Source organism: Neotabrizicola shimadae, assembly GCF_019623905.1.
In the GTDB taxonomy this organism is placed as follows: domain Bacteria; phylum Pseudomonadota; class Alphaproteobacteria; order Rhodobacterales; family Rhodobacteraceae; genus Neotabrizicola; species Neotabrizicola shimadae.
Genome location: NZ_CP069370.1, coordinates 3,759,304 through 3,984,710, shown reverse-complemented (window position 1 = coordinate 3,984,710; position 225,407 = coordinate 3,759,304). Strand labels below are relative to the sequence as shown.

Genomic DNA, 225,407 nt, shown 5'->3' with positions numbered 1-225,407 from the left:
AGTGATGCGCGAATGAGCACAGGCCCCACCCCCCGCCCCGATCCGGTGCAGCCCGCCAATGCCGAGGCACTGGCCCTCGCCCGGTCGCTCATGACCAGCGCCCGACATGCGGCACTCGCCTATGCCGATGCCGACGGCACCCCCGGCGTCAGCCGAATTGCCTTCGGTCTGGCGCCGGATGGCACCCCGGTCACGCTGGTCTCAAGCCTCGCGCCCCATTTCGCGGCGCTGCGCGACCGGCCCGATTGCGCGGTGATGCTGGGCGAGCCGGGCGCAAAGGGCGACCCGCTCACCCATCCGCGGCTCATGCTCAAGGCTAGGGCCGGATTCGTCGCCCCCGACGATCCGGCCCGCCCCGCACTGCGCGCCCACTGGCTGGAAACCCACACCAAGGCCACGCTCTACGTCGATTTCGCGGATTTCGCCTTCGTCCGGCTGACCCCGGTGTCAGCCCTTCTGAACGGCGGTTTCGCCCGCGCCTTCCGGCTCGGGCCGCAGGACCTGCGGCCCGGCCCCTGAAGCGTCACGACGGGTTGTCGCAGCGGATCGTCGCCCGCACCTTCCCCTTCACCGCCGAAGGCCAGCGCAGATAGGCCTGCAGGCCGCCCGTGCCCTTTTCTGTCTCGGCATAGGGCTGCGCATACTGCACAGCATTTGCTCCGTCCCGGATCGCGCCGTCCGGCATCACCGAAGCCACACAGCGCGCCCGCCCGGCAAAGGGCATGTAAGCGCTGCCGTCCAGCACCCAGGTGTCAGCCACCGTGTTCTGCGCATGCTCCAGGACCACTGGGCTCATCGTCACCTGGGCCACGCCGTTGAAGGAATTGGCCTCGAACAGGATGTTGCGGAACCTCGACCGGTCCAGGGTCGACCAGGTTTCGTCCGTGACGTCCACGCGGTCCACGGTGCAATTCACTGTTCGGAACACGTTTGAGGTAACGCTCAGCCCCTGGATGTAATGCCCCGGTCCGCGTGGCGTGATGACCAGCCAGCGAAACCAGGGAGCCGCATCGTTGACGGTGAAGATGTTGCCGGTGATTGTCAGTCCGCCAAACGAGTACTCATTCTGGAACTCGGGCGCCGCATCGCGCTCGTTCGACAACTCGATGAAGCAGTTGTCCACGTAGTTCCCGGTCATCAGCGTCTTGATGTTGGTGTCGGTGAAGATCACCCCGGCCCGCCGAACCCCGGCCGTCTCGTCATCGCCCTGGAAGAAATGGTTGCCGATGAACATGTGCCCGCTGCCGGCCATCACGGCGAAATGTGCAAAGCGCACGATCCGGTTGCCGCGGATCTTGGCGTCATTCGCATTCACGTTGATGGCGATGGTCGTCCGATCCTGCGCCGCCAAAGCCTGCTCGTTCGACAGGAACTGGCAACCGTCGATCATGATTCCCTGGCACCCCGAACCGATCGAGGTAATGCCGCGATCCTTCGGCTTGTTCAGCACGCAACCCGAAAGCCGGAAGGTCTCGCCCACGGTGGGCAACAGGATCGTGCTGGCCACGCCGTTGCCCTGCAACTCGATCCCCTCGATCTCGAACTTCGCCAGCGACTGAAAGCCCGAGAAATCCAGCATGTAGCGATAGCGCTCAAAGGTGAAGGTCCGCGTGCCCGCCGCCGCCCACAAGGGCTGGCTGAGCGTCACCGTGCCTGAACCTATGTTCTTTGCGGTCACATAGACCTCGCGCCCCACGCCCGTACCGCTGACCCGCGCGCCGACAGGGATGCTCGCGACATTGGCCACCCCGGTCAGCCGATCGGGCTGCGACGTGGAATAGGTTCCCACAGATGTCACCGTGACCGTGTCCCAGGCGCTGCCGGCCACCGCATTGATCTGGCCGTTCCGGATCACGCGACGCTGCGCAAAGCTGGTCATCCCCGCCAGGGCCGCCACGTCGATCGGTGCCGCAAGGTCGATGCGCCGCCCGCGCAGGTCATAGGTCACATGGTCGGTAAAGAAGAACAGCGCCTGCAACCCGCGCCGGAACCCCTCCGCCTCGTCGCCAAAGGCCGCGCCGTAGGTCTCCTGATCGTAGTTGCGCGTGCAGGCCAGCCGCGCCGAGGCCGGCATGACCACCCGCCCCTCGAACCGCACGGGGTTCGAGATCGTCAGGTTGCTGCCGATGTAGTAGGTCCCGCCCGATACCAGCAGCGTCCGCCCCTGCGCCGCGGCATCCGCCGCCGCAAAGGCCGCGGCATCGTCGGCGATGCCGTTGCCGATGGCGCCATAGTCGCGCACATCGACCCAGTCCATCATGGTGCGGTGGAACACATCCGTCACGTCCTCGACCGTGATGTCGTCGATCCGCACGATCCCGCCGTTCGCCCCGGTCAGGTCCAGTCCCAGATGGCAGAACACCGGCGACCGCCCCCAGACCAGGGTCACGCCGGGGCGGTTGCCCGACCCGATGATCGCCGACACCTCGACCACGGCGCCATAGCTCTGCAACGCCACCGCCGGGCCCTCGGTCACGATGCCGGGCACCGGCGTGCCAGGCCCGGTGCCGGCCCAGCCCGCGATGCGCACCGAACACAGGTTGCCCGCCACCGCTTTCACCCGGGCCGTGACCCGCAGGTACATGCCCGGCTGATAGGGAATGTTCTGGAAGCAGCGGATCTTCGTGGTCGCACTGACCTTCTGCACCTCCATGCAGCCGCCGAAATCCTGGTCGGCCGGCACATAGGCCGCATAGGTGGAACTCGCCCAGGTCGGATGGCCCGGCAGCCCGTCCTCCTGCGACCACAGGTTCAGCCCGGCCGAAAACGGCGGAGGCATCAGCGCCAGCCCTTCGGTAATCGCCTTGTTCATCTCGTCCCGTCCTTGCCCAACAGACCACCGGACAGGCCGTCGCAAGACCGCACCCGCCGCTGCCGGCAAGGGTTACGAAGGAAGGGTTAACCGCGGCTCAGTCCACCGCGCGCCGCCGATGCCGGGTCGTCAGACCCCGGTGCCCGGCAATTCCACCGGCTGCACGGCGTTGATCTGCCAGCCCTCGCCGGTCTGGATCATCTGGTAATCGTAATAGCGCACCGCGCCGTCCGCGCCCGTGACCTCGACCCGCTGCCACAGCGCGCCGCCCACCTCGCGCAGCTCCATGAACCGCGTCCGGCTGTTGTCCCAGACCGTCGGATAGCCCTGCGCCACCATCCGCCCGAAGTTCGCCGGATCGCCGAACAGGCCCTTGATGGTGGGGCTGGCATGAGAGAAGGCACGATCCAGGTCCCGCGCCGTGAAAGCCTGCATCTGGTCGCCGATCACCGCCGCGATGTCGGCCGCATCATCCGCCTTGGCCGCGCTGCCCGCCAGACCGGCCAGCACCACCAGAACACCCAGCATCCGCCGCATCGCGCCCTCCCCGCCAACCTTTCGCTTCTACGCAGGCCGGCAGGGATCGGTTCACATCTCAGGCCGCCAGTTCGCCGGCCAACGCGCGGTCGATCAGCGCGATGGTCTCGTCCACGCCGTACAGCGCGATGAAGCCGCCAAAGCGCGGGCCTTCGCTCGCCCCGAGCAGCACCTCGTACAGCGCCTTGAACCAGTCGCGCAGCGGGTCGAACCCGTGGTCGCGGCCCACGGCATAGCAGACGTTCTGCAGCGCCTCGTCGTCCTGTACGCCTTCCCAGACCGCCAGCCGCGCCCGCAGGTCGGCAATCGCCGCCCGCTCCTTGTCAGAGGGCAGCCGGAACACCCGCGTCGGCGCGATCTTGTCGGAGAAATAGCGCACCGCATAGCCCGCCGCCGCGTCCAAGTCGGGGTTGCCCTCGGGCGTCGCCTCCGGCGCATAGCGCTTGATGAAACCCCACAGCCCCTTGGCATCCTTCGCCCCGGCCACGCTCGCCAGGTTCAGAAGCATGGCAAAGCTCACCACCATGTGGCTTTCCGGCGGCTTCCCGTGGTGGATGTGCCAGACCGGGTTATTGACCTGCGCCTCGATGTCCTGCGCCGGATAGGCCTTCAGCTGCTGGTGATATTCGTCCACCGCCTTGGGGATCACATCCCACCACAGCCGCTTGGCCGTCTTGGGCTTTTGGTACATGAAATACGACAGGCTCTCCGAGGCCGCATAGGTCAACCATTCGTCAATGGTCAGCCCGTTGCCCTTCGACTTCGAAATCTTCTGCCCGTTCTCGTCCAGGAACAGCTCATAGGTGAAATGCTCGGGCTTGCGCCCACCCAACACCTCGCAGATGCCATCATAGATCGGCGTGTTGGTGGAATGGTCCTTGCCATACATCTCGAAATCGACGCCAAGGGCGGCCCACCGGGCACCGAAATCCGGCTTCCATTGCAGCTTCACCTGCCCGCCCGTGACCGGAAGGGTCCACTCCCGCCCATCCTCGTCATCGAAGGTGACCGTAGCGTTCTTTGCGTCAACGTTCTTGATCGGCACGTACAGAACACGGCCCGTCTCAGGGTGGATCGGCAGGAAGCAAGAATAGGTCTGCTGCCGTTCCTCCCGCAGGCTCGCCAGCATGATGTCCATGATCGGCTGATACCGCTCGCAGGCCAGCCGCAGCGTGTCGTCGAACCGACCCGACTTGTAGAAATCGGTGGCCGAGATGAACTCGTATTCAAAGCCGAACGTGTCCAGGAACCGCCGCAGCATGGCGTTGTTGTGGTCGCCAAAGCTCGCATACTGCCCGAACGGGTCGGGCACCGCAGTCAGCGGGCGCTGCAGGTTTTCCTTCAGCATCGCGGGGTTCGGCACGTTGTCCGGCACCTTCCGCATCCCGTCCATGTCGTCCGAAAAGCAGATCAGCCGCGTCGGAATGTCGCTGATCACCTCGAAGGCGCGGCGGATCATCGTGGTCCGCGCCACCTCGCCGAAGGTGCCGATATGCGGCAAGCCGGACGGGCCATAGCCCGTCTCGAACAGCACATAACCCTTTTCCGGCGCCTTGGACTCATAGCGTTTCAGGATGCGGCGCGCCTCTTCGAAGGGCCAGGCTTTCGACTTCATCGCGGCGTCGCGCAGGGCAGACATCTCTCGCATCCCTTGATCCCGCGGAAACCCCATGCTTCCGCGCCCCGGTCCTCTATTGCCGCCCCGCCCCCCCGTCAATAAATACTGCCCCAAAGGAGACCGTTCGATGCCCGACGACACCCCGCCGCTTTCGCCCCAGGACGCCCTCGTCGCCGTGATGGTGGCCGCCTCGGCCTCGGACGAAAACATGCGCACCGCCGAACTGGTGGCGATCCAGCGCATGGTGAACCACATGCCGGTCTTCGCCGACTACGATGCCGACCGCATGGCCCGCGTCGCCAAGACCGTGTTCGAACTGTTCGAAGAGGAAGACGGGCTCGACGCGCTGTTCGGCCTGATCCGCAGCGCCCTGCCCGAAAGGCTGAACGAAACCGCCTATGCGCTGGCCTGCGACGTCATCACCGCCGACGGCCGCCACAGCGAGGCCGAGCTGCGGATGCTGGAAGAGATCCGCGAGGAGCTTGCCATCGACCGCCTGCACGCCGCCGCCATCGAATGGGGCGCCAGGGTCCGCCACCTGCGCCCCTGAGCGGACCTTCCCCACGGGGAAGGTTTTCATCGGCGTCCCTCTGGCCGGCCCAACCCTACACCATTGCTGCGGGGAACGGGACCGGACCGCAACCAGCCGTCCTCACCCGCGGCCAGATCAGCCGAAACCTTCCCCGCGGGGAAGGTTTGCCTGCCGCGCACTGGCCAGGCATCGGTCTGCCGGACACCGCAGGCGCCTGTCGTCCTGGCGAACGAAGCGACGTGCAACGCACGGTGTCGATTGACGACTGATCCGCGGCAGCCCCCTTGCCAAGGATCATGCAAGCCGGAACTGTCTCTTGGAGTGCGCATGGGCCGGAAAGAGTGACTGATGACAGATTGGCTCAATCCCCGAGCCGTCCCAGAATGGACTTGATCGCCTCTGCGCGACCGAACGCGTCGCGCGCTGCTGCCTCCGCCTCGGCGAGTTCCGCACGCTGCCGTGCGAGGGTGACAAGAAGCTCCCGCCGGCGCAGCTCGGCCCAGGACTCATAGGCCAACGAAGCCGCATGTGCCGCCGCCGGATGCAGATCAAGGGCTGCGCCGTTCTGCGAAAGCGCCTCCAGACGCCGACAGGTCTGAACCTCGGCCTGCGCGGCCTGCTTGACCGCTTCCAGCCGGGAATCCCGGATCAGGTCGGAAAGCACCTGCAGCCGGCGCAGGTCCGACAGGCCAGACGTCATCTTCGGCCTCTTGCTCGACGTCGGATTGCCTCGGCAAACCGTATCGCAGCCGCAACGGCGCGATAGTGGTCGGGATAAATCTCCTCTCCGACCGCGACTGTCGCGTGAATGGCCCGAGCGGTTGGCGGATCCCCTCGCACCGGAATTCCGGCAGCGGCAGCGGTGTCGCGAATGCGCAGGGCAATTTCGTCAACTCCCTTGGCCACGCAGATCGGTGCGGAACGGCGTCCTCGATCCCAGCGGAGAGCAACGGCGTAGTGGGTCGGGTTGACGATGACCACGTCCGCCTTCTGCACCTCTGCGATCATCTGGTTCAGGGCCAGATCCTGCGCCTTGCGGCGGCGATGCGACTTGGCATGTGGGTCCCCTTCGGCGTCCCGCTGCTCGTCGGTGACTTCCTTCCGCGACATCCGGTTCCGCGAGACAAAGCGGAAATGCTGCCAGAAGGCATCGGCAAGGCCGATCGCAATGGCGATGACAAGGACGATGACGGTAAACCTGCGGCCTTGTTCGGCCAGATAGAGGCTGACTTCACCCGCCGATAGCCGTGATGTGGCAATCACTTCGGGAAGCTGGTGCTTTACGGGAAGGATCAGCACACCCAGGATCAGCACGGCCTTGACAGTCGATTTCACGAACTCCACCAGGCCGTTCGGCCCGAACCGTTGCTTGGCATTGGCAAGCAGGGAAACCCGCGACAGCTTCGGCGCGATGTTGGCTGGGGTAAGGGCCCAGTTACGCTGCAAAAGGTGACCAAGAAGCGCCCCGAACAGAGGGCCAAGGAGAAGCGCGCCGACCGCAAGGCAGGCGTCAGCGACATGTTTCAGCCCTTGTGAGCCGCCAGTCAGAAACTGAGAGGCCAAACTGTCCGCCCGCCCCAGAAATTCGACGCCAAGCCCCCCCACTCCGGCAACGACAGCCGGACCGGCAATCACTGCGGAAACCAGGAACCCCAGAAGGGCAAAGGCCGAACTCAGATCCGCAGAGCGGGGCGCATCCCCGCGTTGACGCGCCTCGTCCAGCTTCTTCTGACTGGGCGCGTATTCGCGATCTTCGGTCGACTCATCGCTCACGGCGCGACCTGGAACGGAGCCGCGAGGCTGGTCTCGAACGCCTTCAGCCAGACCGCAAGCAACACGGGCGATGCGAGTGCCAGCAGGGCAAAGCCACCGATTGCAAGGACCGGCGCGCCGATCATGGTCACCATCAGCTGGGGCATCGCGCGGCTGATGAACCCAAGCGCGAGGTTGTAAAGCAACGAGGCCACCTGGAACGGCGCCGCCAGGACGAAGGCCAGCGCAAAGATCCGGCCTGTTTCCCGCAGGCTCCATTCCGCGAAGACAGCCGAATCGATGGGGCTGCCAGAGGGCACGATCTGGAACGAAAGAACCAGGAACTCCGCCAGCCTGACATGCAGGCCAAGCCCGACCGCAAGCGCAAGTATGGCCACGATGAGGAACTGCGACACGGCCGGCATCGGCTCTGGGCCCGTGTCGGCCGTCAATTGCGAAAGTGACATGGCCTGGGCGGCAATCATGCCGGCGATCTGCATCGCCAACACGCTGAGCCGCAGGCCCAGACCAAGGGCAAGACCCACGACCACCTCGATTGCCGCGGAACGCAGATCCCCAGAGCCCGCGCCGGGGAGTGAGTCGAAAACCGCGGGGGCAACGATTGCCGTGAAGGCCAGGGCTGCAACCAGCCGCACCCGTGCCGACAGTGTCTGCTCACCAAAGGCCGGCAACAGTGCCATTGCAGCCCCGACGCGAAGAAAGACGAGGCTGACCTTCCAGATGTGGTCGGGAGTGGCGCCGGAAAGCTGTGACAGAAGCGCCATCCAGCCCATCATGGCCCGACGACCCCAACCATGGCGGGCCTTGCGTCCAGCCCGATCTCCTCGAAGGACAGGACCGGAACGGACAAACCCTTGGCGGCCACCACAGTTCGAAGAAACCGCCGCCGCAGCGAAGAGGTGACGATCGCCGGCTGAATGCTCCTCTCGGCCGCCCGGTTCACGCGGTCGGCGATTGCGGTCGCCAGCCTGGAAAACTGGTCCGGTGGCAGGGCCACGTCACGGTGACCACGCTCGCCATCGATCTGGTACGTCGTGAACAGGCGTTCCCACTCCGGCGCAAGCTGGACCAGAGGGATTGTCCCGTCCTCGCGCCGAAGCTCTGCAACCAATTGGAAACCCAGCCTTTGTCGTACGTGTTCGCACACGAGTTCCGGTGAAGGCAGGCCCCTTGCCTCCGCAATCGCCTCCATGATCAGGGGCAGGTTTCGGATCGAGACCCGCTCCTCCAGCAGCAGTCTCAACACGGCATGCAGCAGTTCCACGGGAACCTTGTCAGGGACCATGTCATCAAGGAGCTTTCTGTTGGCAGCAGACCGGCCGCTGTCAGAAACATTGACAAATTCGTCAAGCAAACGCCGAAGGCCCCTGAGGGACAGCAGTCGAGGAAGGTTACCCCGCACCGTTTCAAGAAGATGGGTCGCCAGCACCTCGGCCGCCGTGACCACCGTCAGGCCGGATATCGCGGCCTCTTCCTGGAGATCGGTCCTTATCCATCTTGCCGGCGCGCCATAAACGGGCTCGCGCACATCAATGCCATCCGGCGCCTCATGGCCCTCGGAAAGCAGGGCGAGGGCGCGATCCGGATAGAGCCTGTTTCGGACACGCTCCACGCCTTGAATCCGAATGCGATAGGTGCCCGGCGGCAGGGAATGATCATCGGTCAACCTGATTTCGGGCAAGATCAGGCCCTGCGCGGCGGCGACGTGGTTGCGCATGCTGGCAATTCGCGCGTCAAGGCCCGTTGCCGGATCAAGCGCCATTCCGACCAGATCGGGTGCGAACTCGATATGAATCTCGTCAAAGTCCAGAAGATCTCCGACAGGACGGGCCGGTGGCGGGGCAACGACCGTTTCGGGCGGTCGCTTCTGCCGAACCTCCCGTGCGAAGCCGCGCAAGGCCATCCAGCCCAGCAAGGCGGCACCGGAAATGAACGGCAGGAACGGCATGGCCGGAACAAGGGAAAACAGCGCCATGACGGCTGCGACGGTCGCCAGGGCCGCGGGGTATTGGCCAAGTTGGCCGAAGAACGAGGCATCCGCGGCCCCCGTCGCACCACCGCGCGACAAGAGCAAGGCCGCTGCGACGGAAATGATGACGGCGGGAATCTGGCTGACCAAGCCATCACCGACAGTCAGGATGGCATAGGTGGAGAAAGCCTCTGAAAACGCCATGCCGTGAAGGGCGGTTCCAAGCGCCACGCCGACAATCAGGTTCAGTGCCGTGATCATGAGCCCTGCGACAGCGTCACCCTTCACGAACTTCGATGCGCCATCGAGAGAGCCAAAGAAGGTCGTCTCTGCAAGTTCCCTTTCGCGTCTGGCTTTCGCTTCTTCATGCGTAATGGCGCCTGCGGCCATATCTGCGTCAATGGCCAGCTGTTTGCCGGGCATGCCATCCAGCGCAAAGCGCGCGCCAACCTCGGCCATCCGACCGGCACCTTTTGTGATGACCACAAAATTGACAATCAGCAGGACACAGAAGATCACAAGCCCGATGACAAGATTGCCGCCCATGATGAATTCGGCAAAGCCCTCGATCACATGGCCGGCGGCGCCCGTTCCCGTGTGTCCCTGGCCGATGATGAGTTTCGTGGACGCGACATTCAGCGAAAGACGCAGAAGCAGCGAAGCGAGCAGGATTGTCGGGAAGGCCGAGAAATCGAGAGGTCGCTCAACGAAGAGCGTTATGGTCAGCATGAGGATTGCGATGGCGAAGGACAGTGCGAGCCCGATGTCGAGAACCCATGCCGGGACCGGCAGCACCATGATGACGATGACCGCCATCAGGCCGAGTGCAAGCCCGACCGTTGGCTGCATCAGTCCCGCGAGGACCGTCGACCTCATGGTGCCAACACCGGACCGGCGACCTGCCCCATAGGAACAAGGTCCATGAGACCGCGTGTTTCGGGAACCAAAGATCCATGCCGACCGACACCAAGCCCGGATACGAGCAGCGGAAACGGGTTCGAAACTCCCTCGATCACCATTTCTTGCCCCGGTGGTCCCGTCATGCCGTCAATAACGTCTTGCAGCCTGGCCAGATATGGCGTCGCGTGGTCAGCGTCGCGTGAATGAAAGGCACCGGCGGCAAGGCGCCAGTCACCTGTCTCTGCATGCAGGCGCAGCAGGAAACGCGCCGCATAAAGAGCGTTTCGCGCGGGATCAAACATCGCCTGCAACGACGGGAAAGATGCGCCGTGCCAGCGATAATTCAGTTGGAAGCAGCCGATATCGACATTTGTCACACCCTCATCCAATATCACTTGGACATGGGTGATGGCGTCGGACTCAGTTTCAAACCAATACCCTTCACCCGACTGGTTCACGGCCCATGGCCAGGGCTGAACTGTTCCGTCATTGTTTCGCCCAGTCTCGGCCCGCGTCAGGGCGAGCAGGAGCCTCTCCGGAACCCCGGTTGCCTGAGATGCTTGAATTGCCGCCCGATCACACAGGGCAGAGGTGTCGGCACTGGCCGGCACAGAGGTGGTCAGCGCAGGGAAGACGGAAAGGGCAATCCCAAGTCGAAGCATCGGCACATCTCTGGGCAATACTCTGCTGCTCCAGACTGGCGGGCATAGCTTTATGAAGAGTTAGCGAAAATCGCCTGAAGCCTGTTCCGTATACGTCATCAGGCCCGTGATCGCCCTGCGCGTGGCTTCAGCGGATTCCAGTACGACCTTGCCTTTGGCCAGCAAACCGCCTTGGACGGCGGCCTCGTCAGAGACGGCCTGAGAGGCAAGTTCCTTCCATGGCGATTCGCCATCTGCCGCGACCTCTTCCCAGTCTCCCAACCACGCGGCCATCCTTGGCGTCGGCTCGGATGGCGCAACCAGCCGGTCCGAGCCAGCCGAGAAGAGCTGCGCCGCAGCCAGACTGCGCAGCTCTTCCGCGCCCTCTTCCAGACTGCCTGCCAACAGGCGAAGTGCGGCCCGCGCGTCACCGGTCAGGAGGGCGGCCCGTGCCCCGACGAGTGCATCCGCTGGGGGCGTTCCCAGCCATTCGAGTGCGGCCGAGCCAAGTCCAAGATCGACCAGACGGCTCGCCAGCGCAATTCGGGTGTCGTCCGACAGCGATTTCGTCATGTCGGGTGGCGCGCCGACAGCATGGAGAAGGACCGTGTCGTCGTCCGCCGTCGCCAACAAACCCCAGACGGCCTCGTTGGCTGACGGCGCTGCGGTCAAGCCGTCGATTGCTGATCCGAAGCTGCCGGTGAGGGCCTGTGCGAGCACAAGCGCACGACGAAGCGGCGGCTCGGATCCGGTTCCGCTGTATTCAGTGACCAGAGCCTCGAGCCTTTCTACAGTATGGGCATCCATGCTTCGCTTCAGGAGCGCGTTGGCCTCCACCTGCGCTATCAGCGCCTCCATGCTTCCAGTCCCCCCATCGGGACTGCGTTCCAGCATGTCGAGTGCGGCCTCCGGATCGCCCACCTGAAGCTCCAGCTCGGCCGCCGATGTCAATACTGCACTCGGCAAGGGTCCAGGTGCACGCTCCATTGCGGCCTGAATGTCCGCAGCAGAAGCGGCTTCGCCGACAGAAATGAGTCGCCTGACAAGATCGGGGCCCAGTTGCTGCCTCAGGTGGCGCGGCAGCGCCGAAAAACCTCGCCGGATCGAAGGCATGTTGGGGCGCGTCAGACTAACTGAATCGGTTGCCATGACCGCCCACATCGCAATGGCGCCGTCGCAGGATTCCTGCCCGGCCAGTACGCCGTTTCCCACCGGATCAGCATCCATGATTCCCGCAAGCTCAAGGTAAAGCGCATCATGTCCGCCATCCGGCAGCGGCATGGCTTCGACCAGTCGCCGGGCTTCGATCCCGAACCCCGCATAAAGGAGCCTTTGGACCGCCCGATTCCGGCGCTCTGCATTGGGCACATCGAACTCGTCAGGTGAAGCGGTGGCTTCGGCCAATTGCTGCCATATAGGTCGATCGTCCCCCCAATTTGCAATGTCGACGAGTTCATCTGCGATGCACTCACCTCCTTTGGCGGCAAGGCGCTTCGGTTCGTCGGGCGAAAGGGTGATATCGATGCCGCGATCGAAAGGATAAACTGCCAATGCCGCTGGCGTCTCACCACCTTCCCCTGCCTTCTCGCGGCGGACTGGCGCAAAGTCGACAAGACCACGGGCCGCGCCCCGGGCGAGTTCGACGGTCAGAGCCTCTGCAAGACTGGCAGCAGCGTCAGACGATGACAGGCCGTGGAACGGATCGGCTGTCGGAATGCGAACCGCGCGTGAGACTGCTCTTGCCCACTCTGGTCCGAGAATGACGACTTCTGGCGGGCGCGCCTGCGGACGCGGAGGTTCGATATCTGACAGGATTGCAAGCTCACCGAAAAGGATCGCCTGTTCGAAAATCGATCCGGGAGGTGGAGCCCCATCCCGGACGTCGATAACGATCATCCCGTCCCCTTCCTGGGTGGCGAAAGCATGACAGGCGCAAGATACGCGCATCCGCAGTAGCCCGTTCTGCGGATCTACCCAGATTGCGGCTATTCTCGATCGGTCAATCAGACGAAAGGCATCGGTCAAGTCAAAGCGCCCCGATCGCCCGAGTTGCAGCCCATAGCCTTCCGGCGTGCGCCCAAGCCGCCAGCTTTCGCCAGGTTTGCCAAGCACGACCAGCCTTGTGAATCCGTCATGATCGCCGGAAACCACGCGCAGGCTCTGGGCAAGAGTCGGACAGGCCGAGGCGAGCATCGTCAACACGGCCACAACGAGAAGCAACCTCCTCACGCTGCCTCCTGCTTCAGAACCTTCAAGGCGGATTCAAGCTCTGCAAATTCTGGACGTTTTCCGTGCGGGATATTCTGGCGGCCCACCTCGATACAGATGTTTGCCGGGTGCCTGTGCAGGTTTGCAATCAGAACCTCACGGATAAGCTGATAGAAGTGCCTGTCTTCCTCGACCACAGCATTCAGGCGCGTTGCCAAGGGCCCCACGATCCCATAGGCAAGGAATACACCGAGAAAGGTGCCGACCAGGGCGCCACCAATCATCTTGCCCAGAATCTCGGGGGGTTGGTCGATCGAGCCCATGGTCTTGATCACCCCCAGGACAGCAGCGACGATGCCGAGGGCAGGCAGGCCGTCAGCCACTGTCTGCAGGGCATGCGAGGAATGGAGCGCATGGGTGTGGCTGGCCTCCATGCGCTTGTCCAGCACCTCTTCGACTTGATGCGGATCATCATAATTCATCGAAGCCGCACGCAAGGTATCTGCGATCAGGTTTACGACATCATGATCAGCCTGGATACGCGGATATCGCGCAAAAAGGGACGATTCGCTTGGGCGCTCGATATGCTCTTCCAATGCCACGGGGTTCGAGCGGGCAAGGCGGATTATCTCAAACAGAAGACAGAGGAGCTCACGGTAGTCGGCCGGTTTCCACTGAGGGCCACGGAACACGCGCCCGATATCCTTCAGGGTTTGCTTGACCGCCGCGGGATCGTTTGACAGAAGGAATGCTCCGACAGCCGCGCCGCAGATCATCACCATTTCGAAGGGAAGCGAATGAAGGATGATCTCGATCTTTCCTCCGGCAGCAATATAGCCGCCGAAGACCATCACGAAAACCACCACTATGCCGATTGCGCCGAACACTTCGTCCCCCAGGTGACCTCTCTCCAGCCTTTCAGGCCGGAGTTAAGGAACCCCTTCCATCACTCGGTCGGTGCGCGTGCATTCCGTCCGGCTACGACGACGCTGATGGCATAGGCGGCCTGCGGCGGAAGCCCCGACATGATGGCCGCTGCCGCATCTGGCTGCATCCGAGCCAGGAAGCCGGCTGCAAACTCGGGGGCCATCGATCCGAACAAAGCCGCGGCGTCGGCAGGCTTCATCGCTTCGTAGACCCGAGTCAGTCGGGCCAGATCGTCCTCGGCGGCGCTGTCGACCAGAGCGACCGTTGCCCGCAGGCTTTCTTCGGCTTGCGACAGTTCTTCCAGCCGAACATCAAGTGCCGCATTGGCGAGGCTGATCGCCGCCTCTCGGTCGCGCAGTGCATCTTCCTGCAACTTGACCTGCTCCTCTCGGGCCAGTAGCGCCTTTGCAAGCGCAGCGGGTGGCTGTGGACAGTTTGTCGCCGTAGGGGCGCCTTCGTCGGCCGGGCTGGCCGGAACCATTGCGAGCGCCGCGCCAATCGCCTGGCCAAGGTGCAGTGCGCCACCCACTGCAAGTGTCAGCGCGAGGAGCAGGGGGGCGCCTAGTCCGATTCCCGTGCTCTTCCTCATTCTGCCGCCTCGGAAGGCATTTCGCTGCTGCGAGCCAACTTGCGGCGCACGAACCTCAGCCTCTTGTCTTCGTCCGGCGCAAGTGGTTCGTCCGCTGGGGTGGCGTCTGGCAGGTCGTGCAACGCAGCCACCAGAAGTTCCAGCCTGGCCGAGGCCTCTTCGGCGCGTTGGGTCAGATCTTCGAGAGATGACGCTGAGCCCGTGGCCGCAGTGCGTGCCTGGTCCAGCAGGCGCGTCATGTCGTCGACCTGCGCTGACAGCACGGCGATCGCGCCGCCCATGCCATGTTCCAGCGTGGTGAAGCGACGCAATCGGCCCGCGAGGACATAGCAGTAGAAGGCCGCTCCGAAGGCGCCTGCCGCAAGCAGGATATCGGCAATCATGCTCATCGGGTTCCCCTAGTTCACGACGAATTCGGCAACCAACAGATCACGCACCCGGCCCTCGCCCGTCACCATCTGGATCCGCCGCAGCAATTGTGCGCGCGTTCGTATCAGAGCCGTCGGTTCATCGAGTGACGCCGCGTCCACCGCGCGAAGGTAGCCGTTCAGGACGTCGACGATCCGCGGCAGAAGGGCCGCGACCTCGGCCTCATAGGGCTGATTCACCTCCAGCTGTGCCCGAAAGCGCAGATGCCTGTCCGACCCACCATGGCCAAGCGAGACGACAACCGGATCGACCGGCACGAAGGCAATCACCGGCAAGGTCTTTGCCCCCTTCGCATGACTGCCGTTCTGGCCGGGAACAGGCAGAACACCCGTATAGGCGGCGTAGAATCCAAAGGCCCCCGTCAGAACTGCAAGCAAGATAGCACCCGGCAAGAGAAGCTGCGTTCGGCGCCTGCCCGTCTTGCCCTTGATTGAGTCCCCGACATCTGCGGCCATGTCATCCCCCGTTTCAAGACGACGATAGACCGGCGAGAGCTAACCGAATCTTAAGCCTGGCAAGGGAGCGTCACGGAGGCAGGCAGAAGCCTGCGGAGGATTCGAACGTGAACTATCCCCTGTCGCTGTGGTCAGGACTGAGCCAGACACGCCGCTTGATCGTGATCGCGGCAACACTTGCCATGTTCACCGCAATCCTCGGCATCGCGCGCATTGCGTCACAGCCCAACTACACCCTGCTTTACGCAGGGCTTGAAGAGGCGGCAGCCGGCGACGTGATGGCTGCCCTGGACCAGCAGGGCGTCGCCTATGAAATCCGCGGCACCGCGATCTATGTCGATGACGCGCTCCGTGATTCGCTGCGCCTCTCTCTCGCCGCACAAGGTCTTCCGGCCAACAGCGGCGAGGGCTACGAACTGCTCGACGGGCTGTCCGGGTTCGGCACGACATCACAGATGTTCGACGCTGCCTACTGGCGTGCGAAAGAAGGCGAGCTGGCCCGCACGATCCTGGCCATGCCGATGATCCGCGCGGCCCGCGTTCACATCGCCCAGTTGCCCGACAGCGTCTTCCGCCGTGACGGCCACCCGACCGCCTCGGTATCGGTAACCAGCGCCTCGGGGAGCATGGACGCCGCGCAGGCTCAGGCTTTGCGCCATCTCATTGCCTCTGCGGTGCCGGACATGCGACCCGAGGATGTCGCGGTGATCGACTCGGTCGGGGGCCTTGTCCCGCCTGCGGGCGAGGGCGCAGGCGCGCCGGGTGCGGCTGTCGATCGGGCCGCCGAACTGCGCCAGAACGTAGAGCGTCTGTTGCAGGCGCGTGTGGGCCCGGGGCGATCGGTCGTGGAAGTGTCGGTCGACCTTGTCACCGAGCGGGAGCGCCTGTCCGAGCGCCGCTTCGATCCGCAGGGCCGTGTCGCGATCTCGTCGGACACAGAGCAGAAATCCGGGACCAGTCAGCAGGGAGAGTCCGGGGTCACCGTGGCGTCGAACCTGCCGGAGGGCGACGCAGCCTCGGGCCAGACCGATCGCACCCAGAACAGCGAAAGCAGGGAGCGGGTGAACTATGAGGTATCAGAGACGCAGCGCGAAGTCGAACGCCTGCCAGGTGCGATCCGGCGACTGTCCGTTGCCGTTCTGGTCGACGGAGAGCCTGTCACGGCCGAAGATGGCACGGTGTCCATCCAGCCGCGCGGCGAGGAAGAACTTGCCGCGTTGCGTGATCTTGTCGCCTCGGCCGTCGGCTTCGACGAATCCCGGGGAGATACCATCACGCTGAAATCGCTGCCTTTCCCGGCCATCTCGCAAGACGGCACCCTGGCCGAGGCAGGGCTCTTGCCAGAGCTCTCCTCGGTCGACCTCGTTCAGCTTGCTCAGGCCGGCGTCCTCGCGATCGTCGTCCTGGGGCTTGGCCTGTTCGTCCTCCGGCCGGTCCTGCTTTCAGGGCGGCGGCTGCCTGAAGTCACTTCGGCCTCCGCCCCCCTGGCTTTGCCGGGTCTTGACGATGAGGCACCACGCATCCTCAACGGTGTGATCGAGGAGGACGAAGCGCCGCTCGACATGATCGGGCCGCAAGACGGGATGGGGCAGGCAACCCAGCCTGACCCGGTGGCCCGCCTGCGCCGCCTGATCGAACAACGCCAGACCGAAACTGTAGAGATCCTTCGTGGCTGGATGGAAACCGGCGAGGATACAGTCTGATGGCGCTTCGGCTCGAAGTGTTTGAAACCAGCGCAGGGAAGTCCTCATCGACGGTGACCGTCGAAGCTGATGCTCTCGAAGAAGAGCGGCTCGAAGCCTTCGACAAGGGCTATGCAGCAGGGTGGGACGATGCCACCGCCTCACAGGCGGATGATCAGGCCCGCATCCGGGCCGACCTTGCCCGTCATCTGCAATCCCTGAGCTTCACCCATGCTGAAGCGCGCGCCCATGTCCTTTCGGCGCTCAAGCCGCTCCTGCTGGAGATTGTCTCGCATCTGCTGCCAGAAACGGCGCGCGCGACCCTCGCACCGCTGGTGCTTGACGCATTGATGCCGCTTGCCGAAACCATGACCGATCAGCCGATCGTCCTCGTCTTGAACCCGGCCGTGCGGCCAGCGGTCGAGTCTCTTGTTGGTCAGGCGACCGGCATGCCGCTTGACCTGAAGGAAGAACCCAGCCTGGGCGAAGGGCAGGTGTACATCCGACTTGGCACGGAAGAGGCGCTGGTCGATCTCGACCGCGCGATCACCGATATCGCCAAGGCGGTGCATGGTTTCTTTGATCTTGCCGAAAAGGAAATTCAGCATGGATGACAGCGCGAAGTTCAACCCGTTCTCCCAGATCCCGATCGAGATCACCATTTCGGTCGGAAAGGCCCGGCCGCTGGTTCGCGATCTTCTCCGGCTCGGCCGCGACGCGGTGCTGCCCCTGGACCGTCGCGTCGACGATCCTGTCGAGCTTTATGTGGGCGACAGGCTCATTGCACGCGGGGAGCTGCAGGAGCTTGACGGCGACCAGGCCGGAATCCTGGCCGTCCGCTTGACAGAGGTTGCCGACTTGCGCGGTGGGCTTTGATGCATCGCCGCCTTGCCTGGGCGCTTCTTGCCGTGACCGTGATGGCAGCCGGGCCCGGCATGGCACAGCAGGTCACGGTCGACATGGGTCAGGGCGGTTCGCTTGCCGGTCGCGCGGTTCAGCTCATCCTGCTCATCACGGTGCTGGGTCTGGCGCCCGGCCTGATCGTGATGGTCACCTGCTTTCCGTTCATCGTCACCGTCCTTTCGATCCTGCGACAGGCCATCGGTCTGCAACAGGCTCCTCCGAACATGCTGATCGTCAGCCTGGCGCTGTTTCTGACCTGGTTCATCATGGACCCCGTCTTCACCGAGGCATGGAACGTTGGCCTGGGTCCGCTAAGTCGGGATGAAATGGCCATGGACGAGGCCCTCCTCGCGGCGATTCAGCCATTTCGCGGCTTCATGGCTGGCAGGATCGACCCGGATACCTTCTTCACCCTCGCTGAACTCCGGCCGGCCCCGCCGACGGCAGTGGCGGATGCGCCACTGTCACTTCTGATTCCGTCCTTTATCCTTTCCGAGATTCAGCGTGCGTTCGAAATCGGCTTCCTTGTCTACCTGCCCTTCCTCATCATTGATCTCGTCGTTTCCGCGGTCCTGATGTCCATGGGCATGATGATGGTGCCACCGGCCGTGGTTTCGCTCCCGTTCAAGCTTGCCTTCTTTGTCGTGGCCGATGGCTGGAGCCTGATCTCGGGGGCGCTCGTTCGCAGTTATATCTAGCCCCACGACGCCTGCGGGTGGCAGGGACAAGGCCCAACTGGCGGCCGATGACCGGACACCGTACCAACTCCATTGGTCCGTCTGGTTCAGATCGCATGCAGGGGCCGGAACAGCAGAACTCGCTAGTGGCAGCGAAGAATGCTTCGCCCGCGACAAGGGTTCCGCGTGGCCGTCCATTTTGATGCCTGTTTATCGCCAAATCACCTTGGCGCAGGCACCCACCAAAGTGGCGTGAGCGGCCACAGAACGTCAAACCGGCCAGCACACGGCCGCACCAAAGGAAGACGGTTCACCCTGAAGTCCGTCACGAAGGGGTCAGCCAAATCTATCGAGGCTCCCAAGGCCTTTCGAGTTTCCGACGTCAACATCTCGGTCGATGGGACGGTGGACCAAGCCAAGGCGCGAAGCGCGCCTCGCGTGGCTACCGCTCGGTTGCTGTTGGCCTTCCACAAGTGCGGCCCGCTCAGTCAGTTCACCACGAACTCGGCGTGAAGCGCACCCGCGGCGTGGATGCTCTTCAGGATGTCGATCATGTCATGCGGTGTGACGCCCAAGGCATTCAATCCCGCCACCACATCAGACAACGAGGTGGAAGAAGGAAGCTCGGCCAGGCCCGTGCCGGTCTCTTCGATCCCGGCCGAAGTACGCGGGACCACCATGGTCTGGCCATTCGCGAAAGGATTCGGCTGCACCACCATGGGTGCCTCCTCTACCGTCAGTGTGAGGTTGCCCTGGGCCACGGCAACAGCGGATATTCGGACATCTGCCCCCATGACGATGGTTCCGGACCTCGGGTCAACCACGACCCGAGCCCGTGCCTGGGGTTCGACCGGCAAGCCTTCGATCCGCGCCATGATTTGCGCCGGCGATCCAAGCCGGCCATCCCCAAGGTTCAGCGTCACCGTGCCTGCATCCGTCATGGCCGCGATCCGCCGCCCGACGGCGCGATTGATGACTGTCTCTATGCGCGCGGCCGTCGTGAAATCTGGTGTGCGCAGCGCGAGTCGCATCACGGACAGCTTGGAGAAATCAAAGTCCACCTCGCGTTCGACCCGCGCGCCAGAGGGGATCGTCCCCGCCGTCGGGACACCCTGGGTTACACTGGCGGCCTCCCCCTCGGCCGAAACGCCACCGGCGATCACGGCCCCCTGCGCCACGGCGTAGATCTGGCCATCCGCGCCGTTCAGAGGCGTCATCACAAGTGTTCCGCCCAACAGGCTTTGCGCATCGCCAATGGCCGAGACCGTGACGTCGATCCGGCTTCCCGTTCGGGCAAAGGGGGGCAGATCGGCGGTCACGAACACGGCGGCCACGTTGCGGGGCCGCATCTCTTCGCCCTCGACGTTGATGCCCAGCCGTTCCAGCAGATTGGCCATCATCTCCTCGGTGAAGGGAGAATTGCGCAATCCATCCCCGGTGCCATCCAACCCGACGACGAGGCCATAGCCGACGAGGTCGTTGCCCCGGACGCCGTCGTATTCCACAAGATCCTTTATGCGCACGGGCGATGCCGCCACGGGCGCCGCAAGGAGCAGGCAGAAAAGCGCAAGCCGCATCATCGCAGGTAGTCCACAAGGCTCAAGCGCGACAGCCGCGCGGTGACGGCGTAGAGCGTTTCCAGCTGGCTCTGGGCCGATTGCAGGCGTGTTGCCGTTTCGTAGGGATCGACACCGATCAGCTCGACCCGGGCAATCTCGGTGGCCGAGATCCCGGCTTGCACCTCGATCCCGGCCTCGGCAATCGCCGCCTCGGCGACACCCAAGCGCGCGGCAAGTGCAGTCCGGGAGGTCTGCTCGCCGATCAGCTGTTCTCCCGCGCGCTTGGCCAGGTCTGCCCTTGCCACCTCTGATCCGGAGAGAATGCCGCGCTGCAGCAGGCCCGCAATGGCGAGCCCGGCCAGCGTGCCCCGCAGGTCCGGATCGGAAGCCGTCACCTCCAGCCGGGCGGTATCGGACGTGCCGATCTGAACCGGCGCCAGCGCCTGGCCGCCCTGATAGGCCTGGGCCTCGAAGCCGGCGGGATCGGAGAACCAATCGTTTACCAGCGTCTGGACCTCATCCGCGCTGGTGGCTGTGGACACGAGTTGCTCCAATCGATCCAGGATTTCGGCCGCACTGGCCGTTGCCGGACCCTGCGGACGAACGCCCGCAAAGATCGACCGGTCGCCCAATCGGGTATTCAGTGCCGATATCGCCGCTTCGAAGCGATACTCGCCTTCCCCTATGGTGGCCGCAGATTCCGCCTGCGTGGCCGTGCTGGCCGCAAGCAGAAGCAGGTTTCCATAGCTCGCCGCCGATCTATCCAGTTTGTCCAGCGCGGTCTGCATGGTCTGCGCGGTGCTTGCAGCGGTGGCGATGTTGGTCTTCCACGCCCCGAAGCGTGCAAGGTCGGCCTGAAGGCCGGCCAGTGGACCAAGGTCCCCGTCGAGATGGGCGCCTGCATCTCGGGTGATGCCGGTAACCGATTCGGTCATATAGCGGTCGATGTCGCTCTTGGTGTCGGTCGTCAGCCGCCGCAAGGCGGCCGCCATGGCGCCGTCTCCGAAGCCGACCGACCTCATGCGCCCAACTCCAGCAGCATCTGGATCAGTTGGTCCACGGTCTGGACCACCCGCGCATTGGCGCCGTAGGCCTGCTCGATCGCCAACAAATCCTGCATCTCTCGGTCCGTGTCGATGCCCCCCTGTAACTCAAGCTCGGTCAAGGTCGACAGGCGTGCAGCCGAACTGACGGCATCTTCTTCTGCATCCAGGCGGTCGTTCACCGTCATCGAAGCGAGGGTTGCGCCAAGGGTCGCGAAACTGCGCTGGCCACTCAGGTAGGCGGTCGAGCCGGTGGGGCGCGGCTCTGTCAAGGCTGCAGACATGGCAGACAGGATGGTACCATTCCCGGTGGCGCCCTGCGCCGAGGCATTGATGCCGTCACGAAGCCGCCAGACCGCGCCTCCCTGAACGGGATCCACGGCCGCATTCACCGCCAGCCGCTGCGCCAGGCCTGTCTCGTTCAGCGGATCGAACCGGGCACCGGCATCAGTGAACAGACCTGCGTCACCCGCCCCTAGCGTCGGGTCGACAGTGGCAGACGCAAACCGTTCGACAAGGTCGCGCGCCAGCCCGTCCAGACGGGCTTGCGCTTCCGGGGCAAGCGTGTCGCGTATGGCGAAATCGGCTGCCAGGGTTCCACCGGACATCAGCCCCGCACCATTCGACATGTTGATCGCCACGCCGTTCAGCGCCAGCCCGGACAAGGCGCCGCTCGCCAGCGACATGTCGGCTGTGATCTGTGCCGTTGGCCGAAAGCCGATCTCTGCAGGTCGGCCATCCAGAAGGGCCGCGCCGCCTGCCGTGAAGAGCGCGATCTGCCCATCGTCCCGCTCGACCTCGCGCAGAGGCACAAACTCGGCCAGCCGGTCCACCAATTGCTGGCGCTCATCCATCAGCCCGGTGGCGTCACGGTCAGCGGTCGTCAATGTCCGGATGCGTTCGTTCAGGTCTGCCACCTGCCGGAGGCCCGTGTTCAAACGGTCCACGCCCTGGGCGATGCGCGCATCCGCCGATATGCGCTCAGCCTGGACGCTCTCGGCGGAGGAAGATATCTGTGACGCCAGCTTGCGCGCGGCTGCGACGGCGTTGTCGAGAAAGCTGTCGCTGTCGGGCTGACCGGACGCCGTGATCAGCGCTGCCTCCAGCCGTGCAATCCGGTCGGTCAGCGAGCCTGCGCTGGTGACATCGCCGATCCCCGTTTCCATCGCAATCCTGAAACCGGCGATGCGGCCCGATGCGCCGGCCCCGGCCTCTGCGCCGCGACGGTCTGCGAGCAGGGCCCGGTCCACATCGCGGCGCAGGTCGGACACGCGCACCGTGGCCCCCGACCCGTCCGCGCCGTGCGAGCTGAGCACGACCTCGCGCCGCACATATCCTGCGGTCTGGGCATTGGCCACGTTCGACGACACGACCTCTGTCATGCGCGAAAGAGCCGCGAGCCCGGAAAAGGCGCTGGTCAGGCTGGCCGAAAGGCTCATTCATGCCCCCTATCGCTTGATGTTGGTGGTTTCCTGCAGCATCTCGTCGACGGTCTGGATGACCTTCGCGTTCGAGGAATAGGCGCGCTGCGTCGTGATCAGGTTCGTCAGCTCCGCCGCGACATCGGTCGTGGAACCCTCGCGCGCGAAGCCCTGCACCGTTCCGGTCGGCCCGGTACCGGCATCCCACAGGTAGAACGACCCGGAGCTTTGCGACATCTGGTAGGTCTGGTCCGAGAGAGAAACGAGCCCGTTCGGGTTTGGCACGTCCACCAGCGGAATCTGGTAGATCCGCTTGATAAAGCCGGTGTCGTAGGTCGCCATGATGTACCCGGACTCGTCCACCTCGACCGCCGTAAGGTTGCCTACCGGCGAGCCGTCCTTGGTGATCGAGACGGGCGCGAAGCTGTCCGACAGTTGCGTCAGCCCGGTCTGGTCGCCCAGCTTGCCGATCATCATCGACAGCGGGCCACCGCCAACGGTCAGTGCCAGTTCGCCCGTTGTGGCATCATAGGCGCCGCCCGAAACCGTGGTGACCGAGGCGAGCGTGCCGCCCGAGCCCCGGCTATCATCGAAGGTGAGCGTGTACTCTCCGATGATCGCGCCGTCCTGAGCGGAATCGCGGATCACCATGGTCCATTCGTTGGAACTGCCCGAGGTGGGCACGGTCGGCGTGAAGGTGATGTCGAGCGATTCCGATGTGCCGAGGTTCCCAAAGTATTCGACCGAAAGCGGCAGGGCATCGCCGGAAGCGCCAGTAGCCGTCTCGGTTGCTGGCAGGTTGACACCCATCTTGATGGATGTGGTCGGGTCACCCGAAGTTTGGTTCGCATTGATGACAACGGGCTGCAGACCGGTCTGCGAATCGCGCGGCATGACCGGGATCGTGCCGTCGGCATTGGCCGGCCACCCCAGAAGAACCAGTCCGGTCTCGGTACGCAGGACGCCGTCGGCATCCGTCCGGAAGGCCCCGGTGCGAGTCAGTGTCAGGGGCTGGTCACCGACGGCCGTTCCAAGCCCGGTGTCGCGCATCACCGGCAGCATTCCACGGCCGGAAATCGCGAGGTCGAGCGCGTTCGACGTGCCGATGAGCGAGCCCCGCTCCTCGATAAGTCGGCTGGTGGTCGCCCGCACGCCGCCCGCCGAATAGACCCCGGCGCCGCGTGCATCGTTGATGACCATGCTGGAAAAATCGGCCTGCGCACGTTTGTAGCCGTAGGTGCCCGAATTGGCGATGTTGTCAGAAATTGTCGCAAGGCGCGTGGCATTGGCAAAGAGACCGGCCACACCCGCGCTGAGGGAAGAGGAAATCGTCATCGAGGGCGCCTTTCTGCTGCATCGATTCCCGATGCGGCGACCCTGCGCCCTCACATCTAAGATTCTCCTAACGGTGTCAGGTGTCCTTCCGCAGAAGAATGACCTCGATCCGGTTGTTTCGCAGCGCAGTCGGATCAGCGGTGGCGGGCTTGCGGTCGGCATGGCCCACAACCCTTTCGAACCGCCCATCGTCAAGCCCTGCGGCGGTGATCAGTTTGTGAACCGCCTGCGCCCGTCGCGAGGACAGGTCCCAGACCGGGCTTTCAGCCAGGGGTACCGGATAGGCCCGCACATGCCCTGCGACGGCAACCTTGTTCGTCGCACTGGCCAGAACATCCGAAAGAACGTCGGCCAGGGCCTCGGTCAGGGGCGTGGCATCGGCCGTATCGCCCTGAAACAGCGGCGCACCGGGCAGATCGTACAGTTCGATGACCAGTCCCTCATCTGTGACCCGGGTCACGACATGGCGCAGCAGGCGCTGCATGGTCATGCTTTCCCCGGAACGTCCGGCCAGTGCCTTCTCGACCTCGGCGATGACACGCAGATCCTCGGCGCTGGCTTGCCTGGGTCCGCCGGCGGCGTCACCCCTGGCCTGCCTGTCCTCGGTGGGCAGCGATGCCGAAGCCCCGGTGCCGTTCTGTGCATAGGTCTGCTCTGACAGCACCGAATCCCCGAAAAAGGCCCCGTCGCCCCCGCCAGAGATGCGGTTGATCGGCACCGTGGGGTTGAAGTAATCCGCGATCCCCTTGCGCTGTTTCTCCGTTGTCGCGTTCAGCAGCCACATCAGCATGAAGAAGGCCATCATCGCCGTAACGAAGTCAGCATAGGCAACCTTCCACGCCCCCCCGTGGTGGCCGCCGCCGACGATGACCTTCTTGCGCTTGATGATGACTGGCGCGGCATTCGCCTGCCCTGCCATCCCGTCACCCATGTTTCACACCCGGGGAGGAGCCTAGCAGGTCGGGCTTTACACCGCGTTAACCCGGTGATTTTGTGTGATTTTCCACAATGATGACACAACCCACCCCTTCGACATCGGAACACAAGGCCCCCGGCCCCGTGCCGGCCTTGCGGCTCGCGGCCTGCAACAGCGTCTCGGCCAGGCTGCGCGTGTTGCGCCGGTAGGCGTCTTCCCCCAGCCCGGCCGAACCCGAGGCCGCCAGCCAGTCCACCCGCGCCTGAAACGCCTGTCGCGCAAAGTCCAGCGCCGCATCGGTGCGGTCGGTCAGGATCAGGAACCCCGCCGTCTCGGCCGCGACGAAGCCCGGATCTATGATCGAGGCCGGGTTAGCCCTTGCGTGGTCGATGGCCGCTGTCGCCGCCGCGATCAGCGCGTCGGTGTCCATCTCCTCGACCGCACCGACATTGGCATCCGTCAGGGTCTGTACATAGAACTCGGAGAGAAGCGCATAGTCCTCCATCCCCTCGACCCGCGCCCTCGCCGCCATTGCCGTCAATTCGGCGACGGCACGCTCGGGCTTGCCCAGTCTCGTCGCCAGTGAACTGCGCAGATAGGCCGTGGTAAAGGATGACGGCCCCGTCGGGGTCATGCGGCCGGCCATGTCGGCCATGCGCCCGGCCAACAGCAGATAGTCCTGATCGTCGCCGCCCACGTCCATCAGGGTGCGCGCCAGCCAGATCATCAGGTCGGTCAGCTGTTCTTCGGCCCCCTCGACCTTCACGAAGAAGACGGGCACCTCCAGCTCGTCCCAGCCTGGTTCGAAGGCAAGGCTCGCCGCCTGCAACAACGCATCCAGCGCCTCTTCCTTGCGGCCCATGCCATACAGCGCCCGCCCCGTCATCCGCATGGCATCGGCATTGCTGAGGAACACCTCCCCCTGCGGCAGGCCCGAATTGACCGGCAGCATTGCCTGTGCGGCGAGGGTCAGGGCGCGCGCATAATCTCCGTCGTCCAGCGCCGCGGCCGCATCCTTGCGCGACCGTTCGGCCAGTGCCATGGGCGACACACCGCTTTCCTTGGTGGTCGCCCCGGCCTCCCAGGACGCGATTTCGCGCAGGTAGTCGTCTGCCACCTGATCGCCCATGCCCGCGCGCAGCAACGGCTCGGCCATCCGCCCCACGGCCGCCGCCTCCTCCATCCTCCCCAGATCGGCCAGCGCATAGCTGCGCGAGGTGTTCAGGATCGCGATCACATCCTGCGCGTCGGCGGCATTCGGTGCCACAACCGCCAGGCCCTCCTCGGCCAGCATCAGCGCATAGGCCGGGTTCTCGCGCACGTTGCGCACCGTATCTGCCATCACCGCAAAGACGATGCCCCAGTCGGGTGACAGATCCCCCGCATTGCGCGCAGCTTGCAAACCCTGGGCCAACACCTCGTAAGCGCCGTCAAAATCCTCTGCGGCGGACAGGCTCACCGCCTTGTCAAGGATGTCGTTCGGATCCGGCAACTCGGTCGCCGTCACGGGCAGCGCAAGCAACAGCCACAGCGCAAGCCCCCGGATCATCCGCCGTCCCCCACCAGCACGAAGGGCGCCCAGGCAGAAGGCGCGGCCAGGCTCGGGTCGCGCGGATCCTCCATCAGCCCCAGCATGGCCAGACGCAGGGCCTGCGCCTTGGTCTCGGCACGCCCCTCGGTCAGCGCCCGGAACGTATCGGTCGTCAGCCGCGCCGCCGCGTCATCGCGAACGGGCCAGTGCGACACCAGGATCGACCGCGCCCCTGCAAACAGGAAGGCGCGCGCCAAACCGGAAAGCCCCTCTGCCCCCGGCCCGTCGCCTCCTGCGGTGTTGCAGGCCGACAGCAGCACCCAGTCGGCCGACAGCGTCAGGCTTGAGATCTCCGATGCCGTCAGCAACCCGTCATCGGCCCTCGACGGCCGGTCCGGCGGCGACATCACCAGCGCGGGTTCGGTCAGCCCTTCCAGCTCGCCCGAAAGCAGCCCATGCGTGGCAAAGGCCAGCACGCGGGCGCTTTTCAGGTCCATCGACTTCACTGCCCCCTCCGAGGCCGTCGGCCCCAACCGCACGTCGCTTTCCGGCGCGCCAAGGGTTGCCGCAATCGTCAGAAGCTCGGTCCGCGTCTGCGGCAGCGGCGGCAGCGCGCGAAGCTGCGTCACATCCGCCATGCCCGAGCGCATGACCCCCGCCCCGCGCGACAGGGCCGCCAGCGTCGTGCCACCTTCAAGCGCCGGGTCACCGAAGCCCAGGAACTCGCGCGGCGAGCTTGGCAGCGGCGGAAGCGACCGGATCAGCCGCAACGAATCCACCGATGGCAGCGTCACCAGCGCATGATCGCGGATCAGCCATTTCGTCGCCCGCAAGGCTGCCGGGTCATCGTCCTCGCCAACCGGCGGCTCGGTCACGAGTACCGAAAACGGAAGGCTCGTCAGCGGCCCATCCGTCACCACATAAAGGGTACCAGCCGGGCCGATCACCGGCTCCAACGGCCGCAAAAGATAGCCATAAAGCCGCTCGGCCAGATCACGTCGAAAGCCGGTTCTGCCCGAAGCTGGCGCTTCGGCATCGTCCAGGGCCGCCGCACCGCGGGTCACGGCCGATGGATCAAGCCCCAGCCGCAACTCGCTGACCACCTGGTCCAGCAAGGGCTGCCCGGCCGCCACCGAAAGCCAGCCCGCCCGCTGCTTCGAGATCGCCCAGACAAAGGTCGTCTCCTCGCCGGTGAAGGTCAGCACAAGCGCCTCGTCGGGGCGCAGCACCGCCTGCACATCTGCAACCGACAAGGCCGCCGGCTTGGTCAGGGCCGAGAAGTCGGGATACTCCGCGGCGATCCGCCGGTCCAATGCCGCGATCTGCGCCGCCAGTTCGTCGCCCTCGCCAGCCAGCGCCACCCGGTCAGCACTGGGGGCCATCAGGCTGGTCTGCACCCGCCGATACCGGTCCTGCAGCGCCTGGCGCTCTTTCACCAGGCCTGCCAGGACGCCATCGCCCGCCGCCTCTCGAACCGAAATCTGCCGCAGCGCCGCCCCGGCCTGCGAGGTGCTGGCCACCTGCGCCGCCACGAAGGCCTCTGACATCAGATCATCCTGCACGGGCTCTTGTGCCGCAACAACGGCGGGCACCAGCCAGAACAAAAGGACCTGAATCAAATGCCGGAACCGCATGGCGACATGGTGCCGAACCGCGCGGCGCCGATCAAGCCTCCTGACCGTCCACAAGTCGCAACGCCACGGGAAGGCCGATCTGGGCATAGTCCGACTGGAAGCGCAGCGCCGTTTCACGCGGCAGACCCCGCTCGACCGGCACGGGCCGCAGGGCCGAGGCGCGACCGATCTCGCCCAAGCTCAACCCGGTGCGCGGGCCGAGAAAGTCGGCTGCCTCCCGCGGGCTCAGCCGCCCACACCCCACCAGCATCAGGTCAAACCGCTGGAAGGCGCGATCCAGTGCCGCCTGACCATGGCGCCGCTCCAGCCACCGCGCCATGCGTGCATCCAGCGCGGCGGCTCGTGCACCGGTCACGGCACAACCGGCCAGTCCAAGGACGCGCAGGTCGGCTGCCAGGACAAGCGAAACCGGCCCGAACAGGTCATAGACAGCAGCCTTGCCGTCCGAAACCTCTACATCCACGTCCCGCCGGTCGCGGCAGGCCGCCTGCCAATCCAGCGCCTGCGCCCTCGGCAGGTCGCGGAACAGCACCCCACCCGGCAGGCGCAGCCGGCGGCCCAGCCTCTCGGCCTTCTGCCCGGTCAACTCGGCCAGCCAGCCGGCCAGCCGTTCGGCGCGCGCACCGGGCCGCGGCAGGAAGGCCAGCGAAAGCCGCAAGGGCGCGTCCGGTATGACCACGTCCAGGCCAAAGGCCCGGGCCAGCGCGGCGACCCGCTCGGGCCGGACCCGTGACTCCGGAAAAAAGGCGCCCGTCCCGTCCTGGGTCATTTGGACATCGGCGGGGGACAAGCCGAGCCCTCGGGCAAGGACGGGCGCCAGGTCGCCTGCGAAGGAACAGGGAGCAGTGAACCGCAGGCAGAGCGAGTTGACGATGTTCGGTTCCAGTGACATTTCAGCATGATCCCATGAACGGCGTCCAACTTGCCGCTACCCTGCCTGTTTCCTCGCAACAGCGCCGTGAATCCTCCGTCAATGCGCTTCACGCTTCGCGAAAAGGTCACGGCATTCATTCACGCTTGCGGTGCATCGCATGACAGGCGACCATCGCCCTGTTTCGGAGACCCGCCTTGACCATCGACCCGCGCTTCGCCGTCTATCACCTGCCATCCGACGCGGATTTCTTTGCCTTTTCATCAGCTTGGCTTGGCTGGGATGCCGTGGCCGGAACCGAACCGCCCGCGCCTGACCTTCCGCCGCTTCCGCTGCCGCGCGCGCAGATCACGGACGAACCCCGGCGCTACGGCTTTCACGCAACGCTCAAGGCTCCGTTCCGGCTTGCCCCCGGCACCACCGCCGAAGCCTTGGACGCGGCCCTTGCCGTCCTGGCCACGCGGCTCGCGCCCGTCACGCTCACCGGCCTCGCGCTCACGCCCGTCGGCAGATTCCTCGCGCTTACCCCGGCCGACCCATCGGACGCGCTGCAAGACCTGGCCGCCCGCTGCGTGGCCGACCTCGACCGCTTCCGCGCGCCGCTCACCCCGGAAGACATCGCGCGCCGCCGCCCGGACCGGCTCACACCAAACCAGCGCCGGCTGCTCGACCTCTGGGGCTACCCCTACGTGATGGACGAGTTTCGCTTCCACATGACACTGACGGGCCCGCTCGATCCCGAACCCGCCGCCGCCGTCGCTGCCATCCTAGAGCCGCACCTGGCCGCTCTGGCACCCAGGCCCTACCGGATCGACGCGCTCTGCCTTGTGGCCGAAGGACCGGACAACCGCTTTCGTCTGGTCAGTCGCCACCTGCTCACAGCCAGCCCCGCCACTTGAAATAGGCCCAGGTCCCTGCTGCCGAGGCGAACATCAGAACCAACGCCACCGGATAACCCCAGGCCTCCGCCAGTTCCGGCATGAACTGGAAGTTCATGCCATAGACCGACGCAATCAGCGTCGGAGGCAGGAATAGCACCGCCACCACCGACACGATCCGCACTGTGGCGTTCTGGCTGAGGTTGATCATGCCAAGTGTGGTGTCGGTCGCCAGACCTACCCGCGCCGACAGGAAATCCGCATGGACCTCCAACGCCTGCACATCGCGGTTCAGGCCCTTCAACATGGCCTTCATCGTGTGGTCCTGCTTCGAGTCGCCCAGTTGCAGCGCATGGAACCCCAGCATCCGCTGGATCGTCAACAAGGCCAACCGCACGCGCGAGATGCGCTCGCCCTCCATGCCCACACGTGCAAGCGCCGCTTCCAGCAGCGGGCCGCGCAGTGCCGCGCGCGCGTCGGTCGCCGTCCGTGTCACTTCGTCCAGCCCGTGCCCCGCTGTCTCCAGGTGGTCGGCCAGCCGCCCCACCACCTCGTCCACCAGTCCCAGGAACAGCCGGTCCGGCCCGCCGCAGCCGACGGGCGTCTTCTCCGCACGAGGTGGAAAGGTCTCGAACGGCCGCGGCGCGTGAAAGCGCACCGTCACCATCCGCGCCGGCCCAAGGATAAAGCACACCGGACCCGACACCTGCTCGCCGTCCGGCGTCACACCCGGCAGCACCACGGTCATGAAGTCGTAGCCGCCCTCGTGGTACAACCGGCTCGAAAGCTCGATCTCTTCCATGTCCTCGCGCTTGGGCACCAACAGACCCAGTGCCTGCACTGCCGCGACCTGCGCCGGCAGCGGCCGCCAGAGGTCGATCCAGACGGCCTCGTCCAGCGCCTCTCCCGGCGCCATCTTCTCCAGCCGGCCGGATGCCACCCTATAGGCGCTCAGCATCGTTCCCGATCTCCGCGGTTTTCTCCTGCCTAGCCGTCCCCCGCCCGTCCGGCAAGCACCCCGCACTGTCATAGCCGCGTTGCAGCCGCGGGTTACCCTCAAAACAACGATTCATGCGAGCAGCCAACAAATGATCCACCCGCTGCCCCCGATCCGGCTCACCGGCGCAGACGTTCTGCGCGACGGTCAGCTCCAGCGCCGCTCGGTCGCCATCGCCGAGGGCCGGATCACGCGCGGCCCGTTGCCCGAAGTCGATCTTTCGGGGTACCTCGTCCTGCCCGGCCTCATCGACCTTCATGCCGGCGGACCGGACCCCGAGCCCACGGACCTTTCTGCCGCCGCCGCCGGCATCACCACCGCCTGCCTCACGCTCGATTGGCGCTGGCCCAACGGTCCCGACGACGCGATGGCGGTCGAGGCCCGCCTTCGCCGCGCTGCGGCCTATCGGCTGGCCATGCGCACGGACCTGCGCCTGCATGTCGATGTCGAGATGCACCTCTTCGACCAGGCCGATCTGCTGGTCGAAGCCGTACGTCGCAATCGCATCAGCCTTGTGACCTTCACCAACGGCCTCATCGCCGCGCTCGAAGCCGCCGACGCGCCAGGCCAGTTCGAGGCTTTTGCTCAAGACCTGGGCCATGACGCGATCGGCCTTGCCAGCCTGATCTCTGCCACGGAACGCCGCCGCGGCGAGCTGCCGCGCCACCTCTGCTCGCTGGCTGAATCCTTCGACGATTTGGGGGTAATCTATGCCACCCGCGCCGACCCCGATGGGGAAGCGCGCGAACGCCACTCCATGATCGGCGCACGGCTGGCGATGTTCCCCGCCAGCCGCCGCGCCGCCGCCGCCGCCCGGGCCATGATGTGCCCCGTGGTGCTCTCCGCGCCCGGCATCCTCGCCGGGTCGCTGCACAGCGTTCTGGCTTCCGCGGGGCTTGTCACGGCCCTTGCCTCGGACGGCAACCACCAGGCCCTCGCCGCTGCGGCCTTCAGTCTTTCCGACCGGGGCATCATGCCCTTCGCCGCCGCCTGGGCGCTCGTTTCCTCCGGCCCTGCCGAAATCCTGCGCCTGCCCGACCGCGGCCGGATCGAGCCCGGCCAGCGCGCCGACCTCGCCATCGTCCGCGCCGAAACCCGCCGGGTGGAGGCGACGATATCGCGCGGCAGGCTCATCCACGCCGAAGGCGGGGCCGCACGGCTCTTCTCGCCGATCCTGCACCCGCGCCTCGCGGCCGAGTGACTCACCCGAACAGCCGCGCCGCCTCTTCGGGGGAATAGCGCCCCAGACGCACATCCTCGGCCACCAAAGCCGGATCGCGCGCCGCCGGGTCGCCATAGCCGCCGCCACCCGGCGTGCGCACCCGCACCCGGTCGCCGGGGCGCAACTCCACGTCCTGCGCCTTTGACAGATGCGGCGGCACCCAGGTCTCGCCGTCGCGCAGCACCTCGACCCGGTTCACCGCGCCATCCCCGCCGCCAAGCACACCCTGAGGCCCCACCCGTCCGTGATCCATCACGAAAGAGGCGCGCGCATTGCCACGCAGAAGCTCGATCTCGTAATCCAGCCCGAAGCCGCCGCGATGTTGCCCCGCCCCGCCTGAGCCTTCATGCAGCGCATAGCGCCGGTACAGCACCGGGAACTTCTGCTCCATGATCTCGACCGGCGGCGCCTTGGAAATGCCGATGGTCGAACAGCCGTTCGACAACCCGTCGTGGTCGACGTTGCCGCCGTAACCGCCGCCCGAGATTTGGTACATGACATACCCTGCACCGGTCTCCGGATCCGTGCCACCCAGCCCGAAGTTGCCCGACGTGCCCGCGGGCGCCGCCGTCACGCGGTCGGGGATCGCCTGCACCAGCGCCGCGAACACGGCCTCCGCAATGCGCTGGCTTACCTCCGCCGCGCACCCGCTGACCGGGCGGGGATAGTGGGCATCCAGGAACGTCCCCTCGATCCCCCGCACCTCCAGCGGCTCGAAGGCCCCCGCGCTCAGTGGCACATCGGGGAAGATGTGCCGCACCGCCAGGTAAACCGACGACAGCGTGGTGGCGCGGACCGAGTTCATCGGCCCCATGCAGGGCATTGAAGACCCCGCGAAATCGAAGACCAGAACCTCGCCCGTCCGCGTCACCGACAGGTTTATGAACAGGGGTTCATTCACCACCCCGTCGCTGTCCACCACAGCCTGCGCGCGGTAGGTCCCCTCGGGGATCAGCCCGATCATTGCCCGCATCTGCCGCGCCGCGATGCCCCGCATCGCCGCGATGGCCTCTTCCACCACGCCTTCGCCATAGCGGTCCATCAACCCGTTCAGCCGCGCCTCGCCCACCAAGAGCGCCGAGGCCTGCGCCTTTACATCGCCGATGCGCTGTTCGCTGACGCGGATGTTCGACCGGATGATCGCCCAGATCTCCTGGTCCAGCACGCCCTTCTTGAACAGCTTCACCGGCGGCAGGCGGAGCCCCTCCTGTTCCGCACTGATGGCAGAGGCCGAAAAGCCCCCCGGCACCGCCCCCCCGGTATCCGGCCAATGCCCGGTGTTCGACAGCCAGCAGAAGATGCGCCCGCCCCGGAACACCGGCATGGCAAAGCGCACGTCCATCAGATGCGTGCCGCCCAGATAGGGGTCGTTGACGATGTAGATATCCCCCGGCTCCGGCGCCGCCGTCTCACCCGTGGCGATCCGTTCGACGATATGGCGCGTAGAAAACTGCATTGTGCCAACAAAAACCGGCAACCCGCGCGAGCCTTGCGCGATCAGCGACCCATCAACGGCGGAATAGATGCCATCCGACCGGTCGTCGGCCTCGGCGATCACCGGCGAAAAGGCGGCGCGCGAGAAGGTCAGGTCCATCTCGTCGCAGACCTGCTGCAACCCGGCATGGATGACGGCAAGGGTGACGGGGTCGATCATGGCCGCACCCTCCCCAAGTCGCGCAAGCCCCCCTCCCCCAACCCCTCCCCACAAGGGGGAGGGGAGGCGAGAAGCGTCGACCGTCGAGGGGCACGGCAAGGACGTCGCGGCCCCCTCCCCCCTTGTGGGGGAGAGATGGGGTGGGGGGGCACCGACAGCAATTCAAGGGGCAGACCGATCATACCCCCACCTCCACGATCAGGTTCCCGTCCACATCTCCCGTCACCCGGCAGCCCGGTTCCACCACCAGCGTGGTGTCCATCTGTTCCACGATCATCGGCCCTTCATTGGACCAGTCTAACGGAAGATGGTCCCGCCAATAAACCGGCACCTCCTGCCAGCCGCCGAACCACACCCGCCGCATTTCCGTGGGATCCGCCACCCGCTTCCGCCCCTCCGGATCAATCAGCCGGCTCAGGTCCATCTCTGGCCGCTCACCGACAACGCTCGTGTTCAGGTTCACCAGCGCCGCCCGGATCTCCGGCAACTCCACCTTGAATCGCGCCCAATAGGCCGCCTCGAACAGAGCCTGCAGGTCCTCCCGCGAGGGCGTCCCGGACGGGAGCGCCACCCGCAACAGATGCGTCTGTCCCAGAAACTGCATATCCGCCGACCGCTCGACCCGCACCCCCTTCAGCGCCACACGCTCGGCCCCGATCAGCCGCCGCCCTTCGGCCTCCTGCGCAGCCAGCACCTCATGCACCGCGCCGATGTCCAGCCCGTCCAGCCCCCGGTTCAGCGTGCGCACGAAGTCATGCCGCAGGTCCGCCACCACGCAGCCCAAGGCATTGGTCAGCCCCGGCCGCGCCGGCACCAGCACTTTCGGCACGGCCAGTTCCCGCGCCAGCGCCACCGCGTGCAGGGGCCCCGCGCCCCCAAAGGCGAACAGCGCGAAATCCCGCGGGTCCGCGCCCAGCGAGATCGACACCATCCGCACCGCCCCCGCCATATGCGTATTGGCGATCCGCACCACCGCCTCGGCCGCCTCTTCCACGCCAAGGCCTAGAGGCGCCCCGATCTGTTCCGCCATCGCCGCCCGCGCCGCCTCGGCCGCAACCCCGAACCGCGCCGCCGGAAGGCGCCCCAAGATCAGGTTCGCATCCGACAGCGTGACCTGCGTGCCGCCGCGACCGTAACAGACCGGCCCCGGATAGGACCCGGCGCTTTCCGGCCCGACCCGCAGCATGCCCCCGGCATCCACGCGCGCTATCGACCCGCCACCCGCGCCGACGGTCCGCACATCCACCATCGGCACATGGATCGGCATGGCATATTCCACCTCGATCTCGTTCGACACCGGCGCCACGCCGCCCCGGATCATCGCCACGTCGGTCGATGTGCCGCCCATGTCATAGGTCAGCAAGTCCGGCATCCCGGCCCGCCGCCCCGTCGCCACCGCCGCCATCACGCCAGAGGCCGGCCCCGACATCACTGTCTTCACCGCCTCGCGCGACACCGCTCCCGCCGTCACCATGCCGCCATTGCCGTTCATCACCAAGAGGTCACGGCCATAGCCGCGGGCGGAAAGCTCCCCCGCCAGCCGCCCGACATAGCGCTCCAGCAAGGGCTGCACCGCCGCGTTGACCGCCGCCGTGACGCCCCGCTCGAACTCGCGGCTCTCCGACAGCAAGGCATGCCCGCAGGTCACGTGGCGATTGGGCCAGACTTCCGCCGCGATCTCCGCCGCGCGCAGCTCATGCGCCGGATTGGCATAGGCATGCAGGAAATGGATCACCAGGCTCTCGCAGCCCGCCTCGATCAGCCGCGCCAGCTCCGCCCGCAGCGCGCGCTCGTCCAAAGCCGTCACCACGCGCCCCCGCGCATCCATGCGCTCGGGCACCTCCAGCCGCAAATCGCGCGGGATCACCGGCACGAAGCGCCCGGTCATGCCATAGGCTTGCGGCCGCGTCCGCCGGCCCAGTTCCAGCACGTCGCGGAAGCCTTCGGTCGTCACCATCCCGGTGCGCGACAGCTTGCGCTCCAGCACCGCGTTGGTGGTCGTTGTGGTGCCATGCACGATCAGGTTCAGCGCGGACAAATCCACCCCCGCCGCCTCGAAGGCCGCCAGCACCCCGCCCGACTGGTCGGGCAGAGAGGTCGGCACCTTGGCAAGCTCCACCGCCCCCGTCGCAGGGTCCAGCACGATCAGGTCGGTGAACGTGCCGCCCACATCCACCCCGGCGACAAGCCCCTTCACCGCAATCCGTCCTCGCCCTTGATCTGCCAGACCTCCAGCCCGCCCATGCGCGAATGCACCCGCGGCCCCTTAGCCATGGCAAGCACCAGCACGATCTCGCCCGCCCGCGGGCCATCGGGCACCGAAACGGTCAGCGCATCGAAATGGCTGCGCACATAGGCAGCGTTGATATGGCCCAAAGGCACATCCAGCGTCGCCCCCATGCCCCCGACCTTCATCGCCGAAGGCACGATGGCCCGGCTTTCCCCCAGCCGCTCGCGCATGGAGTAGCCCCCCGGCACATGCCAGATCGCGCCATGTTCGGCCTCGCCGCCCTCGCCGACGATGGCGCCCTTGCCGTAGCCGTCGATCCCCTCGCGCCCGCCCAAAGCCGCGATCAGCCGGTCGGTCATCTCCAGCCCAAGGGGCTTCAGCACCTCCATCGCGCCCTGCAACTCCGGCTCATGACGCCCGGCGAAGGGATTGCGCACCACTGCCACAACTGCTCCGCGCAGCCGAGGCACCGCCGCGACCGGCCCACCTTCGTGCCGGATCTCCTCGACCTGCACGACCATCTTCCTCACGCCGAAATCCATGCACCCGCCCTTTCCGAAACCGCCATTCGTCCCACCGTCACCATCTCGCCCTGCAAGACCAGCGCCGCCCCCAGGATCAGCCCGCGGTCCACCAGGCGCCGGGCAGAACACGCTCCCCGCCCCAGCGCCTCCGCCACTTCGCCCGCGCTGAGGCGCCCCACATCCACCGTCACGAGCCGTTGCCCCAGGTCGCTGTCCGCCTTCACCGCCACTGCCGGAACCCGCGTCACGGCCGGATGCCCGGGCAGATCCACCGCATTGGCCACCATCGTCGCCGCCGCATCCGCCTCGGCACCCGTTCGCGCCAGCACCGTGACCGCATCGGCGATCCCCAGCGACTGGCTGCGCCCCCGCCAACCCGAGGTCGCCACGCCGCCCACCCCGTCCCCAGCGTGCAGAACGACGGTCCCGCCCGTGGCCATCGCCACGTCGAACCGCGAACCAGGGCCAAGATGCAGCGCAATGTCGCCGCCATTGTTCACATAGGCCCGGTCCAGTGGCCCGGTAGCCCGCATCGCCACCAGCACGGCATCGGCCACCGCTCCCGCAACTGCCGCCATCGGCGTGATGAACGCGGGCCGATACGGTGCCACCGCCGCCGCCATCGCTCGCGCCACCGCGCCCTCGACCGGCACCCCGTCGCCCGACCGCAACGCCGGCAGCTCCGCCACCAGCGCCTCCAGCATCCCGTCGAACCGCGCCAGCGCAGCGCGATAGGCCGCAGCCGCCGCCGGCCCCTCGGCCCGGATCACCAGGTCGATCGGCCCCCGGTTCAGATGCAGCCGCCCGCCCGAAATCCAGCCTGCCTGCACACCTGCTTCTGCTTTGCTCAAATGCTCTCGGGGGGAAGCCTGACGGGCCTCTGGCCCGGCAGGCGCAGGGGGACTGAGGCCCCCCGTTACTGCGACGCCCGCCGTCATATCCCGTCGCTCCGCCAGGGCTCGACCCGGGCCGCCGTCGCATATTCCCCGCCCTCGTCCTGCACCTGGTGCAGCGAGCGGATCGCACCGACATGACCGCCCAGTGCCTCGTATTCCGTGCGACTCAGGGTGAACTCCAGCGGCGCCACCAGCGCCGGGGTCGGCACATAACCGAAAGCGCCCTTCGGCAGCGCCGTCACATCCACCATGAAGGTGATGCCGCCCCCCGGCCAGACAAAGCATTCCGCCCCGCCCGAGGTCAGGCGCGTAATCCCTTCCTGCACCGACCGGGTCAGCCGCACCGGGTTCCGCGTGACCCCCGCGCGCAACGACCCGCCCGCGCCGCCCACGAACATCACCGTGCAGAGCGAAGGCTCGCAATTCTCCTCGATCAGGGCCACTGTGGCACGCAGGCTTTCGGGCATCGGCTGCGCCGCGGGCCTCAAGCCCTCGTCCAGCACATAGAACCCTGAATCCTCGCCCGTGGTCGACACCATCAACAGCGTCAGCCCCGGCCGCGCGCCCTTGCCCGGCAGCCAGTCGCCCAGAATCTCCAGCGGGTCGGTCAGCTTCGTTCCGCCCCAGCCCAGACCCGGCTCCGACACGCGGAAGTACCGCCCCGGCGTGGACCGGTGGCCCTTGATGCGGATCCCGGTCGGCTTCCAGCCGATCACCTTGCCCGCCTGATGTTCGCTGACGACGCCGGTGATGTGGTCGTCCACCACAACCACCTCGTCCACCAGCCCCTGCCACTGCGCCGCGAACATGCCGATGGTGGCGGACCCGCAGCCCACCCGCATCTTGCGCTCGCGCAGGCCGTCCACCACCGGCGGCTGGCCGGCCTGAGCCACGACGGTGGACCCGCCGTCGATCGTCAGGCTCACCGCCTCGCCGTTGCACAAGGCCAGCATGGCGGCACAGGTCACGCGGCCCTCGGCCTTGGTGCCTCCGGTCAGGTGATGCACCCCGCCAATCGACAGCATCTGGCTGCCATATTCCGCCGTGGTCACATGGCCGACAGGCTCGCCGTCAACCCGCACCGCCGCACCCTCGGGGCCAAGGTAGCGGTCGGTGTCGATCTTCACCTTCACGCCGCAATAGGAAAAGATCGCCTCGGTAACGACCGTCACCATGTCGGCGCCCCCGACTTCAGACCCCACGATGAAGGGCGCGGGCTTGAAATCCGGGTAGGTCGTGCCAGACCCGATGCCCGTCACCACGGTATCCGCCGGAAAGGCCTCTCCCTCCCAGTCGCGCATGGCAAAGGGCACTAGCCGGTCCCCTTTCTCCAGAGCATGGGACAGCATCACCACCGGATCGGTGCGCACGATGCGCCCGTTGTCATTGGCATATCGGTCGCAGGCCCCGGTCTGGCCGGGCGCGATGTAGCACATCACCGGACAGGCATCGCAGCGGATCTTCTCGGTCATGGCCTGACTCCACGGAACGAGTCTTCTGCGAAAACTCGGAAACACGATCCTTCGCGTTCTCGCAGAAAACGCACCACCGTCATCGCCCCGCCTCCCGCATCGCCGCCAGCACCCGGTGCGGCAGCGCCGGAAGCCGCGTGACCTCTGCCCCCGTCGCATCGCGGATCGCGTTCAGGATCGCCGGCGCGGTCGGGATCAGCACATGTTCCCCCAGCCCCTTGGCACCGTAGGGCCCCTCAGGGTCGGGCACCTCGACGATCAGGCTTTCGACCGGCGGCACATCGCCCGTGGTCGGGATCAGGTAGTCGTGCAGGTTCTCGGTCCGCCCGGCAATGTATTCCTCCATCAGCGCCAGCCCAATGCCCTGCGCGATCCCGCCCTCGATCTGCCCTTCGGCCAGCGTCGGGTTGATCGCGCGCCCCAGGTCATGCGCCGCAGTGATCTTCAGCAGCTTCACCGTGCCGAGCTGCGGGTCCACCGCCAGTTCCACCATCTGCGCCCCATAACCATAGACCGCATAGGGAGACCCCTGCCCGTCCGCGTCCAGCGCCACCGTCGGCGGATCATAGCTTTCCTCAGCCGACAGGGCATAGCCGAAGCCATCCACCGGCAGCCCCGCCAGCGCGATCTCCCGCACCGTGCCGCCCTCGCTCACCCGCACCATGCCGCCGCCAAAGCCGATCCGCGCGCCTTCACCGGCATTGGCCAGCCGCAGAACCGTCGCCCGCAGGCTTCGCCCCGCCGCCTCGGCCGCCCGCCCTGTCACGAAGGTCTGCCGGCTGGCCGAGGTCTTGCCCGCATCCGGCGTCAGCGCCGTGTCCGGCCCCACCAACCGCAAGGATCCCACCGGCACGCCCAAGGCCTCCGCCGCGATCTGGGCGATCACCGTGTTCGACCCCTGCCCGATGTCGGTGGCGCCCTGGTGCAGCACCACCTCGCCCGCCCCGGTCACGCCGATCCGGATGGTGGACGGGTTGGGCAGCGCCGTATTCCCGCAACCATACCAGCAGGAGGCCACGCCCACCCCGCGCCCCGGCACCCCCGCCGCCTCCGTCCGCGCCCGCAGCCAGTGCGGCTTCAGCGCCCTCAGGCAAGCCTCGATCCCCACGGCCCGCATCACTTGCCCCGTGGCGCTTGCCTGCCCGTCGCGCAGCGCATTGCGCAGCCGGAACTCAAGCCGGTCGATCCCCGCCGCATCCGCCAACCGGTCGTACAAGGTCTCCTGCCAGATCGCCGCCTGCGGCACGCCAAAGCCGCGGAAGGCCCCGGCCACCGGCCCATGCGTATGCACCGCCCGCGCCCGCGCACTGACAGCGGGCGTAAAGTACGGCCCGGTCACATGCACCGGCACCCGGTTCGCCACCGTCGGCCCCCAGCTCGCATAGGCCCCGGTGTTGAACACCCCCTCGACCTCCAGCCCGGTCACCAGACCAGACGCATCGCAGCCGATCCGCCCCCGCAACCGCGCCGGATGCCGCTTGGTCGTGGACGCCATGCTCTCGCCCCGGGAATAAACCATCCGGCACGGCCGCCCGGTCTTCAGCGTCACCAGCCCGATCAGCGGCTGCAAGCTCACGTCCAGCTTCGACCCGAAGCCGCCCCCCACGGCGGAAGGGACGATCCGAACCCGCTCCGGCGCCAGCCCCAACACCGTCGCTGTGTCGTCCCGGTCCATCACCGGCGCCTGGGTGCAGGCACGGATGCAGAGGATATCCCCCTCCATCCAGGCGGCCCCCGCCTCGGGCTCGATATAGGCATGCTCCACGAACGCCGTCTCGACCGCACCTTCCACCACGAAGGCCGATGCCGCCAGCGCGGTGCCCGCATCGCCCTTGCGCACGCGGCCCTCGATCAGCAGGTTGCCTGGCCGCCCCGGATGCAGCGTCGCCCCCGCCTCGGCCTCCACCGGGTCCAGCAGCGCCGGCAAGGGCGCCCAATCGACGGGAAACCCGTCCAGCGATGCCGCCGCCCCCGGCTCGAACGCCACCAAGGCCACCGCCTCGCCCCGGAACCGCGCGGGGCTTTCCGCCAAAGCCGGCTGGTCGGCAAAGGGCGGGATCACGCCAAAGGCATTGCGCCCCGGAATATCCGCCGCCGTGAACACCCCCGCCACGCCGCGCCCTTCGGCCCAGCCCCGCCAGTCACCGATGACAAAGCCCGCATGAGCATGGGGCGAGCGCAGGGCCTTCACCACCAACGCCCCTTCCGGCACCACATCCGCGCCGAACAGGTCGCCCGCCACCTTCGCCGCCCCGTCCAGCCGCACCACGCGCTGCCCGACCGGCGCAGCCTCAGGCGCCGCCGGCACCGCCAGCCCGGACACATCGCACACCGCCGCGATGATCTTGCGGTATCCGGTGCAACGGCACAGCACCCCGCCCAGCGCCTCGGATGCCTCGGCCTCGGTGGGCGCCGGGTTCCGCGCCAGCAGCGCCGCCGCCGTCATCAGCATCCCCGGCGAACAGATGCCGCATTGCGCCGCGCCATGCCGCAGGAAGGCCGCGCGCAGCCGCGCCAGGTCCGGCGTCTCCGCCTCTACCGTCTGCACCTCGCGCCCTGCCACCCGCGCCACCGGGGTCAGGCAGGCACAGACCGGCGCGCCATCCACCAGCACGGTGCAGGCACCGCAATCCCCGGCATCGCAGCCCACCTTGGTGCCCTTCAGACCCAGATCCTCACGCAGCACCTCTGACAACCGCGCCACGGGCGCCGCCGACACCTCGCAGGACCGCCCGTTGACCGTCAGCAGCACGCCACCACCTCCACCACGGCCCGGCGCACCAGTTCCGCTGCCGCCTCGCGCCGATAGGCCGCCGTCGCCCGAATGTCGTCCAGCGGCGCCAGCGCCGACACGTCCACCGCGACCGAAGCCGCCTCTTCCAGCCGCAGCCCCTCCAGCGCCTGCTCCACCGCTGTCAGCCGGACAGCCACCGGCGAACAGGAACCCACGGCAACGCAGGCCTCGGCCACCCGCCCCTCGCGCGGAACGATCCGCACCGCCACCATCGCGATGGAAATCACAAGATGCGCCCGCGCTCCCAGCTTCAGGAACCGCGACACACCCGAACATCCTGCCGCGGGGACAATCACCGACACCAGCACCTCTCCGGGGTCAAGCGCCACCCGGCGCGGCCCCTTCAGGAACGCCTCCAACGGCAGCCGGCGCAGTCCGGAAGGCCCGGCAATCTCGACCTGCGCTGCCATGGCCAGCAGGGGCGGCACACCATCGGCGGCGGGCGAGGCGTTGCACAGATTGCCGCCCACCGTACCGGCGTTCTGGATCTGCCAGCCCCCCACAAGCCCCGCCGCCTGCTGCAGGGCCCGCGCCCCCGCGGGCAGGGCCGCGGCCGCCACCTCGGTCCAGCTTGCCGCAGCGCCGATGCGGATCTCGCGCGGACCGACGCGGATGCCCTGCATCTCGGCCACCGCCGAAAGATCGACGACCGGGCCGGAGAATCCCGCCGGATAAAGGTCGGTTCCGCCCGCCAGCGCGCGCCCGCCCAAGGCCAGCGCAGCCAAAGCCGCATCCAGTGTCTCGGGGCGCCGATAGCCCGCAGAGCTCATCCGACCAGCCTCACGTCATTCGCACACAAACAAACTTGAACCGGCAGCGCCCCGCCTGTCAACGCCCGGTTGCAGCATTTGCGTTGCATGTCCCAGCCGTGGGGACTATGCCCGAAGGGTGACCAGACAACACCCCTATATCCTCGACGATCAGGTCGGCTATCTCCTGCGTCGCGTGCAGCAGCGTCACCTTTCGCTGTTTTCCGCCGCGATTCCCCAGGTGACAACCACGCAATGGGCCGTGCTTGCCCGCCTGCATGAAATGGGCCCGCTGTCACAGAACCACCTCGGCCGCGAAACCGCGATGGACGCTGCCACCGTCAAAGGCGTGGTGGACCGTCTGATCCGCCTGAACCTGGTCTCCACCGCGCCCGACCCGGATGACCGCCGCCGCCTGACCGTCAGCCTCACCGAATCCGGCCGTGTCCTGTTCGAAGGCACCTGGCAAATGGCACTCACCGTCTCCGACGCGACGCTCAAGCCGCTGTCGCCGGAAGAACGCGAAACGCTGATGGCGCTGCTTCTCCGCCTGACCTGAGCCTTGCCAGTGCCTGCCGCAGGGCAAGGCCGACCTCGGACCGTCGCTTTTCCACAACCGCGTGCCGGACCCAACGTCCAGACTGGCGGCACGCCCCAGCGAGAAGCCCATGTCGAGCGACCCCCTTCTGCAACCCTACCAACTGAAACACCTGACGCTGCGCAACCGGATCATGACCACGAGTCACGAACCGGCCTATACCGAAGACGGGATGCCGAAGGATCGCTACCGGCTATACCATCTGGAACGGGCAAAGGCCGGCGTGGCCATGGTGATGACGGCCGGCTCTGCCTCGGTCAGCCGCGATTCCCCGCCCGCCTTCGGTAATGTCCTCGTCTGGAAGGACGAGGTCGTGCCGTGGATGAAACGCCTCGCCGACGATTGTCACGAAGCCGGCGCGGCGGTGATGATCCAGATCTCGCACCTCGGCCGCCGCACCCGCTGGGACAAGGGCGACTGGTTGCCCGTGGTGGCCCCCGGCCCGTCGCGCGAACCGGCCCACCGCGCCTTCCCCAAGATCATCGAAGACTGGGACATCGCCCGCATCATCGCCGATTACGCCGATGCCGCCGAACGGATGCAGGCCGCCGGGCTCGATGGCGTGGAATTCGAATGTTACGGCCATCTGATGGACCAGTTCATCAGCCAGCTGACCAACGGTATGCCAGAAGGCCCCTGGGACGCCTCCAGCCTCGACAACCGCCTGCGCTTCGCCACCCAGGTCCTGCAAGCCTGCCGCGACCGGGTCGGCCCGAACTTCCTCCTGGGCCTCCGCTACGTCGCCGACGAAGACGAGCCGGGCGGCATCCCGGTGGACGAAGGTGTGGAACTGGCCCGCCGCTTCCGCGACGCGGGTCTGGCCGATTTCGTCAACATCATCCGCGGCCGCATCCACACCGATGCAGCGCTGACCGGCGTGATCCCCATCCAGGGCATGCGCTCGGCCCCCCATCTCGACCTCGCCGGCCGCATCCGGGCCGAAGTCGGCCTGCCCACCTTCCACGCCGCCCGCATCCCCGATGTTGCCACCGCCCGCCACGCCGTGGCCGAAGGCATCCTCGACATGGTCGGCATGACCCGCGCCCACATGGCCGACCCCCATATCGTGCAAAAGGTGATCGAGGGCCGAGAGCACGACATCCGCCCCTGCGTCGGCGCAACCTACTGCCTCGACCGCATCTACCAGGGCGGCATGGCGCTCTGCATCCACAACCCCGCCACCGGGCGCGAGGCCGAGATGCCCCACAGCATCCCCCCCGCGCCGGTCGCCCGCAAAGTCGTCATCATCGGCACCGGCCCCGCCGGCCTGGAAGCCGCCCGCGTCGCCGCCGAACGCGGCCACGCCGTCACCGTGTTCGAGGTCGCAGACCGGCCCGGCGGCCAGGTCCGCCTCACCGCCCTGCAAAAGCGCCGGTCCGAGATGATCGGCATCATCGACTGGCGCATGGCCCAATGCACCGCCCGCGGCGTGGACTTCCGCTTCAACACCTGGGCCGAGGCCCCCGACATCCTCGCCCTCGACCCCGACGTGGTCATCGTCGCCACCGGCGGCCTGCCGCAGAAACCCCCGCTCACCGCAGGCGCCGACCTCACCGTCACCGCCTGGGACATCCTCTCCGGCGACGTGAAGCCGGGGCAGGACGTGCTGCTCTACGACGACGCCGGCGACCACTCCGCCCTGCAGGCCGCCCAGGTCCTCGCCGATGCCGGCGCCAGGGTCGAGGTCATGACCCCCGACCGCACCTTCGCGCCCGAGGTGATGGGCATGAACCTCGTCCCCTACATGCGCGCATTGCAAGACAAGGGCACCACCTTCACCGTCACCTGGCGCCTGCTCTCTGCCGCCCGCGACGGCAACCGCCTCACCGCCACCATCGGCACCGATTACTCCAGCTTCACCCGCCAGCAGTCCCACGACCAGATCGTCGTCAACCACGGCACAGAACCCAACGCCGGCCTCTACTTCGACCTCAAGCCGCTGTCGCTCAACCTCGGCGCCGTGGACTACACCGCCCTCATCGAGGGCAAACCCCAGACCCTCACCGGCGGCCCGGGCCGCTTCCGGCTCTACCGCATCGGCGATGCCGTGGAATCCCGCAACACCCATGCCGCCATCTACGACGCGCTCCGCCTGATGAAAGACATCTGAGCCCGCGCCAAGACAGGAGATCCCGATGTTCGACGCCATCCTCATCGAAAAGGCCGAAACCGGCCAGACCGCCAGCCTCACTGCCGTCGATGAAAGCCGCCTGCCCGAAGGCGATGTCACGGTAGACGTCGCCTGGTCCACGCTGAACTACAAGGACGCGCTTGCCATCACCGGCGCCTCGCCGGTGGTGCGCGAGTTTCCGATGATCCCCGGCATCGACTTCGCGGGCACCGTCTCGGCCAGCGACAACCCCGCCTTCAAGCCCGGCGACCGCGTGGTCCTGAATGGCTGGGGCGTGGGCGAGAAACACTGGGGCGGCCTTGGTGGCAAGGCGCGCGTCAAGGGCGACTGGCTCATCCCGCTCCCCCAGGGCCTCACCGCCCGGCAGGCCATGGCCATCGGCACCGCAGGCTACACCGCCATGCTCTGCGTCCTCGCGCTGGAACGCCACGGCGTCACGCCCGAGAAGGGTGAAGTCGTCGTTACCGGCGCCTCGGGCGGCGTGGGCAGCGTCGCCGTCGCGCTCCTGGCGAAACTCGGCTACAGCGTCGCCGCTGTCACCGGCCGCGCGACCGAGGCCGACTACCTCACCAGCCTCGGCGCCGCCAGCATCGTCGATCGCGCCGAACTCACCGCGCCGGGCCGCCCGCTCGCCCGCGAGCGCTGGGCCGGCGGCATCGACGCCGTGGGCGGCATGGTGCTGGCCAATGTGCTGGCCGCCACGCGCTACCGCGGCACCGTGGCCGCCTGCGGCCTGGCCGGCGGCATGGACCTGCCCACCACCGTCGCCCCCTTCATCCTGCGCGGCGTCACCCTGGCCGGGGTGGAAAGCGTGATGTGCCCCAAACCCGAACGCCTGGAAGCCTGGTCGCGCCTCGCCCGGGATCTCGACCCTGCCAAACTCGAAGCGATGGCCGTGGAAGTCCCGCTCGCCGACGTGATCGACACCGCGCCGAAGTTCCTGAAGAACGAGGTGCGCGGCCGGCTCATCGTCCCGGTCAACCCCGCCCTCGCCTGATGCGCCTTTCGCAGGATCCCGGCTGGTCCGCCCTTCTGGCCGCCTTCGCGCAGGCCTGGGGCGCCAGCCCCGATGGCGGCAGCGCCGCCATCCGCGCCCATCTGGATGATGTGACCTCCCGGCTCGCCGCTGCGCAGGGGCGTGACCCCGCCTGCCTGCCCCGCCCGCCGGAACCCCTGCCGGTCACGGCGCAGCTTCCGGCGGCACTGCACGCCGGGCGCACCGGCCCCGCCGCGCCCGTCTCGCGGGCGCTGGCCGCCGTCGCCAGTCGCCTTACCTGGGAATGGGGCTACACCACCCTGCCCGAAGACCTCGCCCGCAGCTACGGCTACTGCGAAATCCTCGGCCCGCGCGGCCCGGTGCAGGACGACGGCCTGATCCTCGGCTTCGTCCTCTTCGCCCCCGGCACCTTCTACCCGCCCCATGCCCACCAGGGCATCTTCGAAAGCTATCTTTCGGTCGCAGGCCACTGGGCGCAGAACGATGGTGGCGTGGAACAGCCCGGCTCGCTGGTGTTCAACCCGCCTGGCACCCGGCATTTCATCACAACGGGCCACAACGGACCCTGCCTTCTGGCCTATGCCTGGGTCGGAGAATCGGCAAAGCTCGGCAATCCGGGCATGGTCCTCGACTGAAACCTCCCGAAAACCGCCTTTAGGTCATGCGCTTGATGCAGACCGGCCATGCAGTTGACGTATGGTCCGGTGTGTCATGGCGAAACCGGCCTGCCCGGCCCGTATCGGACTAACCCGTTGTCACAAAACCATAATATTTGGCAACGACCAGGAGGATACTGAACGCTCCCGTTCAGCCGCTAGAAGTGACCTCACGCTATTCAAGTCCCCCTCACAGTCAATTTCTGAACGTCGGCGTATATTTTCTCATTTACTGAACCGTGCCGTTCACTATCTTGGCTGTCATGGACGAACCGAAAGGGAAGCCAGCGAGATGAGATGCTGAAGCCTTCGAGCCCAACGCCCTGACGGGGGAGCGTGGGTCTCGCGAAGACCCACCCCCGCCAACCGAAACCAAACCGTGTCACGGCTGCCTCCCCGGTCCCCAACCTCGTACCGGCCAGCCCCGACATGTCCTGAAGACACGCATATCCTTGAAAGGGAACGCAAATGACCTCCTCCTCCAAGACCATCGTGCTCTCCGCCGTGATCGCCGCCCTGCTGTCCGGCGCTGCCTTCGCCAGCGGTGCCGCCCCGGCCCCGAACGCCTCGAATGACGCGCAACTCGCGGCTTCGGCCGGCGTCCAGCCGGGCATCTACACCGCCGCCGAGCTTCAGGCGATCATCGACGCCAAGCGCGACAACGACAGCCGGACCGCCAACTACTTCATCTCGGGTGCCAACCGCGCCAACCCGGCCCAGAACACCGACAGCGTCGGTCTGGAACAACTGGCCCGCGCCGCTGGCGTGCAGCCTGGTCAGTACACCCAGGCGGAACTGGTCGGCCTGATCGAAGCGCAGAAGGAAAATGATGCGGTCCGCGTGGAATACTGGCTGTCGCACGCCAACCGCAACACGCCGGATGCCTCGGCCAACCCGGGCAAGATCCAGCTCGCCAAGACCCTCGGCGTGAACCCCGACGACTACTCCCTGTCGGAACTGGTGCTGATGCAGTCCTCGATCTCGGACTGATCCCTGCCGCAAGAACAGCCCAGGCCGGTCCCCTGCGGGGGCCGGCTTCGGTCTGTCTGGAGGTATGCCATGACTTGCTTCGTCAAACATGAGTCCTTAGCCTTGTCCGCAGTCCCGAAGGGGTGCAACGAGGCGACGGACATGACCGTGAAATCGCCGGGCCGGCCGAAAGACCTGGAGAAGCGCGAGGCCATCCTCGACGCCGCCGTGCATCTCTTCGCCGAAAAGGGCATCCAGGGCGCCCCGATCGAGGCCATCGCCGCGGCCTCTGGCGTCTCGAAGGTCACGGTATATGCCCATTTCGGCGACAAGGCCGCCATCCTGGAAGCCATCGTCAAGCGCGAGACGGATCGGCTTTCCCACGAACTCACCGCCGAAATCGGGGGCGAAGGCAATCTCGAAGACCGGCTCGTCCGCTTCGGCATGGCCCTCGTGAACATGCTGGGCGAACCCTGTCATCAGGCGCTCGACCGCGCCCTCAGCCTTGAAGCCCATCGCAACAGCGACGTGGCCCGACGCTTCTTCGACGCCGGCCCCGGACGGGTGCGCCAGTTGCTCGCCTCGCTCCTGACCGAAGCGATGGCGCGCGGCGAAATCGCCGAAGGCGATGCGGTGCAGTCGGCCGAAGACCTGATGTCGCTCTGGCTCGGTTTCGGAGCGATGCAGCGCCGCTTCATCGACTGCGGCAAAAGCACCGCGATGGAAACCGAATCCACCGTGCGCCGCGCCGTGCGCCTCTACCTGCGCGGCAGCCTTCCGGCCACCGCCTGACGCCGATCAAACCCGGACGACGCTGGCGAGCAGAAGCCGGATTTGTGAACGCCGAGTTAATGCGCCCGCACAACCCTTTGATTTCATTTGGCCCACCAAAGCGTCCGAGCTCGGACGCCCCGAGTCACGCCCCAGGCCACACAACGAAAAGGCCCCGCCCTGAAGACAGGGCGGGGAGTGTGCCGCAGGCGGACCGCGGCTCAGGCATCCCTGATTTGTCTGGATCGTCGGCTCAGTGCGGGTCCATCTCGGCCCGGATCTGCTGCCTCAGGATATCGATGGGGATCATCCGGCCCTCCCTCTTGAAGTGCCAGTAGGTCCAGCCATTGCACGAAGGCGCCCCCTCCAGCGCGGCCCCCACCTGATGGATCGAGCCCGAGACATCCGGCGCCACCAGCGTCCCGTCCGCCCGGACCCGCGCCGTATGCCTCTCGTTGGCCGACATCAGCACCTCGCCCGGCCTCAGCATCCCCCGCTCGACCACCGTGCCAAAGGGCACCCGTGGCTCGGCCCGCTTCGACCCCGTGACCGCCAGCCCCGCCGTATCGAACTTCCTCACCCGGGCGATCCGCTCCGCCGCCGCCCGCCGATAGGCCTCCTCCCGCTCGATGCCGATGAAGTCGCGGCCCAGCATCTTGGCCACCGCCCCCGTCGTGCCCGTCCCGAAGAACGGGTCCAGCACCACGTCACCGGGGTTGGTCGTGGCCACCAGCACCCGGTGCAGCAGCGCCTCGGGCTTCTGGGTCGGATGCGCCTTGTCGCCGGCCTCGTCCTTCAGCCGCTCATGCCCGGTGCACAGCGGGATCACCCAGTCCGACCGCATCTGCACCCCGTCGTTCAGCGCCTTCAGCGCCTCGTAGTTGAAGGTGTAGCGCGAGGCTTCCGCCTTGCTGGCCCAGATCAGCGTCTCATGCGCATTGGTCAGCCGCTTGCCACGGAAGTTCGGCATCGGATTGGCCTTGCGCCAGACCACATCGTTCAGAACCCAGAACCCCGCATCCTGCAGCGCGGCCCCCACCCGGAAGATGTTGTGGTAGCTGCCAATCACCCAGATCGCGCCGTTCGGCTTCAGGATCCGCCGCGCCGCCGCCAGCCAGTCGCGGGTGAACCGGTCATAGGCGGCAAAGCCCTCGAACTGGTCCCAGTGGTCGTCCACCGCATCGACCTTGGAATTGTCCGGCCGGTGCAACTCGCCCCGAAGCTGCAGATTGTAGGGCGGGTCGGCGAAGATCAGGTCGACAGATGCCTCGGGCAGGGACCGCATCACCTCGATGCAGTCGCCCGCCAGGATCTGGTTCAACGGCAGCTGGTGCGGCGGATGAGCCGCCTCGCCGGTTCGTTTCATATTGCTTGCCTCTGTCGCCGCCGGTCTGTGCCGGAGTTGACGGAAGTGTGAGCAAGACCCGATTCGGCGTCAATTTCTTTTTTGAATCAACGACTTAATTAAAGTCCTTGATACAATATCTTGTGGACGGGGCCGAACGAACGCCTATGCACAGGGGTCACACCCAGATGTAGAAGCGCATCCAGATGGACCTTTGTGGGGTAGCCTGCATTCGCTTCCCAGCCATAGCCGGGGTGCTGTTGCGCCAAATCCACCATGAGCCGGTCGCGCACGACCTTGGCCACGATTGAGGCCGCCGCAATCGACAGGCAGAGCGCATCGCCCTTCACCACCGCCTCGCCCGGGCAGGGCAGGCCGGGCGGAACACGATTGCCATCCACCAGGGCGAAACCCACCTCCGGCAGCGCCTCGACCGCGCGCCGCATCGCCAGCAGGCTGGCGTGAAGGATGTTCAGCCGGTCGATTTCCTCCACCGATGCCTCGGCGACTGAAACGGCAAGGGCGCAGGCGCGGACTTCGTCGTGCAACCGCTCGCGCCTCGGCGCGGAGAGCACCTTGGAATCCGCCAGGCCAGACGGAATTCGCGCAGGGTCAAGAATGACGGCAGCGGCGACCACCGGGCCGGCAAGCGGGCCGCGCCCCACCTCGTCCACCCCCGCGACGCGCAGAATGCCGCGCCTCATCAGCCGGGACTCGTGATTGAAATCGGGGGACCGACTGCTCATCTTGATGGAATAACGCGGGTTGGATGCGACGGAAAGCCTCTGTCGCGCCGTATGTCACGAAGCTGTGCCGGTCTGGGGATAAATGCGGGACAGCCACAAAAGGGACAGGGGCATGACTCAACATCCTGCCGACGACACGACCAGCCTCCCCAACATCCGGTATCACCACCGGACCCTTTTCCTGTCAGACCTTCATCTGGGGGCGCATGGCTGCCGGGCTGACCGGCTGCTGGATTTCCTGCGCCAGAACTCGGCCGACCGCCTTTATTTGGTTGGCGACATCCTCGATGTCTGGCACCCGCTGCGGCCGCGCTGGTCGGCGCTGCATGACAGCATCATCGACTTGATCCGCGAGCGTATGGCTCAAGGCATGGAACTGGTGCTGTTGGCCGGCAACCACGACGCCGCGCTGAAGGAGACGGTCTCGCCCTTTGCCGGGGCCGTGGCGCTTGACACAGCCGTGCACCGGACCGCCCGCGGCCGCAGCTTCCTGGTGCTGCATGGCGACGCCTGCGATGCGCGCATCCTGCGTCACCACCTGGCCACCCGCATCGGCACCCGCCTGGACGGGTCGCTCCGCGGTATCGACGCCGCGCTGCGGCGGCTGCGCCGCAACCTGCCAGCCGACCACCGCAGCCTGATCGAGCGGCTCCTGTCCGCCGTGAACGCCTGCCTTGCCTGGGGCGCCGCGCATGAACGCCGGCTGATCGCGCTGGCCCAGGCCCAGGGGCACGACGGGGTGATCTGCGGCCATTTCCACAAGCCTGCACTGCACGACCGCGACGGGCTGACCTATGTGAACTGCGGCGACTGGGTTGACAGCCTGACGGCCATTGCCGAAGACGTGGAGGGGCACCTGCGCCTTGTGTCCGTGCCGGCCTTCGCCCCCCTGCCGGCGCCGCAAGAAGGCCTGAACGAACTGGAGCCTGTCCTTTGACAGTCCTTGCCGTGATCGGCTTCCTGATTCTTGGGCTGCACCTTGCCACGGCGGTGCTGTGCATGATCCAGCTGAACCGCCGCCTGCCCGCAACGGGCCAGCCGCCCGAGATCACGCTGATCCGCCCGGTCTGCGGCGTCGATCCGTTTGACGAGATGACGCTTGGCTCCAGCTTCCGCCTGTCTCCCCCCGCCGCCGAGATCCTGTTCTGCGCCGCATCGGAATCCGATGCCGCCGTGCCGCTGGTCCGCCGCCTTATCGCCGAACACCCGCGGGTGAACGCACGGCTGATGGTCGGCGAACAGCGCATCAGCGGCAATCCGAAGCTCAACAACGTCGCCCGCGCCTGGGACAGAGCGGCGCATGACTGGATCGCCATGGCCGACAGCAACCTGATGCTGCCGCCCGACTACCTCGCCACCCTTTCAGCCGCCTGGACACCGGGCACCGGCCTTGTCTCCTCGCCCGCCTGGGGCTGGCAGCCCCGTGGCATGGCCGCCCGGGTCGAAGCCGCAGTGCTGAATGGCAACCAGGCGCGTGTGCAACTGGCCGCCGCCGCGCTGGACGCGGGCTTCGCCCAGGGCAAGACGCTGTTCTTCAACCGCCGCATCCTGAACAAGGCTGGCGGCCTGGCCGTGCTTGGCCGCGAACTGGCCGAGGATGTCGCCGCCACCAAGGCGATCCGCAGCCTTGGCCTTAAGGTCCGCCTCGTGCCCCGCCCCTTCGCCCAACCCATCGGCCGCCGGTCCTGGCGCGCGGTCTGGGACCGTCAGCTGCGCTGGAGCCGGGTGCGCCGCGCCGGCTTCCCCGCGCTCTTCCTGCTCGAGCCGCTGAACGGCCCCTTCCTGCCCGCTCTCATGGTCCTGCCCTTGGGCATCCTGCCTGCGCTGGCCGTCATTGGACTGTGGTACGCGGCCGAGGCCGTGCTGGCATTGCGCGCCGGATGGCCCATGGGTCCGGCCGACCTGGCGGCCAGCCTGGTCCGCGACCTGATGTTGCCCGCGATCTGGGTCGCCACCTTCGCCCGCCCCGGCTTCACCTGGCGCGGCAATGACATGGCCCCGGCCAGACCGGCGGAATGACCCATGGCTGACGTCGCCTCCACCATCTCGGCCATCGGCGCGCAGGGCCTGCCGGTTCTGGTCCCCATGGCCATCGTGGAAGGCCCGATCGTCACCATCGTGGCGGGTTGGCTCGCGAAACTCGGCCTGATCCCCGTCTGGGGCGCCATCGCCGCGCTGGTCATCGCCGACCTGATCGGCGACAGCATCCTTTACCTCATCGGCCGCCGCGGCGTGGCCCGCCTGCCGGAACGCTGGCGCCGCAGGCTTGGCCTGACCGATGCCCGCCTGGCGCAGGTGGCCGAACACTTCCGCCGCCACGGCCCGCGCACGCTGGTCCTGGGCAAGCTCACCCACACCGCCGGGGCGCTGGTTCTTGTCACCGCTGGATCGGCGCGGATGCCGGTTCTGCCCTTCCTGTGGTGGAACCTCCTCGCCACCATCCCCAAGACCGCCGTCTTCTTCCTCATCGGTTGGCTCTTTGGTGCGGCCCTGCCCGATGTGGAAAACGCGCTGTTCTGGGCGGCGATCCTCTTGCTGGGCGGCTTTGCCTTTGCGCTTTACCGCATGACGCGCAGCGCCGGGATGCCCGCCGAATGACGCACTGGACAGGGCTTTCGGTCGTGGTTCCCGCCTGGAACGAGGCGGCGCGCATCGGCGCCGTCCTGTCGGTCGCCGCCGGCCACGCCGCGGTGGACGAAGTGCTTGTCGTGGACGACGGCTCCACCGATGGCACGGCCGAGGTCGCCGCGCGCATTGCCGGCGTCACGGTCATCCGCCAGCCGCAGAACGGCGGCAAGACGCGGGCCCTTCTGTCGGGCATCGCCGCAGCGCGCTTCTCACATCTGATGTTCCTCGATGCCGATCTGACCGGCCTCACACCCGGCGACCTCACCTCCCTGGCCCGCCCGGTGCGCTACGGCCAGGCCGATGTCTCTCTCTCACTGCGCGGCAATGCCCCGCGCCTGTGGCAGCGCATCGGGCTGGATTACATCTCGGGCGAAAGGGTCATGGCCCGCCAGCACCTGCCCGCCGACCTCGACGAGCTCACCCGCCTGCCCGGCTTCGGGATCGAGGTCGCGATGAACCGGCACTGGATCGAACAGGGCCTGTCGCTCGCCGTGGTGCCCTGGCCGGGAGTCTCCAGCCCGCTGAAGGCCGCCAAGCAGGGCCTTGCCGAGGGGTTGAAATCCGATGCCCGCATGATGCGCGACATCTTCCGAACCGTCTCGCCCGCCGAGGCGCTGCACCAGATCGCCGCCATGCGGCGGATGCGCGTCGCGGCCTGACTCTGCCTGGCCGAACAAAAGGGGGGCGGGCCCTGCCCGTCGGCCCGCCCCCGAGCAGGATCAGGCAACCGGGGGACAATCCGGCCGCCCCTCTCCCGCCAGTTCCGTCAGTGCCCGTGGCCCTTGCCGTGGCCCTTGCCATGCCTGACCGGATGGCCGTCCCTGTGCCCCGGTGCCGGCGCGCAGCCGTGCTTGGCCCTGTGGCCCCAGGCATTTTCATGCGGCGGCCCCATCTCGTACCGGCAGGCATCGCGCGGGCCGGGGTCTTGCCGAAACCGCACCTCCCGCTCCGGCGGCGGCGCGACCCGCGGCGGCGGATTGCCCTCTGTCTCGCCCGCGATCAGCGCCAGTGCACCAAGCGCGGCCAGCCCGGTCGCCAGATCGTCGGTCGCTGCCCGCACCGGCAGCGCCGCGCCGATGGCCAGCGCCACCGCAACGATTCCCGCCAGCACCCGGCGCGCGGGGCCATAGCCTTCCACCGGAATCTGCCGCGAGACATCGCGACAGGTGACATAGGCCGTTTCGGCCAGTGTGGGCGAGGCGAACAGGACATGCGGGTCACGGGACATGGGGGATTTCCTTCTTCCGGTTGCGGGACCCGCGACCAATGCGCTGCGGGATGCCCGACCAGACCCCGATCCCCCGAAATCGGGCAATAACACCGCCCTGCTATCCGATAGCAGGCCCCGTCCGGGCCTTGGGTTATTGAATATCCCGCGCGCTCCCGGCAAGGATCATGCATCCCGCCAGAAGGACCGCGCCGATGCGCCTGCCGCTGATCGCCTTCATCCTCACGCTTGCCAGCCCCGCCGCGGCCGAGTGCTACGCCGACTACAAGGCCAAGCAGGACGATCCGCTCCGCCTGGCCTATGGCGTGGCTCAGGTGCCGGATTCCGCCTGCGATCCGGGCGCCGCGAAGAACGAGCTTGCACCCCGCCTGCAAGCCGGGGGATGGACACTCCTGGATGTGATGGGCGTGTTCGGCCCGGAAGGACTGGCGGAAAGGAAGGACCGTGCGGGCGAATTTTTCCTCCGCTACTGAGGCGCTGAAAACCGGCAAGGGCGTGGTAGCCGGCGGGGTTCTGGCCATCGTGGCGATTCTCGCCGCGGCGGCGGTCTTCCTGTTCTCGAACCTGCCCGACGCCAATGCCTTCAACGCCAAGGTGGAACGTCTGTTCATCGAGAACGACCTGACCACCAATGCCGAGATCAAGCTTCTGGAGATTCTCGCCCAGTCCGGCACCTCCTTCTCGGATGTGCTGGCCAGCTATCGCACGGTGATCTTCGTGCTTCTGCTGTTCGCCACTGCCCTCATGGTGGCCTCGCTCGTGTTCCTCATCACCATCGTGGCGCTGAACCGCCGCATCTCGGCGATCCAGCGGTCGGGCATCCAGGTGGCCAGCCTCATGATCAGCCGCGAAGGCCGGGCGGTCTATATCAACGATCTGGAGTTCCAGTTGACCGAGGCCGCGCTGGAAACCCTCGCGGTCCTGGCCGAGGCGCGGATGGACGACGACGTTCTGACCGGCGCCCAGATCGAGGCCGTCATCTCCGGCCGCGATGCCGCCGACTGCGACGAGGCCGCCGGCGCCACCCGCGTCAAGCGCCTGCGCGACGCGCTCGGCAACCAGCTTGTCTCGGAACTTCTGGTCAAGACCATCGCGCGGCGCGGCTATGTCCTCGCTGTGCCGCGCGACGTGATCCGCATGGTGTAACCCTCGCCCCGGCGCTCCTCCCCTCCCCCTCGTGGGGAGGGGTTGGGGGAGGGTGGTGCCTTGTGCCCTCAGTCGTGCTCGCCCAGCTTCGGCGCCGGCCGATCCAGCGCCAGTTCGGCCTCCGAAAAGGTGAAGGGCGACCGCACCCCCGGCACCCCGTCGAAGTCCAGCCGCATCCCCCGCGCGATCACCTGCGGGTCGGCAAAGACCTCGGCCAGGTCGTTGATCGGCCCGGCCGGCACGCCCTCGGCCTCGCAGGCCGCCAGCAATTCGGCCTTGGTCATGCGCGTCGTCGCCTCGGTCAGGGCCCGCGTCATCTCCACCCGGTTGGCCACACGGTCGGCATTGGTCAGGAACTCCGGCGCAGTCGCCATCGCCTCCAGCCCCAGGATGCCACAGAGCTTGCGGTACTGGCTGTCGTTGCCGGTGGCCAGGATGATCCAGCCATCCGCGCAATCGAACACCGCATAGGGCGCCAGGTTCGGATGCGCATTGCCCATCTTCCGCGGCGCTGTGCCGGTGGACAGGTAGTTCAGCGCCTGGTTCGCCATGGTCGCCACGGCCACATCCATCAAGGCCATGTCGATCATCTGGCCGCGCCCGGTCGTCTGGCGCTGGATCAGCGCCGCCAGGATCGCGGTGGCGGCATAGACCCCGGTGAACACATCCGTCACCGCCACGCCCACCTTCTGCGGCTGGCCATCCGGCTCGCCGGTGACAGACATCAGCCCGGCCATGCCCTGGATGATGAAGTCATAGCCCGCCCGGTGCGCATAGGGCCCGGTCTGGCCAAAACCGGTGATCGAGCAATAGACCAGCCGCGGGTTAACGGCGCGAAGCGAGTCCCAGTCCAGCCCGTACTTCGCCAGCCCGCCCACCTTGAAGTTCTCGATCACCACGTCGGCATCGGCCACCAGCCGGCGCACCGCCGCCTGCCCCTCCGGCGTGCGGAAATCGCAGGTGACCGACTTCTTGCCCCGGTTCGCCGCGTGGAAATAGGCCGCCGACCGGTCACCCTCGCGTTCAATGAATGGAGGCCCCCACCGGCGGGTATCGTCGCCCTCGGGCGCCTCGACCTTGATCACCTCGGCGCCCAGGTCGGCAAGCGTCTGGCCGGCCCAGGGCCCGGCAAGGATGCGTGCAAGCTCGATCACCCGCACGCCAGCCAGAGGAGCCGTCATGTTACTTCGCCAGTTCCGCGTCGATCGCAGCCTTCAACTCGTCCCAGCCCATGTTGCCGTATTTCGCGCCGTTGATGAACAGCGTGGGCGTGCCCTCCACCCCATCGGCCTCGAAGTTCTTCTGGTACATTGCCACCAGCGCCTCGGCGGTGGCCTTGTCCTTCATGCAGGCATCCATCTGCGCATCGTCCAGCCCGGCGGTGCGGCCGATCTTCTTCAGGTTTTCCACCACCTGCTGCGGGGTTTCCCCGGCCGTCCATTCCGCCTGGGTGTCGAACAGCATGTCCGAGATGCCGAAATACTTCATCTCTCCGCCGCAGCGCGCGATCATCGCCGCCCACAGGCCATAGCGGTCGAAATAGACCTCGCGGTAGGTGAACTGCACCTTGCCGGTGTCGATGTATTCGGCCTTCAGCTTCGCCCAGTTCGTCGCATGGAAATGCGCGCAATGCGGGCAGGTGAACGAGGCATATTCGGTGATCTTCACCTTCGCATCGGCCGAACCGAGCGTGAAGTCCTTCACCTCGACAGCCGGCGCATCCTGCGCCACGGCGGCCAGGGGGAACTGCGCGGCCACCGTTGCGGCCAGCGCGGCGGTCAAGGCGGTGCGGCGGGAAATCTTGGTCATGGGATGCCTCTCTGGCCCTTTCAGGTCTTGGCTCGGGATAGGACGTTTCGCGCCAGCACTTCAAGGGCTGCGCGCAGTCCCTCGTCCTGCACCGGCGCGGCGGTCTCGGCGGCTTTCGCCACCACTTCGGGGTCGGGCGCGGGCTTCTTCCGCGGCGCCGGGGCAAAGGCGGCCTGACCCTCGGCGAAGCCATCCGCCGAAGTCTGGGTGAAACTGACACGCGACACGGCATTGTAGCCATAGCAGGCATTCACCCGCTCGCGCAGCCGGTCCTTCTGCATCTCCACCATCGGCGCATGGGCCCCGTTCACCAGCACGACCAGCGTGCCGCCGAACCCGCCCTGCGCATAGCCCATCTTCACCGGCCGGGTGATGCGGGCCAGGTCGGCCCCCACAATCTCTTCCCACTGGGTCAAGAGCCGCGACAGCGCAAATCCCCGCTTCTCGCCGGCCAGCCGCAGGCTGTCCTTCACCAGACCGGCGGCGGCTTCAAACCCGCGCTCACGTCGGGTCGGAGCGGTGAAGAGGGGTTTCGCCATCTGGTCCTTGGCTCGGGCGCCGCTATGCTTTGTCCGACTCTAGACGGGCGACGGCCAGCGGCGCCAGTGGGGGAACGGGGCAGGAGCCGTAAAGATTGCGTGACGCGGGCCAGCTTTCGGCAGACCTCCTCGCCTGGTACGACGTCAATGCCCGCGTCCTGCCCTGGCGCACCAGCCCGGAAGACCGCCGCGCCGGCATCCGCCCCGATCCTTACCGCGTCTGGCTGTCCGAGGTCATGCTGCAGCAGACCACCGTTGCCGCAGTGAAGGACTACTTCCACCGCTTCACGGGCCGCTGGCCCGATGTGCAGGCGCTGGCCGCCGCCCCCGATGCCGAAGTCATGGCCGAATGGGCGGGGCTTGGCTATTACGCCCGTGCCCGCAACCTTCTGGCCTGCGCGCGCGCCGTGGCGGCCCGGGGCGGCCAGTTCCCAGACAGCCGCGAGGGGCTTCTGTCGCTGCCCGGCATCGGCCCCTACACCGCCGCCGCCATCGCCGCCATCGCCTGGGACGAACCGGCCACCGTGGTTGACGGCAACGTCGAACGGGTCATGGCCCGCCTGTTCCGCATCGAAACGCCGCTTCCCGCCGCCAAGCCCGAGATGACCGCCCGCGCCGCCGACCTGACGCCGCAGCTTCGCCCCGGCGATCATGCCCAGGCGGTGATGGACCTTGGCGCCACCATCTGCACCCCGCGCAGCCCGGCCTGCGGCATCTGCCCCTGGATGGGCGATTGCGCGGCCCGCGCCGCCGGCGTCCAGGCCGAACTGCCCCGCCGCGCGCCCAAGGCGGCAAAGCCGGTGCGCCAGGGCCGGCTCTGGCTCGCCCGCCGCACCGATGGCGCCTGGCTTGTGGAAACCCGGCCCGACCGCGGCCTTCTGGGCGGGATGCCCGGCTTTCCCGGCGACGGCTGGGATGGCGCAGGCGGCCCCGAACCGCTGGCGGCAAACTGGCAGGACATCGGCGAAGTGCGTCACACCTTCACGCATTTTCACCTGATCCTGCGCATCCTCCTGGCCGATGTCCCGCAGGAAGCCGCCCCCGACCGCGGCGCCTTCCTGCCCCGCGCCGCCTTCCGCCCGGCCAGCCTGCCCACGGTGATGCGCAAGGCCCACGATCTGGCCGCCCGCGCGGTTCCGTCCCCTTGACCCCCTGCCGCGACAGGTCAGGATGGCGCCCAAGATGACCACGATCCCCGCCCCCCGCGTCGCGCGCCTGGCCAGTGCCCTGCCCTTCTGGCTGTCGCTCGGCATGTTCCCCCTCGCCATCCTCGCCGCGCTGAACGGCGGCTGGACGCTGGCGCTCTTGCCGCTCTCCTCCTGGGGCCTCTTCTCGCTGCTCGATGCGATCACCGGCCTGAACGAGGACAATGCCGCACTCGACACGCCCGACAGCGGCCTCTTCTGGTATCGCATCGTCACCATCCTCTGGTTCCCGCTGCAAATCCTGCTGCTCGGCTGGCTCCTCTGGTACGTCCCGCGCGCCGATCACCTCGATACGGTCGAGAAGTTCGCCCTGTTCTTCGGCATGGGCGTGATCTCCGGCACCATCGGCATCAACTACGCGCACGAGCTGATGCACCAGAAATCGGCGCTTGAACGCTGGCTCGGCGACCTCCTGCTCGCCAGTGTGCTCTATTCGCACTTCCGGTCAGAGCATCTGCGCGTGCACCATCTCTGGGTCGGCACCCCGCGCGATCCGGTGACGGCGCGCTACAACGAAGGCTTCCACCGCTTCTTCCCGCGCGTGCTGGTCCAGTGCCGCCGCTCGGCCTGGAAGGCCGAATGTGCCATGCTCGCCCGGCGCGGCCTGCCCTGGTGGCACCGCTCCAACCCCTACTGGCGCTACTGGGCGCTGCAACTGGCCATGGTTGTTCTGGCCCTCGCGCTTGGCGGCTGGCTCGGGCTTCTGCTGTTCCTCTGGCAAGGCGGCGTCGCCGTCTGGCAGCTGGAGCTGGTGAACTATATCGAACATTACGGCCTGACCCGCCGCCACATGGGCGAAGGCAAGTACGAACATGTCCTGCCCCGCCATTCCTGGAACGCGGCGCACCGGGCCTCAAACTGGCTGCTCATCAACCTCCAGCGCCATTCCGACCACCATTACAAGCCCGACCGGCGCTTCCCGCTGTTGCAGACCTATGGCCAGGACGACGCGCCGCAACTGCCCTATGGCTATCCGCTGATGACCCTGGCCGCGATGATCCCGCCGCTCTGGCGCCGCACCATGAACCCCCACGTCCGCGCCTGGCGCCGCCAATTCTACCCCGACATCACCGACTGGAAGCCCTACAACAAGGCGCTGAACCCGATGCCAAGGGCGGCGCACTAAGCCACCTGCGCACGAGTTTTCGCAGAAAACTCGTCCCCGCGGCCAATCATGAACGCCAAGTTAATCCGGCCGCGTAACCCGTTGATCTCGTTGACATCGGTCAAGCGTCCGAGCTCGGACGCCTCACACCCCGGCCCGGTCCAGCAGCCCGTCTAGGGCCGCCCAGTCCAGCACCTCCAGCCGAACCGGCAGGGTCAGCACCTTCGGCCGGAAGGCCGCCGGCAACCGGACCGCATCCTTCTCGGTCGTGACCAGCTGCGCCCCCAGTCCCATGGCCTCGATCTCCAGCCGTCGCAGCAGCGCCTCGCTCAGGGGCTGGTGATCGTCCAGCGCCTCCGCCCGCACCACCTCGGCCCCCTCGGCCCGCAGCGAGGCAAAGAACTTCTCGGGGTGCCCGATCCCGGCAAAGGCCAGCACCCTTGCCCCCGCCCAGTCCATTCCCATCCGCAGGGGCTTCAGCTCCGCCTCGGCCAGCGGCACCGGCAGGCCCGGCCACCGCGCCCGGAACGCCGCCCGGTCCTCCGCCCCCCCGATGGCCAGCACCAGATCCGCCCGCTTCAGCCCGGCCGCCACCGGCTCGCGCAGCGGCCCTGCCGGCAGGCAGAACCCGTTGCCCCAGCCCTTCGCGGCATCCACCACCACGACCGAGACCGCCTTCTCGACCGAGGGGTTCTGGAACCCGTCGTCCAGGATTACCACCCCCGCCCCCTGCGCCTCGGCCAGCTTCACCCCCGCGGCCCGGTCCTTCGCCACCACGACCGGCGCAAAGGCCGCCAGCAGCAGGGGCTCATCCCCCACCTCGGCGGCACGGTGCCGCGCGGGGTCCACCACGACCGGCCCCTCCAGCCGCCCGCCATGCCCGCGGCTCACAACCCAGACCTTGCGCCCCCGCGCCTGCAACCGCCCGATCAGGGCAATCGCCGTGGGCGTCTTGCCCGTCCCCCCGGCATTCAGGTTGCCCACGCAGATCACCGGCACCCCGGCGCGGTATCCCTCCCGCACGACCCGCCGCGCGGTGGCCGCCGCATAGACCGCCCCAAGCGGTGACAGCATCCAGGCCAACGCGCCCGGCGGCTTGAACCAGAACCCCGGCGCCCGCATCAGCCGCCCCCGTCCATCACGCGGCGGATCTCGGCCAGCACCTTCTCGGTCGCCTCGGCCCCGTCAGAGCTTGCGGCCCAGGCCGCCTGCGCCAGCCGCGCCGCCCGGTCGGGCGCCAGCAGGTCGCCCACCGCGTCGGACAATTCCCCCACCGACCCGATCCCCCGGATCGCCCGTGCCCGCGCCAGCCGCTGGTGCGCCCCGGCATGACCCCCCGGCTTCGGCCCCGAAATCAGCGCCGAACCAAGCGCCGCCGCCTCCAGCGGATCACGGCTGCACCCCTCGCCCAGAAGCGTGCCGCCCAAAAAGGTCACAGGCGCCAGCCGGTACCACAGCCCGTATTCCCCGCCGCCATCGGCAAGGAACACCTCGGTCTCGCCATCCGGCTCTTCGTCGGCACTGCGGCGCGCCACGCTCCAGCCCTCTGCCACAAGCGCCGCAGCCAGCGCGTCGGCGCGCGCGAGGTCCTTCGGCACGAGGATCAGAAGCGCCCGGTGCAGCAGCAGCAGAACCGAGCGGTGCGCGGCGATCACCGCCGCCTCCTCGGCCTCCGGCACATCCACCGCCAGCCAGACCGGCCGCGTGGACAACCGCCGCGCCAGCGCCGCCCGTTCAGGTTCCGAACAGGGCAGCGCCGCGCTTTCCTCTTCCATCCGCCCGGTCACGGCCACGGCCAGCGCCCCCGCCTTGCGGAAGCTGCGGGCAGCCTCTTCATCCACCGCCAGCACTCGCTGGAACCCGGCGAGGGTTGACCGCATGAGGCCCGGATACCAGTCGTCCCGCCGGCGCAGAAGCCGGGGCACGCGCGCATCGGCCATCAGCATCGGCAGCGCCCGGTCCTCGGCCAGCGCCATCAGCGCCGGCCGCAACTCGCCCTCCGAGAACACCGCCACCTCGGGGCGCCAATGATCCAGGAAGGCCCGCGCCTCGGCCGGATGATCGGCAGGCGGCGGCTGAACCAGCACGCCCTCGTGCGGAGCAATCGGCGCCGGGCAAGTCAACAGCACCGGCACGGCGTCCTCGTCCACCAGACGCCGCGCCAGTTCCAGCATGGTGCGCGCCGCATCCGGCCCCGGCGCATGAAGCCAGACCAACCGGCCCGGCGGGCGCGAGGGGCGCTCTGCCGGCTCTGCCCCGTTGCTGCGGTTGGCAAGCGTGTAAAGCTTCAGGCCAAGCGAATGCGCCATGGCCCTTGGGCTCAGTCGCCCATCTCCTCGGTCGCCGATCCGGCCAGCTCGGCATCGCGCAGCCGGTGGATATGGGCGATGAAATACCGCATATGGGCATTGTCCACCGTGCGCTGCGCCTCGGCCTTCCAGGCGGCATGGGCGCTGGCATAGTCGGGGAACATGCCGACGATGTGGATATCCTTCACGTCCTTGAAGGCGGTCTTCTGCGGATCTACCAGTTCGCCGCCAAAGACGAGGTGCAGACGCTGCGCCATGTGGATCTTCTCCGCTGATGGGTCGCGCAGGGTTTGGGCCAAAGCCGGCCCTTGGTCAAGCGGCGCAGGGGGCCTGCCGCAGCGGCAGATGACGCGGGCCTATACACGGCCCGTTTTTTCCTCTATGCACCGCCGGTCGGCCCGGAAAATCCTCCGGTCGCCCACGGCGAGGAGGCCGGGCGACGAGGGAACAGGTGCCGCATCACTGGCACCGCGGCCAAAGCGCCGCCCCTTGGACAAAAGGCTCCATGACCGAACACTCGCTGCCCGCGGCCCTTGCCGCGGCGCTGGCCACGAAAGGCTATTCCTCCCTCACCTCGGTGCAGGAGGCCGTTCTCGTTGCCGAAGCCGCCGGGCGCGACCTTCTGGTCTCAGCCCAGACCGGGTCGGGCAAGACGGTGGCCTTCGGCCTTGCCATCGCTCCCGAAGTGATGGACGGCACCGACCGCCTGCTCTTCGCCGCCGAACCGCTGGCGCTGATCGTCGCCCCCACCCGCGAACTCGCCCTTCAGGTGCGGCGCGAATTCGAATGGCTCTACGCCGATGCCGGCGCCACCATCGCCTCCTGCGTCGGCGGCATGGACTTCCGCAACGAACGCCGCACGCTGGAACGCGGCGCGCATATCGTCGTGGGCACCCCAGGGCGGCTCCGCGACCATATCGAGCGCGGCTCGCTGAACCTGTCGGCCATCCGCGCCGTGGTGCTGGACGAGGCAGACGAGATGCTGGACCTCGGCTTCCGCGAGGATCTGGAGTTCATCCTGTCGGCCATGCCCGAGGGCAAGCGCACGCTGATGTTCTCTGCCACCGTGCCGGCCGAGATCGCGGAACTCGCAACCACCTTCCAGACCGATGCGCTGCGCGTGGTGGCCCAGGGCGAGGCCCGCCAGCATGTCGACATCGAATACCGCGCCTATTCCGTCGCCCCGCGCGACAAGGAACACGCGATCTTCAACATCCTGCGCTTTCACGAGGCACGCACCGCCATCGTCTTCGCCAAGACGCGGGCCAATGTGAACCACCTCTTCGCCCGCATGGGCAACCGCGGCTTCCAGGTCGTGGCGCTGTCGGGCGAACTCAGCCAGGCCGAACGCAGCCACGCGCTGCAGGCGCTGCGCGACGGGCGCGCACGGGTCTGCATCGCCACTGACGTGGCCGCCCGCGGCATCGACCTGCCGGGCCTGGAACTGGTGATCCACGCCGATCTGCCCGGCTCGTCCGAAACCCTGCTCCACCGCTCGGGCCGCACCGGCCGCGCCGGGTCCAAGGGCGTGTCGGCGCTGGTCGTCACCCCGGCCGAATTCAAGAAGGCACACCGTCTGCTGCAGGGCGCAAAGGTCGTTGCAGAATGGGGCGCGCCGCCCTCGGCCGATGACGTGCTGGCGCGCGACGAGGTCCGCATGATGGAAGACCCGGCCCTGGCCGAAGGTCCGGGCGAAGAACTGGAACTGAACGCGAAGCTGATCGAGCGCTTCGGCGCCGAGACGCTGGCCGGCGCCTTCGTGCGCATGTGGCGCGCGGGCCGCTCCGCGCCCGAGGAAATCGGCGAGGTCTCGACCCCCGCCGCGCCCGCCGCCCCCCGCCCGCGCGGCGAATTCGGCGAGGCCGTCTGGTACGAGCTGAACGTCGGTCACACCGGCCGGGCCGAAGCGCGCTGGCTTCTGCCGAAAATCTGCGATGCCGGCGGCATCGCCAAGGATGGCATCGGCGCCATCCGCGTCCAGCAGGACCGCAGCTTCGTGCAGATCTCTGCCCCCCTCGCCGGCCGCTTCGGCGAGACGACCGACATCGACACGGGCCTGACCATGACCCGCCTGGCCGGCGAGCCCGATTTCGGCCCCGCCCGCGGCGCCCCGCGTGCGCCGTCGAAATACACGCCCCGCCCGCCGCGCGAAGAGGGCGAATACCGCCCGCGTGCGGCCGAAGGGGCAAGCGAGCGGACCGAACGCAAGACCTACACGCCGCGCCCGCTGCGCGAAGAGGATGGCGAAGGTCGCAAGCCCTACGCCCCCCGCCCCAAGCGCGACGATGACGGCGAACGCCGCTCCTACACGCCGCGCGAAGACGGCGAGCGCAAACCCTACGCGCCGCGCCCCAAGCGGGACGACGGTGACGCGCCGCGCAAGCCCTACGCTCCGCGTCCCGCACGGGAAGAAGGCGGCGAGCGCAAGCCCTGGACGCCCCGTCCAAAGGACGACGACGCCCCGCGCAAACCCTATGCCGCCCGCTCGGACGATGCCCCGCGCAAGAGCTATGGCGCCCGGTCCGACGACGCGCCGCGCAAGCCCTACACCCCGCGACCGACCCAGGACGGCGATGCCCCGCGCAAGCCGCGCTGGAAGGATGGCGACCGCCCCGAAGGCGACAAGCGCCTCGCCCGTTCCGAGGGGTTCAAGTCCCACAGCGACAAGCCGGCGGGCAAGTCCTGGGGCGACAAGCCCGCGAAGGGCGCGCCGAAATCGGCGGGCTTCAAGTCCCATGGCGGCGCGGCCAAATCGACCGGGTTCAAGTCGCACGGCTCGAAATCGGCCAAGCCCGGCGGCTCTGACGTGCCGTCCCGCAAGCCTGCCGCGCCAAAGACCGATGCGCGCGACACCTCCAAGCGGTTCGTGCCGCCAAAGAAGCCCAAGGCGTGATCAGGCGGCGCCGGTCCCAAGGCGCCGCACAAGAAGATCGCCATGCAGGCCGGGCGGCCCCACCATCAGCCCGGCCGATTGCGGCACAGGACGGTTGAAGCGCAGCGCCTCTCCCCGACCGTCTGACACCACCGCCCCGGCGCGCTCGGCGATCAGCGCCCCGGCGGCGATGTCCCACTCCCAGCAATCGCGAAAGCTGATCAGCGTGTCGTGCCGGCCCTCGGCCACCAGACACAGACGCCAGGCCAGCGAGGCGCGGAAACTGCGCTTCAGATCCGGCACGCCGCCGGGCCAGTGATCCGGCACCATGTTGGGTGCCGTGGTCAGCACGGTCGCACCGTCCATCTCGGCGCGTGCGCTGGCGCGGATGGGCTGCCCGTCGCACAGTGCCGGCCCCCCGGCCTCGGCCGAATACAGCCTGCCAAGCGCCGGCAGGAACACCACGCCCGCCACCACGCGGCCCCGCTCGGCCACGGCAAGGGCATGGGCGAAATGCGGCTCGCCCGCGATGAAGCCGCGCGTGCCGTCGATCGGGTCGATGATGAACACCCGTTCGCAATCCAGCCGCGCCAGATCGTCGGCGGTTTCCTCGGACAGCCAGCCGTAATCCGGCCGCGCCGCGCGCAACCGCGTCTCCAGCATCGCGTTCACCGCAAGGTCGGCCTCGGTCACCGGCCCGGCGGTGCCGCCCTTGTCCCAGACTTGCGGATCGCGCTTCCACCAGGTCAGCGCGATCTCGCCCGCCGCCCGTGCCGCCTCGGTCAGAAGCGCAAGGTCAGGCGCCGGCAAGCGTCATCCCCTCGACCAGAAGGCTCGGCACGCGCACCGAAAGATGCGCCCGCGCGTCATTGGCCGGGATGATCCGCATCAGCATGTCGCGCAGGTTGCCGGCGATGGTGCATTCGTTCACCGGATGGCTGATCACGCCATCCTGCACCCAGAAACCGGAAGCCCCGCGCGAATAGTCCCCGGTCGTCGGGTTGATGGTGGACCCGATCAGCGATGTCACCAGAAGCCCGGTCCCCATGTCGCGGATCAGGTCGGCGCGGTTGGCCGTGCCCGGCGTCAGGTCGATGTTGGCATTCGACGGCGTGGGCGGCGCCGTGGTCCCGCGCGAGGCATTGGCGGTCGATGCCATGCCCAGCTTGCGCCCCGTCGCCAGATCCAGCGTCCAGCCCGTCAGCACACCGGCCTCCACGATGGCGCGGCCGCGCGTCGGCAGCCCCTCCCCGTCAAACGGGCGCGAGCCGCCGATGCGGGGGCGGTGCGGATCCTCGATCACCGACAGCCCCGCCGGCAACACCTGCTGGCCAAGCGCATCGCGCAGCCAGCTTGACCCGCGCGCCACCGACTGCCCGTTCACCGCCGAAAGAAGGTGCCCGATCAGCGAGGACGCGATGCGTTCGTCGAACAGCACCGGAAAGCTGCCCGTCACCGGCTTGACCGCACCCCGCCGCGACAACGCGCGTTCCGCCGCCAGCGCACCAACCTCGTCCGCCGAAGGCAGGTCCGACTGGTAGATGCGGCTTTCCCCGGCCCAGTCCCGCTCCATCCCTGTGCCCTGGCCGGTGAAGGCCACCGCCGAAACCGAACGCGACGTCCGCTCGTACCCGCCCGAAAACCCGTTCGTCGCCGCCAGGTGCATCCGGCGCCGCGAATAGCCGGCGCTCGCCTCGACCTGGGTGATGTCCCCGCCCGCCATCGCCGCCGCCTCGGCCGCGCGGGCATCCCGCTCCAGCGCCGCCGCACCCGGCTCGGGCGCGGGATCCGCCAGATCATAGTCCGCCAGATCCCAGTCCCGCGCGATCAGGTCCGCGTCGGCCAGCCCGGCATAGGGGTCTTCCGGCGCCTCGCGCGCCATGGCGACGGCGCGCTCCGCCAGCGTGGTGATCGTGCGGTCCGAGATGTCAGAGGCCGAGACGCAGGCCTGCCGGCCGCCGACCAGCACCCGCAACCCGATCTCGATCCCCTCCGACCGCTCCGCCTGCTCCAGCTTGCCCGCGCGGATGTCGATGGACAGCGAAGCGCCATCCACCACCAGCGCATCGGCCGCACCGGCCCCGGCGGCCGTCGCCGCCTTCAGAAGCCGGTCCGCAAGCTCTTCAAGCCGGGGCGTGGTCATGGGGCACCTCCTCGTGATGCGGGTGGAGGTAAGCTGCCCCTCGCCCCTGCGCAAGCCAAAGAAACGGAAAGGCCCCGCCCTGGCGGACGGGGCCATGTCTTCCCGGCGACCGAAAGGTTACTGGATCTTCTGGCCGTTGACGTTGATGCCCTTGTCCTTGAACTCGACCGTCGAGGTCATGGTATCGGGCTCACCCTCCACCATCTTGCCGAACATCGACATCATCATCCGAACGCCCATCGCATCGTCCTGGGTGACGAAGCCAAGCGCCACGATCTTGTCCAGCAGGGTATTGCCGCCCACCAGCTTCAGGTCGATCGTCCCCGTCGGCGCCGGCATCCCGCCATAAGTCTCCAGGTCGGTGTTGTCGAAGGTCATCGCGCCCGAACCCGTCAGCTCGGCCCCCGCCGCCTTCAGCAGAATCTGCTTCAGGTCCAGCGAGTCCAGCGTGCCGGGAGGTGCATCGCCCAGGGCCGCCATCGCTGCGTCATCGGTCAGGTCGGTGGTCAGCGTCACCGTGCCGGTGCTGTCCACGATCAGCGTCGCCGGATCGCGCGGCAGCTGCGCCGTCGGATCGACCATGCCCAGCAATTCATCGGGCAGCTTCAGATCCACCAGCCGCGCCAGGAAGGTGAACGGCTGCGGCGCATCGGATTTCGCCACCGGGAAGCCCAGATCGAAAGCCGCCTCCGAATAGGACACCGACACGCTCGGGAAGGGCATGTCGCCCCCGGCCACGGTCATCGTCACACCGCCGCCATTGCCCTTGAAGCCCATGGTCTCCTTGTTCAGCACAAAGCCCACGCCACCGCTTGCCGCCTCGCCCGAGATGGTGGTGGGCTTGCCGTCCTCGGTTCCGCCGAACTCGAAGCTGGTCTTGCCATAGCTGAACTGGCTGTCGGTGAAGAACCCCTCCTGCAGCGCCTTGTTCATGTTCTCCATGGCAGCCGCATCCAGGAAGGCGCCCTTGGTGGAACCGTTGAGGTCCGCCACCGATACCTTGGCCTTGAAATCCGACTTCGCCGCCGAATCCGCGCCGCTGATGTCCATCGTCATCCCGGCTGCGGCAAAGGTCGAATCCAGCGCCATCGGCGCCGTGCCCTCGCCCGCGGCAAAGGCATAGCTCCCCTTGATCCCGGTGAACTTCACCTCGCCCGCGGCCGTCATCGTCTCGGTGCCCGGCCCTTCCAGGCTGTCCAGCTTCACGCCGAACTCCGGCGCATCGAAAGCATAGGTCGGCGCGGCCGCCGTGCCCGAGGCCACCACCTTCAGCCCCGGCTGCGTGACCGTCAGCTTCAGCGTCACTGGCTTCGGCGCCGCTGCATCCGTCGTGTCGGTCACCGTCAGCGTCATCGGATAGCTGTCCGACATGGTGACAGCCACGGTCCCGTCGCCCTGGTCGGCGAAGACGACCCGGTCGATCACGCCCTCGACGCTCGTCTCGGCATCCTTCATCTGGATCGTCACGCCCTCGGCCACCAAAGAGGAGCCGTCATGCGAGGTGGACTTCGCCGTGATCGTCTGCCCCTGATCCGCCCCCAGGGTCTGCCAGCTTTGCCAGACTTCATCGGGCGTGATTTCCGCCGACGCCGCATTCGCCAGGATCAGGGCAAGCGCCGTGCTGCCCGCAAGCCGCCAATGTTTCATGATCATGCCTTCCGATGGAAATTCCTCGCGCGGCATCCTGTGGTGCCGGGTCGGGCGGGTCAAGGGTTTCCCCATCCGGAACCGCGGGGTAAACGGCTTTGTCATCGACAGGGGAGAAGCGCGTGATGATCGGGGAAGATGTGGCCGATGGCCTGTGGACGTTGACCATCGCACGGCCGGAAAAGGCCAATTCGCTCACGCGCCAGATGCTTCTCGATCTCGAAGCCGCCGTGGGCCGGGCCGCAGCCGCGGGCGCGCGCGCCCTGGTGATCACCGGAACCGGCAAGGTCTTTTCGGCCGGCGCCGATCTGGAAGAGGCCCGCGCCGGCCTGTCGGTCGATCCGGTCTGGGACCGGCTGTCCAATGCCATCGCGGCCCTGCCCTGTGTCACCATCGCGGCGCTGAACGGCACGCTGGCCGGTGGCGCCATGGGCATGGCGCTGGCCTGCGACCTGCGCCTTGCCGTGCCGGGGGCCAGCTTCTTCTACCCGGTCATGCGCCTTGGCTATCTGCCCCAGCCCGCCGATCCGCCCCGCCTGGCAGCCCTTGTCGGCCCGGCCCGGGCGAAGATGATCCTGATGGCCGGCACCCGCATCACGGCCGATCAGGCCCTTGCCTGGGGGCTCATCGACGGCATCCAGGAAGCGGACGCGCTCCTTCCGGCGGCCCGCGCGCTGGCGGCCGATTCCCTCGGCGCGACGGCCGCCCACGTCGCCGCGATCAAGGCCATGATCCCCACCCGCTGACCCCGGCGCGCCCGTTCTCTCTACATTTTGCCGATGCCCCGGTGTTGAATCCGCGATTCTGCCTCCCAGACCGGCGAAATCCCTCACCTATCGCCCGAAATCGGCTCAAGGCCTCGCACAAGACCGTTCGGATTTTCCGAACGCAGCCTTCCAACTTTTGTTATTGCGAATGGCTCCTGCCTCCCTATCGTCGTGACATGGCCGGAAAACCGGCTTCCGCCATCGCGCGGACAAGACAGGGAGTCGACCATGAAGATGCTGAAGCTCGCGGCCACCACCGCGCTTGCCACCGTGACCGCCCTCACCTCCGCCCTCGCCCAGATGACTGCGATCGGCGCCGGCGAAGGCCAGGTCGATATCGTTGCCTGGCCGGGCTACATTGAACGGGGCGAAACCGACAAGGCCTTCGACTGGGTCACCAAGTTCGAAGCCGCGACCGGCTGCAAGGTCAACGTCAAGACCGCCAACACCTCCGACGAGATGGTCGCCCTGATGAACGAAGGCGGCTTCGACCTCGTCACCGCAAGCGGCGACGCCTCGCTGCGCCTGGTCTCGGGCGGCCGCGTCCAGCCGATCAATGTCGACCTGATCCCGTCCTGGGGCACGGTGGACGACCGCCTGAAAAGCGCGCCCTGGCATACCGTGGACGGCGTGCACTACGGCGTGCCCTACATGTGGGGCCCGAACGTCCTGATGTACAACACCGAAGTCTTCAAGGAGGCGCCCACCTCCTGGAACGTGGTGTTCGAGGAAATGACCCTGCCTGACGGCAAGTCGAACAAGGGCCGCGTGCAGGCCTATGACGGCCCGATCCATGTCGCCGACGCCGCGCAGTACCTTATGGCGCACAAGCCGGAGCTTGGCATCACCTCGCCCTATGAGCTGAACGAAGACCAGTACAAGGCGGCGCTGGATCTGCTGCGCCAGCAGCGCGAACTGACCAGCCGCTACTGGCACGACGCCTTCATCCAGATCGACGACTTCAAGAACGAAGGCGTGGTCGCCTCGGGTTCCTGGCCCTTCCAGGTGAACCTGCTCAAGGCCGATGGCCAGCCCATCGCCTCGACTATCCCGTCAGAAGGCGCCACCGGCTGGGCCGACACCACGATGATGCATGTCGATGCCGCGCACCCGAACTGCGCCTACATGTGGATGGAACACACGCTCAGCTCGAACCTGCAATCCGACCTCGCGGTCTGGTTCGGCGCCAACCCCTCGGTGCCCGCCGCCTGCACCGACGGCCGCGGCATGTCCACCGCCGAAAGCTGCACGGCCAACGGCATGGACGATTTCGAGAAGATCCGCTTCTGGACCACCCCGGTCTCGAAATGCTCCCAGGGCGAATGCGTGCCCTACTATCGCTGGGTCTCTGACTACATCGGTGTGATCGGCGGTCGCTGATCCCCCCACCCCATCCTTCCCCCATGAAGGGGGAGGGAGCCGCCTTCCCTTCCTGCGCTTCGGCCAGCCTCTCGCGCTTCCCTCTCCCCTCGGGGAGAGGGTCAGGGTGAGGGGGCGGCGCCTTGTTTTCCCCAACCGGACCGTCCCATGACCGCCGCCGTCGAATTCCTGAACGTCCAACGCCACTTCGGCACGGTGAAAGCCGTCGATGGCGTGGACCTGACCATCCGCGAAGGCGCCTTCTTCGCCATGCTCGGCCCTTCCGGCTCGGGCAAGACCACCTGCCTGCGGCTGATCTCGGGCTTCGAGAAACCCACCGGCGGCGCCATCCGCATCTTCGGCCAGGATGTCAGCGACGTGCCGCCCAACCGGCGCAACGTGAACACCGTCTTCCAGGACTATGCGCTGTTTCCCCACATGAACGTGCGCGACAACGTGGCCTACGGGCTGATGGTCAAGGGCGTGGACCGCACGAAACGCCATGCCAAGGCCGAAGAGATGCTGTCCCTCGTCAAGCTCTCCGGCTACGGCGACCGCAAACCCGGCCAGCTGTCCGGTGGCCAGCGCCAGCGCGTCGCGCTGGCGCGCGCCCTTGTGAACGAACCCCGCGTGCTGCTGCTGGACGAACCCCTCGGCGCGCTGGACCTGAAGCTGCGCGAGGCGATGCAGGACGAGTTGAAGGCCCTTCAGCACCGCCTCGGCATCACCTTCGTCTTCGTCACCCACGACCAGCACGAAGCCCTCTCCATGGCCGACAGCCTCGCCGTGTTCAACGAGGGCAAGATCGCCCAGATCGGCACGCCCGAAGAGGTCTATGCCCGCCCCGCCACCCGCTTCGTCGCCGATTTCGTCGGTTCTTCGAACGTCCTGCCGCCCGACCTGACCCGCAGCCTCGGCGGCCCCGCCCGCTGGTCCTCGCTGCGCCCGGAATCGCTGCGACTGGCAACGGGCGGCGACGCCAAGCTCACTGGCCCCGTCCGCGCGCTCCGCTACCTCGGCGCAGGCACCCGCGTGGTGATCGACGCGAAGGGCACCGAGATCGCCGCCCTCATCCCCGCCGGCCAGCCCGTCCCGCCCGAAGGCGCCGCGGCCGGCCTCACCTTCGACGCCCCCGCGCTGCATGTGATGGAGGGCGAGAAGTGACGCGCCACCCTTCGCCCCCGGCAGAGGCCCGGCCATGACCACCCAGGCCATCCTCCCCGAACGCGGCCTCCCCGACCGGCTGACCGCCACCTTCTGGCGCCGCCCCCGCCTGCTGTTGGTGCTGCTGCTGACCCCGCCCCTCCTTTGGCTGGGCGTGGTCTACCTCGGCTCGCTCGCCGCACTCCTGTGGCAAAGCTTCTATTCCATCGACGAATTCTCGGGCATGGTCGTCCCCGAATTCACGCTCAAGACCTATGCCGAGCTGTTCCGCCCCTCGAACCTCGACATCATCATCCGCACCGTCGGCATGTCCGCCGCCGTCACGCTCGGCTGCGCCGTGCTGGCCTTCCCCATCGCCTATTACGCTGCCCGCTACGCCCGCGGCCGCTGGAAGGCGGTGTTCTACCTCGGCATCATGCTGCCCCTGTGGTCCAGCTATCTGGTCAAGGTCTATGCCTGGAAGCTGATCCTCGCCAAAGAGGGCATCATCGGCTGGGCCGCCACCGGCATGGGCCTCGGCGGCGTGCTGGACGCGGTGCTCGCCATCCCGGTGATCGGCGGCAACTCGCTCTCCACCAGCTACATCGGCACCTTCCTCGTCTTCGTCTATGTCTGGCTGCCCTACATGATCCTGCCCATGCAGGCCGCGCTGGAGCGTGTGCCCACCTCCATGCTGGAAGCCTCCGCCGACCTCGGCGCCAGCCGCTCGCAGACCTTCCGCACGGTGATCCTGCCGCTCGCCATGCCGGGGGTGATCGCCGGGTCGATCTTCACCTTCTCGCTGACTTTGGGCGACTACATCATCCCCTCCATCATCGGCAATTCGGCCAACTTCATCGGCATGGCGGTCTACCAGTTCCAGGGCACCGCGGGGAACATTCCGCTGGCCGCCGCCTTCGCCGTGGTTCCCATCCTCATCATGCTGGTCTACCTCACCCTGGCCCGCCGCGCGGGAGCCTTCGATGCCCTCTGAAGACCGCCCCTCGCTCGGCCTGCGCCTCGGCGCGCTCGGCGGCTTGCTGTTCCTGCACCTGCCGATCCTCCTGATCTTCCTCTACGCCTTCACCACCGAGGAGCGCAGCTTCCAGTTCCCGCCGCCCGGCCTCACGACCAAATGGTTCGCCGTCGCCTGGTTCGACCGGCCCGACATCTGGCCGCCGCTCTGGCTGTCGCTCAAGGTCGCGGCCATCGCCACCGCCGTCGCCCTCGTCCTCGGCACCCTCGTCTCGGCCGCCATGTCGCGCGCAAGCTTCTTCGGGCGCGAGCAGATCTCGCTCCTCATCCTCCTGCCCATCGCACTGCCGGGCGTCATCACCGGCATGTCGCTGCGCTCGGCCTTCGGCATGATGGACATTCCCTTCTCGGTCTGGACCATCGTGCTCGGCCACGCGACCTTCTGCATCGTCATCGTTTACAACAACGCCGTCGCCCGATTCCGCCGCCTGTCTGGCGGCATTCTGGAGGCTTCGGCCGACCTCGGCGCCAACGCCTTCCAGACCTTCCGCCACATCCTTCTGCCCAACCTCGGCTCGGCGCTGCTGGCGGGGGGCATGCTGGCCTTCGCCCTGTCGTTCGACGAGGTCATCGTCACCACCTTCACCGCCGGCACGGGCCTCGAGTCCAAGACCCTGCCGATCTGGATGCTCGACGAGCTGATCCGCCCGCGCCAGCGCCCGGTCACCAACGTGGTCGCCATCGTGGTCTTCGTCGCCACCTTCTTCCCCATCCTCATCGCCTACTACCTGACACGCGGCGGGTCCGAGACCGCCGGTTCGGGCAAATGACAGGACCCTGCCCATGGACAGCTCTTTCCCCACCATCGACACCGCACTCCTGATCGGCGCATCGCTGGAACCCGGCCAGGACACGCGCGAACCGATCCTGAACCCGCGCACCGGCGGCCTCATCCTCGACGTGCCCGAAGCCTCGCCCGGCCAGATCGACCGCGCCGTCGGCGCCGCGCGCCGGGCCTTCGACGGCTGGTCCCGCACCACCCCCGCCGAACGATCAGCCGCGCTGCACCGCATCGCCAACCGCATCGAGTCCGAGGCCGACGCCTTCGCCGCGCTCGAGGCGCTGAACTGCGGCAAGCCGATCAACGCCGCGCGCAATGACGAAATCCCCGCCATCGTGGATTGCTTCCGCTTCTTCGCGGGCGCGGTGCGCTGCCAGCATGGCGCCATCGCGGGCGAATACCTCGCCGGCCACACCAGCATGATCCGCCGCGACGCCGTGGGCGTGGTGGCCTCGATCGCACCCTGGAACTATCCCCTGATGATGATGGCCTGGAAGCTCGCCCCCGCCATCGGCGGCGGCAACACCGTGGTGTTCAAGCCGTCCGAACAGACCCCGCTCACCGCCCTGAAACTCGCCCGCATCCTGGCCGAGGAACTGCCCGAAGGCGTGGTCAACATCCTGACCGGCCGCGGCCAGACCGTAGGCAGCACGCTGATCAACCACCCCGGCGTGGACATGATCAGCCTCACGGGCGACGTGGCCACCGGCCGCAAGATGCTGGACGCCGCGGCAAAGACCGTGAAGCGCACCCACCTGGAACTCGGCGGCAAGGCCCCGGTCGTGGTCTTCGACGATGCCGACATCGCCGCCGTGGTCGAAGGCCTGCGCGCCTTCTCCTTCTACAACGCCGGCCAGGACTGCACCGCCGCCTGCCGCGTCTATGCCGACCGCAAGATCTACGACAACCTAGTCGCCGACCTCACCGCCGCCGCCGCCTCCATCACGCTGGCCGCCGAGGATGACACGGTGAACGAAATCGGCCCGCTCATCAGCCAGCGCCAGCGCGACCGGGTGGCCAGCTTCGTCAACCGCGCCCGCGAGGTGAACCATATCGAGATCACCACCGGCGGCGAGGCGCTGGACCAGGGCTTCTACTACCGTCCCACCGTCGTCGCCGGCGCCCTGCAGGAAGACGAGATCGTCCGGCGCGAGGTCTTCGGCCCGGTCGTCTCTGTCACGCCCTTCTCCGACGTGGACCAGGCCGTCGCCTGGGCCAACGACAGCGACTACGGCCTCGCCTCATCGGTCTGGACCAAGGACGTGGGCCGCGCGATGGCCACGGCGGCGCGGCTCCGCTACGGCTGCACCTGGGTGAACACTCATTTCATGCTCGTCAACGAAATGCCCCACGGCGGGCTGAAGCAATCCGGCTACGGCAAGGACATGTCCGCCTACGCGCTGGAAGACTACACCGTGGTGCGGCACGTGATGGTGAAGCATGGATGAAGCGGACCTCCCGGGCAACGATCTTGTCCGGACTATTGGTAGTACGGAACTGGCCGACGCTTTGGTGCAGATCGCAGATGCGAGCCTTGGCGCGACAATTGCGTCTGGACTGCTGGATCAAGTGCCTCTCTTCGGTATGGTTCATTCCATTTACAAAGCTGGACGCAGCATTTCGGAGCGTCTCGCCTTGGCGAAGACGCACCGCTTCCTAATTGAGCTATCATCAATTCCGAAGGAAGAACGCCTCGCCTTCTCTGACGAACTGTTCGCCTCGGGCAAGGCAGATGAATTTGCCGCACGTGTCTTTCTATTGCTTGATCAATCAGATGACTTTTCAAAGCCGCAACTGATCGGCCGCATCGTAGCAGCGCAAGTTCGCGGTGATTGCAGTGTTTCGGAGTGCTTCATGTTATGCAGTTCCGTGAACCGATCGCACTTCGACGACTTGCGCCGCCTAAAGCAGTTTCGCGACGGCGTTCAGAACGAACCCGAATCCGCCGAAAGACTGTTTGTCGCAGGGCTTCTGACCAATAGAGGGATTGATGGAGGCGGGGCTGATGAAGTGCAGCATCCAGGCGGTACAATCTATCACCTGAGCAGACTCGGTCAGTTACTTGCTCCACTGGTCTAGTTGTAACCGCGACCTCCCCTCCCCCTCGTGGGGACGGGTTGGGAGAGGGGGGCGCCGGACAGACGCACAAGAATCCCGGCGCATTCCGCGCCGCTGTTCAGGGAGGAACAGATGAACCGCAGAAGCCTGTTTGCCGCCGCCGCCCTTGCGATGATGCCCCTGGCCCCTGCCTATGCGGGGGACGATGCGCTGTCCGTTGTGCAGGCCTATCTCGCCGCCTGGAACGCGCATGACAGCGCCGCGGCCGCCAGCCATTTCGCTCCTGATGTCACCTACTACGACGCCTCGGTCGGCACCCCCGTCACCGGCGCGGAAGCCGCAAAAACCGGCGTGATCGACAACTTCCTGAACGCCGCCCCCGATGCCGCCTGGACAATGCGCGGCGAAGCCATCGTGCAGGGCGACCACGTCGCCTTCGAATGGGAATTCAAGGGCACCAACACCGGCGCCTGGGCCGACGGCACCGCTGCCACCAACAAGCCCTTCGCCTTCACCGGCGCCTCGGTCTTCACCGTGAAGGACGGCAAGATCACCACGCAAAGCGACTATTACGACGCGCTCGGCTTCTACAAGCAACTCGGGCTGATGTGATCGGAACGCCCGGCGCGGCATCCGTCGCGCCGGGCCTGCCCGCCTCCCCTCCCCCTCGTGGGGAGGGGCTCGGGGAGGGGGGCGCCTTGGCTCACCGTCTGCCCCGGTCAGGATTTCCGCGGCGCCCTTCCGATCCTGGCACAGGTCTCCAGGTAGTCCTCGACCGCTTCGTGAAAGGCCGCCCGCAGATCCTCGACGGTGTCGGCATGACACCCGACCCCATCGCGGATTCCCGCGATGCGGCCAAAGAACAGCCCGTCCTCGTCATCGTATTCGATCCGGGCCGCATAGCCCTTGTATTGCATCGCGGTTGCCCCGTCCCTGAGCACCGCCGATGCTGCCACAATCGGGCACCGCAAACCAAGTCCAGCTTGCCCGACCTCGGACAATTCTTAAGTCCAAGTTAATGCGGCCAGGCAACCCATTGAAATCATTGGAACGAACCAGGCGTCCGAGCTCGGACGCCCCCTCTAGCCCTTCACCCGGGCGGCCGACCGGGCCAGGCTCATCGCCTCGGCCAGCACCGCCTCGTCCCCCACATGGTTCATCAGGATCAGGACCAGCCGGGCATTCAGGGCATGGCTCTCGGCCTCGGTCAGCCCCTCGTGCAGGGCGATCAGCCGGGCATAGGCCTCGTCGGGGCGGGCTAGGTTGGGGGCGGTGGTCAGGGGCATCTCACGGCTCCAGGGCAAGGGCGCGGGCCAGGGCAGCCGTCACGGCCCCCCGGTCGAAGGCGGTCCAGCGGGCGGCGACATGCTGGTCGGGCCGGATCAGGTAGACCCCCGCGCCGGCATCGCCCAGGTAGCGGGCCTTCAGCGCCGGGTTCTCCCGGCCCGACAGCGCCAGCCGCCGCACCGTCACGCCATGGGCCTCCACCTCGTCCGGCGCCTCGGCATCCAGCGTCAAGAGGGTGAAGCCCCCACCCAGCCGGTGCAGCAGCCAGCCGCCGTCCAGCGGCGCATCCGGACAAGGACTGCCCGGCCGCGTCCGCACCGGCATCCCCGCCACATCCGGCCCGTTCAGATCAGACCCGTCATAGGTGCAGGGCACCGACAGCCGCCCCGAGTTCACGATGGTCCGCGCAAAAGGCGCCACCGCCGCCAGGTCCAGCACCGCGTTGCGGAACATGTGGGACACCGGGGTCTTGGGCGTGATGAAGTCCGTGGCCCTGGTCGAGTTCAGGATGTTCTCATCCGCCCCGTGCACCCGCTCCCGGTCATAGCTGTCCAGCAACCGGTCCGGCGCCGTGCCGTCCAGCACCAGTTTGAGCTTCCAGCACAGGTTGTCCACGTCCTGGATGCCCGAGTTCGCCCCCCGCGCCCCGAACGGACTGACCTGATGCGCCGCGTCGCCCGCAAAGATCACCCGCCCATGCCGGAACCGCTCCATCCGCCGGCACTGGAACGTGTAGATCGAGGTCCAGACCAGATCGTAGCTGACATCCGGCCCCAGCATCGCATCCACCCGCGCCCGGATGCTCTCTGGCTCCAGTTCCTTCTTGCGGTCAATGTTCCAGCCCAGCTGGAAGTCGATCCGCCAGACATCGTCGGGCTGTTTGTGCAGCAGGGCCGAAGCGCCCGACCTGAAATGCGGCTCGAACCAGAACCACCGCTCGGTCGGGAAGTCGGCGGTCATTCGAACATCGGCGATCAGGAAGTTGTCCTCGAACACCCGCCCCTCGAATCCCAGCCCCAGCATCCCCCGCAGGGGTGAACGCGCGCCGTCGCAGGCCAAGAGCCAGTCGGCCTGGACCCCATAGTCGCCATCGGGGGTGGAGACCGTCAGCGCCACGTGGTCCGCGCCGGGCACGATTGCCTCGACCCGGTTGCGGCCCCGGATTTCTATGGGCGCGCCCTTCGCCTGTTCGGCCAGGATCGCGTCATGCAGGAACTTCTCGAAATAGGGTTGCTGCAGGTTGATGAAGGCGGGGTAGGCATGCCCGTCCTCGGGCAGGAGGTTGAACTCGTAGAGCAGCCGGTCGTCGTGGAACACCTTGCCCACGTTCCAGACCACGCCCTTGTCCAACATCGCCTTGCCCGCGCCAAGCCGGTCGCAGACCTCCAGCGTGCGCTTGGAAAAGCAGATGGCACGGCTGCCCTCGCCGATGCCCTCGTTGTCGTCCAGTACCAGGACCGGCACGCCCATGCGGCCCAGGTCCAGCGCGGCGGCCAGACCAACCGGTCCGGCACCGACGATCACCACCGGGTGTCGGCGGGTGGGGCGGTCCTGGTCGGGCGACTTCCGATAGGGATAGAGCTGGAAGGCCAGATCATAGGCGGGGCGGACGGGCTGGTTCATGGCGGTCTCCGTCAGCCCTGCAGCGCCGCCCACATCTCCAGATCGCGCTGCGCGGTCCAGATGCGGGGATGGTCCAGCCCGCGCGCCTCGTCATAGGCGCGGGCGACATTGAAGGGCAGGCAGTGTTCGTAGATCGCGTAGTCCTTGAACTTCGGATCACAAGCGGCGCGGCAGGCATCCCAGGCCTCTTTCAGCGAGCCGTTGCGGGCCGCGACCCGGGCAACGGGGCGGAAGGTGCTGTCCACGAAGTCCTTCGTTCGGTCCAGCGCACCGTTCACCGCCGCGCGGCCCACCACGGCATCGCCCCGGCCCGGCGCGATGGCGTCCAGGTCGTAGGCGCGGATCGCTTCCAGCGTGCCGCCCCAGTCGGAGAAGTGGCCGTCGCCGCAGTAGCAGGCGGAATGGGCTTCGACGATGTCGCCGGTGAACATCACGTTCGCATCCGGCACATGAATGACCGCATCGCCCGCTGTATGGGCGCGGCCAAGTTGAAGGATGTCGACCCGCCGCTTGCCGAGCCAGACCGACATCTTGCCGTTGAACGTGGTGGTCGGCCAGGTCAGGCCGGGGATGCTCTCGTGGCCCTGGAAGAGGCGGGGGAAGCGCTGGAACTCGCTGTCCCAATCTTCCTGCCCCCGTTCCACCACCATGTTGCGGGCGGCTTCCGACATGATGATCTGGCTCGCACCGAAGGCGCTGGCCCCAAGAACGCGGACAGCGTGGTAGTGGGTCAGCACGACATGGCTGATCGGCTTGTCGGTGACGGAGCGGATGCAGTCGATCACCTTCTGCGCCAGCCGCGGCGTGGCCTGGGCCTCGACCACCATCACCGAGTCGTCGCCGATGATGACGCCCGAATTGGGGTCGCCCTCGGCGGTGAAGGCGTAAAGCCCCTCGCCGACCTGGGTGAAGCTGATCTTCTTTTCGCTCAGGTCACCCTGGCTTGCGAAGGCCTTGGCCATGTCAGGTCCTCTTGTAGGGGTCGGCAAGCGCGGGGATCACCTGCCCCGTGCAGTCGCCGAAACCGATGGTGTAGCCGTCGCCCCGCGCTGCGCCGCGCAGGGTGAGCGTGTCGTTGTCCTCGATGAAGGTCCGCGTGCCGCCGTCTTTCAGCGCGATCGGCTCCTTGCCGCCCCACGACAGCTCCTGAAGCGACCCGCGGCTGTCCTTCGTCGGGCCCGATATGGTGCCAGAGCCCAGAAGATCGCCCGTTGTCATGGCGCAACCAGAGGTCGTGTGGTGGGCCAGCTGCTGCGCGGCAGAGTAATACATCTCGCTGTAGTTGGTGCGGCTCAGCACCGTCTCCACCCCTCCCTCGGGGCGCAGCGCCACCTCCAGCGCGACGTCGTAAAGCATGGGGCGCGGTTCGTGCAGATAGGGCAGAAGCGGGCGTTCGCGCGCAGGGGTAGAGACCCGGAACGGCTCCAGCGCGGCTTTCATCACGATCCAGGGGCTGATCGTCGTGGCGGTCGCCTTGGCCTGGAACGGGCCAAGCGGCTGGTACTCCCAGGCCTGGATGTCGCGCGCCGTCCAGTCGTTCAGCAGCACATAGCCGAAGATCATCGCATCGGCTTCCTCAACCGTCACCGGGCCTTCCGACGGCATCCCCACGACCGCGCCCATCTCCAGCTCGATGTCGAACCGGCGCGAGGGCTGGAAGGCGGGCAGCTCGTGATCCGGCCCCTTCACCTGCCCCCATGGCCGCCGCACCGGCGTGCCCGACACGACAACCGAGGACGCGCGGCCGTTATAGCCGATGGGGATCGACAACCAGTTCGGCGGCAGGGCGTTCTCGGCACCGCGGAACATGGTGCCCACGTTGAAGGCGTGGTGACGGCCTGCGTAGAAATCGGTGTACTCGGCCACCAGGAAGGGCAGATGCAGTGTCACCCCGGCCAGCGGGATCAGGTGATCCTCGACCAGATACTGCTTGGTGGACCCTGCCTTCAGCAGCGCCACGACCTGCCCACGCAGGTCGGCCCAGACCTCGGGCCCCGCGGCCATGACCTCGTTCCAGAACGGCACGTCCAGAAGCGGCCCGCCGGGTAGCGCAATCAGCCCCTCGGCCTCGAGCGCCGCGACGTCCAGCACGAAATCGCCGATGGCCATGCCGCAGCGCGGCTCGTCCTCGCCTTGCGAAAAGACGCCACAAGGCAGGTTGTTCAGCGGGAACGGGGCGTCAGGCGCATTGGCGCTTTCGACCCATGACTTGAGAAGCGGCACGGTTCTTCCTGCTTTTGTCTGAAGGTATCGGGGCAGTCCGGGGGCAGCGCCCCCGGCACGTCCGACGTGGCTTACTTCACGCCCGGTGTCCCGTCGAATTTCTTTTCAAGCGACCCCCAGCAATCGATGTAGTCCTCCTGCAGGTGGCCGGCCTTCGCCGCCCATTCGGTCAGGTGCTGCGGGAAGCGGGTCTCGAACATGAAGCTCATGGTTTCCGACTGGCGCACCGGCCCCATCGGCTCGTTCGAGGCATGTTCAAAGGCGTTCCGGTCGGGCCCGTGCGGCAACATGCAGTTGTGCAGGCTCATGCCGCCGGGGACAAAGCCCTTGGGCTTGGCGTCATAGATTCCGTAGATGTTGCCCATCAGCTCGGACATGACGTTCTTGTGGTACCACGGCGGGCGGAAGGTGTTTTCGGCCACCATCCAGCGTTCGCGGAACAGGACGAAGTCGATGTTGGCCGTGCCCTCGACGCCGGAGGGCGCCGTAAGGACGGTAAAGATCGACGGATCCGGGTGGTCGAACAGCACCGCGCCCACCGGGCAATAGGTGCGCAGGTCATACTTGCAGGGCGCATAGTTGCCGTGCCAGGCCACCACATCCAGCGGCGAATGGCCGATCTCGGTCACGTGGAACTGGCCGCACCACTTCACATAGACCTTCGACGGCACCTCGCGGTCTTCATAGGCCGCGACGGGCGTCTTGAAGTCACGCCGGTTGGCCATGCAGTTGGCACCGATCGGACCGCGGCCCGGAAGCTGGAACTTCTGGCCGTAATTCTCGCAGACGAACCCGCGCGCCGGGCCTTCCAGCACCTCGACGCGGTAGACCAGGCCGCGCGGCAGGATGGCGATCTCGCGCGGTTCCAGGTCGATGATGCCAAGTTCGGTGCAGAACCGCAGGCGGCCTTCCTGAGGCACGACCAGCAACTCGCCATCGGCCGAGAAGAAGTATTCGTCCTTCATCGAGGTGTTGACCAGGTACATGTGGCTGGCCATGCCGGTCTGGGTGTTCACATCGCCCGCCGTGACCATCGTGCGCATCCCGGTGATCCAGGTCAGCTTCTCACCCGCCGGAACCGTGACCGGATCCCAGCGATATTGGCCAAGCGAGATGATGTCGGGGTCGATGTTCGGCGCCGATTTCCACAAGGGTACCGAGATCTTGGAAAACCGGTGGGTGTGCTTCACCGAGGGCCGGATGCGATAGCACCAGGTGCGTTCGTTCTGGTGGCTGGGCGCGGTGAAAGCCGTGCCGGACAGCTGTTCACCGTAAAGTCCATAGTTGCACTTCTGCGGTGAGTTCATGCCCTGCGGCAGCGCGCCGGGCAGGGCCTCGGTCTCGAAATCGTTGCCGAAGCCGGGCATGTAGCCTTCATGCGGGCCAGAGATCGAGGCCGCGCGGATCATGCCGGCGGGAAGGCTGTGGCTGGTCATCTGATCCTCCTCGGGTCGGCAGCGGGGGCCGAATCTGAGGGGATAATTGGTTGCAAACGCAACCAAGTCAAGGTAAACATGCACCTGCAACAAAGGTTGGGGCCGCGATGAGCGATGTGGTGCTTTATGACTACTGGCGGTCCTCGGCCGCCTACCGCCTGCGCATCGGCCTGGGCCTTCTGGGCGTGCCCTGGACCCCGATCCCGGTGGACCTGACCACTGGCGCACAGCGCGGTGTTGAAAATCTTCAGCGCAACCCGCAAGGTCTGGTCCCCACGCTGGAAATCGACGGCCTGCAACTGACCCAGTCGCTGGCGATCCTGGAGTACCTGGACGAAACGCGCGGTGCCGGCTGGCTGCCCACCGATCCGGCCGGGCGCGCACGGGTCCGGGCGCTGGCCCTTGCCGTGGCCGCCGACATCCATCCCGTCTGCAACCTGCGTGTCGCGAAGTTCGCCGAAACGACCGGCAACATCCCCATGCAGGACTGGATGCGCCACTTCATCGCCCTCGGGCTGCAAGGCGTTGAAGGATTGCTTGCCAAGGGGCCAACCGGGAGGTTCTGCCACGGCGACGGCGTCACGCTGGCCGACATCGTTCTGGTGCCGCAGGTCTACAACGCCCGCCGGTGGGGCGTGGACCTGTCCGCCTATCCCAGGGTGTCGGCGATCTCTTCCGCCTGCGAGGCGCTTCCGGCCTTCGCCGCGGCCCATCCCGACAGGGCGAAGCCCGCGGGCTGACCCGACAACCGCCGCAGGGGCTTTGCCCCGCCGTTCCGGTCATGCCATGCTGCGCGCGAAGGAGTTCGCTGGCGCCCGATGACAGACACCCATTCTCGCGACCCGGAAGGTCCGGACTTCGACCTGCAAGGTTTCCTGCCCTACCTGCTGAACCAGGCGGCCGAGGCGACCTCGCGGGGGTTTCAGGAAATCTACCGCGACAGCTATGGCTTCACCCGCACGCAATGGCGGGTGATGGCGAACCTTGGCAAGTTCGGCGCGATGACAGCGCGCGACATCTGCACCATCAGCCATATCGAAAAGACCAAGGTCAGCCGCGCCGTGGCATCGCTGGAGGCGCTCGGGATGCTGACCCGGGCGCCCTCCGACCAGGACAAGCGGGCGGAGATCCTCTCCCTCACCGAGGCCGGGCGCGCCGCTTTCGATGATCTGGGCCGGCGGGCTCTGGCCTATGACAAGGCTCTGCGGTCCAAACTGGGCACAGAGGCATCGGATCTGCTGGACAGGGTCCTGTCCGGCCTGATGGCGGACCGCGCCTAGGGCTGGGGCAAGACGCCCGAGGCGATCCACTCGTCCACAACGCTCAGGGCCGCATCGGTGAAATCCGGGTCGTTGATGTGGGCATCCAACTCGACCAGGCGGACATTGGGCGGCACCCCGCGGCGCAACTCGTCCACGAAGGCCGCCAGCGCCGCGGCATCATGCAGCGGTCCGCCGGGACGGTCCCATTCGTTGCCACCCTGGGTCGGCAGCAGAAAGACCACGGGGCCCTCGGCAGAGGCCAGTTTGCCGGCAATCACGCGCGCCAGTTCCCGCCGCTCTTCCGCCGTCTGGACCACCGAGGTCAGCAGGCGGTTGTGGGCATGGGCCGGGCGGTCGGCCAGCCAGGGCGGGATCGGATGCCAGCCCACCAGGTCCACCAGATCATAGCAGCCGATCGACACGATCTGCGGCACGCCCTTGCGGCCCGCCGCCGTCATCCGGTCCGGTCCCGCGCTGATGGCCGATCCGAACAGGTGGTTGCCCACCTCTTGCGGCGCAAAGTCCATCACCGCCGCAAAGGCCCCCTGCGCGGCAAGCTCCTCGAAGGCCCGCCCGCCCATGCCCGTGGCGTGGAACACCGCCAGGTCGTAGCCCCGCGCCTCCAGCGCCGGCTTCAGGCCGACCATATAGCGCAGCACCGTCTTGCCGAAGGAGGTCATGCCAATCAGCGGCCGGTCCCGCGACGGCGGCTCCACCGCCCGCGCCGCACCCAGCACCGCCCCGGCAGCCTGGCTGAGCGAGGCCTTGCAGACCGGGTTCAGCCCATAGAGCCCACCGGCCCACAGGATCATCTGGATGTCGGGCGCCAACCGTTCGGGCGGGATCATCGGCGAAAAGCTGACAGTGGAAACAACGTATTTCGGCACGCCCAGGGGCAGCGCCGCGCACAGATCCAGCGCAAGGTCCGTGCCCATGCTGCCGCCAAGCGCCAGCACCCCGTCGAACCGCCCTTCCGAATGAAGCCGCGCCGCAAGCGTCGCCGCCCCCCGCGCCATCGCCTGCATGGCCACGTTCTCGTCCTCGGCCGCGACGATCGCGCCAATCGTCGTCCCGGCGGCCGCGACAACCTCGTGCTTGGACAGGTCCACCGGAACCTTCGGGTCGCCCAGGACCGAGACGTCCATGGTCACGACCTCGCCGCCCTGCCGGCGGATCACCTCGGCGATATAGGCCAGTTCGTCGTTCTTGGTGTCGTAGGTCCCCACGACAAGGATGCGGTTGCCCATGCTGGTCTCTTCCGGACAGGTGATGAGGGGAAGGCGGCGAGCTCGGTCAGAGCTGGATCCAGGCCGTCTTCAGATCGACATACTTGTCCAGCGCGTGCATGGACTTGTCGGCGCCATTGCCCGATTGCTTGGTGCCCGACAGCGGCACGGTGATGTCGGCCCCGCCATAGGTGTTCACATGCACCACCCCCGACCGGATGCCCCGCACCATGCGATGCGCCCGCGACAGGTTGGACGTCCAGACCCCGGCAGCCAGCCCGAACTCGGTGGCGTTGGCCAGCCGAAGCGCCTCTGCCTCGTCCGTGAAGGGGGTTACGGCCAGGACGGGGCCAAAGACCTCTTGCTGGTACAGCCGGTGCTGGGGCTGCACATTGGTCACAACGGTCGGATCCATGTACCACCCGCCGGTTTCCTCCAGCGTCCGTCCGCCGCCGATCACGATCTCTCCGCCTTCGCGCGCCGCATCGGCCACAAAGCCAAGGTTGCCTTCCAACTGCGTCAGAGAGTTCACCGCGCCGATCTGGGTCGAAAGCGACAGCGGATTGCCCACCTTCATCTTCTTTGCTGCCTCCGCCAGTTCGGCGACGAACCGGTCATGCACCGAGGCTTCGACCAGCAGGCGTGACCCGGCGACACACACCTGCCCGGCATTGCGGAAGATCGCCATCGCCGCCGCCTTGGCCGCCGCGCCCAGATCGGGAGCATCGGCAAAGACGATGTTGGGCGACTTGCCCCCCAGTTCCAGATAGCAGCGCTTCAGGTTCGACTGGGCCGAATACTGCAAGAGCCGCCGCCCCGTTGCGCCCGATCCGGTGAAGACCAGCACATCCACATCGGGCGACAGCGCCAGCGCCTCGCCCGTCACGCGGCCGGGGCCGGTGACGACATTGAACACGCCCGGCGGAACGCCCGCCTCCAGCGCCAGCTCCGCCAGCCGCAACAAGGTCAGCGAAGCGGTCTCGGCCGGCTTCAGCACCACCGAATTGCCCATGGCCAGCGCCGGGGCGACCTTCCAGGCGCCGATCATCAGCGGGAAGTTCCACGGCACGATGGCCGCGACCACGCCGACCGGCTCGCGGTGGATCATGGCCAGAACGTTGCTCTGCACTGGCGCGATCTCGCCGTAAACCTTGTCCAGCGCCTCGGCGTAATAGCGGAAGGTCTGCGCGGCCGACCCCGGCTCGGCCTTGACCGCCATGCCGATGTCGGTGCCGTTGTCGCGCACGCCCAGCACCGCCAGCGGCAGGGTCTCGCGGTCTATCAGGTCAGCCAGACGATGCAGAACCGCCTTGCGCGCGGCAGGCGCCATGTTGCGCCAGCGCCCGTCCTCGAACGCGGCGCGGGCGGCAGCACAGGCACGGGCCACGTCGCCGGCGCTGGCAGAGGCGAGAGTGGTCATCCGGCTGCCGTCGATGGGCGACAGGACGGGCATCGGCTCGCCCTCGCCCTCTGTCCATTCGCCATTGATCAGAAGTTTGGCCGGCGCAACCGGAGCGGCGGCCAGTCGGTCGATCGTTGCCTGGTCGAGTGTCATGGAACTGAAGGTCCTCGCGCGGTTTCCAAAGCCGCCGGGGCGGCGCAAAGCGGCCAGGCCGGGCCTGGCGTTCAAGTCCGACGACGCCTGCCCGGAACGAGCCGGCGCGACCCCAATGGTTCACTATTTGAACCAATGGTTCGAAAAATAGATTGACAGCGCAAGCCTCGATCTGTCAACAGAAATGACGTGGCCCAAAGCCATCATTCTTCAAGGGATGCCGCCCGGCGCGGCAGCTGTGATGGGAACCGTAGGAAAAGCCCTTGATATCCTTGACCTCTTTACCCACAGGCAGCCAAGCCTGGGCTTGTCGCAACTGGCGCGGCTCTCTGGCTTGAACAAGACCACCTGCCACCGCCTCCTGACCGAGATGGAATCACGCGGGCTGGTGGAACAGGCCGGCCCCGCGCGTGAATACAGGCTTGGCCCCGCGGTCCTGCGGCTGGCGGCATTGCGGGAATCCTCGGTTCCCACGCGCGATGCCGCCATGCCGGTGCTGCGCCGCCTGGCCGAAGCCACGGGAGAGACAGCCCATGTCTCGCATCTTGTGGCCGGTCGCCTGCAGACCCTTGCCTTCTGCTATGCCGCCCAGTCCGGCATGAAGGTGATGATGGAAGACGCGGATTTCCTGCCCTTCGATGCCACCGCCTCGGGCGCCGCCGTCCTGGCAAACCTTCCCCGCGGGGAAGGTTTTCGTCTGGCGGCCTCGGCCCGCGACCCGGACGCGCTTCACGCCCGCATCGAGGATTGCCGCCGGAACGGCTGGGCCGAAACCCATTCGACCATGCAGAAGGATGTACAGGGCCTTGCCGTTCCGCTGTTCGATGCCGGCGGCATCTGCTGCGGCGCCGTCGCGGTCGCGGCGGCGGCCCCCCGCATGACCCCTGCCCTTCACGCCACCATCGTCGCCGAGCTGATCCGCGCCGGCACCGAGATCACCGCCCTGCGGGGCGGCGACCTGCCCGATCCGATTGCAACCCTGTGGCGCAGCGCCGCCGGAAAGGACCCGAAATGAAGGACGCGAACTTCCTGAAGGCGAACAATGCCCGCTCCATCTGGCATCCGATGACGGCGCCCTCCGACAGCCTGAACAACCCGCCGACCATCATCACCGGGGCCTCGGGTGTGCGCATCCGCGACGTGGACGGGCACGAGGTGGTGGATGCCGTGGGCGGGCTGTGGAACGTGAACCTCGGCTACTCCTGCCAACCGGTGAAGGACGCCATCGCCGCGCAACTGGATGCCCTGCCCTATTACTCGATCTTCCGTGGCACATCGAACGACAAGGTCATCGAACTGGCCGAGGTACTGCGCGACTTCTTCGCGCCCGATGGCCTGACTCGCGCCTTCTACACCTCGGGCGGCAGCGATTCCGTGGAAACCGCGCTGCGGCTGGCGCGCCAGTACCACAAGATCCGGGGCGACGCCGGCCGGGTGAAGTACCTGTCCCTGAAGAAGGGCTATCACGGCACGCATTTCGGCGGCGCTTCGGTGAACGGCAACGCCAACTTCCGCACGGCCTACGAGCCGCTGCTGCCGGGTTGCCACCACATTCCCGCGCCCTACACCTATCGCAATCCCTTCAACGAGACTGACCCGGAACGGCTGGCGCAGTTGTGCCTTGCCGCGCTTGAGGACGAAATCGCCTTCCAGGGCGCCGGCACCATCGCCGCCATGATCATGGAGCCGATCCTGGGCGCAGGCGGCGTGATCCCGCCGCATCCGTCCTTCATGCCGGGCGTGGCCGCGATCTGCCGCAAGAACGGCATCCTGCTGATCGCAGACGAGGTCATCACGGCCTTCGGCCGCACCGGCGCCTGGACGGGCAGCCGGCTGTGGGGCGTGAAGCCCGATTTCACCTGCACCGCCAAGGCCATCACCAACGCCTTCTTCCCCTTCGGCGCGGTGATGATCGCCGAAGCGGTGGCCGAGGTGTTCGAGAAGGACGAAACCGGCAAGGCCGCCATCGGCCACGGATACACCTATTCCGGCCACCCGGTCGGGGCCGCGGCGGCACTGGCCTGCCTGGCCGAGACCAAGCGCCTGAACGTGATCGAGAATGCCGCGGCGCGTGGCACGCAGCTGCATGAAGGCATGAAGGCACTTCAGGCCAGGCACAGCCTGATCGGCGATGTCCGCGGCGGGCATGGCCTGATGTGCGCGATGGAACTGGTGTCCGACCGCGCCACGAAGAAGCCCGCCGACAAGGCGGTTCTGGCGCGGGTTCAGGAAACGGCCTACCGGTCGGGTGCGATGGTCCGTGTCTCGGGCCCGAACATCATCCTGTCGCCGCCCCTGGTGCTGACGGCCGCCGATGTCGAAGTCATCCTGTCAGCCCTGGATGCCGGCCTGTCGGCGGCCTGATCGGCTCGGCCCCCGGTGCGGGCGTGACGAACCGGGGGCTTCGTGCCATGGTCGGCGCCCGTATCCGCAGGACCATCCATGACCCAGACCGCCCCAAGCCCGAGCCTCGTGCAGCACATCCTGCAACGGATCGACCTTGGCCTGCTGAACCCCGGCGACGTTCTTGACGAGTCGGAGCTCGTGGCAACCTTCGGCGTCTCGCGCACCCCGGTGCGCGAGGCGATCCTTTACCTCGAGGCGCTTGGCCTGGTGCGCCGCCTGCCGCGCAAGGGCGCCGCGATCTTCCGGCCCACGCTGGAAGAATTCCTGGCGATCCTGGAGGTCCACGCCAAACTGGAAGGCCAGGCCGCCGGCCTTGCCGCCCGGCGGCTGTCACGTCAGGGCGCGGCCGATCTGGAAGCAGCCGTGCTGGCCTGCGAAAGCCATGCCCAGAACAGCCCTGATGCCGACCCGGATGGCTACTACCAGTTGAACCTCGGCTTCCATGCCTGCATCGCCCATGCCTCGGGCAATGCCGTCCTGGTCGATGCGCTGAAGACCAATGCCCGCAAGCTCTTGGCCTATTACCGCGCGCGCTATCGTTTTCCCGGCGCCATCGCGGGATCGGCCACGGAACACCGCGACATCGCCCGCCTGATCCTGGACCGCAATTCCGAGGCAGCGGAAGCCCGGATGCAGCGGCATGTCCAGTTCGATCAGGTCACCGCAATGGATTTGCTGGCCGCGCTTTCGTAGAACCGCGCGATCCACTCGCCGAAGCGCCGGCCCTCGATCGGCCGTTCCAGCGAGGCCCTGGCCTTCTGGCCCACCTCGGGCGGCAGGTCCGGCGCGAACTCCTCGACCAGCGCGGCAATGAACTCGGGCGTCATTTCGGGGTGGTGCTGGGTGGCAAAGACCCGGTCGCCGATCCGGTAAGCCGCGATCGGGCAGCCATCGGACCAGCCCAGAACCTCGGCCCCGCGCGGCAGCGCCGTCACCTGCTCGCCATGCGCCGCGGCCAAGGTGATCTCTCGGGCATCCTCGGGCATCCAGGGCGCCCGCGCGGTGAAGCGCGTGAGCGAAGTGCCCAGGATGAACGGTCCCGCATTGTGCCCGACCCGCCCACCGAGGGCCTGGGCGATGGCCTGATGGCCAAAGCACGCGCCGACCATGGGCACGGCCTTCCCATGAGCCTCGCGGATCAGGTCGAACAGCCGGCCGATCCAGTGAGCCTCGTCATTCACCGAGGCCGGGCTCCCCCCGATCAGCAGCCCGTCGAAGGCCGCCGGATCGGCAGGGAACTCGCCTTCTGTGGTGTCGTAAGCGGTCACGCTCCAGTCCGGCCGCACCCCCCGGATCAGCGCCGCGAACTTCTCGGCATCGCGGGGATGACGGGCGGCGAAGTCGCTGTTGTCCGTGTTCGTCACCAGAACCGCGATATGCATGCGGATTTTCCTTTACATGTTTATGAAATCCATAATTATACAGAAACCCCAGTTCGGCAAGGAGGATGCGATGACTGTCTGGACGCCCACGGACGACGGTTTCGCCGACCTGACAAGCCATGACACCTTCACCGCCGGCCCGCCCTTCGCCACTTTCGCGCGCTTGCGCAAAGACGACCCGATGCACTGGACGGATTACCCGGCAGGGCAAGGGTTCTGGTCCGTTACCCGGCACGCCGACATCCTGGCACTGAATGGCCAACCGGATCTGTTGTCCTCGGCCCGCGGCATCCGGATCGAGGATCAGAGCTACGAGGAATACCTCGCCCGCCGCACGTTTCAGGAAACCGATTCTCCCGAACACATGATGACGCGGGTCAAGGTCGCCAGGGCCTTTTCGAAGCCGGTGATCGCCGGCTTTGAACAGTCGATCCGCGAGCTGTGCGCTGATATCCTGGACCAGGCGCTGGAACGGGGCAATTTCGATGCGACGCGCGAAATCGCGCGCCAGTTGCCGATGCGGATGCTGGGCCGGATCGTGGGCCTGCCCGATGAGGATCTGCCCTGGCTGGTGGAAAAGGGCGATGCGCTGATCGCAAACACCGACCCGGACTTCACCACCCATGTCCTGGACAAGATGACGACGGACGAGTTCCGCATGATGCCGTTCAACTCGCCTGCCGGGGCCGAGCTTTACGTCTATGCCAAGGATCTGATGGCAAGGAAGGCGGCGGCGGGCGACACTTCGGGCGTTCTTCACCTGATCCTGCAACCGGGATCGGACGGGTCGGTCATGCCCGACCACGAGTTCCGCAATTTCTTCTGCCTGCTGGTCGCGGCGGGCAACGACACCACGCGCTATTCCATCGCGGCGGGCCTTCATGCCCTAACCGTTCAACCCGGCCTGCTGGAGCAGATCCAGTCGGGCGCGGTGGATGACACGATGGCGGACGAGATCATCCGGTGGGCGACCCCCGCGATCTACTTCCGCCGCACCGCTTCGCGCGATTTCGACATGCACGGCAAGACGGTGAAGGCCGGCGACAAGGTGGTGTACTGGTTCGCCAGCGGTAACCGCGATGACGAAGCCTTTGATCGGCCGATGCAGGTGGACCTTGCGCGCACGCCCAACCGCCATCTGTCCTTTGGTCAGGGCGGCCCACATGTCTGCCTGGGCATGTGGCTGGCCCGGCTGGAGGTGCGGGTGCTGTTCCAGGAGCTTGCCCGGCGCATCCGGTCGATCGAGGCCGATGGCGAACCGAGATTCCTGCGTTCGAACTTCGTGGGCGGCATCAAATCCCTGCCTGTCCGGGTCACGCTGCAATAGCCTGATCCGACACGGCAGCAATCAACCAGAACAGACGGGGAGACGACAATGGCAGACCGACTGAGGGTGATGTTCTGCGATCACCTGAGCCTGATGCGCGGCAAATACCTGCCCGCTTCGAAGATGACCTCGCCCGATGGCACGCGGCTGGCGCGGCCGACCTTCAGCGTTCACTGGGACAAGGACCTGATCCTGGATGCCCCGCACACCAAGTGCCGCGAGGGGATCCCCGACATGGTTCTGAAGTGGAACCCAGACGAGATCCGCGAAGGATGGGAGCCCGATACCAAGGTCGTCACCGGGGATCTGTTCGACAGCGACGGTGCGCCGCTGGTGCTGTGCCCGCGCGGCGCGCTGAAACGGGCGGTGGCCGACTGGGGGCGCCATGGCCTTTCGCCCAAGGTCGGGATCGAGCTGGAAGCCTTTGCGTTCACGCGCACGGCCGACGGCGGGCTGGAGCCGATGCACGCGCCCGGCGGGATCGTCTATGGCACCGGGCCTTTCGCCGACCCGATGGGGTTCACCGATGCGATCTGGCGTCAGGCCGAAGCCTCGGGCTTCCGGCTGGAGCTGATCACGGCGGAGTACGACACGCCCCAGTTCGAATTCACGCTGGCCTATGACGATGCGGTCAAGGCGGTGGACGAGATGGTGCTGTTCCGCCAGATGGCGCGCGAAGTGGCGCTGGCCCATGGCGTGATCCTGACCTTCCTTCCAAAGCCGATCCTGGAAAAGGGCGGCTCGGGCCTGCATTTCAACCTGTCCTTTGCCGACAAGGACGGGAAGAACGCTCTGGCGACCGGGCCAAAAGGCGGGCCGGATCACCTGAACGACATCGGACGCGGCGCCATTGCTGGCTGGATGAAGCATCACAAGGGGCTGGCCGGGCTGGTTGCGCCGACCGTGGGGTCGTACCTGAGGCTGCAACCCGCCTCGATGTCGGGCTACTGGTGCAACTGGGGCGGCGACCACCGCGGCGTGACCGTGCGCATTTCCGAAGAAGGCGGGCCCAAGACCCGCCTTGAACACCGGATGCCGGATGCCAGCAGCAACCCCTATACCGCTCTGGCCGCCGTTTTGCAGGCCGCGCGCCTGGGCTTTGAAGGCAAGTATGACCTGCCCGCGCCGGAGGCGGGTGACGGGTTCGACCGGGTGGATACCGGTGTCGGCGTGGCCGGATCCCTGGCCGAAGCGATGGACGACCTGGAAGCCGACCGCGCGCTTGGCCAGGCCGTGGGTCGTGACCTGGTGGATCACCACGTCTTCATGAAGCGGATCGAGGTGACCAAGACCGAAGGGCTGGAGGGCACTACGCTTCGCGACTACTACATCTGGTATGTGTGAGGGGGCAGCGATGAAGGCAACCTGGATTCTGCCCGACGGGCGCGAGGTCACTCATGACGTGGCCGAGGGGACGAACCTGATGCAGGTGGCGGTCGCCAACGGCATCAGGGGCATCATCGGCGAATGCGGCGGGTCGCTGTCCTGCGCCACCTGTCATGTCGTCGTGGACCCGGCCTGGGCGGAACGCGTCGGCCCCCCGGAAGGGTTCGAGGACGACATGCTGGACATGGCCGATGCCGGCCGCCAGGCCACGTCACGCCTGTCTTGCCAGATCCGGATGAGGCCCGACCTGGACGGTATCGTCGTTCACGTTCCAGAGTCCTAGAACGCCCGGATCCTAGAACGCCTGAAACCTAGACCGGCAGGCCGGAATCGGCCTTGAGCTGATCCATCACGATCTGGCTTTGCACCCTTGCCACGGCAGGGTGGGGCAGAAGGCGGTGATGGATCAGCGTATTCAGCGCCGGGAGGTCGGCACACCAGACGCGCAGCAGGTAATCGGCCTCGCCGGTCAGCGTCCAGCAGCCCACCACTTCGGGCAGGGTGCGGACCAGGCTGGCGAAGCCGCGCGCGGTTTCGGGGTTGTGCGCGGCCATCTGCACCTGAACGAAGGCCTGCACCGTCAGCCCCAACCGGCCCGGATCAAGCCGCGCGCCATAGCCGGTGATCACGCCTTCGACCTCCAGCCGTTGCCTGCGGCGCGCTGCCTGGCTGGGCGACAGGTTCAAGGCGGCCCCCAGATCCTGGGCCGTGATGTCGCCCCTGGCCTGGACCAGCGAAAGCAATCGCGAATCGACGGCATCCATCATGCGTGTTTCTCGCGCAGTTTTGGTCAATGCCGCACGATGCACGCACTGAATCCAGAAACCAAGCGAAAGGATGCGCAAACTCCTCGTCGGAATGGTGGGAAGATGAGTGTCAGACGCAGCATTTCATCCGGAGAGCGCGATGGGCCCCTTCCCGCACCTTGCCCCGAAAGCCACGATCTCGGCCAGCAACCCTGCCGGCACCGACGGCTTCGAGTTTGTCGAGTTTGCCCACCCGAACCCGGAGGAGTTGCGCGTTCTGTTTGCCCGCATGGGCTATGCGCTTGTCGCCCGCCATCGCAGCAAGGCGATCGAGCTGTGGCAGCAGGGCGACATCACCTATGTCCTGAACGACGAGCCGGGCAGCCACGCGCGCCGGTTTGTCGAAGAGCACGGCCCCTGCGCCCCCTCGATGGGTTGGCGCGTGGTCGATGCCGCCCATGCCCATGCCCATGCCGTCAGCCTGGGCGCGACCTCCTTTGACGGCCCGGGCAAGGCGCTGGACCTGCCGGCCATCGTGGGCATCGGCGGGTCTCTGATCTATTTCACCGACCAGTATGGCGAGGGGCGCCATCCTTATGCCGAGTTCGACTGGCTGGAGGCGCCGAAACCGCGTGGTGTGGGCTTCCATTACCTGGACCACCTGACCCACAACGTCCACCGCGGCAACATGGACAAGTGGTTCGATTTCTATGGCCGGCTGTTCAACTTCCGCCAGATCCGCTTCTTCGATATCGAGGGCAAGTTCAGCGGGCTGCATTCCCGCGCGCTGACCTCGCCCTGCGGCCGCATCCGGATTCCTGTGAACGAGGACCGGGGCGAGACGGGCCAGATCGTGGAGTACCTCAAGCGCTACAACGGGGAGGGCATCCAGCATATCGCGGTGGGGGCCGAGGACATCTATGCGGCGACCGATGCCATTGCGGACAACGGGGTGAAGTTCATGCCCAAGCCGCCGATGGCCTACTACGACTTGTCCAGGACGCGCGTCACGGGACATGAGGAGCCGATCGACCGGATGGCGAAGCATGGCATCCTGATTGATGGCGAGGGCGTGGTGGATGGGGGCGAGACCCGCATCCTGCTGCAAATCTTCTCGAAGACGGTGATCGGGCCGATCTTTTTCGAGTTCATCCAGCGCAAGGGCGACGACGGGTTTGGGGAGGGCAACTTCCGCGCGCTGTTCGAGAGCATCGAGCAGGACCAGATCGACCGGGGCGTGCTGAAGGCGGGCTGAGCCCCGCCGGACGGCCCCAGTGCGGGTAAGGGCGTCCGAGCTCGGACGCCTGGCCCAGCTAAATGATTACAGTGGGTTACGGACTCGGATTAACTTGGACTTAAGGATTGTCCGAGGCTGGAGGCGGGGTGCCCGCGCGCCGCTCCCGCGGCTTGCCGCAGGGTCATCCTGACCCGGCGGGGCGTCGGTCAGTTGGGTCAGGCCGTGATCCGGCAAGCCATTCGCAACGGCGCGCAAGGCGGTGAGGTCTTGCTGTTGCGTTGCCTGTGCGAAGCTCGGGGTCCAAGGGCCGCAGCGCAGCCCTGCGGCATCGTCCGGGCTGATGCAATTGCACTATGGCGCGGGCCCCGCAGATCGCAAATCCTGAGCCTGCGCAACAGACGGGGCCCGCCATGCCGACTGCCTTCTATTTCGACGAGCTTTGCCTTTGGCACACCACGGGCGAACATGTGATCATTGCCCCGGTCGGCGGCTACCTGCAGCCACCTTCGGGCGCCGGTCATGCCGAGGGGCCGGAGACCAAGCGCCGCCTGAAGAACCTGGTCGAGGTTTCGGGCCTTGGCGCCGCTCTGGACTGGCGCCGCGCCGCGCCGGTCAGCCGTGCCGAGATGGAGCGCATCCATACCGCCGCCTATCTGGACAAGTTCAAGGCGCTGTCGGATGCCGGCGGCGGCAATGCCGGCCATTACTCGCCCTTCGGTCGCGGCAGTTTCGAGATCGCCGCCCTGTCGGCCGGTCTGGTGAAGCAGGCGGTGTCGGACGTGTTTCATCGCCGCGTGGACAATGCCTATGTCCTGTCGCGTCCGCCGGGACACCATTGCCTGCCCGATGCCTCGATGGGGTTCTGCCTGCTGGCGAACATTCCCATCGCGATCGAGGCGCTGCGGGCCGAGGCCGGGCCGCTGCGGGTGGCGGTGGTGGATTGGGACGTACACCACGGAAACGGCACCGAAGCCTGCTTCTACGACCGCGACGACACGCTGACCATTTCGCTGCATCAGGAAAACTGCTTCCCGCCGACCCAGGGCGGCACCGCGGACCGGGGGCGCGGCAAGGGCGAGGGATTCAACCTGAACATCCCGCTTCTGCCCGGCGGCGGCCACCAGACCTATCTGGACGCGCTGGACCTTCTGGTCGAACCGGCGCTGCGCGCCTTCCGACCCGACCTGATCATCGTGGCCTCGGGGCTGGACGCCAATGCCTTCGACCCGCTGGCCCGGATGCAGGCCCATTCGGAGACCTTCCGCCATCTTGCGACCCGGCTTCACGCCCTGGCGGGCGAGTTGTGCGGCGGGCGCATCCTGGCCGCGCATGAGGGCGGTTATGCCGAAGGATATGTTCCCTTCTGCGGGCTGGCCGTGATCGAAAGCTTTGCCGGCCAGCGCACCCCCGTCGAGGATCCGTTCCTGGGCATCCTGACCGAACAGCAGCCCCCCGCAGATTTCATAGCCTTCCAGCGCGCCCGGCTGGAACGGCAGGCGCGCGAGGCCGGGCTCGGCTGAGCCGGGTCGGCAAGACATGGTGCAAATGCATCATTTACAGCGTGGGGCGTGGATGGCCCCAATAGGTGAAACGTCAAGGAGCCGGCGCACCCGGCCCGCCACCAGACCAGGGAGGTCGCAATGCCCGCACTGAACCGCCGCAGCTTTCTGATGACCACCGCCGCGACCATGGGCGCTGTTGCGCTGTGGTCGCCGGCGCTGGCGGCCGATCCGATCGTGATCGGCGTGCCGACTGCCCAATCCGGCCCTGTGGGCGTGGCCGACCAGCAGGACTGGCTGAACGGCGTGACCATGGCCGTGGAAGAGATCAACGCCAATGGCGGGGTGAACGGCCGTCCGCTGGAAATCAAGGTCGTGGACATCGACCTTCTGACGCCCGAGGGCACGGTTGCCGCCTTCCAGAGCCTGGTCGAGGGAGGCGTGCACGCGCTGGCCCATTCCTTTGCCATCATCCCGCAGCCTGCGATGGACGTGGCGGCTTCGAACGGAGTGCCCTACCTGCATGGCAACACCTCGCAGGCCAGCGTGGATCTGGTGAAGGCCAACCCCGAGAAATACCGCAACATCTTTCAGATCGACGTGGCCGAAACCTGGTATGGCGCCGGCTTCATCAAGTTCCTGTCGCAGCAGAAGGCCGCGGGCTGGGTGCCCAAGAACAACCGCGTCGACATCGTGCAGGAGCAGATCGGCTATACCCAGGTCATCTCGCAGGCGACCCAGGCCGCCATTGCCGCATCGGGCGGGGAATGGGAGCTGGGCAAGGTGATCGACATCCAGTTCCCGGTGCAGGACTGGGCGCCCGTCGTGCAGCAACTGAAGGAATCCGACGCCGGGGTCATCATGATCGACCACTGGGTCGCGGCCGAGCTTGCCTCGTTTGCGCAAGCCTATGTTCTGGACCCGACGCCCGGCGCGCTGGTCTACCTGCAGTACGGCCCTTCGCAGCCCGAGTTCCTGGACCTGGCCGGCGATGCGGCGGAAGGCTTTGTCTGGGGTTCGGTCATCGGGGTCTATGCCGACGAGCAGGGCATGGCGTTCCGCGATGCCTACAAGGCAAAGTATCCGGGCACGATGGGGATGGTCTATACCGGTTCGGGCTATGACACGGTGCATATCCTGGCCAAGGCCTGGGAAACCGCCGACCCTTCGGATTTCGATGCGGTAGGGCAGGCGATCAAGGGCATCACCTATCGCGGCGTCAGCGGCACCTATACCTTCGCCAACGAGGATCACACGCCGCTGAGCTATCCCAACACCACCGATGACCCGGAAGCCGGTCAGGCGCATCTGATCTTCCAGGTGCAGGACGGCGAGCACATCATCATCTCTCCCGCGACGCACAAGCAGGCCGACCTGCGGCCCGCGCCCTGGATGTAAGCCCGAGCATGGGCGAGGCGATCTTTGGCTGCCGGGGCATCGGCATTTCCTTCGGCACCCGCGCGATCCTGCGCGACGTGTCGCTGGAGGTTGCCCCGGCCGAGGTCCTGGGGCTGGTGGGGCCGAACGGTGCGGGCAAGACCTCGCTGTTCGAGATTCTCTGCGGGCGCTATACCGCCTCGGCCGGCTCGGTCTTTCTGGACGGGCGCGACATCACCCGACTGGCGGTGCATGACCGCGCCCGCGCCGGCCTGGCCCGCACCTACCAGAGCCCGGTGGTGCCCGGCGCCCTGACCATTGCCGAAACCTTTCGCGCCGCCCGGTTTTCGCACCGTCCGTTCAAGACGCGCATGGATGCGGAATGGGCTTGCCACCTGGCCGGGTTTCACCAGCCCTGGGACCGGCTGGCCGGATCGCTTGACACCTTCGACCGGCGCAAGCTGCTGCTGGCCTGCCTGCTGATCCGCAAGCCACGGGTGCTGTTGCTGGACGAACCGGCCTCGGGCCTCATCAACTCGGAAATCGACGAGCTGGATCTGATCATCCGCCGGCTGGTGGATGAATACCGCATCGCCGCGATCCTGATCGAGCACCGGCTGGAGCTTCTGTCCGCCATCGCCGACCGCGCGGTGGTGCTTGACATGGGGGAAGTGATCGCCACCGGCACCCCGCGCGAGGTCTTTGACGACCCGCGCGTGCTTGCCGCCTATTTCGAGGCGCCCGCGCATGGCTGACATTCTGGAAATCGACGGGCTGACGGCGGGTTACGGACCGCTGCGGGTGCTGCACGACGTGTCGTTCCGCGTGGCCGAGGGCGAGAGGGTCGGGCTGGTGGGGCTGAACGGCCACGGCAAGACCACGCTGCTGCGGGCGGTGGCCAGCCTGGTGGGCTGGCAATCCGGCTCGATCCGCCTGGCCGGGCGCGAGATCGGCGGAACGCGGTCCACCGGGCCGGGCCGCCGCACGCCCGGCATCGTGCGCGCCGGGCTGGCCATGGCACCGCAGGGCGACGCGATCTTTCCGGGCCTGACCGTGGCGCAGCATCTGGATTGCGGCGCCTATACGCCCAAGGCCTGGGCCGAACGGCGGCGGCGGCGCGAGATGGTGTTCGACATCTTCCCGCCGCTGCGCAAGCTGGAGCACGCGCTGGTCGGCCGCCTTTCGGGCGGCGAGCGGCGCATGGTTTCGGTTGGGCGCGCGCTGATGGTGGAGGCGAAGCTCTACCTGATCGACGAGCCCTCGCTGGGGCTTGCCCCGAAGATCTCGGCCAGCGTGATCGAGGCGCTGTTCGCGCTGCCGCAGGACGGGCGGGCCATGGTGATCGCGGAGCAGAACGTGGCGCTTCTGTCGGGCCGGGTGGACCGGATGGTGGGGATGCATGCGGGCCGGCTGCGGGGCGATGTCGGCCATGTGAGCCTGCACTGATGGATACCGTCTTCATCACCATCGTGCACGGGCTGAACCTGGCCGCGATCTATGGGCTGATGGCCATCGGCATCAGCCTGCTCTGGTCGTCGATCGGCATGATCAACATGGCGCATGGCGCGACCTTCGCCGTGTCAGGTTATGCGGCCTGGCTTGTTTCAGATGCGCTGAAGGCAACGATCCTGGCCGCGTTCGGCAAGACGGCGCTTGGCACGGCCGCCACCGCCGGGGTCACTTTGGCCACCGGCACCCTGGCCGGGGCGGCCATGGGGGCGCTGATCTATGCGCTGGCGTTCCTGCCGATCCACGACAAGCCGAACTTCGCGGTGCGCAGCCTGATCGTGACGCTGGCGATCAACCTGGCCACCGTGCAGGCGCTTTTGTGGTGGTTCGGGCCGAAGCAGAAGAACCTGCCCAAGATCTTTGGCACCGGGAAGGTGGACCTGGGTTTCGTCTCGGCGCGCTATGACCAGATCGGCGCGATCCTGTCCACCGCGCTGATCCTGGCGCTGGTGCTGGCCTGGCTCCGGGTCAGCCGGAAGGGGCTGGAAATCCGCGCCATGATGCAGAACCCCGAGGGCGCGGTGCTGTCCGGCATCTCGGTGCGGCGCACCGCCCTGCCCGTGACCATGCTGACCGGCGCGCTGGCGGGGCTTGCCGCGGTGCTGCTGAGCCAGACGATCTTCGTCTCGCCCACCAGCGGCGCGATGCCGCTGATCAAGGGGCTGACCATCGCCCTGCTGGGCGGGCTTGGATCGGTTCCGGGCGCCGTGGCGGGTGCGGTGATCATCGGTTTCCTTGAAGCCTCGATCGGCGCCATCCCGTTCCTGGGCCAGCGCTATGTGCTGTTCGGCACCTTCGTCTTCATCATCGCCGTGCTGATCGTGCGCCCCCGCGGCATCGGCGGCCTGCTGGACGAGGCCCGGAAATGACCATGCGCAAGTTCCACGAGATCGGTCAGCGCCCGCAAGAGATCGTCCTGCGTCCAGAGGGCGACCGGCCCCTGACCCGCACGAGGCTGCCCTTCACCCGCCGCCATCTGCTGAAATGGCGGTCGCGGCTGAACCCCAAGACGCTGGACCAGGAACGGATGCTGGCCGACAAGCGCCCGCTTTGGTGGGCGATCGCGCTTGGGCTTCTGGCGGTGTCTGCGCCCTTCCTTTCGAACCAGGCGCTGACCATCGCCGCCATCTTCTGCATGTTCACCGCGATCAACGTGCTGTGGACGCTGGTGATCGGCACCGCCGGCATCTTCTCGCTGGCCACGCTGGCCATTGTCGGGATCGGCGGCTACGTCAGCGCGGCGCTGAATGTCTACTACGGCTTGCCCTGGCCCCTGATGTTCGTGGCAGGCGGGCTGGCCGGCCTTGTGGTGGGAGGGGTGCTCGCCCTGCCCTCGACGCGGCTGGACGGGCTTTACTATGCGCTGCTGACCATGGGCTTTGCCGAGATCTGCCGGGTCTTCGTGCAACAGCTGAAGGCGCTGACCGCGCAGAACGGGTCGATCAACAATGTCGGCAGCTTCATCCCCGCGGACTGGCAGTTGCAGCGCCCCGGCCTGCTTCTAGGCTTTGCCGGCGCCTTTGTTCTTCTGCTGCTGGCGCTTCTGACCTTTCGCATCGTCAATTCGGAGCGTCTTGGCATGATGCTGCAGACCGCGCGCGAGGACGAGGCCTTTGCCGAGGCGGTGGGGATCGACTATCGCCGCGCGCGGTTGCAGGTCTTCCTGATCTCGTCCGCCGGGCTTGGCGTGATCGGCGCGTTCTATGCCCAGTTCTACGGCTCGATCTCGCCCTCGGTCTTTTCGCTGGACCAGCTGATGCTGCTGTTCGCGATGATCGTGATCGGCGGGCTTGGCCGGTCCGAGGGCGCGGCCATCGGCACCGCCATCGTGGTGCTGATCGACAAGGGCCTTCTGTCCATGGGTCCGCTGCGCATCCTTCTGGTGGCGGCGATCATGCTGGTCGTCACGCTTTATCTGCACAACGGCATCGCCGGCGCCCGCGAACAGTTCCGCGGCTGGCGCCGACGCAAGCAATCCGAGGCGCGCGCGCGCCGCACCGAAAAGGGGGGCGAGATCATGCCCGAAGAAGCCATCGAATTCGCTGACAAGCAGCAAATCTACTATCGCCGCTTCCAGAAGCGCCTGCGCGACCGGCTGAAGGCGCTGATCACGCCCGAGCTGATCGAGGAGCATCGCCGCAATCCTCTGGGGCATCATTCCGACGCGCTGTCGCGGGTCCTGAACCACTTCCGCCGCGGCGAGGTGGCCGACAAATACGCGATCATGCGCCAGCCGGGCCAGTTCCACGCCTACAAGATCGTGGCCTTTTCGGGCGTACGGGGCGCGCCGCCCCGGCTGGTGGACGACCGGCTGTATACCGATCTGAACGAGGCCTATCACGCGGTCTTCCTGTTGCGCGTGAACGACCTGATGGAATCCTGAGATGACCAACACCCGTATCTTTGGCTATGCCGACCCGCTGAACGCCCGGGCGGGCGGGCGCGTCGATTTCATGATTTCGGTGGAAGGCCGCGACGAGGTGACACCGCGTCTGGTGCGGGTGCTGCATGGCGACGAAAACCCCGAAGGCCCCGGCTATGTGGAAGAAGCGGTTGACTTGGCCCTGCCAGAAACGCTGAAGGTTCGTCGCCAGTTCACGCAGGTGGGCGCCTTTGCCCGCGCGCAGGACCCTGAGGGCCGGCTGGACGGGCTGAAGAGCTTTACCCTGTTCGCCCATGTCTTCCCAACCGCTCCGAAGTCCGAACGCCAGCAGATCATGGGCCGGTGGGCCATCGACCGCGCCATGGGTTTTGGCCTGGGCATCGACCCGGACGGCCATGTCGCCCTGTGGCTGGGCGACGGGACGGAGGTGGACGAGGTCAGGACCGAGATCACGCTGGTGCCGCGCTGCTGGTACTTTGTCGCCGCCAGCTTCGATGCCGCCACCGGCCAGGCCGAGCTTTACATCATCAACTGCGTGAACCCCTGGAACAGCCGCATCTCTACCGTGGTGCCCTTCGACACGGACAGCTGGATCCGCGAAAAGCTGCGCGTGACGCCGGCGCCCACGGGAGGGGAGGCGAGTTTCAAGCTGGCCTCGGCCACTGCCTTCAACCCGGTGCGCGGCCATTACGGCGGCTTCCTGTTCAACGGCAAGATCGACCGGTCGGGGGTCTATTCCCGCGCCCTGGAGCGCGCGGAGATCGCGGCCCTTGCCTCGGGCGCCGACCCCGACCGGAGCGGGCTTCTGGCCTATTGGGACCCCACGGCCAACCTTGCGCGCGAGGGGGTGGACGACCTGATTCCGGACACGGGGCCGCATGGGTTGCACATGGCCGGCGTGAACCGGCCGGTACGCTGCATGACCGGGTTCAACTGGCGCGGCGAGGACAGCTATCGCCTGGCGCCCGAGACCTTTGGCGGGGTGCATTACCACGACGACGCGATGACCGATTGCCAGTGGGAAAGAACCTTCACGCTTGAGCTGCCGGATGACCTGAAATCCGGGGTCTATTGCCTGAAGGTCGAAGGCGGCACGGGGCAGGATTCCATCCCCTTCATCGTGCGCCCGAAGGCCCCGAAGGCAAAGCTGGCCGTCCTGCTGCCGACCTTCACCTATCTGGCCTACGGCAATGAACACCTGAGCTACGAGGCACCCATCGCGCAGGCCATCACCGCCCATACCCCGGTGATCGTGCCCGAGGATCTGGAATACAAGAAGCTGGAGGAGTTCGGTCTTTCGACCTATGACCACCATTCCGACGGGGCGGGATGCTGCTATTCCTCGTGGCGGCGCCCGATCATTACCTTGCGCCCGCGCTATCGCCTGCCGGCGATGAACTTCCCCTGGGCCCTGCCCGCGGACCTGTCGCTGATCTGGTGGCTGGACCATGCGGGCTATGACTATGACCTGATCACCGATCACGACCTGCACGCCGAAGGGCTGGATTGCCTGACGCCCTATGCCTGCGTCGTGAACGGCACCCATCCCGAATATTATTCGGAAGAGATGATGGATGCGACCGAGGACTACCTGCGCGGCGGCGGGCGGGTCATGTATCTGGGCGGAAACGGCTATTACTGGGTGACGGGCACCCGCAAGGACGCGCCGCACTGCATCGAGGTGCGCAAGCTGGACACCGGGTCGCGCGCCTGGCAGGCCGAACCGGGCGAGGGCTACCTGGCCTCGACCGGGCAGAAATCGGGGCTGTGGCGGTCGCGCGGGCGGGCACCGCAAAAGATCGTGGGACTGGGCTTCACGACCGAGGGGATGGATGAAAGCCAGCCCTTCGAACGGATGCCCGACAGCTTTCACCGCCGCGCATCGTGGATTTTCGACGGCGTGGGCGACGAGGAACCCATCGGCGATTTCGGCCTGGCCTGCGGCGGCGCCGGCGGGGTGGAACTGGACCGCTACGAGCTTGGCCTGGGCACGCCGCCCCACACGCTGCTTCTGGCCGCGACCTGGGGCCATTCCGACAACTACCCGCTGGTGTCGGAGGAGGTGACCTATGCCTTCCCCGGCCGCGGCGGCACCCAGGATGCCCAGGTGCGCGGCGACATGATCTATTTCACCACGCCCAACAACGGCGCCTGCTTCGCCGCGGGCTCGATCGCCTGGTCGCAGGCCCTTCCCTGCCACGGGGGCGAGAACAACGTGGCCCGAATCATGCGCAACGTGTTGAATGCCTTTCTCAAGGATCAGGCGCTTCCCGGCAGCCAGTTCACCGGGGACGAGAAGCTCTGGCGGTAGGGAGACGCATGGCGATCGGCATTTCCGGCTTCTCGCGCTTCATCACCGAGATGAACGACCGGGCCCTGACCGAGGATGCCGAGGGTCTGGCGCAATGGGCGGTGGAGGATCTGTCGCGGACGCTGGGGTTCGATGCGGCCTGGTATGGCTGGGCGACGCTGCGGCCCGAAGGCGTGACGGTCTATGCCAATGCCACGCTGAACCTGCCCGACGGGTTCTATGACTACTGGCGCACCATGTCCCACCAGGATCTGCTGGCGCGCACCATGATCGAGAACCCCGGCACGGTCGCCATCTATGACCGCCGCCAGCAGCGCCAGACCGACGGGATGGAAGACCTGTCCGACCGTTTCGGGCTGCGCCGGATGAGCACGGCGATGAACGGCAGCTATGGCGACTATGCGGCCTTCTACATTTCGTCCTACCGCGTGGGAGACCATGCCCGGCCGCTGAACGAGGCCGAGCTGGATTTCCTGCAATGCGCGGTGGACCAGCTTTCCTCGGCGATGAAGCTGACCACCAACCTGCCCGGCCATACCCCGCCGCCCGGATCTGTGACCATCCTGGTCAGCGAAACCGGCATCGGGCTTCTGGGCCTGCCGGCGCTGCGCCAGCAGTTCGGGGAGATCTGGCCGCGCTGGACCGGCGACCACCTGCCCGAACAGCTGGCCCGGCTGATCGGCCTGCCCGGCCAGCACATTCTGCCCGACCGCGATCTGGTGGTGCAGGTCGAAGCCGCTCCAAGATTCTGCCGTATGGGCCTGCACCGGCTGACCCTGCGCCGCCTGAACCGTTTCGACCTGCTGACCGCCCGCGAGCGCGAGGTGGCCCGCGCGCTCGCAAAGGGCCACAGCCACAAGGAGGTGGCGCGCCTTCTGGGCCTGTCGCCGGCCACGGTGCGCAACCAGACGCAGTCCATCTACAGCAAGCTGATGATCGACAACCGTTCCGCGCTGACCTCCATCGTCCAGGCCTGCTGACCGGGCGCCGATCCCCCCTCGTTCCGCGGCCCCTACAGCACCACGATCCCCGTGTGCTTGGCCTTGTTCTCTGGCTCCACATGGATCGTCACGATCACGTCCTCAACCGCCGCCTTGATGGCGGCCTCTACCCGGTCGCACATGTCGTGGGCCTGGGTCACGGTCAGGTCGCCGGGGACCACAAGGTGGAACTCGATGAAGATGGCCTGGCCCGCATGGCGGGTGCGGAGGTCATGGGCCTCGACCGCGCCGACCGCCTCGCGCGAGATGATGTCGCGGACGGTGGCGAGGGTTTCGGTCGAGAGGGATTCGTCCATCAGCCCGCTCATGGATTCGCGGATCACCTTCCAGCCGGACCACAGGATGTTGAGCGCGACCAGCGCGGCCATGCCTGGGTCGAGCACGGCCCAACCGGTTTCGATGGCGATCAGCACGCCGAAGGTGACGCCGACCGAGGAGACCACGTCGGAGAGAAGGTGCTTGCCGTCGGCGACCAGCGCGGGCGAGCGGCGCTTGCGGCCCTGCGAGATGAGCACCCAGCACCAGATGCCGTTGAGGATGCTGGCGGCGACATTGATGGCCAGGCCGGAGAGCGGTGCTTCCAGCGGGCGGGGATTGGTGAAGCCGTGCCAGGATTCGCGCAGGATGAGGAGGGCGGCGATGATGATCATCACGCCTTCAAGGATGGCCGAGAAGAACTCGGCCTTGGTGTGGCCGTAGGGGTGGTTGGCATCGGCCGGCAGGGCAGCGACGCGGATGGCGATGAGCGCGGCGAAGGCGGTGGCGACGTTGACGGTGCTTTCCAGCGCGTCGGACAAGAGCGCGATGGAGCCGGTCATGCGCCAGGCGAGGAGCTTCAGCGCCAGGACGACGACACCGACGACGATGCTGCCGATGGCAAGGCGAATCACGGGGGTCATGGCGCGGCTCTGGGTTCGGGAGAGGGGGGCGCCTTAGCAGGTGCAGCGAAACGGGGCAACAGATTGGTGAGGCTTGCGAATGCCTCGCAAGATCAAGGGGATGCGTCAGCGCCTTGTGCGGCTGAGGAATTCCGGGGGGCGTTTGGCGACCCAGGTGAGGAAGGCGTCCATGCGGCCGTCGGCGCGGATGGCCTCGATGCTGGGGAAGCGGCGGGCGAGTTCGGTCTCGGAGAAGCGGGCGTGGATTTCCTTGTGGCAGAGGTGATGCAGAAGGACGGTCGGCCCGCCCTTGCCGCCCTTGGCCCGTGGCACCAGGTGGTGCAGGCTTTGCGGCGCGCCGGGCGGGATCGGGCGGAGGCAGAGCGGGCAAGTCGGGCTGGCTTCGGGCATGGCTTGTCTGCGGCGGCGGGTGCTGCGAGATCTGGCGCGGGCATGGGGGCAAGGCAAGTGGATGCGCTGGTGATCGGGGCGGGGCCCGCGGGGCTGATGGCGGCCGAGGCGCTGGCTGTGGCCGGGCGGCGGGTCGTGGTGGCAGAGGCCAAGCCTTCGCCCGCGCGGAAGTTCCTGATGGCGGGGAAGAGCGGGCTGAACCTGACGAAGGACGAGGCCCTGCCGGTCTTTGCCGCGCGGTACGGCAATGACTGGATGGCGCCGATGCTGGCGGCGTTCGGGCCGGGCGAGGTGATGGAATGGGCGCGGGGGCTGGGGCAGGAGGTGTTTACCGGCTCGTCGGGGCGGGTGTTTCCGGTGGCGATGAAGGGCTCGCCCCTGTTGCGGGCATGGGCGCGGCGGCTGGAGGGGCTGGGGGTCGAGCTGCGCACGCGCTGGCGCTGGACGGGGTGGGCGGGCGATGCGCTGGCCTTCGACACGCCCGAGGGCGCGCAGGCGGTGGCACCGGGGGTGACGGTGCTGGCGCTTGGCGGGGCAAGCTGGGCGCGGTTGGGATCGGATGCCGCCTGGGTGCCGTGGCTGCAGGCGAAGGGCGTTGAGGTCGCACCGTTCCGGCCGGCGAACATGGGGCTGCGGGTGGACTGGTCGGCCCATATGGCGCGGCAGTTCGGGCAGGCGGTGAAGGGGGCGCGGCTGGTGGCGGGGCCTTTGTCGGACCGGGGGGAGTTCGTGATTTCGGCCCGGGGGCTGGAGGGCGGGGGGATCTATGCCGTGTCAAGCGCGGTGCGGGACGGGGCAGAGCTGGTCATCGACCTGCGGCCCGACATGGGCGAGGCGGAGGTGGCGGCGCGGCTGGACCGGATGAAGCCGGGCGAGAGCGCGGCGAACCGGCTGCGCAAGCTGGGTCTTTCGGTGCCAGCCGTGGCGCTGGTGCAGGAATGGGGACGCGGTCAGCCGCTGGCGCAGGCCGTGAAGCGGCTGGTGGCGCGGCCTCAGGGGCCGCGGCCGCTGGACGAGGCGATTTCCTCGGCCGGGGGGATCACGCGGGCGGCGGTGACCGAGGGGCTGGAGCTGTGCGCCCTGCCGGGGGTCTTTGTGGCGGGCGAGATGCTGGACTGGGAGGCGCCGACCGGGGGCTACCTGCTGACCGGCTGTCTGGCGACGGGGCTATGGGCAGGTCGGGCGGCTAGCCGCGCCGGATGACCCTCAGCGCATCGCCCACCGCCACCTCGCCATCCTGTTCCACGGCGCAGAGGATGCCGCGCAGGCGCAGGTCGGGGTGGCCGGGGGCATCGACCCAGGCGCGGGCGGCGGCGCCGTAGCGGGCCTTCCACTTGGCGCAGCCGTCGTTGAACAGGGCCGAGACGCGCAGCACCGCCGTGCCCGCGGCCAGGAGCGTGCCGGGCGGCAGGTTGGCGGTGGAGCAGTCGAGGTCGGCCACGATGGGATCGCCGGGGTGGACCGTGCCCTCGCGGTCGCGCCAGACGAGATCGAGCACGCGGAGCGGCAGGATCGAGACCTGGATCTCGGGGTCGGGGCTTCCGTCGGGGAGCTGGAGCCAGGGTTCGGTCAGCCAGCGGTCGCCGGGGATGCCTTCGGCGCGGGTCAGGCGCAGGCGGTCGGGGAAGCTGCGCTGGTTGCGGGCGGGGCGGAAGCAGAGGCTGTCCACCACGGTTTCGTCCTTCGGGGCGGCCAGCACATGCGGAAGCGCGTCGGCGAGTTCCTGGGCGGTGATGTGCATGGGGGCCTCAGACAAGCGAAATGAGAAGGGCGATGACCAGCGCCGCGCCCCAGGCGCGCCAGAGCGCCAGAACGGCGGCGTCGATCTCGTCGGGGCCGATGTCGCGGCGGCCTTCGGGCCAGACCCAGGGATAGTCGCGCCGTTCGCCGTGATAGCTGCGCGGGCCGGAGAGGGAGACGTTCAGCACCACGGCCATTGCCGCCTCGGGCCAGCCGGCATTGGGCGAGCGGTGCAGAACGGCATCGCGGCGGATCGGGCGGCTGTCGAACCAGCCGTGGGCGACGGCGATCAGCACGGCGGTGAGGCGCGCGGGGATCCAGTTCAGCACATCGTCCAGCCGCGCCGAGGCCCAGCCGTAGGATTCGTACTGCGGGGTGCGGTGGCCGACCATGCTGTCGGCGGTGTTGATGGCCTTGTAGATCATCATGGCGGGCAGGCCGCCCACGAGGAACCAGAAGGCGGGGGCGATCACGCCGTCGGACAGGTTTTCGGCGGCGCTTTCGATGGCGGCGCGGGCGACATCGGGGCGGGTCATGTTTGCGGTGTCGCGGCCCACGATCATGGCCACGGCGCGGCGGCCATCGGCGAGGGAGAGGCGGAGCGCGTCGGCCACGGCGCGGACGTGTTGGGACAGGCTGCGCTGCGCGAGGAGGATGGCGGCGACGATCAGTTCCAGAAGGCCGAAATCGGGTACGGCCGCGATGAGGCCGCCGATGAGCCCGGCACCGAGGCAGAGGAGGATGACGGAGACCACGCCCTTGGCCTTGCGGCCCTCGCCCCGGTTCAGGCGGCGGTCGAGCCATTCGACCGCGCGGCCCATCAGCACGGCGGGATGCGGCCAGCGGTTCCAGAGCCAGCCGGGCTCGCCCAGGGCGGCGTCGACCAGCATCGCGGGGGCCAGAAGGGATGCGCTCATCGTCCGACCTCGTTCAGCGCGGCGGAGAGCCGCTGCCAGTGTTGCGGTGTGCCCGGCAGGCCCAGCCTGAGCCAGCGGGAAGAATAGGGGAAGACCCGGCCCAGGATCCGGTGCCGGGCGAGGCCATCCTGCCACGCCTGCGCATCGCCCGTGTCATACAGGCGGAACAGGTCGGTGCCGCCGACCAGTGTGGCGCCGCGGGCGGTGACGAGCGCATCCAGCCGGCTGGCGTCTTCCGCGAGGCGGCAGCGGGTGGCTTCGGTCCAGACGGGATCGGTCAGGGCGGCAGTGGCGATGGCCAGCGCGGGGCCGGAGACCGGCCAGGGGCCAAGGCGGGTGGCGAGTTGCTGGATCAGCGCCGGGTCGCCGATGGCGAAGCCCAGGCGCAGGCCGGCGAGTCCCCAGAACTTGCCGAAGCTTTTCAGGACGACGGTGCTGGGCCGGGCGGCCAGGGCGATGAGGCTTTGGCCGGGCGTCACCTCGCCGAAGCTTTCGTCGATGATGGCCAATGCGGAGGCGTCGATCTGGTCCGCGCGCCAGAGCCGGCCATCGGGGTTGTTAGGGTGGACGGCGACCATCGCCTGCGCCGGGCCTTCGGTCAGCGTCCAGCCGGCGGCGCGGAAGGCGCGGGCATGTTCGTTGTAGGTGGGGCCGTCGATGCGCACTTGGGCCGGCGGAAGCAGGTGGGGCAGCAGGGCGATGGGAGCCGAGGCGCCGTTGGTGGCAAGGATGGCAGCGCCTTCGGGCACCTGCCAGAAGGCGCGGGCCGCGGCCTCCAGCCGTGCGGCGGCGGCGGCATCGGGCAGAGCGGTCCAGGCGTCGGCGGGCAGGTCGGGCATGGGATAGGGCGTGGGGTTGATGCCGGTGGACAGGTCAAGCCAGTCGGCGCGCGTGCCGCCCCAGCGGGCCGCCGCCGAATCGAGTCCTCCGCCGTGATCAGGCCTGCCGTCCATCCGACCCCTCTTGCCAGCCGAACCTGGGATCCTGGCGGCGGGACAGAACCCGATCGGAGGACCGCGCGCAACGCCCCAGCCGGAAATCGCCCCGTCAGACGGGCCTGCGGAACAGATTGACCTTGCGGCAGATGCGGGAATGACACAATCTTGTCGTACTGCGATGCACTGCCGCAACACCCCGGATATCTGCCGGAATCATGACCGCTTTCCATTGATATTGAACGTTTCTGACGCACAATTTGACTCAAGGAGGCATTGCCATGTTCGAGTTTCTGTCCCGTGAACTTCGCGAGGGTCTGGAACAGGCCCGCCTTATGCAACGCCGCCGCAAGTCGCGCCTGCGGGTTCAGGTGGGCGATGCCGTCTTCCCGGTGCTGCGGCTTTGGCATGACGGCATGGCACTGGATGCGACTCTGACCCCGCGGCTGCGCGGGCTGGTCGATGTGTACGACGGGTCGCGGCCGATCCTGCAGTGCCTGATCGTGGCCAGCAGCGAACAGAATGGCGAGCTGGTCTGCACGTTCAAGCGGTCCACCGCCGCACGGGATTCCGCACCGCTGGATTTCTGGCGGGATGACAGCGGGCCGGTCGGATACCTGCCCAAGGCATAGGGGGACGGGCAGATTGCCCATCCCTTGCCGGTTCTACTGAAGGTCGCCGAAGACGCGCTGTAGCCGTGCGACCGCTTCCTGCACCTGTGCGCGCGGCGCGGCGAGGTTGAAGCGCAGGAAGCTTTCTCCACCCAGGCCAAAGGCCGTGCCGTGGTTGGTGGCGATCTTCGCCTCTTTCTCGACACGGGCGATGACTTCGGGAAGGCCCATGCCGGTGCCCGCGAAATCGACCCAGGCAAGGTAGGTGGCTTCCAGCGGCATCGAGCGCAAGCCGGGAATGGCGTTCACGCCGGCATCGAAGGCGCGGCGATTGCCGTCGAGATAGCGCATCAGGTCATCGACCCAGGCGGCGCCCTCGGGCGAATAGGCGGCCGTTGCCATGTGCATCCCGAAGGCATTGGGCGAGATGCCCATCGCCATCATCCGGTCACTGAAGCGTTTGCGCAGGGCTTCGTCGGCGATGATGACATTGCCCGTATGGGCGCCCGCGATGTTGAAGGTCTTGGTGGTGGCGGTCATCATGACCAGACGGTCGGCGATGTCGGGCGCGGCCACGGCCATGGGCAGGTGTTTCTGTCCGGGATAGACGAGATCGTGGTGGATTTCGTCCGAGATCAGGATCAGGTCGTGGCGCTTGCAGAAATCGGCAACGCCGCGCAGTTCCTCGGCCGTCCAGACGCGCCCGCCGGGGTTGTGCGGCGAGCACAGGATGAACATGCGTTCCTTGCCGGTCATCTGGGCATCCCAGGCGGCGAAGTCGGGTTCGTACCGGCCGTTCACCGTGGACAGCGGACATTCCACCACCTGCCGGCCCGCGGCTTTGATGATGCGGGCGAAAGCATGGTACACCGGGGTCATCAGCACCACGCCGTCACCGGCTTCGGTGAAGGCGTCGATGCACATGGCGGTGCCGTGGACGAGGCCGTGGGTGGTGAAGATCCAGTCCTTTTCCACGGTCCAGCCGTGGCGGGTGGCCATCCACCAGCGGATCGCGTCCAGATAGGCGCTGTCGTCGCCGAAATAGCCATAGACGCCGTGGGCCAGCATCTTTTCCAGCGCGCACTGGATCGGCGGGGCGGCCTTGAACTCCATGTCCGCGACCCACATGGCCAGCCCCTCTTGCGGGGCGACGCCGTAAAGCGGGGCCATCATGTCCCACTTGACGCAATGGCTGCCGATGCGGTTGATGGGTTCGTCGAAGCTCATGTCCGGTCTGCTCATGTGGTTCAGGTCTCTTGTTCCAAGTATGACATGCGTTTCGGGAAGTGTTCCCTGTTTTTCGGCGCATCCTGCAACATGGTCCCGGATTCCACCTGTATTCTGGGATTCTTTCCCTCGTGATTGGGTTTGCGCTTCCGCTGGCCTTCCCCTTGCGCCGATGCCGGGCGCGCCGTAAATCCCGGCCATGATCCGCCCTATCCTCATTCATCCCGACCCGCGCCTCAAGAAGGTCTGCGATCCCGTGACAGAGATCACGCCGGATTTGCGCAAGCTGGCCGAGGACATGCTGGACACGATGTACGATGCGCCGGGCGTGGGCCTGGCCGCGCCGCAGGTGGGCGTGACCAAGCGGCTTCTGGTGATGGATTGCGTGAAGGGGCCGGACCTTCCGCAGCGGCCGATGGTGCTGTTCAACCCTTCGGTCACATGGGCCTCTGAAGATCTGAACACCTATGAGGAAGGCTGTCTGTCGATCCCCGACCAGTATGCCGATGTCGAGCGGCCAGCCCGTGTGCGCGTGGCCTGGACGGGCATCGACGGCCTGCCGCAGGAGGAAGAGTTCGAAGGGCTGTGGGCGACCTGCGTGCAGCACGAGATCGACCATCTGAACGGCAAGCTGTTCATTGATTACCTTGGTCCGCTGAAGCGGCAGATGATCACGCGCAAGATGGAAAAGCTGAAGCGCGAGCGGGCGCGCGGCTGATGGCGATCCTGCCCCTTGTCACCTGGCCGGATGAACGGCTGACCACCCCCTGCACCCCGGCCATGGCCGATGCCGCTACACGGCAGCTTGCCGCCGACATGCTGGAGACGATGTATGCCGCGCCGGGCCGGGGGCTGGCTGCGCCGCAGGTGGGGCACATGATCCGGCTGTTCGTGATGGATACCGGCTGGAAAGAGGGCAAGCCGAACCCGCGCGTGCTGCTGAACCCGGAGATCCTCTGGCGGTCGGACACGCTCGTGACGGGGCCGGAGGGCTGCCTGTCGATCCCCGGCATCACGGCGCAGGTGCCGCGCGCCGCCGCCGTGCGGCTGCGCTGGACCGATCTGGACGGGCAGGAGTTCCACGAGATCCTCACCCGCTTTGACGCGATCTGCGCGCAACACGAGGCCGATCATCTGGACGGCATCCTGATGCTGGACCGCGTCCCGCCGGAAAACCGCGTCGGGGCAGACGCGTGACCGTCCGCCCCTGCCTGCGCTGGCCCAACCCGGTGCTGCGCCGCCCGGCGGCCCCGGTCGAGACGATTACCGACGAGATCCGCGCCACCTGGGCCGACATGATCGACACGATGGAGGCGATGCCCGGCGTGGGTCTTGCCGCCGTGCAGATCGGCGTGCCGCTGGCGCTGGCCGTGGTGGATGCGTCGGAGGCCCGCGGGCAGGCGGTGCGGATGGCGAACCCGACCGTGCTGCATGCCTCGGTCGAGTTGCGCGAGCACGAGGAGGCCAGCCCCAACCTGCCCGGTGTGTCGGCGGTGATCCGGCGGCCGCGCGCGGTGACGGTGCGGTTCCTGAATGCGGACGGGGTCTGGGAAGAGCGGGATTTCGTGCTTCTGTGGGCGACGTCGGTGCAGCACCAGATCGACCATCTGGCGGGGAAGATGTACTTCGACCACCTGTCGCCGCTGAAGCGGTCGATGCTGATCAAGCGGGCCGACAAGCTGGGAGGCCGCTGATGCGCGTGGTGTTCATGGGCACGCCCGACTTTTCGGTGCCCGTGCTGCGTGCGCTGGCTGCGGCGCATGAGGTCGTGGGCGTCTGGTGCCAACCGCCCCGGCCCGCAGGGCGCGGCAAGCAGCCGCGTCCCAGCCCGGTGCAGGCGGCGGCGGAAGAACTGGGTCTGCCGGTGCATCACCCGGTGTCGCTGCGGGGGGCAGAGGCGCTGGCCGAGCTTGCCGGGATGCAGGCGGATGTGGCGGTGGTGGTGGCCTATGGGCTGATCCTGCCGCAAGCGGCGCTGGATGCGCCGCGCTTTGGCTGCCTGAACATCCACGCCTCGCTTCTGCCGCGCTGGCGCGGCGCGGCGCCGATCCAGCGCGCAATCCTGGCGGGGGATACCGAGACGGGCATCTGCATCATGCAGATGGAGGCCGGGTTGGACACCGGCCCGGTGCTCATGCGCGAGGCGTTGCCGATCGGGCCGGAGGATACCGCGCAGGACCTGCACGACCGGCTGTCGGCCATGGGTGCACGGCTGATCGTGACGGCGCTGGACCGCCTGCCAGATCTGACGCCCGAGCCGCAGCCCGAGGCGGGCTTGACCTATGCCGCCAAGATCGACAAGGCCGAGGCGCGCATCGACTGGACCCTGCCCGCCGTAGAGGTGGACCGCCGGATCCGCGGCCTCTCCCCCTTTCCCGGCGCCTGGTGCGAGATCGGCGGCGAGCGGGTGAAGCTGTTGCGGTCGCGCCTTGCGCAAGGAGCGGGGACGCCGGGGCAGGTGCTGCATGGCCTGACCATCGCCTGCGGCACGGGCGCGGTGGAGGTGCTGGAGGCGCAGCGCGAAGGCAAGCGAGCCCTGCCCGCCGCCGATTTCCTGCGCGGGGCGGCCCTTCCCGACCGGCTGGGCTGATCCCTTTTCGCGCGGGCGGAAGCGTTCCATATTGTGCCTGTCCGCATGGATGGGAGGATGGGCGCCATGGCCTCGATCATCGCCTTTCTGGCGCTTGGCGCCGTCGCCGGCTTTGTCGCCACGCGGATGCTGCGGATGCGCACCGATGCGATGACCACCATCCTGATCGGGATGCTGGGGGCGCTGGTCGGCGGGACCGTGCTGCGCCTGGTCTTTGCCGTGCTGGGCGGGCTTTCGGGAGTGATCGGCGCCGTGATCGGCGCGCTGATCGTGATCTGGCTGTGGCAGGTCTATCTGCGGCGCTGATCAGTCCAGCCGCTTGAGCGCGTCCTTCAGGCGGAAGCCGCGGCCGCCTGCCATGGACCACAGCGCCTGCCCCTGCCAGGCGGCGAAGAGGATCGCCGCCAGTTCGCGCCCCTTGCCGCCGCCGCCAAGCCGGGTGGCCAGCGCCGCCTCGACCCTGGTGCGCCAGGCTTCGGCCCTGGCGCGCAGGGCGGGATCTCGGAATTCTACCGCCAGCAGGCCCAGGTCATCTGGCCCGCCCTCATCGTCGTTCAGCGCCTTGAGCAACGCCACTGCGCCCTTGGCGTTCAGGGGCGCCGCCGCCTCGGCCGCATCGGTGCGGGCGTCCAGGTCATCCCAGGCTGACAGCAGCGCGGCCTTCACCATGCCCTCGCGCGAGCCATAACGCTGCACCAGCGTCGGCGCGGCCAGCCCGGTGGCGCGCGCGACCGAGGAGAAGGCCACCGCCTTGTCGCCGCCCTGCGCCAGCATTGCGCGGATTGCCGCGAAGATTTCGGGATCGGGGATGGTTCTTGGTCTGGCCATGGCTTATAAGTAAACGACCATTCACGAAAAGGAAAGCGAAATGGCACGGCTGCGCGGGATGATGGCAAGCTCGCTGGACGGTTTCGCCGCAGAGGCCGATGGCGGTGTGAGCTTTCTGGACGATTTCGACGGCGTGGACTGGGGGTATGACGCCTTCATTGCCGGGATCGGCACCGTGGTGATGGGCCGTCGGACCTATGAGCACATGCTGGATCTGGCGCCCGACTGGCCCTATCCGGGCAAGCGCGGCATCGTGGTCAGCCAGTCGCTGAAGGGCCCCTTGCGCGGCGATGCCGAGATCTGGTCGGGCGAACTGGCGCCGCTGGTGGAAAAGCTGCGCGGTCTGGCCGATGGCGATGTCTGGATCGTCGGCGGGCCGATGCTGCAATCGGCGCTGATCGCCATGGGGGCGCTGGACCGGCTGGAACTGTGCGTCGTGCCGCGCATCCTGGGGGCCGGGATCCGCACCTTCCCGCCGTCTGCCCCTGGCCCGCGTGTGCCGGAGCTGACCGAGGTCAAGCAATACCGCAAGGGGCTGGTGATCCTGGACTACCGCTTCGGCACCTGAGGCGGGCGCGGCTTGTAGACCGGCAGCCGCCAGCCGAAGGAGATGGAGCCGGCGCGCAGGGCAAATGTGGCCATCGCGCAGGCCAGGAGGCCAAGGTCGGAACTGCCGCCCAGCACGCCGGTCAAGACGGCCGCCACCGTGCCCGCGAAAGCGGCGGTAACGTAAAGCTCGCCTTGCTTCAGGACCAGCGGCACTTCATTGCAGACCACGTCGCGCATCAGGCCGCCCATGCAGCCGGTGGCCATGCCCATCACCAGCACCACGGGCCAGGCCATGCCCATCGCCCCCGCCGCCGCCACCCCGGCGGGCACGGCGATGGCCAAGGCGCAGGCGTCCAGCCACAGAAGCACGCGGTAGCGGCTTTCCAGCCGGTGCGCGCCAAAGAACACCAGAATTGCTGAAAGCGCGGCAAAGGCCAGCACCAGGGGGTCGCCGATCCAGAACACCTCTCGGTCCAGCATCACGTCGCGCAGCGTGCCGCCGCCCACCGCCGTCAGACAAGCGATGAAGATGAACCCCACCACGTCCAACTGCGCCCGCGAGGCGACCAGCGCCCCCGTAAGGGCAAAGACGATGACCGAGCCGTAATCCAGCGCCTGCAATACCGCGTCGGGCGGCACGTGCAGGGCTGGCGGGCTCATGCAACCGCCCCCGGCTTGAACGGTGCCATGCCGGTTCGGGCGAGTTCATCGGCGCGCTCGTTTTCGGGGTGGCCGGCATGGCCCTTGATCCACTGCCATTCCACACGGTGGCGCGCCTGAGCCTCGTCCAGCCGCTGCCAAAGCTCCACGTTCTTCACCGGGCTGCCGCCTGCGGTGCGCCAGTTCTTGCGCTTCCAGCCATGGATCCACTCGGTCACGCCGTTCTTCACATAGGCGCTGTCGGTGATGACGGTGATGACCGTGCCTCGCTTCAGCGCCTCCAGCGCCGAGATGGCAGCCAGCAGTTCCATGCGGTTGTTGGTGGTCATGGCTTCGCCACCCATCAGCTCGCGCGTCTTGACGACCTTGCCGTCTTCGCGCGCCTGCAACAGCACGCCCCAGCCGCCCGGCCCCGGATTGCCGGAACAGGCGCCATCGGTATAGGCAAACAGCTCGACCATGCGCCTCTCCTTCATCCTGGCCCAGATACCCGCGGGCGGGGCCCGGATGCAATCGGGTGCGGTTCGCCGCTACATCAGGATCGGCACGGCCAGACAGGCCAGCACCACCACCGTCAGCGGAATGCGCAGTGCCAGCCACCAGGCCGGGGCAAGCCGCCAGCTGACGAAGGCCGCGTCCAGCACCAGCACGCCCGCGAATCCCGCGGCGAGGTTCACCGCTGCCGCGCCCGGATCGCCGTTGACCATGAAGAAGGCCCACAGCGCCGGGATGACCGAAAGCGCATAGCCCGCGGTCGCCTGCGCGCCCTCGGCCCTTGTGGCAAAGCCCCACAGCACGCCCGACATGAAGGACAGGATCACCGTGCCATAGGTCAGGCTCAGATAGCTGCCCAGCCAGACGGGGTTCAGCCCGGAGGCCGCGGCCAGCGCCGGCGAATACTGCGTGGCCGCCCCCCAGACGAAGGGGATCAGCCCGGCCAGGCCCAGGATCAGCGCACCGAGTGGGATGTTTCTCATGCCGGCTCCCGAAGGATGCGCGGCACCTTGAACTCGACATTCTCGACCGCCGTCTCGACCGGGATCAGAGTCACGTCGAACCGGGCGCGGAAGGCGTCGATGACCTCGTTCACCAGAACTTCGGGCGCCGAGGCCCCGGCGGTCAGGCCCACCGCGCGCAGTTGACCAAGCGCGCGCCAGTCGATGTCGACCGCGCGCTGCACCAGCTGCGCATAGGCGCAGCCTGCCGCGCGGCCCACTTCGACCAGCCGCTTGGAGTTCGAGGAATTCGGCGCGCCGATCACCAGAAGCGCGTCGATCTTGCCGGCCATTGTCTTCACCGCCGCCTGGCGGTTAGTGGTGGCATAGCAGATGTCTTCCTTGTGCGGCCCGACGATCGCCGGGAACCGCGCGCGCAGCGCCGCGACGATGCCCGCCGTGTCATCGACCGAAAGCGTGGTCTGGGTGATGAATGCCAGCTTCTGCGGATCGCGGACCACCAGCCCCGCCACATCCTCGGCCGTTTCCACCAGAAGCACCTCACCCTCGGGCAATTGCCCCATGGTGCCCACGGTTTCGGGGTGGCCGGCATGGCCGATCATCACCATCTGCAGGCCGGCCTCATGATGACGCGCCGCCTCGTTGTGCACCTTGGTCACCAAAGGGCAGGTGGCATCGACTGCGATCATCTCGCGCGCTGCGGCGGCGGCGGGCACCGATTTCGGCACGCCATGGGCCGAAAAGACCACGGGCCGGTCGTCAGGGCAGTCTTCCAGTTCCTCGACAAAGACCGCGCCCTTGGCGCGAAGGTCGTCCACCACGAATTTGTTGTGCACGATCTCGTGGCGCACATAGACCGGAGCGCCCCATTTCTGCAGGGCCATCTCGACGATCTTGATCGCGCGGTCCACGCCGGCGCAAAAGCCGCGTGGCGCGGCGAGGTAAAGGGTCAGGGGCGGCAGGCTCATCGGTCTTTGTCCTTGGCTCTGCTGCAGAGGTAGGACGCCGCGCGGCCAAGGTCCACCATCAAACGGCGCCGGCCTCACCACAGAGTTATCTTGACGAAGGCACATGACCAACAGAGCCATGCCCGCCGCTGCACGGCAGGGTGCAAGCCGACACTGTGGTCAGCGCACGGCTTCAAACCACAATTCCGCAGCCGTCGCTGCGGAACTGCATCTTGATGCTGCGGTTGGCACAGGGTCAGGGGTGTTCCCGCACCCCCCGGCCCATGCCTTCCGGTTACTTCGCTGCGACTGCCATGTCCTCGGGCCTATCCAGCACCGGCCGCGGTTCGCGCGGCGGCCGGCCAATCACCTCGCGCAGCTCGTCCAACTCGATGAAGTTGTCGGCCTGGCGGCGCAGTTCGTCGGCGATCATCGGCGGCTGGCTGCGGATCGTCGAGACGACCGAAACCCTGACCCCCTGACGTTGCAGGCTTTCCACCAGCGGCTTGAAGTCGCCGTCGCCGGAAAACAGCACGATATGATCGACGCGCGGCGCAAGTTCCATGGCATCGACGGTCAGCTCGATGTCCATGTTGCCCTTCACCTTCCGACGTCCCTGGCTGTCGGTGTATTCCTTCGCGGGCTTTGTCACCATGGTAAAGCCGTTGTAGTGCAGCCAGTCCACCAGCGGCCGAATCGGCGAGTATTCGTCGTTTTCCAGCAGCGCGGTGTAGTAGAAGGCTCTCAGCAGCTTGCCCCTGCGCATGAACTCCTGTCGCAAGAGCTTGTAGTCGATGTCAAACCCAAGTGCCTTTGCGGCGGCATAAAGGTTTGACCCATCTATGAACAGCGCGAGCCGTTCGTCTTTGTAAAACATGTTTGTCCCCTCAAAGCATGTCCGGCAACCTGATCTTCCGAGAATGCGAACGCGGTCTAGAACAATTTCCGTCGCCGAACGCCTCTGATATTCGGCCAACCGGGCCCAGGTTCAAGGCGCTCTATACGAAAGTGTATCATCAATGCTTCGTGACGCAAGACACGCTCTGGTTGCATTTGGCGCGAATCTGCCGTGGGATGGACAACTTCCAGCCACCACAATCGCCCTTGCGGCGCAGGCGCTGGAACGGGAGGCCGGCCCGCTCCGGCTATCGCGGCTGTATGAAACACCTTGCTTCCCGGCGGGGGCCGGGCCGGATTATGTGAATGCTGCCGCACAGTTGGCCCTTCCCGAGGGCATGACGCCTGCCGCTTTCTTGACCCTGCTGCACGACATCGAGGCGCAGTTCGGACGGCGCCGCGACACCCGTTGGGGGATGCGCACGCTGGATATCGACATTGTCGCGATGGGCGAAACAATTTCGCCGGATGTCGAAAGCTGGAAAGCCTGGGCTGACCTGCCGCCAACCGAACAGATACGCCGCACGCCGGATCGCCTGATCCTTCCGCATCCGCGGCTGCAGGACCGTGCCTTCGTGCTTGTCCCGCTTGCCGATATCGCGCCAGACTGGCAGCATCCGGTGACGGGGCGCAGCGTCACCCAGATGCTCGCCGCCCTGTCCCCGGAGGATCGTGCCGCGGTGCGCCCGCTGGCCGCAGAATAGCTGCTTGTCAAGCCCCCGCATTGCGCTTAAACAGGCGCTTCCCGAGCCCCCACCCCAGACTGGAGTCGATCATGGCCCGCGTGACGGTTGAAGATTGCGTTGACAAGGTGCCGAACCGGTTCGAACTGGTGATGCTGGCCGCCCATCGGGCGCGCGAGATCGCGTCCGGCTCGCTGCCCACGGTGGAACGCGACAACGACAAGAACCCCGTGGTTGCCCTGCGCGAGATCGCGGAGGAAACCCAGATCGCCGACGTCCTGCGCGAGCGGATGATCGAAAGCTACCAGACCCAGATCGAGGTCGACGAACCCGAGGAAGACCAGATGGCGCTTCTGATGTCGGGCGAGATCGACCGTCCGATGGCCGACGACATGTCGGAAGAGCGGCTGCTGCGCGCTCTGATGGAAGCCCAGGGCGAGATCTGATCCCGGCCTCAGCCGGGACCGAAGGGGACGAGGATGATCGACGTCGAAGACCTGATCGCCCTCGTCCGCAACTACAACCCGCGCTGCAACGCAGACCTGATCCGCCGCGCCTATGCCTATGGCCGGCAGATGCACGAGGGCCAGCTTCGCAAATCGGGCGAGCCCTATTTTACCCATCCCGTCGCTGTCGCCGCCATCCTGACCGAACAGCGTCTGGATGACGCCTCGATCGTCACGGCGCTTCTGCACGACACGATCGAGGACACGAAGTCCACCTATGGCGAGATTTCGCGCCAGTTCGGCGAAGAGGTCGCGGAACTGGTGGACGGCGTCACCAAGCTGACCAACCTGCAACTGTCCTCGGCGCAAAGCCAGCAGGCGGAAAACTTCCGCAAGCTGTTCATGGCCATGTCCAAGGACCTGCGGGTCATCCTGGTCAAGCTGGCCGACCGGCTGCACAACATGCGCACAATCAAGAGCATGTCGCCGGAAAAGCAGGCCCAGAAGGCGCGCGAGACGATGGAGATCTTCGCGCCGCTGGCCGGCCGCATGGGGATGCAGTGGATGCGCGAGGAACTGGAGGACCTGTCCTTCAAGGTTCTCAACCCCGATGCGCGCAACTCGATCATCCGCCGCTTTCTCACGCTGCAGCGCGAAACCGGCGATGTGGTGCACAAGATCAGTGCCGACATCACGAACGAGCTGGAAAAGGCGAAGATCGAGGCGGCAGTTTATGGCCGCGCCAAGAAACCCTATTCGATCTGGCGCAAGATGCAGGAGAAGGATCTCGCCTTCTCGCGCCTGTCCGACATCTACGGCTTCCGCATCATCTGTACCGAGGTCGCCGATTGTTATCGCATCCTTGGCGTGATCCACCAGCGCTGGCGCGCCGTGCCGGGCCGGTTCAAGGATTACATCAGCCAGCCCAAGCAGAACGGCTACCGGTCGATCCACACCACCGTTTCGGGCCGCGACGGCAAGCGCGTGGAGGTGCAGATCCGCACCCAGGAGATGCACGAAGTGGCCGAGGCCGGCGTGGCGGCGCACTGGTCCTACAAGGAGGGGGTCCGCTCGCGGAACCCCTTCGCCGTCGATCCGGCCAAGTGGGTCGCCTCGCTGACCGAACGGCTGGACGAAGGCACGAACGACGACTTCATCGAGCATGTGAAGCTCGACCTCTATTCCGACCAGGTGTTCTGCTTCACCCCGAAGGGTGACGTTGTGCAACTGCCACGCGGCGCCACGCCCCTGGATTTCGCCTATGCGATCCACACCCGCATCGGCAATTCCTGCGTTTCGGCCAAGGTCGACGGCATCCGCGTGCCGTTGTGGACCCGGCTGAAGAATGGCCAGTCGGTCGAGATCATCACCGCCGAGGGCCAGCGCCCGCAGGCCAGCTGGATCGACATCGCCGTCACAGGGCGGGCCAAGGCCGCGATCCGCCGGTCATTGCGCGAGGAAGACCGCACGCGGTTCGTGAAGCTTGGCCACGAACTGGTGCGTGCCGCCTTCGACCATGTCGGCCGCAAGGCCACCGACAAGGCGCTGCGCACCGCTGCCAAGACGCTTGGCCTGGGCGACGACCAGGAACTGCTGGCCCGCATCGGCTCGGCCGAACTGACGGCGCGCAAGGTGATCGAGACGCTGTATCCCGAGCTTGCGCTTGCCTCCAGCGACGAGGTCGATGCGCAGCGTGCCGTCGCGGGCCTTGATGCCGACCAGAGCTTCCGCCGCGCGCCCTGCTGCCAGCCCTTGCCGGGCGAGCGCATCGTGGGCATCACCTATCGCGGCAAAGGCGTGGTCATTCACACCATCGACTGCCCGGCGCTGGAGGAATTCGAGGAGCAGCCGAACCGCTGGGTCGACCTGCGCTGGCATTCCGGCCGCCACCCGGCAGTGAACACGGTCAGCCTCGACATCACGATTTCCAACGATGCCGGCGTTCTGGGGCGCATCTGCACCCTGATCGGCGAGCAGAAGGCCAACATCTCGGATCTCAAGTTCACCGACCGCAAGCCGGATTTCTACCGCCTGCTTGTCGATGTGGACCTGCGTGACGTCGAACACCTGCACAAGGTGATGACAGCGCTCGAGGCCGAAACCGACGTGGCCCAGATCGGGCGCCACCGCGATCCGACGCTGAAGCCCTGACCGCGGACCAGGCGTTGCGCCCCGGCAACGGGCGTCTTTCCGCGCGCCACGCCGCGCCGTGTTCTGGCGCATCGCAACCGCGCTTGTCATTGCCCTGTCGCCACCCACATGCCAGAGGGTAGGTGTCGCCCCGCCGAACCCCGCCGCCAGCCCCGGCCGGTTCGGCAGGCGGCAGGAGGAAGGACCCCAAGGACAGGCCCGCCGTGGTATTCAAGAGACGCGATCCCCGCAGCTTGACCGGCTGGATGCGCGAAATGGTCTATCCCACCGGAGGCATCAAGCGGGCCACGCTCTATGTCTATCACCGGATGCGCCGCCTGCCCGACCAGCCGCACAAGGTTGCCCGCGGCGTCTTTGCCGGCCTGTTCATCGGTTGCCTGCCAATTCCCGGGTTCCAGTTCCTGGCTGGCGCGGGAATGGCCTGGGCGATGCGCGGCAATGTTCTGGCCGGGCTGCTTGGCACTTTCATCTCGAACCCGCTGACCACACCGCTGATCGCCGTGGGCTCCATCTGGCTGGGCCACTGGATGCTGGGCATCCATCGCCCGCTGACCGGCGCCGCCATCGGCAGCGCCTTTGCCGATGCCGGGGAAGAGATCTGGAACAACTCGCTTGCCGTCTTCGGGCCTGAACCTGTGCATTGGGGCGCGCTTGGCGGCTTCCTGCACGACCTGTACCTGCCCTATGTCGTCGGCTCGACCGTGATCGGCATCTTCGTGGGCCTGGCCGGCTATTACATCACCATCCCCGCCGTGCACGCCTATCAGAAGGCCCGCGCCGCCCGCTTTCGCGCCCGCGCCGAAAAGCGCAAGGCCGCCTCGCCGGTGGACCCGACCGCGCCCGACGCCTGATGCCACACCCCGCGACCGCCCCCACGCATGGGATACCCTTCCCCTGCGCGCTGCCCTAGGATGACCGCGAAACCGTGCAAGACAGGATCCGCCCGATGAAACCCCTTGGCCGCCTTCGGCTTGGCGTGAACATCGACCACGTCGCCACCGTCCGCAACGCCCGCGGCTCGGCCTGGCCCGACCCGCTGCGCGCCGCGCTGGTGGCCGAGGCGGCGGGGGCCGACGGCATCACCGCCCACCTGCGCGAAGACCGCCGCCATATCCGCGACGCGGACATGGATGCCCTGCGCGCCGGCATCGGCATCCCGCTCAACTTCGAATGTGCCGCCACCGACGAGATGCAGGAGATCGTGCTGCGGCTGAAGCCGCATGCCGTCTGCCTGGTGCCGGAACGGCGCGAGGAACGCACAACCGAGGGCGGGCTTGACGTGGCCGGCGACGAGAACCGGCTGGCCACCTACATCGCCCCCCTGCGCGATGCGGGCTGCCGCGTCAGCATGTTCATCGGCCACACGCCTCGCCAGATTGAGGCCTCCGCCCGGATCGGCGCCGCCGTGGTGGAACTGCACACTGGCCACTACTCCGACCTCCATGCCGAGGGTCGTCTGGACGAGGCCGAGGCGGAACTGGACGCCCTGCGCCGCGGCGCGAAACTCGCCCATGCCCTTGGGCTCGAGGTTCACGCCGGCCACGGCCTGACCTACGACAACGTCGCGCCCGTCGCCGCCATGCCCGAGGTGATGGAACTGAACATCGGCCATTTCCTTGTGGGAGAAGCCATTTTCATCGGCCTCGGCCCCGCAATCGAAGAAATGCGCCGCCGCATGGACGAGGCCCGCGCCGGGCTTTGACCGGCCATGTGCTGTGGCCCCAGGGCCACAGCACATGGCGCCCCGGCACCGTCATCCTCCGGTTGCGCCTTCACGGATTGGTGAGCGGGGTCTAGCTTGCCCCCCTGACAAACCGTTGCCAGGAGGCAAACATGTCGCGTCTTCTCTTCATCATCGCCGGCGCCCTGTCGGTTCTGGCCGGGCTTTATGCCCTGTTCAACCCCTTCCCCGCCACTCTGGTGGCCACCGTTCTGGCCGGCTGGGTCTTCCTCATCTATGCCGTGCTTCAGGTCGTCGCCGCCTTCCAGGCCGAAGGCTGGGGCGGCCGCATCTGGTCGATCCTCATCGGCATCCTCGCCTTCATCGTGGGCATCGAGGTGCTGGTGAACCCGCTGGAAAGCGTCGTCACCCTGACGCTGATGGTCGCCATCCTCTTCGTGGCCTCGGGCGTGGCCAAGTCCATCGTCAGCTTCCAGCTCAAGGGCGGGCCGCTGTTCTGGCCGGTGCTGATCTCGGGCGTCGCTTCACTGGTGCTTGGTCTGCTGATCCTGCGCCACTTCCCCGAATCCTCGACCTGGCTCCTGGGCTTCCTGCTGGGCGTCGAGCTTCTGTCCAACGGCATCGCGACCCTGGCCTTCGCCTGGGCCACGCGCGACCGCGCCTGATCGACATAGGCGGCCCCGGCAACGGGGCCGCATCCCCCCATGATCCTTGGCATCGGCACCGACCTCTGCAACATCGAACGCATCGAGGCCACGCTCGCCCGCCACGGTGATCGCTTCCGCAACCGCGTCTTCACCGAACGCGAACAGCGCAAGGCCGAAGGCCGACCCCGCGCCGTGGCCGCCACCTATGCCAAGCGGTGGGCTGCCAAAGAGGCCTGTTCAAAGGCGCTTGGCACCGGGTTGCGTATGGGCATCTCGTGGAAGGACATGGCGGTGACCAACCTTCGCACCGGCCAACCCGTGATGCATGTCACCGGATGGGCGGCCGAACGCCTGGCCGCCATGACGCCGCCGGGACACGAAGCGTTGATCCACGTCACCCTGACCGACGATCATCCCTGGGCCCAGGCCTTCGTGGTGATCGAGGCGCGCCCGCTTGCACCGGGTCACGCGCGCTTGCCTTGACTTGCGCAAGCCGCCCGCGCATGAAGCGCGGCAGGTGGTTACAGGTAGGTCATGGCAAAAGCGAAGAAGTCCGAGGGCGGTCTGATGGAAACCGTCAAGACCGTGGTCTATGCCCTGCTCATTGCCGGCATCTTCCGCACCCTCTTCTTCCAGCCGTTCTGGATTCCTTCGGGCTCGATGAAGGACACGCTGCTGATCGGCGACTTCCTCTTCGTCAACAAGATGGCCTACGGCTATTCGCGCTATTCCTGCCCCTTCGCGATCTGCCCGATCCCCGGCCGGCTGTTCTTTTCCGAACCCGAACGCGGCGACATCGTGGTGTTCCGCCACCCGGTCAACGGGTCCGACTTCATCAAGCGCCTGATCGGCTTGCCCGGCGACAAGGTCCAGGTGAAGAACGGCATCCTCTTCATCAACGGCCAGGAAGTGCCACAGGTCCCCGATGGCCAGTTCGAAGAGGTGTTCGAACCCCAGGGCCCGATGGGCAACCTGCCGCGCTGCGCCAACGCCCCGGTGGGCGAGGGCGGCACCTGCATCTCGTATCGCTTCCGTGAGACCCTGCCTCCGACCGAGCGGCACCCCGAGGGAATCTCGCATGACGTCCTCAACATCGAGGATGCCGGCAGCCCGTCGGCCGACAACACCGATGTCTTCACCGTCCCCGAAGGCCAGTACTTCTTCATGGGCGACAACCGCGACAACTCGATGGACAGCCGCTTCAGCCAGGCCGTCGGCGGCGTGGGCTTCGTGCCGAAGGAATATCTGATCGGCCGCGCCGACCGGGTGATCTTCTCCTCTGCCGGCCGCTCCATGCTCTACTTCTGGACCTGGCGCCCCGACCGCTTCTTCCTGAAGGTGGAATGAGGCTCTCGGCCGAACTCCGGGCCTTCGCGGGCCGTATCGGGCACGACTTCCGCCGCCCCGAGCTTCTGGTTCGGGCCGTCACCCATGCCTCGATCGCCACGCCCCAGCGGCCCGACAACCAGCGGCTGGAATTCCTGGGCGACCGCGTGCTTGGCCTGACCATGGCCGAGGCGCTGATGTCCGCCGACAAGGGCGCCACCGAAGGCCAACTCGCCCCCCGCTTCAACGCGCTGGTCCGCAAGGAAACCTGCGCCGAAGTCGCGCGCGAAACCGGCCTCGGCGAAGTGCTGAAACTGGGCCGGTCCGAAATGCTGACCGGCGGGCGCCGGAAAGAGGCGCTCCTGGCCGACGCGATGGAAGCGGTGATCGCCGCCGTCTTCCTGGATGCGGGCTGGGACGCCGCCCGCGCCGTGGTGCTGCGCCTGTGGTCCGGGCGCATCAACGCGGTCGAGCCCGACGCCCGCGACCCCAAGACCGCGCTGCAGGAATGGGCCCAGGCGCGCGGCATGACCCCGCCGGTCTATACCGAGACCGGCCGCGAAGGCCCCGACCACCAGCCGATGTTCACCGTCGAGGTCCGCCTCGCCAGCGGCGAAAGCGAATCCGCCCGCGCCGGGTCCAAGCGCCAGGCCGAAATGGCCGCAGCGCGGGCGCTGCTGACGCGGTTGGAGGGCGGGGCGGATCCCGGCTGACCCGCGCCCGAGCCGCTGGTCTCGGGCGCGAAAGCGTCGCGCGCCGCCTCGTGGCAAAGCCGCCTCTGGCCAGAACCGGCTTCCTGCGCTAATGCGCGAAGGATGAACACAGAGAACGACTCCCCCACCCGCGCCGGTTTCGTGGCGCTGATCGGCGAGCCCAATGCGGGCAAGTCCACGCTTCTGAACCGCATGGTCGGCGCCAAGGTCTCGATCGTCACCCACAAGGTCCAGACCACCCGCGCCCGCATCCGCGGCGTCTGCATGGCCGGGCAGTCCCAGATCGTCTTCGTCGACACGCCGGGCCTCTTCCGTCCCCGCCGCCGGCTTGACCGCGCCATGGTCAAGGCCGCCTGGGGCGGCGCCGCCGATGCCGACATCGTGGTGCTGCTGGTCGAGGCGCATCGCGGCCTGACGGAAGGCGTGGACGCCATCCTCAGCCGCCTCAAGGACGAACTTCCCCGAGACCGTCCGGTGGCCCTTGCCATCAACAAGATCGACAAGGTCAAGGCCGAAAACCTTCTGCCCATGGCGCAGAAATTCGGCGAGGCCTTCCCCTTCGCCAAGGTCTTCATGATCTCCGCCGAACGCGGCTACGGCGTCGAGGATCTGAAGGACTGGCTCGCGGGCGAACTGCCCGAAGGCCCCTGGCTCTACCCCGAGGATCAGCTGGCCGACCTGCCCATGCGCATGATCGCCGCCGAAATGACGCGGGAAAAGCTGACGCTACGGCTGCACGAGGAACTGCCCTACCAGCTGACGGTCGAAACCGAGAAATGGGAGGACCGCCCCGACGGTTCTGCCCGCATCGACCAGATCGTCTATGTCGCCCGCGACGGCCACAAGGGTATCGTGCTCGGCGCCAAGGGCGAGACGCTGAAGGCCATCGGCACCCAGGCCCGCGCCGAGATCGCCGAATTCCTGGGCCGCCCGGTGCACCTGTTCCTGACGGTGAAGGTCCGCCCGAACTGGCTGGACGAGGCCGAGCGCTATTCCGAGATGGGCCTGGACTTCAAGGATGGCGACTGACGCCGCCGCCCCGCGGCAAATTCCTTCGAAGGAATTTGCAATTTTCTTCGAAGAAAATTGCCCATGCCACGCCTGACGTCCGGCCTCTGGGTCTCGGCCTATCTCACGCGCCTGCGCCTGGCCGACATTCCCGCCTTCGTCGTCCGCCGCGGCGACGATCACGCAGGCGCTGTGGTTGTGAAGTCCGCGCCCCTGAACGGCACTGCCCGCGCCTTCCAGCGCAGCTTCGACCCGATGACCGGCGAACGGCTCTGGGTGATTCTCGCCGAAGGCGCGGAACCCGATGTCGATGCCGCCCTGGCCCGCGCCCGGTCGCGCGACCCCGACCTCTGGCTGATCGAGGTCGAGGATCGCCAGGGCCGCACGCTCCTCGACGAAGACGGGTTGCGCGACTGACGCGCCGCACCCTTGCGCCGCCCCCGCGCGCGCCCATACTGGCCGCATGGAATGGCGCGACGAGGGCGTCCTTCTCGTCACGCGGCCGCATGGCGAACACGCCCTGATCATCGAGGTTCTGACCCGCTCCCACGGTCGCCATGCCGGCGTCGTGCCTGGCGGCGCATCGCGGCGCATGGCGCCGCTCCTGCAACCGGGCACCGATCTCGTCGTCACCTGGCGCGCCCGGCTGGACGATCACCTCGGCACCTGCACGGTGGAACCCCGCCGCTCGCGTGCCGGGCTCCTGTCCGACCGGCTGGCGCTGGCCGGCCTCGCCTCGGCCTGCGCACTCCTTCACCTCGCGCTGCCCGAACGCGATCCCCATCCCGCATTGCACGCCGCCACCGTCACGCTGCTGGACGCGATGGAGACGCTGCCGGACTGGCCCGCGATCTACCTCCGGTGGGAACTCGGCCTGCTGGACGAACTTGGCTTCGGCCTGGACCTCACCTCCTGCGCCGTCACCGGCGCAACCGAAGGGCTGGCCTTCGTCAGCCCCCGCACCGGCCGCGCCGTCACTGCCGCCGCCGCCGGCACCTGGTCCGACCGCCTGCTTCCACTGCCCCCCGGCCTCGCCACCGGCGCGGTCAGCGCGGCCGACCTGCCGCAGGCCCTCGCCCTCACCGGCCATTTCCTCGCCCGCGCGCTGGCCCGCGACACCTCGAAGCCCCCGCTGCCGGAAGCCCGCACCCGCCTCCTCGCCCTGATCGAGCGGCGCACCGCGGGCGGCTGAATCCGACCCCAAGGGGCAAAAGCGCCGCGCCATGTCGGGCATGGCCAAGAAGCAAAGCCATAACCCGCACAAATCTTGGGCGAGTTCGCCATGGCCACCCGTTACCTCCCCCTGTTCCTGCGCCACAGCCCCACACCTCAGGTGGAGCATTTTGCCCTGCTCGCCGGGCTCGAGGCCGCCGTGCGCGGTACGCTCATCTCGGCCATGCCGCTTGTGGTCTACGAGGCGATGGGCAGCGCCGAAGCCACCAGCGCCGTCTATTTCCACGCCGGGCTCGTGGCGCTCGTCTGGGGACTGATGGTCCCCTGGTTCACCCGCTTCCTGCCCCGCCGCTGGATGTATTCCGCCGGCTGCGCGCTGTACCTCGTCGGGATGTCGCTGGCGCTGACCGGCACGCAGCTTGGCGTCAGCCTGGCCGTCCCGGTGCTGGCCATGGCCACCGCCACCACCTTCGTCTGCTTCAACGCCTATGTGCTGGACTATATCGACCGCGCCAGCCTCGGCCGCAGCCAATCCACCCAGATGCTGTTCTCGGCCACTCCCTGGGCCGTCGGCCCCATGCTCGGCGTCTGGCTGCGCAGCCTTTGGGCCCCGGCGCCCTTCCTACTGGCCGGCGCCTTCGCCATCGCCCTGCTGATCGCCTTCTGGATTCTGCGCATGGGCAACGGCAAGCAGATCAGCCGCGCCAAGGGCCCCGCTCCCAACCCGCTTGGCTACCTGGCGCGCTTCTTCGCCCAGACCCGCCTCATCGCCGGCTGGTCCTTCGCCGTGATCCGCTCCTGCGGCTGGTGGGTCTATGTCGTCTACCTGCCGATCTACTGTGTCGAGGCGAACATCGGCGGCGACTGGGGCATCGCCGACAAGGTGGGCGGCGTCGCGCTGTCCTTTTCCAACGCGCTCCTCTTCGCCGCGCCCTTCATGCTGCGCTTTACCCGGCGCTGGCCGCTGCGCACCGCGCTGCGCGCCGCTTTCGCCCTGTGTGGCACGGGCTTCCTTCTGGCCGCGATCTTCTCGCCCTGGCCCTGGGTTGCCGTCGCCGCGATGATGTTTGCGTCGATCTTCCTCGTCGTGCTCGACACCATCGGCGGCCTGCCCTTCCTGATGGCGGTCAAGCCGTCCGAGCGGACAGAGATGGCCGCCGTCTATTCCAGCTTCCGTGATGTCTCGGGCATCGCCACCCCGGGCATTGCCTGGGCGGTCCTGCTGGTCGCGCCCCTTCCGGGCATCTTTGCCGTCTGCGGGGCGGCCATGGGGGCGGCCTTCGTCACCGCCAGCACCTTGCACCGCCGCCTTGGCCTGCCGCGCCCGTCGCGCGGGGGTGGCCGCCCGGCCCGCGCCTGATCCGCCCTATTCGGCTTCCGGCGGCGGCGTTGCCGGGCCGGGGCCGGGCACGAAATCCATCCGCAAGCCCTTGTCGTTGACCAGGTAGAGGAAGCCCACGCCGACCCCCTCGCCCGTCACCTGCCCAAGCGCCTGGAAGAAGGCCACCTCGTCGCTCAGCTGCGCGCAGGCCCGTTCCGTCGACGTGATGTTGACGAACCGGACGGTCGGGGACGGCCTTGTCACGACCTTGGCGGCAAAGCTGTTGCACGGGCCCTGGCCGATCAACTCTTTCCCGTCTTCGCCACGGAAGGCCATCTGAACATCCGCCGGGAAGGGCTTGCCGTTGATGGACACCAGCTTCCACCAATAGGGCGGCTGCTCCGCCTCGGGGGCGACACAGCCGGAAAGGGCAAGCAGAACAAGGGGAATCAGGGCAAGGCGCATGGCATCCTCCGGAAATCCCGGCCAACCTGCCGCGCCGCGCCCCCTTCGGTCAATCGGCGCCGATCAATCCATCAGCCGCCGCGCGATGACCTGCGCCTGAATCTCGGCCGCACCCTCGAATATGTTCAGGATGCGCGCATCGCACAGGATACGGCTGATCTGGTATTCCAGCGCAAAGCCGTTGCCGCCGTGGATCTGCAGCGCATTGTCCGCCGCCGCCCAGGCGACACGGGCACCCAGCAGCTTCGCCATCCCGGCCTCCAGATCGCAACGCTTGTCATGGTCCTTCTGCCATGCACTGAAATAAGTCAGCTGCCGCGCTACCATGATCTCCACCGCCATCATGGCAAGCTTTCCTGCCACACGCGGAAACTCGATCAGCGCGCGGCCAAACTGCTTGCGGTCCTCAGCATATTTCATGCCGACCTCCAGCGCCGACTGTGCCACACCCACGGCGCGGGCCGCCGTCTGGATGCGGGCGGATTCAAAGGTCTGCATCAGCTGCTTGAACCCCTGCCCCGGCACGCCGCCCAGCAGGTTCTCGCCCTTCACCTTGAACCCGTCGAAGCCCAGCTCGTATTCCTTCATGCCGCGATAGCCCAGCACCTCGATCTCGCCGCCCGTCATGCCGGGCGTCGGGAAAGGCACCTCGTCGGTGCCGGGGGTCTTCTCGGCAAGGAACATGCTGAGCCCCCGGTAGTCCGTGGTCTCCGGCTCGGTCCGCGCCAGAAGCGTCATCACATGTGTCCGCGCCGCATGGGTGATCCAGGTCTTGTTGCCCGTGATCTCCCAGTCCTCGCCGACCTTCACCGCGCGTGTCCGCAGCGAGCCCAGGTCCGACCCGGTATTCGGCTCGGTGAACACCGCCGTCGGCAGGATTTCCCCGCTCGCCAGCTTCGGCAGCCAGTGCTGCTTCTGCGCCTCGGTCCCACCGCACAGGATCAACTCGGCGGCAATCTCCGACCGCGTGCCCAGCGAACCCACGCCGATGTAACCGCGCGAAAGCTCTTCACTCACCACCACCATGCTGGCCTTCGACAGGCCGAACCCGCCATATTCCTCGGGGATGGTCAGGCCGAACACGCCCATGCCGGCAAGCTCGGTGATGATCTCCATCGGGATCAGCTGGTCCTTCAGGTGCCAGTCATGCGCCTCGGGCACCACCCGCTCGTCCGCAAAGCGGCGGAACTGCTCGCGGATCATCTCCAGCTCTTCGTCCAGACCGCTGGCGCCGAAGGTCGCCCGGCCCTGGTTGTCGCGCATCAGCTCGACCAGCCGCGCCCGCGCCGCCGGGGTATTGCCCCGCGCGATCAGCGCCGCCGCCGCGCCCTCCGGCCGCCATTCCAGCCCCAGGTCGGACAGCCGCGCCACCTCGCCCTGGCTCATCGGGATGCCACCGGCCACCTGCGCCAGGTACTCGCCAAAGCAGATCTGGCAGATCAGGCCCTCCATCTCGCCGAACCGACCCTCGGCCTCCAGCCGCCCGGCCCAGGCCCGCATCTGGCGCAGCGCCTCGACATAGGTCGCAAGCCAGGCAAGCGCATGGGCCGCGAACTGGTGTTCCTCCATCGCTGCATTGGAAACCTTGCCGCCTACAGCCACCTTCGTCTTCAGGCCGGCGCGCCCGGCCTCGAACAGGGCTTCCACCTGCGGAAGGGCCGCCCCGGTCAGCGCCGACAGGTCGGCCAGAAGAGGCGAGGTCACGGTCTGTCCATCATGGGCCATGGCGGCGCTCCGTTCGATTCTGCATCCGCAAACGACCTACGGCCTTTGCAACCGCAGCGCAATATCCTTTCGCCTCAATATAACACAGCGCATGAAAATGTCGCGCCCGATAGGGCCGTGCAGCCCCCCGAGCCTTCCGCTAGAACCTCGCCGACAGGAGAGCGGAATGACCGACATGCTTGGCGGGCTCGCCCCCGCAACCTTCGCCCTTGCGCTGGCGATCACCCTCTTCGCGGGCTTCGTGAAGGGCGCGGTGGGCTTCGCCATGCCGCTCATCATGGTCTCGGCCTTCTCGGCCTTCCTGCCGCCGCAGATGGCCGTGGCCGGGCTGATCCTGCCCACGCTCGTCACCAACCTCAGCCAGGCTTTCCGCCAGGGCATCCCCGCCGCCGTCGAAACCAGCATGACCTACCGCCGCTTCCTGATCGGCACCGTGGTCTTCATCCTCGTCTCGGCCCCGCTGGTCACGGTCATCCCCAAGGAAACCTTCCTGCTCACCCTGGGCCTGCCCATCACCGCCTTCGCCGCCCTGCAGCTCGCCGGCGTGCCGCTGGCCCTGCCGATCCACCACCGCACCCGCGCCGAATGGGGCCTAGGCATTCTGGGCGGGCTTTATGGCGGCATCTCGGGCATCTGGGGGCCGCCGCTTCTGGTCTATCTCCTGTCGATCCGCGCGCCCAAGACCGAAGCCGTCCGCGCGCAGGGCGTGGTCTTCCTCATCGGCGCCGTGGCACTCCTGATCGCGCATCTGCGCACCGGCGTCGCCAATGTCCACAGCCTCGCCTTCTCTGCCGCGCTCGTGGTGCCCGCCGTCATCGGCCTCGCCCTCGGCTACCGCTTGCAAGACCGGCTGGACCCCGAAAGGTTCCGGCGCTGGACGCAGGTGCTCCTTGTCCTCACTGGCCTGAACCTCGTGCGCCAAGCCATTACAGGCTGACCTCCCGTCACCAGGCCTGCACGCGCCGTGACGGGTCCAGCCACATCGGATCGCCTTCCTTGATGCTGAACGCGTCATAGAAGGCGTCCAGGTGCAGAAGCGGCGCCACCGCGCGATAGGCGTTCGGCGGATGGTTGTCTGTCGCCACGGCCGACCGAAGCGCCGCATCCAGCCCCTGCCAGGCCCACAGCTGGGACCAGGCCAGAAAGCAGCGCTGGTCGGGCGTCAGACCGTCGATAACGACATTCTCTTCCGGATGCGCCGCCAGATAGGTCTGCAACGCCTGATGCGCCAGCGTGATCCCGCCCAGGTCGGCCATGTTCTCGCCCACCTCCAGCGGGCCGTTGCCGGAAAGGCCCGGCATCACCTCGTAGGCGTTGGCCAGGTCTATCAGCCCCTGCGCCTTGGCATCGAAGGCGGTCTCGTCTGCCGGTTGCCACCAGTTGGTCATGTTGCCGTTGCCGTCGAACGACTTGCCCGTCCGGTCGAAACCATGCGTCATCTCATGCCCGATCACTGCGCCCAGCCTGCAGAAGTTCACAGCGGCATCCATCCCGGGGTCGAAGATCGGCGCCTGGATGATCGCGGCGGGCACTTCGAACCCGTTCCGGATCGGGTTGTATCCGGCGTTTATGGTGATCGGATAGGACTCCGGCGTGTTGAACAGATCCTGCGTTACGGGCTTGCCCAGCTTTGCGCGCAGCCTGTCGGCATTGAACTTCGAGATTGCCGCCACCGTGGCGACAAGATCGGGCGTGACCGGAACCTGCGAATAGTCGATCCACACCTCGGGATAGCCGACGTTGAAGGATAGCTTGTCCAGCTTGGCCAGCGCATTGGCCCGGGTCTCCGGCGTCAGCCACTCCCGGCTCGGAATGCGCTCGGCGAAAGTGGCCTTGACCAGCCCGATCATCTCGATGGCCTGCTGCCGCGTCGCCTCGGTGAAGAAATTCTCCACGTAAAGCTGGCTGAGCGGGTGGCCCAGCTGGCTCTTCACCAGCTCCAGCGCGCGCTCCTCCTGCGGCGGCAGGACACTGATCCCGACAAGCGCCTGGTTCAGGCCCATCAGCGGCGCATCGAAGGCCGTGGTCAGATAGGGCGAAAACGCCATGATCGTGCGGACCCGCACATAGTCGCGGATATCCTGCATCGACAGCTCGCCCAGCAGGGCCGACAGCGCCGGAAAATACCGCGGCTGCGTGACGATCACCTGTTCAGGCACGTCAAGGTGCAGGCTCTCCATCAGCAGCGTCAAGTTCAGCTGCGGGATCTGCGCCTGAAGCTCTCCCAAGGCTTCGGGGTTGTACATCGCCCTCAGATCGACCCGCTCGTCCGGGCGCAGTTTTGCGGCATGAAGCCTGCGCTCGATCCCGATCGTCAGATCGGCGATGCGGGCCGCCTCGGCCTCGGATTGACCCGCAATCTCCTGAACGGCGATCAGATAGGCGCGATAGGCCAATAGACGCAACCCGTCGTCGGGCTCTTCGTACACATCCTCAAAGCCCCGTGGCAGGCCAAAGCCGCCATCGCTGGCAAAGGTCACATATCGCCGGTTGTCCACGAAGTCCGCGTCGGGCGCCAGCACCGCAAACAGGCCAGGCCCGCCGTTTTCCAGGAACCCCGCCATCAGCCGCACGAGGTCGTCGTAATCCTCGACCGCGTCGATGGTGTCCAGATAGCTCTGGATCGGCGTCACGCCCGCGGCATCGCGGGCTTCCGTGTCCAGATAGGCGGTGTACAGGGTGCCCACCTGCTGTGCCGGGCTGCCCTTGGGCGCCGTCGCGGCGTCGCGGGCCGCCTTGGCCATCACCGACTTCATCTGTTGCTGGACGCCATCTCCCATGATCTCCATGAAGCCATAGCTGGCGTGGCGCTCCGGCGCCTTGACCCGCTCCAGCCAGCCGCCGACAGCATATTGATAGAAGTCCACGCCCGGCGAGACGGCGGGATTCATGTTCGTGGTGCTGAAGACCAGCTGGTCAGGGCCGGCCACCGCTGGCGCCGGCGCATCCTGGGCCAGCGCCGCGCCAGCCAGGGTCCAGACTACAGCACTTGTCACCAGGGCTGTGGTGCGGCTTGGCGGGATGGCGAGGGCAAGGATCGGGCTTCGGGCATCCAGGAACATGAGGCAATCCCATTTGGGAAGGCAGGGGCAAAGGCCGTCACCGGCCATCCCTCAATGCCGCCACGGGCTGAAGCAGTCTATCCGCTATGCGAACCGCGGCGGGAACAGCGTTAACCGCCCATGAATCCGCGCGCGCAAGCCATTGATATACTTGAATGCAAAGAGGCGTCCGAGCTCGGACGCCTCTTTGGCCACGCCGGGTAGGGCAGGCTCAGCCGATCGCCGCCGCCTTCACGTCGTCGTCGATGAAGGGCACATACTGCCCGAAATTCTCGGCAAACATCTCCACCAGCTTGCGGGCCTGCCTGTCATAGGCCGCCGGATGCGCCCAGGTCGACCGCGGGTCCAGAAGCCCCGGGTCCACGTCATGCACCGCCACCGGAACCTCGAACCCGAAGTTCGGGTCCTTCCGGAACTCGGCATTGTTCAGCGACCCATCCAGCGCCGCGTGCAGCAGCGCCCGCGTCGCCTTGATCGGCATCCGCTTGCCCTCGCCATAGGCCCCGCCCGTCCAGCCGGTGTTCACCAGCCAGCAGGTCGCCCCGTGCTTGGCGATCTTCTCCTGCAGCAGCTTGCCATAGGCCTCCGGCCGCCGCGGCATGAACGGCGCGCCAAAGCAGGTCGAGAAGGTCGGCTGCGGCTCGGTGATGCCCCGCTCGGTCCCGGCCACCTTCGAGGTGAAGCCCGACAGGAAGTGATACATCGCCTGCGCCGGCGTCAGCCGCGCGATGGGCGGCAGCACCCCGAAGGCATCGCAGGTCAGCATGATGATGTTCTTCGGATGCCCGCCCAGCCCGGTCGGCGAGGCGTTCGAGATGTACTCCAGCGGATAGGCACAGCGAGTGTTGTCCGTCAGCGAGTTGTCTGCGAAGTCCAGCTCCAGAGTCTCGGGATCAAAGACCATGTTCTCGACCACCGTCGCGAACTTCGAGGTCGTGGCATAGATCTCGGGCTCTGCCTCGGGGTTCAGGTTGATGGTCTTTGCATAGCAGCCACCCTCGAAGTTGAAGGTGCCCCGCTCCGACCAGCCGTGCTCGTCATCGCCGATCAGCGTGCGCGAGGGGTCGGCCGACAGCGTGGTCTTGCCGGTGCCCGACAGCCCGAAGAAGATCGCCGCGTCCACCGGATTGCCGATGGCATGGTTGGCCGAGCAGTGCATCGCCATCACGCCCTTGCCCGGCAGGACATAGTTCATGATCGTGAAGACCGACTTCTTGTTCTCGCCCGCATAGGCCGTGTTGGCGATCAGCACGCGCTTCTTGTCGAAGTTCAGGGCAATCACCGTCTCGGTGCGGCAGCCGTGCCGCTTGGGGTCGGCCTTGAACGACGGAACGTTGATGACGGTCCATTCCGGCACGAAACCATCCAGGTCCGTCCGTTCGGGCCGGCGCAGCATGTGGCGGATGAACAGGCCATGCCAGGCAAGCTCCGTCACCATCCGCACGTCCAGCCGGTGCACGGGGTCGGCCCCGGCATACAAATCCTGCACAAAGAACTCGCGGCCCTTCATATGCGCCAGCATGTCGGCTTCCAGCCGATCAAAGGCGTCCGGCGCCATGGGCGCGTTGTTTTCCCACCAGACCGTATCCTCCACCGAAGGCGTCCGGACCACGAATTTGTCCTTGGGCGAGCGGCCGGTGAACTGGCCCGTGGTGCACAGGAACGCACCGCCCTTTCCCAGGGTCCCTTCGCCACGCCCGATCGCCGCCTGCACAAGCGCCGGCTCGATCTGGTTGTAATAGACGGTGCCAAGCCCCGTGATGCCCTGGGTCTCAAGTGTCTGCGCGGGGTTAACGCGGCCGGTGATCATGGTGCAAGCTCCCGAAAGTCGATTCAGAAAGGCAACCGGGGCCAATGGGTTGCCCGCGACATGCGCTCTGTCCTGCGCATCCGCAACTTCCCTATAACATGCGGATAAACCACAGGAACAGGACGCTTTGGCACAGTTAGCGCAACCACTTCAGGTTTAGCGCAACCATTTCGCAGCCCCGGGCCCCGGCGCCACAGACTGAGGCAAATTAGTCATTCCTTCGGGATTTTGGCGCTGGATTGGCACCACCGGCCCAGTGATTCGCACAGGGCGGTTGATTCCGTCGGCCGAAAACCGCAAGATGCCCAAAAAAGAACACATTGAGCAGTAGGATCACCAGAATGTCACGCATCGCGCTGGTAGATGACGACAGGAACATCCTGACGTCCGTTTCCATAACCCTCGAAGCCGAAGGGTTCGAGGTGGAAACCTATAACGACGGCCAGTCCGCCCTTGACGCCTTCAATCGCCGAATGCCGGACATGGCGGTGCTTGACATAAAGATGCCGCGCATGGACGGCATGGACCTGCTCCAGCGCCTGCGCCAGAAGACCTCGATGCCGATCATCTTCCTCACTTCGAAAGATGACGAGATCGACGAGGTTCTCGGTCTGCGCATGGGCGCCGACGATTATGTGAAAAAGCCCTTCTCGCAACGGCTTCTGGTGGAACGCATCCGCGCGCTGCTGCGCCGGCAGGAGGCGATTCATTCCGGTGAAGTCGCCGTCACCGAAGAAAACAAGATCATGGAGCGCGGGAACCTTCGGATGGACCCGCTGCGCCACTCCGTCACCTGGAAAGGGCTCGACGTCTCGCTCACCGTGACCGAGTTCATGCTGCTTCAGGCCCTGGCACAGCGACCGGGCTTCGTGAAAAGCCGCGACCAGCTGATGGACGTGGCCTATGATGATCAGGTCTATGTCGACGACCGCACCATCGACAGCCACATCAAGCGCCTGCGCAAGAAGATGCGCAGCGTCGACCCGGATTTCTCCGCGATCGAAACCCTTTATGGCATCGGCTATCGCTACAACGAAGAATGACCGCCGCCCCTCGCATGCCTTTGCCGGATGCACGCCCCGTCGGCGGGCCAAAGCGCCCCGCACCCGATCAGGACGCCAATGCGCGTCCCAATGACGTGCTTCTGGGCGAAGATTGGGTTTCGCCCGAGGTTTCCGTCGATCCCGACCTGCTAGAACGTCGGGGGCGCGGCAGCTTCGTCTCGCTGAACCGTTCGCCGCTGGCCCGCAAGATCGTGATCTTCAACCTCATGGCGCTGGTCGTCATGGTGGTGGGCGTGCTGTTCCTCAATCCGTTCAAGGACAGCCTGGTGTTGCAGCGCGAACAGGCTCTGGTGACCGAAGCACGGCTTCTGGCCGATGTCGTCGCGGCCCGCTCGGCCGGCGCCCTTCCGGGGGCGGACATGGCTTCCGCGCTTGAAGGCGCCAACATCGGACCGGGTGTCGAAGTCTTTCTCTTCGACAAGAGCGGCCAGATGGTCGCCACCGGGATCGGCGCGCAACAGGCCGCCAAGCCCGAGGGTGACCAGCGTTCAACCGTCATCACCGATTTCCTGAACGCCGTCTGGAACGGGGTCTCGTCCCTGATCTCCACCACCGACATCGCCACCGTCAAATACGATGCGCGCGCCAATGCGACCGCGCTGTTCCAGGATGCCAAGGCCGGCGAGACCACCGCCCGGACCAGCCGAGATTCCGAAGGCGGCACGCTCTTCTCGGTCGCCACGCCTGTCTGGCAGGCCGGCGAAGTCACCGGCGTCGTCGCCCTGACCTCCGCCGCCGGCGAGATCGACCGCCTGGTCCGCTTTGAACGCGAACAGGTGCTGCAGATGTTCGTCATCGCGCTGCTCGTCTCGATCGGCCTGTCGCTTGTTCTGGCCTCGACCATCGCGAACCCTCTGTCCGACCTTGCCGCCGCGGCCGAGATCGGGCGGGACCGCGACGCCCGCCGCATGACGCCCGGTCGCGTCCGCATCCCCGACCTGACCGCCCGGCCCGACGAAATCGGCCGCCTTTCCGTCGCCATGCGCGGCATGGTGGCCGCGCTTTACGACCGCATCGACGCGAACGAACAGTTCGCCGCCGACGTCGCGCACGAGATCAAGAACCCGCTCGCCTCGCTGCGCTCGGCTGTCGGCTCGCTGCGCATGGTCAAGAAGGAAGAACACCGCGAAAAGCTGCTGGACGTGATCGAACATGACGTGCGCCGGCTGGACCGGCTGGTCAGCGACATCTCCAACGCCTCGCGGCTGGACAGCGAACTGGTCAAGGAAGAGGAAGAGGAATTCAATCTCATCCGCACCTTGTCCAGCCTGTCGGAACACCTGGGCAAGCAGGCCAGCGAGAAGGGCGTCGAACTCATCACCGATTTCCCGCAGGACCCGGTCGTCATCCGCGGGCTGGAGGCGCGGCTGGCGCAGGTCTTCGTCAACCTCATCACCAATGCCATTTCCTTCTGCGAGGAAGGCGACGCCGTCCGCGTCTGGGCGCGCAAGCGCGAGAACCGGGTACTCGTGGTGGTAGAGGATACCGGCCCCGGCATCCCCGAACAGGCGCTGACCAAGATCTTCAAGCGCTTCTACTCGGACCGGCCGCCAACCCATTTCGGCAACAACTCGGGTCTCGGCCTGTCGATCTCGAAGCAGATCGTTGAAGCGCATGGCGGGGTGATCTGGGCAGAAAACATCCGCCCGACCCAGGCTGACGCCACCTCCGACCCGCTCGGCGCGCGCTTTGTGGTGGGCCTGCCGGTGTGACCGGCACGCCCGAACCGCCGCCCGCCGGACCCGCCCCCGACACGATCCATGCCAGCTGCATCGCCATCGAGGGGCGCGGGCTCCTGATCCTGGGCCCATCCGGCGCGGGAAAATCCTCTCTCGCGCTGCGGCTGATGGCCCTTGGCGCCCGGTTGGTGGCCGATGACCGGTGCGTCATCCAGCCGCGCGACGGCAACCTCATCGCCAGTAGCCCCCCCGCCCTGTCCGGCCTGATCGAGGCGCGGGGCATCGGCATCCTGCGCGCCGACCCGCTGGCCGAGGCGCCACTTGTCCTGGCGGTGGACCTTGGCCAGGCCGAAACCGAACGACTTCCCCCGCGACGACACCTCGCAGTTCACGGTATCGCGCTTGACCTTGCCCTCGGCCCGCTCTCGGACCATCTTGTTGTCTCGCTGTTGCAGCATCTGCGCTGCGGCCGCCAAGCCTGAGCCCGCCGGATGACCGAATCTGCCAGCCCGGACCACCGCTTCGTCCTTGTCACCGGCCCCTCGGGCGCCGGGCGCAGCACGGCTATCGCCGCGCTGGAAGACATGGGCTACGAAACCATCGACAACCTTCCCCTCACCCTGGTTCCCCGCCTGATCGAGGGCCCGCCGATCGGCCGGCCCATCGCGCTTGGTCTTGACGTGCGCAACCGCGACTTCAACGCCACCGCCCTGATCGAGCTGATCGACGAGCTGACCCGCGACCCCCGCGTGTCGCTGGAAGTGCTGTATCTCGATTGTGCCCCGGCCGAACTGGTCCGCCGCTATGGCGAGACACGCCGCCGGCACCCGATGGCGCCCGACGACACACCCGCCGAAGGGGTCGAGCGCGAGGGCGATCTTCTTGCCCCCATCCGCGTGCGGGCCGATCACCTGATCGACACGACCGAAATGTCGCCCCATGACCTGAAGGCCGAACTTGCGATCTGGTTCGCACCGCAAGGCGCCAGGCGGCTGGCCGTCTCGGTCCAGAGCTTTTCCTACAAGCGCGGCCTGCCGCGTGGCGTGGACATGGTCTTCGACTGCCGGTTTCTGAAGAATCCCTATTGGGTCCCGGCCCTGCGCAATCTCGATGGCCGCGACCCGGCCGTCGCGGCCCATATCGCCGCCGACCCGCGCCATGCCGCCTTCATCCGCAAGGTGACCGATCTCCTGCTCTTGCTCCTCCCGGCTCAGCTGGACGAGGGCAAGGCACATCTGACCATCGGCTTCGGGTGTACCGGCGGGCAACACCGCAGCGTTGCCGTTGCGGAAGAGATGGGCAAGGCGCTTGCAGAAGCCGGCTGGCCGGTGTCAAAACGTCACCGGGAACTGGAACGCCGCGCAGCAGCATTGCCGGCGGCGAAGGCGGGGGCAGGCGGTCCTTGATCGGCATCGTGATCGTCGCGCATGGCGGGCTCGCACGAGAATACCTCGCGGCGGTCGAGCATGTCGTTGGCCCGCAAACCGGAATGCGCGCGATCGCCATCGAGGACGATCACAACCGTGCCCGCAAGCAGGAAGAGATCTGCGCCGCCGCTGACGATGTCGACACTGGACAGGGCGTCGTGGTCGTGACCGACATGTTCGGCGGCTCGCCCTCGAACCTCTCGCTCATGGCCTGCGCCGGCTCGGGCCGGCGCATCGTCTATGGCGCGAATCTGCCGATGCTGATCAAGCTGGCCAAATCCCGCGACCTGCCCGTCCGTGATGCCGTCGCGGCCGCGCTGGATGCGGGACGCAAATACATCAACAGCCTCGATCTCGGCGGAGGTGACTGAACCTTGACGACGACCATCGCCCGCAGCTTCCGCATCGTGAACGAAAAGGGCCTGCACGCCCGCGCTTCCGCCAAGTTTGTCGAGGTGGTCGAGGCGCATGACGCCAAGGCCGAGGTCTCGAAAGACGGGATGACGGTCTCTGGCGACTCGATCATGGGGCTTTTGATGTTGGCAGCCTCGCGCGGAACCACTATTGAGGTCGAAACCAGCGGCGCCGAAGCCGAAAAGCTCGCCGATGCGCTTCAGGCGCTGGTGGCCGGCAAGTTCGGCGAGGACTACTGATCTCGGCCGCTGTGGGGGGAAGGCTCGTCCGCGTGACTGAGGCAGATACAACGCAAGACAACGCCGGTGCGGCCCGCCACACGGTGGCCAGGGCCTATGACATGCGCCGGCTGTCCTATGCCGGAACGTTCAAGAACCCGCTCAAGGCCAACGCGATCCGCACCATCGAATGGCTGACGGCCAAGCCGAAGCTTCTTTACCTCATCCGCCAGTTCGAACGCTCTGGCGCGCCCTTCGGCGTGCCCTTCTGGCCCAAGGCGATCCGCCAGATGGGGATCGACATCCAGACCCCGCCCGAGGAAATCGCCCGCATCCCCGCCACCGGCCCGGTCGTCATCGCCGCCAACCATCCGCATGGCCTGGTCGATGGCATGATCCTGTGCGAAATGGTCGCCCGCCGCCGGCCCGACTTCAAGATCCTCACCCGCTCGCTCCTGACCGGCATCCCCGAGATCGAGGAATTCATGATCCCCGTGCCCTTCCCGCACGAGGACAATTCCCGCGAGCTTGGCCTGCAGATGCGCGACGACACGATGAAGCATCTCAAGGCCGGGGGCGCCATCATCCTCTTCCCCGCGGGGAAGGTCGCCATGTCGCCGGGCTGGTGGGGCCCCGCCGTCGAGGGTGAGTGGAACGTCTTCACCCACAAGATCGTCCGCTCCTCGGGCGCGACCATCGTGCCGATCCGCTTCACCGGCCAGAACTCGCGGCTCTTCCAGATCGCCAACCAGCTGGGCGACACACCGCGCCAGGGCCTCTTGCTCTATGAAATCCGCCGCGCCCTGAACAAGCCGCAACGACCCCATGTCGGCGAGCCCATCCCGGCTTCGGTGCTGAAGGAGTGGGAAGGCAACCCGCGGGGCTTCCTCGCCTGGTTGCGCGAGACGACGCTGGCGTTGGGGAAGTAGGCGACCTTCGCCAGCGGTTCACTTCGAAGCGAATGAGATGACTGTCCAGTCGGCGCCATCAAACTGCGCCGCGAACTCTGTCCTGTCCGCACCCACCGAGCGCGACCAGAAACGGCCGGCGGATGGATTCGTCGTCTGCGAGGCAATGTGCCAAGCCCCCTTGTGGCAAGCCAGAAGCGCCTTCAGCGCCCCTCTTCCGACAGAACGGCGGCGGAGGTGGCGAAGCACAAAGAACTCGGCCATGAACCAGCAGGGCGTCCGTCCGGTGATCGGGCAACCGTCGATGACCAGTGCGAAACCCGCCAGTTCACCGGCGACCCGGATCAGGTATGTATGTTGCCAGAACTGATCCAGCAGATCGTATTCATAGGTGCCATCGTCCCGAATTGCGAAGGGGTGGACGGCGGCCATGTCGTAGAGGTGGAGCTGGATAAGGCTTTCAATTGTCGCGCGCTCGTTGTCGCCAGCGGGGGCGATAGAAGGCAGCGCTGGCTCCAGTTCTGGCTTCACCGCGTCGGAACCGGAGCCTCTCCCCGATAATCGTAAAACCCGCGCTGCGACTTGCGACCCAGCCAACCCGCTTCGACGTACTTGGTCAAGAGCGGACAGGGTCGGTACTTGGTGTCCGCCAGCCCGTCATACAGCACGTTCATGATGGCCAGGCATGTGTCCAGCCCGATGAAATCCGCCAGTTCCAAGGGCCCCATCGGGTGATTGGCCCCCAGCTTCAGCGCCGTGTCGATCGACTGCACCGACCCCACGCCCTCGTACAGCGTATAGACCGCCTCGTTGATCATCGGAATCAGGATGCGGTTCACGATGAAGGCCGGGAAGTCCTCGGAAGACGAGGCCGTCTTGCCCAGCTTCTCGACCACCGCCTTAAGCTCGTTGTAGGTCGGCTGGTCGGTGGCGATGCCGCGGATCAGCTCGACCAGCTGCATCACCGGCACCGGGTTCATGAAATGGAATCCCATGAACTTCTCGGGCCGGTCCGTCCGGCTGGCCAGCCGGGTGATCGAGATCGACGAGGTGTTCGAGGTCAGGATGGTCTGCGGCGCCAGATAGGGCAGAAGTTCGTCGAAGATCTTCTGCTTCACCACTTCCTTCTCGGTCGCGGCCTCGATGATCAGGTCCGAAGGCCCCAGGTCCGGCAGCATCAGCGTGGTGCTGATGCGCCCCATCGCCTCGGCCTTGGCCTCCGGGCTCACCTTGCCGCGCGCCACCTGACGCTCGATGTTCCTGTCAATCGTCGCCAGCGCCCGGTCCAGGCTGTCCTGGGCGATGTCGTTGAGCAGCACGTCATAGCCCGCCAGCGCAAAGACATGGGCAATGCCATTGCCCATCTGCCCCGCGCCCACGACGCCCACCGTCCGGATTGCCATCATCGCCCCCGTTTCTCTGCGCCTGCACATTAGGCACCTGCCGCCACGGGGTGCAAGGCCGCGGGACGCGTAGAATTGTCACCTTAGTCCCCCGGTAACCGGAATCGGCCAGCCTGACCCGTGGGTGTGATGAAACTTGGGTGGGTGCGATGGCCTATGCCTATCCCCGTGACGGGGCTCTTGACTATTTTCCATGCCGCTATGGCAGTTCGCGGCTCCTGTTCCGCGGCCCCAGGCGCGACCTCGACGCGCCCTATGTCGCGGTGCTGGGGGGAACCGAGGTCTATGGCAAGTTCGTGCCCCGCCCCTTCCCCGACCTGCTGGAGGAACGGCTTGGCCGCGCCGTGGTGAACCTTGGCTGCGTGAATGGCGGCCTCGATGCTTTTCTGAACGATCCCGACACGCTGGATGTCGCACGCCACGCCGATTGCGCCGTGGTGCAGGTGCTGGGCGCTCAGAACCTCACCAACCGCTTCTACACGGTCCATCCCCGCCGCAACGACCGTTTCGTCGCCGCCACGGCCGATCTGCGGGCGCTCTACCGCGACGTGGATTTCACCGAATTCACCTTCACGCGGCACCTCGTCGCCGTGCTGCAGGCCCGGTCGCCCACCCGCTTTGCCGCCGTCGCCCGCGAATTGCAGGCTGTCTGGCTGGATCGCATGGCCCGCCTCCTGAACGGGCTGAACGGCCGCCGGTTCCTGCTGTGGCTGGGCGAGGCACCGCCCCCGTCGGCAGGCCAGGCGGCCGATCCGCTGGAAACTGCCCCGTTCGTCGATGCCGCGATGATCCGCGCTCTGCGCCCGCTGGTCGATGGCATCATCGACGTGCGGCTTGGACAACCGGGGCAGGACCTCTCTAGCCTCGCCTTCGCCCCTTTCGACGCCACCGCAGCCGCCACGGTTCCCGGCCCCGCCGACCACCGCCGCATCGCCGAGGCGCTGGCTCCCATGCTCACCGCCTGAAATGCAAACGGGGCGCCCGATGGGCGCCCCGATCCGATACTGCGACAAGCCTTACAGCTTGCTGGTCAGTTCCGGCACCAGGGTGAACAGGTCGCCCACCAGGCCATAGTCGGCCACCTGGAAGATCGGCGCCTCCTCGTCCTTGTTGATCGCGACGATCACCTTGCTGTCCTTCATCCCCGCCAGGTGCTGGATCGCACCCGAGATGCCGACCGCCACATAAAGCTGCGGCGCCACCACCTTGCCGGTCTGGCCCACCTGCCAATCGTTCGGCGCATAGCCCGAATCCACCGCCGCGCGGCTCGCACCAACGGCAGCGCCCAGCTTGTCGGCCAGGCCCTCGATCAGATCGAAGCTTTCCTTCGACCCCACGCCGCGCCCGCCAGACACCACGATCTTCGCGCTGGTCAGTTCCGGGCGGTCGCTCGCCGCCACGCGGTCCTCGACCCAGGAAGAGCCTTCCGCCACCGGGCCCGACACCGCCTCGACCGGCGCCGCGCCGCCCATGCCCACCGCGGTATAGGCCGCGGTCCGCACGGTGAAGACCTTCTTCGCATCGGCCGACGTCACGGTCTGGATCGCGTTGCCCGCATAGATCGGCCGGTCGAAGGTGGACCCGTCCACCACCGCGGTCACGTCCGAGATCACCATCACGTCCAGCAGCGCCGCCACGCGGGGCATGACGTTCTTGTTGAACGCCGTCGCCGCGCCGCAGATATGCTCGTAAGCAGGCGCCAGCGAGACGACCAGCGCCGCGGTGGATTCCGCCAGACCATGGCAATAGGCATGGTCGCCCGCGAACAGCACCTTGGCCACGCCATCCAGCTTGGCCGCTTCGGCCGCCGCGGCATCGCCGCCCTGGCCGGCCACCAGCACATGCACCTCGCCCAGCCCCTTCACGGCGGCCACGGTCTTGGCCACCTGGTCGGTCGCCAGCTGGCCCTCGTTCACATCGGCAAGAAGAAGAACGGCCATCAGATCACCCCCGCCTCATCCTTGAGTTTCGCGATCAGCTCATCCACCGAGCCAACCTTCACCCCGGCCTTGCGGCCCGCCGGCTCCACCGTCTTCACCACGGTCAGACGCGGCGTCACGTCCACGCCGTAGTCGGCCGCCGTCTTTGCCGCCAGGGGCTTCGACTTGGCCTTCATGATGTTCGGCAGGCTGGCATAGCGCGGCTCGTTCAGCCGCAGGTCCACGGTCAGAACCGCGGGCAGGCTCACCTTGATGACCTGCAGCCCGCCGTCCACTTCCCGCGTCACGGTCGCCGCGCCGTCGGCAATGGCGACTTCCGAACAGAAGGTGCCCTGCGCCCAACCCAGAAGCGCCGAAAGCATCTGCCCCGTCGCGTTCATGTCGTTGTCGATGGCCTGCTTGCCGGCCAGAACAAGTCCCGGCTGCTCTTCCTTGACCACGGCCGCCAGAAGTTTCGCCACCGCCAGCGGCTCGATGTCCTGGTGCACGTCCGACGCCGCTTCGATCAGGATCGCGCGGTCCGCGCCCATCGCCAGGGCCGTGCGCAGCGTCTCCTGCGACTGCTTCACGCCGATCGAGACCACGACGATCTCGGTCGCGATGCCCTTCTCCTTCAGCCGGATCGCCTCTTCCACGGCAATCTCGTCAAAGGGGTTCATTGACATCTTCACGTTTGCCAGGTCGACCCCGCTGCCGTCCGCCTTCACGCGAACCTTCACGTTGTAGTCGATCACCCGCTTCACAGGCACGAGCACCTTCATCGGCGGCCTTCTCCCATGTCAGAGGGGCCCCTCCGCGCCAACGGACCGGGGCCGGTTCAAGCTCTCGGGCAACGTCCTAGCGAAAGACGCCCCCATGATACAGACCAAAAGCGACCCGATTCAGCGGCGGGACGCCGCGTTTTGATCGCACCCGCCGATCAGCAGGCCCTCAGCGGTTCGCGCCCGGCACCCACAGCACATCGGCCTTGCCATCGTCGTTGGCGATGCGGCCCGCCACGAAGAACCAGTCCGACAGCCGGTTCAGATAGCGCACCGCCTCGGGGTTCACCGCCTCCTGCCCGGCCAGTTCCACCACCAGCCGCTCGGCCCGCCGGCAGACCGTGCGGCACAGGTGCAACTGCGCCGCCAGCCTTGTCCCGCCCGGCAGCACAAAGCTGCGCAAAGGCGTCAGCCGCGTGTTCATCGCGTCGATCTCACGCTCCAGCCGGTCCACCTGAGCCGCCACCATCCGCAGGGGCGTATAGGGCAGCTCGGCATCCTTCTCCATGTCGGGGGTGCAGAGGTCGGCGCCCAGGTCGAACAGGTCGTTCGACACCCGCTTCAACGCCTCGTCCATCTCACCCGCCGCTTCCAGCCGCGCCAGGCCCACCGTGGCATTGGTCTCGTCCACCGTGCCATAGGCGCTGACCCGCGCCGAATGCTTCGGCACCCGCGCCCCGTTGCCAAGCGCCGTCTCCCCGGCATCGCCGGTCCGCGTGTAGATCTTCGAAAGAACGACCATCCCTTACCCCCTGCTGTGCAGCCAGGCGAACAGCACGATCAGCGCCACCGCCACCGCCTGGGCCGCGATGCGATAGCGCATCAGCCGGTTGGCGTGCTTCCGGTTGAACTCCCCGCCCTTGGCGAAACCGCCCACGCCAACCATCAGGATGGCCAGCACCACCAGACAGGCCACAGCGGCCAGAATGAACAGGGGATCGTGCAGCATCGGCGCCTCCTCGGGTCAGACCCCATCTAGCGGGGCCATCCGAAAAAGCGAACCCCTCGCTTCCTCTTTGCCCAAATACTCACAAGCCACCGCCGGGTCAGGCCACCATCGCCTCGGCCCGCTTCAGGTCCACGCTCACCAATTGGCTAACCCCCTGCTCGGCCATGGTCACGCCAAAGAGGCGATCCATCCGCGCCATGGTCACGGCATGGTGCGTGATCACCAGGAACCGCGTCTCGGTGCGCCGCGTCATCTCGTCCATCAGGTCGCAGAACCGCGTCACGTTGGCGTCGTCCAGCGGCGCGTCCACCTCGTCCAGCACGCAGATCGGCGCGGGGTTGGCCAGGAACACGCCAAAGATCAGCGCCAGCGCCGTCAGCGTCTGCTCGCCCCCGGACAGAAGCGACAGCGTGGACAGCTTCTTGCCCGGCGGCTGCGCCATGATCTCCAGCCCTGCCTCCAGCGGATCGTCCGATTCCACCAGCACCAGCCGCGCCTCGCCCCCGCCGAACAGATGGGTGAACAGCGTGCCGAAATTGGCGTTCACCTGTTCAAAGGCCGTCAGCAGCCGCTCGCGCCCCTCGCGGTTCAGGCCCGCGATGCCCTGACGCAGCTTGCGGATCGCCTCCTCAAGGTCGGCCTTCTCCTGCGCCAGCGTGCCGTGCTCCTCCGACACCGCCTTTGCATCCTCCTCGGCCCGCAGGTTCACAGCGCCAAGCGCCTCACGCTGCCGCTTCAGCCGCGCCACCTCGGTATCCAGCACCTCGGCATCCGGCATCTTGTCGGGGTCGGCCTTCAGGCTCGCCAGCAGATCCGCCGGCGCCATCTCGGTCGCCTCGGCGATGCGCTCCGCCGTCACCGCCACCGCTTCGCGCGCCGCTTCCGCCCGCGCCTCGGCCCGTGCCCGGGCCTCCCGCGCCTCGGACCCGGCCCGTTCCGCCTCGCGCTCGGCCTCCTGCGCCGCCCGCAGCGCGCCCTCCGCCGCCGACAGCGCATCCTGAGCCTTCGCCCGCCGCGCTTCGGCCCCGGCAATCGCCTCGGACAGTTCCTCGCGCTTGATGGCAATCTCTTCCGGCGCGGCCATTGCCTCGTCCAGCTCCGCCTCGGCCTCCTCGCGGCGCTGACCCAGTTCCTCGGCCCGCTTCTCCGCCGTCTCCAGCCGGTGCTTCCAGCCCGACAGCTCCTTCATCGCCTCCTGCCGGCGCCGCACCCGCGCCTCGCCCTCGCGCCGCAATTCGTCCTGCGCCGACCGGCGCGAGATCATGGCGATCCGCGCCGCCTCCACCGCGATGCGCGCCGTCTCCACCGCGCCCCGCGCCGCGTCCAGGTCCGGCAGTTCCGCCATGCCCGCCTCGGCCTGCTCCAGCCGCACCCGGGCCGAAACCGCCTCGTCCTCGAACCGCGCCACCGCCATGCGTGCGGCTTCCAGCTTGCCCCCGGCAATCGAGCGGTCGGCCTCGGCGCGCGACAGCGCCCGGTCTGCTTCGGTCACGCGCGCATCCGCGGCCCGACGCGCCTCGCGCGCCATCCGGTCGGCCTCGGCCAACTGCCCCAGCCGGGCGGTCAGCGCCTCATGCGCCCGCCGCGCCCCTTCGGCCCGCGCCGCCACATCCTCCAGATCGCGCTTCAGTTGCACCAGCCGGTTCAACTGCTGCAAGCGCAGCGCCGCCGCGGATGGAGCATCCTCCGCCCCGGCGCGGAACCCGTCCCACCGCCACAGGTCGCCCTCGCGAGATACCAGCCTTTGCCCCGGCCGCAGGGCCGCCTGCAACGCGGCCCCCCGGTCGCGCCCGACCACGCCGATCAGCGCAAGCCGCCGCGCCAGCGCCGGCGGCGCCGTCACATGCGTCGACAGCGGCTCCACACCCTCGGGCAGCGGCTCCACCGCCGTATACCCCGGTAGCGCCACCCAGCCCGAGCCTTCGGTGACCTCCGCCGCCCGCAGATCGTCGCCAAGCGCCGCGCCAAGCGCCTTTTCCCAGCCGGGGCTGACGGTCAGGCGGTCCAGCATCTGGTGCCCCGCACCCGATTCCCGCTCCACCAGCCGCGCCAGGGCCGCCACCTCGGCGCGCAGAGCATTGGCCTCGCCCTCAGCCGAGGACCGCGCCGCCCGCGCCTCGCTTTCGCGCCCCTGCGTTGCCGCCCGCGCAGCCTCGGCCTCTTCCAGCGCCGACTCGGCCCGCTCGGCCAGATCCGCCGCCGCCTCGCGCGCCTCGCCCGCGGCTTCCATCGCCTCGCCGGCCCGCTCCAGTGCCTCTTCCGCCGTCTCGACCGTCTCGCGCGCCCGCGCCGCCTCGCCCTCGGCGCGCTCCACGCTGACGCGGACCTCGGCCACCAGCCGCTGCGCCGACTGGTGCCGCGCCGCCAGCCGCGCCGCATCCTCGGTCGCCTCGCTCATCAGCGCCTCTCGCTCGGCCAGCGCCGCGCCGGCCTCGCGCGCCGCCTCTACCGCCTCGGCCAGCCGCTCGTCGTGGCCGTCATGGGCGCGCAGCAATTGCTCGATCTCCCAGTCCAGCCGCTGGATCGTCTCGCCCGCATCGCGGTTCAGCCCGGCCTCGCGCTCGATGTCGCGGCCCAGTTGAGCAATCCGGCCGCGCAGCGTGGCAATCTTCTCCTGCGCCCGCGCCTCGGCCTCGCCCAGTTGATCCCGCTGCACGACCAGCCGCTGCAAGACCGCTGCCGCAATCGCCTCTTCCTCGCGCAGCCGCGGCAAGACCGCCTCGCGCTCCTCCCGCGCCTTGCCCGCCGCCCGCGCCGCCGCCTCGGCCTGCCCCGCCGCCACCAGCCGCTCGCGCAGGTGCCGCTCGGCCTCTTCCCGCGCGGCTTCCGCCTCGCGCCAGCGCCGCCACAGCAGCATCCCCTCGGCCCGGCGCAGTTCCTCGCCGATCTCGCGATACCGCGCCGCCGCCCGCGCCTGCCGCTGCAGGGTGGCCAGCTGTCCTGCCAGCCCTTCCAGAACGTCATCCACCCGCGTCAGGTTCTGTTCGGCACCGGAAAGTTTCAGCTCGGCCTCGTGCCGCCGCGCATAAAGGCCCGAAATCCCTGCCGCCTCTTCCAGAATCCGCCGCCGCGCCTTGGGCTTGGCGTTGATCAGCTCCGAAATCTGCCCCTGCCGCACCAGCGCGGGCGAGTGCGACCCGGTGGAGGCATCGGCGAACAGCATCTGCACGTCCCGCGCCCGCACTTCCCTCTGGTTCGCCTTGTAGGCCGACCCCGCATCCCGCGTGATCCGCCGCACGATCTCGATCGTGTCGGCATCGTTGAATCCCGGCGGCGCCAGCCGCTCGGCATTGTCGATCACCAGCGCCACTTCCGCGAAATGCCGCGCGCCGCGCGTCGCAGCCCCGGCGAAGATCACATCCTCCATGCCGCCGCCGCGCATCGCCGTGGGCCGGTTCTCGCCCATCACCCAACGCAGCGCCTCCAGAAGGTTCGACTTGCCACAGCCGTTCGGCCCCACAACGCCGGTCAGGCCCTCATGGATGATCAGATCCGTGGGGTCCACAAAGCTCTTGAAGCCGTTCAGGCGCAGCCGGGTAAAGCGCAAGGAATCCTCGACTCGGATGGATCAGACCCCGCATGGTCTGGCCAATGGCGGCCCGAGTCAACGCCCCCGCCCCGCATATGGCCGTTGCCCGCGCGTTATCCACAACATCTTGGGCATCTGCCGCCTGGGCATCCCAGCCCACCGTTGACAAGCCCCTTGATCCGCCCCCGTCGCCGCGCTTTCCTTCCGCAAAAGGACCGCGCCATGCCCCTGACCCCGCCCATCACCGGCCGCTGCCTCTGCGGCGCCATCCGCTACCGCATCGCGTCTGCTCCGCTCTGGCAGGCGCATTGCCATTGCGAAAGCTGCCGCCGCGCCACCTCCTCGCCCTTCACCAGCTTTTTCGGCATCCGCGACGGCACCTTCACCTGGGAAGGCGAGGCCCCGGCGACCTACAGCTCCTCCCCCGGCACCTGGCGCGACTTCTGCCCGCACTGCGGCAGCCCGATGACCTATCGCTCCGACAAGTTCCCCAATGAGACGCATTTTTACGCCGCCAGCCTCGACGACCCCGCAGCCTATGAACCCACCCTGCACGTCCACACCGCCGAGATGCTGCCCTGGGTCCACCTGAACGACGGGCTGCCCCGCAGATGACGCCGTATCGGGCCGAAGCCCCCTTCGACTGGCCGGCCGTCCTGACACTCATCCAGGACAGCTTCGCCTTCATGGACGGGCGCATCGACCCGCCCTCCTCGATGCACCGGCTGACACCAGATGACATCGCCGCCCAGGCGCAACAGGGCGGGGTCTGGGTGATCGGCCAGCCACCCATCGCCTGCGTCTTCCTGACCGTAAAGCCCGGCGCGCTCTACATCGGCAAGCTCGCCGTCGCCCGCAGCCATCGCGGCAAGGGCCTTGCCCGCGCGCTGATCGACACGGCCGAAACCCGCGCCCGCGCGCTCGGCCTCCCCATGCTGGAACTGCAAACCCGCGTCGAGCTCACGGAAAACCACGCCACCTTCCGCGCCCTCGGCTTCCAGGAAACCGGCCGCACGGCGCATCCGGGCCACGACCGCCCCACCTCCCTCACCTTCCGCCGCGCCGTTTCACCAAGCACCGTATTGCCAAGCACCGCTCCCTCCGAAGGCCCCACATGATCCATGCCATCCTGGCCATTCTGCTCTGCCAGATGGCGGGCGAGATCCTCTCCCGCCTCAGTGGCATGCCGGTCCCCGGCCCGGTGATCGGGCTCGTCCTGCTCGCCACCGGCCTTTCGGCCTTCCCCCGCCTGCGCGACATCGTGCGCCCCGTCGCCCAAAGCATTCTCGGCAACCTTGCCCTCCTCTTCGTGCCCGCGGGCGTGGGCGTCATTGGCCACCTGTCCGCGCTCGCCTCCCATGCCGGGGCGCTGGTGGTGATCTTCCTCGGCTCGACCGCTGCGGCCATCTCCGTCGGCGCACTGACCTTCACCGCTGTCGCCCGGCTTTCGGGGTCGCGCGATGAGTGAATTCACCGAAATCTGGAGCTATCTCTCCCGCGGCCCGCTTCTCTGGCTCACTGCCACGCTGGCCGCCTATGCCCTGGCCGATGCGATCTTCCGCGCCTCGGGCCGCTCGCCCTTCGCCAACCCGGTGCTGATCTCGGTGGTGATCCTCGGCATCGTCCTGCATCTCTCCGGCACGCCCTATGCCACCTATTTCGAAGGCGCGCAGTTCGTTCACTTCCTGCTCGGCCCCGCCATCGTCTGCCTGGCCCTGCCGCTCTATGACAACCTCGGCCGGCTACGTCGCGCCATCCTGCCGGTGGGCGCGGCGCTTCTGGCCGGCTCGCTGACCGCGATGCTCGTCACCCTCGGCCTCGCCCGCGCCTTCGGCATCGACGGCACCCTGCTGGCCTCGCTCGCCCCGAAATCCGCCACCGCCCCGGTGGCCATCGGCGTGGCCGAACACATCGGCGGCTCGCCCACCCTTGCCGCCGTTCTGGCCATCCTCACCGGCATCACCGGGGCGATCCTCGCCACGCCGCTCCTGAACCTCCTGCGCCTGACCGACTGGCGCGCCCGCGGCTTTGCGCTTGGCGTCACCAGCCACGGCATCGGCACCGCCCGCGCGCTTCAGGTGAACCCGACCGCCGGCGCCTTCGCGGGCCTTGGCATGGTGCTGAACGCCGTGGCAACCGCCCTCCTCGCCCCGCTGATCCTGCCGGTGTTCCAGTGACCGAAGCAAAGCGCCCAGAAGACTCACCCCGCGCGCTTGCGGCGCTCGCCCTGCTCGCGGGCCTCGGCGGCACCGTCACCGGCGCCATCGTCTCGCTGTTCCTCATGGGCCTGCACCATGCCAGCGCCCTGCGCGACACACTGCTCACCTGGTTCGTGGTCCACCTGAACGGCCCCGCCGCATATGCCGGGCCCGCCCTCATGGCCGCCTTTTCCGCCACCTGCGCTGCGCTCGCCGCCTGGCTCGTCCTGCGCTTCGCCCAGACCGCCGCCGGCAGCGGCATCCCCCATGTCGAGGCCGTGGTCGATGGCCGCCTGCCCCCCGCAGGCCTGCGCCTCGTGCCGGTCAAGTTCTTCGGCGGCATCCTCGCCATCGGCGGCGGCCTCGCCCTTGGCCGCGAAGGCCCCTGCGTCCAGATGGGCGCGGGAATCGCCCACCTGACCACCCTCGTCTTCCGCCGCGCCGTGGTCGAGCGCAGCCTGCTCACCGCCGCCTGCGCCGGCGCCGGCCTCGCCGCCGCCTTCAACGCCCCCATCGCCGGGGCGATCTTCGTGCTCGAAGAACTCGTCCGCCGCTTCGAAAACCGCCTCGCCATCGCCGCGCTGATGGCCTCGTCCGCCTCGATCCTCGTCAGCCGGCTAATGCTCGGCAACGTCCCGGCGCTGAACATCACCGTTGACCTGCCCGACCAGCCGCTCATCAGCGGCATCTACCTGGCCTTCGGCATGGTCCTGGGCCTGATCGCCGTCGCCTACAACCAGACCATCCTCGCCACGCAGGACATCGCCGCCCGCCTGCCGCTGCCCCCCGTCGCCCGTGCCGCGCTGATCGGTGCCGCCGTCGGCGCGCTGGCCTGGTTCCTGCCCGCCGTGGTCGGGGGCGGCGACAGTCTCTCGCAGGCCGCCATCGACGGCCACGTCGGCCTCGCCGCCCTGCCCGCGCTGATCGCGATCCGCTTCCTCCTCGGGGCCGTCTCCTTCTCGGCCGGCACGCCCGGCGGCCTGCTCGCACCCATGCTGGCGCTCGGCGCCCTCATCGGCCTCTGGATCGGGCACGGCCTGTCGGTCCTGCTGCCCGGCCTGGACATCACGCCGGAAGGCTTCGCCGTCGTCGGCATGGCCGCCTTCTTCGCCGGCTCGGTCCGCGCGCCCCTGACCGCCATCGTCATCGTGACCGAGATGACGGCCAACGTGGCGATGCTCCTGCCCATGCTTGCCGCCTGCGCCGGGGCGCTGATCCTGCCCACCGTGCTGCGCAACCCACCCATCTACAACGCGCTCGGCGCCCGCCTCGCCGGCGCACCGCTGCGCAAGCGCGATTAGGTCATCGGTTAACGAAACCTGAATCGGCGCGCGCAAGCCATTGATATTGCCCACACCACAATGGCGTCCGAGCTCGGACGCCTATAAGGACGCCTCCACCCGCAGTGGCGCGGGCACCCGGTCCCGCCCCTCCAGCACCAGCTCGGCCATCACCTCGCCCACCAGCGGCGCCACCCCGAAGCCGATCTTGAACCCCCCGTTGGCCACCCAGTGCCCCGGCCGCCCCGGCCAGGCCCCCAGCATCGGCGCCCGGCTCCGCGCCCTGGGCCGGATGCCCGCCCACCGCTCCGCCACCGCCGCCCCCGCCAGCGCCGGCACCGCCGCCACTGCGCGGGCCACCAGCCCCTCGGCCAGCGCGTCCGGCCCCTCGCCCTCCCATTCGGTCTCCGAGGTCGAGCCCACCGCCACCGTCCCGTCCACATGGGCCACCAGGTGCAGCCCGCCCGCGTAAAGCTGCGGCGCCCCGTCACCGGCCACGAAGGCCAGCCGCACCGCCTGCCCCTTCACCCCGCGCCCCACCTCGCGCCCCAGGTCGGCCGACAGCGCCGCCAGCCCAGCCGCCCCCGTGGCCCAGACCACCGCGCCCTCATCCTCCGCCTCGCCCAGCACCAACTCGCCCCCCATCGCCTGAAGGGCCCCCGCCAGCGCCGCCCCCGCCAGCCGCGGGTGCAGCCGGGCCGACAGCCGGTCCTCCACCAGCCAGCCCGAAGCACTGGCAGGCTCCCAGGCCGCCCCCGTCGCCGGCACCAGCCGCCACATCCCCGGCCCCCAGTGCCGCTCCGCCGCCTCGCCCGCCACCCGCGCCGCCGCCAAAGCGGCCTCGTCGGCCAAGGGTTGCAGCCGCCCCACCCGGCCATAGCCCGTGGCCAGCCCAGACACCGCCGCCACCTCGCTCCACCAGGCCGGCGCCTGCTCCAGCGCCTCCAGCTGGAACGCCTTCACCTCGTCCCACCGGCCGGGCGCAAAGGGCGACAGCGCCCCCACCACCCCACCGCTCGCCCCCGCCCCGATCCGCGCGGTCTCGACCAGCCGAACCCGCGCCCCGCGCCGCAGGCAGGCCCAGGCGACCGACAGCCCGAAGATGCCGCCGCCCCGCACCGTGACATCCACTCTTGCCATTCCCGGCCCCCTTGCCCATACGTCGCCCGCTCCCCCTCGGCTTAGGCCAGATGTCCACACCCGACCAGACCGCTCTGACCTGGCGCGACGGAACCATCCCCGTCTCGACCCGGTTCGACGACCCCTATTTCTCGCTGGCCGGCGGCCTGGACGAGACGCGCCACGTCTTCCTTGCCGGCAACCACCTGCCCGCCCGCTTCCGCGACAGCTTCCACATCGCCGAACTTGGGTTCGGCACCGGCCTCAACCTGATGGCCACCCTCATCTCCCGCGCCGCCAGCCCGGCGCCCGGCACGATCCGCTACACCTCGTTCGAGGCCTTCCCCCTTCCCGCCGCCGACATCGCCCGCGCGCTGGCCGCCTTCCCCGAGGCCGAAGCCGTGGCCGCCCCCTTCCTCGACCAGTGGAGCCGGGGCGAAACCCGCCTGTCCCTGCCGGGCATCGAAGCCGAAATCATCCTGGGCGATGCGCGCGAAACCCTGCCCGCCTGGGCGGGCCGCGCCGATGCCTGGTATCTGGACGGCTTCGCCCCGGCCAAGAACCCCGACCTCTGGTCCGATGCCCTGATGGCCCAGGTCGCCGCCCACACCGCCCCCGGCGGCACCTTCGCCACCTACACCGCCGCCGGCCATGTCCGCCGCGCGCTGGCGGCATCGGGCTTCGCCGTCACCCGCCAGCCCGGCTTCGGGCGCAAGCGCCACATGACCACCGGAACGCTGACATGACCACCTCGGCCGCGCCCCTGCCCGTATCGCAAAGCCGCAATTCCCGGCTTGGCATCTGGCTCATGATCGCCGCCGTCGCGACCTTCGCCGCGCAGGACGGCTTCTCGCGCCACCTGGCGGGCAGTTACAACACGCTCATGGTGGTGATGGTCCGCTACTGGGCCTTCGCCGGTTTCGTGATCCTCCTGGCGCTGCGCCGGCCCGAGGGCTTCGTGCCCGCCATCCGCTCGCGCCGCCTGCCCGCGCATGTGCTGCGCGCGCTCCTCCTGGTGGCCGAGATCTGCATCATCATCTGGGGCTATACGCTGATCGGCCTGATCGAAAGCCATGCGGTCTTCGCCATCTGCCCCCTGCTGATCGTCGCGCTCTCCGGCCCGATCCTGGGCGAGCGCATCGTCTGGCAAAGATGGGCGGCCGTCGCCGCCGGCATGGCCGGGGTGCTGGTGATCCTGCGCCCCGGCGCGGGGGTGTTTTCCTGGCCGGCGCTCTTGCCCTTCGCCTCGGCCCTTATGTTCGCGCTCTACTCGGTGCTCACTCGGCTCACCACGCGGGACGAGCCGACCTTCCCCGCCTTCTTCTGGCCCGGCGTGATCGGCGCAGTCATCATGACGGTGATCGGCCTGCCGCACTGGCAGCCGCTGTCGCCGCAGGACACCGTGTTCCTCGCCATCTATTCGGCCCTGTCGATCCTGTCGCACTGGCTGCTTCTCAAATGCTACCAGGCAACCGAGGCGGCCCGGGTCCAGCCCTACGCCTATCTCCAGATCGTTTTCGTCACGATCATCGGCATCACCATCTATGGCGAACACCTTGCCTTGCCCGTGGCCATCGGCACGGCCATCGTGGTCGCGGCGGGTCTTTACGCCCTGTCGCTGGAACGCAAGCGCCCATGACCCAGCAGAACACCCGTCTCGGCATCTGGCTGATGATCGCCACCACGGCGGTCTTCGCCGCGCAGGACGGCGTGTCACGTCACCTGGCGGGCACCTACAACGTCTTCATGGTGGTGATGATCCGCTACTGGTTCTTCGCCGCCTTCGTCACCACGCTGGCCATGCGCCAGCCCGGCGGGCTCAGGCACTCGGTCCGCTCGGCCTTTCCCTGGTTGCAACTGGCGCGCGGCGCGATCCTCATCGCCGAAATCTGCGTGCTGATCCTGTCCTTCACCAGGCTCGGCCTGATCGAAAGCCACGCGGTCTTTGCCTGCTATCCCCTGCTCATCGCGGCCCTTTCCGGTCCGATCCTGGGCGAAAAGGTCGGCTGGCGGCGGTGGAGCGCGATCCTCGTGGGCTTCCTCGGCGTGATCATCATCCTGCAACCCGATTCGGGCGTGTTCTCGCCCTGGGCGCTGGTGCCCTTCGCCGCCGCACTGCTCTTCGCCGTCTACGGCCTGCTCACCCGCTTCGTGGCCCGGCGCGACGCCGCCTCGGTCAGCTTCTTCTGGACAGGCATCATCGGCGCCGTGCTCATCACGCCCTTAGGCCTGACGCACTGGGAACCCATGACCGCGCCCGACTGGGGCTGGATGGCCGCGCTCTGCCTGATGGGCGTTCTGGGCCACTGGCTCCTGATCAAGGCCTATGCCGTGGCCGAAGCCAGCGCCGTCCAGCCCTTCGCCTACCTGCAGCTCGTCTTTGCCTCGGCCATCGGCCTGACGCTGTTCAGCGAGGTTCTGCGCCCCAACGTCGCCATCGGCGCGGGCCTCGTGGTGGCCGCGGGCCTCTTTACCCTGTGGCGCGCGCAAGTCCGCGCCCGCGCCGCGCGTCAGTCGTAGAACGGCGTCATCTGCGCCACGATGACCGAATTCTCGGCCAGCGCCCGCGCCATCAGCGCCTGTTCCTCCTCGTCGATCTCTTCCCCGGCCTTCAGCCGCTCTTCCAGCGTCCCCAGCCCTTCCACCTCCAGCGGCGCCAGATCCGCCTCGCGCAGGATCGCCACCGTCTCGCGCACCGCCTCGGCCTCGTCCACGCCGCTGGCATAGCACAGAAGGCCCGCGCCCGTGGCGCCCTCGGGCAGCCCGTCGCCGTCCTTGCGCCCCACTTCAACCAGCAGCGAATAGACCTGCTGCGCCCGCTTCGCCTTCACCGGCTTGCCTTCGTCGTCCATGCCGCTTCTCCCGCCACCCCGGCCGGTCTGCCCGCGCCCCCAGCCGCTGTCAACCGGCGGGTGCGGGCGGGGCGAAGGTGACGAAGCGCCCGATCAGGAAACTCATCACCGCCGCCGCGGCCGAGGCCAGCAGATACACCCCGGTATCCGCCCAGAACTCCCGCGTCACGAACAGAGCGGACGCCCCGGACACCAGCGCCAGGCTCGCCCCCTGCGTTGCGGCATAAAGCGGAAACGCCATGCGCCGCGTGCGCTCCACGCCAAAGGCGAAACGGCGCTGGCAATAGAAGGCCGGCGGGATGCAGGCCAGCCAGACCACCACCGCCGTCGCCACGGGCGGCGTACCAGCCAAGGAGATCAGCGCCGCACTGCAGGCCGAAAAGATCAGGCTGAACAGCCCGCCCACCACCAGGAACCGCAGGAACGACGCCATCAGCCATCCCCCATCGCGGCACGGTCCACCCGAAACACCGCCAGCGCCTGCGTCTCGGGCAGCACCGGCACCAGCCAGTCCGGCGCCCGGCCCTCCAGCAGCTCATGCGCCATCACCAGCGAGGCGCCATAGGTCGAACCGCGGCACACCACCACGTAATCCACATCCGCGTCCCGCACCGTCTTCTTCAGGTTCTCGGCGCTGCGATAGGGGAAGAACTCGTTCCAGAACCCCATGGCCGACCGGTGATAGGGGGCCGTCGCGCCGTTGTGCTGCGTCAGCAGGATCAGCGGCACCGCCATGTTGCTCGTCGTCAGCACGGTCGAGGGCGGCAACGCCTCCAGCTCCGCAAGGCTCGCCGCATCGCGGCAGCCATTGTCCCAGGCCGCGGGATCGCCCGTCGCCGCCTCGGCGCTGAACAGCTTGGGCACCGCGGTCACGCCCGTGGCGACCGGCTGGATGAACAGCGTCGCCGCCATTGCCGCCACCATGGCCAGAGCCGCCCGGCCGCTGCGTCCGCGGTACCAGCCCACCGCCAGCCGCGACAGCACGAAGCCGCCCAGGAAGGCAACCGCTGGCACCGACATGTGGATCATGCGGATCTGCGAAAAGGTCGCCAGCACCCCGATCGCGCCCAGCACAAGCATCTGGTCCAGCGTATCGCGCTGTGCCGCGCTCAGCCGGTCCCGGTCGGTCCAGCGCAGGATCGCCGCGCCCGCCACCGCCACCACGGCCGGAACCATGATGATGGCATATCCGAAGGGGCGCCCCTCCAGGTAAAGAAGCCCCGGCTGCGCCTCGGTGATCTGGGTCGAAATCGCCCGCTGCACCTCGGCCGGCAGGGCCGCATAGGGGCCCGAAAGGCAGGGCACCAGCAAGGGCGCCGCCATCGCGCAGCCCGCAAGAGCCACCGCCAGCATCACCCTGGCCATCGGCAGGGCCGAAAGCCGGTTCCCCACCAGCACGGGCACCATCGACGCTGCCGCCCCCGCCGCTACCAGCGCAAGCGCCGGCGTCGCCAGCTCGTCGCAATAGGGCGCCAGCCATTCCGAAGGCGCCGTCTGCCCCGCCATCAGCAGCGGCGCCAGCACCAGCATCGCCCCGCCGAAGGCCGCAAGGAACACCCGCGCGCCCGGCTTGTCGAAGGCCGCGCGCAGCCCCAGCATCACCCAGATCACCAGGAACAGCGGCAGCGCCTCCAGCCCCACGGCCATCGACCCGGCCACCGCCGCCCCGGCGATCGCCCCGCGCACCACGGGCCGCCCCGGCCAGATCATCGCGAAGGCCATCGCCGAGATCATCAGGATCTGCACGTTGTGATGGTCGATCCGGCCGATCTTGAAGGTGATGTCGGCCACCGGATTCCACAGCAAGACCAGCATCATCGCCAGAACCGAGGCCACCGGCCCCAGCACCCGCCAGGTCCCGCGCCCGACGATCAGCAGCAGGATCGCCAGCAACAGCGTCGGCCAAAGCACCAGCATCAGCCGCTCGGCCAGATCCGGCGGGAACACCAGTTCCAGCCCCCGCAGCAGCCCCCCCAATCCGGCGTCGACATAGCGCGACCAGTGCATCGGCACGCCCTCGGGCGGCAGGATGCGGTATTGCTGCATGTCGAACCAGCCCTGCCCGGCCAGCCAGTCGCGCACCTCCATCAGCCGCATGATGTCGTCATTGTCGCCACGGACGAAACTGTCCATGACCGTGCCCAGGCGCGAAAAGGCCCGTGCCACAAGGATGAGGGCGATCATCAGAATCGCCAGGGGCATGAAGCGCCAGCGCGCGCCCGGTTTCAGAAGGTCGTCTTCCACGTCGCGTCCACCGTATCCCGGATTGCGAAGAACAATTGCCAGAATGGAAACGCTAAAGACGGGGCAGAATCATGGCGGGCCGCGTGCAAAACCGGGGATTCCGCGGCGGCTCGGCCACCAAAAGACACAAGACATGCCCCAGATCTGCCGCATCCGGCGGCGAAGTTCGCCTCAACGGAACGCCCATGTTCCGAAACAATTCCGGGTTTGGGGCAAGCCATGAAAGAACTCACCATCCTGATGCCGTGCCTGAACGAGGCGGAAACGCTGGCGGCCTGCATCACCAAGGCGCAGGGTTTCCTGTCGCGCACCGGCATCGACGGTGAAGTGCTGATCGCCGACAACGGCTCCACCGATGGCAGCCAGGCCATCGCCGAAAGCCTGGGCGCCCGCGTGGTGCCCGTGCCGCGCAAGGGCTATGGCGCGGCGCTCGGCGCCGGCATCGCTGCCGCCGAAGGCCGCTATGTCATCATGGGCGACAGCGACGACAGCTATGATTTCTCCCGGCTCGATGCCTTCGTTGAACGCCTGCGCGACGGCGCAGACCTGGTGATGGGCAACCGCTTCGCTGGCGGCATCGCCCCCGGCGCCATGCCGGTGCTGCACCGCTATCTCGGCAACCCGGTGCTCTCGACCATCGGCCGCGTGCTCTACCGCACCCCGGTGCGCGATTTTCACTGTGGCCTGCGCGGCTTCAACCGCGCCGCGATCCTTAACCTGCGGCTCGACACGCCCGGCATGGAATTCGCCTCGGAAATGGTGATCCGCTCCACCCTCTCGGGCCTGCGGATCGAGGAAGTGCCGACCACCCTGTCCAAGGATGGCCGCTCGCGCCCGCCGCACCTGAAAAGCTGGCGCGACGGCTGGCGCCACCTGAAGCTCCTGCTGACCTTCGCGCCCTTCTCGCTGTTCCTCTTCCCCGGTCTTGCCCTTCTGGGCACGGGCCTCGCCGCCTTCGTCGCCCTTCTGGCCGGCCCGGTCACGCTGTTCGGCGCGCGCTTCGACACGGCCTCGCTCATCCTCGCCTCGGCCCTGGTGCTGACCGGCTTCCAGCTTGTCTGGTTCCACGTCCTCGCCCGGCTCTTCGCCGTCCGGTTCGAGCTTCTGCCGACCTCGGCCCGGTTTGAACGTCTCCGCAACTGGCTTACGGTAGATGTCGCCTGCCGCTACGGCGCTGCCTTCCTGATCCTCGGTGTCACCGTGGCGCTGGCCGCCGTCACCGCCTGGGCGCGGGCCGGCTTCGGCGACCTCGATCCCGGCACCATCGCCCGCCCCGCCGCCCTCGCCGTGGTCCTCGCCACGCTCGGCGTGCAGTCGGTCACCAACGGCTTCCTCTGGGGCCTCCTGAACCAGCGCGTCCCCCAACCCGCCGCACCCCAGGCCAGCCCGGTCGCGGCGCAGGCCTGACCCCCCCACGCCCCGGCGCAGGCCGGGGCCTCGGCCTTCCCCCCCTGGCCCCGGCACCAGCCGGGGCCTTGTCACTTGCGCGGCGCCTATCGGCCACAACTGCCAAAGCACGCGACCACCGTAGGCAGGGGTTCACCCAGGCTCACAAACCCATGCGACCGTGGCATTCCCCCGGACAATCCTTAAGTCCAAGTTAATCCGCGCCGGCAACCCATTGATTTCATTATGTCGAAGGTAGCGTCCGAGCTCGGACGCTCACGGCACCCAGGCCACAGGCTCCGCACCGGGGCTCAGGACCCAGACCCCATCGGCCGCCACCTTCTGCCAGGGCCCCTCGGTCCCGTCCGGCCAGATCACCCGGACCTCGGCCTCCTCATGGTCCGCCAGCCCGAAATGCCAGGGCACCAGCTGCCCGCTGACATGGCCGCCCCCCACGGTCAGCTCCCGCCGGGTCACCATCTCCCCGGCCCTGACCTCGATCCAGCCCCCGATGGCATCCCGGTTGGCCCCCGGCATCAGCGGCTTCAAGGCCACCCAATGCCCCAGCCCCTCGCCCATGTTCCGCCAGACCTGGGCCGGGGCAAAGCGGTTCACCACCACCAGGTCCAGCGCCCCGTCGGCGTTCAGGTCCACCACGGCCCCGCCGCGCCCGGTCAGCAGGCTTGCCACCCCGGCCCGGTCACCGGCCTCCTCGAAACTCCCATCCTCCCGCTGGAGAAGCAGGTTGTTCGGGTCCTTCTCGGCAAAGTCCGGCATCTCCCAGACATTCCCCTTGGCCACGAACAGATCCGCCCGGCAATCGTTGTTCACGTCCTCGAACTGGGCGTGCCACCCGGTCGAGGGACGCAGGTCGCCGCCCGTATAGGGCCGGTGCGCTGTCACCCCCCGCTTGAAGGCCACGTCGGCATAGGCGGGCTTGCCCGGCCCTGCCTTCAGCACCTGCAGCTTGCTGTCGGCCATCGAGGTCAGGAAATACTCGGGGTAGGTATCGCCATCCAGGTCCGCCGAAGCGATGCCCATCCCCCAGACCCTCAGCCGCGCCCAGCCATCCGCCTCGGTGAACAGCCGCGCTGGCGCGCCCGGCAGCACCTCCCACAGCTGCTCCTGCCCGCCCTTGTAATACTCCCGGTCATTGGTCACCCGCAGCGCCTGCGCCCCCGACCGGTTCCAGTCGGTGAAGAGCATGGACAGCGCGCAGAACCCCGGCTCCAGCGCCTCGCCCGCCGCAAAGCGCCTTGCCCCCGGCTCCGGCCGGATCAGCCAGTTGGTCGTGCAGTTGCCCCAGGGAAAGTCTTCCTGGGTCCGGTCGATGTAGGTGCCTACGGCCAGCGTGGGCCAGTCCGCACCCGTCTCCCAGGTCGCCGAAAAGGCCGTGTGCCAGGCATCGCCGCCGTCGAAGCCCCAGGCCTCGTTCGCCCGCTCGAACCGGCAATCGCCAAGCCCCCGCATCAAAAGGTTCTCGCCCACCCGCAGGATGGCAAGGTCCGTGATCCCGTCACCGTCGACATCCAGAGGATAGGCCCCGGTTGCCCCCTCGGTCTCGACACCCGCCTCGGCCTTCTCGAACCGCAAGGCACCGCCCTTTTCGCTGCGGTTCAGGAACAGAGCGGCCTTCGCCGCCCCGCCTGCCGTGAACAGCTCCGGCAACCCGTCGCCCGAACAGTCGAAGGCCGCAACACCGCCGCCGACCATGTACTCCCACTCACCGTCGTAGACCGAGTCCAGCCCCGAACTGGCGGTTTCCTCCACGAAGCGCGGCACAACCGGCCCTTCGGCCAGCGCAGGCGTGGCAGCCAGCGCTACAGCGGCAAAGATCCCCCGCATCACGCTACCCGGGTCTTCAAGGCGGCCGTGTAAGCGCCGATGCAGCGCCCCTGCTCCAGACCACGTTCGATGGCGGCACGGTAGTGAATGCCACCGTAAAGGCGGGACATTGCCGCCTCGTCCGCCGCCGCCCAGAAATCGGGGAAGTCGCGCGCCGGGATGCCATCATCGACATGCGTCTCATCCGAGAAGGCAAAGCCGGGGCCGAACACCGCCGTCAGGATCTCGGCCGCGGCACCCGACTGCGTGCTGTGGCCGCTTGGATATTCAGGAAAGGGTGGGGTGATCAGCAAGGGCTCCCAGTTCGGGTCGATCACCCGCTTGATATAGGTCACCGGACGGACAAGATCGTATTCGTACTTGGCCTGCCAGCAGCCGATGAAGCCATCGGCAACCGCAATGCCAAGCAAGGCCAGAACCTCGGCACAGCGCGATTCTGGCTGACCCTGGGCTTCGAGAATCTGGCAAGCGATCGACACCCAGTGTCCGGGCGGCGTGGGCGAAAGCATCGGGTCATCGGACCAGAACCGCGCGATGGCCTTCTGTTCCGGCGTGACGGATTTCACGGTTTCGTAGACTTCCATCGCCTCGGCATAGAAATCCGAGCCGGGATCTTCGCTGTATTCGGGCGGGGCGGTCAGCGCGCACGTGGCGCCGTTCGGCATGGCGAAGGTGCGGTTGTTCCCCCAGTTCGGCAGCAGCGGAGCCTGCTGCTGGCGGATGGTGCTGGTTGGCACCCAGTACTGCGGCCCCTTCTGAGGAGTGTATTCGTAGGGAAATCCCATGTTCTCGACGACGGCGCCGCCATCCGATTGCGACCAGGCCAGAATGTGGTCGGACACCGCCTTGCCCTGAGTCACGCTGCGGGCGACAAGCCCGGTGTCCTTGCCTTCGGACAGACGCTGCCGCTTGCGCTCGGCCATCCGCGTCATGGCCTGCTGGCCGGAAGGGCCGGTGTTGCCAAAGAAGGAAAGCACCGCCGCTTCCAGGGCGGCATTCAACACCAGGGCCTCGTCATAGGCCAGGGCCGGATCACGGGCGGGCAGCGGCGTCAGGCCGTTCAACTGGCCGGCCAGCGAGTTCAGCGCAGGATCGCCGCCCGCCACCGCCTCGAAGGCGGTCACGCCGACATAGGCGAAGGCGCGGCTCGCCACCGGCGGAGAATAGGTCGCGGTATGGCGCACCAGTTCCAGGATCAGACGATACCAGTCGCGCAGCACCGGCGGCGGAGCCTCCTGTGCGGACAGCACAGTGGACAGCGCAGGCAATCCGGCAAATAGCGCCAAGGCAGCGCGGCGTGTCAGGTGCATCATCCCCTCCCCGGAACAGCGGCGGAAGATAAGCACGGGCAGCGCCGCGCGGGCAAGGGCGCGATCAGGCGGGGCGGCGGCTAGCGGTGACGTAGTTCACCGAAAGGTCCCGTGGCGACAGGCTCCAGGTCCAACTCAGCGGATTGAAGACCATGCCCTTGCGGTCCACGGGCTCCATCCCGGCACGACGCAACAGGTCGTAAAGCTCGTCAGGGGTAATGAACTTGGACCAGTCATGCGTGCCCTTTGGCAGCCAGCGCATCACCCATTCGGCGCCGATGATCGCCATGCCAAAGCTCTTCGCGTTGCGGTTCAGGGTCGAGCAGATCATGAGGCCGCCCGGCTTCAGCAGGTCATGGCAGGCCGTCAGATAGGTGAGCGGGTCCGAGACATGCTCCACCACCTCCATGTTCAGGACCACGTCGAACCGCTCTCCTGCCGCCACAAGATCCTCGGCGGCGGTGTGGCGGTAGTCGATGGTCAGGCCAGACTGTTCGGCGTGAAGCCGGGCCACGGGGATGTTGCGGGCGGCGGCGTCGGCGCCCACCACTTCGGCTCCCAGGCGGGCCATGGGTTCGGACAAGAGGCCGCCGCCGCAGCCGATGTCCAGAAGCCGCAGACCCTGGAACGGGCGGGGCACGCGCAGGTCGCGGTCGAACTCCAGCGCGATCTGAGTGGTGATGTAATCCAGCCGGCAGGGGTTCAGCATGTGCAGCGGCTTGAACTTGCCGTTCGGGTTCCACCACTCGGCCGCCATCGCCTCGAACTTCGACACTTCGGCCGGGTCGATGGTTCCGGTGGCGGCTCCGGTCGATTCCATGGTCGCGGACATGTGGTACTCCTTGAAACTCCGGCCCTGTCGGCGCAGGCTTTGTTCGCTATATAGGACCGTGATGGATCACAGATCAGGCCAAAAGCGCGCAGTCGAGTTCCTTTACCCGCCGATCGACCCCTTCGACCAGCGGATGGTCGAGGTGGGCGACGGGCACAGGGTCTATGTCGAACAGGTCGGCAACCCCTCTGGCATCCCCGTGCTGGTGCTGCACGGCGGGCCGGGCGGCGGGTGCAGCCCGGCGATGCGGCGGTACTTCGATCCTTCGGTCTATCGGGTGGTGCTGTTCGACCAGCGCGGCTGCGGGCGGTCGCGGCCCCATGCGGAGGTGGAGGCCAACACGACCTGGCACCTGGTGCGGGACATCGAGGCGATCCGGAGCCTGTTCGGGATCGACCGCTGGATCTGCTTCGGGGGAAGCTGGGGGGCGACGCTGGCGCTGATCTATGCGATCAGTCATCCCGACCGGGTGGCGCAGCTGGTGCTGCGCGGGGTCTTCCTGATGACGAAGGCCGAGCTGGACTGGTTCTATGGCGGGGGCGCGGGGGCGTTCTATCCGGACCTCTGGGCGCGGTTCGAGGGCGCGGTGCCCGAGGGCGAGCGGGGCGACCTGATCGCGGCCTATCACCGGCGGCTCTTCTCGGGGAACCTGATGGAGGAGGCCCGGTTTGGCCGGGTCTGGGCCAACTGGGAGAATGCCCTGGCCTCGGTCCATCATGACGGGTTCGGGGGCGAGAGCCCGGCGGATTATGCCCGCGCCTTTGCCCGGCTGGAGAACCATTACTTCCTGAACGGGGGGTTCCTGAAGGAGGACGGCTGGATCCTGAAGAACCGGGGGCGGATCGAGCATATCCCGGCGGCCATCGTCCAGGGGCGGTACGACCTGATCTGCCCGCCGGTCTCGGCCTGGCGGCTGGCGCAGGGGTGGCCGCGGGCGAGCCTGAAGTTCATCACCCTGGCCGGCCATGCCCTGTCGGAGCCGGGCATCAGCGAGGCCCTGGTCCAGACCATGGACGGCCTGCGGGGCGCCTGAGGCGTCCGAGCTCGGACGCTTGGCTCATAGCAATGAAATCAATGCCTTGCGAGGCCGCATTAACTTGGACTTAAGAAATGCCCGGCCCGCGCTGCCGCAGGCCGGGCAGGCGTTGACCTAGAACAGGAAGTTCGAGGCGACGCGCAGGTCGGCGACCAGCATGTCTTCGAAGATGCCGGTCCAGGTGCCGAACACCACGCGCACATCGGCGCCGACCTGGGTGAAGGTCAGATCGGCCAGCGCATTGGCTTCCCGCAGTTCCACCCGGTCCTGGCCCACCGTGAAATCGGCCACGCGGTCGGTACCGTCGCCGGTGACGAAGACGAAGCGGTCGACGCCGGCGCCGCCGGTCAGCGAGTCGTTGCCGCGCCCGCCCAGAAGGCTGTCATTGCCATCCAGCCCCGAGATCGTGTCGTTGCCGCCAAGGCCGGTGAGCAGGTTGGCATCCGACCCGCCTTCGATCCAGTCGCCGAAGTTGGAGCCGATGAGGTTCTCGATGCCGGACAGGCCCACGAAGCCGAGGGCCGGCGTCGTTACCCCGGTCGCCGCACCGACATTCTGGATCAGGCCCGGTTGCGCCAGGCTGACGCGCAGCGCGGCGCCGAAGCCCGTCATGTTGGCCGTGTCGGTTCCTTCCCCGCCCACGACAATCATCGTGTCGGCAGCAGTGAAGGCGGACAGGACGGCCGTGTCGTTTCCGGCCCCGAGCGAGACATAGCCGGCACCCGAAGCCCCCGTCGTGACCGAGTCGTTGCCGTCTCCGGTCGAGATGACATCGACATACCCGCCCGCGGCGTTGACGGTGTCGTTGCCGATGCCCGTGCTGATGGCGGCAACGCCGCCGGCCCCCACCGTCACGCGGTCGGCGCCGTCGAAGGTGCTTATGCCATCCACCGACCCGGTTCCGGTGGTGATGATGTCGTTGCCCTTGGACGTCTGGATATAGCCCGCCCCGTCTACGCCCAGTTTCACCGTTGTCGCCGCGACCGTTGCAAAGCTGCCGGCGTAGACCTGAAGCGAGCCGACCCAGCCCGAGGCGGTGACGGTCTGCGCGGCGGCCGAGCCCATGATGAGAATCTCGCCAATGCCGCCCGACCCGATGGTCAGCGTGTTGCGCGCCTCGTAGGACACGAAGGATTCGATGAAGCCGGTGTCCGACTTCAGCACATTGGTGCCGCCATCCATCTTGATCACAAGGATGCGGCCGTCCCCGTTGAGCGTAACGGTTTCGTTGCCGTCGGCCCTAAACTCGCCCACCTGCGCCCCGGCATTGACGGTGAGCCTGTTGGTTCCCGACCCGAGGTCGAGCGAACCGATGTCGGCGCCGGTTAGGGTGACGGTGTCATTGCCCCCATAGGCGCGGGCGCTGCCGATCGAACCGCTGGTCATGGTTATGGTGTTGTTGCCATCGCCCAGAAGCGCCTGACCGACATAGGCCTGTGCCGAGCCGAGTACGTTCAGCGTGTCGTTGTTGGCACCAAGCTGGATCTGATCGACACCGCCCCGCACTGTCACGATATCGACGCCGCCCGAGAAGCCTATGCTGCGCACCTCGGCATTGGCGCCGACGGTGATGGTGTTGGTGCCGGAATACGAGGTGATGGCGCCATAGTACCCATCCAGCAGGTTCACCGTGCTGGTGGACCGGCCGAGGCTGATCAGATCGCCGCCGGCGCGGAACGTGAAATTGTTGGTGGCTTCGTTGACGCGGATCGCGCCAAAGTTCGAGTCTTCGCTGCCCGTCCCGTTGTCGGTGATCGTGTTCACCGAGCCGTCCGAGAATTCCAGCAGATTGATGTAGCCGACGCCGAGGGTCACATTGTTCGTGCCATAACCGAGGAACATGGCATCGACGTTGCCGCTTCCCATGCGCACCGTGGTCTGGGCGGCATCCCAGAGGCCGATGTGACGGGTGGATTGGTTGCCGAGGTTCAGAGTGACATTCGCGTCGGCGCCGCCCTCGATATAGCGAACTCTGGAGTTGAAGAGGGTGAGCGTTGCCGTGCCGCCGCCATCGGGGAGTTGCAGCCGGTCAATCTGGCGAGAGACGCCGTCGTTGGTGTCTGTCAGATTCACGTTAAAGTTGAACGACGTGTTGTCGTAAAGGCTAAGGTGCCGGATGCGCCACGCCGACCCGCTGAACGTGGCATTCAGCGTGTTGTTTTCGGTCGTCGTATCGAAACCTATGCTGACGCGGTTTATGAGACCGTTGTCCCAGGTGAAATTGTCACCAAAGGCTGAAAAAGACGTCGAGCCGTCGAGCGTAATGCTTTGAGTCGCCAAATTGCCCCCCACAGAGCTGTACCCCCGGACAAGATCCCGGGCCAAGCGATCATGCAGAATAATCCTGCGAATCAAATACATGTTTTTGGGGCTCGCGGATTTTGAGCCCCTTGGTTGCGTTTGCTTGTCGCCTGACCGTAGATTGCCTTGGCAAGATGGGGAGACAGGTATGGCCGTGACGCTGGTACAGGTGGATTTTCCGCATCCGGGGCCCTGGGGGGACGAGATGGCGGCGGCCTTCGAGGGGCTGGCGATGTCCATCGCGCAGGAGCCGGGGTTCCTGTTCAAGTACTGGACCGAGGACCGGGAGAAGGGCATCGCCGGGGGCATCTATGGTTTTGCCAGCCGCGCCGAGGCAGAGGCCTATCTGACGATGCACAGCGCCCGGCTGGCAGGTTTCGGGGTGACCGGGATTCGCGGGCTGGTGCTGGAGGTGAACGAGCCCCTGTCGCGGATCGACCGGGCGCCGGTTCTGTAGGGCGCGCTGATACGCCCTTTTCCCTTGCAGACTCGGCCCGGCCTGCCTATATGGCCATCAACAGCGGCTTCGGGGTCCAAACCCGAAGCTACCGGGATGCACAGGCGGGCCGGTGGGTCCGCTTTTTCGTTTTCGGGGTGTCATGTCCGACCTTGTTGCCAAGACTGCCATTGATCAACGCCTGGCCGGCATTGTCGGCCCGGTGATCGAGGGGCTGGGATTCGAATTGATCCGCATCCGCCTGATGGGCGGCGGCGGCAAGGCGAGGGTGCTGCAGATCATGGCCGACCGGCCCGAGGGCGGCATCAGCGTGGACGATTGCGGCGACATTTCCACCGCGGTTTCGGCCGTGCTGGATGTGGAGGACCCGATCGAGGAAAACTACACGCTGGAAGTGTCGTCGCCGGGGATCGACCGGCCGCTGACCCGGCTGAAGGATTTCGAGATCTGGAAGGGCTGGGAAGCCCGGATCGAGACCAGCGAGATGATCGACGGTCGCCGCCGGTTCAAGGGCGGGCTGATGGGCGTCGAGGGCGACGAGGTGCTGATCGAGATCGAGGACCAGGGCACCGATGTGACCATCGGGCTGAAGTTCGACTGGCTGTCGGACGCCAAGCTGGTGCTGACGGACGAGCTGATCGCCGAGATGCTGCGCCAGAAGAAGGTGGCCGAGCCCGCCGAGGGCGAGTTCGACGCGATCGAAGATGACGAAGACGGTGGCGAGGACGATCCCGCCCCGACCAAACACTGAGAGCCTGGGAGAGACCGATGGCCATTACCTCTGCCAACCAGCTTGAGCTGCTGCAGACCGCCGAAGCGGTGGCGCGCGAAAAGATGATCGACCCGGATCTGGTGATCCAGGCCATGGAGGACAGCCTCGCCCGCGCCGCGAAGAGCCGCTACGGCAGCGAGATGGACATCCGCGTGAAGATCGACCGCAAGACCGGGCGGGCGACCTTTGCCCGCGTGCGCACGGTGGTCGAGGACGAGGCGGTGGAGAATCACCACGCCCAGATGACGGTGAAGCAGGCCAAGGCCTATCTGGCGGACCCGCAGATCGGCGACGAGATCGTGGACGAGGTGCCGCCGGTGGACCTGGGCCGGATTGCCGCGCAATCGGCCAAGCAGGTGATCCTGCAGAAGGTGCGCGAGGCGGAACGCGACCGTCAGTATGACGAGTTCAAGGACCGCAAGGGCAGCATCATCAACGGCCAGGTCAAGCGCGAGGAATACGGCAACGTCATCGTCGACATCGGCCGGGGCGAAGGCATCCTGCGGCGCAACGAGAAGCTGCCGCGCGAAAGCTATCGCATCGGCGACCGTATCCGCTGCTATATCAAGGATGTCCGGCGCGAGGCGCGGGGGCCGCAGGTCTTCCTGTCGCGCACCGACCCGCAGTTCATGGCTGAGCTGTTCAAGATGGAAGTGCCGGAAATCTATGACGGCATCATCGAGATCAAGGCCGTGGCCCGCGATCCGGGGTCGCGCGCGAAGATCGCGGTGATTTCCTATGACAATTCGATCGACCCGGTGGGCGCCTGCGTCGGTATGCGCGGCAGCCGCGTGCAGGCCGTGGTGAACGAGCTGCAGGGCGAGAAGATCGACATCATCCCGTGGAACCAGGACATCGCCACGTTCCTGGTGAACGCGCTGCAGCCGGCGGAAGTGTCGAAGGTCGTGTTCGACGAAGAGGCGGGCAAGATCGAGGTCGTGGTGCCGGACGAGCAGCTGTCGCTGGCCATCGGCCGGCGCGGCCAGAACGTGCGTCTGGCGAGCCAGCTGACAGCGCTGGACATCGACATCATGACCGAGGCCGAGGAAAGCCAGCGCCGCCAGGCCGAGTTCGCCGAGCGGACCCAGCTGTTCATGGACACGCTGGACGTGGACGAGATGATGGCGCAACTGCTTGTTTCGGAAGGGTTCACCAACCTGGAAGAAGTGGCCTATGTCGATGTGGACGAGCTTTTGTCCATCGACGGCTTCGACGAGGGCACGGCCGCGGAACTGCAGGCCCGCGCCCGCGACTATCTGGACGAGCAGAACCGCAAGGCGCTGGAAGAGGCGCGCGCCCTGGGCATCGAGGAAAGCCTGGTCGAGTTCGAGGGCCTGACCCCGCCGATGCTGGTGGTGCTGGCCAAGGACGGCATCAAGACGCTGGAAGACTTTGCCACCTGCGCCGACTGGGAGCTGGCCGGCGGCTGGACCACGGAAAACGGCCAGCGCAAGAAGGACGAGGGCCTTCTGGAGAAGTTCGACGTGAGCCTGGACGAGGCGCAGACCATGATCATGACCGCGCGCGTCATGCTGGGCTGGGTCGATCCGACGGAAATGGACGCCGGGGCCGAAGAGGCCGCGGAAGAGGAAGAGGAGGCCGGGGCCTGATGGCCCTGGAATGGCCCCATGACGCGCGGCGGCGCAACCGATGACCGCGACGGGCCGGAGCGCAAGTGCATTGTCACGGGCGCGAGCGGGCCGAAGGCCGGGCTGATCCGTTTCGTGATCGGGCCGGACGGCATGGTTGTGCCTGACGTGTTGGGGCGGCTGCCGGGCCGGGGCATCTGGGTCTCGGCTGACCGGGCGGCGATCGAGAAGGCCGCGGCGAAGGGGCTGTTTGCCCGGGCCGCGCGACAGCCGGTGAAGGCGCCCGAGGGGCTGACCGATCTGGTCGAGGATATCCTCGCCCGCCGGGTGGTGGACCTGGTGTCGATGGCCCGCAAGGCCGGCGGCGCGGTCTGCGGTTACGAGAAAGTGAAGGACTGGCTGGTGAAGGGCGAAGCTGTCGTCCTGGTCCAGGCCTCCGACGGGTCTGAACGCGGCAAGGCGAAGCTTCATCCCCCCGGGGATGAAGACTCGTTCATTGCCTGCATGACCGCGCGGGAATTGGGTTTGTCCTTCGGACGGGAACGTGCAATACACGCGGCGCTCGCCGCTGGCGGACTCACTGTCCGTGTTGTAGAGGAAGCGGCGCGGCTGGCCGGACTGCGCATGGCGCAGGAACCCGGCCGCGTCGGCGGCAGGACCGCCGGGAAGGATACGAAGGACGCATGACGGACAAAGACGGCAAGAAACCCCTTGGCCTTGGTGGTGGCACGGCCCGTCCGGGCCAGGTGAAGCAGAGCTTCAGCCACGGCCGGACCCATGCCGTGGTGGTGGAAACCAAGCGCAAGCGCGTCGTCGTGCCTGCGGCCAAGCCGGCTGCGGGTGGTGCGGCGTCCTCGTCCTCGAACACGGGCGACCCTTCGCGTCGCCCCGCCGGGATTTCCGATGCCGAGATGGAGCGCCGTCTGGCTGCCCTGCGAGCCGCAAAGGCGCGCGAGCATGAAGACAACGCCCGCCGGGCCGAGGAAGAGCGCCAGCGCGAGGAAGACCGCCAGCGTCGCCGTGAGGAGATGGAGGCGAAGGAGCGCGAAGAGCGCGCCCGCGAAGAGGCTCTGCGGCTGAAGGCCGAGGAAGAGGCCCGCGCGGCGCGTGAAGCCGCCGAGGCCAAGGTTGCCGCGGCTGCCGCGCGCAAGGCCGACGTTCTGGGCACGCAGCGCCGCCAGCCGGCCGCACCCGAGCCCGAGGCGCCCGTGGCCAAGCCCGCAGCCCGCAAGACCGACCGCGCCGCCCCGGCGGCGGCGGCGGAACCGGCCGCGGCTGTGCCGGGCGAGGACCGCACCGCGGCAGCGCGGCCCGGCCTGAGCCCGCGCAAGACCGACCGCGAGCGCGACGACCGCGCCGCCGAACGCGACCGCGGGTCCAAGCGGGGCGATGAAGGTCGCCGCGCCGGCAAGCTGACGCTTTCGGACGCAATCTCGGACGAGGGCGGCCGCCAGCGGTCGCTTGCCGCGATGAAGCGCAAGCAGGAGAAGGCGCGCCAGAAAGCGCTTGGGTTCGGCCAGAAGGCCGAAAAGCAGGTGCGCGACGTGCAGCTTCCCGAAACGATCGTCGTCAGCGAACTGGCGAACCGCATGGCGGAACGCGCTGCGGACGTGGTGAAGGTGCTCATGAAGATGGGCATGATGGTCACCATGAACCAGTCGATCGACGCCGACACCGCGGAACTGGTGATCGAGGAATTCGGTCACCGCGCCGTGCGCGTTTCGGATTCGGACGTAGAACAGGTGATCGCGACCGATGTCGACAAGGACGAGGATCTGCTGCCGCGTCCGCCGGTGGTGACGATCATGGGTCACGTCGACCATGGCAAGACCAGCCTTCTGGACGCGATCCGCAAGACCAGCGTGGTTTCGGGCGAAGCGGGCGGGATCACCCAGCACATCGGCGCCTATCAGGTGACGACGGCCTCTGGCCAGCAGATCACCTTCCTGGACACGCCGGGCCACGCGGCCTTTACCTCGATGCGGGCCCGTGGCGCGCAGGTGACGGATATCGTGGTGCTGGTGGTGGCCGCCGATGACGCGGTGATGCCGCAGACGGTGGAGGCGATCAACCACGCCAAGGCCGCCAAGGTGCCGATGATCATCGCGATCAACAAGGTCGACAAGCCGGATGCGAACCCGCAGAAGGTGCGGACCGATCTTCTGCAGCACGAGATCGTCGTCGAGGCGATGTCGGGCGACGTGCAGGATGTCGAGGTTTCGGCCAAGACCGGCAAGGGCCTGGACGAGCTGCTGGAAGCGATCCTGCTTCAGGCCGAAATCCTGGAACTGCGCGCCAACCCGGATCGTCCGGCGCAGGGCGCAGTGATCGAAGCCAAGCTGGACGTGGGCCGCGGCCCGGTGGCGACGGTTCTGGTGCAGAACGGCACGCTGAAGCGCGGCGACATCTTCGTCGTGGGCGAGCAGTGGGGCAAGGTGCGTGCTCTGGTCAACGACCTGGGCGACCGCGTGGACGAGGCCGGGCCTTCGGTTCCGGTGGAAGTCCTGGGCCTGACCGGCACGCCGCAGGCGGGCGACACGCTGAACGTGGTGGCGACCGAGGCGCAGGCACGCGAGATCGTGGACTACCGCGTCAAGACCACGCGCGACAAGCGCGCGGCAGCGGGCGCCGCGACGACGCTGGAACAGCTGATGGCGAAGGCCAAGGCCGACCTGAGCGTGGCGGAACTGCCCGTTCTGGTGAAGGCGGACGTGCAGGGTTCGGCGGAAGCCATCGTGCAGGCGCTGGAGAAGGTCGGCAACGACGAGGTGCGGGTGCGTATCCTGCATTCCGGCGTGGGCGCGATCACCGATTCGGACGTGATCCTTGCGGAAGCCTCAAACGCGCCGATCATCGGCTTCAACGTGCGGGCCAATGCCACCGCCCGGGCCTCGGCCCAGCAGAAGGGCGTGGAGATCCGGTATTACTCGATCATCTACGACCTGATCGACGACATCCGCCAGGCGGCCTCGGGTCTGTTGAAGGCCGAGGTGCGCGAGAACTTCATCGGCTATGCGAAGATCCTTCAGGTCTTCCGCATCACCGGCGTGGGCAATGTCGCGGGCTGCCTGGTCACCGAGGGCGTGGCGCGGCGGTCGGCCGGCGTGCGCCTGCTGCGCGACAACGTGGTGATCCACGAGGGCACGCTGAAGACGCTGAAGCGGTTCAAGGACGAGGTGAAGGAAGTCATCTCGGGCCAGGAATGCGGCATGGCGTTCGAGCGGTACGAAGACGTGCGCGAAGGCGATGTCATCGAAATCTTCGAGCGCGAGGAGGTCCAGCGCAAGCTGACCTGACGCGCGCGTCGCAGGAAATGAAGAGGCCGGGCGATTGCCCGGCCTTTTTCCGTCCCCCGGATGGCTGCCTGCGCCTAGTTCGCCCGCGCGACGGTCGGCACCGGATAGCCCACGAAGTTGCGTTCATCGACACGCACGATCACCTTGCCATCGGCCAGTTGGCCGACGACCACCCCCTGCACTGAGACACAGCTTCCAAGCGTGATGGTCCTGAGCATCTGTCAATCCCCCCTTTGACACTGGATAAACAATATCTCGCGCTGGACAGATTTCCATCACCAATTTGTCTTAATTGTGTATTTCTGTCGCGCGATTTGCGCGCGACTCACAGCCAGTCGCGCAGAATCGGGATCAGGGGCAGGTCTGCGGGGGGCATGGGATAGTCGCGCAGACGGTTGGGGGGCACCCAGGCCAGGGCCTGGCCCTCGCGGCCATGGGCGATTCCCTCCCACCGGCGGCAGACGAACAACGGCATGAGCAGGTGGAAGTCGTCGTAGCCGTGGCTGGCGAAGGTCAGGGGCGCGAGGCAGCTGGATTTCGTCTCGATCCCCAGTTCTTCCTGCAGCTCGCGGATCAGGGCGGTTTCGGGCGATTCGCCCGGTTCGACCTTGCCGCCCGGAAACTCCCACAGGCCGGCCAGCGACTTGCCCTCGGGCCGCTGTGCCAGAAGCACGCGGCCGTCGGGATCGACAAGCGCGACAGCAGCGACAAGGACGACCTTCATCGCGCGGTCACGACCGGTAGTCGGCGTTGATCTCGATGTAGGCGTGGGTCAAGTCGCAGGTCCAGACCGTGCGGCTGGACTTGCCGAGGCCCAGGTCCACGGCGATGACCAGTTCCGCCTGCTTCATGTAGGCAGCGCCCGCCTCTTCGGTGTAGGACGGGTCGCGCCAGCCGTTGCGGGCCAGGACGATGTCGCCCAGGCGGATGGTCAGGCGGTCGCGGTCGGCCTGGGCGCCGGATTTGCCCACGGCCATGACGATGCGGCCCCAGTTCGGGTCTTCGCCGGCGATGGCGGTCTTGACCAGCGGCGAGTTGGCGATGGCGAAGGCGACCTTGGCGGCGTCTTCGTCGCTGGCGGCGCCGGTGACGCGCACCTCGACCAGTTTCGTCGCGCCCTCGCCATCGCGCACGACCTGCAGCGCAAGGTCGCGCATCACGCCGGCCAGGGCCTTTTCGAAGGCGCGGGCCGTGGCGCCCTTCACCTCGGCCGCCGGGCTTTGGCCGGTGGCGGCGACAAGCAGCGTGTCGGAGGTGGAGGTGTCGCTGTCCACGGTGATCGAATTGAAGGTCGCGCCCACGTTGCGCGAGACCATTTTCTGCAGCGTGGCGGACGAGATCTTCGCATCGGTGAAGATATAGACCAGCATGGTGGCCATGTCGGGCGCGATCATGCCCGAACCCTTGGCGATGCCGGCGATGCGGATCGGGCCGCCCTCGCCTTCCACTTCGGCAGAGGCGCCCTTGGGGAAGGTGTCGGTCGTCATGATCGCCTTGGCGGCCATGGCGATGCCATCGCCGGAGAGCCCGGCCACCAGGTCGGGGATGCGGGCGGTGATGCGGTCATGCGGCAAGGGTTCGCCGATGACGCCGGTAGAGGAAGAGAACACGCGCGCGGCCGGGATGCCAAGGGCAGAGGCCACGCCGCCGGTGACGGCGGCGACCGCCTCGTCCCCCACCTTGCCGGTGAAGGCATTGGAATTGCCCGAATTCACGATGATCGCGGCCCCGGCGGAAAGGTCCGGTTTGCCGGCGAGCTTGGCCTGGCAGTCGCGCACACAGCCCGAACGGGTGGCGGATGTGGTGAAGGCCCCGGCAATCACCGTGCCGGAGGCCAGCCGCACCAGCATGACGTCGGTGCGGTTCTTGTACTTCACGCCGGCCTCGGCGGCGGCGAATTCCACGCCGGCGATGGCGGGCAGCGCGGGGAAGCCACCGGCGGGCGCAAGGGGAGAGACAGGCTTGGCCGCCTTGGCCACCGCCTCGGAGGCGGCGGCGACCAGATCGGTCGCCCCCTCCGTCAGGCGGGACTTCAGCTTGTCGACCTTCTTCTTCAGCTTCTTGGCTTCGGCTTTCCAGTCGGTCTGTGCCATCGGTCCCTCCGTTGCGCGCCGTCTGTTGCGGGCGATTACTGGTCGATCAGAGCGGTGTTCTTCAGAACGGCCGGATCAAGCCCTTCGCCGTGCTTTTCGATCTTGGCGGCCTTGGTCAGTTCCTCGACCTTGGCCTCGATCGCCTTCTGTTCCAGATCCTGCGCGATTTCGTCGTGCAGTTCGTCCAGGGCGGGCGGGGCGGCAGGGCGGGTTTCCTGCACCAGGATCAGGTGCCAGCCGAAATCGGACTGCACCGGATCGGTGACCTTGCCGATCTGGGCCGCGATCACCGCATCTTCGAAGGGTTTCACCATCATGCCGGTGCCGAACCAGCCAAGGTCGCCGCCTTGTGCGCCCGAGCCGGTGTCGGTGGAATTGGCCTTGGCCAGTTCGGCGAAATCGGCGCCGCCATCCAGTTGGGCCTTCAGTTCCTTCGCCTTTTCTTCGCTGTCCACCAGGATGTGGGCTGCGTGGTATTCGGTCGCGGGCGGAATGGCGGCGATGCGCGCATCGTATTCGGCCTTGATCGCCTCTTCGGTAACGGCGGCGGTCACCACGGGCACGAGGGCCTGCTGCGAAAGATAGCCCCGCCGGTCGTTCTGCAGGTTCAGGTCGTCGCGCAGCGTGATGGCGTTTTCCACCGATTCCATCAGCACTTCCTGCTGGACCAACTGGTCAAGGATGCCCTTGAACAGCACGTCATCCGGCAGGGACTGGTACTGCGCGGGCAGGCGTTCGCGCAGCGCGATCATGTGGCCAAGCGTGATGTCGGTGCCGTTGACGGTCGCCACCACGGTGGCGGCGGTCGGCGCGGCATCCTGGGCCAGGGCCGGCGTGGCCAAGGCGGCCGACAGCATCAGGGCCGCCCAAAGACCGGCATGTTTCATGATTCTCACTTCCTCATGATCGGGCCGCGACCCGGCGCGGCGTTGACTTGACCGGGTGTTCCCACTACATCGCGGCAGTCGCGTGAGACGGCCGCTGAAGCGGGGCGCGCCCGGCGCCTTCCCGGCTCTTCTATGGAAGGCGGCGAAAGCGGGCAAGGCCGCTTGGTTCAATGCCTCACACGATCATGTCAGGAACGACCAGGCGGAGAAAACATGCTGGGTCTTGGATCGCTTGCGCGGAAGGTCTTCGGGACCCCGAATGACCGCAAGATCAAATCTGTCCGTCCGCTGGTCGCAAAGATCAACGCGCTGGAACCGGAATACGCGGCGCTGACGGACGACGGCATCAAGGCCAAGACAGCGGAATTGCAGAAGCGGGCGCAGGGCGGCGAAAGCCTGGATGACCTGCTTCCCGAAGCCTTTGCCAACTGCCGCGAGGCGGCGAAGCGGGCGCTTGGCCTGCGCGCCTTTGACGTGCAGCTGATGGGCGGCATCTTCCTGCATCAGGGCAACATCGCGGAAATGCGCACGGGCGAGGGCAAGACCCTCGTCGCCACATTCCCGGCCTATCTGAACGCGCTGGCCGGCAAGGGCGTGCATGTCGTGACGGTCAACGACTATCTGGCCAAGCGCGACGCGGACTGGATGGGCAAGGTCTATGCGCAACTGGGCATGACCACCGGCGTGGTCTATCCCTACCAGCCCGATGCCGAAAAGCGCGCGGCCTACAAGGCCGACATCACCTATGCCACCAACAACGAGCTGGGCTTCGACTACCTGCGCGACAACATGAAGGGGTCGATCGAAGAGATGGCGCAGCGCGGCCATTTCTATGCGATCGTGGACGAGGTCGACTCGATCCTGGTGGACGAGGCGCGGACGCCGCTCATCATCTCTGGCCCCAGCCAGGACCGCAGCGACCTGTACACGACGGTCGACAAGCTGATCGTGAACCTGCTGCCCGACCACTACAAGCTGGACGAAAAGGCGCGCAACGTCACCCTGACCGATGCGGGCAACGAGTTCGTGGAGCAGCTGTTCCGCAACGCCGGCCTGCTTACGGAAGACCAGACGCTGTACGATCCGGAATCGACCACCCTGCTGCACCATGCCACGCAGGCGCTGAAGGCCCACATGCTGTTCCACCGCGACCAGCAATACATCGTGCGCGGCGGCGAGGTGATGCTGATCGACGAATTCACCGGCCGCATGATGCGGGGCCGCCGTCTTTCGGACGGCCTGCACCAGGCAATCGAGGCCAAGGAAGGCGTGCAGATCCAGCCCGAGAACGTGACGCTGGCCTCTGTGACCTTCCAGAACTACTTCCGTCTTTATGGCAAGCTGGCCGGAATGACCGGCACCGCCGTGACCGAGGCCGAGGAGTTCATGGAAATCTACAACCTTGGCGTTGTGGAGGTTCCGACCAACCGCCCGGTCGCGCGCAAGGACGATCATGACCAGGTCTTCCGCACCGCACGGGAGAAGTTCGAAGGCATCATCAAGACCATCCGCGAGGCCAATGCCAAGGGCCAGCCGATCCTGGTGGGGACGACCTCGATCGAGAAGTCGGAATACCTGTCGGACATGCTGAAGAAGGAGGGCATCGCGCATAACGTGCTGAACGCCCGCCAGCACGAGCAGGAAGCCAAGATCGTGGCCGAGGCCGGGCGCTTTGGCGCCGTGACCATCGCCACCAACATGGCCGGCCGCGGCACCGACATCCAGTTGGGCGGCAGCGTCGAGTTGAAGGTGCTGGAGGCCATCGCCGCCGACCCGCATCTGCACCCCGACGAGGTTCGCGCCCGGATCGAGGCCGAACACGCGCAGGAGAAGGAGCAGGTCAAGCAGGCCGGCGGCCTGTTCGTGCTGGGCACCGAACGCCACGAAAGCCGCCGCATCGACAACCAGCTGCGCGGCCGGTCTGGCCGCCAGGGCGACCCTGGCCGGTCGTCGTTCTTCCTGAGCCTGGAAGACGACCTGATGCGCATCTTCGGGTCGGAGCGGCTGGATTCGGTGCTGTCCAAGCTGGGCATGAAGGAAGGCGAATCCATCGTTCACCCCTGGGTGAACAAGTCGCTGGAACGCGCCCAGGCCAAGGTGGAAGGCCGCAACTTCGACATCCGCAAGCAGCTTCTGAAGTTCGACGACGTGATGAACGACCAGCGCAAGGCGATCTTCAGCCAGCGCATGGAGATCATGGAGGCCGAGGATCTGTCGGAGATCGTCGGCGACATGCGACACCAGGTCGTCGAGGACGCGGTGGCGCAGTTCATGCCGCCCAAGACCTATGCCGACCAGTGGAAGCCCGAAGCCCTGCGCGACGCGGTGCGCGAACGGCTGAACCTGGACCTGCCGATCATCGAATGGGCCGCCGAAGAGGGCGTGGACCAGGCGGTGATGGAAGAACGCATCCGCGAAGCCAGCGACAAGCTGATCGCCGAGAAGCTGGAAGCCTTCGGGCCCGAGACCATGCGCCAGATCGAGAAGCAGCTTCTGCTGCAGTCGATCGACGGCAAGTGGCGCGAGCACCTTCTGCGGCTGGAGCATTTGCGGTCGGTCGTGGGCTTCCGCGGCTATGCGCAGCGCGACCCGCTGTCGGAATACAAGACCGAGGCCTTCGCACTGTTCGAGACCATGCTGAACTCGCTGCGGCAGGACGTGACGCAGAAGCTGTCGCTGATCCGGCCGATCACGCAGGAAGAACAGCAGGCGATGATGGCGCAACTGATGGCGCAGCAGGCCCGTGCCGCGGCGCCGGCCGCCACCGAGGCCGCGCCGGCGCCCCAGCCCGAGCTGGAGACGGCCGGGGCGGTCGCGGGTGCCGGTGTTGCCGCAACGGCAACGGCGCGGCCGGGCTTTGTGGAAAGCGACCCCTCGACCTGGGGCAACCCAAGCCGCAACGATCCCTGCCCCTGCGGTTCGGGCGAGAAGTTCAAGCACTGTCACGGCCGCATCGCCTGATTGTGGCCGGAAAGGGACGGGCGCGGCCGACATGCGCCACGTCCGCCCGATTCCGGCCCTGACATCAGGAAACATTCCGCCATTTCGCCATCTGCCCGCCCGGTTGACGGCCTAGCTCTTTCTGCATCGACCGCCATCGGAGGATGGGCAGATGCAGAATCGGACCAGACGACTTGTTCGCGTGATTGCCATCCTGGGGGTGGCCGTGGCAGCCGGCCAGCTGGTCCAGACACGCTTTGCCGATCCGCGTCAGGGCGCGCTGTCCAAGCCGCAGGACATCCAGCAGGTTGCGGCCGGGCCCGCGACCGAGACGATGCCCAACATGTCCATGACGCTGTCGTTGCCCGCCCTGCCCGGCATGTCCCCTGCCCCCGCTGGCACCGCCCCCACACGGGCCGAGGCGGTCCAGGCCACGCTGCCGGGGCCGGAAACCGCGCTGCCCGCACTGGTGGCACCCGACCTGCATGTCCCCAGCCAGGCCTCTGCCTGTGACCGCGCCCTGCTGTTGCGCGCCGGCCCGCAGGCGACCATCGGCGTTTCGCTTTCGGCGCCCTGCGATGCGGGGCAGCGGGTGGTCCTGCGCCATGCCGGGCTGGCCGTCACCGCCCGCACCAGCGAACAGGGCCAGCTGACCCTCGCCCTGCCCGGAATGGCGCCCGAGGCCACGGTCTCGGTCCTGTTCGAGGACGGAACGCAGGCTACGGCCAACGTCGCCCTGCCGGATGCCGCCAGCTATCGCCGCTTTGCCGTGCAGTGGCAGGGACCGGACGAGTTTCAGCTTCATGCCTTCGAGAACGGCGCGGATTACGGCGATCCCGGCCATGTCTGGGCCGGCGCACCGCATCTGCCGGTGTCGGGCCAGCCCGCGACCGGCGGCTGGATGATGGTCCTGGGCGACGCCTCGGTCGCCCTGCCCCTGCAGGCGGCGGTCTATACCTTCCCGTCCATCCCTGGCCCGGCCCCGGAAATCGTGATCGAGGCGCCGGTGATGGAATCGACCTGCGGACGGGAGATGCTGGGCGAACTGCTGACCGCAAGTGCCGGCGCGACCTCGACCGAGGAACTGACCCTCGCGATGCCCGACTGTTCGGCCGTGGGTGACATTCTGGTGTTGAAGAATCTTGCCCCCGCCGTGAAGATCGCCGCCACGAACTGAGGGGTGGGCAGGCAATAATGGGTGCCGGCATCTGGCGGGCTTTGGCGCGCGCGGCGGTCTTCGCCGCGCTTTTGCTTGCGCGCCCGGCCGTGGCGCAGGACGTGGCGCTGGTCGCGCGCGATGGTGGGCTGACCATTGCCGGCATCCTGCAAAGCTTCGATGGCGAGTTCTACCGCATCGACACGGATTACGGCCCCCTGACGGTGGATGCCGAAGGGGTGATCTGCGAAGGGCCGGGCTGCCCCGACCTTGTGGCGCCGCGCGCAGCGATCCGCGTGGTGGGCGTTGCCGATGCCGGGGCGGCGCTGGTGCCGCCGCTGTTCGAGGCCTTCGCGAGGGTACGCGGCTATGACTTCCAGCGCGGGGAAGGCCCCGGCTTTTCGGCGCAGCTGATCGACCGGACGGGCGGGCAGGTGCTGGCCGATGTCAGCTTTGCGGCGCAGCCGGCCGAGATGGCCCGCGCCACGCTGAAGGCGCGCGAGGCCGAACTGGTGCTGGCCGCCGGGCCAGAGCCGGGGCTGGCAAGCCGCGCGGTGGCGCTGGATGCGCTGGTCACCATCGTGTCGCCCGACAACCCGACGCCCGCGATCTCGACCCCCGATCTGGCGCGGGTGCTGTCGGGCGAGGTGGACAACTGGGCGCAGATCGGCGGGCCGGACATGCCCTTGGTGCTTCACGCCCTGATGCCCGAAGCCGACCTGAGCCGCGCCCTGACCGCCCGGCTTGGCCGGCCGGTGCAGGCCGCGATCACGCATCCTGACCTTGCCTCGCTGGCGCTGGCCGTCGCGGCGGACCCTTGGGCCATTGCGGTGACCGGGCGGGTCGCGGTCGAGCCGGCCAAGCTCTTGCCGATGACCGACAGCTGCGGCTTTCCCCTCCTGCCCTCGCGTCTGGCGGTGAAGGCCGAGGATTACCCCCTGTCGCTGCCCATCCTGTTCGTGACCCCGCGCCACCGCCTGCCGCTTCTGGCGCGCGAGTTCCTGGAGTTTCTGGGCACGCCCGCGGCGCAGATCGCCGTGGCCGAGGCCGGCTATGTGGATCGCCGCCCCGAACGCCAGCCGATGACCGCCGACGGGTTCCGCCTGATCAATGCCATCGAGGGCGCGGGCGAGGAAACCACGCTGGCCGACCTGCAGCGGCTGGTCGGCGTGATGGCGGGGGCCGACCGGGTGTCGCTGACCTTCCGCTTCCAGGACGGCTCGACCGAGCTTGACGCGCAAAGCCAGGAAAACGTGCTGGACCTTGCCCGACTTCTTGGCGCGGGGGCGTTCCGCGACGAGGTGCTGGTGCTGGCGGGGTTTTCCGACGGTGAAGGCGCGTCAGAGGCCAACCTGGAACTGTCACGCCAGCGGGCCGAAATGGTGCGCTCGGCCCTGATCGGGGCGGCGCCCGATCTGCCGGATGACCGCCTGCCCATCGTCTTTGCCTTTGGCGAGGCGATGCCGCTCGCCTGCGACAAGACGGGGCCGGGCCGGCACCTGAACCGGCGGGTCGAGCTGTGGGTGAAGCCCGCGCTTGGCGACTGGGCCAAGGCCGCGCTAAACGAAGGCGCCGACGGGGAAGACGTGCCGTGAGCCACAAGGACGACCTGCGCGCCCTGGCGGTGGCCCGGATGGCGCCGGTGGTCCCGGTGGTTCACCCCGGCAAGGCGCGCTGGTCGGTGGCCGACTGCCTGCCGCCGCAGGGCAACATCGGCATCGAACTGGGCGTGGCGGCGGGCGGCTTTGCCGCGCGCATGGTGGCCTCGGGCCGGTTCGACCACTACTTCGGCGTCGATGTTTACGGCGACCTGCACAACACGCGCGAATACAAGAAGGCGTTGGCCGCGGTGGGCCTGCTGTCACCCTGCCGCCTGTTGCGCATGACCTTCGATCAGGCACTGGACCTGTTTCCCGATGCCTTCTTCGATTTCATCTATGTCGACGGCTACGCCCATACCGGCGAAGAAGGCGGCCGCACCCTGGTGGACTGGCTGCCCAAGCTGAAGCCGGGCGGTGTGATGGCGGGGGACGACTATTCGCTGGCGGACTGGCCGCTGGTCGTCTGGGCGGTCAACGATTTCGTGGCGCAGCTTGGCGTGACGCTGAACGTGACCGCCGAGCTATCCGACGAGCCTTATGCAAGGTTCCCCTCCTGGTGGTTCGTGGCGCCCGCGGTGTTCGATGCGCGCAAGGTCGTGCTGACGCCCGACCTGCTGGACGTGGCCGATGCGGAAAAGCTGGCGGTGGCCGAACAGCGGCGCCGCAAACAGGCGGCGCGGCGGCAAGGTCAGAAGTAGCCCTGGCTGCGAAAGCTGACCTCGCGCGATTTGCCGATGATCAGATGGTCGTGCAGCGTGATGCCCAGAACCTGCGCCGCCTCCTGCACCTGCAGCGTCATCGAGATGTCGGCCTGGCTTGGCGTGGGGTCGCCTGAGGGGTGATTGTGGACCAGGATCAGCGCGCTGGCGTTCAGCTCCAGCGCGCGTTTCACCACCTCGCGCGGATAGACGGGGACATGATCCACCGTGCCCTTCGCCTGTTCCTCGTCTGCGATCAGCACGTTCTTGCGGTCCAGGAACAGGATGCGGAACTGTTCGGTTTCCCGGTGCGCCATGGCGGTGTGGCAATAGTCCAGAAGCGCATCCCAGGACGACAGCACCGGCCGGTGCATGACCCGCGCCCGCATCATGCGCTGCGCCACGGCTTCCAGGATCTTGAGGTCCTGCACCACCGCCTCGCCCACGCCCTTGACCGCGGACAGGCGCGCGGGGCTGGCGGTGACCACCCGGTTCAGGTCGCCGAACGTGTCCAGCAGCAGGCGCGCCAGCGGTTTGACATCCTGCCGGGGGATGGTGCGGAACAAGAGAAGCTCCAGCAGTTCGTAGTCCGGCATCGCCTGCGCCCCACCCTCCATGAAGCGGGCACGCAGCCGGGCGCGGTGGTCCTTGATGTACGATGGCAGCCGGTCGGGCAGCGGCGCGGCTTCGGCCTCATCCTCGTCCCCGGCGGGGAAAAGGGGAAGGGCGGCTTCGCGGAAGGCGGAGTTCTGGCTCATGCCGCCAGCCTGCCCCGCCTTGGTGAAGACCTGGTTAACGCCTCAGGCGCTGCGGCCGCGGTCGATGCGGCAGAACTCGGCCGTGCGGCGGCCGGTCACAGGCACCGGCACCGGGCGGCGGAACAGCTGCTGCCACAGCCGCCCCAGCTCCTCCCGTTCGATCCGCAGGAACTCCTTCGCGCGCGTGCCCCTGGGCGGGCTGCGATGGTCGGCGAGGTGACGGGACATCATGGCCTCCTCTCGGTTGGGCCCCCAGCATGGCAGCGAATCGCCTCGATGCGAAGCATCCGGTTATGCTGCATTGGCACGATCCGCCGAAAGCGGGGTCAGACTTCGGCGGCAAGCCGCCTCAGCGCCCAACCCGCCGCCTCGGCCACCACGGGATCGGGGTCGTCCAGCAGGGGACGGGCCGCATCGGCCAGGGCGGGCAGGCCGGAGTTGCCAATGGCATAAAGCACGTTGCGCACGAACCGGTTGCGCCCGATGCGCTTGACGGGTGACCCGGCAAAGCGTGCGCGGAAGGCGGCATCGTCCAGCCCGGCCAATTCCGCCAGGGCCGGCGCCTGCGGGTCCCGCGCGGCATATCCGATGTCGCTCGCCGCCACCGCGAACTTGTTCCAGGGGCAGACCGCCAGGCAATCGTCGCAGCCATAGATGCGGTTGCCCATCAGCGCCCGCAGATCGGGGTCCACCGGCCCGTGATGTTCGATCGTCAGGTAAGAGATGCAGCGCCGGGCATCCAGCTGGAAGGGCGCGGGGAAGGCGCGGGTGGGGCAGATGTCCAGGCAGGCGGTGCAGCTGCCGCAATGTTGAACCTCGGGCGCATCCTTCGGCAGGTCCAGCGTCGTGAAGATCGCGCCCAGGAACACCCAGTTGCCGAACTGCCGCGACAACAGGTTGGTGTGCCTGCCCTGCCAGCCCAGCCCCGCCGCCTGGGCCAGCGGCTTTTCCATCACCGGGGCGGTATCGACAAAGACCTTGATCCCTGCCGCCTCGCCCTCTCGCCGGGCCTCGTCGATCAACCAGCGGCCCAGGCGCTTCAGCCGCCGCTTCACCAGGTCGTGGTAATCCTTGCCCTGCGCATAGACCGACACCGCCGCCCGGTCCGGCCGGTCCAGTATGGCCAGCGGATCGGCCTCGGGCGCATAGCTTTCGGCCAGCATGATGACGCTTCGCGCCTCGGGCCACAGCGCGGCGGGGTCGGCCCGCCAATGGGTGCGCTCGGCCATCCAGGCCATCTGACCGTGCCGCCCGGCCTCCAGCCAGCGCGCCAGCCGTTCGGGCGCCCGCGGAATGGCGTCAGGGGCGCAGATCCCCATGGCCACGAAGCCCTCGGCCCGCGCCTGCACCTCCAGCCGGTCGCGCAGCGTCGCGGCCATCAGGCGGGCAGGATGGCCAAACGGGCGGCCATCTCGGCGCGGATGCGCGGAATGACGAATTCGGTGAAGAGCCGCACCTTGGGGTCCTTCAGCCGCCGGTGCGGGGTCAGCACCGAAAGCTGGGTCGGCAAGGGCGGCGTGGCGGTGGCCACCGGCACCAGCGCGCCGGTTGCCAGATGCTCGGCCACCTCGAACAGCGGTTTCATCACGATGCCGCGCCCGTCCAGCGCCCATCCGGTCAGCACATCGCCGTCATCGGATTCGAAGGGACCGGTGATGTCGAACCGGCGCGGCCCGTCCGGGGTGGCCAGCGTCCACTGGAATTCGCGCGCGCCGGGAAAGCGCAGGTTCAGGCAATCGTGCCGCCCGCTCACCAGCGCCGCCCCATCCTCGGGCATCCCGCGCTGCGCGATGTAGGACGGCGCGGCGCACAGCACCCGGGCGCAATCGGCGACATGGCGCACCTTCAACGCCGAGTCCTCCAGAAGCCCCAGATGAAAGGCCATGTCCAGACCCTCGGCCGCCAGGTCGATGATGCGGTCGGACAGCCGCAATCGCAGGTCGATCTGCGGCCAGTCGTCCTTGAAGGCCGGAACCGCCGGCGCAATCAGCCGCCGCCCGATGCCAAGCGGCGCCGCCACGAAGACCGTGCCACGCGGGTTCTGCGTCACATCCATCACCGCGGCCTCGGCCTCGTCGATGGATTCCAGGATGCGGCGCGCGCCGTCATAGAACAGCCGCCCGTTCTCGGTGGGCTGCAGAGTGCGGGTGGTGCGGTTGAACAGGCGCACGCCCAGGTGCTTTTCCAGTTCCGAGATCCGGGCCGATGCCACGGCGGGCGAAGTGCGCTGGTCGCGCGCCGCCGCACTCATGCTGCCCAATTCATAGACACGCACGAACATCTTGATGTTGTTCACGTAAGACATGGGCGCGCGCTGCGATCTTCCGGGGCTGTTTGAAAGTGATCCGGCATTTACCGGATTAACAGATCAATCACCCCCGGTATAGCCTTGCCCCGTCAGAAGGAGAGCCGCGATGTACGACTGGGCCGTGCTTTGGGAATGGGTGGAAATCGCGGCACGCTGGACGCATGTGATCACCGCCATCGCCTGGATCGGGTCGTCCTTCTACTTCATCGCGCTGGATCTTGGCCTGTACCGCGACCGCAATCTGGCCAGCGGCGCCGATGGCGAGGAATGGCAGGTCCACGGCGGCGGGTTCTACCATATCCAGAAATACCTGGTCGCCCCGGCCTCGATGCCCGACCACCTGACCTGGTTCAAATGGGAAAGCTATGCCACCTGGCTGTCAGGCTTCACCATGCTCGTTCTGGTCTACTACCTTGGCGCGGACCTGTATCTGGTCGATCCAAGCGTGGCCGACATCAAGGTCTGGCAGGCCATCCTGATCTCGCTCGCCTCGCTGGCCTTCGGCTGGCTGGCCTACAACCAGATCTGCAAGACCTTCGTGAATGCCAACCAGACCGTCGTGATGGTGGCGCTGTTTGTCGTGCTGGTGGCCATGGCCTGGGGCTATACCCAGGTCTTCACCGGCCGCGCGGCCCTGCTGCATCTGGGCGCCTTCACCGCCACGATCATGTCGGCCAACGTGTTCATGATCATCATCCCGAACCAGAAGATCGTGGTCGAGGATCTGAAGGCTGGCCGCAAGCCCGACCCGAAATACGGCAAGATCGCCAAGCAGCGCAGCACCCACAACAACTACCTGACACTGCCCGTGCTGTTCCTGATGCTGTCGAACCACTACCCGCTGGTCTTTGCCACCGAATACAACTGGATCATCGCCAGCCTCGTCTTCCTGATGGGCGTGACGATCCGGCACTGGTTCAACACCCAGCATGCGCGCAAGGGCAACCCGCACTGGACCTGGGCCGTCACCGTGCTTCTGTTCCTGGTCTGCGCCTGGCTCTCCACCGCCCCAATGCGGGCCGAGCCCGAGGTGGAGGGGCAGGCGCAACTGTCGCCCGAGGCGCTGGTCTATGCCGCCGCCCCCGGTTTCGATGACGTCGTGGGCATCGTGCAGGGCCGCTGTTCCATGTGCCACGCGGCCGAGCCGGGCTGGGAAGGCATGTACTGGCCACCCAAGGACGTGCGGCTGGAAACGCCCGAAGAAATCGCCACCGAGGCACGGCGCATCTACCTGCAGGCCGGCATCACCCATGCCATGCCGCCCGCCAATGTCAGCTACATCGAACCCGAGGAACGGGCCCAGATCGTGAAATGGTTCCGCGCTGCGGGTGTCGGCGGCGTCGAAGGTTAGTCAAGCGTTAGCAAACCGCCATTCGGTAACCTGGATGCAAGGCGCCTCGGGTCCGACCTCGATGGACGGAAATCCGGCATGGTTCGGCGCGTCGGGCCAGTTCTGGGCCTCGATGGCGATGCCTTCATAGAATGGCCCGCCGGGGCGCGCGGCGCTGCGGGCATCATAAACCTGGATGCCCGGCTCGGTGGTGGCCACGGTCATCGTCACCCCGCCGCGGCCCTTCAGCCACAGCACGTCCCGCAGGTCGGTGCGGGTCTCGGACAGGCAGAAGTTCGTGTCGAAGGGCGGCTCGCCGGGGGCAATTTCACGAGCCTCGCGCAGGTCCCAGGGGGTGCCCGCCACATCGGCGATCTCGCCGGTGGGTGCGAAGAAATCGGTGGTCGGCAGGCGCCGGTCGGCGGCGACCCGCAGGGAATGGCCGGCCCAGTTGGGGGTGCCGTCCAGGTTCCAGTAGGAATGGTTGGCAAAGTTCACCAGCGTCAACTCGTCAGTGGTGGTCGTCACTTCCATCCGCAGGCTGGCGGGCGCCTCTACCAAAAAACGGCAGGTCACATGACGGTTGCCGGGAAAGCCACCTTCCCCGCGGGAAAGATCCACCGCCAGGGTGACTTGGGCTTCGTCCGCCGAAACGATGGTCCAGTGCTTTGCCCGCGTGCAGCAGGCCCCGGAATGCTGGGTGTGCTGGCCCAGAAGATTGGCCTCGAACCGGTGCATATTGCCGCCGATGGGCGCCTGGGCATTGGTGAAGCGGTTCACCACCGGCCCGATCAACGAGCCGTGGCTGCGCATCGGGCCGATGTAATCGGCCAGCCGGTCGGACCCAAGCGTCAGATCATGCGCCACGCTTGCCAGCCGCACCGATTGCAGGATCGCCCCCAGGGTCAGCACCCGCACCGTCAGGTCGCCCGCCGAAAGGGTGACGGCTTGCACGTCGATCCCGCTGTCGGTCGTGCCGAAAACCTCAATGCCCATGCGTCACCTCTTGGTCCGGCCCTTGGTGGCCGGGCCATGCGGCAAGGTCAAGCCGGGCTCAGGGCTTCAGGCAGGCCACCAGCGTGTCGGCCATCGTGGACAGCACCGCCGGGTACAGGTCCGGCCCCGGTTCCATCGACGATCCCGTGGGGTCCAGCGCGCCGCCCTGCTTCACACCGGTATCGGCAACGATGGTTTCCACCATCTTCGGGTCATGCTGCACCTCGGGAAAGATGCAGACCGCGCCATGCTCGGCCAGGTCGCGAATCTCGGCCAGCCGCGCCGCACCGGGCGCCGAGGCATCGCCAAGCGCCACGGTCCCCTCGAGCGTCAGGCCGTAATGGGCGACGTAGTAGCCATAGGCGTCGTGGAAGGCGATGAACGGCCGGTCGGCAATGGCGCCAAGCTGGGTGGTCAGCCGGACATCCAGCGCCCCGATCTCTGCCTCGGCCGCCGCAGCATTGGCGGCATAGGTCTCGGCATTGGCCGGGTCGAGGCGCGACAGTTCGCCGGCGATCAGGTCCAGCCAAAGCACCGCGTTCTGCGGGTCAAGCCAGGCATGGGGATCGGTGCCATCGTGGTGGTGGTGCTCCTCCTCGCCGGCTGCCGCTTCGTCATGATCGTGGTCATGCCCCTCTTCGGCGCCTTCCTCATGGTCGTGATCGGCACCCTCCGGAAACTGCCGCGTCACCGTGCCCGGCGCATCCAGCAGCACCAGTTGCGCCGGCCCGGCGGACAGCGCATCCAGCGCCCGGTCCAGCCAGGGCGTCAGTTCCGGCCCGATCCAGACCACCAGCCCCGCCTGCCCAAGCGCGGCGGCCTGGCTGGGTTTCAACTGGTAGGAATGCTCGTCTCCCCCCTTGGGCAGCAGAAGCTCGGGCGTGCCAAGGTCGCCCATGACCATCGACACCAGCGAATGAACCGGCTGGATGTCGGTGACGACCACCGGCACTTCGGCCGCGACGGGAAGGGCAAGGGTGCTGGCAATAGCCAGAGATATGATATAACGCATCGCATCGCTCCGGGGTTTGGGCTGGGCATAGGGGTTACAGTATAACATGTCAACCGACGATCCGGCCGAGCGGGCCTTCGCCCATCACGATCACGCGCATTGCACCGCCGACGTGCTTGCCCAGGCCGAGACGATGCTGGCCGCTCAGGGCGCTCGCCTGACGCCGGTACGCCGCCGTGTGCTGGAAATCCTGCTGGAAGAACATCGGGCGCTTGGCGCCTATGACGTGTTGAATCGGTTGGCGGCGGAAGGCTTCGGCAACCAGCCGCCGGTGGCCTATCGCGCGCTGGATTTCCTTGAAGAGCATGGGCTTGCGCACCGAATCCGTCGCCTGAACGCCTTTTGCGCCTGCATGCACCCCGGTGAGGCGCACGCCCCGGTGTTCCTGATCTGCCGATCCTGCGACATGGTGGCCGAAGCCGCCGGGGCTTCGGTGCGGACCGCACTTGAAGAGGCGGCGGCCGGCGCAGGCTTTGTCGTGGAACGCTCCACGGTCGAGGCGCTTGGCCTGTGCCCCGCCTGCCGGGAGGCCGCGGCATGAGCCTGATCGGGGCACGCGGCCTGACGGTCAGGCTGGGCGGAGAAGAGGTTCTGAAGGGCGTCTCGCTGGCGGTGGAGCCGGGCGAGATCGTTACGATCCTTGGCCCGAACGGCTCGGGCAAGTCCACGCTGCTGCGGGCACTTCTGGGGATCCTGCCCGTCTCCTCGGGCGAGGTCACGCGGGCGCCGGACCTGCGCATCGGCTACGTGCCGCAGCGGCTGGCCATCGACCCGTCGTTGCCGATGACGGTGCGGCGGTTCCTTTCGCTGCCGGCGCGCGTCCCCGACGACCGGGCCGCGGCGGCGCTGAGGCGCGTGGGTGTGCCAGAGGTCGGGCAGCGGCAGATGGCGGCGCTGTCGGGCGGCCAGTTCCAGCGGGTCTTGCTGGCGCGGGCGCTGTTGTCGGACCCGCAGGTGCTGATTCTGGACGAGCCGACGCAGGGGCTGGACCAGCCGGGCGAGGCGGCATTCTACCGGCTGATCGAGGAGGTACGGGCGGAAACCGGGGTGGCCGTGCTGATGGTCAGCCATGACCTGCATGTCGTGATGGCCGCCAGCGACCGGGTGATCTGCCTGAACCACCATATCTGCTGCGAGGGAACGCCTCGGGTTGTCTCGTCGGCGCCGGAGTATCGGGCGCTGTTCGGGCTGGGCACCAGGGGGGCGCTGGCGCTGTACCGGCACGAGCACGACCACAGCCATGAGGGCGACGACCACCTGCCCCATGCCCATGAGCACGAGCACCACCATGCTTGACGATTTTCTGGTGCGGGCCGTGCTGGCCGGGGTGGGGCTGGTGCTGGCGACGGGGCCCCTTGGCAGTTTCGTGGTCTGGCGGCGGATGGCCTATTTCGGGGATGCGACAGCCCATGCCGCGATCCTGGGGGTGGCGCTGGCGCTGGCCACAGAGCTGCCGGTGGGCCTGGGCGTGCTGGTCGTGGCGCTGGCCATGGCGGTGACGGTGTCGACCCTGGCCGCGAAGGGCTGGGCGATGGACACCACCCTTGGAGTGCTGGCCCATTCGGCGCTGGCGGTGGGGCTGGTGGCGGTGTCCTTCCTGCCGGGGGTCCGCACCGACCTGTCAGCCTGGCTGTTCGGGGATATCCTCGCGGTGAGCCGGATGGACCTGGCGTTCATCTGGGGCGGGTCCGCCCTGGTGGTGGCGCTGATGGTCTGGCGCTGGCCGGCGCTTCTGACCGCGACCCTGAGCGAAGACCTGGCCCATGCCTCGGGCATAAGGCCCGACCGGGAGCGGCTGGTGCTGACCCTGGCGCTGGCGCTGGTGGTGGCGGTGGCGTTGAAGATCGTGGGGGCCCTGCTGATTGCGGCCCTGCTGATCATTCCGGCGGCGGCGGCGCGGGGGGTGGCGCGGACGCCGGAGGCGATGGCCCTGCTGGCCTCGGCCGTGGGGGCGGTTGCCGTGGGGGCGGGGCTTTGGGGGTCCTTGACCTGGGACACCCCGGCAGGGCCCTCGATCATTGCGGCCGCAGCGGCCCTGTTTGCCGGGATCGCCCTGGGGGGCGCTTTCCGGCGGGGCTAGGCGTCCGAGCTCGGACGCTTGGCGCGCCCCATATATTTCAATGGGTTGCGCAATCCGATTCATGGGCGGTTAAGGATTGGCCGCTAGAGCGGATTGTATCCCACAGGGACGCCGGGTCCGTGCCGGACGGGCATGGGGTCGCGGCACCATGGGCAACTTGATTTTCATACGCCACTGGAGTATGAATTCTGCAGAAACATGACGTGGACTACCGCCTGCTGGATGACGGTTCGGAAGGTCTGGTCGCCACACTGGTGATCGACCTGCCGGGGGCAACGATCATCGTGATGGGCGAGCTTGAGGACAGGGACGGCGGCCTTGTCGTGGATCGCGTTCACATCTCGACTTCGCCGGTGGGCGCAGGCGCCCTGACGCGGCGGGTGATGGCAGTGATCGCGGCGCGCATCTTGGAGGACACCGGTTATGACTGGATCATCGTTCGTGGAGCGGCTCGCACGACAGGGGCGCGTCCAGGCCATATCCCGCGTGAATTCCGGTTCCCCTGAAGAGGTGGTTCTGAGACCTGGCCGCATTGCGCCGGATGTGGTTGAGGCGACCTTGGCGCTCGCCCGGCGCGGCGCGACACTGCTGCGGGCCAAGCGCGCGATCGAAAAGGCGCTGGAATCGGGCGATGCCGTGGTTTCGCTGCCGACGGTGGAAGATGCGGACCGGCTTGCCAGCGACCTGGAGGCGGCGGGCATCTCCGTTGTCATCCGCAGCGCCATCGACCGTGATCTGAAGGCGCATTTCGCCGCGCGCGTGAAGGACCTGCGTGCCCGGCTTCGCCTGTCTCAGGACGAGTTTGCGCGGGACTACAACCTGAACAAGAAGACCGTACAGGGTTGGGAGCTTGGCAAGAAGGTCCCCGACCACGGCAACCGGCTGCTGATCCGAATGATCGAGACAGATCCGGCCGCGGTCAGGCGCCTGGTCAACGGCGGCTGAAGGAGCCGAAGCCCGGCCCATGGAGACATCGGGGAAGGGAGCCGGAGAGCGACTCCCCTCCCCCTTCCGTCAGTTCAGCGCGCGGCGCAGGCCCGGCATGAAGCGCAGGACGAGGGCGTCGAGCGCGATCACGGCGAGCATGGCGAGGCCTGCCAGCGGGAACATCACGCCCACAGCCAGAACGATGACCAGAGCGCCCTTCCACAGAGTCATGTCCTGCGGGCGGGGCGGCGCGCCCAGGCGCGAGGCGCCTTCGGGGCGGCGTTTCCACCAGAGCACAAGGCCGGAGACGGGCAGGAAGATCATCGACAGGCAGAACAGCGTGTTCAGCGCGAGGTTCCAGACGCCCATGTCGCCTTCGTGGAAGGCAATGCCCCAGGCCATCATCTTGGCGTAAGCGGAGTAGTCGGCATAGCGCACGTCGGCCAGCACGTTGCCGGTGTACTGGTCGATATGGAGCGTGCGGTCGCCCCAGGGGTCCGGGCCGTCATTCGACATGGAGTCGTGGCTGATGGTCCAGACGCCTTCGGCCCCCGAGGGCATGTTGACCTGGAACCGGCCATTGAAGCCAAGCGCGCGGGCGAAATCCGCGATGCCGTCGAAGGTGACGGGCATGGCGACCGCGGGCTGGCCGGCGAGCGAGCCGGATTCCGGCATCGGCGTCTTTTCCAGCGCCCAGGGCACCTCTTTCGCCGCGCCGTGGTTCATGTCGGCATGGGTCTTGTCCGAGAGCGGCACGGCATCCCATTTCTCGGCCGGAAAGGTGGACCAGGCCTGCACGAACTTGTCGCCCCAGATGCCGGCCCAGGACAGGCCGGAGATGAAGAACACCAGCATGACGATCGAGGCCCACCAGCCGACCACGCCATGCAGCGACTTCCACAGCGCCCGGCCCTTTGCGGCAAGGCGGGGCGTGAAGGGGTTGCCCGAACCGTTGCGCGGCCAGTGCAGGTAGATGCCGGTAACGACCAGCAGCACGCCGAGGCTCGCGGCGGTTTCGATCAGCCGGTCGCCGAAATTGCCAAGCAGAAGGGTGCCGTGGATGTCGGTTGCGAAATCGTACCAGCCGGCGCGCCAGGGGAAGGTTTCGACGACGGTGCCGGTGTAGGGGTCGATGACCACGGTGGTGGAGGCATCGCCGGCATCGACCTTGAACACGGCCACGCGGTCGGGGGCCATCGGCTCGATATACTGGCTGGCGGTGCCGCCGGGGATTGCGGCTTCGGCGGCGGCCTGGAGTGCCGAGACGGCCATCGGGGCGCCGGTGACGGTGACATAGCCGCGCTCGCCGTTCAGTTCGGTGGTGGCGCTGACCCAGAGCATGATGAGGCCGGTGACGGCCAGCATCATGAGGAAGGGAATGACGTAAAGCCCGGCATAGAAGTGCCAGCGCCAGGCGGTAAAATAGTGACGGTTGAGCTGCGCCTTGGCGGCAGCCTTCGGTTGGACGGTATCCATGATGACCTCTGCTGATTTCGGGAAAGGGAGAAATCAGGCGAAGGACGGGGGGCCGCGGGCAGAGGGGGCGATGACCTGCTCTGCCGGCGCGCCGGAAGCGGGCGGAGGCAGTTCAAGGGTGGTGGCAAGCTGCCACAGCGGATCGGGCAGGAGGAGCGGCTGCGCCTCGGCCCAAAGCGGCTGAGCGCTGGCCCAGTCGCAGGTGCCATGCGGGTTGTCCTGCGGCACGGGCCGGGTTTCGCCGGTGGCAGGGTCCAGCACCATCTGCACCGGGCCATCTCCGGTGCAGAGCACGAGAACAAGGCTGCCGTCGGCCGCAACATAGGGCATGGCGGCGCGCGGCAGGAGCGAGCCGAGCGCCAGCACGGCGACCATCGCGGCCAGGGTGAGGCCGCGAAGCTGCGGGATGCCGCGAAGGTGCCGGAACGGTGCCATGGCCGTTGGCTAGCGGCGCGCGGCGGCGCGGTCAAGTCGCGCGGCGGCGCTTGCGGCGCCCTGCGTTCGGCTTCATTCTTGGGACATGAGCGAAGACCACAGCATCTTGGCCGTCACGCCGATGATGGCGCAGTATCTGGAGATCAAGGCAGAGCATCCCGATGCGCTGCTGTTCTACCGGATGGGCGATTTCTACGAGATGTTCTTTGACGATGCCGTGCTGGCCTCGGAGGCGCTGGACATCGCGCTGACGAAGCGGGGCACGCATCTTGGCGAGCCGATCCAGATGTGCGGCGTGCCGATCCATGCGGCGGAGGGCTATTTGCTGACGCTGATCCGCAAGGGCTTTCGTGTCGCCATCGCCGAGCAGATGGAAGACCCGGCCGAGGCGAAGAAGCGTGGGTCGAAATCGGTGGTGCGGCGCGAGGTGGTGCGGCTGGTCACGCCCGGCACGCTGACCGAGGACGCCCTGCTGGAGGCGCGGCGGCACAATTACCTGGCGGCATGGGCCGAGGTGCGCGAGGGGGCGGCGCTGGCCTGGGCGGACATCTCCACCGGCGAGATGCGGGTGATGCCCTGCCCGCTGGTGCGCCTGGGGCCGGAACTGGCCCGGCTGGCACCGCGCGAGGTTCTGGTTTCGGAGGCGCATGAGCGGGCGCTGGATGGGGTGGTGGCCGAGGCGGGCGCAGCGATGACGACGCTGTCGCGGGGGAGCTTCGATTCCTCGGGTGCCGATAAGCGGCTGTGTGCGCTGTGGGGCGTGGGGACGCTGGAGGCGTTCGGCAGCTTCGAGCGGGCCGAGCTGTCGGCCATGGGCGCGTTGGTGGATTACCTGGAGCTGACGCAGCGCGGGCGGCTGCCCCTGTTGCGCGCGCCGGTGAAGGAATCTGCGCTTGGCGCGATGCAGATCGACGCGGCGACGCGGCGGAACCTGGAGATCGTTCAGGGCATGTCGGGCGGGCGCGACGGCTCGCTTCTGGCCGCGGTGGACCGGACGGTGACGGCCGGGGGGGCACGACTGCTGGAGCGGCGGCTTGCGGCGCCGTCGCGCGACCTCGGGGTGATCCGGGGCAGGCTGGAGGCGGTGCGGTCGCTGGTGGAGGCGCCGGGGCTGCGCGAGCGGTTGCGCGATGGGTTGCGGCGGGTGCCGGACATGGACCGGGCGTTGTCACGGCTGGCGCTGGAGCGCGGGGGGCCGCGCGACCTGGCGGCGGTGCGGGCGGGGTTGGAGCAGGCCGGGCGGATCGCGGCGGAGGTGGCGGGTAGCGTGGCCGTGCTGGACGAGGCGGCGGCGGCGCTGGTCGGGCATGACGCGTTGGTGGCGCTGCTGGATGCGGCGCTGGTGGCGGAGCCGCCCTTGCTGGCGCGGGATGGTGGGTTCATCGCGGCGGGCTATGACGCCGAGCTGGACGAGACGCGGGCCCTGCGCGACGAGGGGCGGGGCGTGATTGCGCGGATGCAGGGCGAGTTCGTCGAGCTGACCGCGATCGCCAGCCTGAAGATCAAGCACAACAATGTGCTGGGGTATTTCATCGAGGTCACGGCGACGCATGAAGACAAGATGCGGTCGATGCCCGAGACCTTCATCCACCGCCAGACCACGGCGGGGCAGGTGCGGTTCACCACGGTCAAGCTGTCCGAGCTGGAGACGCGCATCCTGAACGCAGGCAACCATGCGTTGGAGATCGAGCGGCGGCTGTTTGAGACGCTTCGCGCGGCGGTGCTGGAGCGGGCGGGCGCGGTGGGCGCGGCGGCACGGGCGCTGGCCGAGGTGGATGTGACGGCGGCGCTGGCCGATCTGGCCGCGGCCGAGGGCTGGGTGGAGCCGGTGGTGGACGAGAGCCGCGCCTTTGACGTGGCGGGCGGGCGGCATCCGGTGGTGGAGCGGGCCTTGCGGCGGCAGGGGGCGGGGCCGTTCGTGGCCAACGACTGCGCGCTCACGCCGGGAGAGACGCCGGCGATCTGGCTGTTGACCGGGCCGAACATGGCGGGGAAATCCACCTTCCTGCGGCAGAACGCGCTGATTGCGCTGCTGGCGCAATCGGGGTCCTTCGTGCCGGCCTCGCGGGCACGGGTGGGGCTGGTGAGCCAGCTGTTCAGCCGGGTCGGCGCTTCGGACGATCTGGCGCGGGGGCGGTCCACCTTCATGGTGGAGATGGTGGAGACGGCGGCGATCCTGAACCAGGCGGATGACCGGGCGCTGGTGATCCTGGACGAGATCGGGCGGGGAACGGCGACCTATGACGGGCTGTCGATCGCCTGGGCCGTGCTGGAGCACTTGCACGGGGTGAACCGCTGCCGGGCGCTGTTCGCCACGCATTACCACGAGATGACGGCGCTGGCCGGCAAGCTGGATGGCGTGGAAAACGCGACCGTCGCGGTGAAGGAGTGGGAAGGCGAGGTCATCTTCCTGCACGAGGTGCGCAAAGGGGCGGCCGACCGCAGCTATGGCGTTCAGGTGGCGCGGCTGGCGGGGCTGCCCATGGCGGTGATCGAGCGGGCGCGCGTGGTGCTGGAGGCGCTGGAATCGGGCGAGCGTCAGGGGGGGGCACGGCCCTCGGCCCTGGTGGACGACCTGCCGTTGTTCCGCGTGGCCCCCGCAGCGCCGCCTGTAGCGGTCAAGGCGGCGCGGCCCTCGGAGGTGGAAGCGCGGCTGAAGGGGGTGCATCCGGACGAGCTGACCCCGCGCGAGGCGCTGGAGCTTCTGTACGAGTTGCGGGGGCTGATGCCGGAGTAGGACGGATGGCTCGCGGTTTCGTGAGCGGCAATGGCGACGGAAAGACGAGTCTACGGCGTATCATTGAGTCGGAAACGCCGCCAAGAGGAGCGCGAGATGACCCGGTTGACCGCCAAGGACTTCCCTGCCGAACTTCTGGAGCTTTACGATTTCTACGCCCACGGCCGCATCACCAAGCGCGAGTTCCTGGACCGCGCGGGCAAGTTCGCGGTGGGGGGCATGACCGCCATGGCGATCCTGTCGGCGATGTCGCCGGATTATGCGCTGGCGCAGCAGGTGGCCCCGGACGATGCCGGGATCGTTGCGGAGAGGATCACCTATCCCTCGCCCAACGGCCATGGCGAAGTGAAGGGCTATCTGGTGAAGCCCGCTGGCGCCACGGGCAAGCTGGGCGCCGTGGTGGTGGTGCATGAGAACCGCGGGCTGAACCCCTATATCCAGGACGTGGCGCGGCGTGTGGCCAAGGCGGGTTACATTGCGCTGGCGCCGGACGGGCTGAGCTCGGTCGGCGGCTATCCGGGCGACGACGAGAAGGGCCGCGAGTTGCAGGCCAGCGTGGATTCGACAAAGCTGATGAACGATTTCTTCGCCGCGGTCGAGTTCCTGATGACCCACGAGGACACCAACGGCAAGGTCGGGATCATCGGCTTCTGCTATGGCGGCGGCGTGGCCAATGCTGCGGCGGTGGCCTATCCTGAACTGGCGCTGGCCGTGCCCTTCTATGGCCGCCAGCCCGCGGCGGCGGATGTGCCGCGCATCCAGGCGCCGATCCTGCTGCACTATGCCGAGCTGGACACGCGGATCAACGAAGGCTGGCCGGCCTATGAGGCGGCGCTGAAAGAGAACGGCAAGACTTATGAAGCCTTCGTCTACCCCGGCGTGAACCACGGCTTCCACAACGACACGACGCCGCGTTATGACGAGGCCGCAGCTACCCTTGCCTGGGACAGGACGCTTGCCTGGTTCCAGAAATACCTGAGCTGAGCGCATCGCGCGGCTCGCTTCCACCGGTCAAGCTCTGCGCCAGACCACAACCGAAAGCAGGAACATGACCGAACTTCCCGTCATCGAACGTCACCGCCTGGAAACCCGCCGCCGCCGCCTGACCGTGGCGGCGGTTGAGCGCCTTTCGCCCGCGATGCTGCGGCTGGTGCTGCAGGGAGACGAGCTTGAGGGCTTTACCTCGTTGTCGCCCGACGATCACATCAAGATCTTTGTGCCGGACGGCACGGGCGGAGCCGCAATGCGGGACTATACGCCGCGCCGCCATGATGCGGCGGCGGGGCGGCTGTGGCTGGACTTCGCGCTGCATGATGCAGGCCCGGCGACGCTGTGGGCTCTGTCGGTGAAACCGGGCGATATTGCCGAGATCGGCGGGCCGCGCGGGTCGCAGGTCATTGGCGGGCCGATCGTCCACTGGGTGCTGGTCGGCGATGAGACGGCGTTGCCCGCCATTGCCCGGCGGATCGAGGAACTGCCCGCGGGCGCCCGGGTCACGAGCCTGGTTGCCGTGCCCTCGGCGGCGGACGAGCAGGTGTTCGACACTGAGGCCGACCATCGGGCGATCTGGGTTCACCGCGACTCTGCCACCGACCCGGTTCCCGTGCTGGCTCGGCTGGCCGAGGTCGAGATGATCCCCGGCACCTTTGTCTGGATCGCGGCCGAGGCCGGGGTGGCGCGGGCCCTGCGCGACCATTTCCTTGACCGCGGCCACCACAAGGCCTGGATGAAGGCCTCGGGCTATTGGGTGGCGGGGCAGGCAGACGCCAGCGACAAGAATCTGTAGGGCCGATTGCGTTCAACCCGATTCAGATTGAACGCTATCAAAGACAGACAGACCGTTGGGGGTGTTTCGCATCTTGCTCGATCAGGTGAAACTGATCGAGCGGGATGCGCACTCGTCCGGTCAGACCCGTTCCAGCGCGATGGCGATACCCTGGCCCACGCCGATGCACATGGTGGAGAGCGACCGGAGACCGCCGATCTGGCGAAGCTCCAGCGCCGCAGTGCCGGTGATGCGGGCGCCGGTCATGCCAAGCGGGTGGCCAAGCGCGATGGCGCCGCCGTTGCGGTTCACGCGGTCGTCGCCATCGGAGATGCCGAGCATCCGCAGCGAGGCAAGGCCCTGGGCGGCGAAGGCTTCATTGATCTCGATCACGTCGAAATCGGCCTGGGTCAGGCCAAGGCGCTGCATCAGCTTCTGGCTGGCGGGTGCCGGGCCGATGCCCATGACGCGGGGCGGCACGCCAGCGGTGGCGCCGCCCAGGATGCGGGCGATGGGGGTGAGCCCGTGCTTGCGGGCGCCTGCCTCTGACGCGAGGATCAGCGCGGCGGCGCCGTCGTTCACACCGCTGGCGTTGCCCGCAGTGACCGAGCCGCCGGCGAACAGAGGCTTCAGCTTGGCCAGCGCCTCGGGCGTGGTGGCGCGCGGGTGTTCGTCGCGGTCCACGATGACCGGATCGCCCTTTTTCTGCGGGATGGTCACGGGGGTGATTTCGCGGGCCAGGCGGCCGTTGGCCTGGGCGGCAGCGGCCTTGGCCTGCGAATCCAGCGCCATGGCATCCTGCGCTTCGCGGGTGACGCCGTAGTCGTCGGCGACGTTCTGGCCGGTCTGCGGCATGGAGTCGGTGCCGTGCATCGCCTCCATCGCCGGGTTCACGAAGCGCCAGCCGATGGTGGTGTCGAAGATCTCGGCCTGGCGCGAGAAGGCGCTTTCGGCCTTGCCCATGACGAAGGGCGCACGGCTCATGCTTTCGACGCCGCCGGCGATCATCAGGTCGGCCTCGCCGTTGCCGATCTGGCGGGCGGCGGCCAGCACGGCATCCATGCCCGAGCCGCAGAGGCGGTTGATGGTGGTGCCCGTGACATCCACCGGCAGGCCCGCCAGCAGGGCGGCCATGCGGGCGACGTTGCGGTTGTCTTCGCCGGCCTGGTTGGCGCAGCCGTAGATCACATCGTCTACCGCCTGCCAGTCCACGCCGGCGTTGCGGGCGACCAGCGCGCGGATCGGCAGGGCGGCCAGATCGTCGGTGCGGACCGAGGAGAGCGACCCGGCATAGCGGCCAATGGGCGTGCGGACGTAGTCGCAGATATAGACGGCGGTCATGTCAAAGCTCCGGTACGATCAGGTCGGCCACGGGGCCGGCCAGGTGAAGCCGCGCCCCGGTGAGGGATTGCAGGGCATCCAGCGACAGGGCAGGCAGCTTTTCGCGCAGGACGAAGTGCCCGTGTTCGATGTCGATCACGGCAAGGCTGGTGTAGACGCGGGTGACGCAGCCCACGCCGGTCAGTGGCAGGGTGCAGCGTTCCACGAGCTTGGGCTTGCCGTCGCGGGTGACATGTTCGGTGATGACGGCGACACGCTTGGCGCCGTGCACCAGGTCCATAGCGCCGCCGACGGCGGGCACGCCCTTGGGACCGGTGGACCAATTGGCAAGATCGCCGGTTTCGGCCACTTCGTAGGCGCCGAGGATCGCCACGTCGAGATGGCCGCCGCGCACCATGGCGAAGCTGTCGGCGTGGTGGAAGAAGGCGGTGCCGGGCTTCAGCGTGACAGCCTTCTTGCCGGCGTTGATGAGATCCCAGTCCTCTTGCCCCTGGGGCGGGGCCTCGCCGAAACCGAGGATGCCGTTTTCGGTGTGGAAGATCGCCGCGCGGCCGGGGGGCTGGAACCTTGCCACCATCTCGGGGAAGCCGATCCCCAAGTTGACATAGGCGCCGTCGGCGATGTCCTGGGCGGCGCGCCAGGCGATCTGGGTCGGGGTGAGGCGGTCGGTCATGGCGCGGGCTCCGGGTAGATGGCGCCGGCGCGGTTCAGGTCTTCCTCCTGCGCCGGGTGCGGGACCTGGACCACGGAGGTCACGAAGATGCCGGGGGTGATGACCTGTTCGGGGTCGATGTCGCCGGGTTCGACGAGGCGCGAGACCTGCACGATGGTGGTTGCGGCGGCCATGCACATCAGGGGGCCGAAGTTGCGCGCGGCCTTGTTGTAGGTGAGGTTGCCCAGGCGGTCGCCGAGATGCGCCTTGACCAGAGCGAAATCGGCCTTGAGCCAGCGTTCCTGGACGTAGGGCCGCCCCTCGAATTCGGCCACCGGCTTGCCCTTGGCGAGGTCCGTGCCGAAGGAGGTGGGGGTGTAGAAGGCCGGGATGCCCGCGCCGCCGGCGCGGATGCGTTCGGCCAGCGTGCCCTGGGGGACCAGTTCCAGCTCGATTTCGCCCGCCAGGTATTTCTGGGTGAACACCACCGGATCGGCCGAGCGCGGGAAGGAGCAGATGAGCTTTGCCACCATGCCCTGTTCGATCAGCGCGGCGAGGCCGACATGGCCGTTGCCGGCATTGTTGTTGATGACCGTCAGGCCGGTCGGGTGGCCGGTGGCGGTGTGGCGGTCGATCAGGGCGTGGATCAGCTCGATGGGCGAGCCGGAGCCGCCGAAACCGCCGATCATCACCACCGCCCCGTCGCCGATGCCGGCGACGGCTTCGGCAAGGCTGGGAACTGACTTGTCCATCGGATCCTCCTGTCCGACTTCGGGTACGGCAGGCGGGGGGCTTTCGTAAAGCCGATTTGTGCGATATGATAACTTTGTTCGATTATCGCACGGAGGCTGCGTGCCGGAACGGGACATCATGGGCGGGCTGGCCAAGGGGCTGGCGGTGATCGAGACCTTCACCGCCGAGCGGCCGCGCCAGACGATCTCCGAGGTGGCCGCCAGCGCAGGGCTGGACCGGGCGACGGCGCGGCGCTGCCTGCTGACGCTGGCGCAGAACGGCTATGCCGACCATGACGGCAAGTTCTTCACCCTGACGCCCAGGGTGCTGCGGCTTGGCACGGCTTGCCTTGCGACGATGCCCCTTCCCCAGATCGTGCAGCCGCTCTTGGACCGGCTGTCGGATGCCATCGGGGAAAGCTCTTCCGTGTCGATCCTTGACGGGGAGGAGATCGTCTATGTGGCACGGGCGGCGCAGCGGAAGGTGATGTCCATCGCGCTGATGCCGGGGAGCCGGTTGCCGGCCTATTGCACCTCGATGGGACGGGTGTTGCTGGCCGCCCTGCCCCCAGCCGAGGCCGAGGCGCGGCTGGCGGCGGCGGCGCGGCCGGCGCGGACGGCGCATACGCTGACCGGGGTGGCCGAGATCATGGCCGAGCTGGACCGGGTGCGGGCGCAGGGCCATGCGCTGAACGACCAGGAGGTCGAGCTGGGGCTGCGGTCGCTGGCGGTTCCGCTGGTGACGTCGCGGGGCCGGGTGGTGGCGGCGGCCAACATCGGCCTTGCGGTGGCCAGCCTGCCGGGGGAAGAGGTCCTGCCCCGGCTGTTGCCGCCGCTGATGGGCTTGCAGGCGGAGCTACGGGGGCTTTTGCGGTAGCGGGGGTTCGGCCGCATCGAAGGGCTTGCCTGTCCCGCATTGCCCTCAATCCGGGGCAGATCGAACGCTATCCACCCGATTGCAGAACCGTTGGGGTCGGCTGCGGCTGCGGGGCCCGGACGGCGGCCTTGTCGACCCAGCCGCCGCCCATGGCCTTGTAGATGCGGACCATGCTTGCCATCATGTCATACCGGGTCTGGATCTCTGAAAGCCGGCTTTCGAACAGATCCTCCTGCGCAATCAGAACCGTGGTGTAGCTTTCCATGCCTTCGTTGAAGCTGAGCATGGCCAGCCGCGCCGTCGTTTCCTGTGCCGCGACCAGCTTCTGCTCGGACACGAGCCGTCGCCCGCTTTGCGTATAGTCGACAAGGCCGTCGGACACCTCGCGCAGCGCGTTCAGGATCGCCTGCTGATAGTTCGCCACGGCTTCCGCCTTCTGGGCCTTGGTCACCAGGATGCCGCCCCGGATCAGGCCGCCATTGAAGATCGGCCCGACAAGATCGGCGCCGACCGCCCAGGAGGCGGCCGATCCGTCCAGAAGATTGCCAAGGTCGTCCGAAGCGCGGCCAAGGCTGCCGGTCAGCGAGACGTTGGGGTAAAGCAGCGCCTCTGCCGCCCCGATGTCGGCATTGGCCGCGATCAGATCGGCCTCGGCCTGGGCGATGTCGGGCCGGCGGGTCAGAAGGTCGGAGGGAAGGCCCGCCGGGACGCGCGGCAACCGCAGCGCGGCGAAGGACCGGCCGCGCGGGATGGCCTGCGGCGGCTGGCCGATCAGGACGGACAAGGCATTTTCGGTCGTGCCGATCTGCGCCTCGATCTGGGGCACGGCGGCGGATGCCGTCTCGTATTCGGCCTGCACCTGGCTGAGTGTCACCTCGGAAATCTGGCCATAGGTAAAGCGGTCCTGGAACAGCTGAAGCTGTTCGCCGTAGGTCGCCTGCGTTTCCTTGGCAATCTGCAACTGGGCATCCAGGGCGCGCAGGCGCAGGTAGGCCTCGGCGACAGAGGCGACCAGCGTCAGGACAACACCGCGCCGGGCCTCTTCCGCCCCCACGAGATTGGCTTGTGCGGCCTGGCTCTGGCGCCGGATGCGCCCCCACAGATCGAGCTGCCAACCGGCATCGATCAGAGGCTCGTACAGCGAATTCGGGTTGGGGACGGGTGTGCCCTCGCCCGTGCTTTCCGACACCCGCGCACGTTCGGCCACGCCGGAGTATCGGGCACTTGGGTAAAGACCGGAGCTGTCCTTCAACAGGATTGCGCCCGCCTGATCCACACGGGCGGCGGCAGCCTTCAGATCCCAGTTCTGCGCGAGGGCGCGGTTGATGAGATCGACCAGCGTCGGGTCGCCGAACTCTTTCCACCATTCCACGTTTGCGGCATCCGCCGATCCCTGGACCGCGAACCGGAAACTCGCGGGAGTCGCGACGTCCGGGCGAACGTAATCGGGCCCGACCGTGCAGGCGCAAAGCATGGCGGCCATCATGCCGCCCAACAGGGCCTTGGTGTGCATCATTCGGTCCGGTCGCCTGTCCTGACTTGGTCGGAGGCAGTTTCGGCTGCCGTGCTGCCTTGCCCTGCCGCGGGGGAGCGCTTTCGCATCGATTCGAACATCCAGAAGAACATCGGGACAAACAGAAGAGCCAGGCTCGACGCGCCGATCATGCCGCCGATGATGCCCGTGCCGATCGAATGACGGGCATTTGCCCCGGCCCCCGTCGCTGTTGCCAGCGGCAGCACGCCGAAGATGAAGGCAAGCGAGGTCATGATGATCGGGCGCAACCGAAGCTCGCCAGCCTCGACCGCGGCCTCTTTCAGGCTGCGCCCCGCCTTCCAGCGTTCGACCGCGAACTCGACGATCAGGATGCCGTTCTTGGCCGCCAGCCCCACCATCAGCAGAAGGCCGATCTGGAAATAGACGTCGTTGTCGAGCCCGCGCAGCCAGGTGGCGACCAGGGCACCGAAGACGCCAAAGGGCACGGCCGTCATGACGGCGGCCGGAAGCGACCAGGATTCATACTGCGCCGCCAGGATCAGGAACACCAGAAGCATCCCCAGACCGAAGGCCAGCGCCGAAGTGTTTCCCGCGGTCGTCTGCGAATAGGCAAGGCCGGACCAGCCATAGGTGTATCCCTGCGGCAGGGCGGTTGTCGCGACCTCTTGCATGGCCGCGATGGACTGACCCGAACTGTAGCCGGGCGGAGACTGGCCGGTGATCTGCGCGGCGGGGAAGCCGTCGAAATGCGGAACCAGCGTCGGGCCGGCCTCGTAGCGCGTGCTGATGAAGGTGTTCAGCGGCACCATCGCCCCGTTGCGGTTTCGGACATAGAGGTTCTCGAGCGCGGAGGGGGCATCCCGATAGGGGGCATCGGCCTGCACGATCACATTCCAGACCCGGCTCATTTCCGTGAACTGGCTGACCGAGGCCGAGCCGAACTGGATCTGCAGCGTCTGGTACACCTCGTCCATGTCCACGCCCAGAAGCGCGACCTTGTCGCGGTCGATGTCAAGCTTGAGCTGCTGCCCCGACGCGCGGAAGGTCGAGCTGAGGCCGGTGATTTCCGGCCGTTTGCGGGCCTCGGCGATGAAGTCGGTCGTGACCTTTTCCAGATCGGCAGGCGTTTGCGTGCCCGTCGCCTGAATCCAGAAGTTGAAGCCCGACTGCGTGCCAAATCCCGGGATTGCCGGTGGGCTGACGGCAATCGCCATGGCCTTGGTGAAGGACCGCGACTGTTCCATGAAGCGGGCGATCACGCTGTTCGCATCAAGGTCCGGTGTCGTGCGTTGGTCAAAGTCCTTGAGCTTGACCCAATATGTTCCGAAGTTCTGGAGATACTGGCTGTCGACAAGGCTGTAGCCGGTCACGCCGACGCGGTATTCTACCGCCGGGTCCTTGGCGAAGATGGCATCGACCTGATCCCCGACCTCGTCCGTGCGGCCAAGGCTGGCTGAATCGGGCAGACCGAAGGCCGCCAGGACAAAGCCCTGGTCTTCCATGGGGACAAAGCTGGTTGGCAGGACCTGGAACAAGGACCATGCCGCCCAGACGATTGCGGCAAAGGCGACCAGTGCCACGTACCACAGTTTGATGACCCAGCCGATCAGCCGACCGTAGCCGCGCTCCATCGCCTTGAAAGCCCGGTTGAACAGCGCGAAGGGACCGCGCGTCGCGCCCGCCCCCGGCCGCAGCAGAAGGGCCGCCATGGACGGCGTGATCGACAGGGCGACGATGCCCGATATGGTGACCGAGACCGCGATGGTGATGGCAAACTGCTGGTACAGCGCACCGGTCGGGCCGCCGATGAACGCGGCCGGAATGAACACCGAACACAGGACGAGCACCGTCGCGACAACGGGGCCTGTGACCTCGCCCATCGCCTTAATCACCGAGTCGCTTGGGCTGGCGCCGCTTTCCTCGATGTTGCGCGTCGCGTTCTCGATCACCACGATCGCGTCGTCCACGACAAGGCCGATGGCAAGCACCAGACCGAACAGCGTGAGCAGGTTGATCGAAAACCCCAGGGCCAGCATTCCGGCGAAGGTGCCGACGATCGAGATGACAATCGCCGCCGCGGCCACCGCGGTGGCACGCAGGCTTTGCAGGAACAGGTACATCACGACCATCACAAGGCCGAGCGCGACGAAAAGCGTGTTGATGACGTCGCGGATCGAAAGGCGGACGAAGTCGGTCGTGTCCAGCGCGATGACGTAGTTCAGACCCGGAGGGAAATTCGCCTTCAGGCTTTCGAGCGTGGCGCGGACGTTGTTGGACACCTCGATGCCGTTCGCCCCCGGCTGCTGGTAGACCACGACGAGGGCGGCAAGCTCTCCGTTCAGGGTGTTGTTCGACAGGTACTGTTCGAAACCCAGTTCGGTCCGCGCCACATCGCCCAGGCGCAGGATGGCCGCGCCATTCTTTTCGTCGGCGCGAAGGATCAGGTCATCATATTGTTCCGGTTCGGTCAGCTGCTGTTCGACCGTCATCGGAAAGGTCTGCTGGACGTCGGTTCCGCCAGGGGGCGCGCCGATTTCGCCGGCGCCGACCAACTGGTTCTGAAGGGCAATGGCGTTGGACACATCGGTTGCCGTCACCCCAAGCGACGCCATGCGCGCGGGATTCAGCCAGACGCGCATCGCCTGGTTCGGATCGCCGAACATGGAAGCCTGACCGGCGCCATTGACCTTCTGGATCGCGTCGAGAACGATCACGTTGGCATAGTCGGTCACATAGGTCAGCGGCAGAAGCCCGTCTTCGGCCGTGATCGCGACCAGCATCATCACGCTGGACGACACCTGCTGGACCGACACGCCATAGGCGGCGACCGGCTTCGGAAGCCTTGGCAAGGCCAGATCGACACGGTTCTGCACCAGTACCTGGGCGATATCCGGATCGACGGTCGCATCGAAATAGACCGAGATCGACATCTGCCCCGAAGCCGAACTGGTCGAGGTCATGTACAGCATGTTCTCGACGCCGTTGATCTGCGCTTCGATCGGCGCCGCGACCGATTCCGCGACCGTTTCGGCATCTGCGCCGTAGTACACGGTCGTGACGTTGATCTGCACGGGCGAGATTGCAGGGTACTGCTCGACGGGGAGCCCCGTCGTGCTGATCCCGCCGATCAGCACGATGATGAGCGCCAGAACGGTCGAGAAGATCGGGCGTCGGATGAAGAAGGCGGAAAGCATCAGTTGCCCTGACTTTCGGTGCCTGCCGACGAGTCCTTCGTCATGGGTTTTGGATCAACCACGGTGTTCGGCTGCATGATCAGACCGTCCACCACCACCTTGTCACCCTTGGCCAGCCCCTTCGAGATGATCCATCCCGTGCCCTGCCACTCCCCGACCTCGACAGGCCGCAGCTGCGACTTGTTGCTTGCGTCGATCACCCAGACGAAATGGCCGGTCTGCGACTGGTGCACGGCGCGCTGGGGCACCACGATCGCTTGGGGTCGGACAAAGCCGGACACGAGAGCCGTCACATACTGGTAGGGCTTCATCACGCCATCGGGGTTCTCGAACGTGCCGCGCACCTGAAACGTGCCCGTGGTGGCATCGAAGGACGGCGCCTCGAATGTCACCACGCCGCCATTCGGAAACGGCGAGCCATCCGGCAGCAGGAGCTTGAACGAAAACTCGCCGTTGGCCGGGGGCTTCAGCGTGCCTTGCTGCGTCTCGCGGCGCCAGTCCGTCAGCTGGTACTCTGACACGGAGAAGTTCACCCACATGGGCGAAACCAGCGATACTGTCGTCAGGGCGGAATTGGAAAAGCTGATGTAGGTCCCGTCCTGCTGCAAGGCCTTGTCCGCCATGCCCGTGACGGGCGAGCGGATCGTCGTGTAGGACAGGTTCAGCTCTGCCTGAGCGACGCCCGCTTTTGCCTCGTCCACATTGGCCAAAGCCCGATCCACGGCGCCGCGCGCATCGTCCAGATCCTTTTTCGACACCGCGTTGGCGGCGGCCAGCGGTTCGATCCGCGCCAGAGTTTCCTGGGCCACCGTCAAGGCGGCCTCCTGCGCACGAACCGCGGCCTCTGCCTGCTGCAGTGCAACCTCGAACGGTTTCGGATCCATCTGGAACAGCACGTCGCCCGCGCGGACCAGCTGACCCTCGACGTATTTGCGGCTGTCCAGGAAGCCCTCGACCCGCGCATTGATCTGAACCGACTGCGAACTTTGCGTCTGAGCGACGAACTGCATCGTGACGGCCAGGTCTTCGGGCGCCGCCTCGACGTAACTGACCTCAACCGGCTTCGGCGCGGCCGGAACCGACTTTGCCGCCTGGCGCCGGTGCTCGAACTCGACATAGCCGAAATAGCCGGCAGCTCCCGCAGCACCGATGAACGCACAGACCAAAAGCCACCGCAGCATCCGGGACGAACTCCAAACTCGCAGGGACCTCGTGCCCTGATTGAACACATGTCGCATCCGCAATTTCAGAGTGTCCTGAACTGGACACCGAAATCCAGCCCCCGACGGCCACTTAGCTGCAACCTTGTCTGAAATGACGGTCTGAGGTCGAGAATGGTCCGCCGATGTTGCAGCGCAGCATCAGCCCGCAGTCCGGGCGGCATCCAGCCCCTGCGCGACAGGCCGCGGCAATCGGTCGGAAGTCGCGATCGGACGGGCCGCAGCATTTCGTGCCGACTGATCGGTGGGCCTCGAGTCACCCGGGGCTAATGCCGGGGTGTTCGCCACCGGACGATCCGCCAACGCCGAAGGATTGCCCAATAAACAGGCACTTGGAGTGAAACGGGGCCGCCGGGGAACCATCAGAATGGCATGACGCCTACCCAAGGTTGGCTCGCCCAACGGTCGAACGGGGAAATCTCTCTACGCCCCGGAGATCTGCTTGCAAGCCCGGAGTCGGGCGTGACAGGTTGCCCGCGCTTCCATGCCAAACGGTCAATCTGTTCAATTAGGGTGCCTTCTTGTCGGACGAAGAAAACCAGACGAGTGTCGAGTCAAACAGTGCCCTGCTTGAAGGAAGGATCGTCAGAACCCCGGGCTTGCTGTTCGAGCTTGGGGCGATCTTCTTCAATCTGCCCCGCAACTGGGTCGTGGTCGGCGACCTTTCCGACATCAACGAAAACTACTTTGGCACCGACCAAGCCGACAGCATCGACGCCGGTGGCGGCGATGACTGGGTTCTGGGGGGCAACAGTACAGACCTGCTGCGCGGTGGAACCGGCAACGATACGGTGTTCGGTGGCACGGACGGCTGGTTCGACGAAATCCATGGCGACCAGGGCAACGATGTCCTCGTGGGTGGCGGGGGTGGTGACGATCTCTTCGGGGGAGAAGGCGACGATACCATTTTCGGTGACACGGCCGAGCTGGATCTGGCCATGCCGCCCGGATCGGGGACGGCGGCCCAGGACGTCGAAGCCTTCCTGCGCGAGAACGAGGAGATCATCGGCTATGTGAAGGCCGGGCTGGAGTTCCTGCACGCCATTCTGACAGGCGGGTTGTCGGCCGGTTTCGCGTTCCTGCGGGACTTTGCCTTTGGCTGGTTCACGGACCTGCTGAAATCGGCGCTGACCGAGGCCGCGCTCGCCGCCACCGAGACGCAGAACGACGATCTGTACGGCGGCCTTGGCAACGATCTGATGAACGGCGGCGCCGGGCGCGACACGCTGTACGGCGGCGAAGGCAACGATACGCTGCTTGGCGGCAACAGCCTGGACCGGCTGGAAGGCGGGGTTGGCGACGATGTGTACTACATCCGCTACTCTCTTGACGACGAGATCGAGAACCTGCGCGCGGGCCGCTCTGGCGCGATCATCGACGAGGTGGTCGAGTCCGCGGGCGGCGGGTTCGACATCGTGCGTTCGGACGTGTCCTATACGCTGACAAACCATGTCGAAGGGCTGGAGCTTCTGGGCACCGGCGCGCTTACCGCAACCGGCAACGCGCAGAACAACGTGATCCGCACCAATGCGGGTTTTTCCACGCTTTACGCGCTGGAAGGTGACGACACGCTGAAGGGGTCTGAACAGACCGGCGGCGGCAATGCCCATATGTACGGCGGCACGGGCAACGACCTCTATGAACAGGTCCGCAGCGGCGATGTGATCTTCGAATATGCGGGCGGCGGGTTCGACACGCTGCGCGTCGCGGTGGACTATTCGCTGGCGGTCGCCGCTGCGGTCGAAGTGATCTACCTGATCGGTTCGGCCGGCCGCTTCTATGGCAGCGACACCGCGAACCTGATCAAGTCCAATATCCTTGCCAACCTGATCAATGGCCTGGGCGGCAACGACACGATCCACGGCGAAGGCGGCAATGACAGCCTGGACGGCGCCGAGGGAGCGGACCTGATCTATGGCGGCGACGGGGACGATGCCATCGGGACGGCCGATCCGACGGCGCTGCTGGCCAACAACACGACCGGCAGAGACACGGTCTATGGAGACGAGGGCAACGACAGCATCACTGGAGCGCGCGGCGGAGACAGCCTGTTTGGCGGCAACGGCGATGACCTGGTGCGTGGCCATGCGGTTCTGGCCAGCGGTGCGCCGGTCTGGTCCGCGACGCTGGATGCCGACATGCTGGATGGCGGCGCGGGCAATGACACGCTGATCGGTGGCGGCGGGGCCGACACGATCCAGGGCGGTCTGGGCAACGACCTGATCCTGGCCGATTACGAGGTGGCGATCGCGACCACGGCAGGCGGCGACCAGGTGTTCGGCGGCGAGGGCGACGACACCGTCTGGGGCAGCGAAACCGGCGATGCGATCTATGGCGGGGCGGGGCAGGATTCCATCCAGGGCTCGGCCGGGGCTGATCTGATCGACGGCGGGGCGGGCGCCGACACGCTGTCGGGTGGCGTCGGAGCCGATACGCTGATGGGTGGGGGCGGCGACGATTCCCTGACCGGCGGCGCCGATGCCGATGTCCTGAACGGCGGACGTGGCAATGACACGCTGTCGGGCGATGCCGGGGACGATCAGTTGGACGGCGGCGGCGGGATCGACCTGCTGCAAGGCGGGCTGGGCCGGGACACGCTGCGCGCCACCTCGGGCAATGCCACGCTGATCGGCGGCGAGGACGACGACAGCTATATGCTGGGCTTTGGGTCCTTCACCGTGGTCGAGGACGCGGGCGGCGGCACCGATCAGGTCACGACGACCGGCAACCTGACCGTGCAGGGTGCGGTCGAGCAGATCACCGTTGTCGATCTGACGCTGCGGAACAACACACAGACCGAGCATTTCGTGCGGGTGGCAGGCGGCGACGGGTCCAGCCTGATCACCGGCGCGAACGGCGACAACTGGCTTGACGGCGAAGGCGGCGACGACACGATCGAAGGCGGCGGCGGCAACGACACCCTGCGCGGCGGCGCAGGCAACGACGTGCTGACCGATCATGGCTGGGGCGATTCCAGTCCGCGCTCGGTGCATTCGGTCGGCGTGGCCGTAACCACCTCTGGCGCCGACCCGTTGCGTCGCGGGCTCCCCACGTCGGCCGGCGAAGGCAGCGTGCTGCTGGGCAGCCTGCTGGTCGGCACGGCCAACGGCGGGACGCAGCAACTGCTGTTCGAACGCACGGCCGTGGTGTTCCCTGATTTCTCGACACTGCTTGGGGCGAATTGCACCCGCCTGTCGAATGTCTATGACGGGGCGCCGGATTTCGACGCGCTGAACCTGCTTGGCGCATCCGATGCCATCACCGGGCTGACCTCGTCCTGGCCGCCTTCGGTGATCGAGGCCGCAGCGACGGCGCAATCCACGCTGATCGCCGTTCTGACACCCGCAACGCTTTCGGCCGGGGATACGAACGGCCTGAACGACATCTATGTCCGCGACGGCACGACCTGGACGCAGATCAATGTCACCGCGTCCGGCACCAGGATCGGCGGCGCCACGCAGCTGGACATGTCGACTGATGGCAGTGCGGTGGCCTTTGTCAGCGGCAACCGCGTGCATGTGTCGGCCAGCGATGGCAGCGGGACGGTCGATCTTGGCTATGGCTTCGGGATCAAGGTGGCGGCAGCCGGGCATGTCGTGGCCGTGCAAGCCCCCGAGGAGGGGGCAACCTATCTTTTCGCCGCCGGATGGATCGAGCTTCGCGACGGCGTGACGGGCGTCTTGCGCGCAAGGATGCAGACCACCGACGGCGGAGAACTGAACGGCAAGACCACCCTCAACGATGTGTCCGACGACGGACGCTATGTGCTGTTCACCTCGACGGCGACGAATGCGGTGGCCACCGGAAACCCGGCCGCCTACAACAACAACCTTGCCGCCGTCTACCGCGACCACCTGCCGACGTCGGTGTATCTGTGGGACAGCGTGACCGGAGAGGTCACCCGCATCTCGCAGGGCAGCACCAGCCCGGAGGATCGCAAGGCCAGCTGGGGCGGAGTGTTTTCGCCCGACGGCCGCACCTTGGCCTTTGTCAGCGCAGACGACTCACTGGATGCCGGCGATGGCAACGGACGCGCGGATATCTTCCTGCTGGACATCCCGACCGGCAAGATTACCCGGATTTCCACCCTGGGCAACGACGCCGACGAAATCACCGATCCCACCAGCGGTCGTGCGCTGGGATTCGACACCACGTTCTCGCTGGTGGGTGACATCCGCTTTGATGCGGAAGGGGATTCGCTGACCTGGGTGGCCAACAACCGAGTCTACCGTGCCGATCTGAGCCTTTCAGGCGGTGCGCGATCCGATGATTGGCTGGATGGCGGCGCCGGGGCCGATACGATGGACGGCGGCGCGGGCGCCGACACCTATATTCTGGACGATGTCGGCGACCGCGCCCAGGACAGCGGGTCCGCACCCTATTTCAGCGGCGGCGAACTGCGCAACGTCGACCGTGCCTTTGTCACCCGGTCGGGCGACTATAGCCTGACGATGGACGGCACGACCCTTTCGGGCATCGAGGAAGTCTATCTGGAACATGTCGCTGCACCGGGCGAAGTGGTTGTCACCGGTTTGGTGGGCGATGCGGTCAACAACCGGCTGTTCGGCAATGCTGGCGCCAACGCGATCGACGGCGGCGCCGGGGCGGACTACATTGATGGAGGGATCGGCCGCAAGAACCTTGATGGCAGTACCCCGGTCCTCTCCGGTGCCGATACGCTGACCGGCGGCGCGGGGAACGACACGATCCGCGCCCGGCTGGGCGTGGACACGGTGGTCGAGCTTGACGGAACCAATGGCGGGATCGACACGCTGATCTCTGTCGGCACGCGGGTGTTCCTGGAAGAAGACCCTGACCAGCTGGCCTATTCGCGCGACTATCTGGCCGCCAATGTGGAGCATGTCGAGATCGAGTCGGAGCTGTCCGCCTATGTGCGCGGCAGTGCCGCGGACAACCGGCTGACAGGCAATGCGGGCAATGACACGTTGCTGGGTCTGGGGGGGCTGGACACCATTTCCGGCGGCGCAGGCAACGACCTGATCGACGGCGGCGCAGCCGTCGGTGGCCTGTTCGGCGGCGGAACGCAGAGCGGCGAGCTGCTTCTGGGCGGGGCGGGCAACGATACCATCCGCGCGGCAGGGCCGGCCAGCATCGCGGGTGGGGCCGGGGATGACCTGATCACCCTGACCGAGATCCTGCCCGATGCGACGATGGTCGGCGCCGATAACATGCTGCCTGTGGCCGTGCTGTCGGGCGGGGCGGGATATGACCGCGTGGTGCTGACCGCGCAGTATGACGCGATCAACTTCCGCACCGCCGACATCTGGATAACCGATGCCGAAACCGGGCTGGCGCGGCTGGTTCAGAACATGCTGATCCTGTCGACCATGGTTACACCGCTGGCTGGGGGCGCGGCGCAGTCGCGCGATTTCCTGTATCTGTTCGAGGTTGAACAGGTCGGCTTCACCAATGGCGTGAACACCTGGTCCGGCCTCGTGTCCGACCTGACTCCGGTGGCTCCTCTGGCCCCCGTCATCATCGACCGCGGGCAAGAGGCATCGGCCCTGGGCGATGTCACGCTGATCTCGACCGTGGCGGGGCCGGGCACCACGATTGCCACGCTGGACGCACGCGACGCCAATGCGGGCTTTGGCGAAACGATCACCTACGAATTCGTCTCGACCACCGGCGGATCGACGGCCACGCGGGTGGCGCTGACCGCCGCGCAGGCCGCGCAGGCCTTTGAGTTTTCGGGCAACCGGCTGGTGCTGAAGGATGCCTCGGTGCTGCAATCGGCGGGGGCCCTGGGGGACTTCCGCTGGACCAGCAGCGACCTGCGGGATGCCGATGACCGCAGCGTGGTCATCTCGGTCCGGGCGGTTGATGCGCGCGGGCTGACCGGCGCGGTGCAGACGGTTGAACTGGCGCTGGCCAATTTCTCGAACCGCTACATCCATGTGATAACCGGCGACGCCTATACCGCCGTGATAGAAACCGACCGGCGCGGGCTGCCGTCGGGCAATGACACGATCTTCGGCCAGAACACGCTGGATCCGGTGTTCGGGGAATACTACGGCGATATCATCCACGCCGCGGACGGCAACGACCTGATCTATTCCGGCGGCTCGGGCTGGCGTGCGCCAGGCACTGTTGCGCTGTTCGATCTGGGATACATCACGAGCGGCGGGATGCCCGCCTATGGCGAGGCAGATGCCATCTGGGCCGGTGCGGGCGACGATACCGTTTACGCCCTGCGCGACCTGACCCGGCGGCTGGATGGCAACGGGCAGGAACTCTTGCAGATCGGCGGCTTCCTCTCGGGCGATGAGGATGGGGCGGGGGCGAACGCGGCCGGGCATGACGTTCTGTATTCGGGCTTCTCCTATGACGGGGGGACCTTCGAGGAAGTCCACCTGACCGATTTCCAGGGCAGCGAGCTGATCCGCATGCGCGAGATCCTGGATCTGACCGAGGCGAGCTACGCGGTCTTTGCCCCGCATGATGTGCCGCTGGACCGCGCGATGATCGCGGGGGGCAACACGCGGAACAACCTGATCACCGGCAATGCGCTGGACAACCTGCTGCTGGGCTATCATTCGCAGTTTGGCACATTGGCGCGCGACACGCATACGGCGGATGGTGACGATACGCTGTATGGCGGGGCCGGCAATGACACGCTGCTTGGCGGGAACGGCAATGACAGCCTGTTCGGCGGCGATGGCGACGACCTGATCACCACCGACGGGGCCGGCGTTGCGATGCTGGATGGTGGCGCCGGCGACGACCACCTGCGCGCCTATGGCAACGGATCGTCGCTGTTTGGCGGTGCGGGCAACGATGTTCTGGGGGATTTCGGCGGATGGAACCGCAACTCGCTTCGCGACGCGTCAGGACTGACGACGCATTACTATGGCGGGGATGGCAATGACCATGTGCTGGACCTGCCGTTCAATGCCACCCTGTACCTTGGTGCGGCAGAGCATGTCTGGGCGGATCTGGGTAGCGGCGATGACCGTATTGACCTGATGTTGACCGCCGATGCCACCATCTTTGGTGGTCTGGGCGACGATACCTATTCCTTCGACGGTCTGTCCGAGGACGGCTACTGGTTGTTGCCGAGCCGCCTGACGGGCCCCGGCACATGGCAAGTGACCGATGCAGGAGGGCACGATACCTTCATCATCGGCGGTGGCCGGGTGGATGGCACCTCGACCATGGATCTGACCGGGTTCGAGGTGCTGGACAGCCAGCTGATCAACGGTCGCTTCCGCTTTGGCGCCGAAGCCAACAACATCACCGTGCGCGGCGCACTGCTGGTCGAGGCGGGTGAGGGCAACGATACCATCACGGCCATGGGCCGATATGGCTTTGACACTGTCGAACAGAGACAGGCGGCCAGCGATGGGGTGACCTTGCAGGGTGGCCTGGGCGACGATCTCTATCGCTTGCAGCACCATACGGCCGCTTCGCTGGGCGCGCTGACGATCACCGAAACCGGCTCCGGCATCGACACCGTGGAACTGGTCGGGCACAGCCTGCTGGACTACACGCTCGGCGCCGAGCTCGAACATCTGACCCTGACCAACAGCGGGGTCTATGGTGCCCGGACGGATGGGGGTGTAACCGTCGAGCTTTGGGGCGATCAGGCGTTCAGCGGCAATGCCGCCGCGAACCGGATCACGTTGGACGACTATTCAGTCGGCCGCATGTATGGGCTTGATGGAAACGACACCATTCGCGGCGGGCTCTACAAAGACGGGCTGTTTGGCGGTGCTGGCGATGATCTGCTCGAGGCTCGCAACGGCGACGATACGGTCGAGGGCGGCAGCGGCAACGATGTGCTGGACGGCGGCCTCGGGCTCGACACGCTGCGCATGGCACGGACAGCGGCGCAGATCGCGGTCACCGACCTGGGCGACGGGCGCTACCGGGTCACCGACCTTGCCGGGGATCTGGGCGTTGACACCGTCTCAGGGTTCGAGCGGGTGGATCTGAACGGCACGGGCTATGACTTTGCCGAACTGGTGCCCACCGCGCCCAACGGCCTGAAGCTGGGCTTTACCCATGTGGTCGACTGGTCGGACTATCACTATGTCTCGGCGCATGTCAGCCCGGACTTTGCATCACTGGCCACGGCCTCGACTGGTCCATATTATCAGCTCAGCAAGACGGTGCTTCTGCCGAAATTCCACCACGGTCAGGGCGAAAGCACCGTTGGCGTGGTCACGATCGACGACATCAACGCCCGCGCGGGCGACAGCTGGACCCTGAGCTTTACCGACGCAACGGGCGTCGTGACCGGACCGGGCGCCGCGCGGGGCTGGACGGTGACGGCGCTGGATGCCACCCTGGCGGCTGCGCTGTTCGAATTCGACGGACAGACCCTGCGCCTGCGCGCCGATGCCGATTTCGCAGCCCTGGAGGCGGCGACCCGGGCGGCACAGCCGAGTTGGGACACTGGCTACGGCTCCAACGGCCTGGAAGGATCGGCCTATCTGGACGATCCGGATTATGCCACGGACACGAATCTGAATGCAGCCTGGGTCAACCGCAGCCCCAATCGCCCGATAACCCTGCAAATCGGTGTTTCTGTGACCGATGCGGCGGGTCTGACCACCATTCGCATGATCGAGCTGGACTATCAGCGCCCGGTCATCTCGCTGAACGGCGAACAGACCGGCCTGCGCGGCACGTTCGGTATGGACACATTGGTCGGCGGCGATGGCGACGACACGATCCTGGGCGACAGCGACGGAAGCGACGACCAGGGCATCACCTCTGCGGGGGCCGAGACCTGGCATGCCACCCACCGGACCGATGACCACCTGACGGGCGGCGCGGGCAATGACGTGCTGTTCGGCGATCTGCGGGCCCATTCGGGCTACGCGATCTATTCCGACGGCACACGCGATCTGTGGTATGGGCTGGTCCCCTATGCCGTGGGCGACGACACGCTGGATGGCGGCACCGGGGCCGACACCATGTATGGCGGATTTGGCAATGACGTCTATTACGTCGACAATGCCGGGGACATTGTGGTGGACCGGCGCAGCGACGGCGGCAATGAAATCCGCGCCAGCGTCAGCTATGCCATGGGCGATCAGGCCGAGGTGCTGCGCCTGATCGGCACCGCCCGCGAAGGGCGGGGCGGCGATTTCGCCGATGCGATCTTTGGCAATGCCGCGGACAACCTGCTGCGCGGTGGTGGCGGGAACGACACGCTGGAGGGCGGCGCGGGCTTTGACACGCTACATGGCGGGGCGGGCAACGATCTTTTGATCGGCGGCGATGGCCGTGACCTGGCCGTCTACGAGGCTCGGATCGGCGATATCGAACTGATCGACCTGGGCAATGGCGACTGGATCATCCGCGACCTGCGGGCCGATACCGTGGCCGGCTTCTTTGGAACCGACACGTTGCAAGGCATGGAGCTGGTATCGCTGGATGGGGCCGTGGGCACCTTGGCCGCCGCTGCGGCCACGACGCTGCCAGGGGTCGATCTGATCGGGCTGGGTGCGTATCGTGCCCCGGTGTTCGGTGTGCAGTCGCAGGCGGGCGATGTGATCGGCCGCGTGGTGCTGCAACCCACCGGCAGCTTCTTCCCGATGGATCCGAGCTATGCGCTGACCGGCGCTTCGGCCAGCGCCTTCCGGCTGGAGGGCGATCTGCTGGTTCTGCACGACCCCTCCTTGCTGGTGGCCGGGCAGGACCTGGTCCTGTCCATCACGGTCACCGCCGGGGTGCGGACCCAGACCACCGATATCCACGTGACCGTGGGCACGGGCGGCGGCATCAAGGCAACCTCCGGCATCTCGACCGGAACGGCCGGGTCCGACACGATCGAGGGCGGCGAAGGTGCCGACAGCCTGGTGGGCGGCGATGGCGACGATCTGTTGACCGACGGCGGCACCCCGCCCGAGGCGGCGGTGATCACCTCTGCCACGGGAAGCCTTGCGGGCTATCCCGATGGCTGGGTGGTTGTGCGCGGCTATCACGTGGGGGGGATCGGAGATATCAGCGTCAGCACGCTGCAAGGACTGGGGGGGCGGCCCAACCCTGCGACCCTGTTGCAGGAAAGCACCCAACAGCTTTGGCTGACCGATGCCCTGAGCGGGCGCAAGACGCTGGTCTCCCGCGCGGCCGATGGCAGCGCCAATGACGCAGATGCCCAGATGCTGGGCCTGTCATCTGACGGGCGATATGTGCTGTATCAGACAGCCGCGACCAACATCGGCCCGTCCGGAGCCGGGATGGATGTGTTCCGGTTTGACAGGCTGTCCGGCCTGACCGAGATCGTGACCACGACCGCCACGATCAGCTCGGGCCAGGACCCCTCGCTGGGCGGGCAGAACGGGGCAATGTCGGCCAATGGCGGCTTTGTCGTGTTCGAAAGCGCGGCGGCTGGCTATGCCGGTGGCACGGGCACCCTGCCCGCGGCGCAGGTCTGGTTGCGCGACATGGGGGCCGGCACGATCACGCTGGTATCGGACGGCGCCACCGCCGGGGCGGGCGGGGCGCGTATCAGCGCGGATGGGCGGTATGTCGTCTTTGGCAGTGCGACCGATCTGGCCGGGGGCGAGGCGGGCACCACCGACCTGTACCGCTGGGACCGATTGACGGGCACTACCGAGCTGGTTTCGGCCAATGCCGCCGGGACGGCGGCGAGCGCGAATGCGACTGGCGCGAGCCTGTCAGGCGACGGCAGGTTCGTGCTTTTCGTTTCGGCGGCGCAGAACCTGGGCGGGGGGATGGCCGGCACGACCGACATCTTCCGCAAGGACATGCTGACCGGCACGGTGATGCTGGTGTCGACCGCTGCCTATGGGGCAGCCGACGGTGACAGCCGCAACGCGGTTCTGTCTGCCGATGGCCGCTATGCGGCCTTTGAAACCCGGGCGACCAATCTGGTGTCCGGCGCCACCTCGACCGACTGGAAGCTGGTCGTGCGCGACCTGTGGACCGGGGTGACGGCCCTCGTGCCGACCAACGCGGATCTTGACTATTCGCCGTTGACCGCTGCCCGTGCCGCATTTTCGACGGACAGCACCCGTCTGACCTGGATCTCCGATGCGGAAGGCAAATCGGTTTCGCTGGCCGCTTTGCTGGCCGAGTCCCCCAATGACACGCTGGACGGCGGTGCCGGCAACGACACGCTGGCGGCCGGCGCGGGCGAGGACCAGCTGTTCGGTGGCACCGGCAATGACCGGCTGTCGGGCGAGGATGGCCACGACCGGCTGGAGGGCGGATCGGGCGACGATACGCTTTATGGCGGCGCGGGCTGGGACAGCCTGTTCGGCGGCGACGGGTACGATCTGCTGAACCTGGGCAACGGCGGGGCACAGGCCGATGGCGGCAACGGGCAGGATACGCTGCGGATTGATGCCGATTGGGCAGACCTGTGGATCTCGGGCGATGCTTCGCTGATCACGGTCAGCCATGCCTCGCAGCCCTTGCCTCCGAGCATCGGTCCCCTGGGCTTTCTTGACGTGACCGGGGTCGAGATGTTCGACCTGAACGGCACGGTCGGATCGGCGCTTGCGGCGGTGAAGCAGGCGGCCAGCGACATCACCCCGGCCAGCACCATCATGGTGCGCGTGGCCGAACCGGGCGACGTGGTGGCCAGCTTTGCCGTGACCGATGCCAACAGCGTGTTTGGCGACGTGCAGACGCTGTCCTTCGGCTCGGCCCCCGGCGGACTGTCGGATTATGACGCTGCGGCACTGTTCGAGATCGACGGGCTGACTCTGCGGCTGAAGGCCGGTGCAAGCCTTGCCACTCAGGGCGATGTGACGCTCCGGCTGCTTGCAACCGGGCTGGATGGGCTGGTTTTTGGCAAGACAATCACCTTCACTCTGCGCGACGGCTATGACCTGGCCGGCACGGCCGGCAGCGACACGCTGACGGGCGCGAATTCGCCCGACACGCTGCGAGGCGGCGATGGCAATGACCTGTTGCAGGGTGTTGGCGGCAATGACCTGCTGTATGGCGATGGCGGCGCGGATACGTTGCTGGGCGGTGCGGGGGCGGACAGCCTGACAGCCGGCGGCGGCGCCGACCTGCTGATCGGCGGGGCCGGCAACGATACCCTGGTGGGCAACGGCTGGCGGGCCGAGGGCGGCAGCGTTCTGGCGCATTTCGAGGGCGGCTGGTGGAACTATGGGTTCGAGTGGATCGAGGACGGGGCCGCTTTGCGCGTAACCGACCTGCGGGACGCCACGGTGCCCGGTCATACCGGGGTCGATCTGGTCTATGGGGTCGATGCGATCAGCTTTGGTGCAGTGCCTGGAGAATGGGGCTGGGTCTATGACAGCATCGTCGCCCTGCTCCCCGAGGCACCCACCGAAATGTTGGTCACCGGCACCCATGTCGGCGGTACGGTCGGTTCGGTGGTTGGACAGCTGTCGGTGATCGACGGCAACATGTTCCTGGGCGACACGCCGGACTTTGCCTTTGCCGATACGTTGGGCGGTCTGAGCGCGGCGGAGGCCGCGCGACTGTTCGAGCTGGTCAAGACTACCTATTTCCGCACGGAATTGCGGATCAAGGACCCAGGCGCCGCAGCCCTGATCGACGGACAGACCCAGCTGACGCTGGTGGCGACCGGCAAGGACGGCCTCAGCATCACCCGCACCGTCACCCTGACATCCGAGCGCAACAACCTGCTGAGCGGCTCAGCCCTGGCGGATGTGCTGGATGGCGGCACGGGCAATGATACGCTGCAGGGCCTGGCGGGCGATGACACGCTGATTGGCGGGCTTGGCAATGACCTGATCTACGGCGGCGACGGAGCGGGCGACCTGGCGGTCTACTCCACGGCCTGGACCAACCTGCGGGTGCTGGCTGCGGGCGGGGGCTATGCTGTGACAGACCTGCGCGCCGCATCCACTCCGGGTCAGCTGGGGGCCGATACCGTTTCCGGCGTTGAGCTGCTGCGCATTGCCGGGCGCACCGGGGCCATCGACAATGCCGTGGCCCAGGCCGCCACGGCGATCACCCTGTCGGGCGGTCCGCTGACCGGCGCTGCGCTGGCCGGGGCTGTCGCCGGGGTGCTGACGGTGACCGATGCCAACGCCATATTCGGTGATGTGAACAGCCTTCAGCTGGTGGATACGGCAGGCGGCCTGACCGCAGCGGCCGCATCTCAGCTGTTCCGCATCGTGACCGAAGATGGCGTCGCACGGCTGGTGCTGCAGGCCGGGGTCAATCTGGCAGAAGGGCCCGACAGCTATACCGTCGGCCTTCGGGCGACGGGACTGGATGGCTTGTCTTATGTTCAGGCTGTCACGGTAGCGGTGAACACCGGCTTGGCCTTGACCGGCACCCCTGGCGCCGACACGCTGACCGGGGGCTGGGGCGATGACACGCTGACCGGAGCCGAAGGCGATGACCTGCTGGAAGGCGGGCGCGGCGACGACCGGGTCCTTGGTGGCCAGGGCGGGGCCGATACGGCGGTCTATCGGGCAGCGTGGCAGAACCTGACGGTAGCCCAAACTGGCGGCGGCCAATGGCAGATCACCGATCTGCGCGGCCCAGGGTTGCCCGAACATCTGGGCACTGACACGCTGAGCGGCGTGGAGTTTGTGACGATCGACGGGCGCACCGGCACCATCGCGGCGGCGGTGTCTGTGGCCCCAACGGCGGTCCAGGCCGGCACCACCAACTTCAGCCAGACCCTCGCCGCGGGCAGCACCATCACCACGCTGACGGCAGTGGATGCCAACGCGGTATTTGGCGATACGTCGGCGTTCCGTCTGGTCGATGCTGCGGGCGGGCTCACGGCGGCGCAGGCGCAGGCCATGTTCGCGATCGTCGGGTCGGAACTGCGCTTTATCGGCAGCAACGCGCTGGCACATGGCAATGCCATGACCATCGCGATCGAGGCGACCGACAGCCGCGGTCTGAGTTTCGTGCAACAGCTGGTGATGACCGTCGACCGGGTAAACAACCACCTGCCCGAGGTAGGTTATGACTATGCCGAGGGTGCGGAAACCGCGGTTCTGTCTGTCAATGTGCTGGAAAACGACACCGAT

At 67.2% G+C, this 225,407-nt stretch carries 208 protein-coding genes (1 of these 208 running past the window's edge); 108 read left to right on the top strand and 100 right to left on the bottom strand.

Annotation, left to right across the window (positions count from 1 at the left end):
• The first annotated feature begins 12 nt into the window (after positions 1–12).
• Positions 13–519 carry a HugZ family pyridoxamine 5'-phosphate oxidase gene (locus JO391_RS19330; protein WP_220662032.1) on the top strand — a complete coding sequence of 169 codons (507 nt, stop codon included), beginning with the start codon at positions 13–15 and terminating at the stop codon, positions 517–519.
• 4 nt (positions 520–523) lie between these two features.
• Here JO391_RS19330 and JO391_RS19325 read toward each other — a convergent pair whose 3' ends face one another.
• From JO391_RS19325 to JO391_RS19315, 3 genes are all read right to left on the bottom strand, one after another.
• Positions 524–2,812, bottom strand: a complete 2,289-nt coding sequence (locus tag JO391_RS19325; RefSeq protein ID WP_220662031.1) for a right-handed parallel beta-helix repeat-containing protein — start codon at positions 2,810–2,812, stop codon at positions 524–526.
• 129 nt (positions 2,813–2,941) lie between these two features.
• Positions 2,942–3,349: a DUF4864 domain-containing protein gene (locus JO391_RS19320; RefSeq protein WP_220662030.1), complete on the bottom strand. Its 408-nt coding sequence runs from the start codon at positions 3,347–3,349 to the stop codon at positions 2,942–2,944.
• A 58-nt stretch (positions 3,350–3,407) separates the two neighbouring features.
• A complete protein-coding gene (locus JO391_RS19315) occupies positions 3,408–4,988 on the bottom strand; it encodes a lysine--tRNA ligase (RefSeq protein ID WP_220662029.1) in 1,581 nt (526 codons plus the stop codon).
• Positions 4,989–5,094: 106 nt separating this feature from the next.
• On the opposite strand from JO391_RS19315, the gene JO391_RS19310 reads away from it, so the two are divergent.
• The gene (locus JO391_RS19310) at positions 5,095–5,517 is read left to right on the top strand and encodes a tellurite resistance TerB family protein (protein WP_220662028.1); all 423 of its coding nucleotides are present in this window, start codon (positions 5,095–5,097) and stop codon (positions 5,515–5,517) included.
• A gap of 343 nt (positions 5,518–5,860) precedes the next feature.
• Here JO391_RS19310 and JO391_RS19305 read toward each other — a convergent pair whose 3' ends face one another.
• Genes JO391_RS19305 through JO391_RS19260 form a run of 10 tightly spaced genes read right to left on the bottom strand, consistent with a single transcriptional unit; the run spans position 5,861 to position 15,312 of the window.
• Positions 5,861–6,199, bottom strand: a complete 339-nt coding sequence (locus tag JO391_RS19305; RefSeq protein ID WP_220662027.1) for a hypothetical protein — start codon at positions 6,197–6,199, stop codon at positions 5,861–5,863.
• Positions 6,196–7,272: an EscU/YscU/HrcU family type III secretion system export apparatus switch protein gene (locus JO391_RS19300; protein ID WP_220662026.1), complete on the bottom strand. Its 1,077-nt coding sequence runs from the start codon at positions 7,270–7,272 to the stop codon at positions 6,196–6,198. Before JO391_RS19300 ends, JO391_RS19305 begins: the two co-directional genes overlap by 4 nt.
• A complete protein-coding gene (locus tag JO391_RS19295; RefSeq protein WP_259444762.1) occupies positions 7,269–8,036 on the bottom strand; it encodes a flagellar biosynthetic protein FliR in 768 nt (255 codons plus the stop codon). The genes JO391_RS19300 and JO391_RS19295 overlap by 4 nt, the downstream gene beginning before the upstream one ends.
• A gap of 8 nt (positions 8,037–8,044) precedes the next feature.
• Positions 8,045–10,117, bottom strand: coding sequence for a flagellar biosynthesis protein FlhA (gene flhA / locus JO391_RS19290; RefSeq protein WP_220662024.1), 2,073 nt, complete (start codon positions 10,115–10,117; stop codon positions 8,045–8,047).
• Complete coding sequence (locus JO391_RS19285) at positions 10,114–10,803, bottom strand: lysozyme family protein (protein ID WP_220662023.1); 690 nt, start codon at positions 10,801–10,803, stop codon at positions 10,114–10,116. Before JO391_RS19285 ends, flhA begins: the two co-directional genes overlap by 4 nt.
• 60 nt (positions 10,804–10,863) lie before the next feature.
• A complete protein-coding gene (locus JO391_RS19280; protein WP_220662022.1) occupies positions 10,864–12,981 on the bottom strand; it encodes a hypothetical protein in 2,118 nt (705 codons plus the stop codon).
• Between the two features lie 26 nt (positions 12,982–13,007).
• Positions 13,008–13,877: a flagellar motor stator protein MotA gene (motA, locus tag JO391_RS19275; protein ID WP_220662021.1), complete on the bottom strand. Its 870-nt coding sequence runs from the start codon at positions 13,875–13,877 to the stop codon at positions 13,008–13,010.
• 59 nt (positions 13,878–13,936) lie between these two features.
• On the bottom strand, positions 13,937–14,506 hold the full coding sequence (locus JO391_RS19270) for a MotE family protein (protein WP_220662020.1): 570 nt from the start codon (positions 14,504–14,506) through the stop codon (positions 13,937–13,939).
• Positions 14,503–14,895: a hypothetical protein gene (locus tag JO391_RS19265; protein ID WP_220662019.1), complete on the bottom strand. Its 393-nt coding sequence runs from the start codon at positions 14,893–14,895 to the stop codon at positions 14,503–14,505. Before JO391_RS19265 ends, JO391_RS19270 begins: the two co-directional genes overlap by 4 nt.
• A gap of 9 nt (positions 14,896–14,904) precedes the next feature.
• The gene (locus tag JO391_RS19260; protein ID WP_375155676.1) at positions 14,905–15,312 is read right to left on the bottom strand and encodes a flagellar basal body-associated FliL family protein; all 408 of its coding nucleotides are present in this window, start codon (positions 15,310–15,312) and stop codon (positions 14,905–14,907) included.
• Positions 15,313–15,497: 185 nt separating this feature from the next.
• On the opposite strand from JO391_RS19260, the gene fliF reads away from it, so the two are divergent.
• Genes fliF through fliP form a run of 4 tightly spaced genes read left to right on the top strand, consistent with a single transcriptional unit; the run spans position 15,498 to position 18,673 of the window.
• Positions 15,498–17,093 (top strand): flagellar basal-body MS-ring/collar protein FliF, encoded by a 1,596-nt coding sequence (gene fliF / locus JO391_RS19255; RefSeq protein ID WP_220662017.1) that lies wholly within the window; start codon positions 15,498–15,500, stop codon positions 17,091–17,093.
• Complete coding sequence (locus tag JO391_RS19250) at positions 17,093–17,686, top strand: FliH/SctL family protein (protein WP_220662016.1); 594 nt, start codon at positions 17,093–17,095, stop codon at positions 17,684–17,686. Before fliF ends, JO391_RS19250 begins: the two co-directional genes overlap by 1 nt.
• Complete coding sequence (locus tag JO391_RS19245) at positions 17,679–17,948, top strand: FliM/FliN family flagellar motor switch protein (RefSeq protein ID WP_220662015.1); 270 nt, start codon at positions 17,679–17,681, stop codon at positions 17,946–17,948. Before JO391_RS19250 ends, JO391_RS19245 begins: the two co-directional genes overlap by 8 nt.
• Positions 17,948–18,673 carry a flagellar type III secretion system pore protein FliP gene (gene fliP / locus JO391_RS19240; RefSeq protein WP_220662014.1) on the top strand — a complete coding sequence of 242 codons (726 nt, stop codon included), beginning with the start codon at positions 17,948–17,950 and terminating at the stop codon, positions 18,671–18,673. Before JO391_RS19245 ends, fliP begins: the two co-directional genes overlap by 1 nt.
• Positions 18,674–19,140: 467 nt before the next feature.
• On the opposite strand, the gene JO391_RS19235 is transcribed toward fliP, so the two are convergent.
• The 8 genes from JO391_RS19235 to JO391_RS19200 all read right to left on the bottom strand — a co-directional run bounded on the left by JO391_RS19235 (position 19,141) and on the right by JO391_RS19200 (position 28,983).
• Positions 19,141–20,232 carry a flagellar basal body P-ring protein FlgI gene (locus JO391_RS19235; protein WP_220662013.1) on the bottom strand — a complete coding sequence of 364 codons (1,092 nt, stop codon included), beginning with the start codon at positions 20,230–20,232 and terminating at the stop codon, positions 19,141–19,143.
• Positions 20,229–21,233, bottom strand: coding sequence for a flagellin (locus JO391_RS19230; protein ID WP_220662012.1), 1,005 nt, complete (start codon positions 21,231–21,233; stop codon positions 20,229–20,231). The genes JO391_RS19235 and JO391_RS19230 overlap by 4 nt, the downstream gene beginning before the upstream one ends.
• Positions 21,230–22,693 carry a flagellar hook-associated protein FlgK gene (flgK, locus tag JO391_RS19225; RefSeq protein WP_220662011.1) on the bottom strand — a complete coding sequence of 488 codons (1,464 nt, stop codon included), beginning with the start codon at positions 22,691–22,693 and terminating at the stop codon, positions 21,230–21,232. The genes JO391_RS19230 and flgK overlap by 4 nt, the downstream gene beginning before the upstream one ends.
• A gap of 9 nt (positions 22,694–22,702) precedes the next feature.
• Positions 22,703–24,010, bottom strand: coding sequence for a flagellar hook protein FlgE (locus JO391_RS19220; RefSeq protein ID WP_220662010.1), 1,308 nt, complete (start codon positions 24,008–24,010; stop codon positions 22,703–22,705).
• A gap of 76 nt (positions 24,011–24,086) precedes the next feature.
• Positions 24,087–24,929 (bottom strand): flagellar motor protein MotB, encoded by an 843-nt coding sequence (locus JO391_RS19215; protein WP_220664633.1) that lies wholly within the window; start codon positions 24,927–24,929, stop codon positions 24,087–24,089.
• Between the two features lie 58 nt (positions 24,930–24,987).
• The gene (locus JO391_RS19210; protein ID WP_220662009.1) at positions 24,988–26,475 is read right to left on the bottom strand and encodes a hypothetical protein; all 1,488 of its coding nucleotides are present in this window, start codon (positions 26,473–26,475) and stop codon (positions 24,988–24,990) included.
• Positions 26,472–28,004 (bottom strand): CHAT domain-containing protein, encoded by a 1,533-nt coding sequence (locus JO391_RS19205; RefSeq protein ID WP_220662008.1) that lies wholly within the window; start codon positions 28,002–28,004, stop codon positions 26,472–26,474. Before JO391_RS19205 ends, JO391_RS19210 begins: the two co-directional genes overlap by 4 nt.
• A gap of 118 nt (positions 28,005–28,122) precedes the next feature.
• Positions 28,123–28,983, bottom strand: coding sequence for a hypothetical protein (locus JO391_RS19200; protein ID WP_220662007.1), 861 nt, complete (start codon positions 28,981–28,983; stop codon positions 28,123–28,125).
• Positions 28,984–29,159: 176 nt separating this feature from the next.
• On the opposite strand from JO391_RS19200, the gene JO391_RS19195 reads away from it, so the two are divergent.
• The gene (locus JO391_RS19195) at positions 29,160–29,861 is read left to right on the top strand and encodes a DUF1045 domain-containing protein (protein WP_220662006.1); all 702 of its coding nucleotides are present in this window, start codon (positions 29,160–29,162) and stop codon (positions 29,859–29,861) included.
• On the opposite strand, the gene JO391_RS19190 is transcribed toward JO391_RS19195, so the two are convergent.
• Positions 29,839–30,798: a magnesium transporter CorA family protein gene (locus JO391_RS19190; protein ID WP_220662005.1), complete on the bottom strand. Its 960-nt coding sequence runs from the start codon at positions 30,796–30,798 to the stop codon at positions 29,839–29,841. The two genes, JO391_RS19195 and JO391_RS19190, sit on opposite strands and share 23 nt — an antisense overlap.
• Positions 30,799–30,928: 130 nt before the next feature.
• Here JO391_RS19190 and JO391_RS19185 point away from each other — a divergent pair, with 130 nt between their 5' ends.
• On the top strand, positions 30,929–32,038 hold the full coding sequence (locus JO391_RS19185) for an amidohydrolase family protein (RefSeq protein WP_220662004.1): 1,110 nt from the start codon (positions 30,929–30,931) through the stop codon (positions 32,036–32,038).
• Between the two features lies 1 nt (position 32,039).
• Here the strand turns inward: JO391_RS19185 and JO391_RS19180 are convergent, their stop codons facing one another.
• The 7 genes from JO391_RS19180 to JO391_RS21630 form a co-directional block, all read right to left on the bottom strand.
• Positions 32,040–33,713, bottom strand: a complete 1,674-nt coding sequence (locus JO391_RS19180; RefSeq protein WP_220662003.1) for a hydantoinase B/oxoprolinase family protein — start codon at positions 33,711–33,713, stop codon at positions 32,040–32,042.
• 178 nt (positions 33,714–33,891) lie between these two features.
• A complete protein-coding gene (locus tag JO391_RS19175; protein WP_259444761.1) occupies positions 33,892–35,910 on the bottom strand; it encodes a hydantoinase/oxoprolinase family protein in 2,019 nt (672 codons plus the stop codon).
• Entirely contained in the window at positions 35,907–36,464 is a 558-nt protein-coding gene (locus tag JO391_RS19170; RefSeq protein ID WP_259444922.1) for an amino acid synthesis family protein, read from the bottom strand. The genes JO391_RS19175 and JO391_RS19170 overlap by 4 nt, the downstream gene beginning before the upstream one ends.
• A 5-nt stretch (positions 36,465–36,469) precedes the next feature.
• Positions 36,470–37,318 carry a UPF0280 family protein gene (locus JO391_RS19165; protein ID WP_259444760.1) on the bottom strand — a complete coding sequence of 283 codons (849 nt, stop codon included), beginning with the start codon at positions 37,316–37,318 and terminating at the stop codon, positions 36,470–36,472.
• A gap of 83 nt (positions 37,319–37,401) precedes the next feature.
• Entirely contained in the window at positions 37,402–38,835 is a 1,434-nt protein-coding gene (locus JO391_RS19160; protein WP_220662000.1) for a 6-hydroxynicotinate reductase, read from the bottom strand.
• Positions 38,836–38,914: 79 nt separating this feature from the next.
• Positions 38,915–41,587, bottom strand: a complete 2,673-nt coding sequence (locus JO391_RS19155) for a molybdopterin-dependent oxidoreductase (protein ID WP_259444759.1) — start codon at positions 41,585–41,587, stop codon at positions 38,915–38,917.
• The gene (locus tag JO391_RS21630) at positions 41,578–42,399 is read right to left on the bottom strand and encodes an FAD binding domain-containing protein (protein WP_259444758.1); all 822 of its coding nucleotides are present in this window, start codon (positions 42,397–42,399) and stop codon (positions 41,578–41,580) included. The genes JO391_RS19155 and JO391_RS21630 overlap by 10 nt, the downstream gene beginning before the upstream one ends.
• A 118-nt stretch (positions 42,400–42,517) precedes the next feature.
• On the opposite strand from JO391_RS21630, the gene JO391_RS19150 reads away from it, so the two are divergent.
• The 6 genes from JO391_RS19150 to JO391_RS19125 all read left to right on the top strand — a co-directional run bounded on the left by JO391_RS19150 (position 42,518) and on the right by JO391_RS19125 (position 48,521).
• Positions 42,518–42,937, top strand: coding sequence for a MarR family winged helix-turn-helix transcriptional regulator (locus JO391_RS19150; protein ID WP_220661998.1), 420 nt, complete (start codon positions 42,518–42,520; stop codon positions 42,935–42,937).
• 109 nt (positions 42,938–43,046) lie between these two features.
• Positions 43,047–45,086 (top strand): NADH:flavin oxidoreductase, encoded by a 2,040-nt coding sequence (locus tag JO391_RS19145; protein ID WP_220661997.1) that lies wholly within the window; start codon positions 43,047–43,049, stop codon positions 45,084–45,086.
• A 25-nt stretch (positions 45,087–45,111) separates the two neighbouring features.
• A complete protein-coding gene (gene acuI, locus JO391_RS19140; protein WP_220661996.1) occupies positions 45,112–46,104 on the top strand; it encodes an acrylyl-CoA reductase (NADPH) in 993 nt (330 codons plus the stop codon).
• Positions 46,104–46,739 (top strand): dimethylsulfonioproprionate lyase family protein, encoded by a 636-nt coding sequence (locus tag JO391_RS19135; protein ID WP_220661995.1) that lies wholly within the window; start codon positions 46,104–46,106, stop codon positions 46,737–46,739. Before acuI ends, JO391_RS19135 begins: the two co-directional genes overlap by 1 nt.
• Positions 46,740–47,228: 489 nt before the next feature.
• A complete protein-coding gene (locus JO391_RS19130; protein WP_220661994.1) occupies positions 47,229–47,750 on the top strand; it encodes a hypothetical protein in 522 nt (173 codons plus the stop codon).
• A gap of 141 nt (positions 47,751–47,891) precedes the next feature.
• A complete protein-coding gene (locus tag JO391_RS19125) occupies positions 47,892–48,521 on the top strand; it encodes a TetR/AcrR family transcriptional regulator (RefSeq protein WP_220661993.1) in 630 nt (209 codons plus the stop codon).
• Between the two features lie 232 nt (positions 48,522–48,753).
• On the opposite strand, the gene JO391_RS19120 is transcribed toward JO391_RS19125, so the two are convergent.
• Both JO391_RS19120 and rnhB read right to left on the bottom strand, forming a co-directional pair.
• Positions 48,754–49,866, bottom strand: a complete 1,113-nt coding sequence (locus JO391_RS19120; RefSeq protein ID WP_220661992.1) for a site-specific DNA-methyltransferase — start codon at positions 49,864–49,866, stop codon at positions 48,754–48,756.
• Positions 49,867–49,964: 98 nt separating this feature from the next.
• On the bottom strand, positions 49,965–50,591 hold the full coding sequence (rnhB, locus tag JO391_RS19115) for a ribonuclease HII (protein ID WP_220661991.1): 627 nt from the start codon (positions 50,589–50,591) through the stop codon (positions 49,965–49,967).
• 112 nt (positions 50,592–50,703) lie between these two features.
• On the opposite strand from rnhB, the gene JO391_RS19110 reads away from it, so the two are divergent.
• From JO391_RS19110 to JO391_RS19095, 4 genes are read left to right on the top strand one after another with little or no spacing between them, the layout of a single operon-like run.
• The gene (locus tag JO391_RS19110; RefSeq protein ID WP_220661990.1) at positions 50,704–51,528 is read left to right on the top strand and encodes a UDP-2,3-diacylglucosamine diphosphatase; all 825 of its coding nucleotides are present in this window, start codon (positions 50,704–50,706) and stop codon (positions 51,526–51,528) included.
• The gene (locus JO391_RS19105) at positions 51,525–52,610 is read left to right on the top strand and encodes a ceramide glucosyltransferase (RefSeq protein WP_259444757.1); all 1,086 of its coding nucleotides are present in this window, start codon (positions 51,525–51,527) and stop codon (positions 52,608–52,610) included. The genes JO391_RS19110 and JO391_RS19105 overlap by 4 nt, the downstream gene beginning before the upstream one ends.
• Before the next feature lie 3 nt (positions 52,611–52,613).
• Positions 52,614–53,189 (top strand): DedA family protein, encoded by a 576-nt coding sequence (locus tag JO391_RS19100; protein ID WP_220661989.1) that lies wholly within the window; start codon positions 52,614–52,616, stop codon positions 53,187–53,189.
• Positions 53,186–53,878: a glycosyltransferase family 2 protein gene (locus JO391_RS19095; protein WP_220661988.1), complete on the top strand. Its 693-nt coding sequence runs from the start codon at positions 53,186–53,188 to the stop codon at positions 53,876–53,878. Before JO391_RS19100 ends, JO391_RS19095 begins: the two co-directional genes overlap by 4 nt.
• Positions 53,879–53,985: 107 nt before the next feature.
• Here the strand turns inward: JO391_RS19095 and JO391_RS19090 are convergent, their stop codons facing one another.
• Positions 53,986–54,447, bottom strand: coding sequence for a hypothetical protein (locus JO391_RS19090; protein WP_220661987.1), 462 nt, complete (start codon positions 54,445–54,447; stop codon positions 53,986–53,988).
• A gap of 194 nt (positions 54,448–54,641) precedes the next feature.
• On the opposite strand from JO391_RS19090, the gene JO391_RS19085 reads away from it, so the two are divergent.
• Both JO391_RS19085 and JO391_RS19080 read left to right on the top strand, forming a co-directional pair.
• Entirely contained in the window at positions 54,642–54,920 is a 279-nt protein-coding gene (locus tag JO391_RS19085; protein WP_220661986.1) for a hypothetical protein, read from the top strand.
• A complete protein-coding gene (locus tag JO391_RS19080; protein ID WP_220661985.1) occupies positions 54,892–55,593 on the top strand; it encodes a winged helix-turn-helix domain-containing protein in 702 nt (233 codons plus the stop codon). Before JO391_RS19085 ends, JO391_RS19080 begins: the two co-directional genes overlap by 29 nt.
• Before the next feature lie 68 nt (positions 55,594–55,661).
• Here the strand turns inward: JO391_RS19080 and JO391_RS19075 are convergent, their stop codons facing one another.
• The 3 genes from JO391_RS19075 to JO391_RS19065 are packed head-to-tail and all read right to left on the bottom strand — an operon-like array spanning position 55,662 to position 57,941.
• Complete coding sequence (locus tag JO391_RS19075; protein WP_220661984.1) at positions 55,662–56,774, bottom strand: CaiB/BaiF CoA transferase family protein; 1,113 nt, start codon at positions 56,772–56,774, stop codon at positions 55,662–55,664.
• A 1-nt stretch (position 56,775) separates the two neighbouring features.
• Positions 56,776–57,402: a DsbA family protein gene (locus JO391_RS19070; protein ID WP_220661983.1), complete on the bottom strand. Its 627-nt coding sequence runs from the start codon at positions 57,400–57,402 to the stop codon at positions 56,776–56,778.
• A gap of 20 nt (positions 57,403–57,422) precedes the next feature.
• Complete coding sequence (locus JO391_RS19065; RefSeq protein WP_220661982.1) at positions 57,423–57,941, bottom strand: DUF721 domain-containing protein; 519 nt, start codon at positions 57,939–57,941, stop codon at positions 57,423–57,425.
• Between the two features lie 95 nt (positions 57,942–58,036).
• On the opposite strand from JO391_RS19065, the gene JO391_RS19060 reads away from it, so the two are divergent.
• Positions 58,037–59,089, top strand: a complete 1,053-nt coding sequence (locus tag JO391_RS19060) for an A/G-specific adenine glycosylase (RefSeq protein ID WP_220661981.1) — start codon at positions 58,037–58,039, stop codon at positions 59,087–59,089.
• Between the two features lie 34 nt (positions 59,090–59,123).
• Positions 59,124–60,272: an alkane 1-monooxygenase gene (locus JO391_RS19055; RefSeq protein WP_259444756.1), complete on the top strand. Its 1,149-nt coding sequence runs from the start codon at positions 59,124–59,126 to the stop codon at positions 60,270–60,272.
• Between the two features lie 123 nt (positions 60,273–60,395).
• Here the strand turns inward: JO391_RS19055 and lpxK are convergent, their stop codons facing one another.
• Genes lpxK through JO391_RS19040 form a run of 3 tightly spaced genes read right to left on the bottom strand, consistent with a single transcriptional unit; the run spans position 60,396 to position 62,817 of the window.
• The gene (lpxK, locus tag JO391_RS19050) at positions 60,396–61,373 is read right to left on the bottom strand and encodes a tetraacyldisaccharide 4'-kinase (protein WP_220661979.1); all 978 of its coding nucleotides are present in this window, start codon (positions 61,371–61,373) and stop codon (positions 60,396–60,398) included.
• Positions 61,373–62,560 carry a 3-deoxy-D-manno-octulosonic acid transferase gene (locus tag JO391_RS19045; RefSeq protein ID WP_220661978.1) on the bottom strand — a complete coding sequence of 396 codons (1,188 nt, stop codon included), beginning with the start codon at positions 62,558–62,560 and terminating at the stop codon, positions 61,373–61,375. Before JO391_RS19045 ends, lpxK begins: the two co-directional genes overlap by 1 nt.
• An 11-nt stretch (positions 62,561–62,571) precedes the next feature.
• Positions 62,572–62,817 carry a DUF4170 domain-containing protein gene (locus JO391_RS19040; protein ID WP_220661977.1) on the bottom strand — a complete coding sequence of 82 codons (246 nt, stop codon included), beginning with the start codon at positions 62,815–62,817 and terminating at the stop codon, positions 62,572–62,574.
• A gap of 248 nt (positions 62,818–63,065) precedes the next feature.
• Here JO391_RS19040 and JO391_RS19035 point away from each other — a divergent pair, with 248 nt between their 5' ends.
• Entirely contained in the window at positions 63,066–65,453 is a 2,388-nt protein-coding gene (locus JO391_RS19035; protein WP_220661976.1) for a DEAD/DEAH box helicase, read from the top strand.
• Here JO391_RS19035 and JO391_RS19030 read toward each other — a convergent pair whose 3' ends face one another.
• The 3 genes from JO391_RS19030 to JO391_RS19020 all read right to left on the bottom strand — a co-directional run bounded on the left by JO391_RS19030 (position 65,454) and on the right by JO391_RS19020 (position 69,222).
• Complete coding sequence (locus JO391_RS19030; RefSeq protein ID WP_220661975.1) at positions 65,454–66,242, bottom strand: 3'(2'),5'-bisphosphate nucleotidase CysQ; 789 nt, start codon at positions 66,240–66,242, stop codon at positions 65,454–65,456.
• The gene (locus JO391_RS19025; RefSeq protein ID WP_220661974.1) at positions 66,229–67,575 is read right to left on the bottom strand and encodes a TldD/PmbA family protein; all 1,347 of its coding nucleotides are present in this window, start codon (positions 67,573–67,575) and stop codon (positions 66,229–66,231) included. Before JO391_RS19025 ends, JO391_RS19030 begins: the two co-directional genes overlap by 14 nt.
• A gap of 117 nt (positions 67,576–67,692) precedes the next feature.
• Positions 67,693–69,222 (bottom strand): DUF2125 domain-containing protein, encoded by a 1,530-nt coding sequence (locus JO391_RS19020; RefSeq protein WP_220661973.1) that lies wholly within the window; start codon positions 69,220–69,222, stop codon positions 67,693–67,695.
• Between the two features lie 125 nt (positions 69,223–69,347).
• Here JO391_RS19020 and JO391_RS19015 point away from each other — a divergent pair, with 125 nt between their 5' ends.
• From JO391_RS19015 to JO391_RS18980, 8 genes are all read left to right on the top strand, one after another.
• Positions 69,348–69,968: an enoyl-CoA hydratase/isomerase family protein gene (locus JO391_RS19015; RefSeq protein ID WP_220661972.1), complete on the top strand. Its 621-nt coding sequence runs from the start codon at positions 69,348–69,350 to the stop codon at positions 69,966–69,968.
• 249 nt (positions 69,969–70,217) lie between these two features.
• Positions 70,218–71,369: an ABC transporter substrate-binding protein gene (locus JO391_RS19010; RefSeq protein ID WP_259444755.1), complete on the top strand. Its 1,152-nt coding sequence runs from the start codon at positions 70,218–70,220 to the stop codon at positions 71,367–71,369.
• A gap of 147 nt (positions 71,370–71,516) precedes the next feature.
• A complete protein-coding gene (locus JO391_RS19005) occupies positions 71,517–72,512 on the top strand; it encodes an ABC transporter ATP-binding protein (RefSeq protein WP_220661971.1) in 996 nt (331 codons plus the stop codon).
• 34 nt (positions 72,513–72,546) lie between these two features.
• Positions 72,547–73,485: an ABC transporter permease gene (locus tag JO391_RS19000; RefSeq protein WP_220661970.1), complete on the top strand. Its 939-nt coding sequence runs from the start codon at positions 72,547–72,549 to the stop codon at positions 73,483–73,485.
• Positions 73,475–74,296: an ABC transporter permease gene (locus JO391_RS18995; protein ID WP_220661969.1), complete on the top strand. Its 822-nt coding sequence runs from the start codon at positions 73,475–73,477 to the stop codon at positions 74,294–74,296. Before JO391_RS19000 ends, JO391_RS18995 begins: the two co-directional genes overlap by 11 nt.
• Before the next feature lie 34 nt (positions 74,297–74,330).
• Positions 74,331–75,755 carry a gamma-aminobutyraldehyde dehydrogenase gene (locus tag JO391_RS18990; RefSeq protein ID WP_220664629.1) on the top strand — a complete coding sequence of 475 codons (1,425 nt, stop codon included), beginning with the start codon at positions 74,331–74,333 and terminating at the stop codon, positions 75,753–75,755.
• The gene (locus tag JO391_RS18985; protein WP_220661968.1) at positions 75,748–76,386 is read left to right on the top strand and encodes a hypothetical protein; all 639 of its coding nucleotides are present in this window, start codon (positions 75,748–75,750) and stop codon (positions 76,384–76,386) included. Before JO391_RS18990 ends, JO391_RS18985 begins: the two co-directional genes overlap by 8 nt.
• Before the next feature lie 111 nt (positions 76,387–76,497).
• Positions 76,498–76,977, top strand: a complete 480-nt coding sequence (locus JO391_RS18980) for an ester cyclase (RefSeq protein WP_220661967.1) — start codon at positions 76,498–76,500, stop codon at positions 76,975–76,977.
• Positions 76,978–77,084: 107 nt separating this feature from the next.
• Here the strand turns inward: JO391_RS18980 and JO391_RS18975 are convergent, their stop codons facing one another.
• From JO391_RS18975 to hmgA, 6 genes are all read right to left on the bottom strand, one after another.
• Positions 77,085–77,282 carry a type II toxin-antitoxin system HicB family antitoxin gene (locus JO391_RS18975; protein ID WP_259444754.1) on the bottom strand — a complete coding sequence of 66 codons (198 nt, stop codon included), beginning with the start codon at positions 77,280–77,282 and terminating at the stop codon, positions 77,085–77,087.
• A gap of 165 nt (positions 77,283–77,447) precedes the next feature.
• Positions 77,448–77,651: a DUF2783 domain-containing protein gene (locus tag JO391_RS18970; RefSeq protein WP_220661966.1), complete on the bottom strand. Its 204-nt coding sequence runs from the start codon at positions 77,649–77,651 to the stop codon at positions 77,448–77,450.
• A gap of 1 nt (position 77,652) precedes the next feature.
• Positions 77,653–79,275: an FAD-dependent oxidoreductase gene (locus tag JO391_RS18965; RefSeq protein WP_220661965.1), complete on the bottom strand. Its 1,623-nt coding sequence runs from the start codon at positions 79,273–79,275 to the stop codon at positions 77,653–77,655.
• A gap of 11 nt (positions 79,276–79,286) precedes the next feature.
• On the bottom strand, positions 79,287–80,237 hold the full coding sequence (locus JO391_RS18960; RefSeq protein ID WP_220661964.1) for an MBL fold metallo-hydrolase: 951 nt from the start codon (positions 80,235–80,237) through the stop codon (positions 79,287–79,289).
• A gap of 1 nt (position 80,238) precedes the next feature.
• Positions 80,239–81,498 carry a fumarylacetoacetase gene (gene fahA, locus JO391_RS18955; RefSeq protein ID WP_220661963.1) on the bottom strand — a complete coding sequence of 420 codons (1,260 nt, stop codon included), beginning with the start codon at positions 81,496–81,498 and terminating at the stop codon, positions 80,239–80,241.
• Between the two features lie 71 nt (positions 81,499–81,569).
• The gene (hmgA, locus tag JO391_RS18950) at positions 81,570–82,934 is read right to left on the bottom strand and encodes a homogentisate 1,2-dioxygenase (RefSeq protein ID WP_220661962.1); all 1,365 of its coding nucleotides are present in this window, start codon (positions 82,932–82,934) and stop codon (positions 81,570–81,572) included.
• Positions 82,935–83,041: 107 nt separating this feature from the next.
• Between hmgA and maiA the strand changes: the two genes are divergently transcribed.
• Together maiA and JO391_RS18940 are read left to right on the top strand one after the other, a co-directional pair.
• The gene (gene maiA / locus JO391_RS18945) at positions 83,042–83,674 is read left to right on the top strand and encodes a maleylacetoacetate isomerase (RefSeq protein ID WP_220661961.1); all 633 of its coding nucleotides are present in this window, start codon (positions 83,042–83,044) and stop codon (positions 83,672–83,674) included.
• Positions 83,675–83,752: 78 nt separating this feature from the next.
• Positions 83,753–84,214, top strand: a complete 462-nt coding sequence (locus JO391_RS18940) for a MarR family winged helix-turn-helix transcriptional regulator (RefSeq protein WP_220661960.1) — start codon at positions 83,753–83,755, stop codon at positions 84,212–84,214.
• Here JO391_RS18940 and JO391_RS18935 read toward each other — a convergent pair.
• Positions 84,211–85,443 carry a Tm-1-like ATP-binding domain-containing protein gene (locus JO391_RS18935; protein WP_220661959.1) on the bottom strand — a complete coding sequence of 411 codons (1,233 nt, stop codon included), beginning with the start codon at positions 85,441–85,443 and terminating at the stop codon, positions 84,211–84,213. The two genes, JO391_RS18940 and JO391_RS18935, sit on opposite strands and share 4 nt — an antisense overlap.
• A 46-nt stretch (positions 85,444–85,489) precedes the next feature.
• Entirely contained in the window at positions 85,490–86,977 is a 1,488-nt protein-coding gene (locus tag JO391_RS18930) for an aldehyde dehydrogenase family protein (protein ID WP_220661958.1), read from the bottom strand.
• A gap of 184 nt (positions 86,978–87,161) precedes the next feature.
• On the opposite strand from JO391_RS18930, the gene JO391_RS18925 reads away from it, so the two are divergent.
• The 3 genes from JO391_RS18925 to JO391_RS18915 all read left to right on the top strand — a co-directional run bounded on the left by JO391_RS18925 (position 87,162) and on the right by JO391_RS18915 (position 90,076).
• A complete protein-coding gene (locus JO391_RS18925) occupies positions 87,162–87,992 on the top strand; it encodes an IclR family transcriptional regulator (RefSeq protein WP_310795055.1) in 831 nt (276 codons plus the stop codon).
• Positions 87,989–89,341: an aminotransferase class III-fold pyridoxal phosphate-dependent enzyme gene (locus tag JO391_RS18920; RefSeq protein ID WP_220661956.1), complete on the top strand. Its 1,353-nt coding sequence runs from the start codon at positions 87,989–87,991 to the stop codon at positions 89,339–89,341. The genes JO391_RS18925 and JO391_RS18920 overlap by 4 nt, the downstream gene beginning before the upstream one ends.
• Positions 89,342–89,419: 78 nt before the next feature.
• Positions 89,420–90,076: a GntR family transcriptional regulator gene (locus tag JO391_RS18915; RefSeq protein ID WP_220661955.1), complete on the top strand. Its 657-nt coding sequence runs from the start codon at positions 89,420–89,422 to the stop codon at positions 90,074–90,076.
• Here JO391_RS18915 and JO391_RS18910 read toward each other — a convergent pair.
• Positions 90,037–90,765, bottom strand: a complete 729-nt coding sequence (locus JO391_RS18910) for a type 1 glutamine amidotransferase (RefSeq protein WP_220661954.1) — start codon at positions 90,763–90,765, stop codon at positions 90,037–90,039. The two genes, JO391_RS18915 and JO391_RS18910, sit on opposite strands and share 40 nt — an antisense overlap.
• A gap of 70 nt (positions 90,766–90,835) precedes the next feature.
• Here JO391_RS18910 and JO391_RS18905 point away from each other — a divergent pair, with 70 nt between their 5' ends.
• From JO391_RS18905 to JO391_RS18895, 3 genes are read left to right on the top strand one after another with little or no spacing between them, the layout of a single operon-like run.
• Positions 90,836–92,092, top strand: coding sequence for a cytochrome P450 (locus JO391_RS18905; protein ID WP_220661953.1), 1,257 nt, complete (start codon positions 90,836–90,838; stop codon positions 92,090–92,092).
• Positions 92,093–92,140: 48 nt separating this feature from the next.
• Entirely contained in the window at positions 92,141–93,436 is a 1,296-nt protein-coding gene (locus JO391_RS18900) for a type I glutamate--ammonia ligase (protein WP_220661952.1), read from the top strand.
• A gap of 10 nt (positions 93,437–93,446) precedes the next feature.
• A complete protein-coding gene (locus JO391_RS18895; RefSeq protein ID WP_220661951.1) occupies positions 93,447–93,761 on the top strand; it encodes a 2Fe-2S iron-sulfur cluster-binding protein in 315 nt (104 codons plus the stop codon).
• A gap of 28 nt (positions 93,762–93,789) precedes the next feature.
• Here the strand turns inward: JO391_RS18895 and JO391_RS18890 are convergent, their stop codons facing one another.
• Positions 93,790–94,245 carry an Lrp/AsnC family transcriptional regulator gene (locus tag JO391_RS18890; protein ID WP_220661950.1) on the bottom strand — a complete coding sequence of 152 codons (456 nt, stop codon included), beginning with the start codon at positions 94,243–94,245 and terminating at the stop codon, positions 93,790–93,792.
• 139 nt (positions 94,246–94,384) lie between these two features.
• Here JO391_RS18890 and hppD point away from each other — a divergent pair, with 139 nt between their 5' ends.
• The 9 genes from hppD (at position 94,385) to JO391_RS21625 (ending at position 105,520) form a co-directional block, all read left to right on the top strand.
• On the top strand, positions 94,385–95,479 hold the full coding sequence (gene hppD / locus JO391_RS18885) for a 4-hydroxyphenylpyruvate dioxygenase (RefSeq protein WP_220661949.1): 1,095 nt from the start codon (positions 94,385–94,387) through the stop codon (positions 95,477–95,479).
• Positions 95,480–95,871: 392 nt separating this feature from the next.
• Positions 95,872–96,981 (top strand): histone deacetylase-like amidohydrolase, encoded by a 1,110-nt coding sequence (locus JO391_RS18880; protein WP_220661948.1) that lies wholly within the window; start codon positions 95,872–95,874, stop codon positions 96,979–96,981.
• Positions 96,982–97,101: 120 nt separating this feature from the next.
• Complete coding sequence (locus JO391_RS18875; RefSeq protein WP_220661947.1) at positions 97,102–98,358, top strand: ABC transporter substrate-binding protein; 1,257 nt, start codon at positions 97,102–97,104, stop codon at positions 98,356–98,358.
• 8 nt (positions 98,359–98,366) lie between these two features.
• Entirely contained in the window at positions 98,367–99,092 is a 726-nt protein-coding gene (locus JO391_RS18870; RefSeq protein ID WP_220661946.1) for an ABC transporter ATP-binding protein, read from the top strand.
• Positions 99,085–99,783, top strand: a complete 699-nt coding sequence (locus tag JO391_RS18865; RefSeq protein WP_220661945.1) for an ABC transporter ATP-binding protein — start codon at positions 99,085–99,087, stop codon at positions 99,781–99,783. The genes JO391_RS18870 and JO391_RS18865 overlap by 8 nt, the downstream gene beginning before the upstream one ends.
• Positions 99,783–100,715: a branched-chain amino acid ABC transporter permease gene (locus tag JO391_RS18860; protein WP_220661944.1), complete on the top strand. Its 933-nt coding sequence runs from the start codon at positions 99,783–99,785 to the stop codon at positions 100,713–100,715. The genes JO391_RS18865 and JO391_RS18860 overlap by 1 nt, the downstream gene beginning before the upstream one ends.
• Positions 100,712–102,229, top strand: a complete 1,518-nt coding sequence (locus JO391_RS18855) for a branched-chain amino acid ABC transporter permease (RefSeq protein WP_220661943.1) — start codon at positions 100,712–100,714, stop codon at positions 102,227–102,229. Before JO391_RS18860 ends, JO391_RS18855 begins: the two co-directional genes overlap by 4 nt.
• A gap of 1 nt (position 102,230) precedes the next feature.
• Positions 102,231–104,540 (top strand): N,N-dimethylformamidase beta subunit family domain-containing protein, encoded by a 2,310-nt coding sequence (locus tag JO391_RS18850; protein WP_220661942.1) that lies wholly within the window; start codon positions 102,231–102,233, stop codon positions 104,538–104,540.
• Positions 104,541–104,548: 8 nt separating this feature from the next.
• Positions 104,549–105,520 carry a response regulator transcription factor gene (locus JO391_RS21625; protein ID WP_259444753.1) on the top strand — a complete coding sequence of 324 codons (972 nt, stop codon included), beginning with the start codon at positions 104,549–104,551 and terminating at the stop codon, positions 105,518–105,520.
• Between the two features lie 32 nt (positions 105,521–105,552).
• Here JO391_RS21625 and JO391_RS18840 read toward each other — a convergent pair whose 3' ends face one another.
• Positions 105,553–106,440, bottom strand: coding sequence for a cation diffusion facilitator family transporter (locus JO391_RS18840; RefSeq protein ID WP_220661941.1), 888 nt, complete (start codon positions 106,438–106,440; stop codon positions 105,553–105,555).
• 105 nt (positions 106,441–106,545) lie between these two features.
• Positions 106,546–106,830, bottom strand: coding sequence for an HNH endonuclease (locus tag JO391_RS18835; RefSeq protein WP_220661940.1), 285 nt, complete (start codon positions 106,828–106,830; stop codon positions 106,546–106,548).
• 57 nt (positions 106,831–106,887) lie between these two features.
• Here JO391_RS18835 and JO391_RS18830 point away from each other — a divergent pair, with 57 nt between their 5' ends.
• On the top strand, positions 106,888–108,033 hold the full coding sequence (locus JO391_RS18830) for a TIGR03862 family flavoprotein (protein WP_220664627.1): 1,146 nt from the start codon (positions 106,888–106,890) through the stop codon (positions 108,031–108,033).
• On the opposite strand, the gene JO391_RS18825 is transcribed toward JO391_RS18830, so the two are convergent.
• From JO391_RS18825 to cobD, 3 genes are read right to left on the bottom strand one after another with little or no spacing between them, the layout of a single operon-like run.
• Positions 108,017–108,571 carry an MOSC domain-containing protein gene (locus JO391_RS18825; RefSeq protein WP_220661939.1) on the bottom strand — a complete coding sequence of 185 codons (555 nt, stop codon included), beginning with the start codon at positions 108,569–108,571 and terminating at the stop codon, positions 108,017–108,019. The genes JO391_RS18830 and JO391_RS18825 overlap by 17 nt on opposite strands.
• A 7-nt stretch (positions 108,572–108,578) precedes the next feature.
• A complete protein-coding gene (gene cbiB, locus JO391_RS18820) occupies positions 108,579–109,487 on the bottom strand; it encodes an adenosylcobinamide-phosphate synthase CbiB (RefSeq protein WP_220661938.1) in 909 nt (302 codons plus the stop codon).
• Positions 109,484–110,440: a threonine-phosphate decarboxylase CobD gene (gene cobD, locus JO391_RS18815; RefSeq protein ID WP_220661937.1), complete on the bottom strand. Its 957-nt coding sequence runs from the start codon at positions 110,438–110,440 to the stop codon at positions 109,484–109,486. The genes cbiB and cobD overlap by 4 nt, the downstream gene beginning before the upstream one ends.
• 263 nt (positions 110,441–110,703) lie before the next feature.
• Here cobD and JO391_RS18810 point away from each other — a divergent pair, with 263 nt between their 5' ends.
• Entirely contained in the window at positions 110,704–111,054 is a 351-nt protein-coding gene (locus JO391_RS18810; protein ID WP_220661936.1) for a hypothetical protein, read from the top strand.
• 33 nt (positions 111,055–111,087) lie between these two features.
• On the opposite strand, the gene JO391_RS18805 is transcribed toward JO391_RS18810, so the two are convergent.
• Positions 111,088–112,260: a MalY/PatB family protein gene (locus tag JO391_RS18805; protein WP_220661935.1), complete on the bottom strand. Its 1,173-nt coding sequence runs from the start codon at positions 112,258–112,260 to the stop codon at positions 111,088–111,090.
• A 199-nt stretch (positions 112,261–112,459) separates the two neighbouring features.
• On the opposite strand from JO391_RS18805, the gene def (JO391_RS18800) reads away from it, so the two are divergent.
• From def (JO391_RS18800) to JO391_RS18780, 5 genes are all read left to right on the top strand, one after another.
• A complete protein-coding gene (def, locus tag JO391_RS18800) occupies positions 112,460–112,978 on the top strand; it encodes a peptide deformylase (RefSeq protein ID WP_220661934.1) in 519 nt (172 codons plus the stop codon).
• Positions 112,978–113,457, top strand: coding sequence for a peptide deformylase (gene def, locus JO391_RS18795; protein WP_220661933.1), 480 nt, complete (start codon positions 112,978–112,980; stop codon positions 113,455–113,457). Before def (JO391_RS18800) ends, def (JO391_RS18795) begins: the two co-directional genes overlap by 1 nt.
• Complete coding sequence (def, locus tag JO391_RS18790) at positions 113,454–113,954, top strand: peptide deformylase (RefSeq protein WP_220661932.1); 501 nt, start codon at positions 113,454–113,456, stop codon at positions 113,952–113,954. Before def (JO391_RS18795) ends, def (JO391_RS18790) begins: the two co-directional genes overlap by 4 nt.
• Complete coding sequence (gene fmt, locus JO391_RS18785; protein ID WP_220661931.1) at positions 113,954–114,850, top strand: methionyl-tRNA formyltransferase; 897 nt, start codon at positions 113,954–113,956, stop codon at positions 114,848–114,850. Before def (JO391_RS18790) ends, fmt begins: the two co-directional genes overlap by 1 nt.
• A gap of 66 nt (positions 114,851–114,916) precedes the next feature.
• Positions 114,917–115,156, top strand: coding sequence for a GlsB/YeaQ/YmgE family stress response membrane protein (locus JO391_RS18780; RefSeq protein ID WP_220661930.1), 240 nt, complete (start codon positions 114,917–114,919; stop codon positions 115,154–115,156).
• Here JO391_RS18780 and JO391_RS18775 read toward each other — a convergent pair whose 3' ends face one another.
• On the bottom strand, positions 115,157–115,678 hold the full coding sequence (locus JO391_RS18775) for a TetR/AcrR family transcriptional regulator (RefSeq protein ID WP_220661929.1): 522 nt from the start codon (positions 115,676–115,678) through the stop codon (positions 115,157–115,159).
• Between the two features lie 40 nt (positions 115,679–115,718).
• Here JO391_RS18775 and JO391_RS18770 point away from each other — a divergent pair, with 40 nt between their 5' ends.
• Complete coding sequence (locus tag JO391_RS18770) at positions 115,719–116,246, top strand: dihydrofolate reductase family protein (protein WP_220661928.1); 528 nt, start codon at positions 115,719–115,721, stop codon at positions 116,244–116,246.
• Here JO391_RS18770 and JO391_RS18765 read toward each other — a convergent pair.
• The 5 genes from JO391_RS18765 to JO391_RS18745 all read right to left on the bottom strand — a co-directional run bounded on the left by JO391_RS18765 (position 116,228) and on the right by JO391_RS18745 (position 119,667).
• Positions 116,228–116,887, bottom strand: a complete 660-nt coding sequence (locus tag JO391_RS18765) for a trimeric intracellular cation channel family protein (protein WP_220661927.1) — start codon at positions 116,885–116,887, stop codon at positions 116,228–116,230. The two genes, JO391_RS18770 and JO391_RS18765, sit on opposite strands and share 19 nt — an antisense overlap.
• Positions 116,884–117,348, bottom strand: coding sequence for a ribonuclease HI (gene rnhA, locus JO391_RS18760; RefSeq protein ID WP_220661926.1), 465 nt, complete (start codon positions 117,346–117,348; stop codon positions 116,884–116,886). The genes JO391_RS18765 and rnhA overlap by 4 nt, the downstream gene beginning before the upstream one ends.
• Positions 117,349–117,417: 69 nt before the next feature.
• Positions 117,418–117,864, bottom strand: coding sequence for a DUF3429 domain-containing protein (locus JO391_RS18755; protein WP_220661925.1), 447 nt, complete (start codon positions 117,862–117,864; stop codon positions 117,418–117,420).
• Complete coding sequence (gene ispH / locus JO391_RS18750; protein WP_220661924.1) at positions 117,861–118,811, bottom strand: 4-hydroxy-3-methylbut-2-enyl diphosphate reductase; 951 nt, start codon at positions 118,809–118,811, stop codon at positions 117,861–117,863. Before ispH ends, JO391_RS18755 begins: the two co-directional genes overlap by 4 nt.
• 274 nt (positions 118,812–119,085) lie before the next feature.
• On the bottom strand, positions 119,086–119,667 hold the full coding sequence (locus JO391_RS18745; protein ID WP_220661923.1) for a LabA-like NYN domain-containing protein: 582 nt from the start codon (positions 119,665–119,667) through the stop codon (positions 119,086–119,088).
• Positions 119,668–119,809: 142 nt separating this feature from the next.
• Here JO391_RS18745 and folK point away from each other — a divergent pair, with 142 nt between their 5' ends.
• The 13 genes from folK (at position 119,810) to JO391_RS18680 (ending at position 130,875) form a co-directional block, all read left to right on the top strand.
• Positions 119,810–120,391, top strand: a complete 582-nt coding sequence (gene folK / locus JO391_RS18740) for a 2-amino-4-hydroxy-6-hydroxymethyldihydropteridine diphosphokinase (RefSeq protein ID WP_220661922.1) — start codon at positions 119,810–119,812, stop codon at positions 120,389–120,391.
• Positions 120,392–120,462: 71 nt separating this feature from the next.
• On the top strand, positions 120,463–120,816 hold the full coding sequence (rpoZ, locus tag JO391_RS18735; protein WP_220661921.1) for a DNA-directed RNA polymerase subunit omega: 354 nt from the start codon (positions 120,463–120,465) through the stop codon (positions 120,814–120,816).
• A 33-nt stretch (positions 120,817–120,849) separates the two neighbouring features.
• Positions 120,850–122,967 (top strand): RelA/SpoT family protein, encoded by a 2,118-nt coding sequence (locus JO391_RS18730; protein ID WP_220661920.1) that lies wholly within the window; start codon positions 120,850–120,852, stop codon positions 122,965–122,967.
• A gap of 203 nt (positions 122,968–123,170) precedes the next feature.
• Entirely contained in the window at positions 123,171–123,818 is a 648-nt protein-coding gene (locus JO391_RS18725; protein ID WP_220661919.1) for a DUF2062 domain-containing protein, read from the top strand.
• 95 nt (positions 123,819–123,913) lie between these two features.
• Complete coding sequence (locus tag JO391_RS18720; protein ID WP_220661918.1) at positions 123,914–124,669, top strand: pyridoxine 5'-phosphate synthase; 756 nt, start codon at positions 123,914–123,916, stop codon at positions 124,667–124,669.
• A 131-nt stretch (positions 124,670–124,800) separates the two neighbouring features.
• Positions 124,801–125,313, top strand: a complete 513-nt coding sequence (locus tag JO391_RS18715) for an HdeD family acid-resistance protein (protein WP_220661917.1) — start codon at positions 124,801–124,803, stop codon at positions 125,311–125,313.
• Positions 125,314–125,352: 39 nt separating this feature from the next.
• Positions 125,353–125,778, top strand: a complete 426-nt coding sequence (gene acpS, locus JO391_RS18710; protein WP_220661916.1) for a holo-ACP synthase — start codon at positions 125,353–125,355, stop codon at positions 125,776–125,778.
• Positions 125,779–125,829: 51 nt separating this feature from the next.
• Positions 125,830–126,642 (top strand): signal peptidase I, encoded by an 813-nt coding sequence (gene lepB, locus JO391_RS18705; RefSeq protein ID WP_220661915.1) that lies wholly within the window; start codon positions 125,830–125,832, stop codon positions 126,640–126,642.
• Entirely contained in the window at positions 126,639–127,334 is a 696-nt protein-coding gene (gene rnc / locus JO391_RS18700; RefSeq protein WP_220661914.1) for a ribonuclease III, read from the top strand. Before lepB ends, rnc begins: the two co-directional genes overlap by 4 nt.
• 102 nt (positions 127,335–127,436) lie before the next feature.
• Complete coding sequence (gene era, locus JO391_RS18695) at positions 127,437–128,363, top strand: GTPase Era (protein WP_220661913.1); 927 nt, start codon at positions 127,437–127,439, stop codon at positions 128,361–128,363.
• Between the two features lie 63 nt (positions 128,364–128,426).
• On the top strand, positions 128,427–128,759 hold the full coding sequence (locus JO391_RS18690; protein WP_220661912.1) for a DUF1491 family protein: 333 nt from the start codon (positions 128,427–128,429) through the stop codon (positions 128,757–128,759).
• Positions 128,760–128,805: 46 nt separating this feature from the next.
• Positions 128,806–129,534 carry a DNA repair protein RecO gene (gene recO / locus JO391_RS18685; protein WP_220661911.1) on the top strand — a complete coding sequence of 243 codons (729 nt, stop codon included), beginning with the start codon at positions 128,806–128,808 and terminating at the stop codon, positions 129,532–129,534.
• 90 nt (positions 129,535–129,624) lie between these two features.
• Complete coding sequence (locus JO391_RS18680; protein WP_220661910.1) at positions 129,625–130,875, top strand: MFS transporter; 1,251 nt, start codon at positions 129,625–129,627, stop codon at positions 130,873–130,875.
• Positions 130,876–130,881: 6 nt separating this feature from the next.
• On the opposite strand, the gene JO391_RS18675 is transcribed toward JO391_RS18680, so the two are convergent.
• Complete coding sequence (locus tag JO391_RS18675; protein WP_220661909.1) at positions 130,882–131,301, bottom strand: META domain-containing protein; 420 nt, start codon at positions 131,299–131,301, stop codon at positions 130,882–130,884.
• 63 nt (positions 131,302–131,364) lie between these two features.
• Positions 131,365–133,026, bottom strand: a complete 1,662-nt coding sequence (locus tag JO391_RS18670; RefSeq protein ID WP_220661908.1) for an acyl-CoA dehydrogenase family protein — start codon at positions 133,024–133,026, stop codon at positions 131,365–131,367.
• Positions 133,027–133,192: 166 nt separating this feature from the next.
• On the opposite strand from JO391_RS18670, the gene JO391_RS18665 reads away from it, so the two are divergent.
• Entirely contained in the window at positions 133,193–133,963 is a 771-nt protein-coding gene (locus JO391_RS18665) for a sulfite exporter TauE/SafE family protein (RefSeq protein WP_220661907.1), read from the top strand.
• 7 nt (positions 133,964–133,970) lie between these two features.
• Here the strand turns inward: JO391_RS18665 and JO391_RS18660 are convergent, their stop codons facing one another.
• Positions 133,971–136,088, bottom strand: coding sequence for a M13 family metallopeptidase (locus tag JO391_RS18660; protein ID WP_220661906.1), 2,118 nt, complete (start codon positions 136,086–136,088; stop codon positions 133,971–133,973).
• A 211-nt stretch (positions 136,089–136,299) separates the two neighbouring features.
• Complete coding sequence (locus tag JO391_RS18655; protein WP_220661905.1) at positions 136,300–137,898, bottom strand: phosphoenolpyruvate carboxykinase; 1,599 nt, start codon at positions 137,896–137,898, stop codon at positions 136,300–136,302.
• Between the two features lie 341 nt (positions 137,899–138,239).
• On the opposite strand from JO391_RS18655, the gene JO391_RS18650 reads away from it, so the two are divergent.
• Genes JO391_RS18650 through JO391_RS18620 form a run of 7 tightly spaced genes read left to right on the top strand, consistent with a single transcriptional unit; the run spans position 138,240 to position 143,629 of the window.
• Positions 138,240–138,941 carry a response regulator transcription factor gene (locus tag JO391_RS18650; RefSeq protein WP_220661904.1) on the top strand — a complete coding sequence of 234 codons (702 nt, stop codon included), beginning with the start codon at positions 138,240–138,242 and terminating at the stop codon, positions 138,939–138,941.
• A complete protein-coding gene (locus JO391_RS18645) occupies positions 138,938–140,674 on the top strand; it encodes a sensor histidine kinase (protein ID WP_220661903.1) in 1,737 nt (578 codons plus the stop codon). Before JO391_RS18650 ends, JO391_RS18645 begins: the two co-directional genes overlap by 4 nt.
• On the top strand, positions 140,671–141,123 hold the full coding sequence (locus tag JO391_RS18640; protein WP_259444752.1) for an HPr kinase/phosphorylase: 453 nt from the start codon (positions 140,671–140,673) through the stop codon (positions 141,121–141,123). The genes JO391_RS18645 and JO391_RS18640 overlap by 4 nt, the downstream gene beginning before the upstream one ends.
• Positions 141,124–141,132: 9 nt before the next feature.
• On the top strand, positions 141,133–142,047 hold the full coding sequence (rapZ, locus tag JO391_RS18635) for an RNase adapter RapZ (RefSeq protein ID WP_220661902.1): 915 nt from the start codon (positions 141,133–141,135) through the stop codon (positions 142,045–142,047).
• On the top strand, positions 142,044–142,439 hold the full coding sequence (locus tag JO391_RS18630) for a PTS sugar transporter subunit IIA (RefSeq protein WP_220661901.1): 396 nt from the start codon (positions 142,044–142,046) through the stop codon (positions 142,437–142,439). Before rapZ ends, JO391_RS18630 begins: the two co-directional genes overlap by 4 nt.
• Positions 142,440–142,442: 3 nt before the next feature.
• The gene (locus JO391_RS18625; RefSeq protein WP_220661900.1) at positions 142,443–142,721 is read left to right on the top strand and encodes an HPr family phosphocarrier protein; all 279 of its coding nucleotides are present in this window, start codon (positions 142,443–142,445) and stop codon (positions 142,719–142,721) included.
• A 32-nt stretch (positions 142,722–142,753) separates the two neighbouring features.
• Complete coding sequence (locus tag JO391_RS18620) at positions 142,754–143,629, top strand: lysophospholipid acyltransferase family protein (protein ID WP_259444751.1); 876 nt, start codon at positions 142,754–142,756, stop codon at positions 143,627–143,629.
• 18 nt (positions 143,630–143,647) lie between these two features.
• Here JO391_RS18620 and JO391_RS18615 read toward each other — a convergent pair whose 3' ends face one another.
• A complete protein-coding gene (locus JO391_RS18615) occupies positions 143,648–144,139 on the bottom strand; it encodes a GNAT family N-acetyltransferase (protein ID WP_220661899.1) in 492 nt (163 codons plus the stop codon).
• Entirely contained in the window at positions 144,136–145,011 is an 876-nt protein-coding gene (locus JO391_RS18610) for a 3-hydroxybutyryl-CoA dehydrogenase (protein WP_220664624.1), read from the bottom strand. The genes JO391_RS18615 and JO391_RS18610 overlap by 4 nt, the downstream gene beginning before the upstream one ends.
• Positions 145,012–145,160: 149 nt before the next feature.
• Here JO391_RS18610 and JO391_RS18605 point away from each other — a divergent pair, with 149 nt between their 5' ends.
• Positions 145,161–145,976 carry a DUF6473 family protein gene (locus JO391_RS18605; RefSeq protein ID WP_220661898.1) on the top strand — a complete coding sequence of 272 codons (816 nt, stop codon included), beginning with the start codon at positions 145,161–145,163 and terminating at the stop codon, positions 145,974–145,976.
• 51 nt (positions 145,977–146,027) lie between these two features.
• Here the strand turns inward: JO391_RS18605 and JO391_RS18600 are convergent, their stop codons facing one another.
• The 5 genes from JO391_RS18600 to JO391_RS18580 form a co-directional block, all read right to left on the bottom strand.
• Complete coding sequence (locus tag JO391_RS18600; RefSeq protein WP_220661897.1) at positions 146,028–146,951, bottom strand: electron transfer flavoprotein subunit alpha/FixB family protein; 924 nt, start codon at positions 146,949–146,951, stop codon at positions 146,028–146,030.
• On the bottom strand, positions 146,951–147,712 hold the full coding sequence (locus JO391_RS18595) for an electron transfer flavoprotein subunit beta/FixA family protein (protein ID WP_220661896.1): 762 nt from the start codon (positions 147,710–147,712) through the stop codon (positions 146,951–146,953). Before JO391_RS18595 ends, JO391_RS18600 begins: the two co-directional genes overlap by 1 nt.
• 169 nt (positions 147,713–147,881) lie before the next feature.
• Entirely contained in the window at positions 147,882–148,454 is a 573-nt protein-coding gene (locus JO391_RS18590; RefSeq protein WP_220661895.1) for a cob(I)yrinic acid a,c-diamide adenosyltransferase, read from the bottom strand.
• A 3-nt stretch (positions 148,455–148,457) separates the two neighbouring features.
• Entirely contained in the window at positions 148,458–148,661 is a 204-nt protein-coding gene (locus JO391_RS18585) for a twin transmembrane helix small protein (protein WP_220661894.1), read from the bottom strand.
• Positions 148,662–148,758: 97 nt separating this feature from the next.
• Complete coding sequence (locus JO391_RS18580) at positions 148,759–152,208, bottom strand: chromosome segregation SMC family protein (protein WP_220661893.1); 3,450 nt, start codon at positions 152,206–152,208, stop codon at positions 148,759–148,761.
• A 204-nt stretch (positions 152,209–152,412) separates the two neighbouring features.
• Here JO391_RS18580 and JO391_RS18575 point away from each other — a divergent pair, with 204 nt between their 5' ends.
• The 5 genes from JO391_RS18575 to JO391_RS18555 are packed head-to-tail and all read left to right on the top strand — an operon-like array spanning position 152,413 to position 155,689.
• Entirely contained in the window at positions 152,413–152,805 is a 393-nt protein-coding gene (locus JO391_RS18575; RefSeq protein WP_220661892.1) for a GFA family protein, read from the top strand.
• Entirely contained in the window at positions 152,802–153,308 is a 507-nt protein-coding gene (locus tag JO391_RS18570) for a GNAT family N-acetyltransferase (RefSeq protein ID WP_220661891.1), read from the top strand. Before JO391_RS18575 ends, JO391_RS18570 begins: the two co-directional genes overlap by 4 nt.
• Entirely contained in the window at positions 153,305–153,658 is a 354-nt protein-coding gene (locus JO391_RS18565) for a CidA/LrgA family protein (RefSeq protein WP_220661890.1), read from the top strand. Before JO391_RS18570 ends, JO391_RS18565 begins: the two co-directional genes overlap by 4 nt.
• Complete coding sequence (locus tag JO391_RS18560; RefSeq protein ID WP_220661889.1) at positions 153,651–154,367, top strand: LrgB family protein; 717 nt, start codon at positions 153,651–153,653, stop codon at positions 154,365–154,367. Before JO391_RS18565 ends, JO391_RS18560 begins: the two co-directional genes overlap by 8 nt.
• Positions 154,364–155,689 (top strand): ClC family H(+)/Cl(-) exchange transporter, encoded by a 1,326-nt coding sequence (locus tag JO391_RS18555; RefSeq protein WP_220661888.1) that lies wholly within the window; start codon positions 154,364–154,366, stop codon positions 155,687–155,689. Before JO391_RS18560 ends, JO391_RS18555 begins: the two co-directional genes overlap by 4 nt.
• Positions 155,690–155,770: 81 nt before the next feature.
• Here the strand turns inward: JO391_RS18555 and JO391_RS18550 are convergent, their stop codons facing one another.
• On the bottom strand, positions 155,771–156,808 hold the full coding sequence (locus JO391_RS18550) for an NAD(P)/FAD-dependent oxidoreductase (protein ID WP_220661887.1): 1,038 nt from the start codon (positions 156,806–156,808) through the stop codon (positions 155,771–155,773).
• A 50-nt stretch (positions 156,809–156,858) separates the two neighbouring features.
• On the opposite strand from JO391_RS18550, the gene mnmC2 reads away from it, so the two are divergent.
• The 3 genes from mnmC2 to JO391_RS18535 are packed head-to-tail and all read left to right on the top strand — an operon-like array spanning position 156,859 to position 159,307.
• Positions 156,859–157,533, top strand: coding sequence for a tRNA (5-methylaminomethyl-2-thiouridine)(34)-methyltransferase MnmC2 (gene mnmC2, locus JO391_RS18545; RefSeq protein ID WP_220661886.1), 675 nt, complete (start codon positions 156,859–156,861; stop codon positions 157,531–157,533).
• Positions 157,530–158,426: a DMT family transporter gene (locus tag JO391_RS18540; protein ID WP_220661885.1), complete on the top strand. Its 897-nt coding sequence runs from the start codon at positions 157,530–157,532 to the stop codon at positions 158,424–158,426. Before mnmC2 ends, JO391_RS18540 begins: the two co-directional genes overlap by 4 nt.
• A complete protein-coding gene (locus JO391_RS18535) occupies positions 158,423–159,307 on the top strand; it encodes a DMT family transporter (RefSeq protein WP_220661884.1) in 885 nt (294 codons plus the stop codon). Before JO391_RS18540 ends, JO391_RS18535 begins: the two co-directional genes overlap by 4 nt.
• On the opposite strand, the gene JO391_RS18530 is transcribed toward JO391_RS18535, so the two are convergent.
• The 3 genes from JO391_RS18530 to JO391_RS18520 are packed head-to-tail and all read right to left on the bottom strand — an operon-like array spanning position 159,298 to position 161,883.
• Entirely contained in the window at positions 159,298–159,639 is a 342-nt protein-coding gene (locus JO391_RS18530) for a DUF8846 family protein (RefSeq protein WP_220661883.1), read from the bottom strand. The genes JO391_RS18535 and JO391_RS18530 overlap by 10 nt on opposite strands.
• A gap of 49 nt (positions 159,640–159,688) precedes the next feature.
• Positions 159,689–160,072: a GtrA family protein gene (locus JO391_RS18525; protein WP_220661882.1), complete on the bottom strand. Its 384-nt coding sequence runs from the start codon at positions 160,070–160,072 to the stop codon at positions 159,689–159,691.
• The gene (locus tag JO391_RS18520; protein ID WP_220661881.1) at positions 160,072–161,883 is read right to left on the bottom strand and encodes a hypothetical protein; all 1,812 of its coding nucleotides are present in this window, start codon (positions 161,881–161,883) and stop codon (positions 160,072–160,074) included. Before JO391_RS18520 ends, JO391_RS18525 begins: the two co-directional genes overlap by 1 nt.
• A gap of 219 nt (positions 161,884–162,102) precedes the next feature.
• On the opposite strand from JO391_RS18520, the gene JO391_RS18515 reads away from it, so the two are divergent.
• The gene (locus JO391_RS18515; protein WP_220661880.1) at positions 162,103–163,290 is read left to right on the top strand and encodes a glycosyltransferase family 2 protein; all 1,188 of its coding nucleotides are present in this window, start codon (positions 162,103–162,105) and stop codon (positions 163,288–163,290) included.
• 255 nt (positions 163,291–163,545) lie between these two features.
• On the opposite strand, the gene JO391_RS18510 is transcribed toward JO391_RS18515, so the two are convergent.
• The 3 genes from JO391_RS18510 to ubiG all read right to left on the bottom strand — a co-directional run bounded on the left by JO391_RS18510 (position 163,546) and on the right by ubiG (position 167,256).
• Positions 163,546–165,114, bottom strand: coding sequence for a CRTAC1 family protein (locus JO391_RS18510; RefSeq protein WP_220661879.1), 1,569 nt, complete (start codon positions 165,112–165,114; stop codon positions 163,546–163,548).
• Positions 165,114–166,427 (bottom strand): vanadium-dependent haloperoxidase, encoded by a 1,314-nt coding sequence (locus JO391_RS18505; RefSeq protein ID WP_220661878.1) that lies wholly within the window; start codon positions 166,425–166,427, stop codon positions 165,114–165,116. The genes JO391_RS18510 and JO391_RS18505 overlap by 1 nt, the downstream gene beginning before the upstream one ends.
• Before the next feature lie 61 nt (positions 166,428–166,488).
• Positions 166,489–167,256: a bifunctional 2-polyprenyl-6-hydroxyphenol methylase/3-demethylubiquinol 3-O-methyltransferase UbiG gene (ubiG, locus tag JO391_RS18500; RefSeq protein ID WP_375155675.1), complete on the bottom strand. Its 768-nt coding sequence runs from the start codon at positions 167,254–167,256 to the stop codon at positions 166,489–166,491.
• A gap of 61 nt (positions 167,257–167,317) precedes the next feature.
• Between ubiG and pip the strand changes: the two genes are divergently transcribed.
• Positions 167,318–168,289: a prolyl aminopeptidase gene (pip, locus tag JO391_RS18495; protein WP_220661877.1), complete on the top strand. Its 972-nt coding sequence runs from the start codon at positions 167,318–167,320 to the stop codon at positions 168,287–168,289.
• Between the two features lie 117 nt (positions 168,290–168,406).
• On the opposite strand, the gene JO391_RS18490 is transcribed toward pip, so the two are convergent.
• On the bottom strand, positions 168,407–170,572 hold the full coding sequence (locus JO391_RS18490; RefSeq protein ID WP_220661876.1) for a calcium-binding protein: 2,166 nt from the start codon (positions 170,570–170,572) through the stop codon (positions 168,407–168,409).
• A gap of 169 nt (positions 170,573–170,741) precedes the next feature.
• On the opposite strand from JO391_RS18490, the gene JO391_RS18485 reads away from it, so the two are divergent.
• The 5 genes from JO391_RS18485 to infB all read left to right on the top strand — a co-directional run bounded on the left by JO391_RS18485 (position 170,742) and on the right by infB (position 176,707).
• A complete protein-coding gene (locus JO391_RS18485; RefSeq protein WP_220661875.1) occupies positions 170,742–171,050 on the top strand; it encodes a monooxygenase in 309 nt (102 codons plus the stop codon).
• Positions 171,051–171,192: 142 nt separating this feature from the next.
• The gene (gene rimP / locus JO391_RS18480) at positions 171,193–171,801 is read left to right on the top strand and encodes a ribosome maturation factor RimP (protein WP_220661874.1); all 609 of its coding nucleotides are present in this window, start codon (positions 171,193–171,195) and stop codon (positions 171,799–171,801) included.
• Between the two features lie 17 nt (positions 171,802–171,818).
• On the top strand, positions 171,819–173,432 hold the full coding sequence (nusA, locus tag JO391_RS18475) for a transcription termination factor NusA (RefSeq protein ID WP_220661873.1): 1,614 nt from the start codon (positions 171,819–171,821) through the stop codon (positions 173,430–173,432).
• An 18-nt stretch (positions 173,433–173,450) separates the two neighbouring features.
• Positions 173,451–174,098 carry an RNA-binding protein gene (locus tag JO391_RS18470; RefSeq protein WP_220661872.1) on the top strand — a complete coding sequence of 216 codons (648 nt, stop codon included), beginning with the start codon at positions 173,451–173,453 and terminating at the stop codon, positions 174,096–174,098.
• Positions 174,095–176,707, top strand: coding sequence for a translation initiation factor IF-2 (gene infB / locus JO391_RS18465; RefSeq protein ID WP_220661871.1), 2,613 nt, complete (start codon positions 174,095–174,097; stop codon positions 176,705–176,707). Before JO391_RS18470 ends, infB begins: the two co-directional genes overlap by 4 nt.
• A gap of 74 nt (positions 176,708–176,781) precedes the next feature.
• Here infB and JO391_RS18460 read toward each other — a convergent pair whose 3' ends face one another.
• The 4 genes from JO391_RS18460 to JO391_RS18445 all read right to left on the bottom strand — a co-directional run bounded on the left by JO391_RS18460 (position 176,782) and on the right by JO391_RS18445 (position 179,687).
• Positions 176,782–176,925: a hypothetical protein gene (locus JO391_RS18460; protein ID WP_220661870.1), complete on the bottom strand. Its 144-nt coding sequence runs from the start codon at positions 176,923–176,925 to the stop codon at positions 176,782–176,784.
• A gap of 107 nt (positions 176,926–177,032) precedes the next feature.
• The gene (locus tag JO391_RS18455) at positions 177,033–177,431 is read right to left on the bottom strand and encodes a (deoxy)nucleoside triphosphate pyrophosphohydrolase (protein ID WP_220661869.1); all 399 of its coding nucleotides are present in this window, start codon (positions 177,429–177,431) and stop codon (positions 177,033–177,035) included.
• A gap of 7 nt (positions 177,432–177,438) precedes the next feature.
• Entirely contained in the window at positions 177,439–178,800 is a 1,362-nt protein-coding gene (gene argJ / locus JO391_RS18450; RefSeq protein ID WP_220661868.1) for a bifunctional glutamate N-acetyltransferase/amino-acid acetyltransferase ArgJ, read from the bottom strand.
• A 35-nt stretch (positions 178,801–178,835) separates the two neighbouring features.
• Positions 178,836–179,687: a peptidylprolyl isomerase gene (locus JO391_RS18445; protein WP_220661867.1), complete on the bottom strand. Its 852-nt coding sequence runs from the start codon at positions 179,685–179,687 to the stop codon at positions 178,836–178,838.
• A gap of 213 nt (positions 179,688–179,900) precedes the next feature.
• Between JO391_RS18445 and secA the strand changes: the two genes are divergently transcribed.
• The 4 genes from secA to JO391_RS18425 all read left to right on the top strand — a co-directional run bounded on the left by secA (position 179,901) and on the right by JO391_RS18425 (position 186,082).
• Positions 179,901–182,648: a preprotein translocase subunit SecA gene (gene secA, locus JO391_RS18440; RefSeq protein ID WP_220661866.1), complete on the top strand. Its 2,748-nt coding sequence runs from the start codon at positions 179,901–179,903 to the stop codon at positions 182,646–182,648.
• Positions 182,649–182,799: 151 nt separating this feature from the next.
• On the top strand, positions 182,800–183,804 hold the full coding sequence (locus tag JO391_RS18435; protein WP_220661865.1) for a hypothetical protein: 1,005 nt from the start codon (positions 182,800–182,802) through the stop codon (positions 183,802–183,804).
• Positions 183,805–183,821: 17 nt separating this feature from the next.
• The gene (locus JO391_RS18430; RefSeq protein WP_220661864.1) at positions 183,822–185,378 is read left to right on the top strand and encodes a phosphate ABC transporter substrate-binding/OmpA family protein; all 1,557 of its coding nucleotides are present in this window, start codon (positions 183,822–183,824) and stop codon (positions 185,376–185,378) included.
• Positions 185,375–186,082, top strand: coding sequence for a class I SAM-dependent methyltransferase (locus JO391_RS18425; RefSeq protein ID WP_220661863.1), 708 nt, complete (start codon positions 185,375–185,377; stop codon positions 186,080–186,082). Before JO391_RS18430 ends, JO391_RS18425 begins: the two co-directional genes overlap by 4 nt.
• Here the strand turns inward: JO391_RS18425 and radC are convergent.
• The 4 genes from radC to JO391_RS18405 all read right to left on the bottom strand — a co-directional run bounded on the left by radC (position 186,073) and on the right by JO391_RS18405 (position 189,145).
• Complete coding sequence (gene radC, locus JO391_RS18420; protein WP_220661862.1) at positions 186,073–186,840, bottom strand: RadC family protein; 768 nt, start codon at positions 186,838–186,840, stop codon at positions 186,073–186,075. The genes JO391_RS18425 and radC overlap by 10 nt on opposite strands.
• Before the next feature lie 42 nt (positions 186,841–186,882).
• Positions 186,883–187,071 carry a hypothetical protein gene (locus JO391_RS18415; protein ID WP_220661861.1) on the bottom strand — a complete coding sequence of 63 codons (189 nt, stop codon included), beginning with the start codon at positions 187,069–187,071 and terminating at the stop codon, positions 186,883–186,885.
• 95 nt (positions 187,072–187,166) lie between these two features.
• Positions 187,167–188,219: a tRNA epoxyqueuosine(34) reductase QueG gene (gene queG, locus JO391_RS18410; RefSeq protein WP_220661860.1), complete on the bottom strand. Its 1,053-nt coding sequence runs from the start codon at positions 188,217–188,219 to the stop codon at positions 187,167–187,169.
• Positions 188,219–189,145, bottom strand: a complete 927-nt coding sequence (locus JO391_RS18405) for a LysR family transcriptional regulator (RefSeq protein WP_220661859.1) — start codon at positions 189,143–189,145, stop codon at positions 188,219–188,221. Before JO391_RS18405 ends, queG begins: the two co-directional genes overlap by 1 nt.
• Before the next feature lie 109 nt (positions 189,146–189,254).
• Between JO391_RS18405 and JO391_RS18400 the strand changes: the two genes are divergently transcribed.
• Entirely contained in the window at positions 189,255–190,499 is a 1,245-nt protein-coding gene (locus JO391_RS18400) for a urate hydroxylase PuuD (RefSeq protein WP_220661858.1), read from the top strand.
• Here JO391_RS18400 and JO391_RS18395 read toward each other — a convergent pair whose 3' ends face one another.
• Together JO391_RS18395 and JO391_RS18390 are read right to left on the bottom strand one after the other, a co-directional pair.
• Complete coding sequence (locus JO391_RS18395; protein ID WP_220661857.1) at positions 190,500–191,474, bottom strand: aldose epimerase family protein; 975 nt, start codon at positions 191,472–191,474, stop codon at positions 190,500–190,502.
• A gap of 58 nt (positions 191,475–191,532) precedes the next feature.
• Positions 191,533–192,486 (bottom strand): zinc ABC transporter substrate-binding protein, encoded by a 954-nt coding sequence (locus JO391_RS18390; protein ID WP_220661856.1) that lies wholly within the window; start codon positions 192,484–192,486, stop codon positions 191,533–191,535.
• A gap of 46 nt (positions 192,487–192,532) precedes the next feature.
• On the opposite strand from JO391_RS18390, the gene JO391_RS18385 reads away from it, so the two are divergent.
• The 5 genes from JO391_RS18385 (at position 192,533) to JO391_RS18365 (ending at position 195,511) form a co-directional block, all read left to right on the top strand.
• Positions 192,533–193,027 carry a Fur family transcriptional regulator gene (locus tag JO391_RS18385; protein WP_220661855.1) on the top strand — a complete coding sequence of 165 codons (495 nt, stop codon included), beginning with the start codon at positions 192,533–192,535 and terminating at the stop codon, positions 193,025–193,027.
• On the top strand, positions 193,024–193,782 hold the full coding sequence (locus JO391_RS18380; RefSeq protein WP_220661854.1) for an ATP-binding cassette domain-containing protein: 759 nt from the start codon (positions 193,024–193,026) through the stop codon (positions 193,780–193,782). The genes JO391_RS18385 and JO391_RS18380 overlap by 4 nt, the downstream gene beginning before the upstream one ends.
• Positions 193,775–194,566 (top strand): metal ABC transporter permease, encoded by a 792-nt coding sequence (locus tag JO391_RS18375; RefSeq protein ID WP_220661853.1) that lies wholly within the window; start codon positions 193,775–193,777, stop codon positions 194,564–194,566. Before JO391_RS18380 ends, JO391_RS18375 begins: the two co-directional genes overlap by 8 nt.
• Positions 194,567–194,769: 203 nt before the next feature.
• Positions 194,770–195,072 (top strand): hypothetical protein, encoded by a 303-nt coding sequence (locus tag JO391_RS18370; RefSeq protein ID WP_220661852.1) that lies wholly within the window; start codon positions 194,770–194,772, stop codon positions 195,070–195,072.
• A gap of 52 nt (positions 195,073–195,124) precedes the next feature.
• Positions 195,125–195,511: a helix-turn-helix domain-containing protein gene (locus tag JO391_RS18365; RefSeq protein ID WP_220661851.1), complete on the top strand. Its 387-nt coding sequence runs from the start codon at positions 195,125–195,127 to the stop codon at positions 195,509–195,511.
• 69 nt (positions 195,512–195,580) lie between these two features.
• Here JO391_RS18365 and JO391_RS18360 read toward each other — a convergent pair whose 3' ends face one another.
• Both JO391_RS18360 and JO391_RS18355 read right to left on the bottom strand, forming a co-directional pair.
• Positions 195,581–196,969 (bottom strand): PepSY-associated TM helix domain-containing protein, encoded by a 1,389-nt coding sequence (locus JO391_RS18360; protein ID WP_220661850.1) that lies wholly within the window; start codon positions 196,967–196,969, stop codon positions 195,581–195,583.
• A gap of 33 nt (positions 196,970–197,002) precedes the next feature.
• Positions 197,003–197,404: a hypothetical protein gene (locus JO391_RS18355; protein WP_220661849.1), complete on the bottom strand. Its 402-nt coding sequence runs from the start codon at positions 197,402–197,404 to the stop codon at positions 197,003–197,005.
• Between the two features lie 85 nt (positions 197,405–197,489).
• Between JO391_RS18355 and mutS the strand changes: the two genes are divergently transcribed.
• From mutS to JO391_RS18340, 3 genes are all read left to right on the top strand, one after another.
• Positions 197,490–200,141: a DNA mismatch repair protein MutS gene (mutS, locus tag JO391_RS18350; RefSeq protein ID WP_220661848.1), complete on the top strand. Its 2,652-nt coding sequence runs from the start codon at positions 197,490–197,492 to the stop codon at positions 200,139–200,141.
• 96 nt (positions 200,142–200,237) lie between these two features.
• Positions 200,238–201,125: a YghX family hydrolase gene (gene yghX / locus JO391_RS18345; protein ID WP_220661847.1), complete on the top strand. Its 888-nt coding sequence runs from the start codon at positions 200,238–200,240 to the stop codon at positions 201,123–201,125.
• Positions 201,126–201,189: 64 nt separating this feature from the next.
• The gene (locus JO391_RS18340; RefSeq protein ID WP_220661846.1) at positions 201,190–201,927 is read left to right on the top strand and encodes a siderophore-interacting protein; all 738 of its coding nucleotides are present in this window, start codon (positions 201,190–201,192) and stop codon (positions 201,925–201,927) included.
• Between the two features lie 120 nt (positions 201,928–202,047).
• On the opposite strand, the gene pcaF is transcribed toward JO391_RS18340, so the two are convergent.
• Genes pcaF through JO391_RS18325 form a run of 3 tightly spaced genes read right to left on the bottom strand, consistent with a single transcriptional unit; the run spans position 202,048 to position 204,651 of the window.
• On the bottom strand, positions 202,048–203,247 hold the full coding sequence (pcaF, locus tag JO391_RS18335; RefSeq protein ID WP_220661845.1) for a 3-oxoadipyl-CoA thiolase: 1,200 nt from the start codon (positions 203,245–203,247) through the stop codon (positions 202,048–202,050).
• Between the two features lies 1 nt (position 203,248).
• Complete coding sequence (locus JO391_RS18330; RefSeq protein ID WP_220661844.1) at positions 203,249–203,920, bottom strand: 3-oxoacid CoA-transferase subunit B; 672 nt, start codon at positions 203,918–203,920, stop codon at positions 203,249–203,251.
• Positions 203,917–204,651: a 3-oxoacid CoA-transferase subunit A gene (locus JO391_RS18325; RefSeq protein WP_220661843.1), complete on the bottom strand. Its 735-nt coding sequence runs from the start codon at positions 204,649–204,651 to the stop codon at positions 203,917–203,919. Before JO391_RS18325 ends, JO391_RS18330 begins: the two co-directional genes overlap by 4 nt.
• A 118-nt stretch (positions 204,652–204,769) precedes the next feature.
• Here JO391_RS18325 and JO391_RS18320 point away from each other — a divergent pair, with 118 nt between their 5' ends.
• A complete protein-coding gene (locus JO391_RS18320) occupies positions 204,770–205,507 on the top strand; it encodes an IclR family transcriptional regulator domain-containing protein (RefSeq protein WP_220664622.1) in 738 nt (245 codons plus the stop codon).
• Between the two features lie 67 nt (positions 205,508–205,574).
• On the opposite strand, the gene JO391_RS18315 is transcribed toward JO391_RS18320, so the two are convergent.
• From JO391_RS18315 to JO391_RS18305, 3 genes are read right to left on the bottom strand one after another with little or no spacing between them, the layout of a single operon-like run.
• Entirely contained in the window at positions 205,575–207,023 is a 1,449-nt protein-coding gene (locus JO391_RS18315) for an efflux transporter outer membrane subunit (protein WP_220661842.1), read from the bottom strand.
• On the bottom strand, positions 207,020–210,196 hold the full coding sequence (locus tag JO391_RS18310; RefSeq protein WP_220661841.1) for an efflux RND transporter permease subunit: 3,177 nt from the start codon (positions 210,194–210,196) through the stop codon (positions 207,020–207,022). Before JO391_RS18310 ends, JO391_RS18315 begins: the two co-directional genes overlap by 4 nt.
• The gene (locus JO391_RS18305) at positions 210,196–211,377 is read right to left on the bottom strand and encodes an efflux RND transporter periplasmic adaptor subunit (RefSeq protein ID WP_220661840.1); all 1,182 of its coding nucleotides are present in this window, start codon (positions 211,375–211,377) and stop codon (positions 210,196–210,198) included. Before JO391_RS18305 ends, JO391_RS18310 begins: the two co-directional genes overlap by 1 nt.
• Before the next feature lie 638 nt (positions 211,378–212,015).
• Between JO391_RS18305 and JO391_RS21770 the strand changes: the two genes are divergently transcribed.
• Positions 212,016–225,407: the 5' portion of a hypothetical protein gene (locus JO391_RS21770; protein ID WP_310795053.1), read on the top strand. 2,268 nt of this gene lie beyond the right edge of the window; only the first 13,392 of its 15,660 coding nucleotides appear in the window; it begins with the start codon at positions 212,016–212,018; the stop codon falls past the right edge of the window.

Excerpts from the sequence above, each read along its gene's own strand:
- JO391_RS19330 (WP_220662032.1), top strand. The coding sequence starts at position 13 with ATGAGCACAGGCCCCACCCCCCGCCCCGATCCGGTGCAGCCCGCCAAT.
- JO391_RS19325 (WP_220662031.1), bottom strand. The coding sequence starts at position 2,812 with ATGAACAAGGCGATTACCGAAGGGCTGGCGCTGATGCCTCCGCCGTTT.
- JO391_RS19320 (WP_220662030.1), bottom strand. The coding sequence starts at position 3,349 with ATGCGGCGGATGCTGGGTGTTCTGGTGGTGCTGGCCGGTCTGGCGGGC.
- JO391_RS19315 (WP_220662029.1), bottom strand. The coding sequence starts at position 4,988 with ATGTCTGCCCTGCGCGACGCCGCGATGAAGTCGAAAGCCTGGCCCTTC.
- JO391_RS19310 (WP_220662028.1), top strand. The coding sequence starts at position 5,095 with ATGCCCGACGACACCCCGCCGCTTTCGCCCCAGGACGCCCTCGTCGCC.
- JO391_RS19305 (WP_220662027.1), bottom strand. The coding sequence starts at position 6,199 with ATGACGTCTGGCCTGTCGGACCTGCGCCGGCTGCAGGTGCTTTCCGAC.
- JO391_RS19295 (WP_259444762.1), bottom strand. The coding sequence starts at position 8,036 with ATGGCGCTTCTGTCACAGCTTTCCGGCGCCACTCCCGACCACATCTGG.
- flhA (WP_220662024.1), bottom strand. The coding sequence starts at position 10,117 with ATGAGGTCGACGGTCCTCGCGGGACTGATGCAGCCAACGGTCGGGCTT.
- JO391_RS19285 (WP_220662023.1), bottom strand. The coding sequence starts at position 10,803 with ATGCTTCGACTTGGGATTGCCCTTTCCGTCTTCCCTGCGCTGACCACC.
- JO391_RS19270 (WP_220662020.1), bottom strand. The coding sequence starts at position 14,506 with ATGAGGAAGAGCACGGGAATCGGACTAGGCGCCCCCCTGCTCCTCGCG.
- JO391_RS19265 (WP_220662019.1), bottom strand. The coding sequence starts at position 14,895 with ATGAGCATGATTGCCGATATCCTGCTTGCGGCAGGCGCCTTCGGAGCG.
- JO391_RS19250 (WP_220662016.1), top strand. The coding sequence starts at position 17,093 with ATGGCGCTTCGGCTCGAAGTGTTTGAAACCAGCGCAGGGAAGTCCTCA.
- JO391_RS19245 (WP_220662015.1), top strand. The coding sequence starts at position 17,679 with ATGGATGACAGCGCGAAGTTCAACCCGTTCTCCCAGATCCCGATCGAG.
- fliP (WP_220662014.1), top strand. The coding sequence starts at position 17,948 with ATGCATCGCCGCCTTGCCTGGGCGCTTCTTGCCGTGACCGTGATGGCA.
- JO391_RS19235 (WP_220662013.1), bottom strand. The coding sequence starts at position 20,232 with ATGATGCGGCTTGCGCTTTTCTGCCTGCTCCTTGCGGCGCCCGTGGCG.
- JO391_RS19230 (WP_220662012.1), bottom strand. The coding sequence starts at position 21,233 with ATGAGGTCGGTCGGCTTCGGAGACGGCGCCATGGCGGCCGCCTTGCGG.
- flgK (WP_220662011.1), bottom strand. The coding sequence starts at position 22,693 with ATGAGCCTTTCGGCCAGCCTGACCAGCGCCTTTTCCGGGCTCGCGGCT.
- JO391_RS19220 (WP_220662010.1), bottom strand. The coding sequence starts at position 24,010 with ATGACGATTTCCTCTTCCCTCAGCGCGGGTGTGGCCGGTCTCTTTGCC.
- JO391_RS19215 (WP_220664633.1), bottom strand. The coding sequence starts at position 24,929 with ATGGCAGGGCAGGCGAATGCCGCGCCAGTCATCATCAAGCGCAAGAAG.
- JO391_RS19210 (WP_220662009.1), bottom strand. The coding sequence starts at position 26,475 with ATGATCCGGGGGCTTGCGCTGTGGCTGTTGCTTGCGCTGCCCGTGACG.
- JO391_RS19205 (WP_220662008.1), bottom strand. The coding sequence starts at position 28,004 with ATGTCAGAGGCCTTCGTGGCGGCGCAGGTGGCCAGCACCTCGCAGGCC.
- JO391_RS19200 (WP_220662007.1), bottom strand. The coding sequence starts at position 28,983 with ATGTCACTGGAACCGAACATCGTCAACTCGCTCTGCCTGCGGTTCACT.
- JO391_RS19190 (WP_220662005.1), bottom strand. The coding sequence starts at position 30,798 with ATGCTGAGCGCCTATAGGGTGGCATCCGGCCGGCTGGAGAAGATGGCG.
- JO391_RS19185 (WP_220662004.1), top strand. The coding sequence starts at position 30,929 with ATGATCCACCCGCTGCCCCCGATCCGGCTCACCGGCGCAGACGTTCTG.
- JO391_RS19180 (WP_220662003.1), bottom strand. The coding sequence starts at position 33,713 with ATGATCGACCCCGTCACCCTTGCCGTCATCCATGCCGGGTTGCAGCAG.
- JO391_RS19170 (WP_259444922.1), bottom strand. The coding sequence starts at position 36,464 with ATGGTCGTGCAGGTCGAGGAGATCCGGCACGAAGGTGGGCCGGTCGCG.
- JO391_RS19160 (WP_220662000.1), bottom strand. The coding sequence starts at position 38,835 with ATGACCGAGAAGATCCGCTGCGATGCCTGTCCGGTGATGTGCTACATC.
- JO391_RS21630 (WP_259444758.1), bottom strand. The coding sequence starts at position 42,399 with ATGAGCTCTGCGGGCTATCGGCGCCCCGAGACACTGGATGCGGCTTTG.
- JO391_RS19145 (WP_220661997.1), top strand. The coding sequence starts at position 43,047 with ATGTCGAGCGACCCCCTTCTGCAACCCTACCAACTGAAACACCTGACG.
- acuI (WP_220661996.1), top strand. The coding sequence starts at position 45,112 with ATGTTCGACGCCATCCTCATCGAAAAGGCCGAAACCGGCCAGACCGCC.
- JO391_RS19135 (WP_220661995.1), top strand. The coding sequence starts at position 46,104 with ATGCGCCTTTCGCAGGATCCCGGCTGGTCCGCCCTTCTGGCCGCCTTC.
- JO391_RS19130 (WP_220661994.1), top strand. The coding sequence starts at position 47,229 with ATGACCTCCTCCTCCAAGACCATCGTGCTCTCCGCCGTGATCGCCGCC.
- JO391_RS19125 (WP_220661993.1), top strand. The coding sequence starts at position 47,892 with ATGACCGTGAAATCGCCGGGCCGGCCGAAAGACCTGGAGAAGCGCGAG.
- JO391_RS19120 (WP_220661992.1), bottom strand. The coding sequence starts at position 49,866 with ATGAAACGAACCGGCGAGGCGGCTCATCCGCCGCACCAGCTGCCGTTG.
- rnhB (WP_220661991.1), bottom strand. The coding sequence starts at position 50,591 with ATGAGCAGTCGGTCCCCCGATTTCAATCACGAGTCCCGGCTGATGAGG.
- JO391_RS19110 (WP_220661990.1), top strand. The coding sequence starts at position 50,704 with ATGACTCAACATCCTGCCGACGACACGACCAGCCTCCCCAACATCCGG.
- JO391_RS19100 (WP_220661989.1), top strand. The coding sequence starts at position 52,614 with ATGGCTGACGTCGCCTCCACCATCTCGGCCATCGGCGCGCAGGGCCTG.
- JO391_RS19095 (WP_220661988.1), top strand. The coding sequence starts at position 53,186 with ATGACGCACTGGACAGGGCTTTCGGTCGTGGTTCCCGCCTGGAACGAG.
- JO391_RS19090 (WP_220661987.1), bottom strand. The coding sequence starts at position 54,447 with ATGTCCCGTGACCCGCATGTCCTGTTCGCCTCGCCCACACTGGCCGAA.
- JO391_RS19085 (WP_220661986.1), top strand. The coding sequence starts at position 54,642 with ATGCGCCTGCCGCTGATCGCCTTCATCCTCACGCTTGCCAGCCCCGCC.
- JO391_RS19075 (WP_220661984.1), bottom strand. The coding sequence starts at position 56,774 with ATGACGGCTCCTCTGGCTGGCGTGCGGGTGATCGAGCTTGCACGCATC.
- JO391_RS19070 (WP_220661983.1), bottom strand. The coding sequence starts at position 57,402 with ATGACCAAGATTTCCCGCCGCACCGCCTTGACCGCCGCGCTGGCCGCA.
- JO391_RS19065 (WP_220661982.1), bottom strand. The coding sequence starts at position 57,941 with ATGGCGAAACCCCTCTTCACCGCTCCGACCCGACGTGAGCGCGGGTTT.
- JO391_RS19055 (WP_259444756.1), top strand. The coding sequence starts at position 59,124 with ATGACCACGATCCCCGCCCCCCGCGTCGCGCGCCTGGCCAGTGCCCTG.
- lpxK (WP_220661979.1), bottom strand. The coding sequence starts at position 61,373 with ATGCGGGCGCCGGGGTTCTGGTTCAAGCCGCCGGGCGCGTTGGCCTGG.
- JO391_RS19045 (WP_220661978.1), bottom strand. The coding sequence starts at position 62,560 with ATGGCGCATTCGCTTGGCCTGAAGCTTTACACGCTTGCCAACCGCAGC.
- JO391_RS19040 (WP_220661977.1), bottom strand. The coding sequence starts at position 62,817 with ATGGCGCAGCGTCTGCACCTCGTCTTTGGCGGCGAACTGGTAGATCCG.
- JO391_RS19035 (WP_220661976.1), top strand. The coding sequence starts at position 63,066 with ATGACCGAACACTCGCTGCCCGCGGCCCTTGCCGCGGCGCTGGCCACG.
- JO391_RS19025 (WP_220661974.1), bottom strand. The coding sequence starts at position 67,575 with ATGACCACGCCCCGGCTTGAAGAGCTTGCGGACCGGCTTCTGAAGGCG.
- JO391_RS19020 (WP_220661973.1), bottom strand. The coding sequence starts at position 69,222 with ATGAAACATTGGCGGCTTGCGGGCAGCACGGCGCTTGCCCTGATCCTG.
- JO391_RS19015 (WP_220661972.1), top strand. The coding sequence starts at position 69,348 with ATGATCGGGGAAGATGTGGCCGATGGCCTGTGGACGTTGACCATCGCA.
- JO391_RS19010 (WP_259444755.1), top strand. The coding sequence starts at position 70,218 with ATGAAGATGCTGAAGCTCGCGGCCACCACCGCGCTTGCCACCGTGACC.
- JO391_RS19005 (WP_220661971.1), top strand. The coding sequence starts at position 71,517 with ATGACCGCCGCCGTCGAATTCCTGAACGTCCAACGCCACTTCGGCACG.
- JO391_RS19000 (WP_220661970.1), top strand. The coding sequence starts at position 72,547 with ATGACCACCCAGGCCATCCTCCCCGAACGCGGCCTCCCCGACCGGCTG.
- JO391_RS18995 (WP_220661969.1), top strand. The coding sequence starts at position 73,475 with ATGCCCTCTGAAGACCGCCCCTCGCTCGGCCTGCGCCTCGGCGCGCTC.
- JO391_RS18985 (WP_220661968.1), top strand. The coding sequence starts at position 75,748 with ATGGATGAAGCGGACCTCCCGGGCAACGATCTTGTCCGGACTATTGGT.
- JO391_RS18980 (WP_220661967.1), top strand. The coding sequence starts at position 76,498 with ATGAACCGCAGAAGCCTGTTTGCCGCCGCCGCCCTTGCGATGATGCCC.
- JO391_RS18975 (WP_259444754.1), bottom strand. The coding sequence starts at position 77,282 with ATGCAATACAAGGGCTATGCGGCCCGGATCGAATACGATGACGAGGAC.
- JO391_RS18970 (WP_220661966.1), bottom strand. The coding sequence starts at position 77,651 with ATGCCCCTGACCACCGCCCCCAACCTAGCCCGCCCCGACGAGGCCTAT.
- JO391_RS18965 (WP_220661965.1), bottom strand. The coding sequence starts at position 79,275 with ATGAACCAGCCCGTCCGCCCCGCCTATGATCTGGCCTTCCAGCTCTAT.
- JO391_RS18960 (WP_220661964.1), bottom strand. The coding sequence starts at position 80,237 with ATGGCCAAGGCCTTCGCAAGCCAGGGTGACCTGAGCGAAAAGAAGATC.
- hmgA (WP_220661962.1), bottom strand. The coding sequence starts at position 82,934 with ATGACCAGCCACAGCCTTCCCGCCGGCATGATCCGCGCGGCCTCGATC.
- maiA (WP_220661961.1), top strand. The coding sequence starts at position 83,042 with ATGAGCGATGTGGTGCTTTATGACTACTGGCGGTCCTCGGCCGCCTAC.
- JO391_RS18940 (WP_220661960.1), top strand. The coding sequence starts at position 83,753 with ATGACAGACACCCATTCTCGCGACCCGGAAGGTCCGGACTTCGACCTG.
- JO391_RS18935 (WP_220661959.1), bottom strand. The coding sequence starts at position 85,443 with ATGGGCAACCGCATCCTTGTCGTGGGGACCTACGACACCAAGAACGAC.
- JO391_RS18930 (WP_220661958.1), bottom strand. The coding sequence starts at position 86,977 with ATGACACTCGACCAGGCAACGATCGACCGACTGGCCGCCGCTCCGGTT.
- JO391_RS18925 (WP_310795055.1), top strand. The coding sequence starts at position 87,162 with ATGACGTGGCCCAAAGCCATCATTCTTCAAGGGATGCCGCCCGGCGCG.
- JO391_RS18920 (WP_220661956.1), top strand. The coding sequence starts at position 87,989 with ATGAAGGACGCGAACTTCCTGAAGGCGAACAATGCCCGCTCCATCTGG.
- JO391_RS18915 (WP_220661955.1), top strand. The coding sequence starts at position 89,420 with ATGACCCAGACCGCCCCAAGCCCGAGCCTCGTGCAGCACATCCTGCAA.
- JO391_RS18910 (WP_220661954.1), bottom strand. The coding sequence starts at position 90,765 with ATGCATATCGCGGTTCTGGTGACGAACACGGACAACAGCGACTTCGCC.
- JO391_RS18905 (WP_220661953.1), top strand. The coding sequence starts at position 90,836 with ATGACTGTCTGGACGCCCACGGACGACGGTTTCGCCGACCTGACAAGC.
- JO391_RS18900 (WP_220661952.1), top strand. The coding sequence starts at position 92,141 with ATGGCAGACCGACTGAGGGTGATGTTCTGCGATCACCTGAGCCTGATG.
- JO391_RS18895 (WP_220661951.1), top strand. The coding sequence starts at position 93,447 with ATGAAGGCAACCTGGATTCTGCCCGACGGGCGCGAGGTCACTCATGAC.
- JO391_RS18890 (WP_220661950.1), bottom strand. The coding sequence starts at position 94,245 with ATGATGGATGCCGTCGATTCGCGATTGCTTTCGCTGGTCCAGGCCAGG.
- hppD (WP_220661949.1), top strand. The coding sequence starts at position 94,385 with ATGGGCCCCTTCCCGCACCTTGCCCCGAAAGCCACGATCTCGGCCAGC.
- JO391_RS18880 (WP_220661948.1), top strand. The coding sequence starts at position 95,872 with ATGCCGACTGCCTTCTATTTCGACGAGCTTTGCCTTTGGCACACCACG.
- JO391_RS18875 (WP_220661947.1), top strand. The coding sequence starts at position 97,102 with ATGCCCGCACTGAACCGCCGCAGCTTTCTGATGACCACCGCCGCGACC.
- JO391_RS18870 (WP_220661946.1), top strand. The coding sequence starts at position 98,367 with ATGGGCGAGGCGATCTTTGGCTGCCGGGGCATCGGCATTTCCTTCGGC.
- JO391_RS18865 (WP_220661945.1), top strand. The coding sequence starts at position 99,085 with ATGGCTGACATTCTGGAAATCGACGGGCTGACGGCGGGTTACGGACCG.
- JO391_RS18860 (WP_220661944.1), top strand. The coding sequence starts at position 99,783 with ATGGATACCGTCTTCATCACCATCGTGCACGGGCTGAACCTGGCCGCG.
- JO391_RS18855 (WP_220661943.1), top strand. The coding sequence starts at position 100,712 with ATGACCATGCGCAAGTTCCACGAGATCGGTCAGCGCCCGCAAGAGATC.
- JO391_RS18850 (WP_220661942.1), top strand. The coding sequence starts at position 102,231 with ATGACCAACACCCGTATCTTTGGCTATGCCGACCCGCTGAACGCCCGG.
- JO391_RS21625 (WP_259444753.1), top strand. The coding sequence starts at position 104,549 with ATGGCGATCGGCATTTCCGGCTTCTCGCGCTTCATCACCGAGATGAAC.
- JO391_RS18840 (WP_220661941.1), bottom strand. The coding sequence starts at position 106,440 with ATGACCCCCGTGATTCGCCTTGCCATCGGCAGCATCGTCGTCGGTGTC.
- JO391_RS18835 (WP_220661940.1), bottom strand. The coding sequence starts at position 106,830 with ATGCCCGAAGCCAGCCCGACTTGCCCGCTCTGCCTCCGCCCGATCCCG.
- JO391_RS18825 (WP_220661939.1), bottom strand. The coding sequence starts at position 108,571 with ATGCACATCACCGCCCAGGAACTCGCCGACGCGCTTCCGCATGTGCTG.
- cbiB (WP_220661938.1), bottom strand. The coding sequence starts at position 109,487 with ATGAGCGCATCCCTTCTGGCCCCCGCGATGCTGGTCGACGCCGCCCTG.
- cobD (WP_220661937.1), bottom strand. The coding sequence starts at position 110,440 with ATGGACGGCAGGCCTGATCACGGCGGAGGACTCGATTCGGCGGCGGCC.
- JO391_RS18810 (WP_220661936.1), top strand. The coding sequence starts at position 110,704 with ATGTTCGAGTTTCTGTCCCGTGAACTTCGCGAGGGTCTGGAACAGGCC.
- JO391_RS18805 (WP_220661935.1), bottom strand. The coding sequence starts at position 112,260 with ATGAGCTTCGACGAACCCATCAACCGCATCGGCAGCCATTGCGTCAAG.
- def (WP_220661934.1), top strand. The coding sequence starts at position 112,460 with ATGATCCGCCCTATCCTCATTCATCCCGACCCGCGCCTCAAGAAGGTC.
- def (WP_220661933.1), top strand. The coding sequence starts at position 112,978 with ATGGCGATCCTGCCCCTTGTCACCTGGCCGGATGAACGGCTGACCACC.
- fmt (WP_220661931.1), top strand. The coding sequence starts at position 113,954 with ATGCGCGTGGTGTTCATGGGCACGCCCGACTTTTCGGTGCCCGTGCTG.
- JO391_RS18780 (WP_220661930.1), top strand. The coding sequence starts at position 114,917 with ATGGCCTCGATCATCGCCTTTCTGGCGCTTGGCGCCGTCGCCGGCTTT.
- JO391_RS18775 (WP_220661929.1), bottom strand. The coding sequence starts at position 115,678 with ATGGCCAGACCAAGAACCATCCCCGATCCCGAAATCTTCGCGGCAATC.
- JO391_RS18770 (WP_220661928.1), top strand. The coding sequence starts at position 115,719 with ATGGCACGGCTGCGCGGGATGATGGCAAGCTCGCTGGACGGTTTCGCC.
- JO391_RS18765 (WP_220661927.1), bottom strand. The coding sequence starts at position 116,887 with ATGAGCCCGCCAGCCCTGCACGTGCCGCCCGACGCGGTATTGCAGGCG.
- rnhA (WP_220661926.1), bottom strand. The coding sequence starts at position 117,348 with ATGGTCGAGCTGTTTGCCTATACCGATGGCGCCTGTTCCGGCAATCCG.
- JO391_RS18755 (WP_220661925.1), bottom strand. The coding sequence starts at position 117,864 with ATGAGAAACATCCCACTCGGTGCGCTGATCCTGGGCCTGGCCGGGCTG.
- ispH (WP_220661924.1), bottom strand. The coding sequence starts at position 118,811 with ATGAGCCTGCCGCCCCTGACCCTTTACCTCGCCGCGCCACGCGGCTTT.
- JO391_RS18745 (WP_220661923.1), bottom strand. The coding sequence starts at position 119,667 with ATGTTTTACAAAGACGAACGGCTCGCGCTGTTCATAGATGGGTCAAAC.
- folK (WP_220661922.1), top strand. The coding sequence starts at position 119,810 with ATGCTTCGTGACGCAAGACACGCTCTGGTTGCATTTGGCGCGAATCTG.
- rpoZ (WP_220661921.1), top strand. The coding sequence starts at position 120,463 with ATGGCCCGCGTGACGGTTGAAGATTGCGTTGACAAGGTGCCGAACCGG.
- JO391_RS18730 (WP_220661920.1), top strand. The coding sequence starts at position 120,850 with ATGATCGACGTCGAAGACCTGATCGCCCTCGTCCGCAACTACAACCCG.
- JO391_RS18720 (WP_220661918.1), top strand. The coding sequence starts at position 123,914 with ATGAAACCCCTTGGCCGCCTTCGGCTTGGCGTGAACATCGACCACGTC.
- JO391_RS18715 (WP_220661917.1), top strand. The coding sequence starts at position 124,801 with ATGTCGCGTCTTCTCTTCATCATCGCCGGCGCCCTGTCGGTTCTGGCC.
- acpS (WP_220661916.1), top strand. The coding sequence starts at position 125,353 with ATGATCCTTGGCATCGGCACCGACCTCTGCAACATCGAACGCATCGAG.
- lepB (WP_220661915.1), top strand. The coding sequence starts at position 125,830 with ATGGCAAAAGCGAAGAAGTCCGAGGGCGGTCTGATGGAAACCGTCAAG.
- rnc (WP_220661914.1), top strand. The coding sequence starts at position 126,639 with ATGAGGCTCTCGGCCGAACTCCGGGCCTTCGCGGGCCGTATCGGGCAC.
- era (WP_220661913.1), top strand. The coding sequence starts at position 127,437 with ATGAACACAGAGAACGACTCCCCCACCCGCGCCGGTTTCGTGGCGCTG.
- JO391_RS18690 (WP_220661912.1), top strand. The coding sequence starts at position 128,427 with ATGCCACGCCTGACGTCCGGCCTCTGGGTCTCGGCCTATCTCACGCGC.
- recO (WP_220661911.1), top strand. The coding sequence starts at position 128,806 with ATGGAATGGCGCGACGAGGGCGTCCTTCTCGTCACGCGGCCGCATGGC.
- JO391_RS18680 (WP_220661910.1), top strand. The coding sequence starts at position 129,625 with ATGGCCACCCGTTACCTCCCCCTGTTCCTGCGCCACAGCCCCACACCT.
- JO391_RS18675 (WP_220661909.1), bottom strand. The coding sequence starts at position 131,301 with ATGCGCCTTGCCCTGATTCCCCTTGTTCTGCTTGCCCTTTCCGGCTGT.
- JO391_RS18670 (WP_220661908.1), bottom strand. The coding sequence starts at position 133,026 with ATGGCCCATGATGGACAGACCGTGACCTCGCCTCTTCTGGCCGACCTG.
- JO391_RS18665 (WP_220661907.1), top strand. The coding sequence starts at position 133,193 with ATGACCGACATGCTTGGCGGGCTCGCCCCCGCAACCTTCGCCCTTGCG.
- JO391_RS18660 (WP_220661906.1), bottom strand. The coding sequence starts at position 136,088 with ATGTTCCTGGATGCCCGAAGCCCGATCCTTGCCCTCGCCATCCCGCCA.
- JO391_RS18655 (WP_220661905.1), bottom strand. The coding sequence starts at position 137,898 with ATGATCACCGGCCGCGTTAACCCCGCGCAGACACTTGAGACCCAGGGC.
- JO391_RS18650 (WP_220661904.1), top strand. The coding sequence starts at position 138,240 with ATGTCACGCATCGCGCTGGTAGATGACGACAGGAACATCCTGACGTCC.
- JO391_RS18645 (WP_220661903.1), top strand. The coding sequence starts at position 138,938 with ATGACCGCCGCCCCTCGCATGCCTTTGCCGGATGCACGCCCCGTCGGC.
- rapZ (WP_220661902.1), top strand. The coding sequence starts at position 141,133 with ATGACCGAATCTGCCAGCCCGGACCACCGCTTCGTCCTTGTCACCGGC.
- JO391_RS18610 (WP_220664624.1), bottom strand. The coding sequence starts at position 145,011 with ATGGCAATCCGGACGGTGGGCGTCGTGGGCGCGGGGCAGATGGGCAAT.
- JO391_RS18605 (WP_220661898.1), top strand. The coding sequence starts at position 145,161 with ATGGCCTATGCCTATCCCCGTGACGGGGCTCTTGACTATTTTCCATGC.
- JO391_RS18600 (WP_220661897.1), bottom strand. The coding sequence starts at position 146,951 with ATGGCCGTTCTTCTTCTTGCCGATGTGAACGAGGGCCAGCTGGCGACC.
- JO391_RS18595 (WP_220661896.1), bottom strand. The coding sequence starts at position 147,712 with ATGAAGGTGCTCGTGCCTGTGAAGCGGGTGATCGACTACAACGTGAAG.
- JO391_RS18590 (WP_220661895.1), bottom strand. The coding sequence starts at position 148,454 with ATGGTCGTTCTTTCGAAGATCTACACGCGGACCGGCGATGCCGGGGAG.
- JO391_RS18585 (WP_220661894.1), bottom strand. The coding sequence starts at position 148,661 with ATGCTGCACGATCCCCTGTTCATTCTGGCCGCTGTGGCCTGTCTGGTG.
- JO391_RS18575 (WP_220661892.1), top strand. The coding sequence starts at position 152,413 with ATGCCCCTGACCCCGCCCATCACCGGCCGCTGCCTCTGCGGCGCCATC.
- JO391_RS18570 (WP_220661891.1), top strand. The coding sequence starts at position 152,802 with ATGACGCCGTATCGGGCCGAAGCCCCCTTCGACTGGCCGGCCGTCCTG.
- JO391_RS18565 (WP_220661890.1), top strand. The coding sequence starts at position 153,305 with ATGATCCATGCCATCCTGGCCATTCTGCTCTGCCAGATGGCGGGCGAG.
- JO391_RS18560 (WP_220661889.1), top strand. The coding sequence starts at position 153,651 with ATGAGTGAATTCACCGAAATCTGGAGCTATCTCTCCCGCGGCCCGCTT.
- JO391_RS18550 (WP_220661887.1), bottom strand. The coding sequence starts at position 156,808 with ATGGCAAGAGTGGATGTCACGGTGCGGGGCGGCGGCATCTTCGGGCTG.
- mnmC2 (WP_220661886.1), top strand. The coding sequence starts at position 156,859 with ATGTCCACACCCGACCAGACCGCTCTGACCTGGCGCGACGGAACCATC.
- JO391_RS18540 (WP_220661885.1), top strand. The coding sequence starts at position 157,530 with ATGACCACCTCGGCCGCGCCCCTGCCCGTATCGCAAAGCCGCAATTCC.
- JO391_RS18535 (WP_220661884.1), top strand. The coding sequence starts at position 158,423 with ATGACCCAGCAGAACACCCGTCTCGGCATCTGGCTGATGATCGCCACC.
- JO391_RS18530 (WP_220661883.1), bottom strand. The coding sequence starts at position 159,639 with ATGGACGACGAAGGCAAGCCGGTGAAGGCGAAGCGGGCGCAGCAGGTC.
- JO391_RS18525 (WP_220661882.1), bottom strand. The coding sequence starts at position 160,072 with ATGGCGTCGTTCCTGCGGTTCCTGGTGGTGGGCGGGCTGTTCAGCCTG.
- JO391_RS18515 (WP_220661880.1), top strand. The coding sequence starts at position 162,103 with ATGAAAGAACTCACCATCCTGATGCCGTGCCTGAACGAGGCGGAAACG.
- JO391_RS18510 (WP_220661879.1), bottom strand. The coding sequence starts at position 165,114 with ATGCGGGGGATCTTTGCCGCTGTAGCGCTGGCTGCCACGCCTGCGCTG.
- JO391_RS18505 (WP_220661878.1), bottom strand. The coding sequence starts at position 166,427 with ATGATGCACCTGACACGCCGCGCTGCCTTGGCGCTATTTGCCGGATTG.
- ubiG (WP_375155675.1), bottom strand. The coding sequence starts at position 167,256 with ATGTCCGCGACCATGGAATCGACCGGAGCCGCCACCGGAACCATCGAC.
- pip (WP_220661877.1), top strand. The coding sequence starts at position 167,318 with ATGGATCACAGATCAGGCCAAAAGCGCGCAGTCGAGTTCCTTTACCCG.
- JO391_RS18485 (WP_220661875.1), top strand. The coding sequence starts at position 170,742 with ATGGCCGTGACGCTGGTACAGGTGGATTTTCCGCATCCGGGGCCCTGG.
- rimP (WP_220661874.1), top strand. The coding sequence starts at position 171,193 with ATGTCCGACCTTGTTGCCAAGACTGCCATTGATCAACGCCTGGCCGGC.
- nusA (WP_220661873.1), top strand. The coding sequence starts at position 171,819 with ATGGCCATTACCTCTGCCAACCAGCTTGAGCTGCTGCAGACCGCCGAA.
- JO391_RS18470 (WP_220661872.1), top strand. The coding sequence starts at position 173,451 with ATGACGCGCGGCGGCGCAACCGATGACCGCGACGGGCCGGAGCGCAAG.
- infB (WP_220661871.1), top strand. The coding sequence starts at position 174,095 with ATGACGGACAAAGACGGCAAGAAACCCCTTGGCCTTGGTGGTGGCACG.
- JO391_RS18460 (WP_220661870.1), bottom strand. The coding sequence starts at position 176,925 with ATGCTCAGGACCATCACGCTTGGAAGCTGTGTCTCAGTGCAGGGGGTG.
- JO391_RS18455 (WP_220661869.1), bottom strand. The coding sequence starts at position 177,431 with ATGAAGGTCGTCCTTGTCGCTGCTGTCGCGCTTGTCGATCCCGACGGC.
- argJ (WP_220661868.1), bottom strand. The coding sequence starts at position 178,800 with ATGGCACAGACCGACTGGAAAGCCGAAGCCAAGAAGCTGAAGAAGAAG.
- JO391_RS18445 (WP_220661867.1), bottom strand. The coding sequence starts at position 179,687 with ATGAAACATGCCGGTCTTTGGGCGGCCCTGATGCTGTCGGCCGCCTTG.
- secA (WP_220661866.1), top strand. The coding sequence starts at position 179,901 with ATGCTGGGTCTTGGATCGCTTGCGCGGAAGGTCTTCGGGACCCCGAAT.
- JO391_RS18435 (WP_220661865.1), top strand. The coding sequence starts at position 182,800 with ATGCAGAATCGGACCAGACGACTTGTTCGCGTGATTGCCATCCTGGGG.
- JO391_RS18430 (WP_220661864.1), top strand. The coding sequence starts at position 183,822 with ATGGGTGCCGGCATCTGGCGGGCTTTGGCGCGCGCGGCGGTCTTCGCC.
- radC (WP_220661862.1), bottom strand. The coding sequence starts at position 186,840 with ATGAGCCAGAACTCCGCCTTCCGCGAAGCCGCCCTTCCCCTTTTCCCC.
- JO391_RS18415 (WP_220661861.1), bottom strand. The coding sequence starts at position 187,071 with ATGATGTCCCGTCACCTCGCCGACCATCGCAGCCCGCCCAGGGGCACG.
- queG (WP_220661860.1), bottom strand. The coding sequence starts at position 188,219 with ATGGCCGCGACGCTGCGCGACCGGCTGGAGGTGCAGGCGCGGGCCGAG.
- JO391_RS18405 (WP_220661859.1), bottom strand. The coding sequence starts at position 189,145 with ATGTCTTACGTGAACAACATCAAGATGTTCGTGCGTGTCTATGAATTG.
- JO391_RS18400 (WP_220661858.1), top strand. The coding sequence starts at position 189,255 with ATGTACGACTGGGCCGTGCTTTGGGAATGGGTGGAAATCGCGGCACGC.
- JO391_RS18395 (WP_220661857.1), bottom strand. The coding sequence starts at position 191,474 with ATGGGCATTGAGGTTTTCGGCACGACCGACAGCGGGATCGACGTGCAA.
- JO391_RS18390 (WP_220661856.1), bottom strand. The coding sequence starts at position 192,486 with ATGCGTTATATCATATCTCTGGCTATTGCCAGCACCCTTGCCCTTCCC.
- JO391_RS18385 (WP_220661855.1), top strand. The coding sequence starts at position 192,533 with ATGTCAACCGACGATCCGGCCGAGCGGGCCTTCGCCCATCACGATCAC.
- JO391_RS18380 (WP_220661854.1), top strand. The coding sequence starts at position 193,024 with ATGAGCCTGATCGGGGCACGCGGCCTGACGGTCAGGCTGGGCGGAGAA.
- JO391_RS18375 (WP_220661853.1), top strand. The coding sequence starts at position 193,775 with ATGCTTGACGATTTTCTGGTGCGGGCCGTGCTGGCCGGGGTGGGGCTG.
- JO391_RS18360 (WP_220661850.1), bottom strand. The coding sequence starts at position 196,969 with ATGGATACCGTCCAACCGAAGGCTGCCGCCAAGGCGCAGCTCAACCGT.
- JO391_RS18355 (WP_220661849.1), bottom strand. The coding sequence starts at position 197,404 with ATGGCACCGTTCCGGCACCTTCGCGGCATCCCGCAGCTTCGCGGCCTC.
- mutS (WP_220661848.1), top strand. The coding sequence starts at position 197,490 with ATGAGCGAAGACCACAGCATCTTGGCCGTCACGCCGATGATGGCGCAG.
- yghX (WP_220661847.1), top strand. The coding sequence starts at position 200,238 with ATGACCCGGTTGACCGCCAAGGACTTCCCTGCCGAACTTCTGGAGCTT.
- JO391_RS18340 (WP_220661846.1), top strand. The coding sequence starts at position 201,190 with ATGACCGAACTTCCCGTCATCGAACGTCACCGCCTGGAAACCCGCCGC.
- pcaF (WP_220661845.1), bottom strand. The coding sequence starts at position 203,247 with ATGACCGCCGTCTATATCTGCGACTACGTCCGCACGCCCATTGGCCGC.
- JO391_RS18330 (WP_220661844.1), bottom strand. The coding sequence starts at position 203,920 with ATGACCGACCGCCTCACCCCGACCCAGATCGCCTGGCGCGCCGCCCAG.
- JO391_RS18325 (WP_220661843.1), bottom strand. The coding sequence starts at position 204,651 with ATGGACAAGTCAGTTCCCAGCCTTGCCGAAGCCGTCGCCGGCATCGGC.
- JO391_RS18320 (WP_220664622.1), top strand. The coding sequence starts at position 204,770 with ATGGGCGGGCTGGCCAAGGGGCTGGCGGTGATCGAGACCTTCACCGCC.
- JO391_RS18315 (WP_220661842.1), bottom strand. The coding sequence starts at position 207,023 with ATGATGCACACCAAGGCCCTGTTGGGCGGCATGATGGCCGCCATGCTT.
- JO391_RS18310 (WP_220661841.1), bottom strand. The coding sequence starts at position 210,196 with ATGCTTTCCGCCTTCTTCATCCGACGCCCGATCTTCTCGACCGTTCTG.
- JO391_RS18305 (WP_220661840.1), bottom strand. The coding sequence starts at position 211,377 with ATGCTGCGGTGGCTTTTGGTCTGTGCGTTCATCGGTGCTGCGGGAGCT.